The 190,134-nt window shown below is 42.7% G+C and carries 156 protein-coding genes and 2 tRNA genes; 81 read left to right on the forward strand and 77 right to left on the reverse strand.

Annotation, left to right across the window (positions count from 1 at the left end; translation table 11 throughout):
* Positions 1-108: 108 nt before the first annotated feature.
* Positions 109-181 (forward strand) — tRNA-Thr (locus DDT91_RS16935).
* Positions 182-239: 58 nt separating this feature from the next.
* On the opposite strand, the gene DDT91_RS16940 is transcribed toward DDT91_RS16935, so the two are convergent.
* Positions 240-1,325 (reverse strand): AI-2E family transporter, encoded by a 1,086-nt coding sequence (locus tag DDT91_RS16940; RefSeq protein WP_187177383.1) that lies wholly within the window; start codon positions 1,323-1,325, stop codon positions 240-242.
* A gap of 182 nt (positions 1,326-1,507) precedes the next feature.
* On the opposite strand from DDT91_RS16940, the gene DDT91_RS16945 reads away from it, so the two are divergent.
* Both DDT91_RS16945 and DDT91_RS16950 read left to right on the forward strand, forming a co-directional pair.
* On the forward strand, positions 1,508-2,362 hold the full coding sequence (locus tag DDT91_RS16945; protein WP_187177384.1) for an alpha/beta hydrolase family protein: 855 nt from the start codon (positions 1,508-1,510) through the stop codon (positions 2,360-2,362).
* Positions 2,363-2,449: 87 nt separating this feature from the next.
* The gene (locus tag DDT91_RS16950) at positions 2,450-3,577 is read left to right on the forward strand and encodes a 1-acyl-sn-glycerol-3-phosphate acyltransferase (RefSeq protein ID WP_187177385.1); all 1,128 of its coding nucleotides are present in this window, start codon (positions 2,450-2,452) and stop codon (positions 3,575-3,577) included.
* A 29-nt stretch (positions 3,578-3,606) separates the two neighbouring features.
* On the opposite strand, the gene DDT91_RS16955 is transcribed toward DDT91_RS16950, so the two are convergent.
* The gene (locus DDT91_RS16955) at positions 3,607-4,866 is read right to left on the reverse strand and encodes a GAF domain-containing sensor histidine kinase (protein ID WP_255502167.1); all 1,260 of its coding nucleotides are present in this window, start codon (positions 4,864-4,866) and stop codon (positions 3,607-3,609) included.
* A gap of 137 nt (positions 4,867-5,003) precedes the next feature.
* On the opposite strand from DDT91_RS16955, the gene DDT91_RS16960 reads away from it, so the two are divergent.
* The 14 genes from DDT91_RS16960 (at position 5,004) to DDT91_RS17025 (ending at position 21,469) form a co-directional block, all read left to right on the forward strand.
* Complete coding sequence (locus DDT91_RS16960; protein ID WP_187177386.1) at positions 5,004-5,570, forward strand: peptidylprolyl isomerase; 567 nt, start codon at positions 5,004-5,006, stop codon at positions 5,568-5,570.
* Complete coding sequence (locus tag DDT91_RS16965; RefSeq protein WP_187177387.1) at positions 5,567-6,637, forward strand: Gfo/Idh/MocA family protein; 1,071 nt, start codon at positions 5,567-5,569, stop codon at positions 6,635-6,637. Before DDT91_RS16960 ends, DDT91_RS16965 begins: the two co-directional genes overlap by 4 nt.
* A gap of 80 nt (positions 6,638-6,717) precedes the next feature.
* A complete protein-coding gene (locus DDT91_RS16970; RefSeq protein ID WP_187177388.1) occupies positions 6,718-10,674 on the forward strand; it encodes a PAS domain-containing protein in 3,957 nt (1,318 codons plus the stop codon).
* Between the two features lie 101 nt (positions 10,675-10,775).
* Complete coding sequence (locus DDT91_RS16975; protein ID WP_187177389.1) at positions 10,776-12,668, forward strand: ATP-binding protein; 1,893 nt, start codon at positions 10,776-10,778, stop codon at positions 12,666-12,668.
* Positions 12,665-13,102: a response regulator gene (locus tag DDT91_RS16980; protein WP_187177390.1), complete on the forward strand. Its 438-nt coding sequence runs from the start codon at positions 12,665-12,667 to the stop codon at positions 13,100-13,102. Before DDT91_RS16975 ends, DDT91_RS16980 begins: the two co-directional genes overlap by 4 nt.
* Positions 13,103-13,108: 6 nt before the next feature.
* Positions 13,109-14,119: a response regulator gene (locus DDT91_RS16985; protein WP_187177391.1), complete on the forward strand. Its 1,011-nt coding sequence runs from the start codon at positions 13,109-13,111 to the stop codon at positions 14,117-14,119.
* Between the two features lie 166 nt (positions 14,120-14,285).
* Positions 14,286-15,044, forward strand: coding sequence for an SDR family NAD(P)-dependent oxidoreductase (locus tag DDT91_RS16990; RefSeq protein WP_187177392.1), 759 nt, complete (start codon positions 14,286-14,288; stop codon positions 15,042-15,044).
* Between the two features lie 160 nt (positions 15,045-15,204).
* The gene (locus tag DDT91_RS16995; protein WP_187177393.1) at positions 15,205-16,068 is read left to right on the forward strand and encodes a fumarylacetoacetate hydrolase family protein; all 864 of its coding nucleotides are present in this window, start codon (positions 15,205-15,207) and stop codon (positions 16,066-16,068) included.
* Positions 16,065-16,889, forward strand: a complete 825-nt coding sequence (locus tag DDT91_RS17000) for an amidohydrolase (RefSeq protein ID WP_187177394.1) — start codon at positions 16,065-16,067, stop codon at positions 16,887-16,889. The genes DDT91_RS16995 and DDT91_RS17000 overlap by 4 nt, the downstream gene beginning before the upstream one ends.
* 96 nt (positions 16,890-16,985) lie before the next feature.
* Entirely contained in the window at positions 16,986-17,756 is a 771-nt protein-coding gene (locus DDT91_RS17005) for an SDR family oxidoreductase (RefSeq protein ID WP_187177395.1), read from the forward strand.
* The gene (gene fucP, locus DDT91_RS17010) at positions 17,753-19,063 is read left to right on the forward strand and encodes an L-fucose:H+ symporter permease (protein ID WP_187177396.1); all 1,311 of its coding nucleotides are present in this window, start codon (positions 17,753-17,755) and stop codon (positions 19,061-19,063) included. Before DDT91_RS17005 ends, fucP begins: the two co-directional genes overlap by 4 nt.
* A 149-nt stretch (positions 19,064-19,212) precedes the next feature.
* Entirely contained in the window at positions 19,213-19,551 is a 339-nt protein-coding gene (locus DDT91_RS17015) for an L-rhamnose mutarotase (protein ID WP_187177397.1), read from the forward strand.
* A gap of 204 nt (positions 19,552-19,755) precedes the next feature.
* Positions 19,756-20,673 carry an alpha/beta hydrolase gene (locus DDT91_RS17020; RefSeq protein ID WP_187177398.1) on the forward strand — a complete coding sequence of 306 codons (918 nt, stop codon included), beginning with the start codon at positions 19,756-19,758 and terminating at the stop codon, positions 20,671-20,673.
* A gap of 91 nt (positions 20,674-20,764) precedes the next feature.
* Positions 20,765-21,469, forward strand: coding sequence for an HAD family hydrolase (locus DDT91_RS17025; RefSeq protein WP_187177399.1), 705 nt, complete (start codon positions 20,765-20,767; stop codon positions 21,467-21,469).
* Between the two features lie 77 nt (positions 21,470-21,546).
* On the opposite strand, the gene DDT91_RS17030 is transcribed toward DDT91_RS17025, so the two are convergent.
* The 3 genes from DDT91_RS17030 to DDT91_RS17040 form a co-directional block, all read right to left on the reverse strand.
* Complete coding sequence (locus tag DDT91_RS17030) at positions 21,547-22,602, reverse strand: PmoA family protein (RefSeq protein WP_255502168.1); 1,056 nt, start codon at positions 22,600-22,602, stop codon at positions 21,547-21,549.
* Between the two features lie 3 nt (positions 22,603-22,605).
* Positions 22,606-23,967, reverse strand: a complete 1,362-nt coding sequence (locus DDT91_RS17035; RefSeq protein WP_187177400.1) for a Gfo/Idh/MocA family oxidoreductase — start codon at positions 23,965-23,967, stop codon at positions 22,606-22,608.
* A 212-nt stretch (positions 23,968-24,179) separates the two neighbouring features.
* Complete coding sequence (locus DDT91_RS17040) at positions 24,180-25,067, reverse strand: sugar phosphate isomerase/epimerase (protein WP_187177401.1); 888 nt, start codon at positions 25,065-25,067, stop codon at positions 24,180-24,182.
* A 295-nt stretch (positions 25,068-25,362) separates the two neighbouring features.
* On the opposite strand from DDT91_RS17040, the gene DDT91_RS17045 reads away from it, so the two are divergent.
* A complete protein-coding gene (locus tag DDT91_RS17045) occupies positions 25,363-25,749 on the forward strand; it encodes a single-stranded DNA-binding protein (protein ID WP_187177402.1) in 387 nt (128 codons plus the stop codon).
* Positions 25,750-26,051: 302 nt separating this feature from the next.
* Here the strand turns inward: DDT91_RS17045 and DDT91_RS17050 are convergent, their stop codons facing one another.
* Both DDT91_RS17050 and DDT91_RS17055 read right to left on the reverse strand, forming a co-directional pair.
* The gene (locus DDT91_RS17050; RefSeq protein WP_187177403.1) at positions 26,052-28,217 is read right to left on the reverse strand and encodes an acylase; all 2,166 of its coding nucleotides are present in this window, start codon (positions 28,215-28,217) and stop codon (positions 26,052-26,054) included.
* A 66-nt stretch (positions 28,218-28,283) separates the two neighbouring features.
* On the reverse strand, positions 28,284-29,168 hold the full coding sequence (locus DDT91_RS17055) for an aldo/keto reductase (RefSeq protein ID WP_187177404.1): 885 nt from the start codon (positions 29,166-29,168) through the stop codon (positions 28,284-28,286).
* A gap of 255 nt (positions 29,169-29,423) precedes the next feature.
* Here DDT91_RS17055 and pfkA point away from each other — a divergent pair, with 255 nt between their 5' ends.
* On the forward strand, positions 29,424-30,398 hold the full coding sequence (pfkA, locus tag DDT91_RS17060) for a 6-phosphofructokinase (protein WP_187177405.1): 975 nt from the start codon (positions 29,424-29,426) through the stop codon (positions 30,396-30,398).
* Position 30,399: 1 nt separating this feature from the next.
* On the forward strand, positions 30,400-30,735 hold the full coding sequence (locus tag DDT91_RS17065; protein ID WP_187177406.1) for a hypothetical protein: 336 nt from the start codon (positions 30,400-30,402) through the stop codon (positions 30,733-30,735).
* Here the strand turns inward: DDT91_RS17065 and miaA are convergent.
* Positions 30,723-31,631 (reverse strand): tRNA (adenosine(37)-N6)-dimethylallyltransferase MiaA, encoded by a 909-nt coding sequence (gene miaA, locus DDT91_RS17070; protein ID WP_187177407.1) that lies wholly within the window; start codon positions 31,629-31,631, stop codon positions 30,723-30,725. The genes DDT91_RS17065 and miaA overlap by 13 nt on opposite strands.
* Positions 31,632-31,674: 43 nt before the next feature.
* On the opposite strand from miaA, the gene DDT91_RS17075 reads away from it, so the two are divergent.
* From DDT91_RS17075 to DDT91_RS17095, 5 genes are read left to right on the forward strand one after another with little or no spacing between them, the layout of a single operon-like run.
* The gene (locus DDT91_RS17075; RefSeq protein WP_187177408.1) at positions 31,675-32,427 is read left to right on the forward strand and encodes a response regulator; all 753 of its coding nucleotides are present in this window, start codon (positions 31,675-31,677) and stop codon (positions 32,425-32,427) included.
* Positions 32,424-32,801 carry a response regulator gene (locus DDT91_RS17080; RefSeq protein ID WP_187177409.1) on the forward strand — a complete coding sequence of 126 codons (378 nt, stop codon included), beginning with the start codon at positions 32,424-32,426 and terminating at the stop codon, positions 32,799-32,801. The genes DDT91_RS17075 and DDT91_RS17080 overlap by 4 nt, the downstream gene beginning before the upstream one ends.
* A 3-nt stretch (positions 32,802-32,804) precedes the next feature.
* On the forward strand, positions 32,805-33,083 hold the full coding sequence (locus DDT91_RS17085) for a hypothetical protein (protein WP_187177410.1): 279 nt from the start codon (positions 32,805-32,807) through the stop codon (positions 33,081-33,083).
* Positions 33,080-33,844: an MBL fold metallo-hydrolase gene (locus tag DDT91_RS17090; RefSeq protein ID WP_187177411.1), complete on the forward strand. Its 765-nt coding sequence runs from the start codon at positions 33,080-33,082 to the stop codon at positions 33,842-33,844. The genes DDT91_RS17085 and DDT91_RS17090 overlap by 4 nt, the downstream gene beginning before the upstream one ends.
* Entirely contained in the window at positions 33,844-35,430 is a 1,587-nt protein-coding gene (locus tag DDT91_RS17095; RefSeq protein WP_187177412.1) for an NFACT RNA binding domain-containing protein, read from the forward strand. The genes DDT91_RS17090 and DDT91_RS17095 overlap by 1 nt, the downstream gene beginning before the upstream one ends.
* On the opposite strand, the gene DDT91_RS17100 is transcribed toward DDT91_RS17095, so the two are convergent.
* The 6 genes from DDT91_RS17100 to DDT91_RS17125 form a co-directional block, all read right to left on the reverse strand.
* Positions 35,427-35,780: a hypothetical protein gene (locus tag DDT91_RS17100; RefSeq protein WP_187177413.1), complete on the reverse strand. Its 354-nt coding sequence runs from the start codon at positions 35,778-35,780 to the stop codon at positions 35,427-35,429. The genes DDT91_RS17095 and DDT91_RS17100 overlap by 4 nt on opposite strands.
* 4 nt (positions 35,781-35,784) lie before the next feature.
* Positions 35,785-36,564, reverse strand: a complete 780-nt coding sequence (locus tag DDT91_RS17105) for a LytTR family DNA-binding domain-containing protein (protein ID WP_187177414.1) — start codon at positions 36,562-36,564, stop codon at positions 35,785-35,787.
* Positions 36,539-37,561, reverse strand: coding sequence for a sensor histidine kinase (locus DDT91_RS17110; protein WP_187177415.1), 1,023 nt, complete (start codon positions 37,559-37,561; stop codon positions 36,539-36,541). The genes DDT91_RS17105 and DDT91_RS17110 overlap by 26 nt, the downstream gene beginning before the upstream one ends.
* Before the next feature lie 102 nt (positions 37,562-37,663).
* Positions 37,664-39,526 carry a fasciclin domain-containing protein gene (locus DDT91_RS17115; protein WP_187177416.1) on the reverse strand — a complete coding sequence of 621 codons (1,863 nt, stop codon included), beginning with the start codon at positions 39,524-39,526 and terminating at the stop codon, positions 37,664-37,666.
* A 128-nt stretch (positions 39,527-39,654) separates the two neighbouring features.
* Complete coding sequence (gene pyk, locus DDT91_RS17120) at positions 39,655-41,085, reverse strand: pyruvate kinase (RefSeq protein WP_187177417.1); 1,431 nt, start codon at positions 41,083-41,085, stop codon at positions 39,655-39,657.
* A 7-nt stretch (positions 41,086-41,092) separates the two neighbouring features.
* On the reverse strand, positions 41,093-41,521 hold the full coding sequence (locus tag DDT91_RS17125; RefSeq protein ID WP_187177418.1) for an IPExxxVDY family protein: 429 nt from the start codon (positions 41,519-41,521) through the stop codon (positions 41,093-41,095).
* 152 nt (positions 41,522-41,673) lie between these two features.
* Here DDT91_RS17125 and DDT91_RS17130 point away from each other — a divergent pair, with 152 nt between their 5' ends.
* The 5 genes from DDT91_RS17130 to DDT91_RS17150 are packed head-to-tail and all read left to right on the forward strand — an operon-like array spanning position 41,674 to position 46,908.
* A complete protein-coding gene (locus DDT91_RS17130; RefSeq protein ID WP_026950184.1) occupies positions 41,674-41,910 on the forward strand; it encodes an acyl carrier protein in 237 nt (78 codons plus the stop codon).
* A 19-nt stretch (positions 41,911-41,929) separates the two neighbouring features.
* Positions 41,930-43,180: a beta-ketoacyl-ACP synthase II gene (gene fabF / locus DDT91_RS17135; RefSeq protein WP_187177419.1), complete on the forward strand. Its 1,251-nt coding sequence runs from the start codon at positions 41,930-41,932 to the stop codon at positions 43,178-43,180.
* A 5-nt stretch (positions 43,181-43,185) separates the two neighbouring features.
* Entirely contained in the window at positions 43,186-43,926 is a 741-nt protein-coding gene (gene rnc / locus DDT91_RS17140) for a ribonuclease III (protein ID WP_370539335.1), read from the forward strand.
* 29 nt (positions 43,927-43,955) lie between these two features.
* The gene (nadE, locus tag DDT91_RS17145; protein ID WP_187177420.1) at positions 43,956-45,794 is read left to right on the forward strand and encodes an NAD(+) synthase; all 1,839 of its coding nucleotides are present in this window, start codon (positions 43,956-43,958) and stop codon (positions 45,792-45,794) included.
* Between the two features lie 10 nt (positions 45,795-45,804).
* Positions 45,805-46,908: a prolipoprotein diacylglyceryl transferase gene (locus tag DDT91_RS17150; protein ID WP_187177421.1), complete on the forward strand. Its 1,104-nt coding sequence runs from the start codon at positions 45,805-45,807 to the stop codon at positions 46,906-46,908.
* Here the strand turns inward: DDT91_RS17150 and yidD are convergent.
* Positions 46,905-47,129 carry a membrane protein insertion efficiency factor YidD gene (yidD, locus tag DDT91_RS17155; protein ID WP_187177422.1) on the reverse strand — a complete coding sequence of 75 codons (225 nt, stop codon included), beginning with the start codon at positions 47,127-47,129 and terminating at the stop codon, positions 46,905-46,907. The two genes, DDT91_RS17150 and yidD, sit on opposite strands and share 4 nt — an antisense overlap.
* A 113-nt stretch (positions 47,130-47,242) precedes the next feature.
* On the opposite strand from yidD, the gene DDT91_RS17160 reads away from it, so the two are divergent.
* The 4 genes from DDT91_RS17160 to DDT91_RS17175 all read left to right on the forward strand — a co-directional run bounded on the left by DDT91_RS17160 (position 47,243) and on the right by DDT91_RS17175 (position 54,090).
* Positions 47,243-48,637, forward strand: coding sequence for a BamA/TamA family outer membrane protein (locus DDT91_RS17160; RefSeq protein ID WP_255502169.1), 1,395 nt, complete (start codon positions 47,243-47,245; stop codon positions 48,635-48,637).
* Between the two features lie 60 nt (positions 48,638-48,697).
* Entirely contained in the window at positions 48,698-49,510 is an 813-nt protein-coding gene (locus DDT91_RS17165; protein WP_187177424.1) for a hypothetical protein, read from the forward strand.
* An 85-nt stretch (positions 49,511-49,595) separates the two neighbouring features.
* Positions 49,596-51,605, forward strand: coding sequence for a helix-hairpin-helix domain-containing protein (locus DDT91_RS17170; RefSeq protein WP_255502170.1), 2,010 nt, complete (start codon positions 49,596-49,598; stop codon positions 51,603-51,605).
* Between the two features lie 148 nt (positions 51,606-51,753).
* Positions 51,754-54,090: a zinc-dependent metalloprotease gene (locus DDT91_RS17175; protein ID WP_255502171.1), complete on the forward strand. Its 2,337-nt coding sequence runs from the start codon at positions 51,754-51,756 to the stop codon at positions 54,088-54,090.
* 29 nt (positions 54,091-54,119) lie between these two features.
* On the opposite strand, the gene DDT91_RS17180 is transcribed toward DDT91_RS17175, so the two are convergent.
* Positions 54,120-54,770, reverse strand: coding sequence for a hypothetical protein (locus DDT91_RS17180; protein ID WP_187177427.1), 651 nt, complete (start codon positions 54,768-54,770; stop codon positions 54,120-54,122).
* 372 nt (positions 54,771-55,142) lie between these two features.
* Between DDT91_RS17180 and DDT91_RS17185 the strand changes: the two genes are divergently transcribed.
* Genes DDT91_RS17185 through DDT91_RS17195 form a run of 3 tightly spaced genes read left to right on the forward strand, consistent with a single transcriptional unit; the run spans position 55,143 to position 59,240 of the window.
* Entirely contained in the window at positions 55,143-57,176 is a 2,034-nt protein-coding gene (locus DDT91_RS17185; RefSeq protein WP_187177428.1) for a M3 family metallopeptidase, read from the forward strand.
* A gap of 53 nt (positions 57,177-57,229) precedes the next feature.
* Positions 57,230-58,327, forward strand: coding sequence for an AI-2E family transporter (locus DDT91_RS17190; protein WP_187177429.1), 1,098 nt, complete (start codon positions 57,230-57,232; stop codon positions 58,325-58,327).
* A complete protein-coding gene (locus DDT91_RS17195) occupies positions 58,311-59,240 on the forward strand; it encodes a lipopolysaccharide assembly protein LapB (protein WP_187177430.1) in 930 nt (309 codons plus the stop codon). The genes DDT91_RS17190 and DDT91_RS17195 overlap by 17 nt, the downstream gene beginning before the upstream one ends.
* Here DDT91_RS17195 and DDT91_RS17200 read toward each other — a convergent pair.
* From DDT91_RS17200 to DDT91_RS17215, 4 genes are all read right to left on the reverse strand, one after another.
* Entirely contained in the window at positions 59,228-62,158 is a 2,931-nt protein-coding gene (locus DDT91_RS17200; protein WP_187177431.1) for an ATP-binding protein, read from the reverse strand. The genes DDT91_RS17195 and DDT91_RS17200 overlap by 13 nt on opposite strands.
* Positions 62,159-62,286: 128 nt before the next feature.
* Positions 62,287-63,489 (reverse strand): porin, encoded by a 1,203-nt coding sequence (locus tag DDT91_RS17205; protein ID WP_187177432.1) that lies wholly within the window; start codon positions 63,487-63,489, stop codon positions 62,287-62,289.
* A 67-nt stretch (positions 63,490-63,556) separates the two neighbouring features.
* Positions 63,557-65,818: an aconitate hydratase gene (locus DDT91_RS17210; RefSeq protein ID WP_187177433.1), complete on the reverse strand. Its 2,262-nt coding sequence runs from the start codon at positions 65,816-65,818 to the stop codon at positions 63,557-63,559.
* 138 nt (positions 65,819-65,956) lie between these two features.
* Positions 65,957-67,273 (reverse strand): TIGR00366 family protein, encoded by a 1,317-nt coding sequence (locus DDT91_RS17215; RefSeq protein ID WP_370539336.1) that lies wholly within the window; start codon positions 67,271-67,273, stop codon positions 65,957-65,959.
* A gap of 84 nt (positions 67,274-67,357) precedes the next feature.
* Between DDT91_RS17215 and DDT91_RS17220 the strand changes: the two genes are divergently transcribed.
* Positions 67,358-69,118 (forward strand): histidine kinase N-terminal 7TM domain-containing protein, encoded by a 1,761-nt coding sequence (locus DDT91_RS17220; RefSeq protein ID WP_187177435.1) that lies wholly within the window; start codon positions 67,358-67,360, stop codon positions 69,116-69,118.
* Between the two features lie 6 nt (positions 69,119-69,124).
* Here DDT91_RS17220 and DDT91_RS17225 read toward each other — a convergent pair whose 3' ends face one another.
* Entirely contained in the window at positions 69,125-70,156 is a 1,032-nt protein-coding gene (locus DDT91_RS17225) for an acyl-CoA reductase (protein WP_255502172.1), read from the reverse strand.
* A 121-nt stretch (positions 70,157-70,277) separates the two neighbouring features.
* Here DDT91_RS17225 and DDT91_RS17230 point away from each other — a divergent pair, with 121 nt between their 5' ends.
* From DDT91_RS17230 to cas6, 5 genes are all read left to right on the forward strand, one after another.
* The gene (locus DDT91_RS17230; RefSeq protein WP_187177436.1) at positions 70,278-70,625 is read left to right on the forward strand and encodes a 4Fe-4S binding protein; all 348 of its coding nucleotides are present in this window, start codon (positions 70,278-70,280) and stop codon (positions 70,623-70,625) included.
* Between the two features lie 267 nt (positions 70,626-70,892).
* Entirely contained in the window at positions 70,893-71,222 is a 330-nt protein-coding gene (locus tag DDT91_RS17235; RefSeq protein ID WP_187177437.1) for a DUF3276 family protein, read from the forward strand.
* Between the two features lie 86 nt (positions 71,223-71,308).
* On the forward strand, positions 71,309-72,403 hold the full coding sequence (locus DDT91_RS17240) for an AI-2E family transporter (RefSeq protein WP_187177438.1): 1,095 nt from the start codon (positions 71,309-71,311) through the stop codon (positions 72,401-72,403).
* Positions 72,403-73,500 carry a redox-regulated ATPase YchF gene (ychF, locus tag DDT91_RS17245; RefSeq protein WP_187177439.1) on the forward strand — a complete coding sequence of 366 codons (1,098 nt, stop codon included), beginning with the start codon at positions 72,403-72,405 and terminating at the stop codon, positions 73,498-73,500. The genes DDT91_RS17240 and ychF overlap by 1 nt, the downstream gene beginning before the upstream one ends.
* A 99-nt stretch (positions 73,501-73,599) precedes the next feature.
* Positions 73,600-74,487, forward strand: coding sequence for a CRISPR-associated endoribonuclease Cas6 (cas6, locus tag DDT91_RS17250; RefSeq protein ID WP_187177440.1), 888 nt, complete (start codon positions 73,600-73,602; stop codon positions 74,485-74,487).
* 40 nt (positions 74,488-74,527) lie between these two features.
* On the opposite strand, the gene DDT91_RS17255 is transcribed toward cas6, so the two are convergent.
* Positions 74,528-75,796: a DUF5103 domain-containing protein gene (locus DDT91_RS17255; RefSeq protein WP_187177441.1), complete on the reverse strand. Its 1,269-nt coding sequence runs from the start codon at positions 75,794-75,796 to the stop codon at positions 74,528-74,530.
* A 29-nt stretch (positions 75,797-75,825) separates the two neighbouring features.
* Positions 75,826-77,751 (reverse strand): ABC-F family ATP-binding cassette domain-containing protein, encoded by a 1,926-nt coding sequence (locus DDT91_RS17260; protein WP_187177442.1) that lies wholly within the window; start codon positions 77,749-77,751, stop codon positions 75,826-75,828.
* A 91-nt stretch (positions 77,752-77,842) separates the two neighbouring features.
* Between DDT91_RS17260 and DDT91_RS17265 the strand changes: the two genes are divergently transcribed.
* Entirely contained in the window at positions 77,843-79,030 is a 1,188-nt protein-coding gene (locus DDT91_RS17265) for a sorbosone dehydrogenase family protein (RefSeq protein ID WP_187177443.1), read from the forward strand.
* 193 nt (positions 79,031-79,223) lie between these two features.
* Here the strand turns inward: DDT91_RS17265 and DDT91_RS17270 are convergent, their stop codons facing one another.
* The 6 genes from DDT91_RS17270 to DDT91_RS17295 form a co-directional block, all read right to left on the reverse strand.
* Positions 79,224-79,610, reverse strand: a complete 387-nt coding sequence (locus tag DDT91_RS17270; protein WP_187177444.1) for a type II toxin-antitoxin system HigA family antitoxin — start codon at positions 79,608-79,610, stop codon at positions 79,224-79,226.
* A gap of 6 nt (positions 79,611-79,616) precedes the next feature.
* The gene (locus tag DDT91_RS20880; RefSeq protein ID WP_370539337.1) at positions 79,617-79,844 is read right to left on the reverse strand and encodes a type II toxin-antitoxin system HigB family toxin; all 228 of its coding nucleotides are present in this window, start codon (positions 79,842-79,844) and stop codon (positions 79,617-79,619) included.
* 188 nt (positions 79,845-80,032) lie between these two features.
* On the reverse strand, positions 80,033-81,352 hold the full coding sequence (locus DDT91_RS17280; RefSeq protein WP_187177445.1) for an AarF/ABC1/UbiB kinase family protein: 1,320 nt from the start codon (positions 81,350-81,352) through the stop codon (positions 80,033-80,035).
* Positions 81,353-81,355: 3 nt separating this feature from the next.
* A complete protein-coding gene (locus tag DDT91_RS17285; RefSeq protein WP_187177446.1) occupies positions 81,356-82,021 on the reverse strand; it encodes a TetR family transcriptional regulator C-terminal domain-containing protein in 666 nt (221 codons plus the stop codon).
* A 110-nt stretch (positions 82,022-82,131) separates the two neighbouring features.
* Positions 82,132-82,674, reverse strand: a complete 543-nt coding sequence (hslV, locus tag DDT91_RS17290) for an ATP-dependent protease subunit HslV (RefSeq protein ID WP_111391065.1) — start codon at positions 82,672-82,674, stop codon at positions 82,132-82,134.
* A gap of 196 nt (positions 82,675-82,870) precedes the next feature.
* Positions 82,871-84,514, reverse strand: a complete 1,644-nt coding sequence (locus DDT91_RS17295) for a pyruvate dehydrogenase complex dihydrolipoamide acetyltransferase (RefSeq protein WP_187177447.1) — start codon at positions 84,512-84,514, stop codon at positions 82,871-82,873.
* Between the two features lie 110 nt (positions 84,515-84,624).
* Here DDT91_RS17295 and DDT91_RS17300 point away from each other — a divergent pair, with 110 nt between their 5' ends.
* The 6 genes from DDT91_RS17300 to DDT91_RS17325 all read left to right on the forward strand — a co-directional run bounded on the left by DDT91_RS17300 (position 84,625) and on the right by DDT91_RS17325 (position 89,869).
* Entirely contained in the window at positions 84,625-85,584 is a 960-nt protein-coding gene (locus tag DDT91_RS17300) for a YheT family hydrolase (RefSeq protein ID WP_187177448.1), read from the forward strand.
* Between the two features lie 30 nt (positions 85,585-85,614).
* On the forward strand, positions 85,615-86,313 hold the full coding sequence (locus DDT91_RS17305; RefSeq protein WP_187177449.1) for an SOS response-associated peptidase: 699 nt from the start codon (positions 85,615-85,617) through the stop codon (positions 86,311-86,313).
* A gap of 93 nt (positions 86,314-86,406) precedes the next feature.
* A complete protein-coding gene (locus DDT91_RS17310; protein WP_187177450.1) occupies positions 86,407-87,405 on the forward strand; it encodes a 3-oxoacyl-ACP synthase III family protein in 999 nt (332 codons plus the stop codon).
* A gap of 3 nt (positions 87,406-87,408) precedes the next feature.
* Positions 87,409-87,969 (forward strand): hypothetical protein, encoded by a 561-nt coding sequence (locus DDT91_RS17315; protein ID WP_187177451.1) that lies wholly within the window; start codon positions 87,409-87,411, stop codon positions 87,967-87,969.
* 122 nt (positions 87,970-88,091) lie between these two features.
* Complete coding sequence (locus tag DDT91_RS17320) at positions 88,092-89,663, forward strand: toxin-antitoxin system YwqK family antitoxin (RefSeq protein ID WP_187177452.1); 1,572 nt, start codon at positions 88,092-88,094, stop codon at positions 89,661-89,663.
* Positions 89,664-89,707: 44 nt separating this feature from the next.
* Positions 89,708-89,869, forward strand: coding sequence for a Lacal_2735 family protein (locus DDT91_RS17325; protein WP_187177453.1), 162 nt, complete (start codon positions 89,708-89,710; stop codon positions 89,867-89,869).
* Between the two features lie 204 nt (positions 89,870-90,073).
* On the opposite strand, the gene DDT91_RS17330 is transcribed toward DDT91_RS17325, so the two are convergent.
* On the reverse strand, positions 90,074-90,595 hold the full coding sequence (locus tag DDT91_RS17330; RefSeq protein ID WP_187177454.1) for a phosphoheptose isomerase: 522 nt from the start codon (positions 90,593-90,595) through the stop codon (positions 90,074-90,076).
* Between the two features lie 202 nt (positions 90,596-90,797).
* Between DDT91_RS17330 and DDT91_RS17335 the strand changes: the two genes are divergently transcribed.
* From DDT91_RS17335 to DDT91_RS17345, 3 genes are read left to right on the forward strand one after another with little or no spacing between them, the layout of a single operon-like run.
* On the forward strand, positions 90,798-92,045 hold the full coding sequence (locus DDT91_RS17335; RefSeq protein ID WP_187177455.1) for an ROK family transcriptional regulator: 1,248 nt from the start codon (positions 90,798-90,800) through the stop codon (positions 92,043-92,045).
* 18 nt (positions 92,046-92,063) lie between these two features.
* Positions 92,064-95,333 carry a VCBS repeat-containing protein gene (locus DDT91_RS17340; protein ID WP_187177456.1) on the forward strand — a complete coding sequence of 1,090 codons (3,270 nt, stop codon included), beginning with the start codon at positions 92,064-92,066 and terminating at the stop codon, positions 95,331-95,333.
* Positions 95,330-96,649: a vanadium-dependent haloperoxidase gene (locus tag DDT91_RS17345; RefSeq protein WP_187177457.1), complete on the forward strand. Its 1,320-nt coding sequence runs from the start codon at positions 95,330-95,332 to the stop codon at positions 96,647-96,649. The genes DDT91_RS17340 and DDT91_RS17345 overlap by 4 nt, the downstream gene beginning before the upstream one ends.
* Before the next feature lie 40 nt (positions 96,650-96,689).
* On the opposite strand, the gene DDT91_RS17350 is transcribed toward DDT91_RS17345, so the two are convergent.
* Positions 96,690-97,292, reverse strand: coding sequence for a hypothetical protein (locus DDT91_RS17350; protein WP_187177458.1), 603 nt, complete (start codon positions 97,290-97,292; stop codon positions 96,690-96,692).
* Positions 97,293-97,505: 213 nt separating this feature from the next.
* On the opposite strand from DDT91_RS17350, the gene DDT91_RS17355 reads away from it, so the two are divergent.
* The gene (locus tag DDT91_RS17355; protein ID WP_187177459.1) at positions 97,506-98,921 is read left to right on the forward strand and encodes a sulfatase; all 1,416 of its coding nucleotides are present in this window, start codon (positions 97,506-97,508) and stop codon (positions 98,919-98,921) included.
* 8 nt (positions 98,922-98,929) lie between these two features.
* Here the strand turns inward: DDT91_RS17355 and DDT91_RS17360 are convergent, their stop codons facing one another.
* Together DDT91_RS17360 and DDT91_RS17365 are read right to left on the reverse strand one after the other, a co-directional pair.
* Positions 98,930-99,295: a DUF2116 family Zn-ribbon domain-containing protein gene (locus tag DDT91_RS17360; RefSeq protein ID WP_187177460.1), complete on the reverse strand. Its 366-nt coding sequence runs from the start codon at positions 99,293-99,295 to the stop codon at positions 98,930-98,932.
* Between the two features lie 58 nt (positions 99,296-99,353).
* Positions 99,354-99,965 (reverse strand): bifunctional 2-polyprenyl-6-hydroxyphenol methylase/3-demethylubiquinol 3-O-methyltransferase UbiG, encoded by a 612-nt coding sequence (locus DDT91_RS17365; protein WP_187177461.1) that lies wholly within the window; start codon positions 99,963-99,965, stop codon positions 99,354-99,356.
* An 80-nt stretch (positions 99,966-100,045) separates the two neighbouring features.
* Between DDT91_RS17365 and DDT91_RS17370 the strand changes: the two genes are divergently transcribed.
* Positions 100,046-100,969: an NAD-dependent epimerase/dehydratase family protein gene (locus DDT91_RS17370; RefSeq protein WP_187177462.1), complete on the forward strand. Its 924-nt coding sequence runs from the start codon at positions 100,046-100,048 to the stop codon at positions 100,967-100,969.
* Here the strand turns inward: DDT91_RS17370 and DDT91_RS17375 are convergent, their stop codons facing one another.
* Positions 100,970-102,115, reverse strand: a complete 1,146-nt coding sequence (locus DDT91_RS17375) for a hypothetical protein (RefSeq protein WP_187177463.1) — start codon at positions 102,113-102,115, stop codon at positions 100,970-100,972. It lies immediately after the preceding gene.
* A 50-nt stretch (positions 102,116-102,165) separates the two neighbouring features.
* Positions 102,166-102,750 carry a uracil-DNA glycosylase family protein gene (locus tag DDT91_RS17380; RefSeq protein ID WP_187177464.1) on the reverse strand — a complete coding sequence of 195 codons (585 nt, stop codon included), beginning with the start codon at positions 102,748-102,750 and terminating at the stop codon, positions 102,166-102,168.
* Between the two features lie 307 nt (positions 102,751-103,057).
* Here DDT91_RS17380 and DDT91_RS17385 point away from each other — a divergent pair, with 307 nt between their 5' ends.
* Both DDT91_RS17385 and DDT91_RS17390 read left to right on the forward strand, forming a co-directional pair.
* On the forward strand, positions 103,058-103,642 hold the full coding sequence (locus tag DDT91_RS17385) for a DUF4136 domain-containing protein (RefSeq protein ID WP_187177465.1): 585 nt from the start codon (positions 103,058-103,060) through the stop codon (positions 103,640-103,642).
* Between the two features lie 218 nt (positions 103,643-103,860).
* The gene (locus DDT91_RS17390) at positions 103,861-104,703 is read left to right on the forward strand and encodes an OmpA family protein (protein ID WP_187177466.1); all 843 of its coding nucleotides are present in this window, start codon (positions 103,861-103,863) and stop codon (positions 104,701-104,703) included.
* A gap of 69 nt (positions 104,704-104,772) precedes the next feature.
* Here DDT91_RS17390 and DDT91_RS17395 read toward each other — a convergent pair whose 3' ends face one another.
* The 6 genes from DDT91_RS17395 to DDT91_RS17420 all read right to left on the reverse strand — a co-directional run bounded on the left by DDT91_RS17395 (position 104,773) and on the right by DDT91_RS17420 (position 114,365).
* The gene (locus tag DDT91_RS17395; RefSeq protein ID WP_255502173.1) at positions 104,773-106,113 is read right to left on the reverse strand and encodes a TolC family protein; all 1,341 of its coding nucleotides are present in this window, start codon (positions 106,111-106,113) and stop codon (positions 104,773-104,775) included.
* A complete protein-coding gene (locus tag DDT91_RS17400; RefSeq protein ID WP_187177468.1) occupies positions 106,106-106,783 on the reverse strand; it encodes an ABC transporter ATP-binding protein in 678 nt (225 codons plus the stop codon). Before DDT91_RS17400 ends, DDT91_RS17395 begins: the two co-directional genes overlap by 8 nt.
* A 348-nt stretch (positions 106,784-107,131) precedes the next feature.
* Positions 107,132-108,481: a Gfo/Idh/MocA family oxidoreductase gene (locus DDT91_RS17405; protein ID WP_187177469.1), complete on the reverse strand. Its 1,350-nt coding sequence runs from the start codon at positions 108,479-108,481 to the stop codon at positions 107,132-107,134.
* A 12-nt stretch (positions 108,482-108,493) separates the two neighbouring features.
* The gene (locus DDT91_RS17410) at positions 108,494-109,159 is read right to left on the reverse strand and encodes a DUF1080 domain-containing protein (protein ID WP_187177470.1); all 666 of its coding nucleotides are present in this window, start codon (positions 109,157-109,159) and stop codon (positions 108,494-108,496) included.
* Between the two features lie 175 nt (positions 109,160-109,334).
* Complete coding sequence (locus DDT91_RS17415) at positions 109,335-111,746, reverse strand: ABC transporter permease (RefSeq protein WP_187177471.1); 2,412 nt, start codon at positions 111,744-111,746, stop codon at positions 109,335-109,337.
* A 165-nt stretch (positions 111,747-111,911) separates the two neighbouring features.
* Positions 111,912-114,365, reverse strand: coding sequence for an ABC transporter permease (locus DDT91_RS17420; protein ID WP_187177472.1), 2,454 nt, complete (start codon positions 114,363-114,365; stop codon positions 111,912-111,914).
* 293 nt (positions 114,366-114,658) lie between these two features.
* Between DDT91_RS17420 and DDT91_RS17425 the strand changes: the two genes are divergently transcribed.
* On the forward strand, positions 114,659-115,819 hold the full coding sequence (locus tag DDT91_RS17425; RefSeq protein WP_187177473.1) for a VCBS repeat-containing protein: 1,161 nt from the start codon (positions 114,659-114,661) through the stop codon (positions 115,817-115,819).
* 14 nt (positions 115,820-115,833) lie between these two features.
* On the opposite strand, the gene DDT91_RS17430 is transcribed toward DDT91_RS17425, so the two are convergent.
* The 4 genes from DDT91_RS17430 to DDT91_RS17445 all read right to left on the reverse strand — a co-directional run bounded on the left by DDT91_RS17430 (position 115,834) and on the right by DDT91_RS17445 (position 124,192).
* Positions 115,834-118,260 carry an ABC transporter permease gene (locus DDT91_RS17430; RefSeq protein WP_187177474.1) on the reverse strand — a complete coding sequence of 809 codons (2,427 nt, stop codon included), beginning with the start codon at positions 118,258-118,260 and terminating at the stop codon, positions 115,834-115,836.
* Positions 118,261-118,345: 85 nt separating this feature from the next.
* A complete protein-coding gene (locus tag DDT91_RS17435; protein WP_187177475.1) occupies positions 118,346-119,038 on the reverse strand; it encodes a head GIN domain-containing protein in 693 nt (230 codons plus the stop codon).
* Between the two features lie 150 nt (positions 119,039-119,188).
* A complete protein-coding gene (locus DDT91_RS17440; protein WP_255502175.1) occupies positions 119,189-121,621 on the reverse strand; it encodes an ABC transporter permease in 2,433 nt (810 codons plus the stop codon).
* A gap of 201 nt (positions 121,622-121,822) precedes the next feature.
* The gene (locus DDT91_RS17445) at positions 121,823-124,192 is read right to left on the reverse strand and encodes an ABC transporter permease (protein WP_187177476.1); all 2,370 of its coding nucleotides are present in this window, start codon (positions 124,190-124,192) and stop codon (positions 121,823-121,825) included.
* A gap of 172 nt (positions 124,193-124,364) precedes the next feature.
* Here DDT91_RS17445 and DDT91_RS17450 point away from each other — a divergent pair, with 172 nt between their 5' ends.
* Positions 124,365-124,766, forward strand: a complete 402-nt coding sequence (locus DDT91_RS17450) for a four helix bundle protein (RefSeq protein ID WP_187177477.1) — start codon at positions 124,365-124,367, stop codon at positions 124,764-124,766.
* A 34-nt stretch (positions 124,767-124,800) separates the two neighbouring features.
* Here DDT91_RS17450 and DDT91_RS17455 read toward each other — a convergent pair whose 3' ends face one another.
* From DDT91_RS17455 to DDT91_RS17465, 3 genes are all read right to left on the reverse strand, one after another.
* Positions 124,801-125,499: an ABC transporter ATP-binding protein gene (locus tag DDT91_RS17455; protein ID WP_187177478.1), complete on the reverse strand. Its 699-nt coding sequence runs from the start codon at positions 125,497-125,499 to the stop codon at positions 124,801-124,803.
* 133 nt (positions 125,500-125,632) lie between these two features.
* Complete coding sequence (locus DDT91_RS17460; RefSeq protein WP_187177479.1) at positions 125,633-125,986, reverse strand: four helix bundle protein; 354 nt, start codon at positions 125,984-125,986, stop codon at positions 125,633-125,635.
* 168 nt (positions 125,987-126,154) lie between these two features.
* Positions 126,155-127,405 (reverse strand): efflux RND transporter periplasmic adaptor subunit, encoded by a 1,251-nt coding sequence (locus DDT91_RS17465; protein ID WP_187177480.1) that lies wholly within the window; start codon positions 127,403-127,405, stop codon positions 126,155-126,157.
* Positions 127,406-127,723: 318 nt separating this feature from the next.
* Between DDT91_RS17465 and DDT91_RS17470 the strand changes: the two genes are divergently transcribed.
* The 3 genes from DDT91_RS17470 to DDT91_RS17480 all read left to right on the forward strand — a co-directional run bounded on the left by DDT91_RS17470 (position 127,724) and on the right by DDT91_RS17480 (position 131,133).
* Positions 127,724-129,112, forward strand: a complete 1,389-nt coding sequence (locus tag DDT91_RS17470) for a sigma-54 dependent transcriptional regulator (protein ID WP_187177531.1) — start codon at positions 127,724-127,726, stop codon at positions 129,110-129,112.
* Entirely contained in the window at positions 129,102-130,454 is a 1,353-nt protein-coding gene (locus tag DDT91_RS17475; RefSeq protein WP_187177481.1) for a PAS domain-containing sensor histidine kinase, read from the forward strand. Before DDT91_RS17470 ends, DDT91_RS17475 begins: the two co-directional genes overlap by 11 nt.
* 349 nt (positions 130,455-130,803) lie before the next feature.
* On the forward strand, positions 130,804-131,133 hold the full coding sequence (locus DDT91_RS17480; RefSeq protein WP_187177482.1) for a hypothetical protein: 330 nt from the start codon (positions 130,804-130,806) through the stop codon (positions 131,131-131,133).
* A 35-nt stretch (positions 131,134-131,168) separates the two neighbouring features.
* Here the strand turns inward: DDT91_RS17480 and DDT91_RS17485 are convergent, their stop codons facing one another.
* Positions 131,169-131,624 carry a hypothetical protein gene (locus DDT91_RS17485; RefSeq protein WP_222718677.1) on the reverse strand — a complete coding sequence of 152 codons (456 nt, stop codon included), beginning with the start codon at positions 131,622-131,624 and terminating at the stop codon, positions 131,169-131,171.
* A gap of 196 nt (positions 131,625-131,820) precedes the next feature.
* Here DDT91_RS17485 and DDT91_RS17490 point away from each other — a divergent pair, with 196 nt between their 5' ends.
* Positions 131,821-132,537, forward strand: a complete 717-nt coding sequence (locus DDT91_RS17490) for a hypothetical protein (RefSeq protein WP_187177483.1) — start codon at positions 131,821-131,823, stop codon at positions 132,535-132,537.
* 78 nt (positions 132,538-132,615) lie between these two features.
* Here DDT91_RS17490 and DDT91_RS17495 read toward each other — a convergent pair whose 3' ends face one another.
* Positions 132,616-135,279 (reverse strand): PQQ-dependent sugar dehydrogenase, encoded by a 2,664-nt coding sequence (locus DDT91_RS17495; protein ID WP_187177484.1) that lies wholly within the window; start codon positions 135,277-135,279, stop codon positions 132,616-132,618.
* A 72-nt stretch (positions 135,280-135,351) separates the two neighbouring features.
* The gene (locus DDT91_RS17500) at positions 135,352-135,948 is read right to left on the reverse strand and encodes an outer membrane beta-barrel protein (RefSeq protein WP_187177485.1); all 597 of its coding nucleotides are present in this window, start codon (positions 135,946-135,948) and stop codon (positions 135,352-135,354) included.
* Positions 135,949-136,148: 200 nt separating this feature from the next.
* Between DDT91_RS17500 and msrA the strand changes: the two genes are divergently transcribed.
* The 4 genes from msrA (at position 136,149) to DDT91_RS17520 (ending at position 144,020) form a co-directional block, all read left to right on the forward strand.
* Positions 136,149-137,255 carry a peptide-methionine (S)-S-oxide reductase MsrA gene (msrA, locus tag DDT91_RS17505; RefSeq protein ID WP_255502176.1) on the forward strand — a complete coding sequence of 369 codons (1,107 nt, stop codon included), beginning with the start codon at positions 136,149-136,151 and terminating at the stop codon, positions 137,253-137,255.
* Positions 137,256-138,448: 1,193 nt separating this feature from the next.
* A complete protein-coding gene (locus DDT91_RS17510; RefSeq protein WP_187177486.1) occupies positions 138,449-142,498 on the forward strand; it encodes a PAS domain S-box protein in 4,050 nt (1,349 codons plus the stop codon).
* Positions 142,491-143,612 (forward strand): response regulator, encoded by a 1,122-nt coding sequence (locus DDT91_RS17515; RefSeq protein WP_187177487.1) that lies wholly within the window; start codon positions 142,491-142,493, stop codon positions 143,610-143,612. Before DDT91_RS17510 ends, DDT91_RS17515 begins: the two co-directional genes overlap by 8 nt.
* 15 nt (positions 143,613-143,627) lie before the next feature.
* Positions 143,628-144,020, forward strand: coding sequence for a response regulator (locus tag DDT91_RS17520; RefSeq protein WP_187177488.1), 393 nt, complete (start codon positions 143,628-143,630; stop codon positions 144,018-144,020).
* A gap of 11 nt (positions 144,021-144,031) precedes the next feature.
* On the opposite strand, the gene DDT91_RS17525 is transcribed toward DDT91_RS17520, so the two are convergent.
* Positions 144,032-144,637: an alpha-ketoglutarate-dependent dioxygenase AlkB gene (locus DDT91_RS17525; protein WP_187177489.1), complete on the reverse strand. Its 606-nt coding sequence runs from the start codon at positions 144,635-144,637 to the stop codon at positions 144,032-144,034.
* Positions 144,638-144,741: 104 nt separating this feature from the next.
* On the opposite strand from DDT91_RS17525, the gene DDT91_RS17530 reads away from it, so the two are divergent.
* Positions 144,742-145,146, forward strand: coding sequence for a hypothetical protein (locus tag DDT91_RS17530; protein ID WP_187177490.1), 405 nt, complete (start codon positions 144,742-144,744; stop codon positions 145,144-145,146).
* On the opposite strand, the gene DDT91_RS17535 is transcribed toward DDT91_RS17530, so the two are convergent.
* Complete coding sequence (locus DDT91_RS17535; protein WP_187177491.1) at positions 145,147-145,581, reverse strand: Dabb family protein; 435 nt, start codon at positions 145,579-145,581, stop codon at positions 145,147-145,149.
* Positions 145,582-145,720: 139 nt separating this feature from the next.
* Between DDT91_RS17535 and DDT91_RS17540 the strand changes: the two genes are divergently transcribed.
* On the forward strand, positions 145,721-146,890 hold the full coding sequence (locus DDT91_RS17540; protein WP_187177492.1) for a hypothetical protein: 1,170 nt from the start codon (positions 145,721-145,723) through the stop codon (positions 146,888-146,890).
* Between the two features lie 62 nt (positions 146,891-146,952).
* The gene (locus DDT91_RS17545) at positions 146,953-147,948 is read left to right on the forward strand and encodes a 2-hydroxyacid dehydrogenase (RefSeq protein ID WP_187177493.1); all 996 of its coding nucleotides are present in this window, start codon (positions 146,953-146,955) and stop codon (positions 147,946-147,948) included.
* Between the two features lie 207 nt (positions 147,949-148,155).
* On the opposite strand, the gene DDT91_RS17550 is transcribed toward DDT91_RS17545, so the two are convergent.
* From DDT91_RS17550 to trxA, 13 genes are all read right to left on the reverse strand, one after another.
* Entirely contained in the window at positions 148,156-148,350 is a 195-nt protein-coding gene (locus tag DDT91_RS17550) for a cold-shock protein (protein WP_187177494.1), read from the reverse strand.
* Positions 148,343-148,603, reverse strand: a complete 261-nt coding sequence (locus tag DDT91_RS17555; RefSeq protein ID WP_187177495.1) for a cold-shock protein — start codon at positions 148,601-148,603, stop codon at positions 148,343-148,345. Before DDT91_RS17555 ends, DDT91_RS17550 begins: the two co-directional genes overlap by 8 nt.
* 9 nt (positions 148,604-148,612) lie before the next feature.
* Positions 148,613-149,806 carry a DEAD/DEAH box helicase gene (locus DDT91_RS17560; RefSeq protein WP_187177496.1) on the reverse strand — a complete coding sequence of 398 codons (1,194 nt, stop codon included), beginning with the start codon at positions 149,804-149,806 and terminating at the stop codon, positions 148,613-148,615.
* A gap of 9 nt (positions 149,807-149,815) precedes the next feature.
* Positions 149,816-150,802 carry an acyl-CoA desaturase gene (locus DDT91_RS17565; RefSeq protein WP_187177497.1) on the reverse strand — a complete coding sequence of 329 codons (987 nt, stop codon included), beginning with the start codon at positions 150,800-150,802 and terminating at the stop codon, positions 149,816-149,818.
* Between the two features lie 492 nt (positions 150,803-151,294).
* Positions 151,295-152,647, reverse strand: a complete 1,353-nt coding sequence (locus DDT91_RS17570) for a hypothetical protein (protein WP_187177498.1) — start codon at positions 152,645-152,647, stop codon at positions 151,295-151,297.
* On the reverse strand, positions 152,647-153,708 hold the full coding sequence (locus tag DDT91_RS17575; protein WP_187177499.1) for a c-type cytochrome: 1,062 nt from the start codon (positions 153,706-153,708) through the stop codon (positions 152,647-152,649). The genes DDT91_RS17570 and DDT91_RS17575 overlap by 1 nt, the downstream gene beginning before the upstream one ends.
* Positions 153,709-153,854: 146 nt before the next feature.
* Positions 153,855-154,571: an acyl-[acyl-carrier-protein] thioesterase gene (locus DDT91_RS17580; protein ID WP_187177500.1), complete on the reverse strand. Its 717-nt coding sequence runs from the start codon at positions 154,569-154,571 to the stop codon at positions 153,855-153,857.
* Complete coding sequence (locus DDT91_RS17585; RefSeq protein WP_187177501.1) at positions 154,568-155,734, reverse strand: MFS transporter; 1,167 nt, start codon at positions 155,732-155,734, stop codon at positions 154,568-154,570. The genes DDT91_RS17580 and DDT91_RS17585 overlap by 4 nt, the downstream gene beginning before the upstream one ends.
* 258 nt (positions 155,735-155,992) lie before the next feature.
* Positions 155,993-156,487, reverse strand: a complete 495-nt coding sequence (locus DDT91_RS17590; protein WP_187177502.1) for a YeeE/YedE family protein — start codon at positions 156,485-156,487, stop codon at positions 155,993-155,995.
* A gap of 12 nt (positions 156,488-156,499) precedes the next feature.
* Positions 156,500-157,081: a YeeE/YedE family protein gene (locus DDT91_RS17595; protein WP_187177503.1), complete on the reverse strand. Its 582-nt coding sequence runs from the start codon at positions 157,079-157,081 to the stop codon at positions 156,500-156,502.
* Between the two features lie 25 nt (positions 157,082-157,106).
* A complete protein-coding gene (locus DDT91_RS17600; RefSeq protein WP_187177504.1) occupies positions 157,107-158,522 on the reverse strand; it encodes a hypothetical protein in 1,416 nt (471 codons plus the stop codon).
* Between the two features lie 108 nt (positions 158,523-158,630).
* Complete coding sequence (locus DDT91_RS17605) at positions 158,631-160,052, reverse strand: rhodanese-like domain-containing protein (protein ID WP_187177505.1); 1,422 nt, start codon at positions 160,050-160,052, stop codon at positions 158,631-158,633.
* 87 nt (positions 160,053-160,139) lie between these two features.
* Positions 160,140-160,463: a thioredoxin gene (gene trxA, locus DDT91_RS17610; protein ID WP_187177506.1), complete on the reverse strand. Its 324-nt coding sequence runs from the start codon at positions 160,461-160,463 to the stop codon at positions 160,140-160,142.
* 171 nt (positions 160,464-160,634) lie between these two features.
* Here trxA and DDT91_RS17615 point away from each other — a divergent pair, with 171 nt between their 5' ends.
* Positions 160,635-163,619, forward strand: coding sequence for a DUF2723 domain-containing protein (locus DDT91_RS17615; RefSeq protein ID WP_187177507.1), 2,985 nt, complete (start codon positions 160,635-160,637; stop codon positions 163,617-163,619).
* A 90-nt stretch (positions 163,620-163,709) separates the two neighbouring features.
* On the opposite strand, the gene DDT91_RS17620 is transcribed toward DDT91_RS17615, so the two are convergent.
* Positions 163,710-164,486 (reverse strand): class I SAM-dependent methyltransferase, encoded by a 777-nt coding sequence (locus DDT91_RS17620; protein WP_187177508.1) that lies wholly within the window; start codon positions 164,484-164,486, stop codon positions 163,710-163,712.
* Between the two features lie 61 nt (positions 164,487-164,547).
* On the opposite strand from DDT91_RS17620, the gene DDT91_RS17625 reads away from it, so the two are divergent.
* Both DDT91_RS17625 and rlmB read left to right on the forward strand, forming a co-directional pair.
* Positions 164,548-165,786, forward strand: a complete 1,239-nt coding sequence (locus tag DDT91_RS17625; RefSeq protein WP_187177509.1) for a GWxTD domain-containing protein — start codon at positions 164,548-164,550, stop codon at positions 165,784-165,786.
* Entirely contained in the window at positions 165,759-166,535 is a 777-nt protein-coding gene (gene rlmB / locus DDT91_RS17630) for a 23S rRNA (guanosine(2251)-2'-O)-methyltransferase RlmB (RefSeq protein ID WP_187177510.1), read from the forward strand. Before DDT91_RS17625 ends, rlmB begins: the two co-directional genes overlap by 28 nt.
* 14 nt (positions 166,536-166,549) lie before the next feature.
* On the opposite strand, the gene DDT91_RS17635 is transcribed toward rlmB, so the two are convergent.
* Positions 166,550-167,626 (reverse strand): mannose-1-phosphate guanylyltransferase, encoded by a 1,077-nt coding sequence (locus DDT91_RS17635; RefSeq protein ID WP_187177511.1) that lies wholly within the window; start codon positions 167,624-167,626, stop codon positions 166,550-166,552.
* A gap of 6 nt (positions 167,627-167,632) precedes the next feature.
* Entirely contained in the window at positions 167,633-168,601 is a 969-nt protein-coding gene (locus DDT91_RS17640) for an SIS domain-containing protein (protein ID WP_187177512.1), read from the reverse strand.
* 97 nt (positions 168,602-168,698) lie between these two features.
* Here DDT91_RS17640 and recQ point away from each other — a divergent pair, with 97 nt between their 5' ends.
* From recQ to DDT91_RS17660, 4 genes are all read left to right on the forward strand, one after another.
* Positions 168,699-170,876 (forward strand): DNA helicase RecQ, encoded by a 2,178-nt coding sequence (gene recQ / locus DDT91_RS17645; protein WP_187177513.1) that lies wholly within the window; start codon positions 168,699-168,701, stop codon positions 170,874-170,876.
* Between the two features lie 15 nt (positions 170,877-170,891).
* Positions 170,892-172,181, forward strand: coding sequence for a phosphoribosylamine--glycine ligase (purD, locus tag DDT91_RS17650; protein WP_187177514.1), 1,290 nt, complete (start codon positions 170,892-170,894; stop codon positions 172,179-172,181).
* Between the two features lie 138 nt (positions 172,182-172,319).
* A complete protein-coding gene (locus DDT91_RS17655; RefSeq protein WP_222718681.1) occupies positions 172,320-173,702 on the forward strand; it encodes a regulatory iron-sulfur-containing complex subunit RicT in 1,383 nt (460 codons plus the stop codon).
* The gene (locus DDT91_RS17660; RefSeq protein ID WP_187177516.1) at positions 173,695-174,153 is read left to right on the forward strand and encodes a gliding motility lipoprotein GldH; all 459 of its coding nucleotides are present in this window, start codon (positions 173,695-173,697) and stop codon (positions 174,151-174,153) included. The genes DDT91_RS17655 and DDT91_RS17660 overlap by 8 nt, the downstream gene beginning before the upstream one ends.
* Positions 174,154-174,184: 31 nt before the next feature.
* On the opposite strand, the gene DDT91_RS17665 is transcribed toward DDT91_RS17660, so the two are convergent.
* Complete coding sequence (locus DDT91_RS17665) at positions 174,185-175,486, reverse strand: hypothetical protein (protein ID WP_187177517.1); 1,302 nt, start codon at positions 175,484-175,486, stop codon at positions 174,185-174,187.
* Positions 175,487-176,226: 740 nt separating this feature from the next.
* On the opposite strand from DDT91_RS17665, the gene DDT91_RS17670 reads away from it, so the two are divergent.
* Together DDT91_RS17670 and DDT91_RS17675 are read left to right on the forward strand one after the other, a co-directional pair.
* Positions 176,227-176,315, forward strand: a tRNA-Ser gene (locus tag DDT91_RS17670).
* Positions 176,316-176,723: 408 nt separating this feature from the next.
* Positions 176,724-177,965: a site-specific integrase gene (locus DDT91_RS17675; protein WP_255502177.1), complete on the forward strand. Its 1,242-nt coding sequence runs from the start codon at positions 176,724-176,726 to the stop codon at positions 177,963-177,965.
* 1,223 nt (positions 177,966-179,188) lie between these two features.
* Here the strand turns inward: DDT91_RS17675 and DDT91_RS17680 are convergent.
* The 5 genes from DDT91_RS17680 to DDT91_RS17700 all read right to left on the reverse strand — a co-directional run bounded on the left by DDT91_RS17680 (position 179,189) and on the right by DDT91_RS17700 (position 183,842).
* Positions 179,189-179,899 carry a hypothetical protein gene (locus DDT91_RS17680; protein WP_222718678.1) on the reverse strand — a complete coding sequence of 237 codons (711 nt, stop codon included), beginning with the start codon at positions 179,897-179,899 and terminating at the stop codon, positions 179,189-179,191.
* A gap of 120 nt (positions 179,900-180,019) precedes the next feature.
* Entirely contained in the window at positions 180,020-181,420 is a 1,401-nt protein-coding gene (locus DDT91_RS17685; protein ID WP_187177519.1) for a hypothetical protein, read from the reverse strand.
* A 204-nt stretch (positions 181,421-181,624) separates the two neighbouring features.
* The gene (locus tag DDT91_RS17690) at positions 181,625-182,209 is read right to left on the reverse strand and encodes a hypothetical protein (RefSeq protein WP_187177520.1); all 585 of its coding nucleotides are present in this window, start codon (positions 182,207-182,209) and stop codon (positions 181,625-181,627) included.
* Positions 182,209-183,480, reverse strand: a complete 1,272-nt coding sequence (locus DDT91_RS17695; protein ID WP_222718679.1) for an RHS repeat-associated core domain-containing protein — start codon at positions 183,478-183,480, stop codon at positions 182,209-182,211. The genes DDT91_RS17690 and DDT91_RS17695 overlap by 1 nt, the downstream gene beginning before the upstream one ends.
* A gap of 23 nt (positions 183,481-183,503) precedes the next feature.
* The gene (locus DDT91_RS17700; RefSeq protein ID WP_187177521.1) at positions 183,504-183,842 is read right to left on the reverse strand and encodes a hypothetical protein; all 339 of its coding nucleotides are present in this window, start codon (positions 183,840-183,842) and stop codon (positions 183,504-183,506) included.
* Positions 183,843-184,235: 393 nt separating this feature from the next.
* On the opposite strand from DDT91_RS17700, the gene DDT91_RS17705 reads away from it, so the two are divergent.
* On the forward strand, positions 184,236-185,753 hold the full coding sequence (locus tag DDT91_RS17705; protein WP_187177522.1) for a hypothetical protein: 1,518 nt from the start codon (positions 184,236-184,238) through the stop codon (positions 185,751-185,753).
* A 35-nt stretch (positions 185,754-185,788) separates the two neighbouring features.
* Entirely contained in the window at positions 185,789-187,651 is a 1,863-nt protein-coding gene (locus DDT91_RS17710; protein WP_187177523.1) for a leucine-rich repeat protein, read from the forward strand.
* 173 nt (positions 187,652-187,824) lie between these two features.
* Here the strand turns inward: DDT91_RS17710 and DDT91_RS17715 are convergent, their stop codons facing one another.
* Together DDT91_RS17715 and traM are read right to left on the reverse strand one after the other, a co-directional pair.
* Entirely contained in the window at positions 187,825-189,450 is a 1,626-nt protein-coding gene (locus tag DDT91_RS17715; protein ID WP_187177524.1) for a DUF4138 domain-containing protein, read from the reverse strand.
* On the reverse strand, positions 189,447-189,827 hold the full coding sequence (gene traM / locus DDT91_RS17720) for a conjugative transposon protein TraM (protein ID WP_187177525.1): 381 nt from the start codon (positions 189,825-189,827) through the stop codon (positions 189,447-189,449). The genes DDT91_RS17715 and traM overlap by 4 nt, the downstream gene beginning before the upstream one ends.
* Between the last annotated feature and the right edge of the window lie 307 nt (positions 189,828-190,134).

A 190,134-nucleotide genomic window follows, 5' to 3' on the forward strand; every position in this document is an offset into this window, starting at 1 on the left:
GCTCAGTTGAGGGGCGAGTGTCTAGAAGACTTCCCTTTGGAAGTCTTTAGCGAGCAGCCGGATTGCAGGGTGGCACCAACTGAGTAGCGTTAAGCTTTAATTCATTTCGCCTCTTTAGCTCAGTTGGTAGAGCAACGCTTTCGTAAAGCGTGGGTCGCAGGTTCGAGTCCTGTAGGAGGCTCATTAAATTGATGCCGGAGGAATATTTCTTCGATTTATCCCGGTAACCAAAATCTAGCTTAATTTTTCTTTGAATTAAGCTTTCGTTGAATAACCTTCCAGAAATTTTCAGATGCTTCGGTCACCGGTACATCATCTCCGAGCAAGTATCCAAAGGAACTCAGACTTGGATTCCTTTCCAATGTAATCTTCAAAACGCCGACCAGAGGAATAAACAAAACCATACCTGATATTCCCCAGAGCCATCCACCTGCCAAAATCGCCAAAATTACTGCTAAAGCATTCACTCGTACCTTGGATCCCACTACAATTGGGGTAATGATATTATTTTCAAAAAGCTGAATTCCCCACAGTGTAATGAAAGTAATAAAGGGATAAAACAAAGAATCGGTCGTCAAAAAAACATAAAGAATAACAAAAACCGATGAAACAAAAACCCCTACGTAGGGAATCAAATTCATGATGGCAATAAAAGCCGCAAAAAGTATGAAGTACTTGATTCCCATCAAATAAAAGAAAATCCCGGCAAGTACAGCCACAATCCCCGTGACCCTTATCATACCCACCAGATATGACTGAATCACATTGCCTGAATCAGTGACCCAATGAAGAACTGTCTCTTGATTTCTTGAGGAAAACCTAACCAAAAACTCATTGAAGAAGTCCTTGTAGTACAACAATAAAAAAGTGTAAAGTGGAATAATCCCGATTAAGGTGACTGATTTCCCAGTGGAAAAGAGGGTTTGATTTATTCCTTCAGAAATAAAAATTGAAGAAAGATCGGTTTTATAATCAGGATCAAGTATCCCGTCTCCCAACAAAAACCGAAGCTCATCATAATAACGGCTCATTTTTTCTTCGACATTCTGCCCTATTTCCGGGATATCTCTAATCAAGCCGATCATCTGATTTAATAAGGTATAAAAAATAGCACCGGCTATCAATGTCACAATAAGAATAGCCGTGAAGATAGCAAGTCCTCTTGGAAACCGCCTTTTCTCAAACCAATTTGATAATGGATTTAGTGCGAAAGCAAAAAACACTCCCCAAATCAAAGGCACAAAAATAAATGAACCCTCTTTCAACACTATTGCGCCCAAAACCAAAATAATCAGGAAATATGCTATGCTATGCAAACTTTTCATCGAAATAGGAAGAGAATTTTACGGAATATACAAAATAGCCTTTTCTAAAAATGAGATTCGAGCTGAGATTCGTAGATTCGAATCCTCGACCAATTAATCGACCCAATCGAAGACCATGGAGTAGTGCTCCGTCTTAGTGTACTGCCGAAAATTCACCCTTGAACTTACAATTCCAACCATTTATGAAAAAAGCACTGATGCTCTTGCTATTCCTTTGGCCTTTGTTTGTTTTGGCCCAAACTAAGGTAGATACCATAGTGGTGTATAGCCCATCTATGAAGAAGACGCTGAAAGCAGCGGTCACTTTACCATCGGATTACACAAACTCCAATAAAAAGTTTCCAGTAGTCTATCTACTCCACGGAGGTTCTGGAGCCTTCAATGATTGGCATCAAAAGGTCACAGAAAAAGAACTAGTAAACCGAATGGCAGATGATTACAATCTTATCATTGTAACTCCGGGAGTAGGGCCGGCTAGTTATTACTATGACAGCCCTATTATGGACACTGTCAGATATGAAACTTACATCATTTCGGAACTCATCCCATTCATAGATAAAAACTACCGCACCTTGGCCAAAAAAGAATCACGGGCAATTACTGGACTGTCCATGGGTGGACATGGGGCTATTACCCTTTCAGCCAAGCATCCTGACTTATTTGTGGCTGCGGGCAGTATGAGTGGAGTGATGAATATTGATACCCGTCTTTGGAAAGTTCAAGAAGACTTCAGAAACCTTCGGGTTCAGGGACAGAAGGCCATGCTTGGCGATATCAATTACGATGGACCTATTTTCAATCCCTACACAGCTGTAGGCATGGTAGATAGGATGAAAACCAATGGTCTTGCACTTATCATTGACTGTGGTGTGGAGGATTTTCTGATAGAGACCAACCGGCAAATCCATCAGCTATTGGTGGCTAATGGCACACCTCATGAATACATTGAAAGGCCCGGGGCACACACTTGGCAATATTGGACTGAAGCTTTACCTGTGCATCTATTCTTTTTTAATAAGTATTTAAAGCGCGATTAATTAGCCTCGAACTGTCAATCTAATAAATATTTTAACTTCAATAATTCCGTTAATTTTTGCTTTTTGCAAGCAAATCACCTGCTCACTATGTCAAAATTTGATCCAATAAGACCTTTCTACGATGCGGAAGTTAATGCAGCCATCCGGCAGATCATCAACGACCCCATGTTGGAGGCTATGATGAATTTTGCCTTTCCAAATGATTCTTCTTCTCAATGGAAGAATCTGATGCTTTATACTCATTCCCTAAGGGATTTTCAGATCAATTTCATTTATCCTGCGCTGATGAAAGTCCTGGAAAAAAGTTCGGATGGCTTGAGCACGGGAGGATTTGAGATTCTTGAACCAAATACCGCCTACCTTTTCATCTCCAACCACAGAGATATTATACTAGACACGTCTTTACTCAATGCCTGCCTGTATGAAAATGGGCTGGTCATGACTACCTCTGCAATCGGAGACAACCTGATAAAAAAGCCTTTTCTGCATATCCTTTCCAGACTCAACAGAAATTTTGCCATTCGAAGAGGGCTGACAGGAAGAGCGCTTTTGGAAAGTTCAATACTGGTATCAGAATACATTCATAAGTCCTTACTGAGAGAAAACCGTTCTGTATGGACTGCTCAACGGGAAGGCAGAACCAAAGACGGAAATGATGTGACTCACAAAGGGGTGCTCAAGATGCTGACCTTGGGGGAAGAAGGCCCCAATCCATTTGGCTTTTTTGAAAAAATCAAACTGGTGCCTGTATCAATTTCCTATGAATACGACCCTACTGACATTTTGAAAATTCCCGAACTATTGGCCAAGTCTAGGGATGAAAAATATGTCAAAAGTGAAAATGAAGACTTTGTCAACCTCCTTCGGGGAATCATGGGTACGAAAAAGCGGATTCATATCCAGGTCAATGGCATATTGGATAAGGAAGTCAGAGCCATCTCCGAAATGGATATCTCCCAAAGCGAAAAACTCACCGAATTGGCCTCTTTGATTGACCTAAAAATCTGGAAAGGCTATAAACTATGGCCAAGCAATTACATTTCCCATGACCTGCTCCATGGAAAAAATGACTTTACGGAATTTTACACACAGGAAGAAAAATGGTCCTTCGAAAAGCGTCTTCAGGGAAAAGTAGATACCAGTAACGAGGTGTTACTCAAAAACTTCCTATCGATGTACGCTTACCCCGTTGACAACAGTTTGAAAGCAGGGTAAATTGATAGTACAACACTAACTTAAGTCACTTAGGCAAGGGTAAGAATTACTTGGAATTCTGCCCCCATGCCAGGTTGAGATTTAATGTTAAGCTGACCTTTTAAGCTAGTAATCAGCCTCTGGACTAAGGTTAACCCAAAGCCAAATCCTTTTTCACCTATCGTACCATTGGAGGAAGAAGTGCCCCCTTCCTTAATTTCTTGAATTTTCTCGGGTGAAATACCCACTCCAGAATCTTTAACTGAAAAGTTCAGAGTTTTTCGATCCGAATCCACCTCCATATCCAAATAAACCTCCACCTTTCCTCCAGCAGGAGTGAACTTGATAGAATTGGAGATCAAATTCCCCACAATCTGTAAAATTTTATTCTTTGGAAAAGGAATACCTGCTTGAGGAGTATTTGCCTTTACATCTAAGGCAATACCTTTGGTAATAGCCTGAGGATCAAACATATCCTTCAATTTACTCTGAAGGGTTAGAAGAGTAAATTCATTTTCCTTTGGTGGTCTCTTTCCTGGCTCCCTTTTATCAAAATTCTGGGACAATATCTCATCAGCAAGTTCTAAAACAGAATTTCCGCTTTTATGAATGAGACCGATGAAATCCAACACCTCATCCAGTTTATTCTGGTCACCTTGCATTTGGATGATCTCTGCCAAACCTATGATTCCCCGAATAGGTCCCCGGATATCATGTGCTACTTTGTTTTTGATCGAATTGGTCTCTTTTACCTTTTCCTTCAAAGAAATAATGGTTTGATGCATTTTGATCCTGTTAACCACTTCTCCTGCTATAATCTCCAACATTTCTTTTTTATCTGAACTGAGTGTTTTGTATTGATCATGTAAAACACACAAAGCGCCTAAAGCCACTTCCCCATTTACCTTTAAGGGGATCCCGTAATAGTATTTCAGATAAGGCGAATCTGTGACATAAAACCTGTCTTTGAAACGCTCATCTTGTGTTAAATCTTCCACCTCAAATCCTTGAGAGCTTTCTGGCATTATGGTATACTGGCAAACTGATTCCTCCCTGGGCATTTGCTTCAACTCAATACCATAGGAGGAGACACTCCATTGAGTGAATGAGTCTATCAAATTGATCAAAGAAATGGAAGTGCCGGCCACTTTGGCTGCCAGTTTGGTCAGATCCGCAAAAACATGATTGAGATCGGTATAATCCAAATCCAGATCACTTAATGCCAGAAGTCGATCCACCTCATTTTCTGGAATGGGTTGATCCTGATTTGAGGTATAGGTTGAAGGTAAGCCATCCATAGACAGAGCCATTTGTTCAATCAAATGAACGTAGAATTCAGAAAAGGATTCTATCGCAGACGCAAAAGCCTCAAAAATCTAAATAAGTCCCTGAATTATGTAAATTAAGGACCTACTAGTAACTCTTTCTTTTCTTTAAAATCACGCCGATGATCCTTCTTCTGATCCTTCAGCTGATATTTTCTAATCAGACAGAAAATATCCCGGTAGGCAAAATCAAAACTCCCTATGGAGAAATACTCATTCAACTCGATGAACGAACTCCCAATCACCGACAAAGCTTCATTGAGTTGGCCGAAGCGGGATACTGGGATTCCCTGACATTTAATCGGGTTATTCCCAATTTTGTGGCGCAGGGAGGATGCCCGGATACTCCTGAAGGGTTTACTGACCCTGAATACCTTCTGGAACCTGAATTCCATCCCGAATTAACCCATGTTTACGGTGCTGTGGGTGCTGGAAGAGACGATAATCCAGGAAAACTCTCCGCCCGTTGTCAGTTTTATATCGTACAAAATCCAAATGGACTTCATCGGCTGGACGGAAATTACACAGTCTTTGGACAAGTTATTCAAGGTATGGAAATCATTGACCAGATAGTCCAAGTAAGCCGGGACGACAAGGATGAGCCCCTAGTTCCAGTGACGCTCGACGTAGAAATTATTTATCTTAGCCCGTTGCAATTTGCTCAACTCACCAATAAAGAAATCAAATGAACCCAATCCGAATCCTTGTAGTCGGCTGTGGTAACATGGGGGCTTCCCATGCAACAGCCTATCATCATATGCCTGAATTTGAAATCTGTGGTCTGGTGGCCAGAGGAGAAAGTAAAGTCAGGTTAAATAAAAATCTGGGAGCAAACTATCCTTTATTTGATGATTATGAGGAAGCACTTGCCAAGACCAACCCCGAGGCGGTTTGTATTTCCACTTATCCGGATACTCATGAAGAATTCGCACTCCGGGCATTGGAAGCAGGCTGTCATATCTTCATCGAAAAACCTTTGGCAGACACCGTTTTGGGATGTGAAAGAATCATTGCCAAGGCAAAAGAGGCAGGAAAAAAAGTGGTGGTAGGATACATTCTTAGACACCATCCTTCCTGGATGAGATTTATCGAAGAGGCCCACAAAATGGGTAAACCCCTGGTGATGCGCATGAATCTCAATCAGCAAAGCCATGGATTCATGTGGGATGTCCACCGAAACCTGATGAAATCTCTCAGCCCTATCGTAGATTGTGGTGTTCACTACATCGACGTGATGTGCCAGATGACTCGCTCCAAGCCTGTTTGGGTATCGGCAATAGGCGCCAGATTAACCGATGATATTGCCAAAGACAACTACAATTACGGACAACTTCAAATCCGATTTGAAGACGGATCCGTGGGATGGTATGAAGCTGGCTGGGGACCTATGATATCCGAAACTGCATTTTTTGTAAAGGATGTCTTTGGACCAAAAGGTTCCGTTTCTATAGTGGCAAAGGACGCAGGGGCCTCCGGGAAATCAGACAACGTGGACAGCCATACCAAAACAGAATCAATCCGGGTCCACCATGCTGACATTGACGAAAAAAACCATTTTACCAAAAAAGACGAATGGATTGATATGACGGATGAACCTGATCACCAAGAACTTTGCAATCGGGAACAAAAGTATTTTCTAGCAGCAATCCAAAATAATCTGGACCTTACAAATCATCTGGACGATGCTTTGAACAGTCTGAAGATAGCCTTTGCCTGTGATGAATCTGTGAAAACTGGGGAAGTGGTGCGGCTTTAGGTTTACACAATTCTACACTTGGTAGGTATTCCCTTTTTCGTAATTTATATTTTCAAGCACATTTGAGGTTATTGGATTAAATGTCAAACCTGCCACAAGAACATCAGTCTGTATCAGATGCCTCCAAGAACATCTTGGAGGATTCTCTTGCTTTACTTAAAAGACTAGAGTCTTCTGGTAATTTAGGCCATTGGATCGAGGATTTGCAAAGCAAAAAACTGGTCTGGTCTGAAAATATGTATGCCTTGTTAGGTCAAAAAAACGAACAAGCCCCAAGCGCTGAGTTGTTGTTTTCTCTGATTCATCCTGAAGACCTTTCACTTTTAAGAACCGCCTATCAAAAATTAACCTCGAAAGGAAATTCTTTCAAATTAGAATTTAGATCACTTTTAAATGACGGAACGGTCAAATACTTTATTTCAGAGGGATGGGCGGAATTTGGCCAAGGAACTGATCCTATCCGAGTTTATGGTTTACTAAAAGAAATTACCCAAGAAAAAATCGGGAGCTTTAGTGATAAAAAGAAGCTCGAATTTGTCCTTAATACTTCCCCGGAAACTATCTGGTGCCTTGATACCAAGTATAGACTGGTATTTGGCAATAATAAGTTTTTTGATACCATCCAGAAGATAAGCGGTCATCCCATTCAACTGGGAGATTCCATTTTAGAAGACAACTATGGTTTCCAAGAGGATTATGATTTTTGGAAAAGCCATTACGATCTGGCGCTAAGTGGAGAGAAAAGCACATTTATCCGAGAAAGGGTAGTAAAAGAAAAATTAATTTATCACCAAGTCCAGATTGTGCCTATTCGGGAATTCGGTCAGGTAATCGCCATTGCCTGTTATTCCGAAAATGTAACCCAGAGAATAGAGGAGGAAATCAAAAGCAGAGAGCTGGTTGAAAAACTGAATCTTTCCCAAAAGATCGGCAAACTGGGCTATTGGGAATTTGACATGGAGACAGAAGAAATTTTTTGGTCTGATGAAGTGTATCAAATCTGGGGTCTCGACAAGGAATCCGTAAGACCAAATTTTGAAGTTTTCACCAAATCATTCGTTAGAGATGATTTAGATGATTTTTTACCCAAGCATTTTGCTGCCATTAGGGGTGATTCCCCATTGGACGCTGTTCATCGGATCATCTGTCCTGGAGGTAAGGTAAAATATGTCCATGAAAAAGGTCAAGTGGAAACAGATCAAAATTCCGGAAAAAAGAAGCTCCGGGGAACTGTGCAGGATATCACTTACCAAAAAGAAATTGAAAATGCACTCAGGGATAGAAATACCTTCATTGAATCCACGCTGATGAATCTTCCCATGGGTATTGCCGTCAATAAAATTGACAGCGGAGAAGCTACCTTCATTAATCCGGCATTTTCAAAAGTCTATGGCTGGCCTGAAGAGATCCTGAAAGACGTCAGCACGTTTTTTGAGAAAGTCTACCCGGATCCTGAATACAGAGCGCAGATTACAGCACGGATTGTCGAAGATATGCGATCAGGGGATCCAAAAAAGATGGTTTGGGAAGAAATCCCGATCACCACCCAGTCGGGCGATAAGCGAAGAGTTTCTGCCAAAAACATCCCATTACCAGATCAAAACCTGATGATTTCAACTGTTCTGGATGTAACCGACCGATATCGTGCCGAACAATCGCTCCGCAAGAGCAATGAACGATTTCATTTGGCTACCCAAGCCGTTTCGGATGCAATATGGGACTGGGATTTAACTTCCGATAAAATCTTCTGGGGAAAAGGTTACCACAGGCTTTTCGGCTATCCTGCAGAGTTGGAATTTGTCTCAGAAGAATTTTGGAATTCAAAAGTCCATCCTGAAGACCTGGGCCAAATTCTTGAATCCATCTATCTGGCAAGAAAGAATACCAGCCAAGTACGGTGGACCGGTGAATACAGATTCCAAAAATTTGATGGAACCTATTCCTATGTGAAGGAAAATACCGTGATCATCAGGGATTCAAATGGAACTCCGATTCGATTGGTCGGGGCACTCCAAGATGTGACTGAAGAGAAAAAAACTCAACTTCTTCTCTCCAAGAAAACCAAGTTCATCGAAGCTACGGCAAGAGTCATTGAATTGTTCCTCGAAACAGAGGATTGGGAAAGTCAAATCATGACCATGCTACAGGAGATGGGAGAAGCCGCAGGCGTTGATCGATCTTATTTCATACAGATATACCAAGAAAAAGAAGCTTATTACGGCGACATAACTCATGAATGGACCAACGGAACGGTAATGTCCTATATTGACGCCCCTGAGTACCGGGCTATTCCAATGGATGCCCATCCTGAATTTTGGAAAAAAGTAAATCAAAGAAAACCTTTTTCAATTTTCACCAAAGAAGCGACCGGGGCGACCAGACAAATATTGGAGGAACAACAGATCAAGTGTATCCTGAACATTCCCATATTTCTGGGAAATGAAATAGTTGGCTATTTAGGCTTTGATGATTGCCATGAAGAGCATAAGTGGACCGAGGATGAGAAAAACTTTTTGCAATCCATGGCTACCAATCTTTCTTTTGCTATCGGAAGAAAACGGCATTTGGATCAAATAAAAGAAGCATTGGAAAACCACAATGCCCTCTTGGAAAGTATCGGAGATTCCTTTTACGCTCTTGAAAAAAACTATCGCGTCATTTACTGGAACAATACAGTAGAAAAACTCACTGGGGTCAAGCGGGAAGATATTCTCGGAAAAAGCATCTGGGATTTTGTGAAAACCGAAAATGAGGACTTCAGAGAAGGATATAGAAAAGCCCTTGAAGACCAACAACTGGTTAATTTCGAAACTTTTGATGAGTGGGTCAATGCCTGGCTGGACGTGACCATCTATCCCACTTACGAAGGAGTATCAGTGATAATCCGCGACATCAATAAGAGAAAGGAATCAGAACAACAGATACAGGAATTTAATGAACGATTTTCCTTAATCTCCAAAGCCTCCCATGATGCCATTTGGGATTGGAATATTGCCACAGGGGAACATTATTGGGGAGAAGGATTTAACCTCTTATTTGACGAGGAAGTGGCCGGTGTTCAAGATACCAACGACCGGTGGGAAAAAAATATCCATCCCGAAGACAGGGAAAGGGTAATTTCATTATTGACAGAGGTGCTAAAGGACCCCCAAAAGTCATCTTTTGAATCTGAATATCGGTTTATAAAGAAAAATAACGGAACACTGTTTTTGCTGGATAAGGGAACCATTATTCGGGATAAGCATGGAAAGCCTATCCGAATGGTTGGAGCCATTCAGGACATTACCCGACGCAAGGCATATGAAGAATCCCTGAAAATTCTGAACTCAGAGCTGGCGAAATCCAATCGGGAACTTGAAATTTCCAACAAAGAACTGGAGCAATTTGCTTATGTAGCCTCTCATGATCTGCAGGAACCTCTTCGGATGATCACCAGCTTCCTGACCCTGATAGAGAAAAAATACCACGATATTATCGACGAAAAAGGCAAGCAATACATCCATTTCGCGGTGGATGGGGCAAAGCGAATGCGAGAAATAATTCTGGATCTTCTTGAATTCTCCAGAGTAGGAAATATCAATGAATCCAAAAAACAAGTCGATGTGACAGACTTAGTCAAAGAAGTTTTGACGCTCAACAAAAAGTCCATCCAAGAGAAAAAGGCAATGATCCATCTGGCACCTTTGCCAGAGATTTTATGCCATCCCAATTCGGTAATTCAAGTGTTTCATAACTTAATTTCTAATGCACTGAAATACCAAAGCCCAGATAAAACCCCGGAAATTTTCATTGATTATCAGGATAAAGGTGATCGCTGGATGTTTTCGGTCAAGGATAATGGGATTGGAATATCCAGGGAATATCAGGACAAAATTTTCATTATTTTCCAGCGGCTTCATCAGAAAGAGCAATACTCAGGTTCGGGAATTGGTCTATCCATCTGTAAAAAAATCGTGGAATTCCACGGAGGAAAAATCTGGGTAGAATCAGAGGTGGGTAAGGGTAGTACATTCTTTTTTACGCTTAAGAAGCAATGATGGAGATTTTAGAGAAAATCAAATCTTATATTCTCAACTTTTTGTCCAGCTATCCTAGGGTCACTGGGTGGGGAGTTTTCATCGGTGTTTTTTCTCTGACCATGTATTTATCTTGGACAGAGTATCAAATACGGCTTTCAAACGAAAGAGAAGCTGTAAAATCCAAGCTCGATGAATTGGAAAACTCTATTCTTTATTCGATCAGAAACGGTATCTCAGCAGCGAAAACACTTGCTTTTTTTGCTCAAAATTTTGAGGTGACCGAAAACTTTGATTCTCTGGCAAAACAAATTTTAGAAAATAATCCAAACGTGGACGTGATCCAATACCTGGACTCCGGAACCATCGTCGCGGTGTATCCCCTTCAAGGCAACGAAGCAGTGATTGGTTATAATGTGGCTCAAGATCCCACAAGAAGAGATGAAGTATTGGAAGCTTTTAACCGGAGAGACATCTATTTTTCTGGTCCCTTCACCCTTCGCCAAGGTGGTATTGGCATAGTAGGACGATATCCCATCTTTGAAAAATCAGGAGAATTAAAGGGGTTTTCAGCGGTCATTATATTTTTGGAAACTCTAATAAAAAGTTCAGAGCTGGTCAATCCCGAATCCAGTATTTTCTCTGTCAAATTTTCGAAATTGGATACCTCTACCGAAACCTGGAAAAACTTTCTTCCAGAAGTAAAGAATGACTCGGAATATACAGGAAGCCTTCAACGTGTGCTAATTCCCGAAGGCAATTGGGAATTAGCAGTTCAGCTTAAAAAAAGTACAGCCTTCTCTGGACTTATCCCTTCCATCTTGCTTCGGTTCATCACCTCTATGATTTTCGGATTGATTAGCTGGAATTTTTCAAGGATACCCAGTGTACTGAAGAAAAAAGTGGAAGAGCAATCCCGTGATCTAAAAATCGCTAATGAGCGGTTTGAATTAGCCACAAAAGCTACTTCCGATTTCATTTGGGATTGGGATATGATAGAAAATAAAACCTTCCGATCTCCTTCTTTTTACCAGACCTTCGGCTACGGACCAAATGATTCACAAGACTCCAATGAGTTTTGGGAAAGTATCATTCATCCTGGTGATTTGGGTGAAGTAAGGCATAATTTGAACTTGGCGTTGGCCGGTACGGACAATTTTTGGGCAATGGAGTTCAGGGTGAGAAAGAAAAACGGGGAGTATAATTTTATCCTTGACAAAGGATTCATAATCCGTGATCAAAGCGGGAAAGCCATCCGGATGATTGGTGCCACGAAGGATATTACGGCAAGAAAAATGGCCGAACTCGAGATCCTCCAAGCCAATGAAAAACTCTCCTCTGCCAATCAGGAATTGAAAGCATTTGCTGCCTTAGCCTCCCACGATATGCGGGAGCCCCTGAGAATGATCAGTTCATTTATGGATCTCCTTCAAAAAAAATACGGGAATTCCCTGGACGAAAAAGCACAGCAATACATCCATTTTGCTACAGATGGAGCCAAAAGACTGACCCAGATGATCAATGATCTCCTGGAATATTCCAAGGCAGGATTTGATTTGAATCAATTGGAAGAGATTGATGTAGAAGAAATTATAAAAGAGGTGATCAATCTTAAATCAGACATCATCCGCACTACCGAGGCTCAAATCCACTATTCCGATTTACCTGTTATCAAAGGACTCAAAGTACCGATGAGAATTCTATTCCAAAATCTAATCGGGAATTCCCTGAAATACATAGAGCCTGGACAAAAACCCAAAATCTGGATTGATGCGGTGGAATTGGAAGAATTTTGGCAATTCTCTGTGAAGGATAATGGCATAGGAATAGATCCAAACTATCTTGAGGAAATCTTTGGGATTTTGAAAAGACTCCATCCAAAAGAGAAATACCCCGGAACAGGTATGGGGCTGGCTACATGCAGAAAAATTGTTACCCAATTTGGCGGCAAAATCTGGGCAAATTCCGTACCCGGTGAAGGCAGTACTCTGATTTTTACTATCAAAAAGCAATGAACAAAACTAAGATTAAGATCCTCCTTGTGGAGGACAATGAGGGAGATATCGTACTTACCAAGGAAGCCTTAGAGGAATTCAAGTTTCCTACTGAGCTTATTGTAAAAAGAGATGGAAGTGAAGCCCTTATTTACCTGTTAGGTCAGTCCAAGGCAGGGTTGTCAGGACTTCCTGATCTTATTTTGTTGGATATCAATCTCCCCAAAAAAAATGGGCATGAAGTCCTGCAGAGTGTCAAAAACCACCCTGACCTTAAGCACATTCCTATCATCATTTTGACCACCTCCTCCTCGGAGTGGGATATCCTAAATGCCTATCAGGAGCATTGCAACTGCTACATCATCAAGCCCGTGGATATCAATGAGTTTTTCAAAGTAACCTCTGTCTTAGAGGAATTTTGGATCAACACCACCAAGCTTCCTTCAAAAAGTTAAAAACACATGAGAAAAGACCCCATTGAATATAGGTTTCTTGTCATTGAAGATAATTTTGGAGATTACTTTCTGATTGAAGAGTACCTTTCTGAGCATATCCAATCGCCACAATTGACCCATGCCTCTACATTTTTTGAGGCAAAGGAGTTTCTTTCTGACTTAGAAAAACAATTTGATGTCATCCTATTGGACCTTTCCCTACCTGACTCTTCAGGGGAAAAATTGATTGTTGAAATCATTGAATTAGCCAAGGGCTTTCCTGTAATCGCACTCACCGGCTTCACAGACCTTGATTTCAGTATAAAATCCTTGGCTTTGGGTGTTTCGGACTACCTCTTGAAGGACGACCTCACTCCTGCCATGCTGTACAAAACGCTCATCTATTCGATAGAGAGAAAAAAATATATCGACGATCTTCAAAAATCCGAACGAAACTACAGCAACCTTTTCCATCTAAGCCCTCTACCCAAATGTGTTTGCAACAAGGAAACCTTAGAAATCTTGGATGTCAATCAGGCTGCAGTAAATCACTACGGATATTCAAGAGAAGAATTCCTTAATCTCCACTTTGGAGACCTTTTTTTGGAGAAGGGCCTTTTTCTGGATCAAAACGGAAACAGGATGGAATGTGAAAAACCAATGAAAGCAGTTCATAAAAAAAGGAACGGAGAGATAATTCAGGTTGAAATCGTGTCTTCTCTAATCCAGTTTAATGACTCCGAATCCTGTCTTATATTGGTCAATGATGTGACAGAAAAAAACCTGCATCTACAGACAATTGAGAAGCAAAACGCAGCCTTCCGGGAAATTGCCTGGATCCAATCACATATTGTACGGGCTCCACTGGCCCGACTGATGGGATTGGTCAATCTCCTCGAAACCGAAATGAATCCGGCTGAGGAAGAAACCAAAACGATTCTCAAGTATATTCAAACTTCTGCCAACGAACTGGATCAAATCGTCAGAGATATCAGTGAAAAATCTGAAGAAGTCACCCGTTCCGAAGAAAAAAGTTAACTCTTTACCAAGATTAGATTCTTTCTTTCTGTTTTACTCCATGGTCTTTAAGGGAATGTTTTTTCCTAATTAGAAGTATTTTTAATTCAAACGAAAAAAAATTGCATGGAGAAAATTTGATTTCGTATTTTGAAATTCAACTTCTCAAACCCGAAAAAACCAAACTATGAACAAAAAGACTGTCCTGATCACAGGAGGTGCCAGCGGCATTGGACTAGCCATGGTGAAAAAGTTTGCCACAGAAGGATACACTGTTTTTTTCATCGACACTAATCACCAAGAAGGAACAAAGCTTCAATTAGAGGAACATGAAAAAGGCTTTCATGTCAAATTTCTAGAAGGCAGCATCACCGATTATGCTCAGGTTGAAAAACTGATCCATACCATTCCCGGCAAAATTGATGTATTGATCAATAACGCTGGAATTTCCCATATCGGAAAAGTGGAAAATACCTCCGGAGAAGATTTTGATCGCGTATTTGAAGTAAACGTAAAAGGCATGTTTCACTGCATCAAAGCTGCTCTTCCCAAGTTAAAAGAAAATGGAGGAGGCTCCATTCTCAACATGTGCTCCGTAGCCGCCACCATAGGTATTCCCGATCGCTTTGCATACAGCATGACCAAAGGGGCCGCCCTTTCCATGACACTCAGTGTAGCCAGAGATTATGTCCAAGACGGAATACGGTGCAATTGTATCTCTCCGGGTCGTGTACACACTCCATTTGTGGATGGTTTTTTGGCGAAAAACTATCCTGGAAAAGAAAAGGAAATGTACGACAAGCTTGCCGCCACTCAACCCATAGGAAGGATGGGAACCCCAGAAGAAATTGCCGAATTGGCTTACTTCATCAGTTCCGACGCAGGAAGCTTCATCACCGGTGCCAACTTCAATATCGACGGAGGATTTATGGGGTTGAAGATGTGATATGAATTTTAAGATTGTAAGATTGGAAAATTGAAAGATTCAATGCGAGCTACAATCAGAAACTAAATCTCTTATCTCTTATCTCTTATCTCTTATCTCTTATCTCTTATCTCTTTTTCTTTTTATCTCAAAAACATTTTAAACCTAAAGACCTAACCCTATGAAACTTATACGATTCGGTGAATCTGGAAAAGAGAAACCGGGAATCCAAGATGCCTCAGGACGAAATCTGGACTGTTCAGGATTTGGAGAAGATTGGAATGAAGACTTTTTTACCCAAAATGGTCTGGCAAGACTGGAAGAATGGCTTCATGCCAACCAAGCTAATCTTCGTGAAATTCCCTCTACTGCCCGGATTGGATCACCCATCGCAAGACCTTCCAAAATCATCTGCATAGGACTAAATTACCGAAAACACGCAGAAGAAGCAGGAATGGCTGTACCTGAGGTTCCCATCATTTTCATGAAGGCAACTTCCTCTCTTTGTGGACCCTATGACCCAATCTATATTCCTCGAAATTCCAAGCAAACCGACTGGGAAGTAGAACTCGCTGTGGTCATCGGAAAGCGAGCCAAGTATGTCAAAAAAGAAAATGCCTACGAATACATCGCCGGCTATTGCTTACATAATGACGTGAGTGAGCGTGATTTCCAGCTTCGTCACGGAGGCCAATGGGTCAAGGGCAAAAGTGCTGATCACTTCGCTCCCTTGGGTCCAACCCTAGTCACCAAAGATGAAATCCCCGATCCGCACAACCTTCGACTTTGGCTGAAGTTGAATGGAAAAATGCTTCAAGACAGCAGCACCTCTGATCTGATTTTTGACATCCCGACCATCATCGAGCACCTCAGCCAATACATGACCTTGCTTCCGGGAGATGTGATCTCTACAGGGACTCCCGCGGGGGTTGGCATGGGATTGAAGCCCGAACCCAGATTTTTGGAACAGGGAGATATTGTCGAACTCGGCATCGAAGGATTGGGAGTTTCCCGTCAGGTAGCTATGAACGATCCTGAGGCATGAGAATCGACTCCCATCAGCACTTCTGGGAATATGATCCCAAGCGGCAGGATTGGATCACTCCCGATATGAGCCGGATTAGGAGAAATTTTCTGCCCGGTGACCTTTACCCTCTCCTCCAAGATGCTAAAATTGACGGTTGCATTGCGGTGCAGGCAGATGAAAGTCTGAGAGAAACTGATTTTCTTCTGGATTTGGCAGCCCAGCATGAGTGGATTTTGGGAGTTGTGGGTTGGGCAGACTTGGGAAAAGATGATTTGGACCAGATTCTGGATCAATATTCCAGTCAGGAAAAGTTGGTAGGATTCCGAGAAGTCCTGCAGTCCAAAGATCCCCGATACATGCTTCGGGAAGAGTTTGTCCGGGGAATTCACAAACTCAAAGACCGGGGCTATGCCTATGATTTACTCCTTTTTCCGCAGCACCTGGATACCGCTTTGGAACTGGTCAATAAATGTCCTGAGCAGCGCATGGTCATCGACCACTTGGCGAAACCTCTGATTAAGGATGGAGAATGGAAAGTCTGGAAAAAGAAAATGGCCCTTTTGGCTGAACGGGAACTGATTTATTGCAAAGTCTCTGGAATGGTGACCGAGGCAGACTGGAAAAAATGGACACCGGAAGATCTATTTCCCTTCCTGGAAATCGCCCTGGAGCTATTCGGTCCTGATCGGCTTATGTACGGAAGCGACTGGCCGGTTTGCCTAGTCGCTGCCGAATACGAGCAGGTGTACCGAGTGGCTGATGATTTCACCAGCCAACTTTCTTCCTCCGAAAAAGACCAAATCATGGGCGAAACCGCAGCTGAATTCTACAAGATTTGATAAACATTGGGCTATTTATTCATCACCAAAACACTAAGGTTTCGACAACGCTCAACCTGACACCCTGCCTACTAAGACTAAAAACTGACCACTGAAATGAACCTCCACCTACAAGACAAAGTCATTCTGATCTCCGGCGGTGCCAAAGGCATCGGAGGAGCTATTTCCAGAGGTTTGATCGAGGAAGGAGCGATTCCGGTGATCATTGATCCTTCGGAAAAGGAAGGAAAAGATTTGGTCGAACTTGCCGTGGGAAAGGCACTTCATCTGCCTTGGAGGCTTTTTTCAGCCGAAGATTGTGAAAAAGCGGTTCAGGAAGCAGTTAGGGCTTTTGGTCGAATCGATGGAGTCGTCAACAATGCCGGTGCGAATGACGGAGTGGGGTTGGAAAAAGGCAGCCCGGAGGCTTTTGCCCAATCCATTGCCAATAATCTCAACCACTATTATTCACTGGTTCATTTTGCACTTCCAGAATTAAAGAAAAGCCAAGGGGCGATTGTCAATATTTCCTCCAAAACTGCTGTCACCGGCCAAGGAGGCACTTCGGGCTATGTCGCCGCCAAAGGTGCCCAACTCGCCCTCACCCGGGAATGGGCAGTGGAGCTTCTCCCCTATCACATTCGCGTCAACGCCATTCTCCCGGCCGAGGTGTACACCCCCATGTACGAAAGTTGGATCCAAACCTTTCCCAATCCCGAAGAAAAACTGGCAGAAATCAACCATCGAATCCCATTGGGAAAACGAATGACCACGCCCGAAGAAATCGCAGCGATGGCTATTTTTTTACTCTCAAACCGAGCCTCACATATCACCGGACAGCATCTTTATGTAGACGGTGGCTACACCCATCTTGACCGAGCCTTATGACCCAAAAACCTGCACTCGTTCCCAAAAACCTATTAGTCCCTTTTATCCTGATCACTTCCCTGTTTGCACTTTGGGGATTTGCCAATGACATCACCAATCCCATGGTGGCGGCTTTCAAGCGGGTGCTGGAACTGAACAATACGCAGGCTTCTTGGGTCCAATTGGCCTTTTATGGAGGCTATTTCACCATGGCCCTGCCCGCTGCGTTTTTCATCAAAAAGTACTCCTACAAAACCGGAGTCTTACTCGGCTTGGGGCTCTATGCCTTTGGTGCGGTCTTATTTTATCCTGCCGCAGCCTGGGAAAGCTATGGGTTCTTCCTCTCGGCCTTGTATATCCTGACTTTCGGTTTGGCCTTTTTGGAAACCACCGCCAATCCTTATATCCTCTCTATGGGTCCTGAGGCTACGGCAACTCAGCGCCTGAATCTAGCTCAGGCCTTCAATCCCATGGGGGCTTTGGCGGGGCTTTTCGTGGCAAAAACCTTTATTCTGAATTCCCTCCAAAGCAACAATACAGACGAAAACGGCAACCTGATCTACGACACCCTTGATGCCGCTGCAAAAGCTGCAGTCAAGAGCAATGACCTGATGGTCATCCGAAATCCCTATGTGATTTTGGGTTTGGTAGTCTTGGCTATTTTGGTTCTCATCGCTTTGGTCAAAATGCCGGAAAACAAGGATTCCAATGGGAAAATCGATTTTGGAGGCACGATGAAGCGACTTTTGGCCAATCGGAATTTTGTGGAAGGCACCTTGGCACAGATGTTTTATGTAGGAGCTCAGATCATGGTTTGGACCTATATCTACCAATATGCCGAGTCAATCGGGATCTCTAACTATGACGCTGTCAACTATGCTTATGCCTCGCTAGGAGTCTTTCTGGTAGGCAGATGGGTTTGTACCGCTTTGCTGCGGATTATGCCCGCTGCCAATCTATTGGCAGGATTTGCTGTACTGGCGATGGGCTTTACCTTGGGTGCTATTTTTCTGGAAGGAATGATCGGACTGTATAGCCTAGTGGGAATAAGTTTTGCCATGTCACTGATGTTTCCGACGATTTACGGGATTGCCTTGGAAGGATTGGGAGAAGACAGCAAGTTTGCCGCAGCCTATCTGGTCATGGCGATCGTCGGAGGGGCGATTATGCCTACGCTTCAAGGGATGATTTTGGATATCGGAGGTACAGGCTACACGGATGTGAAAATCCTCGGCGTACCAGAGGTCAATTTCTCCTTTGTGCTACCACTGATTTGCTTCTTTCTGGTGTGGTTATTTGCGGCGAGGGTTAAGAAAGTCGATAATTAACCCTAAATCCACTGTCACACTTCATCATTCGGTGGTCCACATTCAATATTCGATATTGATTTAAAAGCCGAACAAAGTCTGAATCATTGAATAAATAAAATTTCGAATATCGAACACTGAATATCGAATATTGAAGTAACTAAACACCCATGCAAACCTTCCTTCTCATCTGCGATCTGAAAGACGAACCGGAGGCCATTCGAGCCTATGTGGATTGTCACAAAGCTGTTGCCCCGGAAATCTTGGAAAGTATTGGAGCGGCAGGAATATTACAGATGAGTATTTATCGCTGGAAAAACCGACTGAGCATGATACTGGTGGCTGATGATGCCTTTAGCTTTGAGAAAAAAGCCGCTCTGGACAATGCAAACCCAAAAGTGCAGGAATGGGAAGCCTTTCTCGGACAATATCAAACCAACCTTCCGGGTACCCCTCCCAATTGGAGATGGGCGATCTGTGAGAAGATTTTTGAGTTTAAGGCGGAGTAGGAATTGATAAAGAGTTATAGAGCTATTTCTCCCTATCGATTAGGTTTGACTACCTGAAACAGTCACGCTGAATATCCTTCATTCAGGCGATAAAATACATTATCGTATAATTGATCGATATTTTGAAATGATTTTCCAAATCATCTATAGCAATTACCCTTAAATTATCTTGCTGTAGATCCTGAATTTGAATTAGAAAAAAGCATGAAAAAACCGATTCTAACCCTTCTAATTGGCCTTTTTACCACTATGGTTTTTGCACAAAATCACGTCATTCCGCTTTGGGAAGGCACTCCTCCCCTACAGAATCCTTCTGATCTAAAAGAAGAGGCGACTCAGCAAGGCATCCTGAGAATTGCCAATGTCCAAAACCCCACAATCGAAGTGTATTTGCCTACCAAGCAGATTGCAACCGGGGAAGCAGTGGTGATTTTCCCCGGAGGTGGCTATGGAATATTAGCATACGACTGGGAGGGAACCGACTTTGCCAAGTGGCTAAATGCACAAGGCATTGCAGGCATCGTGGTCAAATACCGTTTGCCCATTTCCAAATCCCTGACCGACCCGAAGGAAGTTCCCCTAATGGATGCACAGCGAGCCATCCGATTGGTCAGACAAAATGCAGAAGCCTGGAACATCAACCCCTCAAGAGTAGGCGTAATGGGATTCTCAGCAGGCGGACACTTGGCCTCCACGCTCAGCACGCAATACCATCATGAAGTGAACCGTCCCAAAGACGCAATCGATGCGCTCTCCGCACGCCCGGATTTTTCAATTCTGGTTTATCCGGTGATTTCCTTTCGGGATGCGGCAGTTCATTCAGGTTCGAGAAAAAACCTGATCGGAGAAAATGCAGCTCAGGAACTGATGGATCGCTTTTCGGGAGAATTGAATGTGAATGCTGAAACTCCTCCAACCTTTCTGGTTCATGCCCAAGATGACAAAGGAGTTCCGATCGAAAACTCCCTTTTGTATTACCAAGCCCTACACAAACATGGCGTGAAAGCTTCCTTGCATATCTATCCGACTGGAGGGCATGGATTCGCATTTGGATTGGGCAAAGGAGCGGTGGAAGGCTGGAGAGAGGTGCTGTTGGCTTGGATGAAGGAGACTATTCAGTAGGCAGTAACCAGTCTCAGTAAGCAGTTTTGAAGTTTTAGGTCTGAATTCACCAACCTAATCACTTTTAACCATTAACAATAAACTACACTACATGCCTATCAAAGTAATCGCCTTCGACGCAGATGATACCCTTTGGGTGAATGAGCCTTTTTTTCGCGAAGCAGAAGAAAAATTTGCCAGCCTGCTGGAGGACTTTATGCCTCAGCATGCCATCATGAAGGAGCTTTACCGAACGGAGATCGACAATCTCCGACTCTATGGCTATGGTATCAAAGGGTTCATGCTCTCCATGATTGAGACTGCGCTGCGCATTTCAGATCACAAAATGCCCATTACGATCATTGACAAGATCATCCGAATTGGCCAGGAAATGCTGGAAAAACCCGTCGAACTGCTTCCTGGAGTTGAAGAGGTATTAAAAGATTTGAACGGAGACTACCGGATCGTAATGGCCACCAAGGGAGACCTTGTCGATCAGGAGCGAAAACTGAAGAAGTCCGGACTGGAAAAGCACTTCCACCACATCGAGATCATGAGCGAAAAGCGGGTCAGGGACTACGAAAAACTCATCCGCCATCTGGACATTCACCCTTCGGAGTTTCTGATGCTGGGCAACAGCCTGAAATCGGATATTCTACCCGTCCTCGAACTCGGCGGCTATGGTATCCATATTCCCTTCCATATCACCTGGGCGCACGAACAGATCGACCACGAAGTGGAACATGAGCGATTCTTTAAAGTGGAGCATATTGGGGAGGCGGGGGATTTGATCAGGAGGATAGGAAGTAATTCATAGTACTTTCATCTTCCAACCAAAGTCACCAACTATTTTTGATCACATTACCATATTGATTATAGGTCATTGACCATTTGTCATTTTCCAAAACTTCGGGCTTCTTCATTCAGATTCGCTTCACTTGGATTTTCTCCAGAAAACACCAAAATCTTATACCGAAACGTCACCGACTCCCCAGCTTTCAGCCCAAAATTCAACTCATCCTTTCCCCCACTCAAGGCTTTTTGGCCTAAAGGATTTGCTGCAAACAAACCATAGCCTCTCGCATGCCAATAGGTAGGATAGCCCGGATTCGAAGGATGGTCGAGAATGGCGATCGCAACTTTTTCCCCTTTGATTTCCCCGGAGAGATTCACCCAAGTACCCCGAGTTCCCCATACCTCATCCCCTACTTTTCCGGCACTGCTGAGGTACTTCCCGGTTACACCTTCATTATTCAGCGTTGGAACCGAAGTAGCTATCCCATTGGCATCGGTGAAGAGTTCGGGTTTGTCGGAGGGATGCTCGAGTTCTCTTGCTACCCGGATGGCAAACATTCCCTCCTTGTTGTCTTTCAGAGAAACGGCTTGTTTTTGCGCTGCAAGTGTAGAAACACGTTCGATACTTCGCTTTTTACCTTCGGAGATAAATACAAACCGGGTGGTTTCTTTTAGCAAAATTTCACCATTAGGAGCCAACCAATCCGTTTCCACCTCAAGTTCGGCCCGATTGCCTTTTTCGATCATCGACTTCACCCCCCTATGCCGAATGGCACCATAACCACTTTTTTTCTCGGCAGGTATCGCGTCCGAATTGTTCCAAAAGTCGAGCCCATTCACATCGCCATAGTTGAACCAATGACCCACATGGTGAGGATGATCGATACGCTCACCCGGACGCGGATCGAGGGGGAAGCCTCGGGTAAGGTCATGTCCTGCCACAGATTTGATGGGATAAAGCACTGGTTTAGCTAAACCGTTGGGATAGTAATAGGCGGTAAACAGTTCCCCATTTACTAGGACCTCCACTTTTTGCTCGGCATCTTTTCGAATAAGCTGGACTTGATCAGTGGAAGAGGTCTGCGCATTCATCTCTGAAAAAAGGGACAGCAGCACCGCCGCCATCCCCCATTTGATTTTTTGGAAAGAAACCATGACTTAGTATTGAAACACTTTTCCTCCGGCTAATACTTCCTGCTTTTCCTCATCAAAGGTCACAAACTGCCCGGTACGAAGTGCAGCTGTGGTCATGATATTGGCAATGGAGTGGTTGTAACCTGCCATCACATCGGCATTGGGCTTTTTTCGAGATCGAACGCATTCCATCCAATTGCGCATGTGGGCGGAGGTCATGTCGTCGGCACCGGTGTTGGCTCCAGTCTCCACTTTGACGGCTTCTCCCAAAGCCATATCGGGAAGCAGATTTTCTTTCAATCCCATTGACCTTGCCTGATTGGCGGAGAGACCTCCGTTTGGAGAAATTCGATTGGTATCCAGGTTAAGCTCCCCTCCATTGGAATAATAAATCTCCTTGGTACCTCCTGCGGAATTGGTAAATCGGGAGGAGTAAATCACCTGAAATCCTTTGCTCGGATCGTTGAGTGGCCCATAGTCAAAGACAGCCGTCATAGTATCGAAATTTTGCCTTCCATCTTTCCAAAGGTAAATGCCTCCATTGGCGGCGACACTTCTTGGGTGAGGCAAATCTGTAAACCAATGCACGGTATCGATCTGATGTGCCATCCATTGTCCCGGAATCCCGGAAGAATACGGCCAAAACAGTCGGAATTCCAGATATTTCCTTGGATCCCATTCCGTCTTGGGACGGTTCATCTGGTAGCGATCCCAGTCGGTGTCTTCTTTTCGGATTTGATTGACCAGATCCTGCCTTCTCCATCTTCCTGGCTGATTCACGTTCCATGTCATTTCCACCGCTACTATATCTCCGAATTTCCCGGCTTTGATAAAGTCATGGGCCTGGTGATAGTTGAGGCCGCTTCGGCGCTGGGAACCCACCTGCACGATTTTGCCTGTGCGGAGCACCGCTTCCTTGGCGGCTCGGTTGTCTGCCATGGTTTCTGCAAAGGGTTTCTCTACATAAGCATCTCGCCCAGCTTCTACGGCTTCCTTGCAGTGAAGGGCATGCTGGAAGTCCGCCGTGCTGATGATGACTACATCTACATCCTTTCGGTCGTAGAGTTCCTCATTATTTCGACAGGCCGCGATGTCCACCCCTGCTTTTTCCTTAACAAAAGCCTGCGCTTCGTCTCGTCTTCGACTCCAGATGTCTGACACGGCCGTAAACTGAAAGTTCATCTCCTTGGCATGGATCTGCATGGCAGGAACCAAGGCCCCGCGGCATCGGTCGGAGAAACCGACGATTCCCACATTCACACGGTCGTTGGCACCGAGGATACGAGCGTAACTTTTTGGAGAAAAGGCCATTGCCCCGAGACTGAGGCCAGCAGTGGTAAGTGCGGACTTTTTGAGAAAGTCTCTTCTGGATTGATCGTTGTTCATGGTATGATGGGTTTATTGATTTCGGAATTTTGATTTCGGATTTGTCAGGCTGATCGGAGTCGAAGCCTGGCCGAAGAGTTCGATATTCGAAATTGGACGTTCGATATTCGATGTTTATTTATGTTAATGGTTCAGAGTCAATGGTAAAGCGATTATTCCCTACTTGCTGTTTACTAATTACTGTTTACTACTTACTGATCACTGAAGACTACTTACTGACCACTCTGCTTCACCAACTCCTTAAACAAGCCCAACTGCTCCCGCAATGCAACCACCCTATCCGCAGGCTGACTTCGCGCTTCCATCAAGATCCAGCCTTGGTAGTTCATTTTGGCAAAAAGGCGAAACAACTCAGAGTAAGGATAATCTCCGATGTTGAATTCCCGCACGTGAACCGTATCCCCAAACCATTTTTTCACCAAGTCGAAATTGTGTTCCAATCCAGGTGGATTGAGGTCTTCTGGATTGCTGTTCCAGCAGATTTTAACATTGGGTTCGGAGACTTGATCAAAGATCTGCTTCATCACGGGTAGTTCCTGTGTGGTGGTGCCATGCACTTCCACGCGGATCAGCTGTCCAAAATCCTGGGCAAATTTCCCAACCTCATTAAAAGATCGGGCAATTTGTGCAATGGTCTTTTCGGGAGCAACTTCCTTGGGCATGGCATTGGGCTTGACCTTGATGCCGGTAGCCCCGATGTCATGGCAGAGCTGGATGTAGGCTTTGGTCCCTTCGATATTTTCCTTCAGCTTGGCAGGGTCTGGACTGTGGTATTCATAGTTGCTGCCATAACCGAGGCAAGTAACGGGGCTGTCGGCAAATCGCTTTTTTACTTCCAGTCTTTGTGCCTTGCTGAGCCCAACTTCCACGGCGTGAGTATGCTGGGTTCGGAGCTCCACGCCAAGTACCCCAGTCTTCTCACAGTTGGCGATCAGGGTAGGCAGGTCCCAATCCTTGGCCCACTCGTAGGTGACTAGGCCAAACCGGAGGCCCATAGCAGGAGTTTCATCCCAAGCGAGATCAGGTAGCAGGGCTGCACCAAATCCTATTAAAGTGGACTGCTGCAAAAATTTCCTTCGGGAAAGGTCTTTTGGGTTCATTCTTTAAAGTAAGAAAACTTGCCCACCTGACCTTCCTGAACGGGTTAGAAATTGCGGAAACGATTGAGGAAGACTGAAGAAAATAGAAAAACAAAAGTTCCCTTAATTCTATACCCTTAGAATAAAAAGCCGTTTTTTCTAAAATTAGAACCATTATCCGATCACAACCGACTACAATCGGATACAAGCGTTTCTTTACCGAGTCTTTTTTTTACCTCTTCCCAACTTTGGACCATCAGTTCTCCTCTAGCGGAAATTGTTAAACCAAATCTTTCACAATCAAACTTTTAAAACCATGAACGCGCTAAGAAACAAAGTTCAGCTCATCGGTCGCCTAGGCGACAAAATCGAAATGAAAACCCTTGAATCCGGCAAAGTAGTTGGCAGGGTTAACATTGCTACCAACGAGGTCTATCGCAATGCCAAAGGCGAAAAGATCACTGAGACCACCTGGACCAATCTGGTCATCTGGGGAAAAAATGCGGAAATCCTTGATAAGTACACTGACAAGGGTTCGGAAATCGCGGTCGAAGGAAAGCTCTCCAATCGCTCTTATACGGATAAAAACGGAGATAAAAAGTACATCACAGAGGTAGTAGTCAATGAAGTATTGCTCCTTGGAGGTGGCACCAAAGCCGAAAAAGCACAAATGGAAGCAGAGGCCTCAGATCTACCATTCTAAACCATCTCTCTTGGCTTTTTGACAAAGCATCTAAAGTGATCCTAATCCTGAGGACCTAAATCCTCAAAGCATGCCAATACTCTATGATATTTGGATACCTTGGCATAAACACACCAAAACCAAAATCCCCGCCGATTGGTGGGGATTTTGTTCTTTATTAAACCAAAATTTAACCAAGAACCTTAAAATTCTTAATTGGCTTAACAAACGGGTAATTCCCTATAAAGGATTCATAGATACACTAAAAAATATTTAATTAGTCTATACCGACCTTAAATCCAACATTCCAAATTTTCAATTTCCTACTCTTTGCCTGGCCTGTAGCGCTTTTCTTGTCTTCGCTCCACGTCTTCCCTATAATATGCCACATCTTTGAAATCGACATCTGCATAGCGTTGAGCCTGATCAAAGAAATGGGGAGAATTAGGGTCGGCACTTTGTCCTCCGGCCAGGATAGTTTTGGCTTTTACTTTTTCCCCAAACTCTACCACAGCCACAAAACTGTTTCCACGATACCCATACAGCCTTTTGGCGTTCTCCGTTGATCTTGCCCCATAAGCTGCCAAAGCTCCCCAATTCCCGGAAGCCAATCCCACGGGAATGTAAGGTTTGCTGTCATCAAAACCGGCATTGATATCTCCACTCAATCTTTGAAATCGGTTGATCTCTCCCCATGGGGTGTTCCAGGTGCCAAAGTCGGCCTTCATCTGCTCCAAAGTCTGAGCAAAAACTTCCTTGATTTCTCCTGCAGTTGGAATTTTAGCGTTAGGATTAGGTTGGGCGAAACGGTTGAGACTGCGGAAAGAACGTTGGTAATTCTCGCCATAAAAATGCGCAACCGACATCGCCACGGATTCTTTGGAAGTGCGATAATCCCAGGCTTTCAATAGATCGATGGCTAGCTTCTCCTCTGCATTTGTCCCATTTCCAACCGCTTTGATCAGCTCCGGAATCAAAAATTCAAACGCCGGCAGGTAAGGATCATAGGCCAAATTCAAGAAACTGTCCAGATTGAGTTTGCCCTGAAGTCCTTGTAAGACTTTCACTGCATGTAGTCCTCGGAAATTTTCCGCATCGGGAGCCATATACGTAGGATAATTCTCTTTTTTTGGACTAAACTCTCCCGCTGCCGTGAAAGGCGTGGAGTTACAGTTTTGAATCCAGCCTGTGCCTGGATTGAGCATCACGATACTTTCATCCACGGTGTGAAGCCCTTGCCAATCGGTAGCTGGATCAGTTCCATCTACCGGTTTGGAAAAGTCAAACTCCGGATTTCGTTTTGGGATAAAGTTCCCATGGAAGTATCCAATATTCCCTTCGGCATCGGCAAAGACGGTATTATTGGAGCTGTTGGTACGGATATTCATCATCTCTTTAAACTCCGCAAAGTTTTTGAGCTTGGTTCGGGTATAGCTTTGAACCAGTGCATTGACCGGATCCCAATTGATTCGGGTTGCCACCCATTTGCCATTTTCCTTGTGAGTAATCGGTCCGTGATGAGTTCTATAGATAGTAAAGGCTTTCTCTTTCACCTGATCGCCTTCTTTGTATTTCAGGGTGACTTCGCGAGTTTCAATCGGACGTTTTTCATCTCCGAAACGATAGACATAATTTCCATCCTCCTCTGTCACTTCCTCCACAAATTCATCAATAAAATCCACAAAAGTGGACGTATGAATCCAACCCGTTTTCTCATTAAATCCCTGGTAAACAAAAAATTGTCCCCAGGTCACCGCCCCGTAGGCATTTAGTCCTTCCTCGCTTACCACATGGACTTCCGGCCTGAAGTAGAAAGAAGTATGTGGATTGATCAAAAGCATGGCATTGCCAGACTCAGATAAACTTGGGGCTATGGCAATCCCATTGGAGCCTTGAGGTTCCTCTAGGAGTTGCTGCTCGATGGCTTTGGAATCAAGGACAGCCAAGGCAGAATCCTTCTCATAAAATGCCTTCAAAGCTGTAGTGGAAATTCGCTCGATATCGCCTCCAATCGAACCTTCGAAGAAAAACATCGGCATCCAGGGTTCATACCTTGTGATCACCTGAGGTCTGACTTCAGGATGCGTATGTAAATAGTAATTGACTCCATCCGCGAATGCCACACAGAGTTCTTTCAACCAATCTGGGGCTTTTTCATAGGCAGCTTTTGCTTCCTCCTCAGTCATATAGAGATTAGCCCGAAGGTCAGAATACAATTCTTTTTCCCCTTCCATCTCAGCCAATCTTCCGATTGCCCAAACGTAATTGCGTTCTACTCTTCTGAAATCATCTTCACACTGGGCATACAGCAAACCAAAAACCGCATCGGCATCGCTTTTTCCATAGATATGAGGAACGCCAAAATCATCCCTTATAATCTCGATCCGTTCAGCCTGAGCTTGCCAACGGCTGAGTTCATCTTGTGGGACCGGACTTTGGCAGGAGAAAAAAAGGACTAGTGAAAGTACAGGTAGAATTCTCTTAAGCATACGATTGGGTCTTGGGTGTAAAGTCCGAAAGTACCATTTTTTTAAAAGTTCATCCAATAAGAATCCTTAGCGATGATCTTGATATCGATTAGCGGGAAAATCCGCTTTCAATCGGTCGACAAATTCTTCCGGAACCACTTCACTTTGATTGTACCCTTCCAGCAATTTTCTCACCTGTTGGATAGAACTCGCTCCTATGATCAGGCTACCCACTGCTTTTTGAAGCAATCCAAACCGAATTAAAACCGCTTCAGGCATATACCCTGACTTGATAATGACATCCCGGATTACACGAACTTGCTCTTTGGATTTATCCAAAAAACCTGCTTCAGGCTTATCAATCAATATTCCTTTGGCAAATGCACCACGTACCAATACTTTGGTCTCTGTCTTTTCCAGAAAAGGAAAAACTTCCTCTTCTGGTCTACGATCCAAAGGACTGTATTGCATCATAACAGTCTTCGGAGGACTCATTGACATCACTTTTCTGATGACATTTGGACGAATGGAAGAAATGCCAAAGGCTCGGATTTTCCCCTGAATCCCAAGCATATGAAAAGCTTCCAAAGTCTCTTCCCAAGGGTCATCAAGGGTGCCTCCATGGAGTTGATAGAGATCGAGATAGTCGGTTTGAAGGCGCTTTAAAGATTCCTCCACCGCTTTGAGAATGTACTTCTTGGTTGGATTCCAAGACCAAGAGGTTCCTTCCTTATTCCATTGATTGCCTACTTTGGAGGCAATCAAAACCTCCTGACGTTTTCCTCTAAGAGCCTTTCCCAAATTCACCTCATTTTGACCTCGCTGGTAGAGATCTGCTGTATCAAATAAAGTAATTCCCTTATCTAACGCTTCATTAAGGATGGACTTGGCTTCGCCGAAATCCTCCGGAAGAGACATACATCCCAAACCAATTTCAGGTAAATTCAAACCTTCTTTTGTGATCCATTTCATCGATTAATTTCGTTTTGAAAACTTTCCAAGTTAGAAAATCCCGACTCTTTTTTAAGGCTAAAATTCCTCAAGCATTTTTCCATGGATTCCCATTTATTCCTGCTTTAATGTCTATTTTTGGGCGCTAAAACCTATTAGGATGGAATCGACCTTGAGAAAGCTTATTTCTCAGGAGAGGATGATAACCTCAGATAAATTCCTTGCAGAATCCCGATAGTTTTCGGGACATGACTATTGTAAATCAATTGTAAAAAAATGAAAAAAATTGCCGTTTTCACCTCAGGGGGAGATTCGCCGGGAATGAATGCCTGTATCCGATCCGTAGTCCGCACGGGCATCTTTCATGGCTTGGAGGTTTATGGTATATACCACGGATATGAGGGGATGATCGAAGGAGATATCAAAAGAATGTATTCTCATTCAGTTTCCAATATTGTACAGCGAGGGGGGACTATTCTAAAATCCGCCAGATCAACAGAATTCAGAACCCCAGAAGGAAGGAAAAAAGCCTACGACAACCTCAAAGCCTTGGGAATTGAAGGTTTGGTGGCAATTGGCGGTGACGGAACTTTCACCGGTGCCAAGGTTTTCTATGAGGAGTACGGCATTCCAACTGTCGGCTGCCCGGGCACCATTGACAATGATATCTACGGTACGGACTACACGATTGGGTTTGATACTGCCGTGAATACTGCATTGGAAGCAATCGATAAAATCAGAGATACTGCTGCTGCACATGACCGCATATTCTTTGTGGAAGTGATGGGAAGAGATGCAGGTTTTATAGCAGTCGAATCAGGAATCGGTGGGGGTGCTGAATTCGTAATGGTGCCTGAGACAGAGACCAAGATAGATCAAGTAGTGAAATCTTTAAAGAACCTTCGAAAGACCAAGTCCTCCAGCATCATTGTGGTGGCAGAAGGTCATTCGCTTGGCAGTGCCGAGGAGATCATGAAATTGGTCAAAGAACAAATCAAAGATCCAAGTAAAGAGTTTAAAGTGACCACCCTTGGCCATATTCAGCGTGGAGGAAAACCCACCGCAAGAGACCGAGTATTGGCCAGCCGATGTGGAATGGCCGCAGTGGAAGGACTCCTACAAGGAAAAACCAACTGTATGGCAGGCGTGATGAAAATGGAAGTGGTCTATACGCCTTTTGCGGACTGCATCGGCAAACCGAAGCCTTTGATTGCCGACCACATCAAACTTATAGATATACTGAGCATCTGATATGGGATATATACCCTTGTTTTTAACCATGGGAGGCGCTTGCCTCCTGTTTTTCCTGACGGTAAGAAATACCCTGATGAAAAAGCTTACCCTACAGCGGGAACTCTTCACCAAACTTAGCCAAGTTCATCCGGAACTGGGGCTGACAAACGGTGAAATCTCTGATCCGGATAAAATTATGGCAAATTGGAAGGCTGGAAATCATAAAGAAACCATTTCCCAGGAAAGTCTTGATCTAATCCGTGAGCTCAAAATCAACAGGCTTCAATACAACAATCTGATCAAAAAAGCCCCTTACAATTGGGTAGCTACTATCAGTGGATTTCAGTCTATTTGATCTTCAATCCATCGGATGATTTCTTCCTCCTGATTAGGATGAAACCATCGGATCTCCGAATCTCTTCTAAACCAAGTCAGCTGCCTTTTTGCGTACCTTCTTGAGTTACGTTTGAGTAGTCTGATTGCTTCTTTACGGTCGTATTTACCCTCCAGAAACCCGAAAATCTCAGAATAACCGACAGTCTGTAAAGCATTGAGGTGCCTCTTGCCGAAAAGTGCATCTGCTTCATCAAACAATCCCCTACCGATCATTTCGTCCATCCTGAGGTCAATTCTCTGATACAATTCTTCCCGATCGCGATTCAATCCGATTTTAACAGTTTGAAAGGAGCGTTCGATTTTTTTCTTAATCCTGAAGCTACTGAATTTCAAACCCGTGCCCCGAAACACCTCCAAAGCACGCATCAATCTCTGTGGATTGAATCGGTCGGCTTGGGCATAGAATTCCGGATCTGACTTTTCTACTTCTCCCTGAAGCCACTCCAAACCTCGGGACTCGTATTCCTCTATGATTTCCCCCCGAATATCAGGATCTACAGCCGGAATCTCATCCAAGCCTTTGACCACCGCATCGGCAAAAAGTCCGCTCCCACCGGTCATAATGACCACTTTTTTGGTTTTGAAAAGTTCCTCCAAAATTCTGAGAGAATCTTGTTCAAACTTTCTGACATCATAATCCTCTTCAATCGATAGGGAGTCGATCAGATGGTGTTTGATTTGTTTCAGTTCTTCAGGACTTGGCTTCGCCGTGCCAAGACTCAATTCACGATAAAATTGACGGCTGTCGCAGGAGATGATTTCCGTGTTGAATTTTTTGGCTAGCTTTAGGCAAAGATCGGTCTTACCTACAGCTGTCGGCCCAACTACAAGAATCAAAAATTTTGGATCGGTCAAATCTGAAGCAGTTATACTGAAGCCAAAAATCAAAAGGATTGCGATGAAAAGCAAAAATGTCTTGATAGTGGACGACAACGACCTGAACAGAAAGCTATTTGAAAATCTGATCGGGCAATTGTATGATTTCCAATCAGCACATAATGGATTGGAGGCAGTAGAAATGGCCTCTCACACTCCCTTTGATCTGATTTTGATGGACATCCAAATGCCAAAAATGGACGGAATCACGGCCATGAAAAAAATTCGGGAAAGCGAATTTGGTTCCTGTCCGATTCTTGCTGTTACGGCTTTCGCCGATGAAGGCGACAGACAAAATTTCATCGACCAAGGTTTCGATGATTTTATTACCAAACCCATCCGTCCAAGAGATTTCATCCTTACCGTTCAGAGTTTCTTTAAGAAAAATCTTTCGCAGGTAATCGAGGCAGAGAGTCCAGCCCGAGAGCCTTTGGTATTAAACAAGAATACACTGAACCAGCTTCTCAAATACAATTCCAAGGATGCAATCAAAAAGGTCTACCATGACCTAATGTTGGAATTCGAGGAAGTACTGAATGAAATCGAAAAGAATGAGTCCAAGGACCGAAAAGGAACCCTTTTGGAAAAAATTCATACACTCAAAGGAAATTCGGGTACTTTGGGTGCAGAAAATGTCTATAATTCCGCCCAAACCGCTGAATCGCTGGGAAGACAAAACAAAGGGATCGAGTTTGAGGACAGTTTGATAAAACTAAAAAATGATATAATTGAATTCAGAGAATTTTTCAATCAAGAAACTATTTTTGAACTATGAGTAAAGAGAAAAAAATCTTGGTGGGCGAAGATAGTTCCATCATCATCAACTTGACCAAGAATGTGCTTGCTTTCGAAAATTACCAGATGAAAGCTGCCAAAAACGGTAAGCAGGTCCTTGAAATGTTGGGCAATGAAGACTTTGACCTGATTTTGATGGACATCACCATGCCCATTATGGATGGGGTGCAATGTACCAAAGAAATCAGAAACCTGCCTGACCCCAAAAAAAGCAAGCTTCCGATCATAGCGATTACCGGCAATGCCGCTAATTACACTCCGGAGGACTTTCGTAGATTTGGATTTGATGATTTTATCCAAAAACCCCTCGACTACGATGTGGTCTTAGCCACCGTCAAAAAATTCCTCAGCTAAGCGATGACAGTCAAGTACACCAAACACTTTCTGGATAAACTGGAAAACCTTTTTTCGGCATCTAGCTATATACTTCGCTATGAAAAAGGGAATTTTAAATCAGGATACTGTGTACTCAAGGACACTAAAATCGTCATTGTCAACAAATACTTTCCTTTAGAGGGAAAAATCAATGCCCTGATTGACATCCTAGGAGAGCTAAACTTTGATCCGAAAGATTTTAAAGACAAATCCAATCAGGATTTTCTCACCGAACTACGACAAACTACCCTCAAGTTTTGAAAGTAACTTTTCTAGGAACAGGCACTTCACAAGGCGTACCCGTCATAGGTTGCTCATGCATGGTTTGTCAATCCTTGGATTTTAGGGATAAAAGGTTTCGCACTTCTGCTCATATCGAGGTAGAGCAAACCTCCTTGGTAGTAGATACCGGCCCTGATTTTAGAATGCAAATGCTAAGAGCGGGAATCAAAAAACTGGATGCGGTACTCTTTACCCATGAGCACAAAGACCATACCGCAGGACTGGACGATATCCGCCCATACAACTTTTCCCAGCAAAGGGATATGCCTGTTTTTGGAAGAAAAAGAGTGCTTGATCAACTCCAAAGGGAATACTCCTACATTTTCAGCGATAAAAAATACCCCGGAGTACCTCAGGTAAATTGCATTGAAATCGATGAACACCCTTTTCATGTCAACGGTATAGGCATCACTCCTATTCCTGTACTTCATTACAAACTCCCCGTTTTGGGATTCAGAATCGGAGACTTCAGCTACATCACCGATGCTAACTTCATACCCGAGGAATCTTATGCATTGCTGGAAGGAACCGAAATATTGGTCATCAATGCCCTTCAAAAAGAATCTCATATTTCCCATTTCACCTTGGACCAGGCTATCGATCAGGCAATTAAAATCGGTGCAAAAAGAACTTATTTTACACACATTTCCCATCGCCTAGGAAAACACCAAGACGTAGAAAAGGAACTCCCCGAGGGAATTTTCCTCGCGTATGACGGATTGGAGCTAACTTTGGCTTAATGCACCTCAATTATCATTTCCTTAAATATCTCGCACCTGCACTTTCCGAAGAGTTCAAGGACAACTCCATTGTGACCTGTTTTTCTCAGAGCAAAGACGAGTTGATTATTGAGACTAATGGAAAAAAAGGAACACGATTTATCCGGGCACATTTGCTCCCTCCTCAAGTGTATTTGAGCTTTCCGGTTCAATTTCATCGTGCGAAAAAGAACAGCATAAACCTATTCGAAGAAATCCATGGAGATCGGATTCAATCCTGTCATGTTTTCTCTTTTGAGCGGGCGTTAAGATTTGATCTTGCCTCCGGTAAAAAGCTGATTTTCAAACTACATGGCAATAGAAGTAATATTTTACTGGTTTGCCCAGAGGAACCTTACCCAAAAAATCTCTTCAGAAACGAAATCAAAGAAGATAAAACGCTGGATTGGAAAACTCTCGAAAAGCCGCTCGAGCTTACCAGGGAACGGTTTGAGTCTTTGGAAGGCAATGCTTCACAGTTTTTGCCCACCTTGGGAGCAATCCCAAGAAACTGGCTGAAAGAGCGCGGATATCCAGAAGAGGATCTGAGCACCAAATGGAACTTGATGCAGGATTTACTCGATCTGCTGGATGCCCCGCTTTTTTCACTAGTCGAAAAGGAGGGAGAAGTCACGCTGAGCCTTTTGCCTGAAGCTCATGCCTTTGCCAGCTATTCAGACCCTATAGAAGCCTGCAACGAGCTATTTTACAGAGCTTTGGTGATCGGAAATTTTGAGAAAGAAAAAAATCAACTGCTCAAATCCTACCAAGAGCAACTCAAAAAAACGATTTCCTACCTTAAAAAATCCTCCGAAAAACTCGAGGAACTGAGATCTTCCCCTCCTCCATCCCAATTGGCTGATGTAATCATGGCCCATCTGCATGTTTTTTCAATGGGAACCCAAGAGGCCAAACTCCAAAATTTTTATTCAGGAGAAACGGTTTTGGTCAAGTTGAAACCCGACCAAAAGCCTCAGGATCTTGCAGCCTCCCTCTACAGGAAATCAAAAAACCGACAGATCGAACTGGACCAGATCGAAAAGACTATTTCTGCTAAAAAAAGGATTGCTCAAGAACTGGAGGAAAAAATCGCCTCAGTGGAATCCATCCATGACTTCCGAGGACTCAAAGCCTTCCTGAAACTTCACAAGGAGGACCGACCTTCCCAAAAAGAAGAAACCAGTTTGCCATTTAAGGTTTTTGAATTTGAAGGCTTTACCATTTGGGTGGGCAAATCCGCCAAGGACAACGATGAGATGCTTAGGGGATTTATTCACAAAGACGATATCTGGCTTCATGCTCGACAAGTACCAGGTTCTCATGTAGTGATCCGTACCAAGGGGATGCCTGTGGTGCCACAACAGGTTTTGGAGCGGGCAGCAAGTTTGGCCGCATTTTACTCCAAACTCAAAACTGATTCCCTTGCACCAGTCATCTTCACTGAAGCCAAATACGTGAGAAAGGTGAAAGGAAGTGCTCCCGGTTCGGTTATGGTAGACAGAGAAAAAGTGGTGATGGTTCGTCCCACCGGGCCAGACCAAGACACGTATTCCAAAAAGGAAAATTAATACCTCTTGGGAGGTGGTGGACCAAGGCTTATTTTTTTGAAACCTTTAAATAAAATTACAGTACCGGCTATTCCTGTTGCCCCTCCTACATAAAGTAGTGTTTCTCCCAATTCGGGATTGGTGCCCAACAGCTGGCCTCCGATAATAGTTACCGTATAACCCAAGGTGGCTACTAAAATCCCGTTTTGAAGTTGCTTTTGAGAATTGTGGAGATTAAGCTTTACCTGATATAGATCTTTTTCCAAAGAGGTCACTGCCCGCTTGAGCGAGTCATACGAAGGATATTCCTGGGCGGAAAGAGAAATACTAAAAAAAGTTGAAAATACTAATGCTAGTAAACAGACTTTCATTTACTTATTGATTGATCCACGACTTGAATTCACTCACTTTTTCTCTGGCTACGATCAGTGCCTCATCAGATTTCACATTGAGCGAAACCAGTAATCGTCCGTTCACATAGGGCCTCATTTCTACCAGATTTTCCAAATTGATGATTACAGAGCGATTGATCCGGTAAAATTTATTAGGGTCCAACAGGTCCTTTTCCAGTTCATTGAGCGAGTGGTCCACGATATGTCTTTGGGAAGATCCTGCTTCGATCAAAAAAGTAATCCCATCCTCTGCATAGAAATAAGCTACAGAATCGGTTGGGATAAAGCAAAGGCGATTCCCCGAACGGGTGAGAAATCGCTTTTTGAAATTTCTATGATTATATCTGATCAGAAATTCCTCCACATAATCTTTGGAAAGAGGAAGTAATGATTTATTAGACAGGGAGATAGAACGGTATTTTTCAAATGCTTTTACCAGGCGCTCCTCCTGAATGGGCTTTAGGATATAATCAATACAATTATGCTCAAAAGACTGTAGGGCATATTGATCATAGGCTGTGATGAAAATAACCGGGACTTTGATATCCCTTCCTCTGAAAGCAGTAAAGCTCAGTCCATCTGCCAAATGAATATCACAGAGGATAAGGTCAAAATTCTCTTGGTGTTCTAAGGCCGAACTCAATTCCTTGACAGTTTGAATTGGCTCTTCCAAATTCCACTCAGGAAAGTGCTTTAAAATAATGGACTTGATTCTGGCCTGTGCCAAAGGTTCATCTTCAACTAAAAGTAAGTTCTTTGTCATCGATCAAAGGAAGGTCTACCTGAAAATAATCCGAAGCGTTTTCGATTCGAATTTCCTGATTTAGAAACCGATATCTGTCCGAAATGTTTTGAAGCCCAATTCCTGTGGAATAATCGACTACCTCTTTATGCTGTTTTTTATTCCAAATGGTAAGGTGGTTTCTTTCAGAAAAAATCTTTACCTCAAGTGGTTCTCTCTGTGTGAAATAGTTATGCTTTACTACATTTTCCACCAAAAGCTGCAATACAGCCGGAGGAATAAGAAAATGTTTGGATTGGGGATCAATCCTGAGACTAAATTTAAGAGACTGCTCAAATCTTATGGAAAGCAAGTCAATATAGTTTTTCAAAAAATCAAGCTCCTGACTCAGTCTCACCAATTCATTTCCCCGGTTGTTGAGAATATAGCGATAGATCTCGCTGAGCTTTTGGAGGTACTTATCAGCAAGATTGACATCTTCATGAATCAATACAGAAAGTGCGCTGAGGTTATTGAAAAAGAAATGGGGATTAAGGTGAGAATTTAGAGACACCAATTTGGCCTCGGAAGTGAGTGCTTTGAGTTTTTCGGCTTCTACCGCCTTCTGTTTGAGTTTGACACTGAAATAATAAATCGCATTGACAGAATTGAGAAACAGATTGATTCTCGAAGTGAATGCGGCAGTCAGTAAGAAGTTTTGAAATGAAAAACTAAAGGGTCCTCCTAGAAGGCTGCCTGAAATCTCCGAAGACAGGAAAGAAAGCACAAGGACACCAAAAGCGCTCGTCAAAAACTGGACTAACAGCGGGTGTAATTTTTCAAAGGCTGTAAGAATAAATCTTTGAACAAAGAGATTGATGGCCCAGACCGTCAAACACAAAATAAGAATCAACAAGAAAAGCGGGCCTGGAGTAAGATTGACTGCAAATAGCCGATCACCATCCAAAAAATAGATGTTCAGGAAGGAATAGACCCCAAGTCCGGAAGCAAACAAATAATTATACTTGTGATCAAACATCTCGCTCCTCCTCTTCTTTGTTGACTTTCAAGAACCTATTAGAATAACAAGGGACAGAAAATCTGTCCCTTGTATTACTTGTGGTAGTTGGAATTTAAATTATTACAAGGTTGGCAACAGCACCCCGTCGATCACATGCACGACCCCATTTTCGATAGCCACATCAGCAGCTACTACATTGAAAGTATTGCCTGCTTTGTCTTTAACAGTCACATTATTGCCAGTTCGGGTTACTGTCAACATTTCACCAGCCAGCGTTGGAACCTCCTGTGAACCAGATGCCAAATTGAACGAGAATGCAGTAGCCGGAACCACATGGAAACCAAGCACTTTAGTCACAGCCTCAGCCCCCAGCGTGTTGATTAATTCTTGGAGAGAATTCAAATTCAACGCCTGAAGAAGGTTGGTGAATGCCTGGTTGGTCGGAGCAAATACAGTCATGGATTGCTGACTCAAAAGGGCGTTGCCCAAACCTGCCGCGTTAACTGCCTGCAACAGAACTGTTAGGTTGGCAGCCTGTGCCGCTTCCACTACATTTGGAAGGTCAATAGTAGGTAAAAGTACCCTATCGATTACATGGACTACCCCGTTGGAAATAGCCACGTCAGCGGTCACCACATTGGCGGTATTTCCTAAGGCATCTCTTACAGTTACTCCATTAGCCGTGCGTGTCACGGTCAACTGCTGTCCAGCTAGCGTGGTAAAGGTATTGGTCGGCTGAAGTTCAAATGAGAAAGCGGCAGCTGGCACCACATGGAAGCCTAAAACTCGCTGAAGATTGGCAACTCCTCCGATTTTAGCTACTAACTGATTAAGGTTGGCAGCACCGTAAGCCTGCAATGCAGCAGTAAAGGCGGCATTAGTAGGAGCAAAAACAGTCATTTGAGGAGTATTAAGAAGAGCATTTCCAAGACCAGCTGCTGTCACCGCATCCAGCAGAGTGGTCAATCCCGCTGACTGAGCAGCCTGAACCACAGTTGGAAGTCCCAAATTTGGAAGCATCATGCCATTGATCACATGTACCACTCCATTGGCGATTTCAATATCAGCAGCTACCACTTGAGCCGTTCTACCCAACTGATCTTTTACAGTGACAGTTGTACCTGATTTTTCTACAGTAATGCTCTGCCCTGACAAGGTCTGGAAAGTATTGGAAGCGGAAAGAGAAGATGAAAGTGCTCTAGCAGGGACAACATGGAATCCTAGCACCTTTTCCAAATTAGCCGGTCCTCCGATTTTAGTAACCAATTCATTGAGATCACGAGCTCTAAACACCTGCAAGGCTGCAGCAAAGGCCTCGTTTGTAGGAGCGAATACAGTGATGTTTGGTGCGGAAAGAAGCGCATTAGGCAAACCTGGCACCGCTGTCACAGCTGTAAGTAAGGTAGTAAGGCCAGCCTGAGTTGCTGCTTCCACCAAATTAGGCTTAGGCAACTCAATTGAAGGAAGAAGAACCCTATCAATTACATGCACCACGCCATTCTCAATTTGTACGTCAGCCTGGATCACACGGGCCACATTTCCAGCCGCATCGGTCACAGTCACTACGCCCGGAGAAGAATTAACTCTCAACTGCTGACCTGCGAGTGTGGTAAAAATATTCGTCTCATTGAGGTTTCTTGAAAAAGCCACCGCAGGAACCACATGAAACCCAAGTACCGTCTGCAAATTTTGAGCACCTCCGATTTTGGCAACCAAATCGTTGAGGTCGGTTGCTCTGAAAGCAGTAAGGGCATTGGCAAAAGCGTCGTTGGTCGGAGCAAAAACAGTGATGGCACCTTGATCCTGCAAGGTAGCCTCAAGACCTGGAATAGCTCTTACCGCAGAAACCAACGTCGTCAGACCAGCCTCATTGGCTGCCTCAATCAGCGTAGGATAAGGGATTGGACCCTGGTAGTCCTCGCTACAGGAAAGGACCGTAAAAAACAACGACCCCATCAATAAGAATTTGAACAATTTTGTCATAGTTAAATTGGATTAGTATATCGCATTAACTATGGGATTATTGACTGGATTTGAAGTGAACCATCAACTGTCAAAAAAAAAGGATGAATCGTGAGATTCATCCTTTAAACCGTCAAGAAAATAGACGACTAGCTTACCACATGTACCTTTAGCATGTTGGTTTTGCCTTTTTCTTTCAATGGCATACTGGCGGTATTGATGATGACATCTCCTGTAATCACATGGCCATCATTTTTAAGTGTATTTTCTATATCCTCAAAGGTCTTATCGGTGGATACTTGGCTCTCGTAGTAGTAGGCCCTCACTCCCCAAACCAGAGACATTTGAGTGAGTAATTTTTGATTTCTGGTGAAGACAAAAATATTGGCCAAAGGACGGTGAGAAGCCAACCTGAATCCAGTAAATCCGGAAGAAGTGATTCCCACTATAGCTTTTGCTCTGACATTTCTTGAAAGACGGGAAGCCATCAAAATGAGATTATTGCTCAAAAAGGTCACATCATCTTCAGGAATCTTGTAGAGGTTGTGATAGATCTCCGCATTCTGCTCCAAATAGGTAATGATGCTGGTCATGGCTTTGACTGCATTGATCGGATATTTTCCAGATGCCGTTTCTGCAGAAAGCATTACGGCATCAGCGCCGTCCAATACCGCATTTGCCACATCATTGGTCTCTGCGCGGGTAGGTCTTGGATTCTGGATCATGCTTTCCATCATCTGGGTGGCAATGATGACAGGCTTGCACGCCATCTTGCATTTTTCCACCATTTTCTTCTGCCACAGGGGAACGATTTCCATAGGAACTTCTACTCCCAAATCACCTCGAGCTACCATGATGGCGTCTGTAGCTTCAATGATAGAATCGATGTTTTCAAGGGCCTCGGGCTTTTCGATCTTTGCGACAATTTTGCAATGCTTGCCAGAAGCTTTGATTCGATTTCTCAGGTCATGAATATCCTCTGCAGATCTTACGAAAGACAAAGCAATCCAATCCACGTCCTGTTCCAAACCGAAATGGAGATCCTCGATATCTTTTTCTGTCAACGAAGGGGCAGATACCTTGGTATTAGGCAAGTTGATTCCTTTTCTTGATTTCAAAATGCCACCGTGAATGACAGTACAGTTCACATTTTTGCCATCTGTATCATTGACTACTACCTCGAGGTTGCCATCGTCGATCAGAATATGCTCACCAGGCTGAACATCCTGAGGGAGGTTTTTATAAACCGTACTCACTAATGAAGGGGTGCCTACTACAGGATCATTGGTAATGGTGATTTTTTCTCCGGGCTTTATCTCTACCCCGTTATTTTCCACTTCACCGACACGGATTTTTGGACCTTGAAGATCCTGCAGAATACCCAAATGGCAATTCAGTTCTTTATTGACCTGGCGGATGATGGAAATGACTTCTTGGTGAACTTCATGACTTCCATGAGAAAAATTCAAACGAAACACATTTGCACCAGCCAAAGCCAGGCTCTTGATCATTTCGTAGTTATTTGAGGCAGGGCCTATGGTAGCCAGGATTTTGGTTTTCTTAAAGGGTAAATGGCTCATCGGGTTTTTAATAAGATAATAGGTTTTCTTTTGATTTTAATTTTGAAACGTCAATACGCACCACACTTTGAATATGGGCATTATTGGAGAGGTGATTCACAAATGTAGGAATACTGAGTTGTTCTGTAAGATCTTTCACTAAAAGGAAATAATCCATATTTCGCAATTCAGGAATCAAATATGCCAATTGCTGAGAAGAATTTAGCGCTTTATTTTTAAGAAGCTGAATGTATCCGTACGGTAAAGAAAGGAAATATTGGGAAATTTCCAGTCGCGAACTGGATATAAACTCAATTTCCAAATCCTCCACTCTAACCAACTCCAGATCCAGGTCACGGTTAATCAACCAGGCCATTTTATAGTCCTTAACAGGGGAAACAAGCCCCAAAAGCTCAAAATCGAAGGTGGGTTCTACAAATAATTTGGCCTTCTTCATCGGGGAAGAAACATGATCAAAACAAAGTTAGAAATTAAAACGGAGGCTTACGAACAGACCAATTAAACAAAAATTTACTTCTGCCTTTTCTTTGCCAATTAGGCATTAAATATATTTCTTTGCGGAGTGTTATTAACTAAACTGATCACAAAATGTCTGAAATTGCACAAAAAGTAAAGGCCATCATTGTAGACAAACTTGGCGTAGAAGAGTCTGAAGTGACTATGGAAGCAAGCTTCACCAATGATCTTGGTGCCGACTCTCTGGACACTGTGGAATTGATCATGGAATTCGAAAAAGAATTCAACATTTCTATTCCAGATGACCAAGCAGAACAAATCGGTACTGTAGGCCAAGCCATCACTTACCTGGAGGCTAACGTAAAATAAAACCACCTAAATTCATTATATGAATTTAAAAAGAGTTGTTGTAACGGGTATAGGTGCCCTCACACCAATAGGAAACACCAAAGATGAATTCTGGAAGGGATTAGCTGCTGGTGTGAGTGGCGCTGCGCCTATCACTCGTTTCGACGCTTCACTTTTCAAAACCCAATTTGCTTGCGAAGTAAAAAACTTTGATGTCGAGCAATTTATCGACAAAAAAGAAGCAAGGAAAATGGATGCATTCACCCAGTATGCCATGGTCACAGCTGATGAGGCCATTGCAGATTCTGGGTTAGATTTGGAAGCCATAGACAAATCCCGTGCAGGGGTGATCTGGGGTTCGGGGATTGGAGGACTTCGCACCTTCCAAGAAGAAGTCACCGAATTTGCAAAAGGCGACGGAACCCCAAGATTCAATCCATTCTTCATTCCAAAAATGATCGCAGATATCTCTGCCGGATTCATCTCTATTAAGTACGGATTTCGAGGACCCAATTTCGTCACTGTTTCTGCTTGCGCATCTGCAACAAACGCACTAATAGACGCCTTCAACTACATTCGTCTGGGTAAGGCAGATCTGTTTATCAGCGGTGGTTCAGAGGCAGCTGTAACTGAGGCGGGAATTGGAGGATTCAATGCAATGAAAGCATTGTCACAAAGAAATGATTCACCCGAAACTGCATCAAGACCATTTGATAAAGATCGGGATGGGTTTGTTTTGGGAGAAGGAGCCGGAGCTTTGATTCTGGAAGAATTGGAACATGCTAAGGCTAGAGGAGCCAAAATCTATGCTGAATTAGTAGGTGGAGGTATGACTGCAGACGCCAATCATATCACAGCACCTCACCCAGAAGGTCTTGGAGCCAGCAGTGTCATGCAAATTGCTCTCGAAGATGCCGGACTCAAACCGGAAGATATTGATTACATCAATGTACATGGTACTTCAACTCCACTTGGTGATGTAAGCGAAACCAAAGCAATTCAAAAGATTTTTGGGGATCATGCTTACAAGCTGAATATCAGCAGTACCAAGTCTATGACCGGTCATTTGCTCGGAGCCGCAGGGGCAATTGAAGCCATTGCATGTATTCTGGCGATGAACAATAGTCTGGTTCCCCCTACCATCAATCACTTCACGGATGATGAGGCGTTTGACCCGGGGCTTAATTTGACGTTTAACAAAGCGCAAGCGAGAGAAATTAACTATGCGCTGAGCAATACCTTTGGATTTGGTGGACATAACTGTTCTGTCATTTTCAAAAAATACAACTGATCCGAGTGAAACTCCTTCAAAGATTAGGACTCCACACTCTTTTCTTTAGCTCAAAAGACAAAAGGCTTGCTACCTCGATCAAAATGATCACAGGTCGCAAGCCTTTAAATTTATCCCTTTATAGACTTGCCCTTACTCCTGCAGGACTCGGGGAAGAAACCCAAAAGGGATTCCGAATCTCCAATGAGCGACTGGAGTTTTTAGGAGATGCAGTCTTGGGCGCCGTAATCGCAGAGCATCTTTTCAAAAAATACCCGTACAGAGATGAGGGATTCCTTACCGAGACCCGCTCCAAATTAGTCAACCGAGAAACCTTAAACGACATTGGGATAAAAATCGGGCTTAAGAAAACCCTAGAGCTTGTCATCGACAGCCGACAGTTTACAGGAAATAAATCCCTTTATGGCGATATTCTCGAGGCTTTCTTGGGAGCAGTTTATTTGGACAGAGGATATCATTTTTCCAAAAAGCTAATCCTTCAGCGGATTCTTATCCATATGGATCTGGAGGGAATGATCTCTACTGTCTCCAATTACAAAAGCAAAATTATTGAGTGGTCTCAAAAAGAAAGTAAACAGGTAGAATACAAGGTCATTCAAATCCACGGCAACCAAAGGTATAAAGAGTTTGTTGTCGAATTGGTGATCAATGGAGATTCGATTGCCCAAGGCAAAGGGGCTACTAAAAAGAAGGCCGAACAAGAAGCATCCAAAAATGCCTGCGAAATACTCCATATAGCCATCTAGAAAATTTCTTTTGCTACAATATCATCAATATGGCTGCCATCAAAATAGCAGGAGCTACTCTTAACCAAACCCCATTAGATTGGACAGGTAACCTGGATCGAATCATTCAAGCGATCCAACAGGCAAAAGCTGAGGAAGTTGAAATTTTATGCTTTCCCGAGCTGGCCATTACAGGATATGGTGCGGAGGATCTTTTTCTTAGCTACTGGTTTCCTCAAAAGGCTTTAAGTCAGTTGGAAAAGTTGCTACCCCATTGCAATGGAATCACAGTGGCCGTTGGACTACCGGTAAGAATTGAAGGAAAGGTTTACAATACCATGGCTCTAATCGAAAATGAAGAGCTTAAAGGATTTGTAGCCAAGCAATTCATGGCCATTGATGGGGTTCATTATGAATTTCGTTGGTTCACCCCATGGACTGCAAACGAGATCATTTCGTTCCATTTCCTGGACAAGGAATACCCATTCGGAGATTTGACTTTTTACCATAAGGGCATTCACTTTGGATTTGAAATCTGTGAAGATGCCTGGAGAGGTAAAGACAGACCAGGGTATAGACTTTGTGAACGAAAAGTCGATCTTATCTTCAACCCCAGTGCTTCACATTTTGCGATGAAGAAAACACTGGAAAGAAAAGAACTCATCGAACAGAGCTCCCTTCTTTTTGACTGCTACTATTGCTATGTCAATCTTTTGGGAAATGAAGCCGGAAGAATGATTTTTGACGGTGAAATTTTAATTGCCAAAGACGGTCAGCTGCTTTCCAGAAATCAATTATTGTCTTTTCAGGATTTTCAGGTTTTTTCATTTTTCCTGGAAAACAAACCACAATCCATCGCGCCAATTAAGTCCAAGGAATGGGAATTTGTCCAAGCATCTGCCTTGGGCCTATATGATTATTTAAGAAAAAGCAAAAGCAAAGGATTTGTGCTATCGCTCTCAGGCGGAGCAGATTCTTGCACCATTGCAGTCTTAGTAGCTGAAATGGTACGCAGGGGTATAGAAGAATTGGGATTGCAAAAATTCGTGGAAAAATCGGGAATTGAGCTGACGTATTATTCTGAAAATCCCGAAAAAGAATTGGTAGGACAGTTATTGACTACCGCTTATCAAGGTACACGAAACTCTTCTTCCGATACCTTTCATTCGGCACAAACCCTTGCGCAGAGCCTTGGAGCCAAGTTTTACTCTTGGACTATTGACGAAGAAGTAGACTCCTATACCCAAAAGATCGAGAAGGCCATTGGCCGCAAATTATCTTGGGAAAATGATGATCTAACTCTTCAAAATATTCAAGCCAGGTCAAGATCTCCTATCATCTGGATGTTGGCTAATCTAAACAATGCCTTGTTGCTCTGTACCTCCAATCGAAGCGAAGGAGATGTAGGCTATGCTACCATGGATGGGGATACTAGCGGCAGCATCTCCCCTATTGCAGCTGTAGACAAGCATTTCATTCTGAATTGGCTCCTTTGGGCAGAAAAAAACCTGGATAGACCCGGACTTGCTGTGGTCAATTCACTCACTCCAACCGCTGAGTTGAGACCAATTGAGCGAACCCAGACCGATGAAAAAGACCTGATGCCCTATTCGGTTATCGTAGAAATCGAACGGCTTGCAGTCAGAGATCGAAGGTCTCCTATGGATGTTTTTCATCTTCTTCGGGAAGAACTTGAATTGGAAGAGGAAACTTTGAAGGAGTATATTAAAAAATTCTTCCGACTTTGGTCAAGGAATCAATGGAAAAGAGAGCGGTTTGCTCCATCTTTTCATTTGGATGAATTCAATATTGACCCTAAAACTTGGTATCGATTCCCAATTCTATCGGGAGGATTCCAAGATGAACTAGAACAATTAGATCAAATCTAATCCAAATTTTATGCTTTCATTCTTTCTTAGCTACATCGTTTGGGATCCAAGTCCTGCAGTATTTGGGGGATTTGAACGACTGAGGTGGTACAGTCTTCTTTTTGCGTTGGGATTTATCATATCCCAGCAATTCATGGTTTACTTTTTCAGGAAAGAGGGTCAGGACGAAAGACTCGTGGACAAGCTCACCATCTACATGGTTTTGGCAACGATTCTAGGTGCGAGATTAGGCCATGTTCTTTTTTATGAACCGGAAAAGTATCTAAGCAATCCGATTGATATTCTGAAAGTTTGGGAAGGAGGACTAGCCTCGCATGGTGCAGCCATTGCGATTTTATTTGCTCTTTGGCTGTACTCCAAAAGAACCCCTGGACAAAGTTACCTTTGGGTAGTTGACCGAATTGTGATCGTAACAGCCATGACGGGTGCGATGATTCGAGTGGGGAATCTGATGAATTCGGAGATTGGGGGCAAGGACACCGGTACTGATTCAGGAATAGTTTATGCCCGAGATGCAGAAGAAATCCTTCAATCCCTTAAAGTCCCGATTGAATCCATTGAAGCGTATAAACCGGTAGACCGAGATAGTGAACTTCAGGGAAATGGAATCGTTCCTGTCAATTTTGATCTGGTGATTTCAAAAGGAAATTTCTCCAAAGAAGATCTCAGCGGTATCCTTGCCCAGGATATCAAATACGCCTTGACTAGGTTTAGTTCTTCCAAAGAATACCTTGCCGAACCAGTAGAAACTCCCGTGAATTTTGAAATTCAAGAAAAACCTGGAAATTATTTGGTGACTGTCAAGACCTTTGGTAGAGCAAAATACCCTACTCAAATCTATGAAGCAGCCTCTTATTTTGTGATTTTCTTGGTCCTACTTGGCCTGTGGTCCAAGTTCAAATCCAGACTTCCAGAGGGTCTTCTATTGGGATTATTCTTAATCTCAGTCTTTGGTATGCGCTTCGTTTGGGAGTTCTTTAAAGAGGTTCAGGTAGACTTTGAACAGTCTATGCAATTCAACATGGGACAACTGTTGAGTATTCCTTTGGTAGTAATTGGAGTAGTGCTGGTAGCAAGGGCTTTGAAAAACGGAATTAAGCCCGAAAAAAGTTAAGGAACTGGATCATGGCCATGTCCTCCCCATGGATGGCAGCGACCGATTCTCTTAAACCCAAGTAAACCTCCCTTTAAAACCCCGTGCTTGATGATAGCCTCCTTCATGTACTGACTGCAGGTAGGAGTGTATCGGCAACTTGCAGGAAATAAAGGAGAAATGACGTATTGATAGACCAAGACCGGAAATATGGCTATCTTTCTCAGGTAGGTTTTAAACATTTATAGTACCCTTTTAGTCAGGTATGCATGGATTGAACCAAAAATACTCAAATAGAATTCCATTGGATTCAATTTTGCCACACCTCCGCCTAATTCTAGTAGGATTTTTAATCTTGAACACCTTCCTATTACAGGCTCAGGATACCAGCTATCAACCTGTAAATCCTCCCACTCCTGAAAGGGTAAAGGTCAACAATATCTATATTATCGGTAATGAAAAAACCCAAAAGAACATCATTTTGAGGGAATTGGATTTCATTACAGATTACTATTACGACTGGGAAACCTTCATGGGTATCATCAAAGCGGATGAACAAAAGATATATAACCTCAGGCTGTTTAATGAAGTAAGCATTACTCCCTTGGTTACCGGTCCGGAAGAGGTTGAGATTCTGATTTCTGTAAAAGAACGCTGGTATGTCTTACCGGCTGTCATTTTTCAATTGGCTGACCGAAACTTTGCAGAATGGTGGACCAATCAGGGGAGAGACTGGTCACGTGTCAATTATGGTTTGAGAATCAATCATTCCAATGTGGGAGGCAGGAATGAAAAATTTAGGTTCTCCGGCCAATTAGGATTTACCAAAGGCTTGGACATCTTGTATTCGAAGCCTTATATAGACAAAAACCAAAAACACGGATTGTCATTCCAGTTGACTTATGCCGACCAAAAAACCATTCCCATCAAGTCAGAATTCAATCGTCAGGTCTTTTATACCAATGAAAGGGAAGAAGTATTGAGAAAAAACTTCGCCACAGCTATTCGATATACCTACCGAAGAACCTTTTACAATTTTCATCAAATAAGCTTTGGATACAATAGGACCTGGATTAACCCTGAGGTATTGGAAGTAAATCCCAATTACTTTCAACATGAAGGAAATAACCTTCGGTATTTGTTTTTCCAATATTCCTTCCGGCATGATAAAAGAGATAATGTAGCCTATGCGACCGATGGGGAACTTCTCCAAATCACCGGCACCAGATATGGTTTATTTTTTAATGATGAAATAAATGAAGTGGAACTAAATCTAATTGCAAATAAATACTTCCCAATTAGTGACCGATTCCATTTTGCCGCGGGATTGACCGGTGTCTGGTTTTTGAGCCCTCAGCAACCCTATGCACTGGTAAGAGGCATTGGGTACCAGCCCAATTTCATCAGAGGTTATGAACTGAACGTAATCGAAGGCCAACAGCTTTATGTTCAGAAAAACAGCCTTAGAATGAAACTACTAGATGTCACATTGGATATCTCTAGATATTTGGAATCCGATCAGTTTAATCAGTTGCCTTTCAAAATTTACTTAAGCGGGAATTTTGACCACGGAAGTGTCACAGACCGAAACAAGATTCCCGAAAACGCCAGGCTTTCTAACAAATACCTCTTTGGATATGGGCCAGGAATAGACATCATCGGATTTTATGACGTGGTCCTGAGATTTGAATATTCCATGAATAATCAGGGGGAAGGCAACTTCTTCTTCAACTTCCGAGCACCTTTTTAAAAAAACTTTTTCAATCATTTGATTTTTAGTTAAATTGATTCAAGAATTTTTCTGAATCAAATGAAGCTGACTCTTTTTTTATGCTTCTGGGTTTCGGTTCTTTTTTCTGCATTTTCTCAGACCGATCCTCAATCTCAAGCCCATGGCGCCAGGAGCCAAGGAATGGGTAATTTGAAACTTTTTGTAGATGATTCATGGACTGTTTTCAACAATGTGGGTGCATTGGATCGATTGGAACAGTCAGAAATCAGTGTGAGCGTTGACCAGAGGTTTGGCCTGAAAGAATTAAGCACGCTTTCATTCAGCGGTGCTTTGAAAAATGAGTTTGCAACGATTGGTTTGGGAATTTCCAGGTTCGGAGGAGATCTTTTCAACCAACAGATTTTCGGGATCGGAGTCTCCAATACCTTGGGAATTGTGAGCTTGGGAGCAAAAATTGATTGGTTTCAAACACAGATTGAGGGATTTGGATCGGGTCACTCCCTGGTTTTCTCCCTTGGTGGAATAGCAGAATTAAGTCCCGTATTTTTTCTTGGAGCCCATATTTCCAACCTCACCCAATCCAAAGTCAGTAAACATTCAGAGCAACGTCTTCCAACCCTGGTTCAGTTGGGTTTGAGCTATTTTCCTTCTGAGCCGCTTAGAATTCATTCCGAACTGGAAAAAGACGTGGACCTGCCACCAGTTTTCAAATTGGGTCTTGAATACAGATTAGCAGAGTGGATTCTATTGAGAACAGGAATCAATAGTAATCCATCCAGAGTAAGTTTTGGCCTGGGAATAAGAAAAGATCTATTTGGATTGGACTACGCCTACGGACAAAATTCAGCTCTGGGAAGAACTCATCATTTTTCTTTATCACTAAAGTTATAATTAAATGAGGCTGTGTTTTTTTTCAACTTTCTTTATTCTAAGCTTGGGACTTTTTGCTCAAAACCCTCCAAAGCCGAATATCGATATGGAATCTTTTATCGAAAGGCTATTTCCTGTTCAGGAAGAGGATATCGATTATGAAGCAATTTATGAAGTACTTTTTCAGCTTTACCAAAACCCCATAGATGTCAACAAGGCAGATTCGGAAATCTTACAAGCCTCTTATCTTCTATCTCCCTTGCAGATTTCCAATCTGCTGGAATACCGGAAAATTAACGGGGATTTCATCTCACTCTACGAGCTTCAGGCTATACCCGAATTTGACCTGCTGACAATAGAAAATTTACTTCCGTTTGTGACAATTGGAGGAAATGGAAGCCGTACCAAGCCTTTTTTCCAGCGTCTGAAAGAAGAAGAAAATGCCTATTTGCTCTTCCGGCACCGAAGAACCTGGGAAACAAGGCGAGGATTTACTCCTGCAGATACCAGCAGAAATGGCACTTTAAGTACCCGATACCTAGGAGATCCAAATGATTTTTATCTGAGATTTAGAATTCAAAGACCAAGAGATTTCAGTATTGGAATGACATTGGAAAAAGATCCAGGAGAACAATTTTCCTGGGATGGAAAAACGGCCCGATATGGTTTTAATTTTCTTTCCTTTCATATCACCAGGTACTTTGTCGGAAAATGGAGAACGATCGCCTTGGGAGATTTTCAGGCAAGTTTTGGACAGGGACTCGTTTTCGGAGCAGGTTACACCTTGGGAAAAGGAGCGGAAACCGTGCCCACTGTCAGAAGAAGCAGTTTTGGGATACTTCCGTATACTGCAGCATTGGAATTTGGATATTTTAGAGGAGTAGGACTTACCCGCCAAATCAAAAATTGGCAGACGACTTTCATTCTTTCCAACGCTCCCAGAGATGGAAGGATTTCCCTTACCCTGGATTCCCTTGAAAACACTGTAGAAACGATCAGTAGTCTCACCCAAACTGGCCTACACAGGACACCAAGCGAGCTTTCCACAAAAAATCAAATCAGAGAAGTAAACTTAGGCGGTAATCTTCAATTCAATCATCCTTCCGGAAGATGGATGGGAGGTGCCAATGTATTACATACCCAATTCAACAGGCCTTGGATAAGAGATCCACGGATTTATAACCAGTTTGAATTCTCAGGTCAAACCAATCAAGTTGGAAGTCTTTATTTTAATTACTATTGGAAGAATTTTTCGCTATTTGGGGAATCCGCCATTTCCAAGAGCAAGGGAACAGGAACAGTCATTGGTTTAGTAAGCAGCCTCGGCAAAACCATAGATTTTTCTCTTTTATGGAGAAACTATGATCGTGATTTTCATAGTTTTTACTCATCCGGTTTTGCAGAAAATACCAGACCAATCAACGAACGTGGTCTCTATATGGGAATCCAGGTGATGCCAACCAAAGTATGGAGAATCAATGCCTACTACGATTCGTTTCGTTTTCCTTGGATTAAATATCGGGTTTACTCTCCATCCCGAGGGTATGAATGGTTAGGAAGAATAAGCTATCAACCCCGCAGAAACCTTTTGGCTTTTTTACAAATAAGAAATGAAAAAAAGGACCGAAATCTACCCAATACCGGTGAGCCTAGCCTCCCCTATCTCGTTTCCCCAATTTATAAAATCAATTCAACCCTAAGTCTTGAAACCCAATTGACCAGGAACCTCTTTCTCAGGTCCAGAGTCCTTTGGAGTCAGGTGGAAATTGAACAGAATAAAACCTACGGATTGATGGTTTTGCAAGATGTCCAGTTTGGAAAAAACAAATGGAGAATTACCGGAAGAGCGGCTTTGTTTGATGCAGAAACCTATGATAATCGGCTTTATTCCTTTGAAAACAATGTGCTATGGACGTTCTCGGTACCCGCGTATTCCGGAAGAGGTATTCGACACTATCTCCTCGGACAATACCAGTTCAATCAAAAATTGACCGCCTATTTTCGTTTTGCAAGAACTACATACACAGATAGAGAAGTGATCAGTTCGGGTCTTCAGACCATCGAAGGCCCCCGTCAGACAGACACCGCATTTATGCTTCGTTACTTTCTTCAGTGAATTTTCCATTAATGGTGAACTAGTACCTGCGCTTTTTGATAATTTGTAGAAAAAAGAAAACCACCTTATGCAACGCAAAACATTGATGTGGGGACTCACAATCTGCTTGTTATTAATCGGCAGGGTTCAAGCCCAAGACTTTTCCAAAATGAACCGACAGGAAGGCTTTGTCCCTTTCTTCTTGGACGAGGAAAAAGGAAAAATTTATCTTGAAATCCCATTCTTGGACCAAGAACTACTTTATGTCAACTCTTTGACAGCAGGTGTAGGTTCAAATGACATCGGGCTTGATCGAGGGCAGCTTGGAGACACTCGTGTGGTGGAGTTTAGAAAAACTGGCAACAAAATCCTGATGGTCCATAAAAACTATGACTATCGGGCCTATACCGACAATCCCTATGAAGCCAAATCCATCCGGGACGCTTTTGCTGAATCAGCCCTATGGGGGTTTGAAATTGCAAAAACGGAAGGAGGAAAAATATACGTGGATGGGACCAACTTCTTCCTCCAGGACGCACATGGAGTGGGCGAAACCCTTAGCAGATCGCGTCAAGGAACCTATCGAGTGGATGCAAGCCGCTCAGGTCTCTACTACCCTACCACCAAAAACTTTCCGAAGAACACAGAAATTGAGGCTACTATTACTCTGACAGGTACAGGCGCAGGAGCTTATCTCCGCTCGGTCACTCCTACACCTGAGGCAGTCACAGTACGGATGAGGCACTCGTTCATTGAGTTGCCAGACTTATATGCCAAAAGAGAATTTGACCCAAGAGCAGGCTACTTCTTTATCAGCTACCAAGATTACACCACTCCGATCGATGAACCTTTGGTCAAAAGATTTATTTCAAGACATCGATTGGAGAAAATAGATCCAAATGCTCCAGTTTCTGAGGTCAAAGAACCTATCATTTACTACCTCGATAGAGGAACACCAGAGCCGGTAGCGTCTGCCTTGATCGAAGGAGGCAACTGGTGGGCTCAGGCATTTGAAGCGGCAGGATTCAAAAACGCCTTCCGGGTAGAACTTGCCCCTGAAGGAATGGATTTGATGGATGTTCGCTACAATGTCATCCAATGGGTACACCGCTCCACCCGTGGCTGGTCCTATGGATCCAGCGTCAGAGACCCAAGAACTGGAGAAATTCTCAAAGGACACGTGTCTCTTGGCTCACTTCGGGTCCGGCAGGATTATTTGATCGCTCAAGGATTGTTACAGCCCTTTGAGGAGGGTAAACCGGCAGATCCTCGAATGATGGAAATGGCATTAACCCGATTGAAGCAACTTTCTGCTCATGAAATAGGACACACAATCGGTCTAGCTCACAGCTATGCTACCTCTGCAAGCGGCCGTTCTTCTGTAATGGATTACCCACATCCGGTCATTACCCAAGATGAAAAGGGCAACTTAGACTTCAGCAATGCCTATGATCTTAAAATCGGTGAATGGGACAAATGGGCTATTACTTATGGATATGGGACTCCCAAACCAGGCCAATCTGAAGAAGAATTTTTGGAAAAAACATTGAAGGATACGTACTCCGCTGGATTTGAATTCATCACCGATTCAGATTCCCGAAATCCCAGTGGCGTCCATCCCAGATCCCATCTTTGGGATAATGGAGAATCTGCATCTGAAGAGCTGATGAGATTACTTAAGCTTAGGGAAAACCGAATGAAAACCTTTGGACTAAATGCCATCAAAACAGGCGAACCACAGGCAATTTTGGAGGAAGTTTTCGTCCCGCTTTATCTCATGCACCGCTACCAACTGGAGGCAACCAGCAAATTGATCGGTGGGGTGGACTATACTTATAAAATCAAGGGAGATAATCAGTCAGAGCAGAAATGGATACCGGCAAAAGATCAAAATGATGCGCTGAATGCATTATTGACGACCATTTCGCCTGCCAACTTAGAAGTTCCTGCACATATTCTGGCTCTGATTCCACCTCGTCCCTACGGATTTAACAGAAACAGAGAAACCTTCCCAGCCCGTACAGGACCGGTCTTTGATCCGATTGCCCCTGCTGAAAATGTGGTGGATGCTACTTTTACATTTCTGTTTGAGTCAGGAAGGGTCAATAGGATTTATCTCCAAAACTTACAAGACAATTCCCTGCCCAGCTTGGAAAATATCCTATCCAAAGTCAGTGCTCAAGTGTTTTCCAATACAGTTCCCGGCGGATTGCAAAGTGAAATCAAGCTAATGACAGAGGCAAAATATGTGGACTATTTGATCAGCCTTTCCAAAAATGCAAACGCATCCCAAACCGTGAGGGCAATCATCAGAAAACAACTGGGTCAACTAGGCAAATCACCCTTGGGCAACTCCTCCGTGCTTCAGGCACACAGAGAATTCCTGAATCAAAAAATAACCGCCTACCTTCAGCTGCCAGAGGAACTTACACCTCAGCAAACCCTGAATATTCCGGATGGTGCACCTATTGGAATGGAAGAGATGAGTTGTGACTTTGATTTTTAAAATTTAACCGGGTGATAAGCCCGGTTTTTTCATTTACTCTTTGCCTTTTGAGTTCCCCAATAGGCCTGGCTTTTTAATTCAGGAACAAGCGCTAGGTATTTTTCTTTTGATCCATCTAGTTGTTCTTCGACAGCTGCCGAATTACCCAATATTCCACCAACTAAGGCCCCAATGCCAGTAAAAACAAGTGTTTTTAAAATTACTATTCCGGCATCTTTAGGTTCATCTTCGACCATAGTATAGGTAGAAGGGCCGGTGCAAATAAAGAGCAAACAAATCCCTTGACTGCTTTGCTGGTAGGTAACCGGTTCAGGATCTTTTGTAGTCGTCAATCCTACCGCCAAACCTGAAGCCAAACCCAATGCCGCACCTGTCCACATTCCTTTTTTAATGGCAGCTCGGGGAGTTGTTTTCAACTCCTTTATTTCAGAATAATGAAGCTTTAAGGTTTCAATATTCTCCAGATAATGATGTCGGTTTTTATATTCCAAATTGGCAAACTCAAGGGTATCTTCTGAAACCTTCCAAAGCAACCCTTTTCCTAAAACCGCTCCGTTGGTGAGGGATATCCAAATCAAGGATCCGTTTTTATTGTAGCGAACAGGCTCACTCTTTTCCTGACCATAGGAATGAACTGTGAAAAGGATTAACATCAAAAATGGGATAAGATAAACTTTCATCTTTTTATAGTTTGATTTTTAGCAAACGGGCTTAATGCATTTATTAATTCATTTTCAGGGATTTGACTTTTTAAAAACCCTTTCTTCCCCTGAACCGACCAAAATCCACCTCTTTTGATTCAGTGGATTCCGATTTGACTTGACCACCGAATCCAAACTTGTGATTCTTCATATATCTTCTTTTTAGAAAGCTACATACTACAAGTAGTAAGCCTTTGACGATAAATCCTTATCCGTAAATTGATTATGGCAAGAATTGCCAATCTGGGGAATCAAGTGGTTAAAAATTGCAATTCCTACAACTCAAGGGTCAAGCTCATCGGAACAAAGTGGTAAATTCGTGCACTTACAAAATTGAATTCCCAAAAAAGAATGACCAATCCTTTACTTTCCGATTTTACTACGCCGTTTGAAACTGCCCCTTTTCACTTGATCAAAAACGAACATTTTCTACCTGCTGTAAAGGAAGCTATTGCTCTGGCTAAAGGTGAAATTGAAACTATAAAGACTCATCCGCTTCCCTCTTTTGAAAATACGATCGAAGCCTTGGATCGTAGCGGAAAGCGTTTGGGTGTCATTACAGCCATATTCTTCAACCTCAATTCGGCAGAGACGAATGAGGAAATCCAAAAGTTGGCACGAGAGATTTCACCTCTTCTTACAGAACATTCCAATGACATCCTCTTGGATCAGGAGTTGTTCCAAAGGGTTTCTCAGGTTTTTTCCCAAAAAGAAAGTTTGAATCTACGTGCGGAGCAAGTTACCCTGCTGGAAAAAACCTATAAGTCATTTGTTCGAAATGGAGCAAAACTTGACTCCTCTGAGGCAGAAACTCTTCGCAAAATAGATCAGGAATTGGCTCAGCTGAGCCTTAGATTCGGTGAGCACGTCCTTGCTGAGACCAACCGGTTTGTCCACTTTATCTCCGATGAAAAGGAACTGGAAGGTTTACCGGAGGGAATTAAAGAAGCTGCGGCTCAGCTTGCCGAAGAGAAAGGGCAATCCGGAAAGTGGGCGTTTTCCCTGGATTATCCCTCCTATATTCCTGCAATGACTTATGCCAAAAACCGGGAATTGAGAAAAACCCTGTTTATGGCCTTCAATACCAAATCTGCTAAAGGAGATGAATTGGACAATCAGGAGATTATCCGACAAATCCTCACCCTCAGAAATCAGCGTGCAAAACTTTTAGGATTTTCCAGCCATGCAGATTTTGTCCTGGAAGAGCGAATGGCCAAAAATCCCAAAACCGTGCTGGATTTTTTGGAGTCTCTTCTAGAAAAAGCCAAACCCAAAGCCATCCAAGAAGTACAGGAAGTGGCAGATTATGCACAAAAGCTGGACAGATTGGCCTCACTTGAAAAATGGGATTTCGCCTATTATTCAGAACTCCTCAAAAAAGAAAGGTACGCTCTGGATGATGAGCTCCTTCGGCCCTACTTCCAGCTTGAACATGTGATCCAAGGTGTATTTGACACCTCATCTAAACTTTATGGATTGAACTTCCAGCCCAATCCTGAAATCCCTGTTTATCATCCTGAGGTAACCGCTTATGAAGTAAGGGATAGGGATGGAAAATTTGTTTCGGTCTTTTATGCAGACTTTTTCCCAAGACCGGGCAAAAGAAATGGGGCATGGATGACCTCATTCCGAGGACAATACCACGAAAATGGTCAGGATCACCGTCCCCATATTTCTATCGTTTGCAATTTCACTAAACCCACCAAATCCAAGCCTAGCTTATTGACTTTCAACGAAGTCACTACACTTTTTCATGAATTTGGGCATGCATTGCATGGGATGCTTGCCAAAGGGACTTATGAAAGCCTCTCTGGCACCAGCGTATATTGGGATTTTGTAGAGCTACCATCTCAGATTTTCGAAAATTGGTGTTATGAAAAGGATTGCCTCGACCTTTTTGCAAAGCACTATCAAACCGGCGAGCCCATTCCTGCAGAGTTGATTGAAAGAATCAAAAATGCGGCAAATTTCCAGCAAGGGTATATGACGGTGAGGCAGATTAGCTTTGGGCTGTTGGACATGGCCTACCACAGTAATGATCCGAGTAATATCACCGATATCAAAGAATTTGAATCCGAGGTGATGAAGAAGACTGATTTGCTTCCAAAGGTACCCGGAACCATGGTCAGTACCAGTTTCTCCCACATATTTCAGGGTGGTTATTCTTCCGGCTATTATAGCTATAAATGGGCCGAAGTACTGGATGCGGATGCATTCGAATTATTTCAAGAAAAAGGGGTTTTTGATCCTGAGACAGCGTCTTCTTTCGAAAAAAACATCCTGTCCGCAGGGGGAAGTGAACACCCTTCCGTCCTTTACAAAAGATTCAGAGGCAGAGATCCTAAACCGGATGCGCTCCTAAAACGAAGCGGTCTCTTGGCTTAATCATTTGATTATCATTTTGGAAAGGTTATCTTTTAATACACATAGTGATTCGTATGAAAACCAAACAATTTTCTATCCCATCCTACCTGAAGGCGCTTTCAGTCATGGTATTCATCATTGTGCTGGTTTTCTTTTTGATTGTTGGTAAAGGGCTGCTTGTTCCTTTATTTATGGGGGGGTTCTTTGCCATACTTTTTACCCCTTTCAGTGACTTTTTAGAAAAGAAAAGAGTTCCCAGAACGCTCACCTGTGTGATCTCCCTTTTATTGATGACGTTTACCGTGGCTGGATTGATCAGTTTTATAATTGGCAATATGGTCAGTTTTACAAAAGACTTCACTAACGTCTCAGACCGAATCAATACTGTAGCATTGGAAATTGATCACTGGACACATTCCACTTTTGGAATCAATGAAAATTTTGCATCCAAAATGGATTCAGAGGCCATTTTAAAATTTGTAAATGAAAATAGCAGCAGCATTTCTGCTTTTGCCCTCAATGCGATAGGATCCCTGTCCGGATTGGTATTGATTCCGATTTTCATGTTTTTCTTTCTGCTTTACAGGGATCATTTGACCAAAATGATGGTCAAAATCTATCGGGATAAAGATCCTGCCTTGGTAAAAATCCGGATCACCAGTCTACGTAAGATTATCCTAAACTATATCTCAGGAGTAGGAAAAGTGATGATTATCCTTGCCATATTAAACATTACTGCCTACTCGATCATAGGTGTAAAGCATGCCGTTTTTTTTGGAATTCTTGGCGCCATCTTAAACATAATTCCATACATAGGTCCCCTAATTGGAGTCAGCCTTCCGGTCATTTACTCCTTCCTGACCATGGATAGTCTTATTTATCCCATACTTATTTTAGGGGCTTATCAGGTAATCCAGCTGGTGGAAGGAAATTTTCTAACTCCAAAAATTGTGGGCAGCAATGTCAACCTCAACGCTTTTATTACTTTTTTGGGTTTATTGATTGGAGGATCCATCTGGGGAGTGGCAGGTATGATCTTAGTCATCCCTACGCTGGCGATTTTAAGAGAAATTTTTGATCTCTCGGAATCAACCAAACCTTTTGCCTTACTTTTGGGGGAAGAAAAAGAAGAAGAAAAAGAGAATAAACAAACGGATGAAACTATCAATTAGCATTTTTTTATTCCTTGCTTTTGTTTGGTCAGGATGCGACAGCCTGGAAGATAAAAAAGGGAGATTTTTACTCAAGGGCAATGAAAAAATGGAGGAAAATGATCCAAAAACGGCTATTGGCTTCTATCAGGAAGCCATTGCGTTGGATTCTACCTATTCGGATGCCTATTATAACAAAGCTATGGCCCACCTCCGACTCAATCAGCTGGAAGAAGCCATCGGAGATTTAAGTAAGTCAATTCAGTTTCGACCAGATTATTTTGAGGCCATATTTCAGCGGGGAATATGCTATTTGGATAACGGAGAATTTTATAAAGCCCGTGAAGATGCCGAGCGCCTGCTAAAGTTGAATTCGGAAAACTGGAAATCACACTTTTTAAATGGCCTTGCTCAAGAAAAGCTCAAAAACTATCCGGCTGCATTGGAGGCTTTTGAAAGTGCCGCAGTGCTGGAGCCCAGTAATTCCGATTTACTTGTCAATCAAGCCACTATCCTGTTTTACCAAAAACAATTCGAGAAGGCTAAATCTATCCTGGATCAGGCAGAAAAAATTAACCCAGGAGAGCCAAATTTACACAATCTGCGCTCCATGATCTTCTTCGAAGAAGGTGATTATCAGCTTGCCTTGGATGCTGTAGAAAAAGCAATCACGCTGGACAATCGACAAGCTTATTTCTACAATAATAAGGGACTCTATTTATTGTTTTTAGACCAAAAAGAAGAAGGTCTGAACCTGATTAACCAAAGCATTCAGATGGATCCCAAAAATCCTTTTGCCTTGCGAAACAAAGGCATTTATTATGTGATGATGGGAGATAAAGTTTCTGCGTTGTCTTACTTGTCGGATCTGGCAAAAAATTATCCCGACATGGAATTGGTTAAGGAATATCTGGAAAAAGCTCAGGCTTTGTAATTCTTCTCAGTGATCACTTCTTTGATCTTCTTCAAAAGTTCGGCAGCATCAATAGGTTTGGCCACAAAACCTTCAAATCCGCATTCATCGATTTTTTCCATGATTTCCAATTTTGCAGCAGCCGTAAGTGCAATAACCGGCGTTTCGGAAAACTCCTTGATCGCTACTGTAGCTTCAAACCCATCCATGACAGGCATTTGAATATCCATCAGGATACAGTCGTAGTTTCCTTTCTTTACAGCTTCCACTGCTTCCTGACCGTTTTCGACTCGGTCATAGGTAAAACCCCATTTCTTAATAATCTTACCCAAAACCAAGGAGTTGACCTCATTGTCTTCTGCCATCAACAAATGAAGCTTGTCCAATGATACCGGCTTTCTTTTGCTCTCCTGAATATATACCAGATCCTCTTCGGATCTTTCTAACTCTAAGTCAAAAAAGAATCTACTACCCTTACCAACAGCTGATTCAAGAGCAATCTTTCCACCCATCAGATTCAGCAGTTTACGGGTAATGGAAAGTCCCAGACCGGTACCTCCATATTTGGTGCTGAAGGTGGGCCTGACTTGGTCGAAATCATTAAAGATTTTTTCTTGATTTTCTGGAGCTATCCCTATACCGGTGTCCTTCACCTCAAAATAAACTTTAACCTTGTTTCGGATCTGACCAACCAATTCCACTTTGACATCTACATTTCCTTCATTTGTAAACTTCAATGCGTTGGTAATCAAATTATTAAGAACCTGAGAAAGTCGAGTCTTATCTCCTTTCACCGTAATATCCAATCCTTCGGAAAGCTGAAGGGTAAGTTTATTTTTGCTATCGGCGGCATGAAAAGACAAGCCCTTAATGATTTGCTCTAAAAGCTCCTTCAACCGGAACGGATTATTCTCGATGGTCAGTTTTCCTGCCTCAATTTTCTGGAAGTCCAACAAATCATTGATCATGATGATCAAATTGTCTACCGCAAAATTGATGGTATTCAGTGCTGATTTTTGAGAATCCGTAGGATTTTCGTGGAAAAGGGAATAAACCGAGCCTGAGATTGCATTGAGAGGTGTTCTCAGTTCGTGACTGATCATGGAGAGGAAATCCGACTTGATCTGGTTGGCCTTTTCAGCTGCCACTCTTGCTTCATCCAATTTTACCTCAAATTCCTTTTGCTTAGTGATATCTGTCAGATACCCATACCAAACCATATCCCCATTTTCTAAAGACTGAGGCCTTGCAGCACCCAAAACCCAACGATAAGGTTGATCCGATTCCCCGGATTTGACACGAAACTGACACTGCCACGGCTCCATTTTCTTTGCAGAAGCCACTGAGGACATAATGACTGTAGGAAGATCTTGGGGATGAACTTTGGCAATGGCTGCTGAAATATCGTTGAATTGGTAAATCTCCTCTTGGGAAATTCCAAGCACTGAATTTATGCCTTTGGAAAGGAAGGAAAAATTCATCTGACCTTCAGAATTTAAGACCAACTGATATAATCCTCCAGGAACCTGTTCGGTCAAATTCATCAAGAAATCACTGCTCTCTTCGATGGTTTTCTCCAAGGTAATTTGCTCGGTAATATTTCGGAAAGAGAGCAAAACACATTCTTTCTGATCCAGATTTAACCTCTTTGCAGCTACCTCTAAAGTCAAAGAATTTCCATTTTCACTTATCAAAAGAGTGGAAAACCTTGAAATAATCGTTGTTCCTTTGGAGCTATTGATCCAATCTGACCAAACGTTTTCCTCTTCAAAAAAAATATTGAGGTCACTTAGATGCTTAACCTTTGATTCATCTTTGATGCCAAAAAGATTTATCGACTCGCGATTGATTGACAAGATGGTCCCTTGATCATCCACTAACATCATGGACTCTGGGCTTTCGGCCCATATCGATTTCTGAATTTGAATTTCCTTTTGGAGAAGTTCCTTGGCCGAATTATCCCAAAAAACACCCCACAATGAAGAAGGATTGGATTTGGGCTTGTATACAATTGACCCTAGTTTTTTTCCGGAACTTAACTGGATTTCTCCCTGGTAATTTTCTTTAAAATGAACCTCTGAATCTAATCCACCCAAAAAATTCAAGAGTTGGTCTTTGACTTCTTCCCTATGAGGTTCTTTGATTTGAAACTTTTGAAAAAAATGTTCTTCTCCCTGATTCCAGGAAAATTCACGGGTGGTAATGGAGAATTTCCAAGAAGCTGAGTTGGCAAGGGATGGGATTTGATCAGCCAAAGTTGAAAAATATCTTTCATCCTCTTGAGTAGATATTCTATTGGAGATGTCTCTCGCAATTACAAAGAATGAATCCTGAGTAAACTGAATAGAACACTCCAAATACCGATATGTGCCATCTTTTGCCTTAAATCGAAAGGTCTGAAAAGCATGCTCTTGAGATTTGCTTTGGACTTTCCAAAAAGCTTGGAGATCACTTAAGTCCTCTTCATGAATAAAAGAACAGAGATTGGTATTCAGCAATTCGGCCGGTTCATACCCCAAAACAGGTAAAACCATCGAATTTAAGTAAGTCAAATAGTCATACTTACCAATTGCTATTAAATCCAGCTTTGAGGTGAAAAATTGGTAGGCTTCCTTCTTGTTGGGAAGTCCATGGGTTTTGATTTCCTTTCCTTTATAAAACAGAAAATAATTTGATCCGCTATCTTGAGGCAATTCAAGTCGGAAAGAATAATCCTTGTGGTTGTGGGCAAGAACCAATTCTTCTTTGAAGATATAAGCATTGATATCCAGGCCTAGTCCTACGAGACTTCTGTCTTTAAGGGTTTCTCCAATTTGCTCGTCAAAAGACTCATTGGCATAAAAAATAGAATAGGGATACGTATCATCAGCCAAAAAAACCATTTCCGATGACTCGTAAATGATCTTCTTAAACGTACTGTTTATCCCTTTGTCCTGCATCAAATTGCTGATTGTAGTGCTTCCTTACGAAAAGAAATAAAACTTTCCGTAACAGCAGTAAACATACAGCAAATTGTATTTCGTAGCAAGTTTTTAAATTTATAAATACAATTTTTTGTAAAAAAAATTTAGATCCCAAATTCAACTTGAAATACTCCAAACCAAAAATTGGACGTATTGATCAACTGTAATGTATTATTTGACCATCCATAACCCACATTTCCCTGGATCTTGATTCGATGACCATTGAGATATCTTGAAAAACCCAAGGCGAGCTCCTCTCCTTGATTTTCAAATGATTTAATTTCCTCATCCGGAATTACCTGCGCGTATCGGAATGCCATTTCAGATTTTTTTGAGATCATTTTACTAGCTTGAAAATTATGCCCTCTACCTACCCAAACCACCCGAGTGGCTCCTATGGAATTACGGGTAATGGGATCGTTGGAGGATCTTTGAAAGTATTCCGCCATGACACCCCAACCCTGGTACTTAAACATCGCATCGGCAATAAAAACCCGTTGATCCCGCTGTTGATATAAATCAGGACCAAGCTGTCCTCTGGATCGGACAGCTTTTTTATTTGAGTTGAAAGTTATTCCAAAGCCCAACTTAGGAGTGGGCTCAAACTCCAAGTCACCTTCTGAATAGTCTCCTGAATTTTTAAATTTTCCAAATGGAAGGAGTTCCAACCTTCCCGTATAACTTAATCCTTCATCACCAGGAGAGGGATTACGGCCTTCCCCCGTACTGATAGCACCTTTCAACTGATACAAGGCTCTTCCTTTTGTAGGCAAGGTGTAATAGGCAAAAAAGCCAAAATCCCGATCAAGCGTAAAAATACCATTTGCAATAGACCGATCTATAAATTGAAGATTCCCAGAACTGATTACTCTTTCCCTGTTTCCAGGTAGTTTGGCCTGCCCAAATCCCACATAAAGGTTAGGAGTGAAATAATAGTGAATAATAGCATCTCGAATGGGCTGAGCAAATCCTCCCCCATCCAAATCCATGTCAGCTTTAGAAAATCCCAATTGGATATAATATTGAATCCTTGGATTTAAGACATAGCCGTCCAGTCTCAACCGCATTCTTCTGACCCTAAAGTCAGTTTGTTCAATGGAAAGATCCTCGCCGCTTTCCGTCCTCACTCCAAATCTATTCTGCATCCTGAATCTAAGATTCAGTTTAAACAGAGAATCTTTCGAAATACTGATGCCATTTTCGACGTTGAGCAAAGCTCTTTCATCGGACTCATTCTGAGCAAAGGAAGGGAAAGCGAAGAGCCCTGAAAGAAGGGAAACTGCAATTATTAGGACTACTTTTTTCATTGGGTTTGGATGCAAAAAAAGCCGTAGCGAAAAATTCACCACGGCCTTTTAATTTAGTCAAAAGAAATTAAGCGTTAGCTTTGATCAAATTCAATGCACTGCCGGCTTTAAACCATTCGATCTGACCCTCATTATAGGTATGATTAGCATGAATAGTATGGCTGCTTCCATCTTTGTGGTTGAGGACTATTTGCAAAGGCTTACCTGGAGCAAATGATGTCAAACCAATAATGTCGATGGCATCATCTTCCTGAATCAAATCATAGTCAGACGGATTGGCAAAAGTCAATGCCAACATGCCCTGCTTCTTTAAGTTTGTCTCATGGATTCGAGCAAATGATTTTACCAGTATTGCTCTTACGCCCAAGAATCTAGGCTCCATTGCTGCATGCTCTCTGGATGATCCTTCACCATAGTTTTCATCTCCAACTACGATAGAACCAATACCCGCAGCTTTATATTGACGCTGGGTGGCTGGTACTTCACCATATTCTCCTGTCAATTGGTTTTTCACTTTGTTGGTCGCGTCATTGAATGCATTTACCGCACCTATCAACATGTTGTTGGAAATGTTGTCCAAATGTCCTCTGTATTTCAACCATGGACCTGCCATTGAAATATGGTCTGTGGTACACTTACCTTTTGCCTTGATCAAAAGTTTCAACCCCTTGAGATCGGTACCTTCCCAAGCAGGGAAAGAATCCAATAACTGAAGTCTATCAGATGTTGGGCTCACCAAAACTTGCACAGAAGAACCGTCCTCTGCCGGAGCTTGATAACCTGCATCCTCCACGGCAAATCCTTTGGTAGGCAATTCCAAACCTTTAGGCTCATCAAGCTTCACTTGATGTCCCTCAGCATTAGTAAGAGTATCCGTCAAAGGATTGAATGTAAGATCTCCGGCAATGGCCAAAGCGGTCACAATTTCAGGTGAAGCCACGAAAGCGTGGGTATTTGGGTTACCATCCGCACGCTTGGCAAAGTTTCTGTTGAATGAAGTAATGATGGAGTTTTTTTCTTGCTTTTCAGCACCATGACGAGCCCACTGACCGATGCAAGGACCGCAGGCATTAGCCAAAACAACCCCTCCCATCTTGCCGAAGGTATCCAGGAACCCGTCTCTTTCCACGGTGTAGCGAACCTGCTCAGAACCTGGAGTAATGGTATATTCAGATTTTGCATTTAGCCTTTTGTCTACAGCCTGCTGAGCAAGGGAAGCAGCTCTGGAGATATCTTCATACGATGAGTTGGTACAAGAACCAATCAAACCAACATCCAATTTAGCTGGCCATCCATTTTCTCTAACGGCAGCTGCAAACTTAGAAATAGGCCAAGCCAAGTCCGGAGTGAAAGGTCCGTTGACGTGTGGTTCTAATTCAGAAAGGTTAATTTCGATCAGTTGGTCGAAGTACTTTTCTGGATTAGCATACACTTCTTCATCACCTGTCAGGTGCTCTGCGATGGCATCTGCCATATCGGCGATATCAGCACGGCCTGTTCCTTTAAGATACGCGGCTGATTTCTCATCATATCCAAAGATGGAAGTGGTAGCCCCGATTTCGGCTCCCATATTACAGATGGTACCTTTTCCTGTGGCAGAGAGCGAACGAGCACCTTCTCCGAAATATTCCACAATGGCACCGGTTCCACCCTTTACAGTCAGAATACCGGCTACTTTTAAAATCACGTCTTTAGCAGAGGTCCAGCCAGACATCTTGCCTGTCAATTTTACGCCGATGAGCTTAGGAAACTTAAGCTCCCATGGCAATCCTGCCATCACGTCGCAGGCATCCGCACCACCAACACCGATGGCGATCATTCCAAGACCACCCGCATTTGGAGTATGAGAGTCTGTGCCGATCATCATTCCACCCGGGAAGGCATAGTTTTCCAATACTACTTGGTGAATAATACCCGCACCTGGTTTCCAGAAGCCGATACCATACTTATTGGACACAGAGGCCAAGAAATCATACACCTCTTTGTTTTTATCCTTTGCTTTGTTCAAATCCTTTTCAGCCCCTACCTCAGCCTGGATCAAGTGATCACAGTGCACAGTGGAAGGCACAGCAACTTTGTCACGGCCAGCCTGCATAAACTGCAACAAAGCCATCTGAGCTGTTGCATCCTGCATTGCTACTCGATCCGGCTGGAAATCCACATAGGATTTCCCTCTTTCAAAAGCTTGACTAGCAGCTCCTTCTGTCAGGTGGGAATAAAGAATTTTTTCTGTCAAAGTAAGTGGTCTTCCAACAGCCTTTCGGGCAGCAGAAATACGCTCCGGAAACCGGGCATACACTTCTTTGATCATCTCGATATCAAAAGCCATCGTTTTGGATATTTAGGTGGATAAAAGGTTCAATTTTTCGCTTGCGAATATAGGAAAAAGCGACTAAAAAGGTAACTCTCATTCACTTCTTAAGGTTCCTAATCGATTTTTTAGCCCCCTAAAACAGTTAAAAAGAAATCAGTACAAAATCCAAATAGCCAACGTCAAAAAAACAAAACCAGATAAGAACAAAATCAGACAGTAGGGAAACAGTCTTCTCACTGAAACTCCGGTAATGGACAACAAGGGTAAGGCCCAAAATGGCTGAAGTAAATTGGTAATCTGATCCCCGTATGAAAAAATCATGGTCATCTTGCCAAGATCCATTCCCCAAGCTTTGGCGGCCTCCAAAATCACAGGACCTTGAATAGCCCACTGCCCTCCCCCGGACGGTATGAGAAGATTGACAAAGGCAGCAGAATAAAATGTTATCAAAGGAAAAAACTCGGGGTTGGTCAGAGATTGGATGTAGTCTGCTAGCTGTAAAAGAACTCCAGAAGAACTGAGCAAACCTAAAATACCCGCATAAAAAGGAAACTGAACCAGAATATCTACAGAAGCCTTCAATCCTTCTCCCACTGCTAAAATAAACTTGTCCCAGCTCCTGAATGCGATCAATACGAGGGAAAAAAGAAGAAAATTGACCCAGTTGAGTGAAATCATTCCCAATCCTTGATCCCGACCCCAGACTACCCCTAACATGAGAACTGCTAGCATGACCACCCCAACGACTCTAGCCAGATTTTGATCTTTCCCTTGACTGATGGGCTTCATCGGAATAGCCGAAACGGACTCTGAAGAAGTATTTGCCGTTTTTGACAAGCCCCAGACTGTAAAAAGGAATACCAAAAACAATCCACTAGTGGTAATAAGATTGAATGATGAAAATAACGTCTTGGAAACGGAAATCAATCCGATCTTTTCCTGAAGGAAATGCCCCTCCCCTGCCACGGTTAAGGGTGCAGATCCTGACAATCCTCCATGCCAAATTCCCATTCCAAGGTAACCTGCAGCAGCAAGGAGCGCTGAGTTGGAAGAAATCCCTTTTGCAACCAGTGATTCTTGAACCGACCGCGCTAACAATGCTCCAATAATCAACCCAAAACCCCAATTCAACAGGCCCGCTATCATGGTAATTGAGGCCACCAAAATTGAGCCCGAAACTAGGCTATCTGGTATGCCTGCAAGGCTTCTTAACAGTTTATTGACAGGTTCATAGACGGCAAGAGCATACCCAAAAACCAATATCATAATCATCTGTAAGGTGAAGCCCAACAAACTGAAAAATCCATCCTGCCAAAATGATACTAACTTCACAGCCTTTTCAATCTGACTCGCACTTTTCAGTTCAATAGTGAAAAATGTAACCCAAAAAGTGACTAGGGTCAAAAGCAAAACCAAACCGAATGGAGTTAGCAATGATTGAAAGAAGTTTCTTGACTGAGTCTTACCCAAAGCTTTTATAGTTGAGAATTTTCACTTAGTATAGAGTAAAATTATAACTCCGATTCCAGAATTTTCTGGAATAGTTTTAGGTAAATGGATATTGTTTTAAACGGTTACGCTATAACCCTACTGATTTCCAGCACTATAGTATTAGGATTTTCCTTGTACATTGGACTGAAGCTGGAGGAATCGGTCAAGTGGATTGCCTTTACCATGCTTTCACTCTCTATTTGGGGATTTTTCTATGGCATAGAACTTACCCAGACTGAAATACAAAGCATGTTATTTTTCACCAAGCTAGAATACATCGGATTGGTGATGGCACCTACTTGCTGGGTAATTTTTGCACTCAAATACACCGGATTTGAGGATAAAACTAAACCCTGGCTATACCCAGTTCTTTTTATACTTCCAGTCTTCATTTATCTGATTGTTCTCACCAACCCACTGCACCAGCTTCACTACAAATCTAATTGGTTAATCACCAAGGGGCCTTTCCCGCTTTTAGGGATAGAAAAAGGACCACTTTACATTGTCCAGGTTATCTATTCTTACGCCTTTTATTTTCTTGGTACCATAGTGATTTGGAAAAGGTTTGAATTTGCCAATTCCCATTTCAAACTTCAAACTCGTCTTTTGATACTCGGAGGTTTCTTTCCTCTTTTCATCAACATTCTTTACCAAACCTCCTGGTTTAGACCTTATGAGGGATTGGATATGACCCCCTACGCTTTTTTGTTTACCTATATCTTTTTAGCTATAGCAATTCTTAAGTTTAATCTACTGAATCTTAAACCCGTAGCTCGAGACAAAATTCTTGAGGTCATGAATCGGGGCGTCTTGGTTTTTGACCATCGCAAAAAAATTGCAGACTTCAATTTGGCCGCAAAAAAATTCTGCCTTCATCCCGAAAAGATACTCATCGGACAACATGCAGAGATCATTTTCAAAGAAAGACCCGAAATACTCGGGCTTCTGGATCAAATGGAACCATCAACTAGAGAAAGCCGGATCAATGGCCCAAATGGTGAGACCATCATAAAAATAGAATCTGTACCGATAAAAGATGGAGGTCCCTTGATTTCAGGAGTTTTATTACTCTTTGATGATATTACGAAGGAGATTCAAATCAACGAGAAATTAAAAAAACAAGCTACAGAATTACAGCAACTTAATGACCTCAAGGATAAATTTTTCAGTATTATTTCCCACGATTTAAAAGGCCCTGTATTCGGTGTTAAAGAATTAATTCATCTCACTCAAACCGGATTGGTTTCAGAAGAAGAATTTATTGCCATGCTGCCTGAAGTATCCAAAAACATGGAGCATGTAGCAATCCTATTAGAAAATCTATTGGCTTGGACTAGTTCCCAGTTACGGGGAGAATATCTTCAGCTTCAAAAAATTGATCTTCAAAAATTAATCACTAGCCAGAAAAACCTGCTGGATCGAATCGCAAAAGAAAAACTGATTGAAATAGAACTATTTGGTTTTGAAAACACCTGGGTAAAGGCAGATAAAAATATGCTTGAACTGATATTTCGAAACCTGATTTCAAATGCAATCAAATTTTCAAAACCCCAGGGCCTGGTAAAAGTCACTTGCCAAAGTGAAGGTGCCAAACATAAAATTTGCGTTCAGGACTTTGGATTGGGTATTTCCGAAGAGAATCTCCAAAAATTGCGGGGTGGAATTTCCTTTACTACCCGAGGTCAAAGTAATGAAAGCGGAACAGGTCTAGGCATGTTGTTGGTGAAGGAATACCTTGAAAAAAATGGAGGAACATTAAAAGTTGACTCCAAGGAAGGGGAAGGTTCTGTTTTTTGTATTGAACTTCCGATTTGGGTAGACTGAAAACGTTTAGCTTAAATCAAGTAAAAATTTAACAGTATCAATTCTATCCGCATAATCCCATGGACCGGGAAGCTGTGCTTGTCCAAAAGGTACAATGCCGCTTATACCAAGGGATGAATCTCCAACCACACATTGAATTTTTGACTCGACAGACTTCAATTTCACCTCCAAGTCCATTTTAGATTCATACTTCTCATAAAAAAGTACCCCAATCGGAGACACCAATTCCTGACTTTCCTTGAGTATCAAAAATCCATTGTCCAAATGTTTCTCCCCATTTACCAAGTAAATGGATTTATTGTATTCGTAATTATTCAGGTATTTATGATGGGTAGCAACCCAGGAAATCGGAGCCAAAGCATCCAATAGCCGAGTTAAGCTCTCTTCATCTTTTACATAGATTTTTGACACATTTCTGCACCCGAGTCCAAAGTATTGGAAGATGTCATTACCAAGATTCCTTAATTCTTCCTCACTTTCTTCTCCTGAAAGGATAGCTACAGAAGTCCGGTTTGCCCGTATAATATGAGGGTACTTCCCAAAATAATACTCAAAATACCTTGCTGAATTGTCACTTCCTGTAGCAATGTAGGCATCCTTGCCTTTGAGCATTTCTTCTACCCTGATAAAATGAGAAAATTTCGGCTCTAGTAATATCAGTTGATCGATTATCCATTTAGAAAAGACTGAATCCGAAGAGCTAAGCTTCACACAGGCAATATGTCCCGTAATCAAAACACAAAGCAAATCGTGAAAACCAACTCCGGGAATGTTTCCAGCCATTAGGATTCCCACCTCTTTTGGTTCTACACTTTCCTTAATTGAATATTTAGAAAGCCATTTTTCGAGATTTTCCCATTTCAAAAGAAAGGAAATCCCCTCTAAAGCAGACTGTAAGGATCTGGGTATAAACCAGGTATTTTGATTTTCTGATCTCCTGAACAGGCTGGATTTCTCCTCTTCCCCCAAATTGGAAATAAGATCTCCCAGCTTACTGAAAGCGTTAATTCTCTCCTGAAGTGACAGCATAAAACTCATGCACAAAGGTATCCAAAAAGACCTGTAGCATGGAATAAATTTAAATTAATTAGTATGACAACTTTTTTATTGCCTCAATGTTGAGGAGATTGTACTTTTGAAACATCAAAACTGAAGACCTATGGCTATAATGATCACAGACGAATGCATCAATTGTGGTGCATGCGAACCTGAATGCCCAAATACAGCGATTTATGAAGGTGGTGTAGAATGGACTTGGGGCGGTGGTACCAATCTTAAAGAAGTGACTCTAGAGGATGGTACGGTAGTGAGCGCAACTGAAAAGCAAGCTCCTGTTTCCGACGAATTCTATTACATCGTAACTGCAAAGTGCACGGAATGTAACGGATTCCACGAGGAGCCACAATGTGCTGCAGTATGCCCGGTAGACTGCTGCGTAGATGACCCTGATCACCGTGAAACCGAAGAAGAATTGTTGGCAAAAAAAGCATTCTTACATGGTGAATAATAATTTTGAGTGGCAGTAATGCCACTCATTTTTTGCCTCTTTGGCACCTACTTTTTCATAAAAATTTCATCAAGGGTATTTTTTTACTGCTCTTGAAGATTTTTAATTTGTCTAACGAGCATTTATTTATTTCTGATTTTTAACTTTTTATACCTGTTTTTATACATGTCTTCAAAAAAAAGTCGAATTAGCTTTTGAATTCTACCTAGGTTTTGTTTTATCTTAGGTCCAATATTTAAAAAAATCAACCCCAAATCAGAGAGCACTGTGGAAGATCACCGAGGATATGATAGAGATGAGATTTTCTCTAAAAAAGTGAAGGCAGGAAAAAGAACTTACTTTTTTGATATAAAGGCAACACGAGGAAATGATTACTACTTGACCATTACGGAAAGTAAACGCCGGGTAAACGGGGACAACTTCAGTTATGAAAAGCACAAGATTTTCCTGTACAAGGAGGATTTTTTTAAGTTCGTGAACGCACTCAACGAGGCCGTAGATCACATTAAAAATGACCTTATGCCGGATTTCGATTTTGAGAAGTTTGAGAACGAAGATTCTGAAAATGAAATGAATGATGAACTTCGCTGGGAATAAGCAAAGTACCTGGAATTCTATCGGAAGACCACATTAACAACTTATATTTGAGGAGGCATTAGCCTCCTTTTCTTTTATCCCTATCGATGCAAAGGTTTTTCATCTATCTAATCCTATTTCTTGCCGCCTTCCTTATTTTCGGTTGGTATTTTTCTAATATTACCCTATACCTGGTCATATCTCTAATATTGGCAGCCCTTCTTCGACCTTTAACAAATAGAATAAACGATTTTCATTTGGTGGGCCAACATATTCCCAGGTGGTTGGCTATTTTGGTTTCATACACTGCAATCGTTTTTTTACTCTTTCTGCTAAGCCTGGTTTTCTTTCCTCTAATTAACCAGCAGGTCATCATATTAAGTGAACTGGATTTAGAAGGCATTTATTTTCAAATCCAAGAACCTGTAGGAAAGCTTGAACGATTTATGATCAGGTATCAATTACTAGAAAACAAGCCGGGCTTTCTCTTTGAGGAAATCAAACAATCTGTACTGGAAACCATCAAAAAATTTGATTTTGGTGGATTTATCAGCAATCTAATTTCACTTACCAGTAGCCTACTGATTGGCACGCTAGCGGTGGCTTTTATTACTTTTTTCCTTCTTTTAGAAAATGGCTTGCTTCGAAGAAATTTGTTAAATCTTATTCCAAATGCCTATTTCGAACTTTCAGTAGCAACTTTTACAAAGGTGGAAAAATTGCTATCCAATTACCTCTTTGGACTTCTAATCCAAGTTCTGGCCATTTTTTCTCTTGCTGGATTTGGGCTTACCCTTGCTGGTGTAGAGTATGCTCTTACCATCGCTCTATTTGCTGCCATTGCAAATTTGATCCCTTATGCCGGTCCCATTTTAGGGACTGTTTTTGGAATCATCGTAGGTATTTCTACCGGCACCTTTTCCACAGATGCAGAGTACACTTATTTCTTGATCAAAATCATTTCGGTTTTTGCGGCAGTCCAAATTACTGACAACGTACTTCTTCAGCCTATGATTTTTTCCAAATCCGTAAAAGCTCATCCCCTTGAAATATTTGTTATTATCTTTGCCGGGGCAAAAATCGCCGGCATTGTCGGGATGATATTTGCGATCCCTGTATATACCATTTTCAGAGTATCGGTGATGGAATTTTACAAGGGATATAAATCCTACCGAATCTTTAAAATTAAAGCAACGAATTAATGGCATTACAATGTGGCATTGTGGGTCTTCCAAACGTGGGAAAATCCACTTTGTTTAATGCGCTTTCCAGCGCAAAAGCAGAAGCAGCAAACTTTCCATTTTGCACCATCGAACCCAATGTGGGAGTGGTCTCAGTTCCTGACAAGAGACTCCAAATTCTCGAAAGTCTAGTTAATCCACAACGGGTCGTCCCTACTATCATAGAGTTTGTAGACATTGCAGGATTGGTAAAAGGAGCCTCAAAAGGTGAAGGTCTGGGAAATAAATTCCTGGCAAATATCCGTGAGGTAGATGCGATTATCCACGTGATTCGATGCTTTGAAGACAGCAATATTGTCCATGTGGCTGGAGGAGTAGATCCAATTTTTGATAAAGAAGTGATCGATACAGAGCTTCAATTGAAAGATCTGGAATCGGTAGAAAAGAAAATCTCGCGAATCGAGAAAATTGCCAAATCCGGTGATGCTAAGGCTAAACGAGAGTTGGAAATTCTAAATCAGTTTAAAGAAGGATTAACCTCGGGACTCAATGCCCGAGCTATTGAAGTAGATAAAGAAGACCTGGAGGCCGTTCGAGATTTACACCTGTTGACCATCAAGCCTGTACTTTATGTTGCCAATGTGGACGAAGGGAGTATCCTGACCGGAAACAAATTTGTGGATCAGCTTCGGGAGAAAGTAAAGGAAGAAAATGCAGATGTCATCGTTCTTTGTGCTGCCATAGAATCTCAAATTGCAGAATTCGAGGATGCCGATGAAAAAGCTATGTTCCTTTCCGAATATGGATTAGAGGAAAGTGGCTTAAACAAATTGATTTCAGGCGCGTATTCGTTACTAAATCTGATAACCTATTTCACTGCAGGTGTACAGGAAGTGAGAGCCTGGACTATCCGAAAAGGCTGGAAGGCACCTCAAGCAGCTGGAGTAATTCATACCGATTTTGAGAGAGGTTTTATAAAGGCGGAAGTAATAAAATTGAACGACTACCAACAATTTAAGACTGAAGCAGGTTGTAGAGAAAACGGTAAAATTTCAATAGAAGGCAAAGAATATGTCGTTCAGGACGGTGATATCATGCATTTTAGATTTAATGTTTGACATTTCCTGAAAAATATTTGTAGTTTTACGGTGCTTATCCACCCAATAAATTAAAGAGTATTTTAATTCAAAAATTGTCTCATTTTATTTTTAATCACCGTGAGAGTTAGACTAATATTTTCACTAAAAAACAAAGGCTCTTATCTGCCTTTTCACCATCAGTACATCCTTGCACAATTCCTTAAGGGGTTAATTGTAAAAGGTGGCCGTGAAGAATTCTTCAACTACAACTATTTCAATTTCTCTGGCCTGAAAGGTCAGACTAAAGTGAGTAGAAGTGGCTTGCATTATTATTCAAGCCTTGTAACCTTGGTGCTTTCTTCACAGAGTGAAGAATTTATGGATTATCTCCTTGAACAGGTTTTTGCCACCCCGAAAATCGAACTGGGCAATTTGATCCTATCACCCGAATACACTGAATTGGAAGTAGAACCAACTTTGGAAACTTCTAACAAGTTTGTGTGTATCTCACCTCTTGTGCTTATCACCCCAGCATTCAATGAGGAAGCGGGAAAAAGATTCATCAATCCTGACAGTGACGAGTTTTCGGATTTGCTATATGAATCTACCCTGACAAGAATGGAAAAGTCAGGCTGGTACACTCCTGAGCAAATGGAATCTTTCTACAAATTCCAAGTAGTGCCGGACATGGTCTATGTCAACAAGCTGAAAGAACAGCAAAAGAAATTTGCCAGAATCTACGCAGTGTATGACATGGATGTAAAGTATGAAGTAAGAGGATATACCTTACCTTTTACATTATATGCTGCTCCGGAAGTTCAGGATTTCGTATTCAAATGTGGCCTCGGGGCATTTACCCACAAAGGATTTGGTATGCTTGACCTCGCCAACCACCCAGCAGGCAACAGAACAACGACTTACAAATTCAAAAGAGAAGGATTTGTGCCCTACAAACCTACAGAGCGAGTCAGACAAAATGTGGCTCCGACTTCTGAGGAGGACATGGATGCTTCAGAAGAATTTTAATTCATTAGAGAAAATCCCCTGTACATACAGGGGATTTTTTTTATATCCTTCTTCGATTGGGGTGGAGATACACATATCCAACCAATTGATCATACCGGGAACCTAAAGCACGGTAGTACACCAAAACTTCATACTCATTCTCGGTCTGAAAATGACTGCCTTCAAAAGACTGAGTATCAATCTCTCCACCTTCCCCAACAAAACCATACTGATAGTCATACCAGCCCTGCTTCAGTAAGAGAGAGGTAGAGTAAAGATTTGTTTTTGGATCATAGATCATTTTAGCCTCGGGCATTTTTCCCCATCCACTAAGAGAACCAAGCATTCTAACTTCCCTTCCCGGGTCGGCCTTTAAATAAAAAGTAGTGTAAATGTACTCACTTTCAACTTCAGGATTTCCTCCGGGCCTATCATTTGTCACCACCAAATATTGCCCATTTAGATCGAGGTATTGAGAATAAGGACCTCCAGGCCTTGGGGTATCAATCATACTCTCCGCTAAGATTACAGATTCCTCCACAATCACAGAAGCGATATTTACACCTGTAGCTCGAATGAATCGTAAATCCACAAATCGAAATTCATTCCCGGCCCTAAAAGTACTTTCTCCCTGAAAGGGCTCATACCGAAGGGTTTTGGTATTTTGGTTGATAAATGTCGGCTTACCAAGAAATTTAGCGTTATCCCATCGCTGGTTTTGTCTGATTACTAATTTGATTTGAGTAGTGGGGTCCACCACTTCAACTTTGGAATAGTTAACCAAGGCATTAATTTGCTGCAAAGCACTTCTGTCTTCAGTCTGGGTAGGAGGAACTACACTTGCTCCCACATTAAACAGCTCCTCATAAACCATAAATCTCCTGGTTAAAATCACCTCATTTTCATTTCGGTTTTTATAAACCTTAATAACATAATTCCCTGATTTGGTCACCCTAGGAAGCGTAAAATAATAATGGATATAAGGAATCCGGGTATTCACAGAATAATTGTAATCCTGGATGTTGAATTCGTTGAATGCAACCGAAAAATCATTATCCCTTAATCCTGACTTTTTCCAGTCTGCATCACAATGAATCAACTTGGTAGTATAGAGCTCTGGATCAAAAGCCAAATCATCAAATAGTAAAACCAATGGCCTTGGATCAGAAATGGAAACTACCGGAGCATCCAAAGGGCTATCTTGGGATGCCCCCATTGGAAACAATCGAACAGATTGAATATGCTCAGAATACACTTTGTCTTCCAATACCTGAGCTAGAGATAGGCCAGACATCAAAAAGAACAGTACTGCCAATAGGTTGCTTTTCATTTTCTTTTTCTTGAGCCAATACTTGATTTTTATTTTGTCAACTCTTGTAATTCTGAAATCTGATCTACCAGATTTTCCCACTTGGCATTAGCCTCATATAAGTTACTTTGTAGGCTTTGATAGCTCTCCTGAACTTTTTGTGCTTTTTCTTCATCGGAATAAATTTCCGGATCCGCCATTTTTTCCTCAATTTCTGATTTTAGCAAATCCAAGGTCTCAATCTCTTTTTCCACTTTAGCCAATTGCTCCTCTAGTTTTTTGAGATCACGTTTAGCTTGCTGGATCTCAGGTGAGCTCCTAGGGGTAAGCTGAGGCTTTTTCTCCACTTTTTGAACCACTGGGGCTACCGCCTTAGTTTCCGCCTGTTGGCTTCTCCAGAATTCATATTCATCGTAAGTACCCGGATACTCTTTGATCTCCTGATTTTCTATATACCAAATCTTATTCGCCACACCTTTGATAAAATGTCGGTCGTGAGAAACGGTGATAAAAGTACCCTCATACTGTTGCAAAGCCTGAATCAAAATATTCACCGACTGGAAATCCAGGTGGTTGGTAGGTTCGTCCAGCAGAAGGAAATTGGCTTCCGAAATCAAGGTTTTTGCCAAGGCAACGCGGGACTTTTCTCCACCAGATAATACTTTGATCTTTTTGTAAACTTCCTCATTGGAAAACAGAAAGCAGCCCAATACGCCACGAAGCTCCATTTCGGTTTTTCCGCTCCCCGCTTGGGACATTTCCTGAATGATCTCATTGTCCAAAGTCAAAGCCTCCAACTGATGCTGCGCAAAAAAGGACTTGATGACATTATGACCTTCAGTTCTGCTGCCTTGAATTTGCTCGGTCCCGGCAATGATTCGCAGTAAAGTCGATTTCCCTTTCCCGTTAGCTCCAATTAGTGCGATTTTGTCTCCACGTTCGATCCGGGCAGTGGTATTTTTCAGGATCACCAGATCTCCATAAGACTTGGAGACGTGATCCAAAACCACCACATCCCTCCCAGATTTCTGGGAAAACTTAAATTTGAAATTGACAAAGGCTTCATCATTGACGACCTCATGCACACGCTCCATTCGGTCCAAAGCTTTGATTCGGGACTGAACCTGATTGGATTTGGTGGCTTTGGCGCGGAATCGCTCGATAAACCGCTCGGTCTGCTTGATCATCTGCTGTTGATTCTCATAGGCATTCTGCTGAAGTTCCATGCGAAGCTTCTTTTCCTCCTTATAAAAAGAGTAATTGCCCGGATAGGAAGTCAGTGTCTGATTGGCCACTTCGACCGTGGTGCTGATACAATTATCTAAAAATGTCTGATCGTGAGAAACGACAATGACCGCTCCTTCATAGTTTTTCAGGTAATTTTCCACCCACTGAATCGAGGGCAAATCCAGGTGGTTGGTCGGTTCATCCAACATCAGTAAGGAAGGTTTTTCCAACAGCAACTTGGCGAGCATCACCCGCATTCTCCAGCCTCCTGAAAATTGACGAAGTGGCTTTTGGAGATCAGCCGTCTGAAAACCGATTCCTTCCAGCACCTCTTCAGCTTTGGCTTTGATCGTATAGCCTTCATTGGATTCAAATCGCTCCTGTAAATAGGCCAATCGATTGATCACCTCCTCCGAATAATCAGTTTCCATCTGCTTGAGCACCTTATCAATCTCTTCCTGAAGCGCCAAAGTTTCTTTGAAAGCAGCCAATGCCACATTCAAGATGCTTTCATCCGACTGATAGGAAAGTAAATCCTGATTTAAAAATCCGATCGTGCAATCTTTTGCTTTTTGTACGTCTCCAGTGGTAGGTTGGTAGTCTCCGTTGATGATCTTAAGCAAAGTGGACTTGCCTGTACCATTTTGGCCTACCAGACCAATTTTGTCTTTGGGCTTAATATGAAGGTTGGCATTTTCGTACAGGGCTCGTCCGCCGATGAAATAGGAAAGGTTGCTAATCGATAACATGGCGCAAAAATAACCATTGCCCCGCTTATCCACTTGCTCTGGCAAAACAATCTCTGAAGTATTAGCTTATTTTTACAAAAACCCCAAACCCATGAATTACCTCAGACCTCTTGCTTTCTCCCTTGCACTGGGATTTCTCTCTTTAAATGCCAGCTGCCAGGGAAAGCTCTCACCCGTGTCAACTTCCAACGGGAATAACAAAAAGGACATCCGAAGTGCCAAAGCCGATGTCAAACTCGATCAGATCAAACTTCCAGCAGGCTTCAAAATCGATGTTTGGGCAGCAGATGTACCCAATGCCCGCTCGATGGCCATCTCGGACAATGGAATTGTCTTTGTCGGCAACCGGCAGGAGAAAAATGTCTATGCACTGGTTGATGAAAACGCGGATGGCAAGGCGGATTACAAATTCATCCTAGCCGAGGGTCTCCGAATGCCAAATGGAGTGGCTTACAAAAATGGAGATCTCTATGTGGCCGAAGTCAACCGAATCCTTCGCTTCAAAGACATCAAAAACAACCTGACTACTCCGAAATTTGAGGTCGTTTACGATGGCTACCCGACTGACGGGCATCACGGCTGGAAATTCATCGCCTTTGGGCCTGATGGAATGCTTTATGTGCCAGTGGGTGCTCCTTGCAATATCTGCGAAAAAGAAAATCCGATTTACGCGAGCATCACCCGATTGGATGTAAGCAAGCCCGGTGCGAAGCCTGAAGTATATGCGAGTGGTGTAAGAAATACAGTTGGGTTTGCATGGCATCCTCAAAGCAAAGAACTGTGGTTTACAGACAATGGTCGCGACATGATGGGTGATGATGTGCCTGACTGCGAACTCAATCGAGCTACTGCCAAAGGCCAACACTTCGGCTATCCGTATTGGCATGCCGGCACGGTAAAAGATCCGGAATTTGGAAGCAAAGGAAAAGAGGCTTCTGCTTATGTGGCTCCTGCGGCAAAAATGGGAGCACACACGGCCCCGCTTGGCATGCGCTTTTACCAAGGCGGCATGTTCCCAACAACCTATAAAAACAACGCAATCATCGCAAAGCACGGAAGCTGGAACCGCAGCAAAAAGTCCGGCTACGAAGTCGTTTTGGCAAAAATCGATGCCAGTGGAAAAGTTACCGGACAGGAAGTGTTTGCTTCAGGCTGGCTCAATCCGGCAACTCAAGATGTATGGGGACGACCTGTGGACGTTCAGGAATTGCCTGATGGCAGCTTGCTCATCTCTGACGATATGGCCAACTGCATCTATCGAGTGACTTATGCTAAATAAACTAAAGGGGCCTAACGGCCTCTTTTTTTTTAAACCATTAAGAAATTGAGAACATTAAGAGGAGGAAAATTTTGAACTATAAGCTAATCCAATTTTCTCCATTTGAGAAAAGAAATTCTTAATTCTCTTCATTTCCTTAATGGTTAAAATCTATCTGTGACATCAGTGGCAATCCATTTTAAAAACTCACCTTTCACTTAATGAGAAGCTGAACTGGAATTCCAAACTGCCGATTCAAATTCTTAATCTGTTTCAGACTTAATGGCCGCTTTTTGTTCATGATTTCAGACACTCTACTGGATGGACCCAAGGCCGGAATTAAGTCTTTTTGCTGAAGACCATTTTCGTCAAGAAAATATTTCAACCAATCAATTGGATCTGACTTATCAAAGTCCAGTTTAAATCCTTTTTCCTCCTCATATTTTTCAACCAAAACTGACATGACCTCAAGATAATTTTCCTCTTCAGTTCCTGGCTGAACTAGTCCCTCATCAATCAAACTCTTGAGGTAATCTAATGCTTGATAATATTCAGCATCATTTTCCAGAATTTTCAATTTTGGTTTATCTAAAGTTTCCATGTCTATTCAAACGTTAATTGCGTCGATTTTGTCATATTCTGCATGAGTACCTATCCAAATAGTAAACACCACATCCTGTTTGCCAGGTTTTGCTATATGAATACCAGTAATCAGCCTATAATTATTTCCTCCAATGTTGAATACAACTCGATTCTTTGGAAGTATATCAGCAGATCTAAATATCCCTTTCAACTGATTAAGATTTTCCAACTTTAAAATCTTTATCGTCTCCACCCACTTTTCAAGGGAAGCCCTAGAATCTGGATGTTTTTTTAATAAAATCAAAGAGGACTTTTTCGGATATGATTCTCACTAGAGAAAGTTACACTTTTTGGAAACAAATATCAATCTTCTTTGAGAAACTGATTAAATCAAAAAAAATCCCCGATAAAATCGAGGACTTTCCTAATTCTCTAAACTGATCATTTCAACCAATCGGGCTTGGTCGTATCCACTTCGGCCTGTAGCTGATTGAGCAGATTATACAGCCCAAAGTAGGTTCGATTGATATACAAACCATGTCTCGATCCCCTGGCCTGTCGGGATTTTTTAAACATCTTGTCATTCGAGATGCGATCTCCCAAAAGGAAAATCTGCTCAAAATAACTGTCATCCGCAAAGTCGAATCGATCCACATGGAAAGGCTTGCCCAACAGGGAGATCATTTCCTTGAATACTCCTTTGAAGTAAACTTTCTCCTCTTCGGTATCTTTATCCGAAATGAAGTCCAAAGAATAAAACACCTGATTGAGTTCCTCTTCTTTCATCACCAGTTCCTTTTTGATCAGGGCAAAGTAACCTTGATAAAAGTCCTCAGGAATCACCTTGACACAACCAAAGTCGATGATCCCCAAAGTTCCGTCTGGCTCAATAATAAAATTTCCCGGATGCGGATCCGCATGCACTTGCTTCAGGTTATGCACTTGGTGATGGTAAAAGTCCCAAAGTGCCTGACCTACCTGGTTTTTCAGCTTTTGGCTGGGATTGGTTTCCATCCACTCTTTGATGTGCTTACCGGAAATCCAATCCATCGTGATAATTCGCTCCGAACTCCACTCGTCGTAGTACTTAGGAAACCGAAGATTTGGAATATGCGAACAAGCCGCAGAGATTTCACGGGAACGCTCCACTTCCAAATGATAATCCGTCTCCTCGATCAAGCGTTCTTCTACCTCTTCCATGTAATGGTCGAGTTCCTTTTCGTTCATATTCAGAATTCTAAGCGCAAAAGGCCTCACCAATTTGAGGTCAGAGCTTACCGAATCAGCCACACCGGGGTATTGGATTTTGACTGCCAAAGTCTGTCCATTTTTAGTAGCCTGATGAACCTGACCAATAGATGCCGCATTGACTGCGGATCGGGTGAAGGTATCAAACAGCTGCTCTGGGGTTTTCCCGAAGTACTTTTGAAAGGTCTTTACTACAAGAGGATAAGACAAAGGCGGAGCAGAATACTGCGCCATCGTAAACTTATCCTGATAAGCTCTTGGAAGCAGATTTTTGTCCATGGACATCATCTGAGCGACTTTCAAGGCAGATCCTTTGAGTTCGCTCAGCGAATTGTAGATATCGGAGGCATTATTTTGATGCAGTTCCTCTTTGTTCAGAGATGGATTGACAATTTTTTTCGCGTAATGCTTGACGTAGTTCCCTCCTACTTTTGCTCCTGTGGAAATGAATTTGGCAGCCCGCTGCACTTTGGAAACCGGAATGGCTTCCTGTTCTTTTACTTTGCCAGACATGGATTATTTGTTTTGGTAGAGGAACTTGGCGAAATCCAAGAAGGTATCGAGTGCACTTTTACCCATTAAGTCAAAAGCCAAATTGACGGATTTTTCGATGGCAGCGTCTGTCTTTTCAAATCTTGGGCTCCGATCGTCCAGCCAATACCTGAACACAAAAGCTACCTGAAGCCAAAGTGCCTCGTCATATTTTTCGGTGATGAAAGGTCTGCTAGCGATCTCCTGTGTCTCCTTTCCTTCCAAAATAATTTCACCGGCAAATTCCTTGAATTTATCTTTAAACTCTTTGGTATCTACAGGTAGGGACTTGATAGACTGAGTTTTATCTGCATACAAACTCAGAAGATAAGATCGGTTTTTCTTTAATTCTTCAATCCAAGTAAAGAGAAAGCTTAGAAATTTTTCCCTTGCGCTGTATTCCTTGAATACCTCTTGGGCTTCAATCGCTTCTAAGGTAGCATCGTAAATCGAAACCCAGATAGCGGACTTGATTGCTTCAAATGAAGTAAAGTAGGTATAAAACTCCTCTTCCTTCATTTTTAACTCTTTTGCAAACTTGAATACAGAGGCAGGCTGAGTGCCATGTTCTAGGACATGGTTTACAAAACCTTCCAAAATCAGCTTGCGGTAATCTTTTTTGCTTGTCTTTTTGACAGTAGGTGTTTCCATTGGAATCTGATAAATCACCTAAATAACACCCAAGGTCCGCTTCAGGTTTTGCGAAACACAAAAAAAGCCGGAATTCTTTTCCGGCTTTGATTAGGATTTTGATTATAAGCTTAAGCTTTTACTTTTTCGATCACCAGATTATGGTTGGTGTAGATGCAAACATCTGCGGCGATATGGAGGCTTTCTCTAACCATTTCCTCGGCAGTCAAGTTAGGGGCAAATTTTTTCATCGCCCTAGCTGCAGACTGGGCAAACATGCTTCCGGAACCGATCGTGGCAATTTCCATATCGGGTTCTATCACATCTCCTGTGCCTGAGATGATCAGGATATCGTCTTTGTCAGCTACGATCATCATCGCTTCCAATCGACTGAGCATCCGATCCATTCGCCATTCTTTGGCAAGTTCGACTGCCGCACGCTTCATATTATTTCCGAAGGAATTGAGTTTTTCTTCAAACTTTTCCAGCAGGGTAAACGCATCCGCTGTAGACCCTGCAAATCCGGTTACAATCTTTCCTCCTTGTAAAACACGGATTTTTTTGACGGTACTTTTGGCAACGGTATTTCCCAAAGTCGCCTGACCATCTGCTCCAATGACTACTTCTCCATTATGTCGGATCGCGACGACGGTAGTTGATTTGATTTTTTCCATTTTTGGATAGCTATTAGTTTTTTGTTCAAAAAGTTCCTGGTTCAGAGTTCAAGGTTCAACCAAGACAACCTAGAACTCCGAACATTTAATGATTTTTTGGTTTGAACAACTTTAATGACAAACCTTACAATTACCATACAAAAGCAAAAAGTCCTGTCCCGAAGCTATCGGAACAGGACTTTTTGACAGGTATTTTTTAGACCAGAATTCTAACCGGATCTTCTAGCAAGCCTTTCAGCGTCTGAAGGAAAGCAGAACCCACTGCTCCATCCACTACTCTGTGGTCACAGCTGAGGGTAACTTTCATTATATTTCCGATTTTCATCTGACCGTCTTTTACGATCACCGTTTCTTTGATGCCACCTACGGCCAAGATACAGGCATCAGGCGGATTGATAATCGCAGTAAACTCCTCGATGCCAAACATGCCCAAGTTGGAGATGGTAAAGGTGTTTCCTTCCCAATCTTTTGGCTGAAGCTCTTTGTTCTTTGCTTTTGCACCCAAAGTCTTTGCCTGATTGGAAATCTGAGAAAGCGACAGGCTGTCTGCAAATCGGATCACAGGAACCAGCAAGCCTTCTTCCACAGCTACTGCCATTCCGATATGAATGTGGTCGTTGTAACGAATTTTGTCACCCAACCAGCTGGAATTAACTTTTGGATGCTGGCGCAAAGCGGCTGCGGCAGCCTTGATCACCATATCGTTGAAAGAAATCTTCACAGGAGAAAACTCATTCATGCTCTTTCTTGCTTCGATGGCCTTATCCATGTTGATTTCCATTGTAAGATAGAAGTGCGGAGCAGAATACTTGCTCTCTGCCAGTCTTTTGGCAATAGTCTTACGCATCTGAGATACTTTCTCCTCACGGAAGCTTTCCTGTCCAAGAACTGGAGCTGAAGAAGCAGCCACTTGCGCTGGGGCTGCCTGAGGAGCAGGTGCTGGCACAAAGGTCTCTACGTCCTTCTTCACGATTCTTCCTCCTTCACCGGAGCCAGCTACCTGACGGATATCCAGACCTTTCTCAGCTGCGATTTTCTTCGCTAAAGGTGAAGCCTTCACTCGCTCTCCTGCAGTCACAGGAGCGGGTACAGACGTTGGAGCGGCGGGTTGTGGTGAAGGAGCTGAAGGAGTTTCTTTCTTCTCAGCTACTGGGGCAGTTGGTGATTCTACAGGGACAGAAGATTTGCCCCCACCCTGATGAGCTTTCAATAAAGTCTGATAATCAGCCCCTTTCTCTCCAATTACGGCAATTACGCCATCTACAGCCACGCTGTTTCCGGCTTCTACTCCAATATATAGAAGCACACCATCTTCGTAGGATTCAAGCTCCATGGTCGCCTTATCGGTTTCCACTTCTGCAATGATTTCACCGGATTTCACTGCATCTCCTACTTTTTTCAGCCATGCTGCGATGGTGCCTTCCTGCATGGTATCACTCATTTTAGGCATAGTGATGACCGTAGCATGAATATTGGAAGTATCGATCTTTTCAACTGGTGCAGGAGCACTTTTTGGAGCCTCTGCCTGTGGTGCAGCAGGAGCTTCTTCTTTTTTGGCCGGAGTGGCCGAGGTACCATTCAACAGATGCTGAAAATCCTCACCTTTTTCTCCGATTATGGCGATGATACCATTTACCGGTACCGAATCTTTCTCTTTTACTCCAATGTATAATAGAACACCTTCTTCGTAGGATTCCAGCTCCATGGTCGCTTTGTCGGTCTCCACTTCAGCAAGGATATCCCCTGGCTTAACCGTGTCACCTACTTTTTTCAACCAGGACGCAATCACACCCTCTTCCATGGTGTCACTCATTTTTGGCATTCTAATAATTTCGGCCATAGGTATTTTTGAGCTTGTTCGTTTATAAAGTGCCCAAAAATAGTTTTTAAAAACGCTTTATTCAAATTTATATCCTGTAATTTCCGAGCAGTTTTCGGCCAATTCCCATCATGCCTCTGATTTCTCAAAGCTCTTTCAAAAGGCCTAAATGGCTATTTAACGGGCACTTAGAAACGATTTACCCTGCCCTTTTCAGACAAGTTTTTGTTCCAAATTCAGTCCGTGAACGGATCGAAACTTTGGATGGGGATTTTCTAGATCTCGACTGGTACAGGACTGATAGTTCTAGATTGGTGATTGTCAGCCATGGACTTGAGGGCAACAGCAGCAGGCCATACATGCTAGGGATGGTCAATTCATTTCGCCAAGTTGGCTTTGACGTGTTGGCTTGGAATTACAGAGGTTGCGGAGAGGAATTGAATCGACAACCTATTTTTTATCACAGTGGAGCCACCTATGATTTGGAAAAAGTAGTCCGTCATGCCGAAAAAGATTATGAAGAAATCTTCCTTGTGGGCTTCAGCCTCGGAGGAAATCTGACCTTAAAATTCTTGGGAGAAATAAGGTCCTCTTTACCCAAAATCAAGAAAGGTGTGGCCATTTCTGTCCCCTTGGATTTGGGAAAATCCTGCGAAAAAATTTCTTCAGGAGAGAATATCATTTATTCCAAGCGCTTTTTGAAAACCCTGATAGAAAAAGTGGAAAAGAAAGCCACTTATTTTCCGAAAGAATTTGATCTGCAAAAGTTAAAAAAATTGAAAACCCTCCGGGATTTTGACGATGTGTTTACAGGACCTTTGCATGGATTTGCAGATGCGGATGAATATTATCAGGTCAATTCATCCTTGCAGTTTTTGGACAAAATAGAAGTGCCCGCTTTGGTGTTAAATGCACAAAATGATCCCTTTTTGAGCAATACCTGTTTCCCTGAAAAACTCGCCAAAAAGCTGGATTTGGTTCATTTTGAATTTCCAAAACACGGTGGTCACGTAGGCTTTACTTCTGCCTCCAAAGAAAAAAGCTATTACTCTGAAGCTCGGGCAGTTGAATTTATTACCCATGATCTCTAACTTCCGCCCAAATCCCCCAACAAATAGACCATGTGCGGCAGATACTCCCTGAGCAAAAGTAAAATCGAACTAGAAGAGCGGTTCCAGGCTGAAATGCTTGCTGACTTTAAGCCTCGCTACAATATTGCTCCCACACAGCTTGTCCCGGTCATTACTTCGGACAGCCCAAAGGGGTTCTCCTTCTTCTATTGGGGCATCACTCCAGACTTTGGTCAAAACAAACCTGTTTCCCAAAAATTGATTAATGCAAAAGCGGAGACAGTAAATGAAAAAATTTCCTTCAAAAATTCTTTTCAAAGAAGGCGATGTTTAATACCCGCTGACGGATTTTTTGAATGGAAAAAACTGGGAAAAAAAACCAAAATACCCTATCGATTCACCTTAAGAGATGAAGACATTTTTGCTTTTGCCGGAATCTGGGAAGAATATGAAACAGTGACTGGAGAATCACAGCATACTTTTTTGATCCTGACGACGACTCCCAATGAAGTCGTGGAAGAAGTTCATGACAGAATGCCAGTAATCTTAAAAAGAGATCAGGAAAAAAAATGGTTGGACAAGTATACTTCAGAGTCCGAACTCATCAACATGCTGGGACCTTATCCACCAGAATTAATGCTCAGTTATACGGTTTCCCCTTTAGTCAACTCGGTGCAAAATGATTCTCCTGGAATCATCAGAAGGACATCTCCTATGGATCAATTCGGAAACTACACCTTGTTTGGCTGATAGAGTCCTTAAAAGTTTGTTTTTGTAGTACTGGTCTTCAGTCCCGATATTTGACGACTTATTAAAGTTCGAAGTAGATAAACCCAAATCCCAATGTTCAAATCTCGAATTCTCGGAGCAGGTCACTATGTGCCTGAACGTATAGTGACCAATGAGGAACTCTCCCAAATGATGAACACTTCCAATGAATGGATTGTGGAACGTACGGGGATTCAAGAAAGAAGATGGTTTACGCCAGGAGTAGATACAGTCACTAACATGTCGGCTAAAGCCAGCAGGATGGCTATGGAAAGAGCCAAAGTTTCTCCTAAGGAAATAGACTTCATCATCTTTGCCACCATTACCTCCGATTATTTCTTGCCGGGCAATGGTGTTCTCCTCCAAAGAGAATTGGGACTTACTTCCATCGGTGCCCTAGATATACGCAATGCCTGTTCGGGATTTATATATGCCCTTTCTGTCGCTGATCAATTCATTAAAACCGGCATGTACAAGAAAATATTGGTTGTGGGCGCAGAAATTCAGTCTTCTGCATTGGACAAAAGTGATGAAGGCAGATCCAGCGCAGTGATTTTTGCCGATGGGGCCGGAGCGGTTGTTGTTGGTAGAGTAGAATCTGATCAACCCGGAATCCTGAGTACTCACCTACATGCAGAAGGGGCCCATGCCGAAGAATTGTATTGCATTGCCCCAAGCTCAAGCGGTGAAGTTAGAATTTCTAAGGAGTTAATCGATCGAGGCGACTTTTTTCTGAAAATGAACGGCAATGCGGTGTTCAAGCATGCGGTAGTCAGATTTATGGAAGTTATTCAGGAAGCCTTGGATTTCAATGGAATCAATAAAGAGGAAATCGATCTTTTGGTACCTCATCAGGCAAATTTGAGAATCAGCCAATACATCCAACAAAAACTTCAGCTTCCGGATGAAAAAGTATTTAACAATATCATGTATCTGGGAAATACTACAGCAGGAACAATCCCGATTGCCCTCTCCCAAGCATGGGAACAGGGACGCTTGAAAGAAGGTGACTTGGTATGTCTGGCAGCTTTTGGTTCCGGATTTGCATGGGCATCTGCCTTGCTTCGTTGGTAAACCATGAATTCTTCTAGAACTCCTCTTGATCTGGATCTTTGGCTTGATAAATCTTTGATTCAAAGACAAAATCAACTCAAATATCAGTTTATCGAAGTGTTCGAGGAAGTTGGAAATTCTTTTTCCAATGAGGAGTTGAAACAATTTTTCCCTTCATCCAAAGGAAAGAAGATCACAAAGGGGAATGACTTGGAAGGTTTCCCCTACTTGGTCCTGGATTTGGTAAGAGATTTTGATCTTGATTCAGGTCTGAACATTCGATTTCTCAACTGGTTTGGCCATGGAATGTACCTGGCTTTATTTTTCGGAAAAAACATTTCCTTTCCTAGTCCTTTACTTTTGGAAAATGGCTTTCATTTTGGACTGGTTGATAAGCCTTGGGATTTTCCGGAACTGATCCTAAATAAAAAATACACCGAACGAATAGCAGAAATCGAACCTATAAATTCAACCACCTTCAAACTTTGGATAAAAGAAATCCAGGTGGAGAAAGAAAAAAATGAGCTGGAGAACTGTTTGAAGTCAGAAATCAAAAAAATCCTAGAACTAAATCAAAAGTCATAAGGAGTAAAAGACGATTTCGATTAATTTTAAACTGGGAATAGAATTATTGCGTTGTTAATTCATAGTTCCCGAAATACCCGTTTTTACGGGTCCATTGCATACCCACCAGAAATTTCCTCCTTATGAAATATTGGCTGCTCGCAGTTTTTTCTCTCCTTCAATTTACCATTTTCGCCCAGGAAACTAAACTTACTGTACAGTACTCTCCTGATTCCTCTGTTATGGCGACCGGAGTGGTAGATAATTTTATCAGAACCGGTCTTTGGAAATATTATAACCCCAAAACCAACACCCTTCTAATGGAAGGCACTTTTAAAAATGGAAAAAGAGATGGTACCTGGATCCAATTTTATCCTAATGGGAAAAGAAAAGAAATGGCTGATTATCGGGATGGGAAGCTTTTCGGACCAGCCAAATATTATGATGAAGATGGTGCGCTAAAACGTGAAATGATTTTTCAGGACAGTGTTTTGGTGGGAAAATACATCGAATACTTTGGGAAAACAGGAAATCCTTCCTACATCGATCCTAAAACCGTTAGGATCGAAGGCCAATTCGAGAATGGCCTCAAGACAGGTCAATGGATTACCTTTTATGAATTTGGAGAAATGGCCATTCGGGAATTCTATCAAGAAGGGCTAAGGGAAGGTCCTTACATTGAATATGATCCTGAAGGAAATGTGATTACGGAAGCAATGGCAACAAAAGGCCAATTTGAAGGGAATTTCAAAAGGTATTCTTTACCCAATCTCATTCTTGAAACCGGCAATTATAAAAACGGAAAAAAGATTGGGGAATGGAAACGATATTTCCCTGGGACAAAGACTTTGGAGGCTGAGGAATATTTTGATGACTCCGGTAATCGGGTGGGAGAATGGAAATATTACTATCAGACCAATCGTCTAGCTCGGGTCGAAAGGTACGAAAGCGACATTGCCGTGGGTATTTGGGAGGAATATTTCCCAAATAAGGCTATTTCCAAAAGGAAACAATTTGAATTGGGTGTGCCGGTGGGTGAATATGTGGAATACCACAGTTCCGGTCAACTTTCTGTTCAGGGCCAATATGAAGGTGGTGCGAGAAGCGGAGTTTGGAAGAATTTTTACCCTGATGGTCAATTGTATTCCATAGGAGAATACAGAAATGATTTAAAAACAGGACTGTGGAAATACTTCAATAAAATAGGAGTGCTTATAGCGGAGGGGGAATATGTCTTGGGGATGGAAAATGGACAGTGGTTTTATTACTACGATGGGGGTCAGCTTAAATCAGTAGGATCTTATAACTTGGGTTTTGAAAATGGAATTTGGGGTCTTTTCTATGATAATAAACAATTGACCCAAGAGGAATTTTGGGATAATGGCCGCCTGATGAATGTCAGTGATTACTACAGTTTTGATGGTAAAACCACCATGAACAAGGGAACTCTGGAAAATGGAGATGGGACGAGGATCACGTATTACGTCAACGGCCAAAAGGAATCCGAGGGTAACTATAAGTTAGGTAAAGCTGATGGACTTTGGATCTATTACCATGAAACAGGTAAGAAGGCATCCGAAGGAGCTATGAAGGATGGAAAAAAACAAGGCCCATGGAGATTCTATAATTCTGCAGGAAGACTGGAAGATTTAGTCAACTATAAAGACGACGAAATTATACAGGAGCCCCAAAAAACCGTGCAGTTTTTACCTTAAACAATCTAAGGCAAGCTTGGGTTTTGTCCTAAAAAAAAACGGACATGTTTGGATTATTCAAAAAGAAATCAGAAAAAGAAAAGCTTCAGGAGACCTACGCGAAAATGATGGCTGAGGCGCATAAATTATCTCACTCAAACAGGACAGCTGCAGATAAGCTAATGGCTGAGGCTGAGGAAATCGCAAAACAAATCGAAAAGCTCTAAATAATTAAAAATGCATTTGATCTAGTACATGAAACTTTTCACATGTAATTATTTGGATTTTAGCAAATTATAATTAAATTCAATTCCATTTTCGACTTGTCCGCAGACTTTTTTAAACTGCAATAAGTTTATTTTAAGGGTGATTGAGCTACGGACCAAAAAAACAAATTTTTTAAAGCCTGGGAGTGATGACCCAGGCTTTATTTATTTTCTGGCGTAATCGTCCGCAAGTCTCACAATATCTGATTCGTCAGACGGATGTTCAGGGTCTGAATGCATCCAAATCTCGGCTACAACCCCCCAAGAATCAGAACCAATCAACCGGTGTCTTTCTCCTTTTTGAAGGGAAATCAAATCTCCAATCTCCAGCTTCTCGACAGGTCCTTGGGTATCGTTCATACTTCTGGAAATAGCAGCTTTTCCTGCCACCAGATTCCAAAGCTCCGCACGCCTGTGATGGTATTGCCAAGACAACCTGGCACCGGGCGCTACCAACAAAAACTTAGGACTTAACTTCCTTGAGAATTGGACTTCAGAAAGCGTTACCTGTGGGAAAAACATTTTTTGAAACTCCCGGATTTGATTTTCATTGATTACAAAAAAACCTCCCCAAGGACGTTCAAAATCTTTGGAGCTAATTTCAAATCCTGACTCAGTCAGGTATTTCTCAACAAGGTCAAAAACTTGCTCTTTTTCCAGATTTGGATTTACTTTTAAAACAGTCATAGTGAAAATTTAAAGTTGCAAACTTAACAATTCCACCAAAACCCAAAATCTGATTTCAAATTTAAATCTTTTGAGAAAAATGAACAGTTAAGGAAAATTAATTGGGTTTCTTTATAGAAAACCATCAACATTATTTGAATTTTTTCAAGAAGTGTTTTTTGAATTCTAAAATTTACCTTATTTCAGGGATTACTTTAATCTTATGAACTTAATCAATCCTCAGGAAATCATCTCTAAGATGGAAGGTGTGGTAGAAATTAAAAGCTACCTAAATAAAATCAAGATTATCAAAAACCTCTATCTCAAGGGAGCAAATACCGCCAGTGAAATTTGTAATGAAATAGGAATCTCTCTTCCTACCGTGAATTCACTGCTTGGTGATCTGATGAGTTCGGGAGAAGTGATCAAACAGGGACGTGCTGAATCCCAAGGTGGACGAAAACCCGACCTTTATCGCTTGGCTCCAGATGCATTTTATGTATTGTCAGTGGATTTGTCCAAGTTCAACATGAATCTGGCACTCTACAATTGCAATCATGAACTGGCTTTTGAAAAAGAATCCTTCAAAATCACCCTAAACAACGAAAAGGAAACTTTTGATCATCTCTGCGATCAGATAGACCATTACGGAGAAAGAACCGGAATTACATCTGAAAAAATAATCGCAATCGGATTTTCAATGCCTGGATTGGTTGATTCCATTGGAGGGGTCAACTACACCTACCTGCGGTTTGGAAAGAAAACCCTTCTAGAAAACCTTGAAGCCAGGTTTCAGAAAAAAATATTCCTTGAAAATGATGCCCGTGCCATGACTTTGGCCGAGTTTAAATTTGGCTCCGAACATTCCAATAAAAATGTCTTGGGAATATTCATCGGCTGGGGTATTGGGTTAGGAATCATCATCGACGGAAAAATCTATCAAGGTGCCTCCGGGTTTGCAGGGGAATTTTCACATTCTCCGATTTTCGAATCCAGGGAAGTCACCTGTACCTGTGGCAAAAAAGGGTGTTTGGAAGCCGTTGCATCCGGCACAGCCATCGTCCGCATGGCAGAAGAAGCTATAAAACTGGATAAGGACAGCATTCTGGCACGAATGGTACGAGACCATCAGGGTGAACTGGAGCCCGGCTTGGTGGTAGAAGCGGCATTGGCAGGAGATCAGCGCGCCATTACCATACTTTCCGAAGCCGGATTGGATCTTGGCCGGGGTATTTCTATACTAATTCAACTCCTCAATCCTGAATTGATCATCATTGGAGGATCAGTTGCTGAAGCAAATCAATATTTGATCACCCCGATCCAGCAAGCACTCAATATCTACAGCATGGCCAAATCCCGTGAAAAAACTCAATTGGCTTTGTACCAGCTTGGTAAAGACGTCGGCTTAATGGGAGGCGTAGCCGTAGTCAATGAGAAGCTGTTTGAAGATGTCATTAATAGACTGGGTTAGGCCTTTTTCTACTCTCATATGCGATTGTTTTTTCGGACGCTGATTCTTTTTTGGGTTTCCTTTATCTCTTTTGGAAAGGAAGGGATTGGCCAGAAATACCAATCCGTTTTCGAGGGAGTACCAGCCAAAAAATCTGGAATTACCTTTAAAAACCAGCTGAAAGAAGATCAACAAAACAATATTCTTCGCTATGAATATTTCTATAATGGTGGAGGTGTGGCTGTGGGTGATCTGAACAACGATGGGTTGGATGATATTTTTTTTACCGGGAACATGACCGGAAACAAACTATACAAGAACCTAGGGGAACTGAAGTTTGAAGACATGACCAAGTCGGCAGGTATAGCTGGAAAGGATTCCTGGACCACAGGAGTAAGTATGGCTGATGTAAATGGAGACGGGCTTTTGGACATTTATGTCTGCTATTCGGGCAAAAAATTACCTGAATCCAGACGAAACGAACTCTGGATCAATGAAGGAAACTTCAAATTCTCCGAAAAAGCAAAAGAATACGGGATCGATGACCCTTCCAATTCGACTCAAGGATTATTTTTTGACTTTGACAACGACGGGGATCTGGATCTTTTTTTACTCAATCACCACATCGAGGTGATCAATGAACTGGAGTTTGACCGGGAGAGAAATGCCCGACATCCCTATGCCGGTGATAAACTCTACAGAAATGAAGGAGGCAAATTTACCGACATCAGCGAGCAGGCCGGAATCAAGGGTTCAGCGTTGGGATTTGGATTGGCTGTGATTGCGTCTGATATCAACCAAGATGGGTGGATGGATCTTTTGGTTACCAACGACTACATCGAGCCTGATTACCTCTATATCAATAAGGGAGACGGCACCTTTGAGGACCAATTGCCCGATCATCTGCAACATATCTCCCACTTCTCCATGGGAGCGGATATCGCGGATATAAACAATGATGGCCTCCCTGACATTTTTACGCTTGATATGCTACCGGAGGACAACGAACGGCAAAAATTACTTTATGGACCCGAAAACTACGAGCAGTACAACCTGATGATCCGACAGGGTTTTCACCATCAACTGATGCGAAATATGCTCCATCTCAATCGGGGAAACGGATACTTTTCTGAGGTAGGTCAGGCGTTAGGCATATCCAATACCGACTGGAGTTGGTCTGCCCTGTTTTTTGATGCAAATAACGATGGAAACAAGGACCTATTCATCACTAATGGTTACTACCGGGACTATACCAATCGCGACTTTCTGAAATACAAAGGAGACTACTATTTCAAGCAAGCTATCGCAAAAGAAAAAGCAGACACACTCCATCTGGTCACTTCCATGACCTCTACTCCTATTCATAATTATTTTTTTGAAAATCAAGGAAATATCCAATTCAAAAACCTATCCTTAGCCAGTGGATTTTCCGCCAAAAATTTCTCCAGTGGGGCCGGATTTGCCGATTTGGACAACGATGGCGATTTAGATCTTGTAGTCAATCATCTTAATCAAGTTTCAGAAATTTTTGAAAACAAGAGCTCCAAGGGAAATTGGATTCAGCTGGCGTTGAAGTTTAAAGGAAAAAATCTCTCAGCAATTGGAGCCACAGTTGAAGTCTACACAGGGAGTCAACGCTTTTTCCAGGAACTACAACCGGTAAGGGGATTTCAGTCGTCCAGCTCCTACCGTTTACATTTTGGTTTGGGTGATCAGGTTAAAATCGACAGCATACTCATTACCTGGCCAGATCAAAAAATCCAAAAGCTAAATTCCTCTCCGGTAAATCAACTAGTAACAATTGAATACCAGCCCACTGAATCAGATAATCAGATAAAATGGACTCCAATCCCTTTATTCGAAAAACAAGTAACGAATTTAGACTTCAACCCCAGCCTTTCTTCAGTCAATGACTTTAAGCGTCAACCTCTATTGCTTACCATGCCAAGTCATTTGGGGCCCATCATGGGTACAGCCGACCTGAATTCGGATGGAAATCCAGAGGTTTTCATAGGAGGATCCAAAGGGATTCCTGCAAGAATGTATACGTGGAAAAAGGGAGATTGGGAAGTTTACAGAGGATTCAGGTCTTCCGCGGACTTTACGGATGCTGTGGTCGTTTTTGAGGATTTCAATCGGGATGGGGCCTTGGATCTTTTCTTGGGAAGCGGAGGTTATCAGGACTATCTAACTTCCGATGAGGCCTTGCAGGATCGGTTTTATCTTAATGATGGAACCGGAGTGCTGGTCCCCCAGTCCTCATTCCCTAAGTATTCCATCAGTACTGGGACCGCTGCCGTTTTGGATGTCAACCAAGATGGATTTCCTGATTTATTTGTGGGTGGAAAAATCATCCCCGGTCGGTATCCCGAATTCCCGGAATCCAAAATTTTGGTCAATGACGGAAGAGGAAATTTTTCAGATCAAACTTCGACCTATTTGAAAAATCCAAGAATCGGAATGCTTACCGGTTCGGCGGTGCAAGACCTCAACGGTGACGGAAATGACGACCTTATTCTGGCTGGAGAATTCATGGCGCCAAAGGCATTGATTCAAACAGAAAATGGCTTTGAGGAAAGCTTGAATTATTTTGATTCCAACCTTTCAGGGTGGTGGAATACCATGAAACAAGCCGATATGGACGGAGATGGTGATCTGGATTTGCTGTTAGGTAACTTTGGAATCAATTCCCAACTGAAGGCTTCTCAAGAATTCCCTCTGAGTCTTTATGCGGCAGATTTTGATCAAAACGGCAGCCTCGATCCGATTTTTGAATGTCTGATTGGAGACGGCTACTTTCCTTTTGCCAGCCGGGATGAACTGCTCGACCAAATGGTCAGCATGAGAAGTAAGTTCACCGATTACGCAAGCTATTCCAAAGCCAAAATCCCGGATTTGTTTTCAGCCCAAGAGTTACAAAATGCTCAAAAACTGGAAATCAAAACGCTTGAATCCTTTTACTTTGAAAATATCGGAGGGGAATTCAAAGCTCACCGACTTCCATCTGAGGCCCAATACTTCCCTGTGTATGCTATTCACATCTCTGATGTGAATGAAGATGGGAGGATGGATGTGATTTTTGGAGGAAATCAAAGTCAGGCACGAATCCGGATCGGAAAGATCGATGCAGGATTGGGGCTTGTCATGGTAGGATTAGGGGAAGGTCAGTTTAGACCTTTGACACCAGAAGAGTCAGGACTGCGTATTAAAGGAGATATCAAATCGATATTGGAAATCAAGGATGGTGAAAACAAGTCCTTCATTTTTGGAATCAATCAAAAACAACCTGAAATCTATAGGTTAAAATGAAAGAAAAATTAATTCTTAGTTGGCTATATCTATTTTTCATTCTCACCTCTCCAGTTTGGGCTCAGAAATCAGGTCATAATTGGGCAAAAATTTACTCGCAAGAACTTTTCCGTATCACCGAGGTAATGGTCACCGATGTGGCCAGTCCACCGGTAGCCGCCAGAATTTATTCGTATTCCACTCTGGGCGCTTATGTCACAGTTTTAGATTCAAATCCTGATTTAAGATTTAAGGACTTTTTAGCATTCGGCAATTTCCCAAAACCCGATTTTCCTTTTCTGGAGACAGAAATCCAATCCCATGAATTTGCTGCAGTTTATGCCATGTTTTTGGTGGGAGAAAAGATCATGCCTTCGGGATACCTTCTCAAGGAGGCAAAGGAGAATTGGATTAAGAAAGGGCTAAAAGAAAAAATTATTTCAAAGAAAAACCTGGACACACACCTTCAGCTGGCTCAAAAAGCTGCTGATTTCGTTCTGGACTTGGCACGAAAAGACGGATACATTCAGCTAACCGCGCTGACTCGATACACACCCAAGGAAGGTGAAGGGTTTTGGTTCCCTACTCCTCCTGCCTACATGGCAGCTGTAGAACCTGAATGGAGAACGATGAAGACTTTCTATCTGCAAAACCTGGAAGATTTCAAGCCCTCAGCAATGGCCCCATTCGACCTGAACGAGGGAAGTTCTTTCCAAATCCAGCTTCAGGAAGTCTATCAGGTGGGCAAATCCCTCACCGAAGAGCAAAAGCTGATTGCCAACTTTTGGGATTGTAACCCCTTCAAGGTAGAATTTTCAGGGCACATGGCGATTGGGGTAAAGAAAATTTCTCCCGGTGGTCATTGGATCGGAATCACAGGGATCGCTTCAGAAAAAGCGAACCTCAGCTTTGCGGAAACTGCCTACATCCATGCCTTGATTGGCACCACGCTTCACGATGCTTTTGTCTCCTGTTGGAAGGCTAAATACGATACCAACCGAATCCGTCCGGAGACCGTTATCCACCAAAAATTGGATTCTGACTGGAAACCCCTACTTCAAACCCCTCCTTTCCCGGAATACACCTCAGGGCATTCTGTCATCAGCAGCGCTTCGGCCGAAATTCTTACCGGATATTTTGGTGACAGTTTTGACTTCGTAGATAGCTCAGAGGTTTATTTTGGATTGCCGGAGCGTGCTTTTTCTTCTTTCTACCAAGCAGCTGAGGAAGCCTCTATCTCCCGCTTATATGGGGGAATTCACTTTAGAGATGCCATCGAAAATGGAGTGGCACAAGGAAAAAAAATAGGAAAAACCATCTGGGATAGATTAGATTAAAAGATCAGCACCTATCCAGAAATTTTTCCTATTCCCTACTTCATTTGGTCTGACCTGATTGAATAGATTTTTCCGGTTCCAACCGAAAAGCATATTCCAAAATTGCCATTCTGCTTGAATAGGGATCACTGGCAATCTTAATCCATCCGTAATGATTTTTGTTATCGATTGAAAATCGTATTCCTACCAAGCCATCAGGAATAGTACTCCAATTGCCTGACCAAGAAGGTTCTCCTATTTGCTTTTGAAGTTTGGTCTGGAATTTACCCAATCCAATATCCCAAACTCTGCCATTCTGCTGCGCACTGGCCCCAATTTCAAAACCCTCTTCCAGTGGAATCACTTCCGATTCGTTTACCAGGGCAGTGTTTGACCTAACTGGTGAGATAACAAATTGGTAATGATCCCCGAGCTCATTCCCCATGAGCGTAACCCCAAACTGAAAATCCACAGTTCCATCCCGATCCAAGTCGATCACCTTGGGTGTCCCGTAGGTAAAATACTCGGGATGAACTAATTTCTCATGTTTGATTTCGCTAATCTCGGGTAAGGGCGCATCGATTTCATCTTGACATGCCCCTAAAAGTAAACCCAATGAAATTACCCCTAACAAGGTAAATGAATGGGTGGATTTGGTATTCATAATAAGTATTGTTGGTTTAGTGTCCATTTCACATCAAGACGAATACCAAAATAAAAACGCTTCAAAAACCTCTTAAACTTATTTTTTCAAAAAAACGACTGTACATTTTGGAATCCAATAGTCCGATTTCGTTCAATCCATTCTTAATTTTTGAATATCAAGAATGAAAATAATCAGTCAAAGGATTTACCAGAACCACCCATTGATTTCAGCATGAGCATTCTTTTCTTGTTTATTAAGCTCCTCTACCACCTGCTTTTTTCCTTCTCAGAAAAAAGCCTAACAGACCAGAATCCTAATATCATTCTGATTTTTGCAGATGACTTGGCCTATGGAGATTTGGGAGTTTATGGAGCCAAAGGCTGGACAACGCCACATCTGGATCAATTGGCTGCGGACGGGATGAGATTTGAGCAGTTTTATGTGGCTCAAGCAGTGTGCAGCGCCTCCAGGGCAGCTTTGTTGACTGGGGCCTATTCCAATAGAATTGGCATACACGGTGCACTGGATCATATGTCCAAACATGGACTGAATCCCAAAGAAACGACCATCGCAGAAATGCTTAAGACGAAAGGCTATGCTACAGCAATGGTCGGCAAATGGCATTTGGGCCATCAGAAAGATTTTTTGCCCACAAAACAGGGATTTGACCGGTTTTTTGGACTGCCCTACTCCAATGACATGTGGCCCAATCATCCTGAAACCAAAAATTACTACCCTCCTCTTCCGCTGATCGAAGGCGAAAAAACCATTGCGCTTCTCGAAGACCAAAGCGAACTCACCACCTGGTACACCCATAAATCCCTGGAATTCATAGAACAAAACAGGGAAAAGCCCTTTTTCCTATACCTCGCACATAGTATGCCTCATGTTCCTCTTTTTGTCTCTGACAAATTCAGAGGAAAATCCGAGCAAGGATTGTACGGTGACGTCATGATGGAAATTGACTGGTCTGTGGGTCAAATTCGAAAAAAGCTTAAAGAATTGAACCTTGAAGAAAACACTCTCATCATTTTCACCTCTGACAATGGCCCATGGCTCTCTTATGGAGGTCATGCGGGTTTGAAAGGAAGTCTAAAAGAAGGCAAAGGAACTTCCTGGGAAGGAGGAATCAGGGTTCCTGCCATCTTTTTTTGGCCCGGGCAAATCCCCTCCGGGTCTGTTCAAAAACAAGCCGCAATGACCATAGACATCTTGCCTACCCTTGCAAGGATTACGAATTCCAATCTCCCAAAACTTCCAATAGACGGACGTAATATCTGGGAAATGCTACAGGGAAAGTCTATGCCTGAAAAACCTTATTTCATCTATTACAACCAAAATGAACTTCAGGCGGTAATTTTTGGGAAATGGAAGTTGGTTTTTCCACACATGTATCGAACGATCCCTGCTGGCTCCCAACCACGAAATGATGGACTTCCGGTAAAATACAGTCACCTACCCTTGGAGAAGGAAATGCTATTTGACCTTTCCACTGATCCAGGTGAAACCAAGGACCTTCATAGCAATTTTCCTGAAGTGGTTTGCCAGTTACAGGAATTTGCAGAGCAGGCACGGGAAGACATGGGCGATAAACTCACCAATCGAAAAGGCACGGGTGCAAGAGAACCGGGGAAAATCGAGGAATAAAAGTTACATTACTCCTTCCCTCTCACAATCAAAAACCAATCCCCCTCTAGAGGCAAATAGCCAAAATCGTAGCAATAGTGATACAAGTTTCCTTTTTGGTTTTGATAGACATGGGTGAAGTAGCGGAAATTAAATCCTTCCCGGGTTAATTTTTCGCGGGTGGTTTTGACCAATTTTTCTCCTTCCGGCAAAATACCTGCAAGAATATTTCGGTTGCGTTTGAGCGCATGGTTAATGTTGCGGATCAGATTGGTCGTAATTGCATTCTGCTGATTATTAAAGGTATTTCGGCAGGCATCATCGCAAAATTTCTTGTCTGGCCGACCCTGAATTGGTTTTCCGCAATTTTGACAAACTCGCTTTTCGGTTTCCATAGGCAAAAAAGTTTCTTTCAAGTTAGTAAAGTTAGTTTGAAAATCCAGCCTTACCCTTCTAATTCTTAACCGCTACCATTCGAATCACCGAAGATTTACCCACGTGGTATAATCCTTCTTCTAATTCGACCACCGACTCTTCCAAAATTCGGATAGAGAAGCCTTCAAAGTCCTTCAGCAATTCCTCTTTTGAAAACAGCATTGCCGGATCTTTAGGTCCCCCTGATTTATCATTGACCGAGTTGAACTCACTATGCTTTTTGGAAAAAGCCTCCAAGATCAAAACACCACCGGGCTTCAGAAAGGAGGCAAGCTTTTGATGATAAATTTTTCGGACCGATGGAGGGAAATGGGCAAAAATCAAAACAAGCAAGTCAAAGGAATCAGCTTCAGTATTAAATTCTTCCAGGGAAGCCACTTGGTAATCCAAGTGTACCTGATTCTTTTCTGCCCATTGAATGGCTTTGTTTCTGCCAGCCTCCGAAATATCAAATGCAGTGACTTCCCAGCCTGATTTGGCCGCAAATACTGCGTTTCTACCTTCTCCTTCTGCTGGAAAAAGCGCCTTTCCCGGAATTAATTTTATCAATTCGCTTTTGAAAAAAAGGTTAGGCTCCAAACCATAAGCATACTCTTTTTCCTGATACCTACTGTTCCAGAATTCTTTCATTGGTTAACTTTTTTGTATAAGGGGATATCCTTCCCAATAATTCCAGAATTGGTTAACTTTTAGAACAAACTTTTAAAACTATGAAACTCCACACTATCCTTGGCGCAAATGGAAATATTGGAGATGCCATTTCCCACGAACTGAATTTAAAGAGTATTCAAGTCAGACAGGTAAGCCGAAATCCCACTAAAATCCATGAAACAGACCAACTTTTTGCTGCCGACCTCCTACATCCTGCTCAAGTCGCCGAAGCAGTTAAAGGTTCCGATATCGTATATCTATGTGCTGGAATTACCTATTCTGCCAAAATCTGGGAAAGAGACTGGCCGATCATCATGAGAAACACCCTAGATGCCTGCATAGCGGAAAAGTGCAAACTGGTTTTCTTTGACAATATGTATGCTTTGGATCCTGAAGCTATCGGCCATCTCACTGAAAAGACCCCCATGAATCCCAAAAGCAGGAAAGGAAAAGTTAGAAAACAGATTTTGGAGATGCTATTGAAAGAAGTGATTTCAGGAAAACTTACTGCTTTGGTAGCCAGAGCGGCAGATTTTTATGGCCCAAAAGCCAAAAACAGCTTCCTTCATGAGCTAGTGATTGACCGAATCAAAGCCGGAAAAAATCCTCAGTGGCTATACTCAGGAACCAAAAAACACTCTTTCACCTACATTCCCGATGCAGGGAGAGCTACTGTGCTACTGGCACTACATGAAAACTCTTGGAATGAAACCTGGAACCTGCCCACAGATCCAAGCTATCCAAGTGGACAGGAAATCACCCAACTAGTAAATGAATTACTCGGAAAAAACACCACGCTTTCAGTATTGCCAGGATTCCTGATTTGGATTTTGGGATGGTTTATAGGACCCTTAAAAGAAATTCCTGAACTCAAATACCAGACATCTGAGGATTATTGTTTGGATTCTTCCAAGATCGAAAATGCACTCGGACTAAAACCCACACCCATTCGGGAAGGATTAAAAGCTTGCTTAAACCTTTAATCACTCAATAGTCAATTTCAGCTTGTAAAGAATAATTCCTGAATCTTCTGTTTCAGAAAGATTGGGATTTTTCGAAACCACAATAGCTCCGTCTTTAGTGACTACAAATTCTCCATTGCTGGCAGGAGGAAGACGAAGACCATTGGAGAGAACTTTCAAATTTTTGTCTAAAACTGCAATCAATGGAGGATTCAACTTGGCAAGCTGTTCAGGGTTGGGCCTTCCTTCAGCATCCAATATCGTGGAGAAAACATCCTCCGGAATGCCCGATTGGTACTGAAGCAAAAAATAATCTCCTACGGGATGAATATTCCTCACAGTTCCCGGCATTTTTTTACGATAGGTCTCATAGAAATTTTGTGCATTGCTCATCGGAGTCTCGTCGTAAGAAACCCAATTTCCCAAATCAAGGCTGACTGATTCTACAAATTTGAGATCGCCATTTTTAGCTTCAAATTTCAAAATGTCCGGACGCACCCAACTGAGCAAATACAAATTTTCGGAATCCAAATGATATACTGTAACCAGACTTCCATGATAATTTCCATTTAGAAATGGAGAATCTTTTGGGAGCTCGCCGAGATTTCTAAGACCTTCTCCCTCCTTCTGAAATTCAAAAATCGGATCAGAATAAGTTTTTGCATAAAACTCCTCCGTAAATCCTGCCTGCATGATCGAATCCGCCAAAAACCGGGGATAAAGAATTCCCCCATTCCATTCGGAGAGCCCGAGTTGCGGTAAAAAATTGAAGGAATTGTACTGATATGGAATGCTAATTTGGCCTACCAAGGCTCCTTTATCGAACATCTTAAAACCCTGATTGGCGGTGGCAACTGTCACATTGCCCCGAAAATACCCCATACCCAAGGCCATTTCTATGGCATCTGGCCCGTCCACAGGAAGCTTACCTTCATAAGTTTTGTTACCCTCAGCATCTACCTCAACATAGGAATAGAAGGACTCATCAGAAAGAAGATATTTATCTGATTGATAATCATAATCAATAAGATAAAGAGAACCTAAATGGTCGATCATCACCGAATCCTCAACTTGAAGAGAGTACGATTCTTTGGGTTGATCTTTAGTGGTATTGCAGGAAAAACAACCCAAAACAATCCCTGAGAGTAATAAAATCAGCTTTTTCATAAAATGAATTGAAAAGATTATAGTCAAAATACAAGCTTAATATAAATAAACTAAATTATTTTAAAAATCTCTTTCCTCAGCCGAGGCAAAATCTCTCCCTCAAACCAAGGATTATTCCGCATCCATAGTCTGTTTCTGGGCGAAGGATGAACCAGTGGAAAAAAGTCTGGCAAATAGGACTCAAAATTTCTGACTGTTTCGGTGAGCGTTTTCTTTCCTAGATCTGCCAAATAATAGGTCTGAGAAAAGGATCCGATCAACAGTGTAAGCCGAACCTCCGGCATTGTTGATCTCAGACTGCTGTGCCAATGAACTGCGCATTCCGGTCTGGGAGGTAAATCTCCCCCCTTACCTCTCCCTGGGTAACAAAAACCCATGGGCATGATTCCAAAAATTTCAGGATTATAAAAGGTTTCCCGGTCGACTCCCAACCATCTTCTCAGCTCATCCCCACTGGGATCATTCCATGGAATCCCGGTGGCATGGACTTTTGTCCCCGGCGCCTGACCAATGATCAGAATCCTACTCCTAGGATGTACCGAGAAAACAGGCCTGGGACCTAGAGGCAAGTGAGCCTCGCAGATCCTACACGCTTTCACTGTTGAAATCAATGTCTCCAATTCAACTTTCGACATCTACTGTTCTGATGAAATCTTTGAAAGGACGTAAATTAACTGAATTAGGATTTGCTCCAAATCTTTTATCCTGAGATATAAGAAAAATTAAAGGGTCTGATTGGCTTTTTTTCTAAATAGAAATCCATTTCAAAAACACAAAAAAGCTGCTCAATTTGAAGATTATTATTCTTCAATTCCCTAAATTAAGGTTGCATTTCCTTGAAATTTAATGGGTTGAAAAAACAATCTTCTTAAACGACGGGTTGGGAGATTCTAAGCAATCCATAAAAACAAATTAGAACTTCATGTTTTAACCCAAAAGTCTATGAAAGTCTCTACCCTACTTCTAAGCCTACTGCTAATTCTCAGCGTATCCTGTTTCTCCTCCAAGGATTACGTGACTGATTATGACTACAACTACACCGGCTCTTTTAAAAAATATAAAACCTTTGCTTTTGTAGAATCCTCCGAACTGGATAACACGGTAATCACTCCTGTTTTAAATGCTACTATTGGTGCAAGATTGGGTTCACAGGGCTTCAGAGAGCAGGTCGAAAAACCGGATCTATTGGTGAGTTATAAGATCTTCACAGATTCGGTTAAATATCGTGGGTACGTACAGCCGGAATTTGACTATTGGCTCAACCGCACCGGGTATACTTATCGAAATGACGAAGGAGAAATCGAACGGGAACAGGAAAAAGATGAAACCTACAATCAAATCAGATATGCCCAAAATAGCGGAATGCTGGTCATTTATGTCATTGACAGTAAGAAAGGCAACACCATTTGGCAGGGATATACCGCTGCAAACTTTGACTTCGAATCCCCTAATTTTCCTTCAGACATTACACGCGCAGCCTATCGGGTGATGAATGAATTCCGAATAATAAACCGACTCCCAAATTAAAACACCCTAAGCAACTTGTGGAATTACTCCACACATTTTCCAAAAAAGCACATTTCTCTATAGGGGACTGTGCTTTTTTCTTTTTCATCCCAATCTTTAAAAATACGGCTTAATTGATCATTTAAACCGCTTTTTCAAGTACCTCCACTCGAGTTATACCTTACTTTTCAGATTTGGCGATTCATTTGGATGGCAAGAGGAAACAAGACTCTAAAAAAATGAAAAAATCTATCATTCTCGCCACAGCCCTTGGTCTAAGTATGACCATCTCCTGTGTTTCCAAAAAGAAATACACCGAACTGGAAGGAAATCTTTTCCAAACCCAAACTCAACTCGCTGAAGTAAATAAGGAAAAAGCGGATTTGGAAGAGAAAATGACCGCAATTGAAAAGCGGGTAGCCGAATATAACGCCAGAATCAACAGCCTGAAAGATACCAATGCCAGCCTAGAAGAATCCAACAATTCGCTATTGAGCTTAAACGGGCCTACTCCGATATCTAAAAACCACAGAGCCAAACTAGAGCAAACCCTTCAAAACGTGGATCCTTCCCTGCTTGCCGAGGCAAAAACCATGGAAGATTCTGTCAATCTGGCTATTGAGTATAATATCAAGAAAAACATTGCAGCAGAAAGTGAAAGTGAGGACGATATCAAAATCGACATCGAAAATACAGTGGTGATGATTTCGGTATCTGATAAATTACTCTTCAACACGGCAAGCTACCGGATCAACCCTAAAGCAAATCCCCTTCTACAAAAACTTGCCGAAGTCATTAATGCGGAGCCCAGCCTTCAAGTCATGATAGAGGGACATACCGATCCCAGGTCCATCTCCAATGCTGTCATCCAAGACAACTGGGATCTTTCTGTAAAAAGAGCAACCTCTATCGTAAGAGAACTTCAACTGAAATACAAAGTCGCCCCGGAGAAAATGATAGCGGCAGGAAGAGCCAGCTACATGCCGGTCGTGAGTAATGATACGCCGGAAAACATGGCTATGAACAGACGAACCAGAATCGTCCTGATTCCAGATTTAGACATGTTCTTTGCCATGCTGTAAAGTAAACCAACTACCACAACCAACCTTAAAACAAAAAGGAAGACTCTTTGGGTCTTCCTTTTTTCTGGCTTAACTCCCAAGTTCAAGAGTGCCTATTGCATATTTCATCAGGATCTCCTGAAAAAAAAGTGTGTACACTGCCTGAGCCTGATCTGCCTGAGCTCTGACCATCGTTTGATTGGCTGTAGCCAAATCCACAAAACTGGATAAACCCAATCGAAAGCGTTCCCCAACTGCATTGAACGCTTCCTTGGCTGCCAATACTTGAACCTGTGAGTTTTTCTCTTTTCGAATCGCCGCTTGGTAATTTTGATGGGCAAGCCTCACGTCCTGAAAGATTTTTCTGTCCACGGATTCATTTTGAAGCAGTTGGTTTTGATAGGTTACTCTGCTTCTTGTCACATCCAGTCTGTTTTGAAAACTTGTGAAAATGGGAATAATCAAAGAAAGCCCCAGCGTATTTTGAGGATAAATCTTCAACAGTTGCTCTCTCAGGGTTCGTTCATCCAGAGAGGTAAAAAAAGTGTTGTAATTATAGAAAGCATTTACTCTCGGAAAATACATGGCCTTTATGGCCTGCATATCCTTTTTGTAAGATTCCGATAAAAGCTTCTGTTGAGTTAAATCTGAACGGTTGGCCTTGGCGAGTTCATAGAGTTGTCCAAGGTCCAAGTCTGCAAAAGATTCCCTGTCCCTCTCGGCATTTACTTTTTCCAATACAGGTAGTTGACCTGCAGGGAGCTGCAGGTATTCAGAGAGACTCCATCGATCATTTTCCAGTTGAACTTCCGCATCCACTTTGACCGATTCAAGCCGGGCTACTTCCGATTGCTGATTATACAGATCAGAAACTGTTCGTAATCCTGCATTTACAAATCCCTCGATTTGGATGAGTTGTTGTTTTTGATTTTCCAGATTTTCAGTAGCTATCCGCAACAGTTCCTCATCCAGCAAAACTTGTAAATACCTGCGGGAAACGTCAAAAATCACCATTTGTCTTGCTCTTTCCAATCCTTTTTCTCCAGCTTGCAATGCAAGATTTGCGGATTGTGTATCCAAAATTCTTCTCCCCGAATTGAACACTGGCATATTCAAATTGAGATTGGAGGATACAATTTCATTGGTTACGTTGGTCACAACGATTTCCCCCTCAATCTGCTGAAACTGCTGCCCGGTTTGTCTGAGCAAATTGGTGGTAATCCCTGCTGTTGGAAGATGGGACAAAGTGGCCACCTGTTTTTCCTTTTGCAAAATCTCAAGATTGTTTTCCCTGGTCTTAAACTCCAGATTTTGGTCTAAGGCAATATCGACGGCCTGTCTGAAGGTCAACAGCAACGTATCTTGCCCAAAGGACTGTATAGGGTGGTAAATCCAAAGCAGGGTAGCAAGTAGTAGGGTTTGCTTAAGCATATTTCTCATCGCTATCTATTCTTCCGTCTATTAATTGGATTAATCGGGTACCATATTCCGCATTTTCCCGAGCATGCGTGGCCTGAATGATGGTGGTGCCATCAGCATGCAATTCTTTGAATACCTCCATGATTTCTTTGGCCTGCGCCGAATGGAGATTTCCGGTCGGTTCATCAGCCAGCAAGACTCTGGGTTTACCGGCTACAGCTCTTGCGATCCCGACCAATTGCTGCTGTCCACCGCTGAGTTGGGCGGGAAAGAGATCCTTTTTCGCTACCATATTGAATCGGTCCAAAAGCTCAGCAATGATGCTCTTTCGATCAGAGGAAGAGACATTCCGATAGAGAAGCGGAGTTTCGATATTTTCATAGACGGTCAATTCATCGATAAGATGGTAAGCCTGGAAAATGTACCCAAATTCGCTTTTATGGAGATTTGATCGCCCCTTGGCCTTCATTGCCCGGATATCTTTTCCCAGAAATGAATAAGTTCCCTGATAATCCTCATCAAGCAGCCCAAGAATATTAAGTAAGGTGGATTTTCCAGCGCCCGAAGGCCCCATCAGAGTCACAAACTCCCCTTCTTTTATGGTTAGGTTAATTCCTTTGAGGAGAAACACCCGTTGAAAACGGGATTCGATGTATTTGTCTAGTTCAGTTAGCTGAATCATGGCATTAAAGTTAGAAAGTACTTGTCGAGATTCATGCCAATAAAAAAGCCCCCAGAATCACTCCAGGGGCTATTTTTCAGAAAAGAGTAATCAAAATTCTCGAACATTTTTGTTCGCCAGCGGACGAATCAGTAGACAGTAATCAGTGGTCGGTTGGCAGTACTGTCAGGCTGAGCCTAGTCGAAGCCTTTCTCAGTACTTAGTCGAAGCGGTCAGTAAGCAAGTTAGGAAGTCAGGAGGCAAGGGTGCTAGGAAGTCAACCTCCCCTCATGCCCGCCTCTTCTATCTAGCGTATTGTGTCAATTGTCTTGCATCTAGCCTCTTTATTCCAGCTACTTGCTACTCCAATCAAAACTTTCGATACTTTCCTCCCAGGTACTTATTCGCTTTTTTCTCAGCAAATCTGGCTTTTTTACTATTCCAATGAAGCGTTTCATTCGGGAAGCGTCCCGCGATCACACCCAGCAAAATGGTTTCAGTCAATCGGGCTGAGTATTCAAAAGGAGCAGAGCATTCACCTTTTCCCAAGCAGGCATCCACAAACTGATGGTAATGCTTTTTGCTTTCTCCTGCATAATCTTTCACAGGTTGACCAAGATTAAAAGGAGCTACATCAAACTCCTTGTATTTTCCATCCACGATTAATCTGGGAAGCTGCTGGAAGTGAGGCAAAAGCAATCTCCCTTTTTCACCCAAAAACATCGCGCCTTGATCTGGAAGCGCATCTCCGTTGGGAAGCTTCAGATCTTCATGGTCTGCAGGAGCTCCTGGCCCGTCGTACCAAACCCACTTGAGGGTTTCGGTGGTGTAAGGAGTCTGTGGGAATTCGTACGTAACGATATTGTTTTCGGGGAAACCAAATCCTGTAGGCTTTCGGCAATTATTTACAATCGTCCGTGGAACATCGAGCTGAAGTGCATTATAAGGAGTGTCAAAAATATGTACCCCCATATCCCCTAGCGTTCCACAGCCATAATCCAAAAGCTTTCTCCAATTTCCGGGATGATAAACCCCTTCTTTGTATGGTCTTTCCTCTGCAGTTCCAAGCCAGAGATTCCAGTTCAGATTTGCCGGAATGGGATCACTTCCTTTTGGTTCAGGCCCGTCATAGCCCCAATTTTTCGGAGACCAAGCCCGTACCGTATGGACTTTGCCGATGATGCCAGATTGAATCAGTAGAGTGGCTAGTTTATAATCGTAAAAAGAATGGACCTGAATCCCCATTTGTGTGACCAGCTTCTTGTCTTCTGCCATTTTTTTCATGGCACGGGCCTCAGAAACATGGTGGGTCAGTGGTTTTTGACAATATACTGCTTTGTTCATCTCCATAGCCATGAGAGATGCCGGAGCGTGGGTATGATCTGGAGTAGAAACTACCACCGCATCGATCTGGTCTCCCATTTCTTTGAGGAGGATGCGGTAATCGACGTAGGTTTTGGCATTGGGAAAAAGAGCTGTAGCATTACTGAGCGCATTGCTGTCCACATCACAGAGCGCTACCACGTCGACTAGCTCGTGAGAAGAAATGGCACGAAGATCTTCCATGCCCATTCCGCCGAGACCAATATGAGCGGTACGAAGCCTTCCTGCTGCGTTGGCTTTTGCCAAAAGTGAAGGTGCCAAAGCCAATCCGGCGGCACCCAAAATGGACTTTTTCAAAAAGTCCCGGCGATCGATGATCTGAAAATTCTTTGCCATCAAGTTGAGGTGTTATTGTTGAGAGTTAGGTAATTCTTTGATTCGGATATTTCGGAAATGGACCACATCACCATGTCCCAAAAAACCGATATGTCCACTGCTTCGCTGCAAGCCGGGATGGTCTTTTTTGTCTAAAGTCCCGTTTTTGCTGGCCTCTAGGTAATCACCCTCCAAAATAGTGGTACCGTTGAGAATGATCTTGATTTTGGGATGTTCCACGATGACTTCCTGTTGATTCCATTCGCCAGTAGGCTTAAGAAATCCCCGTTTTGCAGGCATGACTCCGTAAACCGAACCGTGATATTGGTAGATTTCCAGCTTGGAATATTTCTCATGCTCATTGTCCAAAATCTGGAGTTCCTTGCCGACATAGGCAGCGTCACCTTGCAACGGGGCATGGATTCCAAGACCGTTATTGGCACCGGGTGTCAGTTGGAACTCGAATCGAAGAATAAAATTCCCGTATTCTTTTTCGGTAAATAGATTTCCTCCACCACCGCCTTTGGGCTCTATGACAATCATGCCGTCTTTGGCCTGATAGGATTCTTTGTTCCCCACCCAACCGTCAAGATTTTTTCCGTTGAAAAGGGGAACAAAACCGCTTTCTTGGGCTAAAGCAAGGCCGGAAATAAGGGTGAAAACAAATGCAAAAATCGAAAAGGATACAGGTTTCTTCATGGATTTGTAGATCTAATGGGCAGATATACAAATCTAGAAGAGTAATTGGTTTTTCCAGTGCCGTTTGTCAATTCGAGGGAGTGCAGGAAGTATGGGAGGTGAGAAGTTTGGATGTTAGGAGGAGTAAAAATTAAGAAAACCCCCATACTCCCTTTCTCCCAAACTTCCCAACCCTCTACTCATCCTTCAGCACCTTGGCAGGATTGGTCTGAGCGGCCTGATAGGAATGAAGGCCCACGATCAGCAAGCAAAGTGATAGTACGCCAATCCCTGCCATGCCAAACAACCAATAAGGCATGTCCATGCGATAGGCAAATCCCTCTAACCAATCTTTGATAAAGTAATAGGCCGGATAGATGGCGAGGGCAAAAGAGACAAGGACCAAAATGACATATTCCTTGGAAATCAGGGCCAAAACCTGAAGTACTGAAGCCCCAAGTACCTTGCGAATACTGATCTCTTTGGTACGCTGCGCAATGGTATAGGATGAAAGTCCAAACAGACCCATGGCCGAAATCAAAATAGCCAAGAAAGTAGCCGCCGTGAGCACGTTTTTGATCCTTAGGTCCTCTTCGTAAAACTCCCCAATCGCCTCATCCAGAAAATGAAACTCTTCGCTTTCATAAGGATACACTTCCTTGTACCTACTCTCCAATGCCAACTTGGCTTGGGCAAGATTTTGGCCTGGTTGTAGCTTTACAGAAATGGTCTGGAAATACTTGGGATTGTAAGTCAACAAAAGAGGACGGATTTCTTCTCGGAGACTACGGGAATGAAAGTTGCCGATGACACCTACGATTTTTCGCTCCTCTCTTCCAAATCGGATCGTTTGGTTGAGCGCCGAGGCCGCATCAGCATAACCGGCTTCCTTGAGAAAATTTTCATTGACCAAGATCTCATCCTCACGATTACCCGCATTTTTTCCTGCCAAAAGTGGAATCCCATTGACTCCGACAAATGCCGAATCCACATTCATTACTTGGGTGAAAATCTGCTTTTCAGTGGTATCTACCGGAATCCATGCATCCGAAGTCCAGAGACTGTTGGACGACACCAAGCTTCCACTGAGACTCGCTCCGCTTACTCCGGACTCCTGATTCATCAACTGCTGCACTCTGATCATTTGATCCGGATCAGACATAAATGGCAGTTGGGCATAGAGGACAGCATCCTTTTCAAACCCCAAAGGCTGACTGGACACGTAGCGTAGCTGTGCCTGAAGGACGAGTACCAAAATGATAAAGGCAATGGAAGAAGAAAACTGCAATACAGTGAGATTTTTTCTCAAAAAGACTCCCAAAGAAAAGCCAGTAGACAGCACCTTTTCCCCTTTGATCGCCCTGATCGGCTGATAGGAAGAAAGTATCAAGGCAGGATAAATCCCCGATAAAACCGTCAGAATCAATGGAAAGAGTGCATAAAACACCAAATTTGATCCATGGAGATACTCCACCGCAAACCCACTCGGCAAATAGCTGCTAAATAGATTTCTGATCACCTCTGCCAAGGCCAGTCCGATCAAACCTGCCGAAAGCACCAACAAATAGGTCTCCACCAAAAACTGATAAACCAGCTCCCATCTTCTTCCTCCCAGGGTCTTGCGGATCCCTACCTCTTTGCTGCGGCCTATAGCCATAGCCGTTTCCAGATTGACAAAATTCAGCGTAGCCAAAACCAAAATAATCAGACCGATATAGACCAGTCCATTCAGAAAAACTTTAGAGACAGAAGTCCCTGAGTAGGTTTCTCCGAAATGCATTTCTGCCAAAGGTTCAGCCAAAAAAGTGGTGGACGCTTGCTCTTCCTCCTCAAAATTTTTGGCCACAACGGAGGCCAGGGAAGCTTCGAGTTCATTTTTACCTGAACCCTTTTCCAGTCTGACAAAAAGCTGAGAACTGGAATTGACATTTCCCCAATGGTGTAGACCATACCATTCTTTTTGCTCCTCGGTCTGAATAGTAGCAAATGAAATAAAGTCTTTGAAAATGAAGTCGGAATTTTCGGTGTAATCCTCCACCACCCCGGTGACTTGTGCACGGATCGTATCGGCATCTATCCAGACCAATTCCTTTCCCAATGCATCCAAAGGCTGAACTCTCGGAAAATATTTTTCCAAGTTGCTTCGGGTGATGACTGCGGAAAGAGGTTTATCCAGAGCTGTCACAGGATTTCCTGCAAGCCATTTTCTGGGAAAAATCTGAAAGAATCCCGGATCTGCAAAAGTGACTTCATTGGACCTGCCCAAGACCCGATTGCCCTCAGGCACCAAAGTTAAGACCTCCCACAACGTATAAATTCTGCCCTTGGTCTCGATAAATGAAATCTCCGAATCGATCACCTCTCCTAGGGGCCCATTGGTACCGGATGAGGGGTAGCTTTCCCCCATATCCCACTGGGTCACCGTATTAATTCGAAAAATCCGATCCCTGTCCGGATGAAATGTATCAAAACTATAGGCATGCCAGATGACATTGAAAATCAAAAAAACGATCGAAATGCCCAAGGATAAGCCTAAGATATGGATCGTAGTCCGGAGCTTATTTCGGAGCAAGTTTCGAAGGGCGATCTTGAAGTGGTTTTTTAGCATGAGAGTCGGGAAGTTTGGGAGTCTGGAGGTTTGGGAGATTTACAGCAGGCAGCCACAGTTAGTAGATCTTTTCGTCTAGTATCAAGCTTCTTGCATCATTAATCTAATATCTCAGGTCTTGTGTCTTGTGTCTAATGTCTTGTGTCTAATGTCTTTTACCCTATCTCACTCACTTCTCAAAAGCTTCGTGGGGTTGATCCAAGTAGCTTTGATTGTCTCTAGACTCACAATGGCCACAGAGAAAAATACCCCGACCAACAAAGCAAGCAGAAATACCCCAGCACTCAAGGGAACCTTGATAGCAAAATCCTCCAGCCAAATCTGCATCAAATAATAGCTTACCGGGATGGAAGCCAGTACGCCAATGAGAGTGATTTTCAAAAATTGTCGGTTAAACAAGAGAGAAATTTCACTGGTAGTTGCTCCCATTACTCTCCGAATTCCAATTTCTTTCAACCTACTGGAGATAGCTAAGGAAGCCATGGCAAACAATCCCATACCTGCAATGATCAGGGCCACAATTGCAGCCATAGTCACCAAAGAGCTCAAGCTGTTAGCCTGCACATATTCCCTTGCGATTTCATCCTCAATAAAGCTATAATCAAAAGGATCAGAGCCATACAAATCTTTCCATATCCCCTCCAAACGTTGAATCATGGCTTGTTTATCCTCAGTTTTAACTTTGATGTATACTTTTGCAATCATCTGATCCTCCATGGTGAGATTTCGGAATCCACGGAAAAAGTTTTCCGGCTTCATGACCAAAATGGCTGGTTCGATTTGTTGGAAAAGGCTCTCATAGTGAAAGTCTTTCACTACCCCAACCGCTCTGTTTTCTCCAAAAGGCCGATCACTTTCCAGACTTTTTCCAAAAGCCTCCTCCCAACCCAATTGCTTTTTCATAGCTTCATTCATGATAAAAGCATTAGAAAGGTCTGAAGGATTGGTGGCAGAAAAATTTCTTCCCTCAACCAGATTGAGTCCAAAAAAGTCCACAAAATCCTCATCTACGATATTGAGGTGAAAATCTATTCCCTCCGCCTGGTCGGGGCTTCTGAATCCTACCGAAAACCAAGAATTGTCTCCGTACATAGCTGTAGCCACCGAAGTTTGGGTGACCTCAGGAAGTTTTCTAAGCTCATTTTTGAATGGCTGGACATAATCAAAGCTTTTCTGAATCTGTTCCTCCAGACCCTGAGCTGCGGGAGGAGGCACAAGGACCTGAATGATATCTGTTTTGGATGCTCCCAGATCAAAGTCTTCCACCGTTTTCATTTGTCTGACCATGACAAGGGTACAGGTCACCAGCAAAGTGGAAATAAAAAACTGCAATGCCAGCATACTCATCCTGAGGTTTTGCTTCCCAAACCGAAGCGAAAGATTGGATTTTAGCACTTGAACAGGCCGAAAAGAGGCCAAAAAAATCGAAGGATAAGCCCCCGCTACCAATGCGATAAACAAACTCATGCCCAGAAAAATCAAGAACTGAGAAAAGTCAAAACTAATCAGCATGTTCGTTTGCATCAGGGAATTGAAAATGGGCAAAAGCAGATAAGCCAAAATCAGCCCAAAACCCATGGAAATGGCCGTGAGTATCACCGATTCAGCCATAAACTGGCCAAAAAGCTGTCCAAAACCTGCGCCCATAGATTTTCGCACCCCGACTTCTTTAGAACGGCTGGCAGAGTTGCCGATTGCCATTGTGGTAAAGTTGATGCACGCAATCAAAATGATAAGAATAGCCACACCGGACAAAATCCAAAGAATCCTGGGATTAATAACAGAGGCAAGGCCGGCTGGTATATCCACATTCAAATGCATGTCAGCCAATGACTGCAGCGCAAATCCATAATTTTCCGCCTCCTTTGGATCCTGAAAATTTCTTCTGACAAAATCCTTGGTCTCCTGCTCAAATTGTACGGGAGTCATCCCATTTTTCAGGCGGGCATAGCCGTCACCGAATGACATGTACCAATGGGCACGCTCACGATCTCCATAGATCAATTCCAGATTTGAGTCATGCATCAAAATTTCATAGCTTAAACTGGAATTGGCCGGTGCATCTTGGATGACTCCGATCACTTCATAGGGCAATAACTCATCGGTCAAACGAATTTGAAGTTCTTGGCCAATAGGGTTTTCAGAACCAAAAAATCGATTCGCTGCCAATTCAGATAGTACAATTCCACCCCGTTGATCTTCGCTTTTTGGATAGGTTCCCTGAATAAGTTCGAATCCAAAAATTTCAAAAAAGTCTTCCCCAACCATGGTAACAGATTGGTTGAACCCATCCCCATCCGTTCGCTTTACCAAATAATTGTTGGGGACAAAATTGGTATAATCCACCCGATCAGAGAGGTTCTGCTCTATAACTGATTCCAAGACAAGGGGTAAAGATGGAAAACGAAATTCTCCCTGATTTCCATTCTGAACCCTCAGTACCCGATAGAGATTTGTTTGATCGGGATGAAAGGTGTCAAAACTTACCTGAAATTGAACATAAAAAAACAGCAGCGTGGTTACGGCAACTCCTACTGTCAAACCGATCAGGTTGATGAGGGTGTAAGACCGGTTTTTGAGGAGATTCCGAAATCCAACTTTGAGGTAATTGATCCACATAATGGCTGAAAGAGAAATTGGTTTAGTAATCAAATAAGGACAAGCCTCTTTCTCTAATCCAGCTTTATGCCAAGTTATAAGCTGTCCAAATTGAAGAATTTAGCCATTTTTGATTTTTTACAGCTCCACCTTGCGAACGTTTTTGTCCGTCTGCGGTCGAATTGAATTTATTTCAAAAGAATAAACCTAAGGCTAACCGATTTTTGATTTGCTGTACCTAAAAATGAAAATCAAGGATTTGCGGTTTTTTGGCAAAATCCTCTAAATTAACATCTGACCCAGCCCTAAAACCCATGATGATTTCACCATTCCTATCGCTTTTTCTTGCTTTTCAGACAGCCTCGGAACCCAAATTTGAAGCTCAGGTAATCGACCCGAATATTTCCATAGGCTATGGGATGGCCATAGGAGATGTCGATGGAGATGGGAAGCAGGATATTCTTTTGGCTGACAAAACCGAGATCGTCTGGTACCGAAATGGAGATTGGAAACGGCACATCATGGTGGCTAATCTTACTGTCTCCGACAATGTCTGCATCGCAGCGAGGGATTTGGATGGAGATGGCAAAGTAGAAGTTGCAGTTGGTGCCCAATGGAACCCCGGAGAAACCTCCGATCCAGAAAAATCCGGAGCTGTTTTTTATCTGCATCGACCGGCCGATCCCACTCAAAAATGGACTCCAAAACCACTGCATCACGAACCCACCACACACCGGATGCGATGGATTAAGACTGACGGAAAAGCTTACTTGATCGTGGTGCCGCTTCATGGCAGAGGAAATAAAAACGGCGAGGGAGAAGGAGTCAAAGTGATGGCATACGAGTTCCCGGAAAACCCTGCCGCAGACTGGAAATACGAAGTGATCGACGAAAGCATGCACCTCACGCATAACCTTGACGTAATCGACTTAGGCACTGAAGAAGGAATTCTATTAGGTGGAAAAGAAGGTGTGCGGATGATTTCCGTAGCGCGCGGCAAATGGAAAAATGAGCCCATGACGATTTCAGGACATGGAGGAATCGGGGAATTACGGCTGGGGAATTTATCCGGAGAGAATCGATTCATAACAACAGTTGAACCCATGCATGGAAACAGTTTAGTGGTTTATGAGGGAGCCAATCCAACTTCCCCTTCTACCCTATCCAATCGAATCCTATTAACTGACAAGCTGAAAGAGGGACACGCCTTGGTCACAGGTGATTTTTTGAATCTGGGTTCAGAGCAGATCGCTATCGGCTGGAGGAATCCCAATAACCAGCAAGAGATCGGAATCAAGCTTTTTATTCCCAAAAACGGTTCATTCTCCCAATTTGAGGAAGTTTGGATCGATCAAAACGGCATGGCCTGCGAGGATATTCAGGCGGCAGATCTCGATGGAGACGGAAGGCTGGACTTGATTGCCTCAGGAAGGTCGACCAAAAACCTGAAAATCTACTGGAATAGAAGCCAATAAGGTCTTCTGATTACCTACTCACTCTTGATACTCTTCACCGGATTGGCCCAAGCAGCTTTGATGGTCTGGGAAGTGACTGTAAGTGCCGCGATCAGGCCTGCCAAAATTCCTGCAACCAGAAATACAGTCCAATTGATGCCAATATGATAGGCAAAGTCATCCAGCCACGAATTCAGTCCAAACCAGGAAATCGGCACTGCCAAGATAAACCCGATTCCCACCAGCTTCATAAAGTCTTTGCCGAGCAATACCAAAATATTTCCTGTCTCTGCCCCCATGACTTTGCGTATTCCGATTTCCCGGGTGCGCTGCTCGGTAGCAAACGTCACCAATCCCAACAATCCCAAAATCGAAATCAAAACTGCAAGACCTGAGAAAAAAGTAAAAATGGTCTTCAACCTGTTTTCAGCCTCATATTGTCGGTTAAATCCTTCATCCACAAACAGGGGTTCAAATGGAAAATCGGGTCGGAGTTGAGCCCATTCGTCTTTCAAATAAGCCATTACCTCCTCCCGTTGAGCCGCATCGATTTTGATACTGAGCAGGTTGTTTCGGTTTTGAGAAATCATAAATACAATCGGCACAATAGGCTGGTGCAAGCTCTCAAAGTGGAAATCCTTCATTACTCCGGTGACAAAGCCTCTCCTTACTCCGTATTGAAACTGCTTCCCGATTGCTTCTTCGGCACTGCTCCAGCCCACTGCACGGATAGCAGTTTCGTTGAGGACAAAAGCCTGGGTGGAATCGCTGGCCTGAAGGAAATCAAAGGTTCGCCCCGCCACCACAGGTATTCCGTAGGTCTCCAAAAAGTTGTGTCCCACATGAATATCCGCAATCCGTACATCGATCTGAGTCAGTTCTCCATTGACTTCAGCGGTTGTTCCCTGAGAGTCTAGTAATCTTCCTGAAGGAACTCTGCTGGACATGGATACCGCACGTATGCCGGGATGGTTTTCCAGACGATCTTTGATGATCAGGTAATTTTCATTGATTTGGGGACTGTTGGGCAAGACCACAATATCTTCCTGTTGAAAGCCCAAATCCTTGTTTTGCATAAAATTGAGCTGATTGATCACCACCAAAACCGCCACGATAAGTACCACCGAAATGGCGAATTGTCCGACCACCAATACAGACCGGAACCGCTCATGGCCTTTACCGGCTTTGAAGGTTCCCTTCAAGACCCTGGCAGGCATAAATCCGGATAAAAACAGCGCGGGGTAGCTTCCTGAAATAAGGCCCACAAACACCATAATCCCTCCAATTCCCAGCAAATACTCGGGATGAGTAATCAGGTTGAAACGGAGTGGTTTTTCGACAAAATCCGAAAACTGAGGCAAAAACAACCAAACCAGCATCACAGCCAAAACCATGGAAAGGAAAGTCATCACCAAAGACTCTCCCATAAACTGGCGGATCAAAATGGAGCGGTCGGCTCCCATTACTTTGCGAAGCCCCACTTCCATAGATCGTAAAGAGGATCGGGCGGTGGAGAGATTCATGAAGTTGATACAGGCAATCAGCAGGATAAAAAATGCCACCGCGAGGTAAATGTACACGTAGTCAATATTACCGTTGGGTTCGATTTCGGAAGCAAGATTGGAATGTAGGTGAATATCCGCGATGGGCCAAAGGAAAAGTTTGGTACCCTGAGAGGCTGGGATTCCTGCCTGATTGGCCTCCATGTGCCGGTCAATCAAACCGGGGAGTTGATTCTCAAAATCCTGATACTTGACTCCCTCTTTCAGCTTGATAAACGTCGAAAAATTATTAGATCCGTAGTTGGACATAAAGCCTTCCAATCCCCCATAAAACTGAACCACCGGAATCATCGAGGCCACAAAATCCACATGAAAGTGCGAGTTTTCAGGCAGATCCTTCATCACCCCTCTTACCTGAAGGGGATAATCTCCTCCCGGGAGAACCGCAACCAGCTCTTTTCCGATGGGAGACTCATTCCCAAAATAACGCTTGGCTGTGGATTCGGTCAGTATAATTCCTTCCGCTTCGTTGAGAGCTTCCTTGCCCTGACCTTCCACAATTTCCCAGGAAAACAGATCAAACGCCTCCGGGTCGGCAAAGAAAAACCGGTCCTCTTCGAAAGCCTCCGTGCCGGATTTGATTAAGGGATTAAAGTTGAATATCCGAGCAGAAACCTCCACGTCCTCGGGAAAATCCGATTGGATCAAAGGACCAAAGGGTGGTGCAGTATGGCCCAAGTGGAGACTGATTTCCCCGTCGGGATTAAACCATGCTCTGCTGACTCTGAAAATCCGGTCCCCATCTGGATAATGTCGATCATAGCTCAGTTCAAACTGCACATACAGTAAAATTACCATACTCACTGCCATTCCAAGGGCCAGTCCTATCAGGTTGATCAAGACATACATCGGATGTTTTTTGGCATTCCGAAAGACGATTTTGAAATAGTTTTTGAACATGGTCAGGAGATTAGGTCAAACTGGAATAGTGCCGATCAAAAACCCAGACCGGCACCGAACATAGATAGGGATGGGTAGTATGCCTTTATTGCTTGATCACCCGAGAGGATCCGCTGCTGGCAATACTTTGATTTTCTGGATTGCCTTTATAGTAAACATTTCCAGAGCCTGAAGAACCTACCGTCAGGCTTTTTTCCGCAGTTACCGAAGTTTGGCCAGAGCCTGATTTTCCGATTTTTACTGTTTGAGCGATCAGATTGATCCCTTCAAAATTTCCTGAACCTGATTGCCCGATATGGAGATCTTCTACCTCACCACCGGCGATCCGTATTTCACCCGAGCCACTCATTCCTACATCGAGTCGGTAGGCATTGATTTTCCGGGTTTCAATTACCCCCGAACCAGATGATCCTAAAGCAAACTGCTCTGAACCAAAATCGGATAAAAGCTTAACATTGCCGGAACCAGAAACACCCACTGACTCCAATTCCCTCACGGTGATATGAACGCTCAAATCCACATTTCGATAGGTACCTTTTTCAAGTTTGATTTTGAGCGTTCTGCCATCTACTTCAGTAATGACTTTGCTTAAGTCAAAGGAATTGGATTCCAATCGGACTTCATCTTTTGAACCTTTGGTGATGGTCACATCCCAACTGCCCCCGGTTTCCACTTTGGTAAATGAACCGGGGGTTCGGGTTTCGGATTTTTGGGCATTGGCGGTGAAAACCACGGCCATAAAGAGGATCAGAGAGAATACTACTGAGGAAAGTTTCATAGTCAGTTTAGTTTAGGATAGAATTAGATTTTCATTTTTTATGCCAAGGAAAAACCTTCTAAAAAGCTTTTTTTCAAAGGTTTATAAGTTAAGATTGTCCGTTGGAGAGAATAATTGACCGCCAACGGACGAAAGTGGATCGGATTGATTTCACTCATTCTTTAGATAGTCCACCGGGTTGGACGCGGCTGTTTTAAAGCTTTGATAGCTCACGGTCAACCAGGCAATCACGATAGAAATCAGTCCTGAAATCCCCACCAAAACCGGATCGATTGTGGTGCGAAAAGCAAAGTTTTGCAGCCAGTATTTTTCCATCAGGAAGTAGCTCAAAGGGCCGGCAATCAAAAAAGCAATAACCACCAATACAATGAAATCCTTACTCAGAATGGTCACCAAATGACTCATTGATGCCCCAAGCGCCTTTCGGATGCTGATTTCTTTGGATCGTTGTTCGGTCGTATAGGCCGCCAGTCCAAAAAGACCCAGGCAGGCGATACTGATGGCCAAAATGGTGAAGACAAGAATGATTTTACCCATTTTCTCCTCAGACTGGAACAACCGTGCAAAATTGGAGTCCACAAAAGTGTATTCAAAGGCCGCTCCATCGGCATGTTTTTTCCAAAGTTGTTCCAGTTGGGCTATTTTTTCTTGGGGATTTCCAGGACTGATTCGGATCGCCATCTCATTGTTTGGCGTGGGGCCCAAAGTCATGATTAAGGGCTTCACGGTAGCTCTAAGGCTTTCGAAATTGAAATCTCGGATAACTCCGATCACGGTGCGTTCCACCGGCTCTGAGTTCACATTCCAAAAACCACTTACTTTTTGACTTCCATCCAATGTAGTCCAGCCCATTTGTCTGAAAGCCGTCTCATTCAATATTACAGTTCCTGTATCGCTGGGAAACTCCCTAGAGAAAAACCTTCCCTGAACCAGCTCATAACCCAAAGCCTGCTGCTGATCATGATCCACAAAGTTGAGATTACAGAGGAAATCCTGTTGGGTGTCGGTGGTTCGAAACACGGAGGACCAGTCAATATTGGGAGGTAGGGTATTGGCGAAACTTGCGGCCACAAAGCCAGATTGGCTCAACAACTCCTGCTTAAAGGCCTCGGCATTATTACCCAAAGCCCTAGTGTGAAGCAGATCGATCACATTTTCTTTTTGGAATCCGAGATTTTTCTCCTGCATAAATTGCAGCTGTTTATACACCACCATACTGCTGATGATAAGGCAAATGGATATCAAAAATTGAAACACGACCAAGCCATTTCGGAAATTGGAACGTTTGACCCCACTTCTGATTTTTCCTTTCAAAACCGTCACCGGTGAAAAAGAAGTCAGGTAGAAAGCCGGATAAGAACCCGCCATTAAACCCACCAACACCAGAAAACCTAAGATGCCTGCCAAAATCACAGGATCTGTAAATATCCCCAAGCCGAGAGTTTTTCCTGAAAGTTGATTAAAGGGATACAAAGACAATAGAATAAAAACCAGAGCCACTACCCCGGAAATCAAGCAATACAAAAATGATTCAGACAGAAACTGAAAAACAAGACGGCTTTTTTCAGCTCCAACTGCTTTTCTTACCCCTACTTCCTTGGCCCGGTTGGAGGCACGAGCTGTTGCCAAATTCATGAAATTGATACAGGCAATCAGAATAATGAAAAGTGCTACCGCTCCAAAAATATAGAGGTATTGGATGCTCCCTCCCGGCTTGATCTCCTCAGAGGTGTCAGATTTTAAGTGAATATCCAAAAGCGGAAAGACAACATAACCGAATCGGTTGCCCTGCTCCTGAAAAGCCTCTAAGGAAATGCCCAAAAATTGCTGAATCTCCGGTCCAAAATACTTGACAATAAACGCATCCAATCCTGATTTTACCTTACCTGGGTCAGCTCCGGGATGAATTCTGTAATAAGTAAACAAGTTGTTCGAAGACCATTGCGGGTCTTTCATATAATTCCAGCTTTCCCCTGACAAAATCATATCGAAATCCATGTGAGAGTTGTGTGGAGGGTCTGTTACCACTCCGGTAACTTCCGTGGCTGTTTTTTCCGAGCCTCTGAAAAGTACTTTTCCAATGGCTTCCTCCTCTCCAAAATATCTTTTCGCAGTAGATTCTGTCAAAATCACCCGATTTGGACCAACTAAGGCGCTTTTCGGATCACCTTGTACTAATTCAAATCCGAAAAAATCGAAAAAATTAGGGTCAGTCACCAACGTAATCGGCTCGGTGAACGACTTCTCTTCATAACGCACCGGCATGGTACGGAACAATCCCAATCGGATGGCATCCGCCACCTCCGGAATTTCATCTTTGATCGCCTGTGCCATTGGGGCAGGAGAATAGGGCATGTTAAACTCATTTCCGTTCATGCTTCCTTGCATTCCCACGCGATAGATGAGTTCGGCATTGGGGTGAAATTTATCGTAGCTAAGCTCATCTACGATGTAAATCAAAATCAGAATGGAAGCTGCCATCCCCAAGCTTAAGCCCAGGATATTGATCCCCGAATACACTTTGCTTTTCAGGAGGTTACGATAGGCGATTTTCAGATAGTTTTTCCACATGGCAGGCGGCATTTAAGTTGGTTTAGTAATTGGAAAAATGGAGTTGGTTTAGTTTTCAATGAAGTAGATGCGGCTTTCATTCAATTAGTTGCAAATAGTGTAACAAAAAATAAAAATGCCCTTTGGAGCTCCAAAGGGCATTATTTCTAGAAAAATATGTTCGCCACTTGTACGTTTTGGTCGTTGACGGACAATTTTTTGAAAAATAAACTTCTATTCCGTCTTGATCGCTTGTACCGGATTGCTTCGTACCGCTTTGATGGATTGGAGGGTGACAGTGATCAAGGCAATCCCAAGGATTAATACGGCCGCCAATGGAATAAACCACCATTCAAAATCAATCCGATAAGCGTATCCTTCCAGCCAATCACTCATAAACCAATAGGCCAAGCCCGACCCGATCAAAATGGACACCATCACTACGAGGATAAACTCGCGATTGATTACCTGAAGAATATTGAATGTTGATGCTCCCAGTACCTTTCGGATGCCGATTTCCTTGGTTTTTTGCTCTGCCACATGTGCAGAAAGTCCTAATAAACCCAGACAGGAAATCAAAATCGTCAAGATGCTGAAATACTGAGCCAAATCCCTCAACCTCACATCATCCTGATACAAACGGGCGTAATTGTCATCCATAAATTGGTAAGTGAATGGAAAAACAGGATTAAGTTCCTCTGCCACTCGTTGAATGGAGGCCAGTGTTTCCTGCATTTCTCCCGCCTTCACACGGATAAACGCATTACCCGCAAAAGTCGGATCCAGAATGATAAAGGCTGGCTCCATGATTTGGTGAAAACTTTGGAAATGGAAATCTTCCACTACCCCAGTCACCTGCCGGGTCGCTCCATTGATGGTGACAGTCCGGACATCGGGATTGGTTTGAGTGATGATCTCAAATGCCCGGCGGTTCAAAATTACCGACTGAGTAGAATCTGCTCCTTTATTCCTTGAAAAATCCTCTCCATCGATCAGCTTCATCCCCATCGTAGGGAGAAAGTCATAATCCACTAAAATCCGTTCAAAAAGTGCATTAAACTCCGGATCTTTTCCTTCCCAATTCACATCGCCGGTATTGGAATTCCTTCCCAGCAAGGTATGGGTGGTTCGGGTGACCGATTCGATGTTGGGATTATTTTCCAATTGGGTTTTGAAAATCTCATATTTTCCAAAAAGCTCTCCTTCCAGAGGCACCATGACCAATTGATCTTTTTCGTACCCGATATTTTGTTTCAGCGCATAGTTGATCTGCTGAAATACCACCACGGTGGAAACGATCAATGCAGTGGCCAAAACAAACTGGAATAGCACCAAGCCTTTTCGGGCCAAGACGACCCTTTTGCTGCCTTGAATGTGATTTTTGAAAACCGACACCACCTTGGTAGCCGAAAGGTAAAACGCCGGATAACTGCCCGAAACCAAACCGGTAAACAAAATCACAGCCCCCAACTGTAACCAAAACCAACCATCACCCAAAGGCAAGCTCATTTCTTTTCCGGTTAGCGTATTGAATACCGGCAAAGTTAACTGAACTAATAGCAAGGCTAAAAAGCCAGAGAAAACCGTAATTAATACCGATTCGCTAAGAAATTGGTAAACTAGCGAGGACTTATCTGCCCCAGAAACTTTACGAACCCCCACTTCTTTTGCCCGTTTTTGGGATTTGGCGGTGGAGAGGTTCATAAAGTTGATGCAGGCAATTAGCAAAATGAAAAAGCCGATCATGGCAAAAAGCTTGACGGTTTTGATTTTTCCTTCCTGCAACTTGCCGTCTTTCCAGGAACCATGGAGATACAATTCACTTTGCGGGTAGGCAAAGAGCTTAACATTGCTGTTTTCATTTCGCTCGAGAATAAAATCCTTGATCGATTCGGAAAACTTTTCCCCATCAGTTCCTGCCCTCAATTTCACAATGGTACTCGGTCCGTTGTTCCCCCAGTATTTCAACCATTGATTGTAAGGCTTGTCAAACATCACCTGGTAAGGCAATATGAACTCAAAAGCTGAGTTTACCTTTGTCCCCAAGCTTTTTAAGACTCCTTGAACCACGTAGAGTTCTTCTCCTTCATTGCTTACAAGCTGAACTGACTCCCCAACGGCATCGGTGGTTCCGAAGAGCTTCACGGCCGCCTCCTCCGTCAGTACAATGTGGGACTTGTCTGAAAGGGCTAGCTCCTTATTTCCATGGAGGAAAGGATATTGCATGATGTGTAGATAATCCGCACCGGCAAAGAACCCATTCAACTTCACCCTCTTTTCCCCATTGACAAAGAGGTGCTCCTCATTCCAGGAGAAGGTGGCCGCTTTTTCAACTTCAGAAAGGCTTTCTTTCATCGTTTCAGCCAAAATTCCAGGAGTTGAGGTTGTAGTAAATATTTGGGCACCGTAGGATTGATGCTCCATGACCCGATAGACCTGATCTGACTCGGCGAGGCCCCTTCCGACTTCAAATTCACTTTTGATCCAAAGACCAATCAAAATAGCTGCCCAGAGTCCAAGAGAAAGTCCCAGGGTATTGATCAAAAAAGTGAGTTTGTGTTTGGCAAAGCCGCGAAGGGCGATTTTTAGATAGTTGGTTAGCATGAGAAGTTGGGAAGTTTGGGGGTATGGGAGTTGGAAAGTTTGGGGGTATGGGAGTTGGAAAGTTTGGAGGTTGGGAAGTATGTTGAATAGAATTTGGGAGAGATGTTTTAAAATACTTCTATTTTCAATAATTTGATTTTCATCCAGTTAGCATCATTTAATCTAGCCAATCATGGAAACTTTCAAATTTGAAAAACTAAGAATCTGGCACACAGCGATGGATTTTGGGGAGTTGATTTTTGATGCCTCAGGCCAATTTCCGATCGACGAGAAATACAATTTGATCTCACAAATTCGTAGAGCAGCTGATTCCATAGCTCTAAATATCGCCGAAGGTTCCACTGGCCAATCGAACAAGGAATTCCGAAAATTCATCGGTTATTCGTTACGATCATTGGCTGAGGTGGTCACCTGTTTGCACAAGGCAAGAAGAAGGAAGTATCTATCTGAAGCTGATTTTTCCAACTTTTATACTCAAGCCTATGCTTTGATGAACAGTATGGGAGCTTTTCGAGCTACTTTGAAAACCAAAAAGCCAACTGATCGCGGAAGTGCAAACTCAGGAGGAAAATGACCTCCTGACTTCCTTACTCCCATTCTTCCCTGCATCATACATGAAATTGCTCCCGGATATTCTCCGTCACCACTTTTCCGTCAAAGAGATTGATCACGCGATGGGCGTAGTTGGCGTCGTGAGGAGAGTGGGTCACCATCACGATAGTGGTGCCTTCATTGTTTAACTCCTCTAGAAGACGCATTACTTCTTCCCCATTTTTAGAATCCAAGTTACCGGTAGGTTCGTCAGCCAGAATTACCGCCGGCTTGGCCACAATCGCCCGTGCAATAGCCACACGCTGCTGCTGACCACCGGAAAGCTGCTGAGGAAAGTGATTGCGCCGGTGCATGATATTCATACGCGTAAGTACTTCCTCCACTCGCTTTTTACGCTCATCCGTACTGATTTTCAGGTACAAGAGTGGTAGTTCCACATTTTCAAATACTGTCAGTTCATCGATCAGGTTAAAGCTTTGAAATACAAATCCAATGTTGCCTTTTCTCAAAGCCGAACGCTGTCTTTCAGAATAGGCAGCTACTTCCTTATCCAGGAAATAATATTCCCCGCTATCAGGATTATCCAGCAAGCCAATGATGTTGAGCAAGGTAGACTTGCCACAACCCGAAGGCCCCATAATGGCGACAAATTCTCCTTTTTTGATTTCGATTTGAATGCCGTCGAGCGCGGTAGTTTCGACTTCTTCGGTGGTGTAAAGCTTTTTGAGGTTTACGGTTTTGATGACGTTTTCCATAGTGATGAGATTGAAGACGGGAGACCGAAGAATCCGGATCCCATCGATTAATTGAAGTTTTAAGTTTGAAGATTGGAGACCGAAGACCGAAGAAAACGGACCCCAACGATTAATTATAGTTTGGGGGTTAAATTCATTTAATGTTATTCTTAAATCCAATGGTCATATTCATCAGATCAAAACTATCCTTATAATTTTTTTCAAATTCTTCAATAGTTATATAGCTCCTTCGCTTTGCTTTATACAGGCAGGTAACTACCTCAGCAATAGATCTGATTGAAAAACCAAGAAACCTATGTTGCTCTGGATTAGTCTGGGAAATAGAGCCTTCGGCAATATTTAAAGCAATTGAATCAGCAGCCCGATTGATTTGGCCTGTCAAGTTGTACAATTCCTCTTTGGGAAATTTCTTAGAAAGCTCATGGATTTCCTCAGCCAAATCCATGGCTTTTTGCCAGATTAAAAGTTTTTCAAATTTAAAGTTCATCTATTTATTGATTTGATTATCAGAACTTAATATTAAAATTATTCACCAAACTCAAGGATAGAAAACAATCAATCTTCCACCTATTCCAGAAATCCTGAACCAATCTCCGGTCTTCCGTCTTCGGTCATCTGTCTTCAGTCTCCGGTCTCCCGTCTTCCGTCTCCCCACTTATTTCAAATTCAACACTTCATTCGTCCCGAAATTCTCGTATCCGCTGATGATCACTTTTTCGCCTTCAACCAGGCCTTCGAGAACTTCATAGAACTCGGGATTCTTTCTGCCCAAGCGGATAGTTCTTTTTTCAGCATTGCCGGAAGCATTCAGCACATAGACCCAGTTGCCTCCGGTATCTTTGAAGAAGCCTCCGGTCGGAAGGAGCAGGCTTTGCTCGCTTTGGCCGAGTTCGAGACGAATGCGGACACTCTGCCCTCTTCGAATTCCTTCCGGTGCTGTACCGGTGAAAATCATATCCACCTCAAATCGACCATTGGTAATGGTTGGGTAGATTTTGGAGATTTCCAACTCATATTCCTGCCCGCTGAGGGTAAATTTTCCTCTTAAACCCTGGCTGACTCGAGGCAAATAGAGTTCGTCGATCGGAACTCTTACTTTGAATTCATCCAGGATATCAATCTGTCCATAGCGCTGTCCGGGATTGATGGCCTGTCCGACCTCCAGTTGCTGAGGAGTAGCCAGCTGCCCTGCGATCGGAGCGGTGATGATCAGATTATCCAGAATATTTCCCACGCCCGTGAGGGAAGCATTCATCCGGTTTTCCGACATTCTCAGCTGATTGAGCTGAATGGACCGGGCCACAGAGTCATTACGATAAGAAGCATAGGTCAATTTGCGGCGCTTGACATTGTATTCGTATTGCTCTTTGACCTCTTCAAATTCCCGATCGGAAACCAACTTCTTGTCATGTAATTCCTTGAATCGCTTGTATTGAGGTTCCAACAGGCTGATTTGGTAATCGATCTCGGCCAATTGTCCTTGCTGATTGAGATCGTTTTGATCCAAGAGCAATCGGGTTTGTCGAAGGTTGTTGATCTGCTCGTAAAGCATGGTCTCCCGCTGCATCACATCAAGCTGAAGGTTGGAGTTGTTGAGCACAAGGATGGTGTCTCCCCGCTTTAGTAATGCACCGGATTCCCTGACTACCTTGTGAATGACACCTCCTTCGATGGCATCGAGGTAAACTGTACGGGCAGGTTCAATCTGTCCGGAGACCAAAATGTAATCGGTAAATTCCCCAGTTTTGACTGTTCCAATACTGATTCGGTCCTTTTCCACATTCATGGTGGAGCGATGATCTGCAAATCCCAACTGGTAAATAATCCCCCCAAGTACCACAGCTCCTCCGAGGATGGCGGCTATCTTTTTGGGAGTCCAGGTTTTCTTTTCAATTTTTCTGTCCATTGTGTGTTGCTGCCTAGTGGCGGTACTCCCTTAATGCCAAAGGCTGTGCCATGCCCAAAAAGCCCTGAAATGCTCAAATAGCGGGGTTTGGGCGGTCAAGGAAAAATCCTTCTCGAACATTTTCGTCCGCCAGCGAACAAAAGTGATCCAAAGACGAAAAATAAATCCTAACTTATCATTAGGCTTATCGATTTCAAAAACGGCCATTTTCGCCCGAAAACGGACCTTTTGGAAAAATTTTCACCAAAAATCCAAATCGGCAGACTTTTGGAATTCCATACAAAGTCCGCAAATGCGGATGAAAAACTTTCTGCTATTATGAATGAGCAACGAACCGGAAAAATCCTCATCGTCGATGACAATGAAGACTTGCTAAAAGCCGCCAAAATTTTTCTCAAAAGACACTTTGCCCAGGTGGACACGGAAACCAACCCGGACCTGCTGCCGATCCTCACGCATAATGAAAACTATGACGTGATCCTCCTAGACATGAACTTCACCAAGGATGTGAGTTCGGGACAGGAAGGCTTTTATTGGTTGGATCGGATTTTGGAGCTCGATCCATCGGCCGTAGTCGTCCTGATCACCGCTTATGGAGATGTGAATCTGGCCGTAAAAGCCATTAAGGAAGGGGCAACGGATTTTGTGCTCAAGCCTTGGGAAAACGAGCGTCTCCTAGCCACCTTAAATTCTGCCCTTCAGCTCCGACAGAAAAAACTCGAGGTCAACCTGCTCAAGGACCAGAAGCAGACGCTTCAGCAGGACATGGACAACAAGTTCAAAGACATCATTGGCCAAAGTCCCTCGATGCAAAAAGTTTTTGAAACCATCGAGCGTGTAGCTTCTACCGATGCCAATGTTTTGATCTTAGGAGAAAACGGAACCGGAAAAGAACTGATTGCCCGGGCGATCCACCGTCATTCCCGACGAAGCCGGGAGGCTTTTGTAGGGGTAGATTTGGGTTCGATCACCTCCACCCTATTTGAATCAGAGCTTTTTGGACACAAAAAAGGTGCTTTCACCGATGCCAAGGAAGACCGCGCAGGCCGATTCGAACAAGCGCACAAGGGAACCCTCTTCCTGGATGAAATCGGAAACCTTCCCTTACCCCTTCAAGCGAAGCTATTGGCAGCACTTCAAAACCGCCAAGTCACCCGAGTAGGTGCCAATAGACCGGTGGATGTAAATATCCGATTGATTTCGGCTACAAACATGCCCGTGTACAACATGGTCTATGACAACAGCTTCCGTCAAGATTTACTTTACCGAATCAATACCATAGAGATCACCTTGCCTCCACTTCGGGAGCGAGTGGAAGATATCCCGCTATTGGCCGATCATTTTATCAGCTACTATTCCAAGAAGTATAACAAAGACATCCGAAAAGCCTCTGAACCTCTGCTGAAACGAATGACAAAATACCATTGGCCAGGTAATATTCGAGAGCTTCAGCATAGCATCGAGCGGGCGGTGATCATGTCCAACCACAACGTGCTGCAGCCTGAGGATCTGTTTTTGCAAAAAATGGGACAACCCGAAAAATCGGAGGAAAACGTGAGTCTGGAGCACTTGAATATCGAGGACGTGGAACGCATCCTTATCCGGAAAGCCCTCCAAAAACACAACGGACATATCACCCGGGCTGCAGATGAACTCGGCTTGACCCGATCCTCTTTGTACCGAAGACTGGAAAAATATGGTCTATAGGAAATTTTCGATCGGTATCAGTATTCGGATTTTGGCGATTACTGGACTTATTTTTCTGGCAGTTTGGCTGTTTTACACCAAAGACCTCTGGCTTGCGCCGGGGATTTTAGTGGTGATGGTGGCGTTTTTGGCAGGAGAGATGATCTACTATGTCAACTCGATCAATCAAAAACTTGCCCGCTTTTTGGACTCCATCCGCTTTGCCGATTTCTCCTCATCCTTTACCACCGATAGCAAGATGGGCCAATCTTTCCGAGAGGTCAATCAGGCCTTCAATGAGGTAATGGAGGTTTTCAAGCAGACCCGGGCCGAAAAGGAGGAACAGATGCTTTTTCTCCAAGTGATCATTCAACATATCAATACCGGAATCATCTCCTTCAACGCGGAAGGAAAAATCGGAGTGATCAACAATGCCGCCAAGCATCTCCTGCAAATCCCACAGTTTCGGGATATCAGCGATCTGGGAAAACTTTCCAAAAAACTCCTACAGGAAATTCTGGAAATGAAGCCCGGGCAGCGGGTCTCCTTCAAGGTCAATCCCACCATGCACCTGATCATCCAATCCACTGCGCTGAAAATGGGCGGAAAAAGCTGGACCCTCCTCTCCTTTCAAAACATCAATGCCGAACTTCAATCCAACGAACTGGAGGCTTGGCAAAATCTGACTAAAGTGCTCCGACACGAAATCATGAATTCCATCACGCCGATTTCCAGTTTGGTGGATTCGCTCCGTACCATCCTGGATGAGGACAGCTACGTGCAGCAAGAAGGTATATTGATCAAAAAAGATGGCTTTTTGGATATTCAGGAAGGACTGGACACCATTGCTAACCGAAGCAAAGGATTGGTAAATTTTGTCAATGCCTATCGGGATTATACCAATATACCGCAGCCCAAAAAGGAGTTGGTTTCTGTGGAAAATTTGATCGAGAATGTTTGCCAATTGATGAAAGAAGACCTCAAATCCAAGGAAATCGAGGTTCATAAAGAACTGAACCCGGAAAACCTGGAAATCCTCTGCGACCCGGATCAAATCACCATGATCCTGATTAATCTGGTCAAAAACGCTTCCGAATCCTTGCACAATCAAGCTGATCGGCAGATCTGGATCCGGGCTTTTGGCCAAGGAGATCTGGGCAGTACCATCCAAATCGAAGACAACGGACCGGGGATCGTTCCTGAAGCTTTGGAACGGATTTTTGTACCCTTCTACACCACCAAAAAGACCGGCTCAGGTATAGGCCTGGCGATTTCCAGACAGATCATGAACCTTCATCGGGGAAGCTTGACTGTCCTTTCTGATCCTGAGAAAAAGACGGTTTTTAGTTTGAATTTTAGGTAGTCGGTACACTCTTTGAAATGATCCTCTCGAAATTTCCATTCTTAAAACCCAAACCCCATAACTTATAACCAACATATAATCATTACTTTACAGAAAAATCATTATTTCGATTCCACTTTTTTGAAATCATTTTTAGCACAATCCAATAGGAACCCAATTGAATAGACCGAAACCCAAAAATCAGCTTTTCTATTAGCCGGACTGATTTATGGAATTTCTCTCGACGGGGTTATAGATCGCAATGAATTCCAAACTTTGAAAAATTGGTGCAACGATTTTGAACCACTTGTGAGCGTATTGAATTTCAGAGACTTCACGGCCAAATCATACCAATCATTGATTATGAAAAGTGAATGCAGAAGAAATAGAGAAAATCCGCACCATTTTGAATCAATTCCTGAAAGACCTCGGAGCCCAATCAGAAGATTTATCCAACCTCTTCTTCCTAAACGGGATCTTTGGAGGGCTTCTTGCCAGTGGAGACTTCAATACCTATGAGAGGTATAAACTGGGAAAGTGGCTGGACAAGAATGACCATTTAAGGGAAAGGCCTCCTTTTGATGAGCTTTTCGATATTATCTACTCGGTACTTGAAGCTAAAAAAGTGGACAAAAAAGAGGCAAAAAAACTAAAAAGCTTCTTCTTAAAAATGGATGGAAGCATGACCTTCCCCCCTTAACTATTAAGCCCAGATTCATTGAAGTGGATTGGCACTTAATTCTTCTGAAAAGTCAGATAATCAGTTCCTCCATTTCCTCCACTGACATCTATTAATTCGATTTTGGAGGCAGAATGGGAGGTGATATCCCAATCATCATTCAAATCTTCAAATTTTGTAGATACCGGAAAGAAAATAGTAAAATCCAAATCATCAGGACTATCATCGCTACTGTCTTTTACTATGGACCAAGTCCCGGTGAACGTATTTACCCCATTGGTGGCTACAAGACTTCCATTGGGATTGAAGGTAAAAAGGAACCCATTGAAACTTGAAGTCTCATCTTTACCCGAATCGATAAACTTGGTGATCTTCCAAGTCCCAAGGCCCAAATCTTGGCTGATTTGGTCAATTTCAGATTCAGATGATTTGGAATCATCTTCACAAGACAGCACACCTAAGCTAAGCACTACTAGGCCAATGGTCTGGATAATTTTCAGGAAAGTTTTCATAGTAGGATTGATTTAAGCCAATATAAATTCCTCATTTTCAACAAATAAACACGATCCAAAACTCACTTAAACGGCTGATTTTCATCATGAAATCCTCCAATACCCATCCAGCACGAAACATTTTTAAATGGAATTGCGAATCTAACCTAAGTCCTACCCCCTTTTCCCAAATCTTTCCCATTCCAGCCATACCGTCATGAGAATTTTAGTTGCATGTATTCTTATTTGCCTGGTATCTCACACATCCTGGGCACAATTTGAGGACAAAGTCCAATTGGGGCTTTATGGAAATATCGGGTTTCCCGTCGGGGAGTTCAGCCAAACAGTCAGCAACTCAATGGGAGGCACCGGCTGGGGAACAGGAATTAATTTTCTGTTCAATCCCAAAAAAGGCAGGGAATTCTCGCCAGTATTGATTGGAATAGAAGGGAATTATCTACATCTCGGAACCGAGAAAACGCCAGAGTCCCAATTTTTACCCCGGCTCAAAACTACCTTTAACTACTTCAATGTGGGACCTATCATCCGTGCCATGCTGAGCAATAAAGAAGAAGGGATCATCCCTTTTGTAGACGGATTTGTAGGACTGAAAGTGCTCAACACCAAAACCAAAATCGACAACAGCTTACTCGACACACTTTTGGATCAGGAGTACCTTGAAAGTCTTCTTTCCACCAACTACGAGGGTTTGGGATATGGGCTTGGTATTGGTTTTTTCTCCAGGAAAATTAAAAATGAACCTTTTGATACGAGTGCTAGCTTTTACCTCAAACTCCAATACCAATATGGTGATCGGATAAACTATGTCAAGCGGGGAAGTGTCGAGGTGGACAGGGAAGGCTTTATCACTTATGAGACTGGCAAAACTCCTACTTCCCTTCTTTCTCTCCAACTTGGAATCCTATTCAGATAATATCCTTGGATCCAGAAATACTTCAGGAAGGTAATCATTAAAAAGCCCGAATCTGTAATGACTCGGGCTTTTGGTTTTTCATCGGTTGAATTTGATCGTACTCACATTGAAGGTGTTCCAAATGGAGACCTCCTTGTCGGGAATAAAGACCAGGAAGATATCCTGAATTTCCTCTACTGGGCTTAAGCTAACTCTTACCGGGAAGAATTGTCCTTCCAAATTGGCAGGACGATCTGCTTTAGAAAGGGTTTTTGTCTCGCCAATAACCGTCCCTGTCGGGCTTCCGATCCTGATTTCCAGTTTACCGGAGGTATTGCCAGGGGAAAGAGCCAGATCAAGATTTTTGATTCCTTTCAGATCCAATTGATCGAAGCGAATCCAGGATTGTGGAGCGGTAAACTTCACCCACTGTGAATTTACCCCATTGGCTTTGGCTACTTGCTCAAATTCATTGGCTGAAACGGCCTTAACCAGACTATTACGCAAGATCATACTCACTTGGGACCTTAGCGGGGCTATACCCTGTGCCCCTTTGTCCTCATAGCCAGCCTGAATCAAGTAATAGCCCTCAGGCAAGGTGACTTTATCTATCAAATATTCTCCAGAAAGTGGGAGGGTCCTTGTATTGCTTGTTGGATTGGCCAGTCCGAGGATGAAATCCACCATGCTTTCTACCTGGACAGGTTCAAGATGAGGATGACCCGGCATGACACGCTCACCCCATACTCCCCCTCCTCCTTGGGTGATCTTGTTGATCAGATAAGATTTGGCATCGGGTTGGTTGAGGTATTTTTTGGAAACGGCAGTATAGGTAGGACCGATGGACTCTTTTTCCACAGCGTGACAGGCCTTACATCCAGCCTGGGTAATGTAGTTTTCCCCCGGAGAAATGGGTTCCTCCTGCTTATGGCCAGTTTGCACCAGGTCATATCCTCCCTCCAAGTAGTCGATGGAAAACCGAATCTTGGAATCGTCTGGGGTTTGATCTTCCCGATCAGTCACTTGGACTGCATAGCGGATAGCTTGCTTGTCGAAGTAAAACGTCCTGTTTCCACTCCAGTCAATCGTGACCACTGGGGCTTCGTTTCCTGCTTTTATCTCCACAGTCGCCTCTGAGTAAGCCCCATGCTGATCCGTGACCGTAAGTTTCACTTGATAAATCCCAGGAGCATCAAAGATTATTTCCGGATGAGGTTCTTGGGATGTTTGACCATTTCCAAAATCCCATTTGTACTTCAGCACGTCGCCTTCGTCAAAATCCTGTGTACCCTCAGAAGAAAACTTCACCTTGAGCGGAATTGCACCTGTGAGTCGATCAGCGCCAGCTTCCACTCTTGGCTTTCGATTGCCCGAAGCAAATTCGATCCGATAAATTCCGGAATCGTCATTTTGGGCACTCCAGAAAGTCCCGTACTCCAAAATATAAAGCGAACCATCCTTGGCAAACTGCATATCCACCGGCTTGTCAAACACCGTAGAAGGCATAAACCGCTCCATGGTGTCATATTGGTAATCTTCAGTCAGCTTCACTGTGAAAATCCAATTTCTCATCCAATCATAGAAAAACACTTTTCCATCGAAATAACCGGGAAATCGAACATCCGATTTTTCGTAATCGCTGCGGTAATACACCGGTCCGGCCATGGCGTTTCGCCCTCCTGTTCCCAACATGGGAAACTCGGCCGATTCATCATACGGATACCAAATCAGTGCAGGAGTGGCAGGAGGTAGAATCTCGATTCCTGTAGAGTTGGGAGAAGTATTCTTTGGCGCTGTAGGATCAAACTCGAAAAGACTCTCTTTCTTTTCGAAGTCGTATTTCCAATAAGGCTTGTTGTTTCCTACAAAATAGGGCCAACCAAAAAATCCCGGTTTGGTCGCCAGATTAAACTCATCATGACCTTTGGGTCCTCTTTTCAGGCTATCGACTGAAGCGTCAGGACCGACTTCTCCCCAAAACAGATTGCCATTTCTTTGATCCACCGCAATGCGGAACGGGTTTCGGTTGCCTTTCACATAGATCTCCGGGCGGGTATTGGGAGTACCCGGAGGAAAAAGATTTCCCTCGGGAATCGTATAGGTTCCATCAGGCTGAGGTGTAATTCTCAGGATCGAACCGCGTAAATCATTTGAGTTTCCGGAGGTTTTTTGAGCATCTACATTTCCCGGACGCCCTGCTCGCTCGTCTATGGGGTTATAATTGTCCGACTCAAAAGGAGTAGTATCATCTCCTAAGCTGATGAAAAGATTCCCCTTAGAATCAAACTCCAGTGAACCCCCTGAGTGACAACATCCCCGAAAGACGGGAACTTCCAGCATGATTTTCTCCGAAGTTTTATCCAAAAGACCGTCCACCAAGGTAAACCTCGAAAGCCTATTGATGGAATCTGGGCCAGTTGGAGCATAGTACAGGTAAATCCACTGATTCTCGTTGAACTTTGGGTCTTTGGCGAGGCCAAGTAGTCCGTCTTCATTTTGAGCATAGACATCCAAAGAGCCGATTTCTTCCACTTCCCCGCTCTCGGCAATGTATTTTCGGATTTTACCCCCACGCTCAATAAAAAGTACATCCAGATTATCCAACACTTCGAGCTCCATAGGCTCGTTGAGCTTTTCGACGAGAGTAACTTTGGTAAAGCGGCTTTCTTCGGGTTTTACTGTGGCAAAGGGATCTACATCTTCCTCTTTACAACACCAAAAAGCAAGTAGTGGCAATACAGCTGCCCACAATCTGATTTTCATACAAAGGCTTTAGGTTAATTTGCGCCCTAAGATATGGAAATCAATGAAGCAAAAAATCCTGTTCTAGGCACCTTATTTACTTGATGGGATTTTGAAGGAGAGACCCAAAATCAGCTGTTGCCTTTTGTAATCTTCCTTCCCCAATACGTTTTCGAACGTGTATTTATTTTCATTCAATTCCCGCTCAAATCTTAGGTCCAGACCAACCGGGCCGAAGTTTACTCCCAGTCCCATCTGAAATCCCAGTCCTAAGGGATTCGGCTTTTCGAAAAGATCAGGCTGAGAAAACTTTTCTTGGAGAGTGTAATGGAACGAAGGACCAATGGAGAATCCAATCACCTGAAATAATCGCATTTTTACCAAAATGGGAAGGTCTATTTTTTGGTATTCCACTTTTCCGAGGTCAGTTTCAAATTGGGATTGGGTAAAAATCAGTTCCGGACGAAGGGCGATATCATAGGACGTCAGTTGGTAAAAAACACCCACATGATATCCCATATTTTCACCAGGTTGGGAAAAAATATCACCAGCCTCCTGAAAATATTTTCCGCTGGTGTTGTAATTCAACCCGCCTTTGAAACCAAAGCCGCTACCCTGCTGGGCCAATGCCCCTTGGGCAACCAAAAACACCAAAACGGCCACTGCTATGGATTGAATCAAATTCTTCATGATAATTTTTTGGTTTGGTTGCAGTCAAACTCAACATTGTAATCAAACCGTCAATCCAAAATTTCTGGGATCTCGTAACTTGGAAGGCAAGATTTAAAAGAAATTAAGAACTGCTGGCAAACACAAGTCTGATCCAACTTGTTTTTACTATGTCAAAAAGTTGACCAATTAATCACCTAAAAAGCAAGAACATACTTTACATGCGAAAACATATAAATCCTTCAATACCTATGCTGAGTTTGTTTTTAGGCCTCTTAATGGCCTGTAATCCAAGTACTACTGAAAAATCTGCGGAAACCGAATCGATCATCCAAGAACCCAAACAAGTTTTTTCCGGAAAGACAGAATTGGCAACCTTCGCAGGTGGATGTTTTTGGTGTGTGGAAGCACCGTTTGAAGGACTGGACGGAGTACTGGATGTAGTCTCCGGTTATTCTGGAGGGAAAGAGAAAAATCCGACCTATTCGGATGTTTCTTCAGGAAAAACAGGACATCGTGAAGCTGTACAGATTACCTATGATCCTGAAGTGATCAGCTATTCTGAGCTAGTCGATATTTTCTGGCAAACCTTTGATCCTACCGATGTAGGAGGATCCTTCTTTGACCGAGGTACACAGTATGAATCGGCGATTTTCTATCACAATGACATCCAAAGAAACGTGGCTGAAGAGAGCAAGTCCAGACTGGACAAGTCGGGCAAATTCAAGAAACCTATCGCTACTCCTGTCATCAAGTATTCCAACTTCTATCCTGCAGAAGACTATCATCAGGACTATTACAAAAAGAATCCCTCCGAGTATATGTCTTATAAAATCGGCAGCGGACGTCAGGAATGCATCAAAACCAACTGGCCGGATATCAACGAAGGCACCTACCCTGCCAAATCCAAGGCTGAACTCAAAAAGACCCTGACTCCTCTTCAATACGAGGTGACCATGGAGGATGCCACGGAATATGCCTTTCAGAATGAATACAACGGAAATAAAAAATCGGGCATTTACGTCTGCATCGTCTCAGGTGCTCCGCTTTTCAGCTCAAAAGACAAATATGAATCAGGATCAGGCTGGCCAAGCTTTACCAAGCCCATCGATGCGAGAGCATTGGAAAAGCCAATTGATAAAACGTTGGGTATGACCCGAGTGGAGGTACGTAGTAAATATGGCAAAAGCCATGTAGGCCATGTGTTCTACGATGGTCCTACTCCTACTGGACTGAGGTATTGCATGAACTCCGCGGCCATGAAGTTTATCCCTAAGGAAGAAATGGAGACCAAAGGGTACGGGGAATACTTGTGGTTGGTGGATTAATTCCAAAACGTGAATTTGACAGTTTTCAAAAGGATTCCAAGGTAGGCTCAACACCTTAATTTTCCTGAATTAATGGAAGTCAAACATCCTGATTCGAGGGAGGTGCCTGGCCATTTTAGAGGAATCTAAACACAATTTGGCTACCTGTCTGTCCATCAGGCAGGTAGTCGAATTGTGACTAACTGGAATCAAGAGAGCTTTTTTAACTTTTATCACGCGAAGAAAAAAATTAAATTTTTGTAAGATAAAATTGAATTATTCTATCATAATATAATAATTCAAAGCAATACACTTAATTATACCAATTACACAATTCATATACATATTATTGCACTTATTTTATTGATGCACGAACAGTATTTTATAAGTCTGTTTCTTACTTTTTGAAGCCTTAAATTTGAGAAATCCACAACAGGAAAATGAACATTTAAAGGAGTCTCTTGTAAAAAATCAAGATCCTCGTTGGTATTCCAATATTTGAGTAGTCTACTATCATGTCTGAAAGAAAAATTAAAGAAGAGGAAGTTGAGGTAATACTTTCATCCCTTGACCAACTTCAGGAATCACTTATTTTTTTGAATTCAAATTTTGAAATCATCCGAAAGAACAGATACGCGGATTTATTCCTGAAGGAGAAGAAATTGAATGAAGGGGCAAACTACTTGGATGAATTCAACCAGGTGAAAACTAAGGAAATTGAAGAATTTTTAAAGGATCCGTCCAAATTGGATCTTGAATTATCATCCCAAGATCTCCAAGCTGGCCTTACTATCATTCATCAAATCAAAAAAGCAAGGAATGGTTTTGTAGTGAAGTTGAAGAAAACATCATTTCCAACAGAACCTCCCAAGATAAAATTAGATTTTATTCATCAACTAGACAGCCTAAAACAAGGAGTTCTTATTTTTTCAAAATCAGATGGAAAATTACTTTATTTCAATCAATCATTTTCTAAACTCATCGGCATAAGTTATGCTGATTTTGCAGATTTAACAGTTAAAAACCAACATGATCTTTTGACTTCCATTTCTGCGGAATTCAAGACTTTATGTAATGGAGACCCACTTGATTTAGAAGAACTTTTTCTACATCTTCCTTCGAAAAGTGTAGCAGTAGTAAATGTTAAAACACTTGAATTTGAATTCAATGAAGTTCGGAGCCTTTTCTTGATTATGGAGGAAATCAGTGATTTTATGCAAGCCTCCAAGGCATTGAGAGAAAGTGCCGAAAAATATACGTCTCTTTTTGAAAAGATGCCTGAGGGAGTGGTATACCAAGATTCCGAAGGGAAAATTATCGATGCCAATCCTGCAGCTCAACAATTACTGGGACTTACTTTAGAACAACTCCAAGGACGCACTTCTGTTGACCCAAGATGGCATGCGATCCATCAGGACGGTTTGCCATTTCCGGGAGACATTCACCCGGCCATGGTAGCTTTGAAAACCGGAAAAGTAGTGGAGAATGTTGTGATGGGAATTTTCAATCCTCTATCCAATGACTACCGCTGGATCCTTATTAATTCCACACCTGAATTTAAGCAAGGAGCATCCTCTCCCCATTTGGTATTTTCTTCTTTCACCGACATCACCCGTCAAATCGAGGCCGAAAGAAAAATAAAAGCTCAGTCAGAACTCATGGAGCTTTTGGTTTTTACCTCCACCTCTTTCATCAACATCCCTGAAGAGAAATTCAACGAAACCATTCAGCTTTCATTACAGAAACTCGGGGAATTTGTGGAAGCAGACCGAATGTATGTGTTTGAATACGACTGGGAAAAACACACCTGCTCCAACACATTTGAGTGGTGCTCAGAGGGTATCGAACCTCAGATTGAAATTCTGCAACAGACACCATTAGAAGGCCTTGAAGATTGGACAGAAAACCACCTGAAGGGAGAAATGATGTATGTCAAAGATGTTTTCAGCTTAGATGAAAATGCCACCTTAAGGCAGATCTTGGAACCTCAAGGAGTCAAAAGTCTCCTGGCAATGCCCATCATGGACTCCAAAGACTGCATAGGGTTTATTGGCCTGGATTCGGTGAAAAAGCACCACACCTACTCCGAAAATGAAATCAACCTTTTAAGAATATTTACTGGAATTCTGGCCAACGTCAACAACCGTTTTAAAAGAGAAAGGGAATTAAAAGAAAGGATTAAAGAACTCAATTCCATCTACCAAATCTCCAATCTTACCATTCAAAAGAATTTGCCTGAGAAAGTTTTATTTCAGGAGATTGTCAACATAATGCCAAGTGGGTTTTATAACCCCAAAGTGACATCGGCACGAATTATTTACCTGGGCCAAAACATTGAATCCCCCCATTTCATACTGACTCAAAACTTTATCAGCGAGAAATTCCTGGTGAACGATCAGGAAATAGGTTGGATCGAGGTTTTCATTCCTGAGAGAGAAAAATTCCTTCCGGAAGAAAAAACTGTTCTCAAAACCATCGCCAATACCCTAAATCAACATCTAGAGGTTAAACAAAACCTTGATGCCATCAGAAAAAGTGAAGAAAGACTCAGGAACCTGGTAAATTCTCAGACCAATTTTGTCATCAGAACAGATCTGAAAGGAAGACATACTTTTTGGAATAAAAAATTCGAAGAGGACTTTGGATACCTCTACCCTACCAAGGGACTGGAATCCTCTGACTCCCTCACTTCGATCTGCGAATATGATAAAGACAAGGCCACCGAAACTGTGGTCAAATGCATTGAATCTCCCGGGAAGGTTTTCCAAGTGGAACTGGACAAACCTACAAAATCCGGAAAGATCATGACTACACTTTGGGATTTCGTTTGTATAACAGACAGTGCTGGGAATCCCTTCGAAATGCAATGCGTCGGAATTGACATCAGTGATCGAAAAAACACAGAAAGAGAACTGAGTAAGTTCAGGTTGATCTCTGATAAAGCAACCTACGGTTCGGTGATCACTGATCACAAAACCCGAATAATTTCCTATTGCAATGAAGCGTTTGCAAAAATGCACGGATACGAAGTCGAAGAACTGATTGGAAAAGAAATCCTTACTCTACATACCGAAGAGCAACTGGAGTCCTATTTTGGAAAAATCTATCCTGAATTTTTAAAGAATGGAGAATACAGTGCAAAGGAGTTTGGAAGAAAACGAAAAGACGGGTCTACTTTTCCGGGATTAGTCAGCACAAAACTCTATTTGGATGAAAATGGAAATCCCCTGTTCAATGCTTCCACAGTCATTGACATGTCCGAACAGAAAATAATTGAGGAAAAAATCAAAGAACAAAACCTAAGACTTAAAGCAATCATTGACGCAATCCCGGACATTCTTTACATCCTTGACTCGGAAGGAAATTATTTGGAGTATTTCAGTTCAAACCTTGAAAACTATATAGGAGACTTTTCCTATTTGATTGGAAAAAACCTAAAAGAAGTCTTTGAGGAGGATCAGGCATTTTTGCACCTCAATAAAATTCAGCTTGCTCTTAAAGAGAAAAAGATTCAGACCTACGAATACGCAGGAATGAGAGGCTTTGAGGGAAGGTTTTTTGAATCCAGGATCGTCCCGATGACAGAAAATAAAATTTTGAGATTTGTCCGGGAAATTACCGATCGAAAAAAGAATGAAAGTGAGATTAGAAAGCTTACTCTAGCCATAGAGCAAAGCCCTGTAGCGATCATTATCACTGACCTAAAAGGAAATCTCGAATACATGAGTCCCTCATTCCTCAAAATGACAGGGTATTCAACGGAAGAACTCAAAGGGAAACCCGTGGGAATCATCAAATCAGGAATGACAGAACGAAAAGTCTATAATGACCTTTGGAAAACCATTTGTTCAGGAAATAACTGGCAAAATGAATGGCAAAATCGACGAAAAAATGGAGAATTGTATTGGGAACATATTTCGATAACCCCAATTTTTGATGAAAAAAACAGGATTAAAAATTTCTTGGGAGTAAAGCAGGATATCACGGAAAGAAAGAGAATAGAAGAAGAAATTCTGGAGCTCAATTTCAATCTGGAAAGAAGAATTGCGGAAAGGACTCAGGAATTGGAAAATTCCAACAAAGAGCTGGAAATGGCTAGAATCGAAGCAGACTCCGCCAATCAAGCAAAAAGTGAATTTCTATCAAGAATGAGCCATGAACTCCGTACCCCCATGAACTCCATTCTGGGATTTGCCCAGCTACTTGAGCTTACCGAGCTAAAGGCCTCTCAGAAAAAAAACCTGGAATACATCATCAAAAGCGGGAATCACCTTCTTCAGCTCATTAATGAAGTTTTGGATATTGCTCGAATTGAATCAGGAAAAGTTTCTATTTCCCTGGAATCGATTGATCTCTTACATCTGATCAACGAAGTCGTGGAGTCGGTAACACCCTTTGCATTAAAAAAATCCATTACTATTACCTCCACTTCACTGACGGATTCCAAGACTTTTGTTTGGGCAGATGTACAAAGACTCAAACAAATTCTCATTAACCTGCTCAACAATGCCATCAAGTACAACAAAGAAGATGGATCTGTCAGTATCTATCTGGAACACTTATCAGATCAAAATGGAAAAGAATGCATTAGAATTAATGTAGAAGACAATGGGATTGGAATTTCTGAAGACGATCTACCCAAATTGTTCAAACCATTTGAACGAGTGGGTGATGCAAATCATTTCGTAGAAGGTACTGGCTTGGGGCTGTCTGTGGTAGAAAAGCTCACTAAACTCATAAAGGGGAAAGTAGGAGTCGAAAGTCAGATCGGTAAAGGAAGTAGGTTTTGGATAGAGCTCCCGGCCGCACCTCAAGATTCTGGGAAATTAGAGTCCCATACCCATGAGCAGTCCTCCATTATCCAGCTGGATGCTCAAACTCAAGGCGCATTACTTTTGATTGAAGACAATATTTCCAACATTGAATTGATCAAAGAATTACTGGCCAGTCTCAAACCTGAAATTCAACTGATCTACACCATGTATGGATCGGAAGCCTTGGAATTGGCTAAGAAACATAAACCTTCTTTAATCCTTTTGGACCTAAACCTACCGGATATTTCTGGAGGAAAGGTGCTGGAGATTTTAAAATCTGATGAGGAGACCAGATTTCTTCCGGTCTCTGTAGTCAGTGCGGATGCTACTGCCAAACAAATTGAAGGCATGACTGAAAAAGGGGCTGAACATTACATCACAAAGCCAATCAATATCAGTCAGATAATCAAACTGTTCGACCTTTACTTCAAGAAAAACTCCAATGACTGAAAAAATTCAACTTAAAGAAGCAATATTGAAGTCTACCATTTTTATAGTAGATGATCAAATTCAGAATATTGTCCTTTTGGAAAATATTCTGAGCCTTTCGGGTTTCAAGAATATTTGGTCTACGGCAAATCCCAAAGACTTCTTTAGTCAGTTGGAAATATCCAAACCGGACATCCTTCTCTTGGATTTGATGATGCCGGAAGTATCAGGATTTCAAATTCTGGAAGAATTGAATAAAAATTCAGAAATCAAGGAATTCTTACCGATCCTAGTTTTGACAGCTGACACTAACCCCAAAAGTAAAGAAAGAGCTTTGAAACTGGGAGCTAGGGATTTTTTGACTAAGCCTTTTGATATCAGTGAGGTCACCTTAAGAATACAAAATCTATTGACAACCAAATACCTGATGGATCAGCTTCAGGGACAGAACGAACGCTTAGAACAGAAAGTAAACATTCGAACAGAAGAATTGCGAAAAGCGAAGGAAGAAGCGGAGAAAAACGAGAAAAAATACCGGTTACTATTTGATGCGAATTTGGATGACATCAACCTGTTTTTCCTGGATGAATCCGGACCTTCCAACTTCATAGAAACCAATCCTGCAAGTGAGACCATCCTCGGGTATACCAAGGAGGAACTCCTCAGACTTAGTGTAAGAGATATTGATATCCGAATCAATGAGCCGGGATACTATGAAGAAAATGTAAAAAAGCTACTGAACCAAGGTTCTCATGAGTTTGAAACCATCATCCGCAAAAAAAACGGTGAACTCCGGAACATGGAGGTCAAAGCAAATATTCTGGAGCTTGACGGCAAAACTGCAGTCATGAATATTTATCGGGACATCACTGACCGCCTCAGTTTTATCAATGCAATTATCAATCAAAACAAAGCATTGAAAGAAATCGCCTGGATACAGTCCCACATCGTCAGAGCTCCTTTGGCCAGAATGATGGGCGTTATCCAGCTTATCGTGGATCCAGAAATAGAAGTGGAAGATCAGGAGTTTCAAAAATTCCTTCAGATAATCTTAGATTCAGCATTTGAATTAGACAAGATTATTAGAGACATTTCGGATAAATCTGCGGAAGCACAAAGATTTCAAAACCTATAATACCTAATTGCCAACATGAATTTTGATTTGATTATCGTAGACGACGACCCTGAGTATATTTTTTTTCATAAGCTTCTAGCAAAAAAATCCGGAATAAGCGAAGACCCCATGACCTTTGCGGGCGGAAGTGAAATAATCGAATACCTCTCCGGAATCAAAGATCAGGACTTTGACAACTTGCTGATTTTCCTGGATATCTACATGGAAAACATAGATGGTTGGGGAGTTTTGGATTACATCCAAACACTCCAATGCCCTGATAAAATCAAGGTAGTATTGATTACATCCTCCGTGAGTATGGATGACAAAAAGAAAGCGATCAAATACCCTTCAGTGATCGAGTATATCGAAAAACCGCTCATGTTGAATTACCTGATCAATCTGAAAAACCAGCTCCTTTTTAAATAAAAACAGCTGATTCAGAGCAGTTTTCTAAACGTAAGATTAATCCTAGGAGAAAGGACTTTTTTTGTTTTGGGAATCTGATGCTCCCAAGAGTGCTGGCTCTCCCCGGACATGATCAACAAACTCCCGTGACTGAGAGGAATTCCGATTTTATTGCCCTTTGTTTCATAGTGCCTGATCTGAAAATCACGGGTGGCCCCAAAAGTAACGGAAGCAATGGTTGGATTCTTTCCTAAAACTGCCTCATTGTCACGATGCCAGCCCATACTATCATTGCCATCCCGGTAGAAATTGCAGAGGACATGGGTAAATTCACTCCCAACAAAGTCTTCAACCTTAGTTTTGATTTCAAGCAATTCAGGTGTCCAAGGGTGTGGAATCATAGAAATTCCGGAATATCCGTAAGGCCGATCAGGATTCCCATAGAGTGAAGTAAGCCGAGGTTGCATCACCTGTTTCCCAAACATCCAGATGGGTTCCTGTTTCCATTGCAAATTATTCTGAAGACTTTGGAAAAGTCGATCTGAATCCCTTCTGGTGAAAAAATCGGGATAGAAGATCACCTCTCCCTCAAAAGGAAGAAGATTGAGATTGTGCGATTCAAACAAAGAATGCTGCATACTGCCTAAACACAGTAGAATTGTAGGAGTTTCAAAAAAAACGAGGATATATCTTTTTCAGGATTCCGATTCCTATATTTAATGAAAATCTATTGTTTGTCTTTATGAAAAAATTTGCTTGGATTTCGGGACTTGTACTTCTTTTGGTAGTGGGAATATTCTTTTGGTGGAAGTTCTACTTTGTTTTTGGCGAAGGTGTAAAAGCAGGAAACCTTAATTATTTTGTCAAAAAAGGAGTCATTTTCAAAACCTGGGAAGGCAGAATGGTTCAGGAAGGATTCCAAAGTCCAACTTCCGGTGCCCTGCAAAGCAATGAGTTCCGGTTTAGTGTAACAGATCCCGAAGTAGCAGCAATCCTGGAGCGCAATTCAGGAAAACACCTTGAATTGCGCTATCAGGAATACAACGGAATGCTTCCTTGGCGAGGAACCAGCGTTTTTGTGGTGACCGAAGTGCTTAATGCAACCCCAACCAGCCAAGAAGGCGGGAATTTACCTTATGACAAATAATTAAGGCTTTGTCCAATAGTCCAGTACTGTGACTTTATCAAGGTGAGGGCCGAGGATATCCACAAATTCCTTATGGGCCGGATGTGGCAAATAGGTGTCTCGATCCGCATCAGAATGAAAGGTAACCATAAAAGCATGAGTTAAGCCCTGATTTAATCCTTCAGGACTGGAATTGGTACCCCATTCAAAATCTTTTATTTCAGAGATTTTAGAAGGCAATTCCTTGAACGCATCCACAATTTTCTGGATATCCTCCGGTTTGGAGCTTTCTTTAAATCCAAATAATACAACGTGTCGGAGTACAGAATCAGGCATGGGAATTTCAATAATTTGTGTTTCTGGAGGCATAGAATCTTCTACAATGGGTTGTTTTTCAGTAGGGCTACAAGCGAATGCCAACCAAAGTGGCAGACTGTAAAGGAATATTTTCTTCATGGTAAGTGGATTATATCAGACCAATATCCCCTTAATCGCTAGTTTTTCAAAATTTTAATGGGTTAACTCTCGAAAATCTTGAAAAAGAAAGTCGGCTAATTATATTTACTAAATTTTCGTAGACAAAACTCAAAATGCAATGAAGTCTAATTTTATCTGCTTTTCTATCCTTATGATATGGGGCTTGAATATAGCTTGTTCCCCAAAAACAGAAACTTCCCAAAGTGGAACCGAAAATTATACTCTGGTTAAAGTCGATTCTTTTGGGATCAAAAATTTGACGCAGATCGTAATCACGGACTATTCTCCAGTCAAACAAGTCTACTTGGGGTACTCTACCATTTCGGACGAACTTCTCATCATTGGTGAAAAGGGTGAACTAATCAATCGCGTATCCAAAAAAGGCGAAGGACCAGGTCTCTACGGTAATTGGAATCCTACAGGAATGAGTTTTACCCCTGAAGGGAATATCTTGTTGGAATTCCCATTTTCCCTTGTTACTCTTTCTCCCGAGTTTGAAATCCTATCCCAACACCGAGTCTCCTCTCCCCTGCCTATACGAACCTTTGGTCCTATGGGAAAAACACCCATTTACCAAATTAATGCTACTAGTTATGCCCTGGTTGGTCCGAGTAGTTTTCTGCCCGCACATTACCTGATCATGAATAAAGAGGGAAAAGATACACTACAACATTTCTCTCAAATCAATCTTGAAAATGGAAATCAAATTTCCGTCATTCCTTATGATCCGGAATCCGTCTATGCCAAAACTGACCAAATGTATTATGAGCTAATGACCAAAACTTTTGTGGTGGATCAGGAGCGGAATGAAATGGCTTTAGTGACCGGTTTGGACCAAAAGATATTGCTTTACGATCTCGCCTCCCTGAGTAAAAAAGCTGAAATCCCTTTTGAGCATGAGTCATTTATTACCTTCCCTCCTCTTCCAATTGGCACTCCGGCAAATGATCCAAATTATAATCAACATCGGGTTTATTCCGGTCGAAATCAGAGATTGATCCATCTTGGAGGTCAAACCTACCTTCTACACTATTTTAAAGGTATCTCAGAAGCCACTTTTCTTACCAAATCTGCTCAAAATGAATCATACTCTCCTCAAGAAGATCCGGAATTCCGGTCCGTAAAACTTTTTCTTGATGGCAAAGCATTACCTTACGAGCTTGCTAGTCCCTCGGGTTCCATGATTCTTGGGCTTCCGGACAATAAAATCCTGGTCCAAGAACCCAATCATCCTGATGTGGAAGAGGAAGAGTTCCGATTTAGTATCTATCAATTGAAGAAAAAATAAACAGCAAAGAAAAAGACCTTTTTAAACACCCAAGGTTTAACAAAAAGTAATTCCAACCACTTATGAAAATCGCCTTTTTCAGCACCAAATCTTACGACAGGGAAAGTTTTCTTCGACAGGGTCAATCCTATGGCTATGAATTTAGCTTTTTTGAGGCCCAATTAAATCACCAGACAGTAGCCCTGGCAGAGGGACATCAAGCCATTTGCACCTTTGTCAACGATCCTGTGGATGAGTTTACTCTAAAAAAATTAAACCATCTGGGCATTAGGCTAATCGCACTTCGCTGCGCAGGATATAATCAAGTCAATCTTCAAGCCGCAGAAAAATACGGCATCCACATCGCCCGTGTCCCTGCATACAGTCCTGAAGCAGTAGCCGAACATGCCTTTGCACTCATATTGACCTTATCCAGAAAAACGCACAAAGCCTACAACCGAGTACGGGAAAACAACTTCTCGATCGAAGGCCTTACCGGTGTCAACATCCATGGCAAAACCGTTGGAGTCATCGGTACGGGAGCAATCGGCAGAGCATTTTGTCGGATTGCAAAAGGATTCGGCTGTAAGATACTTGCGTTTGACCTTCAGGAAAATGAAGAAATGAAAGCGCTTGGAGTGACCTACCTTCCTTTAAAAGAGGTCTTGGCAACCAGTCATATTATTTCCTTGCATTGCCCTCTTACTCCTCAAACAAGGCACTTGATCAATGCTGAAACCCTCAGCTATATGCAAAATGGTGTGGCCTTAATCAATACCAGCCGGGGTGCATTGATTGATACCAAAGCAGTCATCAAAGCACTTAAATCCAAAAAACTGGGATTTTTGGGGATTGACGTCTACGAACAGGAAGAGCACATTTTCTTCAAGAATCTTTCCGATGAAATTCTCGAAGACGAGCAAATCTCCCGATTGATGACCTTTCCAAATGTCCTGATCACAGGACATCAAGCCTTTTTGACAAATGAAGCCCTGGCTCAGATAGCTCTAACCACACTTGAAAACATTAAAGCTTTTGAGCAGGGAAGCGTGTTGGTCAATGAGATCAAAGCTTCTTAAAAAAGTAACTCTTCTAAAAAGTTGCAGGTAGCCGTAATCCGGTCGGCAAAAGGATCAGAAATCAATGACCGAAGGAGGCTTAATTTGACAAAAGATCGGGGTCTTCTCCCATTAAATCCTTCCAAAGTAAAATCAGTGGATTAGAGCAAAACTAAAAAGCCCAGAGGCAAATTACCTCTGGGCTTTTAGGCTTTTTAAGGCGGTTAATTACCTAACTACCTTCACGTTTACGGCGTTTACGCCTTTTTTACCTTGAACTTTGTCAAAAGTTACACGGTCGTTTTCACGGATTTCGTGTACCAAGCCACTGTGATGTACAAATACGTCTTCGCTTTGGTCAGCTGGTGTGATAAATCCGAAGCCCTTGGTAGTGTTAAAGAATTTTACTGTTCCTTCATTCATGATTTCTGAAATTTTGATTTGTTTTTACTCTGTTTTGATTGGATTGATTTGAATTTGTTTTTTTCTCGATTGGCGGAGCTGGAGGAGTGTTAGAGATGTTTCCGAATTCGTCTACGTAAGCGATCATATTGTCCAGACTTCCGTCTTTAGGCAGTGCCTTTCGCTCCAGTTTCTTTTCGAGTTTCTCTTTTTGTTTTCGCTTCTTCAGTTCAGCCTTTTGCTTTTTGATGAATGTGTTTTGATTTTTTGACATGCAATGGGGTTAGTTTACAAAGGTGATGGCATGGCCGATCTTTCCGGCTCTGCCCGTCCTGCCAATACGATGGATGTAGGCATCCATGGTCATCGGACGCTGATAGTTGATCACATGACTCACATCAGCGACGTCGATTCCTCTGGCAGCCACATCGGTTGCCACCAGCACACGAATGGTCCCGGATTTGAATTCCTCAATCATTCGATTTCGGAAGTTTTGGGACTTATCTCCATGAATCTGCCCGGCTTTAATTCCGGATTGATTCAGTTTTTTAGCCAGTCTGTCGGCCAATCTTTTGGTTTCTGTAAAGAGGATTACTTTATCCAATTCCGGATTATTGAATAGCTCTGCCAAAAGTTCAAACTTATCCTGACCTTCAGGTACATGGATGGTTTGCTGCTCGATATTTTCGTTTGTGCCAGATCCATTGTCAACTTTGACTTCGACAGGGTTATGAAGTAATCCATCGATAAGTCTTTTTTGAGCTGGATCTAAGGTTGCGGAAAAGAGCAAGGTTTGATCTCTATGACCGATACGGTTGACCAATTTGTTGACATCATGGACAAAGCCCATGTCCAGCATTCGGTCAAATTCATCCAGTACCAAGGTATTGACCTTTCTCAGGTCCAATACCTTTCGGTCGCTTAGATCCAATAATCTTCCGGGAGTACCGACAATAACTTGGAGTTTTCTGCTCAGTTTGTCAGGATCCGAATTGATGTTTGTACCTCCGATAAAGGTCGCTGAATACAGCTGAAGGCCCGTGGTCAAACTTTTGAATTCCTCTTCGATCTGAAGTGCCAATTCCCTGGTGGGAGTCACTACCAATGCGGTAAAATTTCGTGGATCTTTGAGCGCATGCTCAATGATAGGAATAAGGAAAGCGGCTGTTTTGCCTGAACCTGTCTTGGAAATGGCCATCATGTCCCTTCCATCCAAAAGAGGAAGAATGGATTGTTCCTGAATGGTAGTTAAGGTTTGATATCCTTTGTCCAAAATATTCCTAAGAAGCTTCGGAGTCAGATGAAGGTCTTCGAAAGATTTCTCTGTTCTGAAACCCTGCTGACCGCTTGGCTTGGCTCTTTTTTCAAAAAGCCTTGGATCCAAAGTGGATTCTTTCTTTTTCACTTGCCTTCTGTCCACATTTCCACTTCGAGGAGCAGTAGTTGGAGTGGCAATATTTTTTCTGGTATTGTTCATAGTGGTTAGTTAAGCCCTTACAGGCTTAAGTTCGGCATTACCCAAGAGGTAAAGCATCTGAAAATGAGCCTTCAAGGCATCTAAAAATGTCTTTTGGGAATAATAAGGAATATTGTACTCCGCCGCGGTGGCTTTTACAATCGGTGCAATTTTCCGGTAATGTACGTGACAGATATCGGGAAATAGATGGTGTTCTACTTGGTAATTTAAACCTCCGATCATCCAGGAAAATATCCTGCTTTTCTCGGAATAGTTGGATGTAGTAGCTAGTTGATGGAGCAGTCGCTCGCCCTCTACCATTCCATGTTCGTCGGTCTCCGGAAATGCCATATCGGGCATGACATGGGCTGTCTGGAAAACCAGGGATATGCTCAATCCTGTCACAAAATGAAGGGCCAAAAAGGCAAGTAGAATCTCTCCAACTCCAAAAGGAGAAAAGGCTATTGGAAGTCCCAGAGTGAAGGCATAATAAACCAGCTTCCACGCCAGAATCTTGAAAACGGTATTTCTGTAAGCATTTTCACCTTTCAGCAATCCCATCTTGTAATAGCGATTGAGTCGGATAAAATCCTTGGTTGTCACCCATGAAAGGGTAGACAAACCATAGAAAAACCAGGTATACCAATGCTGATAGGGATGAAGTGCATTTTTCTCTGCATTGGGAGAAAACCGCAGGAAAAACGGCGCATTGATATCGTCATCACCTTCATGAATATTGGTATATGAATGATGAAGTACATTGTGTTGAATCCTCCATACGGTCGCATTAGCGCCAACCATATTCAGCGTATAGCCTAGAAGTTTGTTGATGGTCGAATTTTGAGAATAGGTGCCATGGATCGCATCATGCATGATCCCCATTCCTATGCCTGCCATCCCAAATCCGCTAAGGATAAAACAAGCAAATAGCTGCCAAGTCTGGTCGGCAACTCCAGTGATCACCAAAATGACGGGAGCGAAATAAACAAACATCATGACTATTGTCTTGATGATCATTTCAGTATTACCAAATTTGGATTGCTGGGTCGCTTTGAAATAGTCGTTTACTCGACTTTTAAGTGTGAGGGAGAAATCAGATAGAGCTGATTCCGAGAATCTAATGGTCTTAATAACAGGGAAATTTTAATGAATAATAGGAAATCTGGGTTCTCTTTGAAGATTGTAAACTGCAGGTTTTAATTCAGAAAGGCAGATGCCTATGGATGAATCAAAAAAGTAGAGAAGAAGAAGTAAAACCTGGTATTGGAGAACTCTTGATTTGCTACTTGTGGCAGGTGAATCGCCGATGCTAAACTTGTTGACAAGTATCGGAAACATTTCTCCGACGACTCAAAGGTGAGCAAAGGATTCGGTAAATCCTAATTTTATAGGAAAATAACCTTAAAACTCTGTTCGGAATGGGCTGTTGTAAGTCCTCTTGATGAAGATTATTTCACGTTAAAAATCCAGGAAATCGTCTAAACCTCCCTGAATCTTCTGACTTTTTGATTAATTCAACCGCCAATTCAGAATTGCATTGAAGTGAAGCATTTCCACTTTATTGTAAATCTGATTAGGGGTCAAATTTTCGGATAGCAGTGGTTCTTTACTTACCAAAAGCAGATGAATATCCAGATTCTTGACAGTTTTTGGCTGGTATTTCAATCCCAAATTCACCTGTCTGTAACTGGGGAAATTATACTTGTTGGCAGCGGCATTACTCATCTCCGAAAGCCAATGAAGTCCGGCATGGGCATAAATCTGAACAGGGATGTTTTCCAATCGGTACTCACCATAGCCAACCAAGGCATTGACTGATTCAAAGCCTTCGTTTCTTTCTCTGGGAATAAACGTATACCAAGCATCTTTACCCCATTCCCTTGGGCTTAGCCATCGGCCTTTTCCACCCACATGGGTAAAATTCAAGTGGGTGATCCAATGGTCATTTTTCCATCCCAATCTTCCGGAAATGGCATAATTCAAATCCTCAGGCTCTTTATATCTTAGCGACGGTTCTGGATTCCCCCCCTCCCCGATTCCTTGCTGAAATCCTGACTGGATTCCCCAAGTCCATATCCCGCTAGCACGTTTTCTGCTTTTTTCAAAAGAAAGCCAATACGTAGAAAAGAGATTTTGAGCGTAGGTTTGAGAAAAATGAACTTTTCCCCCTCCCGCTAACTGGTGATCGATTTCCCAAATTCCCAACCAGTCACTTTCTGTATTTCCAAAGTAATTCCCTGGCTTTCCTTGGACAGTCCTACCTTGGGGATAAATACCAACGGTCTTTCCAATACCGAGCCACTCACTGCTTCCTCGGATACTCATCCTGCCGATCCCCCAAAAGGAAAATTTCCACTTAGCATGTGGGGCAAACCAAGCCTGTACACCTTCTACCGCGGTGGGAGAAAGTCTTCCGTCTTGGGCATTTACCCAATCCGTATTCAATCCCATTCTGCCTACTTTCACCCCAAAGGATTCTTTAGAATAGCCAAAGGAAAAAGTCTCCAATCTTCCGAAAAACCGATCGGTGGGATTTAGAATATCAAACAGGCCTGTTTCGTAACGGTTCGCCTGTCCTGTGGCAGGATCGGGATTCCAAAAATCAGAACTGACCACATTGCCAAAGGCCCTGTAAACCAGCTGCATATCCCAATGCTTCGCAAAAGTGAGTTTCCCCCCTACTCCCAAGCTCATGCCCAACGCATAATCCGATTTGAACTCTTCTCCCGGATAGGAAGTATTCATCCAAAACGTCCGAAATTGGGCTGAGGGTTGGGCAATGAGTTTTTTTTCCTCCTCCTGTGCTTTCAATGAAATTGAAAATCCTATGAGAAGGAAAAAGAGAACTGATAATCGATTCATTATTTGCTGCTCGCTTTGGCTGCCTGTATCGGCTTGAAAGGTCCAAACTTATGTTGCTCCTCCGTAAACTCGTCTGAGAATGGTCCAAAAGGATGGTCCATAGGTTTTTTGGAAATATCCGGCCAGTCTTTGGAAAGGTCCTTTGCGGGTCTTTCCAAGCTATTGACGTAAGCAGCTACATCCCAAGCTTCTTCATCCGTCAGCATAGGATTTTCAAATGTGGCACCCAAGGGCATATTGGCCTTGACATAACCAGCAAATCTGGAAAGTCTATAGAGCCCGGCGCCGTGATTGTAGCTGTTATTGCCCCACAGGGGAGGATAGATATAGCCTGTACCATCCGGCTTGGGCATACCTTGACCATCGGCCTGATGGCATGAGGCACATTGATTATCGTAAACCAGTTTTCCTTTGATCGGATCGGCGGCACGGTCAAGAAGGGGCACCTCGTAAATTCCGGAGCCTTTGGGTACTTCTCCCTTTGGCACATCTTTACCTACCCATTGGATATAAGCGACCATGGCTTTCATTTCCTTGGAGTTATTCTCCAAAGGCTTTCCATTTAGGCTTCTCTCAAAGCAGTCATTGATTCGCTTTTCGATGGTCTCTTCAGTACCTGATCTTGCCCTAAACTTGGGATAAGTAGAAGCCACTGCCCCATAATTGTTACCCAAAGGGGCAGTTCCGGCCTGAAGGTGGCAGTTTTGACAGTTCATCCCGTTGGAGATTGCTTTTACTTTCCCCTTAGGACCTAAAAATTCTGAGGTATTGGCTACCAGATCTCTTCCGTATTTGATTTCATCCGCATTGGGTTCAGCCTCTACGCTTGCCCAATCAGGAGCTTTCCAAAGGCTGGATGCATCTGCCAAAGCCTTAACTACGGGAATTTCTGCAACGACCTGAGGCAGAGTTTTCTCCTCTTCAGCCAGGGAGGGTAATTGCACTCCCGAGTAAGATAGAAAAACAACAAAACCCACTACCCCCACAAGGGCCACGGCCAAGCCTAATAAGGCGACCAATAAGGTAATGAGCTTAAGAAAGGGTTGCATCATCTGGTTCATAGTCTTAAGGTAATATACAAAGTTGACTTTTTGCACCCTTTCCAAGCTGTGACTATGGTCACTTTGGGTCAAAAAAAGAAGAACCGATCCAGAAAAAAATGTTGAGCCTTGTCCTAGCAAGTCCTAATCCTGGCGCTGGTACCTGGCTAGCCTATTTTCACCAGGAAGACTGCTTTGGAGCCGACTTTTCCTTCAAGGAACCGTCTTCCATCCTCTTCATAACCACTTAATTCAATCTTGTCTCCGGCAAGGCATTCCGAGAGGTAATTGATAGAAATAGCGGAGGGGAAAATATTCAAATCAGCAAAAAAATCTTCTGACCACCGGATATAGCTTGTGTTGTTGACATGGTTGTAAAGATCCAAATCAGAATGCCGGACTTTTAGTTCTTCCCGATGGCCTAGCAGGCCATGGATTGACAATTTCTCCGGTTGCCAAGAGGGAGCTTTGGAGGGATCAAACAGCACATGAGGCAATACCGATTCCGGTTTTTGAATCCGCTTAGTCTCTGAGTGGAGCAATAGCCAAGACGACATAGCACGAGCCAAAACACGCTTATTTTCGTCCCAAACCATAAACTCTCTGAAGGCAAAAAGCTTTTCTGCTCCCCTTCCCCCTGTAAAAATCTGGATAGTATCCCCCCATTTGGGGAATTCAAACACCCGGATTTCCAGCCTTGAAAGAACCCACATTTGCTTGTTTTCAAGAAGATTTCGTCCAAAATCCCCCGAATCTGCATGCCGCCAGGCTATTTCCTGCAGTAAATCAGCCAAGGAACTTAACTTGATTTTCCCATCCGGATGAACCTGAAATGAGCCAACCTCAAATTGCTTTGTAAACTGAAAATCTTCTGGTAGCCTCATGGGGTTGAAATAGGTTCCTGAGAGTAAAATACTTGCTTCCGAATACTACTGAGCAGGGCGATTCCAAGCCCGTTGACCGCAATCAGAGCAAAAGACACCTTGAGATCAAATAAGTCCGCCACAAAGCCTATCACCGGGGGCCCCAATAAGAAACCAAAGAAGGAAATGGTAGAAACCAAGGCTAAAGCCACACTTGGAGAGTAAAGTTTAGACCGGCCAGCTATGCCGTAGGAAACCGGAACGATCGAAGCAACACCTAAACCAACCAGCAAAAATCCAAATGCCGCCGTGTAAAGGTTGGGAACCATCACGGATAGAACTAATCCAAAAAATATCAAAGCCCCACTAACTTGTAAGACAGAAATCCTTCCAAAGCGATTACTTGCTTTGTCTGTGATAAATCTTCCAGATGCCATAGCTCCCATAAAACACACATAACCTAGAGCAACGAATTCAGGCTGAGCCAAAACGATCTTTTTGAAATAAACTCCACTCCAATCAAACATGCAGCCCTCGGTCATCATCCCCAGGAAAGAAATCAGGCCCACCCTGAGGAGTAAGTCATCGGGTCTTTTGAGAACAAGACCTCCACTTTCACCGGAGTCACGCTTGTCATTGAGTACGAATTTTTGAGAAAAAAGAATGATCAAAACGGAAATCCCAGTAACTACCGCATAATGAGCTGCAGGAGAAAATTTCAAAAAAATCATTCCTGCACCTATGCCTGCCCCGGTAAATCCCGCAAGACTCCAAAGTCCATGAAAAGATGCCAGAATGCTTTTCCCCATTTGATCTTCCAGTCCAAGAGCCTGAGTGTTTAGAGAAATATTCATGATATTGCCCAACATTCCAAAGACTACCAATACGGGCACAATCAGCCAAGTGGTGGGGGCCAATCCAATCAAGGGCAAGGTAAGCGCATAGGCAAAACTCCCGATCAAAATCACGATTCTACTCCCGTATTGATGCACCGACCAACCTGCAATAGGCAATCCCAACATCGATCCGATAGGCAAACAAAGCAAGATGGTTCCCAGCTGCCCCTCTGATAACTGGAATTTGGTCTGAATATCAGGGATGCGGGCTGCCCAACTGGCAAAACAAAGGCCCATGAAAAAAAACATGGCCCCAATGGCAACCCTTCTTTTGGAGAGGTAATTCATGATGGTAGGTAGGTTTGCAGAGGCTGCAAAGTTAAAAATAAAGCCTGGGCTTTGAGAAAAGATTGCCTATTAACGAAAACTATTCTTTAGGAAGGCTAGTTTTACCGAAAACTGAATTCATGGAGTTTGTTATCGTCGGAGGTATTTTGATTTCAATCATTCTTCTTATCCGATTTATCATCAAAAAGGTATTTAACTAAAAAAGCCACCTTAGAAGATTCTAAAGTGGCTCTGGTTTTTTTATACTTCAACTACTTATCAATTGGGAAGCTTGTCTGCAAACTTGCCATAGACCCAGGTTCCAGCCAAAGCTGAAATCAGAGTAACCAATACCACCGTGTAGCCGCTTCCGATCTGGGCAAACAAGGGACCCGGACAAGCTCCTGTGATGGCCCATCCCAGACCGAAGATAAATCCTCCGATCACCTGACCTTTTTTGAAAACCTTGTCAGGGATGACAATATCTTCTCCATGTATGGTTTTGACATTCAGTCTTTTGATTAGCTGCACTGAAATAATTCCGGTAATCACTGCCGAACCAATCACTCCATACATATGAAAGGATTGCAATCGGAACATTTCTTGAATTCGGAACCAAGAAATGATCTCAGCTTTCACGAATACGATACCAAAAACCACCCCGATAATCAGGTACTTCAAGAGTTCTAGACCTTTGTCGTGATCTTCTCTGAGGTTAGGCGCTACGCAATGTGGATCCTGCACCGTTTCTTTCTTTTTCGTTAGTGTTGACATATTTATAATTTTTTAGAATCCTACCAGTTTCATCAAAGGCTCAAGCAATACGTGAGTCATCAGAAAACCACCCACCATAAAGAAAATCGTAGCGACCAAAGATGGCCACTGTAGGGAACTGATGCCCATAATAGCATGACCAGACGTACATCCACCTGCATAACGGGTTCCAAATCCGACCAAAAACCCTCCAAACACAAAGAAAAGAAGGCCTTTTGCAGAAAATACGCTTTCCCAGGAGTATAAATCAGAAGGCATCAAATCCGAGAAGTCAGTGATACCCAATGCTGCCAAATCAGCCTGTGTCGCTTCAGAAATCACAATGGTTTCTGGATTTGCAAGGAAAGTGGTAGCCAGAAAACCACCTATACCAACCCCCAACACAAACAGCAGGTTCCAGATTTCCTTTTTCCAGTTGTAAGTGAAAAATGGAATCCCCGCCGGTACGCAGGCTGCACAGATATGGCGAAGGGATGAAGAAATCCCAAACGTCTTATTACCTACAATCAAAAGGGCGGGTACGGTTAATCCAATCATCGGCCCGGCAACATACCAAGGCCAAGGTTGCGAAATCCATTCAATAAATTGATTCATATTGTTTTTCGGTGTTTAGCTTTTGTTAAAATCTGTAATCTAGTATAATGTTTATATTGGTCATATTCACCCGATTGATGACATACTCCAAAGGAATTTCCTCTTTTCTATCCTCATTTTTGTGAGCAACCAGAAACTGGATATCCAATCCTTTGAAGAATCCGTCGAACCTGTAATCAACCATCCCTGTAAAATGAAGGTAGTTTGGTAAGCCATATTTATTGAGGGCTGGATTTTCCAAATCGGGAGTTTGGACATGACTTGCTCCCAAAGACACCTTTAGCTTATCCTTGATGAAGGTCTTGTCATAATTCAACCCGATCGCATGAACTCCTCCCATTCCTTCAAACCGTTCTCTTTGCATACTCACAAAGAATTTTTCTCGTCCCCATTCTCTTGGAAACAAAAATCTTCCCTGATCAGCTATGTAAAGAAAATTAAGCGTCAATTCATCATGTCCCTTATGGACACCGCCTCTTAGGCCTATTCCATGTGTTCTTTCATCCGGCAAGGTATAAGCCATCGCAGGATCGGGATTTCCCCCATTTCCCAGGGCGGTCTGGTAAAAACCCTGAATCCCGTAGAGAAGATTTCCAGTTTGACTTATTGGTTTTGAGCCGGTGACTTCCCCAAAGGTGGTGGCAAAGATTCCTTCTGCCAGATAGGTCCAAGACTGGGCTTTCACATTATTTTGGCTGTATTCTACTCCCAACACTCCTATCCCTCTCGAATCGACGTGGTGGGTGTAAGTTTCGTCCGAACCAATTGGATTTCTTCCTGTATTGTAGAATCCGAGGGATTCTTCTACAGAAACCCACTCCAAGGATCCCCTGGAAATCAGATGAGTAAACCAAGCTCCTGTAAACTTAAGTTCCCTGTTTGAATAGGTTCCAGAAAATCCGCTAAACAGATTGGGACGCATCCGATTGTCCGAAGCATTCAACAGTGGACTTTCAAAATGATGTCTTCCAAACCATGCTGAGATGTTTTCATTTTGGAAGGAAACGAAAAACTCCTCCAAGCGGTCCATATCATGATAATTTTCCGGATGATGCACATCAAACAGAGTGATTTCATACCGGTTAGCTAGCCCAGTAGCAGGATCCGTAAGGGTCAAGTTGTTTTCAAAATGTCTGAAAACAAAGAAACCACTGAATCCAACCCCCAATCCTTTCCATCTGGGACTGAAATACCCCAAGCCCGCACCTGTTCCCCAAGTGGAATAATCCAAAAGGCCTGGAGCATTTTCAGTGTGCATGTAGTAGGATCTAAGATGAAACTCAAATTTCCCAGTATTCAAGATTTTGCCGAACATCTTTATGTTCGAAGCAGTATCGGTAGAGGTCTCTTCGTGGTGCTGAGCTATGAGGTTTCCATTGATCCCAAACAACAGGCTAATCACTGCAATTCCCCTTAACCATTGTGGTACAAATTTCTTCATGTTACGGTTGTAAATCTTGTGACTTTGATCACATCGAATGTGTTGAAACTAAAAATGGCAGTCCCGAAGGCCTGCCATTTCCTGTTAAGCAACTTTTCTCTTGTCTAATCAGAGCAAGGTAGTGGGGCAGACATAGTCTGTTACCTTGAATTTCTCTGATTCTTTGATCGCCTTGAAGCCGCCGGCCACGTCGATCAAATTGTCGTACCCTCTGGCGCGTAGGATGGAGTTGAAGATCATAGATCTGTATCCACCGGCACAGTGTACATAGTAGGTTTGGTTTTTATCTACTTTCAGCATGCTGTCATTGATGTAGTCAAGCGGAGCATTTTCAGCCTCTACCACATGCTCTGACAGGTACTCTGAATTCTTCCTTACGTCAAGAATATGAATGGAAGGATCGCCTTCTTTGATTTTTGCCAATTCATCCACGGTGATGGAAGTAATGGAATCCACCTCATGTCCAGATTCCTTCCAGGCTTTGAAACCGCCTGCCAGGTACCCAATAGAATAATCGTATCCTACTCGGGCCAGACGGGTGATTACTTCTTCCTCTCTTCCTTCTTCAGCTACTACAAGGATTTCCTGCTTCAAATCCGGAATCATTGCACCGACCCATACCGCAAAGCTACCGTCGATTCCGATATTGATGGAGTTAGGAATGAATCCTTTAGCGAAAACCTGAGCATCTCGGGTGTCCAAAATCAAGGCTCCGGTTTCGTTGGCTGCTGCTTCAAATTCTGCGGGGCTCAATGGTTTTACACCTCTTTCCAACACCTCATCGATGCTGTCATATCCCTGGATATTCATCAGCACGTTTTGAGGGAAATAAGCCGGAGGAGGAGTCAACCCTGTCAACACTTCTTTGATGAAGGCTTCTTTGCTCATCGGCTGCAGTGCATAGTTAGTTTTCTTCTGATTGCCTAAGGTATCGGAAGTCTCCTTGCTCATGTTTTTACCGCAAGCAGAACCTGCTCCGTGAGCCGGGTAAACGATCAAATCATCAGAAAGAGGCATCAGCTTATTTCTCAAAGAATCGTACAGGTGACCTGCTAATTTTTCCTGAGTCAGATCTTTTACCACTTTTTGAGCCAAGTCTGGACGACCTACATCTCCGATAAACAAGGTATCACCGGTAAAGATTGCTTCTTCCTTTCCTTCCTCATTAATCAAAAGGTAGCAGACCGACTCCATGGTGTGGCCTGGAGTGTGGATCACTTTGATTTTGGCCTTACCCAAAGTAAACTCCTGATTGTCTTCTGCGATGACTGCATCAAAACCCATCTTCATACCGGTTGGACCATAAACTATTTTTGCTCCCGTTTTAGCAGCCAAATCTTTGTGGCCAGAAACGAAATCAGCGTGGAAGTGAGTTTCGAACACGTATTTGATTTTTGCGTTTCTTCGCTCAGCTTTCTCAATATAAGGTTGTACCTCTCTGAGAGGGTCAATTACCGCTGCTTCTCCTTCTGATTCGATGTAGTAAGCACCTTGTGCCAAACATCCGGTATAGATTTGTTCGATTTTCATATGATTGCTTTTTAGGTTGTTTTCAATTTAAAACTCTGACAAAATTATCGGAGGCATTTTCCCTCTAAAATGACTTTTGTCACACGCTTAGGAAGCGTTTGCCAGCAGATTTGATTCCAAGGTCTGAATCAATTGGTGGGCAGGCACCACGCCTGATTGCCTCCAAACGACCTTCCCTTTGTGAAAAAGAATCAAAGTCGGCACTCCCCTTACTTGAAATTTACTGGCAGCCAGAGGATTACGATCCACATCCACTTTGACAATCTTCACTTTATCACCCATCTGACGGGCTGTATCTTCGAGGATGGGTTGCATCATTTTGCAAGGTCCGCACCATACAGCAAAGAAATCTACCAATACAGGCGTATCGCCTTCGATCAGTTCCTGAAATGTTTTTGGTTGTGCACTCATGGTTGAAGTGTTTTTGAATACAGCACAAAAATAGACCTCAGATTCATCCTCACACAGTAATAATTGTCACACGGACTTGTCCGATTGGTTCTTCAAATCTTTTAAAAAGTGCTAAAATACCCTGACTTGGAGTAAAATTTCCTATTTTCGTCGCTCTAAATTACCGATTTAATGCTCAATTATAAGCAGATCAACAATCTCACCGGCTGGATCATTTTTGCCGTTTCCACGCTCGTATACATTCTGACTGTCGAACAAACTGCCAGTTTTTGGGATCCGGGAGAGTTTATCGCCGTTTCCTATAAGCTTCAGGTTCCCCACCCTCCGGGTGCTCCATTCATGCTTTTGGTCTACCGCATGTTTGGGTTTCTGGCATTTGGAGATCCTCTTCAGGTAGCTTATTGGATGAATATAGGCTCGGCACTTTTCTCTGGATTCACTATTCTGTTCCTGTTTTGGTCCATCACTCTTTTTGGAAAAAGAATTTTCTCCATAGAAGAAGGTGAAGAAAGCAAAGGTCAAACTATCGCACTGATGGGTGCGGGCTTGGTGGGTTCTTTGATTTACACTTTCTCAGACAGCTTTTGGTTTTCTGCAGTAGAAGCCGAAGTATATGCGATGTCCTCTTTTTTTACAGCCATCGTTATATGGGCATTTTTGAAGTGGGATGTGATCAAAGATCCACAAGAGGAAAACCGTTGGATGGTATTTATTGCTTATCTGGTAGGTCTTTCGATAGGTGTTCACTTGCTCAACTTGGTGACCTTACCCGCTTTAGCACTCATCTATTATTTCAAAAAATACCCTAATCCCAACTTGAAAGGGGCGATTTATGCCATGTTCTTGGGAGGAGTTGCACTTATTATCATCAACAACCTGATTATTCCTGGCTTGCCAAGCATTGCTGGCTCTATGGAGATTTTCATGGTAAATAGCCTTGGGCTTCCTTTTGGTTCGGGAATCGTAGTATTTGCACTTATTTTTATAGGTGCCTTGATCTACGGATTCAGATATTCTATCAAAAAGCAAATGGTGCTCTTGAACACTATTTTGCTATCCCTCACATTTATCCTGATCGGATATGCCAGCTATACCTTGATCATCGTACGGTCCAATCAGGATCCGATCATCAATGAAAATGCCCCTAAGGACATCATCAGCTATGTCTCCTACCTTAAGCGTGAGCAATATGGATATAGACCTCTTCTTCATGGGCAGTATTTCACCGCCCAATTGGTCGATCAGGAAGAAGGAGCCCCAATCTATATGAAAGGAAAGGAGAAGTACGAGATTGTAGATTATGAGCTAAAGAACACCTACGATCCTTCCAAGACTACGATCCTTCCAAGAATTTATTCGACACAAGAAAATCACAAGCGAATCTACAGGTCCAAGTTGGGATTGAAAGAAGGTCAGGATCCTACCTTTGGGGACAATATTTACTTCATGCTCACCCATCAGCTGGGGCATATGTATTGGAGGTATTTTATGTGGAATTTCTCCGGACGGGAAAGTGACTTTACGGATGCTCCCTGGATGGGAATTACCGATGCACTTTCAGACAAATACCCGGATTACATCAAGGAAAACAAAGGACATAACAACTATTTCATGTTGCCTTTGATCCTTGGACTGATTGGTATTTTCTTCCAAGCCAAAAAGGATCCCAAGTATTTCTACGTCAACCTCATGCTGTTCCTCATGATGGGTGTAGTCTTGGTGCTTTACCTCAATTCTCCACCCGTAGAACCGAGAGAAAGGGACTATATCTATGTAGGTAGTTTTTATGCCTTTGCGATCTGGGCAGGTCTTGGTACCCTGGCCATCGCTCATGGAATCGGAAAAGCAACCAAAAATCTAGGAACAGGCGGCCTCATCGCCACCCTACTCACCCTACCGGTGGCTGGACTGATGGCATCCCAAAACTGGGATGATCACAACCGAAAAGGCCGGTACTTCTCCGTGGACTCAGCCAGAAACTTCCTTGCTTCATGTGCTCCCAATGCAATTCTATTCACAGGTGGTGACAATGACACCTTCCCTCTTTGGTATGTGCAGGAGGTGGAAGGATTCCGAACTGACGTACGAGTGATTGTATTGAGCTACTTTGACACCGATTGGTATGTAGAGCAAATGACGAAGCAGGCCGATCAGTCTGACCCACTTCCATTCTCTCTCAGCAAAGAGCGGTATCAAAAAGGAACCAACGATGTGCTCTACGTCATGGAGCGAGAAGGTCTGAATGCCATTTCTGCCAAGGAATACCTAAAACTGATCAACAGTGGGTCTGATCTTCTGAAAATGAAAACCGGAGGAAAAAGTGTGGTCAACATGGTACCTTCCCGAAATCTCATTTTAGAAGTAGACAGTAGCTTCATCAACAACGATGAAATCGTGCCTCCACAGTTCAAAGATTTGTTTGTACCACAGATGAATCTGCAGGTCAAGGGCAACTATGTGACCAAAGGTACCCTGATGCTGATCGACCTGATTGCAAACAACAACTGGGATAGACCAATATATTTCAACAACACCTCACTATCCACCATAAGCTTGAATATCAGCGAGCATGTGGTGATGGAAGGAATGACCTATCGCTTGCTTCCAATCCGAAAACCAGACTACGTACGTGAGGAATTGGTAAATACCGATTTGGCCTTTAAAAACTACATGGAAAACTTCGCTTTCCGTGGTATGAATGATCCAAATGCCTATCTGGATGAAGAATACAGGAGATTTGCTTCCAACCATAGGAGCTCGCTCAACTCCATCGTAATGGCCCTTTTAGACGAAGACAAACTGGATCAAGCCGCACAGCTACTCAATTATGGATTGGAAACTATTCCTCATGAGGCGATGCCTTATGACCTGAGTAGCGGACAGTCGGTTCCTCTATTCTTCGAAGTCGGAGAAGATGAAAAAGCGCTCGACATCATAGATAAAATCTCCAAGAGGTCACTTGACATGATCGAGTTTTATACCAAAGAAAACCGATCTTATGACAGAGACATGATGATCTCCATCGAGATGGTTAAATATTTCATTCCGCTTCTTGAGGAAAGAGGGTACCAGGAAGAAGCCCAAAGCCTCAAATTAAGACTGGAAAGCCTCATCGGAAGCGAGAGTACTTCTCCGGGAATCCTGGAAAGAAGGTAAATCCGACCTAAATGACACAAGGCCTGAGCGACGGAAATTGCTCAGGCCTTTTGCTTCACTGACTCTAGGAAAAAGGAAAAAAACTTCCTTTTACTTTTTCCAAAGAATATAAAATAGATCTAACCCTTTCATCGGGTCATCGACCAAGGGATAATCCTCTTGCGTAATTTCTACCACAGATTTACCCTGCTGCTTATGCAGCTTGTTGCGGTTTATCCGGTTCAGAATCTCATAGGGCATTCTTAAAACTGAGGCAGGAAGCCTGTGCTGCAAATCAAAAATATCAAATCGCATAATTTTTTGAACCGACTTACGGTTGGCTTCATGGTAGGCCCATACTTTTTCGTTTCCTCCGATTCCTTTGGCATCTACCCTGTCAAAAATTCCTTTTGCCAAATCAATTAGCTCCTGGGGTTTGTATTCTCTTTCATGCCAAGGATTACGTGAAAGCGTATGGGTGATATTGGGAGTAGAGATAATTGCCTTTCCTCCGGGCCTCAGCATGCGGTATATTTCCTGGAGAAACAGTCGGTCATTTTTGATATGCTCGATCACCTGAAAACTCACAATGGTATCGAAAGATTCATCAGCAAACCCCTCAAAAGGAGGAATTACAGCCTGTCTGAAATCCACTCCGGGAAACTTGCCCTTCAGCATTGCGATCACTTCCCCGATCTTATCCAGGCCAATGTAGGTTTTGGCCAAAGGAAGTAATTCTTCTACTCCTCTTCCCTCTCCGCAGCCCACTTCCAAAAGATCTCCTGATATCCAAGGCTTTGCAGCAATGTATGCTTTGAGTAGACGCTGATGAATTGGATTATCACTGATCAACTTGTCGGAGGCGATTTCCGTTGTATAGGTAGCCATTCGAAATTTTAGTATTTTGGCAAAAGTAAGGCTAATTTTTAAAACCCGAGAAGAACACCCAATGAATCAAAAGCACTTCCTAATCCCCTTTGCAATAATCCTATCCGTTCTATTTTTTAATCAGGCAGGATATGCCCAAAAAACGCTCAGCAGTACTGATCAATCCCTGAGATATTCCATTTATTCCCGTTTGGGATTGAAAATCATTCCAATCAAGCTATCCCCTACTTCTTACAAACTGCAGTTTGTAATCGAAAAAATAGAAGACAAGCCATCTTTTGAAAATTTTAGTTTTAGCTATTCCATCCTTTCTTCCTATGAAGAAGAAATCACCTCAGACAAGGTCAATTTGCTGACTTCGCAGGATCTGAAAGCTGACACAGACAGACATTGGTTTTTTGAAAAAACAGTGGAAATAAATGAGGATCAGGCTACCGCTGTGGCACTTTTGACCGTGTTGGACACCCGACAACAAGATGAATATGTCTATCATATTGATCTAAAAAGCTCTTTTGTATACGATCAACCCGACTTTGGATATTATTATTCCAATGAGATTCCTTTTGACCAAAACTATTTAAACAAGGATGAATCTCTTCTTTTCAAGACGGTCAATAAGCCCTCTATTCACTCCTTCTTTTATCCTTCCAAATTGGAGGTCCCATATCCGCCCATGGAAACCCGACCTGCAGAAGTCCCAAAAGAAGTCAGTGTAGAAAACCGTGGGGACTTCCTGTCCAATGTGCCCAAAAAGCTGACAGACGAAGGCTACTATTTTTTTCAAACAGACACCCTTTCCCAATCCGGTGTATTGCTGAAAACCACCCATGAATCCTTTCCCAAAGTGAAGGATTGGGAAGAAATGATTCAGATGGTGACTTACATTTCCACCCGTAAAGAACACGAAACGCTCCTATTGGCAGAGGACAAGAAAAAGGCATTGGATGAATATTGGATCACGCTGACCCGAAATCCTGAAATTGCCAAGGAGCTTATCCGGAATTATTTCCGAATGGTGGAATTTGCCAATATTCTTTTCACTGATTTTAAAGAAGGCTGGAAAACAGATAGAGGAATGGTCTATATCGTGATGGGACCTCCTCAAGAAGTTAATTTTTACCAGGACCGCGAGGTGTGGGGATACTCGGGCATGGACGATAACTCCAAAATTCGGTTTACCTTTGCGCGGGTTAAAACCATACTTACCCCACATTTCTACACCCTGAACCGGTCTAGGGCCTACCAGCCAGTCTGGTTCAAAAACATTTCCCAATGGAGAAGCGGAAGGATGGCTTTCTAATCGATAAAGGAGCCAACGACAAAGATTTTATTTTTGGAACAAGAGCTGTCATGGAGTCTATCCATGCAGGCAAAGAGATTGATAAAGTGTTGGTTCAAAAAGAACTCAACAACGATCTGATTAAAGAACTGCTGCAACTATGTAAAGCTGAAAATATTCCGGTGGTACGTGTTCCAGATGCAAAGCTGAACCGAATTACCCGAAAAAATCACCAAGGGGTTATTGCACAGATGTCATCCATCGCCTATGCGTCCTTGGATAACGTGATAGACCAATGCTATGCTATCGGTAAATCTCCCCTGATATTGGTATTGGATCACATCACGGACGTTAGAAATTTTGGCGCAATCGCCCGCACTGCCGAATGTGCCGGGGTGGATGCCATCGTGATTCCTGAAAAAGGAAGTGCCCAGATCAACTCCGATGCAGTAAAGACATCGGCAGGAGCACTGAATTTTATTCCTGTGGCACGAGTGAAAAATCTGTTTTATACCTGCCGGGACCTTCAGAAAATGGGACTATCCCTGATCGCTGTTACCGAAAAAACAGATAAAACCATGTATGAAGCCGATTTTTCAGCTCCTGTAGCCATAATTTTGGGTTCGGAGGAAGACGGTATCTCTCAGGAAATCATGGGTATAGCTGACGCAAAAGTAAAAATACCAATGGCTGGGAATATCGAAAGCTTAAATGTATCCGTCTCTGCCGGAGTTGCCATTTATGAGGCAATTAGGCAACGAAAAGCCTAAAAAAAGGAGAGGATTTAAACAAAATCCTCTCCTTTTTTCTTTGCATTGGCTACAAAGTCCCTGAATTTTTTCTCGGCATCCAGCTTACAGATCAGTAGGACATTTTCAGACTCATTGATCAGGTAATGATCCAGGCCTTGTACCACGACTAGTTTGTCACTGTCCATTTTGATATAGCAGTTCTCGGTTTCATATACCATCGCATTTGCTTCAATGACGTTGTTGTGATCGTCTTTTTCTCTCAACTCATGCAAGCTATGCCAAGAACCCAAATCTGACCACCCAAAATCTCCAAGGATTACATATACTTCATCGGACTTTTCCATAATCCCATAATCGATGGAAATATTTTTCACAAGAGAATAGGCTCGATTGATAAAAGTTTGTTCATCCGGCTTTCCGTAGTGAATTTTTCCTTCTTCAAAAACATCGGCCACATCAGGCATGTATTTGTGAAAAGCTTCTATCAGGCTTGCCACCTTCCAGACAAACATTCCGGAATTCCAGACGAAATCGCCGCTTTCGATAAAAGTCTTGGCCAATTTCGCGTTGGGTTTCTCAGTAAAGGTTTTCACTTTGAGTGAAGGGTGATGGTCATCGCTTTCCAAGTATTGGATATACCCATACCCTGTTTCGGGACGATTAGGTCTGATTCCTATCGTGATCAATCGACCCGGTTCTTGAGCAGCTGTTAACGCAGTTTTTATGGTTCGGATAAAACGGCTTTCCTGCAGAATCAAATGGTCCGCTGGAGTTACCACCAAGGTAGCATTGGGGTCAAGCGCATTGATTTTAAAGGCGGCATAAGCAATACAGGTCGCCGTATTTTTGCGAAGAGGTTCGGTCAAAATTTGATGATCCTCCAGTTCAGGCAGCTGCTCTTTGACCAGGTCAAAGTAATTTTGATTAGTCACTACCACAAACTGTTCGGGATCAGCTATTTCCCTAAACCTGTCATAGGTCATTTGGAGAAGGCTTCTTCCTGTCCCGAGAATATCCAAAAACTGCTTGGGCTTATTATTTCGGCTATACGGCCAGAATCTTGATCCGATTCCTCCGGCCATGATTACAATATAGGGTTTGTCTTGCATGCTGGATTAGACGATACCTTCTTTCATTAAATCATGAATATGAACAAATCCTGCGATTTTTTCTCCATCCATGGCGACCAACTGGGTTATATTGTGATTTCGCATCAAATTCAGTGCACGAATGGCAAATTCATCGACCGAAATGGTCTTTGGACTTACTGTCATGATGTCTTTTGCTTTTAGTTGCTGAATGTCCAAGGTTTTTTGGAGCATTCTTCTTAAGTCCCCATCGGTTATTATTCCCTTCAGATTGCCGGCTTGGTCCTCCACTGCCGTGGCGCCCAGTCTTTTCCCGGAGATTTCGACAATTACCTGTGCCAAATTGGCCTCCTCAAGAACTACCGGAAGCTGATTCTTGGAAAGTACATCCCCTACTTTGAGGTACAGTTGCTTTCCCAAAGACCCACCGGGATGGTACTTGGCAAAATCATCTGAAGTAAAGCCTCTGGCCTCCAAAAGACAAACAGCCAGCGCGTCCCCCAAAGCCATGTGTGCTGTGGTACTGGTAGTTGGAGCCAAATTATGAGGACAAGCCTCTTCCCCTATGGTCGCATTCAATACAAAATCGGCCTGCTCAGCAAGGTAAGATTGTGTATTGGAAACCAGGGCAACAAGGACTGATCCTAATTTTTTGAGGAGAGGCACCAAGACCTTTATTTCAGGGGTATTGCCTGATTTTGAGATACAGATGACTATATCCTGTTCTTGGATCATTCCCAAATCACCATGAATGGCATCTGCTCCGTGCATAAAAACTGCAGGGGTACCGGTAGAATTCAAGGTGGCCACGATCTTGGTAGCGATCAAGGCACTCTTGCCTACTCCCGTGATGACCACCCTACCTTTGCAGTGGAGGATTTTGTCCACACAGGCTTCAAAATCACCATCTAAAAAATCGATCAAATTTCGAATGGCTTCGGCTTCATTTTGCAGGACCCGAACCGCGGTATTTCTAATATTTTTAGCTAATTTCAATTTTACCTGCGTTAATCACTAATTTTGTACAAAGGTATAAAAGTAATCGTTCAATCCTGTTCACAGGTAGTATTCACCCACTAAGCCCTTTCTTCGCGTGGAAGAAAAAGTTAAATCAGACCTTAAAAAAATCTTCGGATTCAGCCAGTTCCGGGGCAATCAGGAACTGATTGTGGACAACCTGCTTAAGCAGCGAAATACCTTTGTCATCATGCCCACAGGGGCAGGAAAATCACTTTGCTACCAGCTGCCCGCCGTGGTCAATGAAGGTACCGCAATCGTAATTTCTCCCTTGATTGCATTGATGAAAAACCAAGTGGACCAACTCAATGCCATTGGTGTCAATGCCCACTTCCTCAATTCTACCCTGACCAAATCAGAGGCCACGAAAGTAAAAAATGAGGTTTTGAAAAAGAAAACCAAATTGCTCTACGTAGCTCCTGAATCGCTCACCAAAGAAGAGAACATCGCATTTCTGAAAGAAGCTCACCTGAGTTTTGTGGCCATTGACGAAGCGCACTGTATTTCAGAGTGGGGCCATGACTTCCGCCCGGAATACCGAAAGATCAAATCCATTGTGGGGCAAATCGCTCCAAACCTTCCGATTATTGCCCTGACAGCCACTGCTACTCCCAAGGTGCAGCAGGATATTCAGCGAAATCTTCAGATGGAAGAGGCTGATCTGTTCAAATCCTCCTTCAATCGGACCAATCTCTTTTATGAGGTAAGGCCCAAGGTGAAAAATGAATCCAAAAAAGCCCTGATCAAGTTTATCAAACAGCACAAAGGGAAATCAGGAATCATCTATTGCCTGAGTAGAAAAAAGGTAGAAGAGATCGCTGAACTGCTCAAGGTAAATCAGATCAATGCTGCGCCTTATCATGCCGGATTGGATTCATCGGTAAGAATCAAGACTCAAGATGATTTCCTCAATGAAGAGTTGGATGTGATTGTGGCTACCATTGCCTTCGGTATGGGAATTGACAAACCGGACGTGAGGTATGTCATCCATTATGACGTGCCAAAGTCTCTGGAAGGATACTATCAGGAGACCGGCCGAGCAGGAAGAGACGGTTTGGAAGGGCACTGCCTGATGTTTTATCGATACGAGGACATTATCAAGTTGGACAAATTCAACAAGGACAAAGCTGTAACCGAAAGGGAAAATGCTAAAATCCTTCTTCAGGAAATGTCTGCTTATGCTGAAACGGGGGTATGCCGACGAAAATTTATCCTCAATTATTTCGGAGAGACTCTGGTAGAAGATTGTGGATTCTGCGACAACTGCAAGCGAGAACGAGAGACGTTTGAGGGAATGGATTATCTCTTGACTGCTTTGGAAGCTGTGAAGCAAACCAACGAGCGTTTTGGCCTAGAACACCTGGTCAAGGTGATCCGAGGGGAAATGGACGATTATGTAATCAGCTACAAGCATGACACTTTGCCTGTATTCGGCAAAGGAAAAGAGGAAAGTGATAAGCTGTGGACCTCAATCATTAGGCAGGGAATGATTGCAGCTCTATTGGAAAAGGACATTGAAAATTATGGTCTTTTGAAACTGACTCAGAAAGGACAGGAATTTATGGATGCGCCCTATTCTGTGGATTTGTATCGGGATCATGATTTTGAAAAACTCGCCGAAACCGAAACACAGGAGGTTCAAGTAAACTCAGGTCCTGCCTATGATGAGAAGTTATTCGAACTGCTTAAAGCTGAGCGCAAGCGAGTAGCTAAATCCAAAAATCTTCCTCCTTACGTCATTTTCCAAGATCCTTCTCTGGAGGAAATGGCCACCGTCTATCCTACCACCAAAGAAGAGCTTGCTCAAATCAATGGAGTGGGAATGGGCAAAGTCGCCAAGTTTGGCGCACCCTTTCTCAAGCTGATCGCAGCTTATGTGGAAGAAAACGAAATCGAGACTGCCTCTGAGGTGGTAGTCAAAACTTCCGGAACCCGATCCAAAGTAAAGATTTCGATTATCCAGCAGATTGACCGCAAAATCGACCTGGATGAGATTGCTGAAAATCTCAATATCTCAATGGATGAACTGCTTCAGGAAATCGAACAGATCATCTATAGCGGAACTAAACTAAACATCGATTACTACATTCATCACATCATGGATGAAGAGCGGGAAGAAATTCTCCATGACTACTTCATGAATGCAGAAACCGATCATATAAAATCGGCATTGGAGGAACTCGAAGGAGAAGACTTTGCGGAAGACGAACTGCGGGTGTACCGAATCAAGTTCATCTCTGAACATGCCAATTAAAAACGAAACGAGTCAATGAACATACTCTTATTGGGAAGTGGAGGCAGAGAGCATGCCTTCGCCTGGAAGATTTTACAAAGTCCGGAATGTTCCCGTCTTTTTGTAGCTCCCGGCAATGCCGGTACAGCCGAAATTGCTCAGAATGTAGCACTTTCTGTGACCGATTTTCAAGGAATTCATCAATTTATTCTTTCCGAATCCATTGATTTGGTGGTAGTAGGACCGGAGGAACCTCTGGTAAAAGGCTTGGTTGATTTTCTTCAATCCAAACCTGAAACGGCAACTCTTCCTATCGTAGGTCCTTCCAAACTTGGAGCTACCTTAGAAGGAAGTAAGGATTTTTCCAAGCGATTTATGCAGCGGAATGGAGTACCGACGGCTGCCTACGAAACCTTCACAGCCGACCAAATCGAAGCGGGTTTGGCTTATTTAGAAAAACAATCCCTCCCTATTGTACTCAAAGCTGACGGACTTGCTGCAGGTAAAGGGGTATTGATCTGCGAGACCTTGGAAGAGGCCAAATCCTCTCTTAAAGAAATGCTTCTCGAAGCAAAATTTGGAGATGCATCCTCCAAGGTGGTAGTGGAGGAATTTTTGACTGGAATAGAACTGTCTGTTTTCGTTGCAACCGACGGAAAAAGTTATAAAATCTTGCCCGAGGCAAAAGACTACAAGCGGATCGGAGAAGGTGACACAGGACTCAATACCGGGGGAATGGGGGCAGTAAGTCCTGTAATTTTTGCAGACGCTGCTTTTATGCAAAAGGTGGAAGAGCGAATAGTAAAACCTACCATTGCGGGCTTGGAAAAAGAGGAAATAGACTATAAGGGGTTTGTTTTTATTGGCCTTATGAATAAAAATGGAAATCCCTATGTCATTGAGTACAATGTCCGAATGGGTGATCCCGAAACAGAAGCTGTCCTTCCCCGAATTGAAAGTGATTTTGTGGGCTTGCTAAAAGGAATTGCAACTGGAACCCTATCGGATTACGAGCTAGAAATTTCACCCAATTACTCCACCACGGTAGTGATGGTAAGCGGAGGCTATCCGGGATCTTACGACAAGGGTTTTCCTATTTCTCTGCCTGATAAAACTCCCGGTAGTGTGATTTTTCATGCAGGCACCGCGCATAACGCTGAAAGAAAATTAGTCAACCAAGGCGGAAGGGTATTGGCAATCACAGGTTTCGGATCAGAACTTAAAGAGGCATTGGATCATGCCTTTGCCACTGTTCAAAAAATATCCTGGGAAAAGGCCTATTATAGAAGAGATATCGGACAGGATATCTTAAAATTGATGAAGTAAACCCAAAACTAAACGAGGCGAAAGCCCTGTTCATATATATATAAAAGTATGGCTGGATGTAGTACCTGCTCTACCACCAGTGGTGGTACCGGGGGATGTCAAAACAATGGCACCTGCGGCACGAGCGATTGCAATAAAATGAATTCTTTTGACTGGCTGGCCCATATGGGAATCCCCCAAGTGGACAATTTTGATATTGTGGAAGTCAAGTTTAAAGGAGGAAGAAAAGAATATTTTCGAAATGTGGATTACCTATCTCTCACTACAGGTGACCCTGTGGTGGTAGATGTACCCAGCGGGCATCACATTGGCTATGTCTCACTGCAAGGGGAATTGGTCAGACTGCAGATGCAAAAGCGCAAGGTCCGAAACGATGACAACATCACAAGGATCTACCGAATTGCCAATCAGAAAGACATGGAAAAATGGGAGGAGGCTCGAAATAGGGAAATACCTACCCTATACCGTTGTAAGCAGATCGTAGATGAGTTGGGACTTCAGATGAAAATGTCGGATGTGGAGTTTCAGGCTGATAATTCCAAGGCAACCTTTTACTATTCTGCGGAGGATCGGGTAGATTTTCGTGAGCTGATCAAAATTCTTGCAGGAGAGTTTAAAATCCGTGTGGAGATGCGCCAAATCAGTCTTCGGCAAGAAGCAGGAAGATTGGGTGGAATCGGGGTTTGTGGACGTGAGCTTTGTTGCTCCACTTGGCTGGTGGATTTCAAAAACGTAACCACTTCTGCAGCCCGCTACCAAAATCTTTCTCTCAATCCAAGTAAACTCAGTGGTCAATGCGGTCGATTGAAGTGTTGCCTTAATTATGAATTGGATACCTATATGGATGCCATTAAGGACATCCCTCAGGTAGAAAAACCTCTTCAGACCGAACAGGGTCCCGCAAAATTGCAAAAGACGGATATTTTCCGAAAGTTGATGTGGTTTAGTTACAACAATGACAACGATTGGCATAGCATCACCTGCGATCGGGTAAGGGAAATTCAGGAGTTGAATGAGCAGGGAATAAAGGTATTCAACCTACAAGTGGACAAATCCACCGACGTGGAAGATTTGGCCGCTCAATCCACCCGAGAATTGGAACTGTTGGACAAGAAATTCTCCAAAAAGAAAAAGAAGAAAAAGAAAAAGAACCGGGAGGGTCAAGTAACCGACATGGCGGCAAAGACAGCAATTCCTCAGGAAAAAACTGCTCAAAGGCCGCAGGAACAAAAAGGCAGTCCTTCAAAATCACCAAGGACAGAAGAGTCTTTTTCATCTGCCGAACCAAGAACAGGAGGAGAAAACCGCCGAAAAAAGAAGAATCGAAACCGTCCCAATCCTTCGCCGCAGCAAGGAAACTCGAATTTACCTAAGTCGGAGAGACCCGAACCTAGACCTGAAAGGGCAGAACCGAAAGCCGAACGTTCAGAGGCCAGACCTGAGGGTCAAAAAGCACAAGACCAAAAAAGGAAATTTCCTCCCAGAAGAAATCAGGGGCCAAACCATGGAGGCAATGAATAAGTACGGGCAACTAATTGGTTTCATCGCTTTATTTAGCCTAATCTCCTGTTCGGAGGGTAGGCTTTATGAAGAATTTCATCCGTTCAATTCTTCAATATGGGCAGAGACAGACTCGGTGGTTTTTGATCTGAGCAAAGTAGAATCCCTGGAAGGAAAAAGTTTGATTGGTATTAGATTCAATGAAAATTACCCTTTCTCGAATTGCTACGTCCGAATCATTCTAAAGGATTCAAGCCAGTCTATTCTGAGTAATAAGCTCTTGAACGTCCCTATTTTTGATTCAAAAGCAGGACAACCCTTAGGTGAAGGTTTCGGAAACACTTACACCAAATACGACACCTTGCCCCTCTCCTTTTCTAAAGAAACCAAGGAGGTACTTTTGGTTCAATACATGAGAAAACCAGAATTGGAAGGCATCGAAGCTGTGGGTCTAAAAATCCTTAAACCCTAACAAGGAATCAACCGGCAAAAAAATGAGTGCTTCAATCAAAAGCACTCATTTTTTTTGCATGCTGGCGGATTGCTTGATCCATTTCTTTTGTCAGTGGCTTGAGGTAATCAAATAACTTTTGATTTTCAGCGTCCAATTGTCTTTTGTCTATCAATTCCAACAATCCCATCATCGTCGAAAGAGGGCCTCTGAGAATGTGGGAAGGATAAAGAGCAAATTCTCGAAGGATTTCATTTTCCTTTGCCAGCAGGTTCACTTGATTTTTATAAAAAGTCACATCTTTGACATGCATCCATATTCCTTCAAAGGTTCCATTTTCGGTAAAAGTGGGTTTCACGAGGATATTCCAAAAAGAGAAATCTTTTGATGGCGACAACAATTTGATCTCCAATTCACTTTGTACGCCCAATTTGGCTTCCTCAATTGCTGCCACCAACCGAGTAAAGCGATTGGACTGATTTGGAAAGGTTAGAGATTGACCTTCGGAATAGGCCCGACCTTTCCAGGCTCTACCCAAAAGAATTCCCCGCTCATTTTGCTGAATAAGTTTCCCTTGCTTGTCCAAAACCAATACCGCATCCGGTATGGATTCCAAAATCTCCTGATTGAACACCTTTTTGGGTGAATTGACGATTGAATTTTGATCTTTGGGCACCATAAACAACTGAAAACCTTCTTCACAAGAAGTTAAAAGCGAAGCATAGGATGAAAACATACCGCCATTCACCTTAGTAAGAAAACACTGAGGTTTTGATTCGGGTGAACACTGATTTATCAGAAAATCCGACTTTGTCAATCCCTCAAAGACTTTGGTGGACGTGATGGGCCGATGAAGCCAATCTGCTTTTCTTGGAGAAAACCAGGATTGAATACGTTCATCCCAATCTTGAATCTCAAAAGACGAATTCAAGGTGATTTTTCCAAAACCCAATACATCCACCAAACTATTCCAAGGCATTTCCTGCTCTAAAAATTGAATTCCAACACCGATTCCTATGATGGCTGAAATATCCATTTCCGGAGTGGTTATCACCGAAAATTCCCACCAAACCTGGGAAAAGCTAGAATCCGAAAGAATAGGATGTTCAAGCAAGAGGTGCCTCGTGATTTTCGGAGCACCAAGCATTAGCTCTAAAGAGTAGCAAAATTCCTCTGCAGAATCGACCGAAAGGTATTTCCAAAACTCCTTTTGCTCAGGTTGTCGACCTATACGTTCGAAGTTTCTATTGTACTTCAAAATGCGGCCCTCCACATCTGTGATGACCATATAGAAATGGCCCGATTCCATCAGGAAGTCCGGCACAAGGTTTTCAATATCTGCGGTGCTAATCACGGTAAATGTGGGTGAAAGTGTTTCTTTCAGAAAATTGAGGAAAAAATTTTATTTAAAAAAACGACGCTTTCAAAGAATATAATGCTTGAAATTTGAACATTGCCATATATTATTCTAAAGAGAACGGAAAAAAGTAGAACCCCCAACAAAAAATGCTTTTCATCCCAAACCTGGTCCAAAAAGCATTGATCTTACTTTGTTTAGGAATTAATAAAAAACTTCAGAATGTAAATCAACGGCGGTTAAACCAGGACCATTCGTTTGGAAGAAAAGTCCCTATAATCGATTTCCTTCACGATTAAAATCAGAGAATGTGCAAAATTTTGTTTGCAGGTAACTGCACAATACTTCCAATCTGGTCTTGAGGAATAATCAATGACAGAAGAACCAAAAAAACGCTGAAGTTCCTCCCTCGAATCAGAGTAAATGAACAGTTTGCCGTCCATTTTCCCACTTTCCTCTATTAAAAAATCACATTTCAAAGTTTGAATAATCATAATCTGGAAGAAGTTTGACCAAAAATAAACCTTGAATCCATCAATAAAAATACCCACTACTGGGTATTTTTATTTTTTCATTCCCCCTCCTGAAATATTCAAATTGATTTTCAGACAATTAATATGATTTTTTCTTTAAGAGCCTTGTTTGAAGCTTGTGCCTTGTATAAATAGTATCATTTGGTTTATATTTGCATCACTTTGAACGGGGAAGCTTGACTTCGGCCAAGTTCAAACGGGAATAGAGAGTTGGGTGAGTGGCTGAAACCAACAGTTTGCTAAACTGTCGTACGGGTTAAACTGTACCGGGGGTTCGAATCCCCCACTCTCTGCGTTTTTAGTTTTCAAACTATTTTAAAGCTCAACAAAAGACACTTGTTGAGCTTTTTTCTTTTTACAAAATTGAGAACAAAATAATTTATAAAACACTGTTTTTCAATTGATTAAAAAGAGAAACCAACTTTTAAGGAGATAAAATCCATTCTATCTAATACTTACGTCGAATACTCAATTGATTTAGTTTGAATTCAATTAAAATCAAACGAAATCAAATAAAAAAAGCGTAAATCTCGGCGTACATGTATCTAAGAATTTAATTACGCTTTTTTTTTAGCCATCTCTAAAAAAGGGTCTCCCCCTCAGGAGTTCTCCCTGAATTTAATTCTACAACAGATGTGTAATTGAAAATTCTTAACAACCACTTTAAAAAAATTAGTCCAATGATCGAAAAATCCTTCCGAATGACCTTTTTCCTAAAAGCAAGGAAAAAATCTACCGAAGAGCTCCGGCATATTTTCCTCCGGCTCACAGTCAATGGGGAAACCAGGGAAATTTCCACCAAACTGGATTGGTCCAAAAAACGGTGGGCCTCAAAAACAGGTATGGCAACAGGTACCAAGGAAGATGCTCTTAGGCTAAATGCTTTCTTGGATTCCATTAAAATCAAAGTTATGCAAGCTAGACTTCAACTGATGGAGAAAGGTAAAGATGTAACTGTTGATGCCTTACGAAATCTGCTTCTTGGAGAGAGCGAAGAAAACCAACATCTTCTTCAGATCTTCAAGCGTCATAACGCACACATGGAATCCTTGGTGGGTTCTGAATTTGCTCCAGGAACTTTGGAGCGCTACAAGACCTCTTTTGACCATACAAAGGCATACATCAAGTGGAAATATGGGAAGGACGATATTGAAATCGGAAAGCTGGACTTCGAATTCATTTCAGATTATGAGTACTGGTTCAAGTCGGTAAGAAAATGTTCCCACAATACCACCGTGAAGTATCTTGCCAATATGAAAAAAATCGTTCTGGACTGTGTCAAGAGGGGCTGGATTCCAAGAGACCCTTTTATGAATTACAAGTTGGTGAAGAAGGAAGTTTACCGTGAGGCTTTGACAGAGGAGGAGCTGGAAAGAATTTCCAAAAAAGTATTTCCAACCGAAAGGCTCAATCAGATTCGGGATATATTCATCTTCAGTTGTTACACTGGTTTAGCCTACATAGATGTTAAAAATTTAGGAAAGCAACAGCTGATCACTGGGTTTGATGGGGAAAGATGGCTGGTAACACATCGGCAAAAAACCAATACTCCTACCCGTCTTCCTTTATTGCCCCAGGCTTTGAGAATTATTGAAAAATATGAAAATCATCCGGTAACAGAGGTAACCGGAAAAGTACTTCCGACTCCCAGCAATCAAAAAACAAACGCATATCTAAAGGAGATTGCTGATCTCTGCGGAATCAACAAGGAGTTGACATTCCACATTGCCCGGCACACCTTTGCCACTACCGTTACCTTAGCCAACGGGGTCCCTTTGGAAACAGTATCCAAAATGCTTGGGCACAAATCCCTTACCCAAACACAGCATTACGCTAAAATTCTCGACAATAAAGTCAGTGAGGAGATGAAAGCACTGAAAGAAATTCTTAATACCAAATCAACTGAAGGGAAGCGACCTGGAATCCGAAAGCCTCGGTTTTAAGGAAACTCAAAATGTATTTCTAGGCAGGAATCTTCTTGGTCAAAAGACTGTCATTTTTCAAAATATTTTCTCCCCAATAATCAGGGAGGAAGCTGTGAATTTCCCATCTCAAAATGGATAGATCAAATTATTGCACAGATTAGGAAAAGACATGTTCAACGGTCAGGTATCCAATTCCATGGATTTTATTTAATGACTGACCAAGGCATAAGTAAAGCGCTAACCTATGATTGGTATAGATCCAAACATTCAAAAAATTTAGCTGTCTTTTGAATTTAAAAAAAGAGGGAAAAAAATTTTCCCATTTTTTATATTCATTAAACCAAAATCTAACCAAATAAGAAATTTGGTTATCAAAGGTATCAAGGGGTAAAGAAAGATTTTTCACCCAATTTGGGGGTATTTAAACAGGCGGTGATTTCTTTTGATTTAGAAATTTTACCAAATTTTTTTGGTTTGATTTGGGTGAAAGAACTAAAAAAGCGGCTGTAAACAGACTTTTTTGAAGCAAGTAATCATTCAAAAAATCAGAAGTGATTAGGAATAAAAAGCACTTAACCTAGCATTAAAGAAACAATAGGCTGAAATGAAAAAATCAGCCTACTGTTTTTTGTCTATAGACCCAACTACTTGTAAACCAAATCAAGGATTATCATCTAGAAAATCTCAACGGGAACACTGTTATCCTCTCCTATTCTATCGATCATAAGATGGTAAGGATCTATACCGACCCTAATTGGGACTCCTTTTACCCGAAGAGTAATCGTAGTACTTCCGGGTGAAATTTTGTGCTTTTGAAGGTATAGACGATTCAATCTTGCTCGGCCCCCGTCTAAATGTAGTCAAATCCAGGTTAGGACTGGGTGAAGTTTACCCGCCCTGCATGCCGGCCCAAGGTTAAAATCTTCCAAAGGGAAGATTTCTTAACACCTTGTCCTACCCTAATATCCTTTCCAATTTACAATTGGTCTACTTTCATATCATCTTGTATCATAAGCAAATTACAAATTTGTTTGGATAGAAAGGTAGGATCGAGCGTCAGAAAAGCTTTAGTAAAGCTTTTTAGCGAGAGGCCGGTTTGCAGAGCGGACAATCTACACCTAGTCCCAATCAACTTTCTTCTACACCCAGTAGGGGGTAAGATTGGTTTTTTTTGCACCAATTGAATAAACAGTTGCTTGAAGAGGCATTGGTTACCAAAATATTTAACTCACTCCCAATCACTAATTCCTTTCCAGAGCCTCCACTCTTCGAAGAAGGTCCTCCAGGCTATTTTTTTCTTTGGTGAGATCTTCAATCCTTTTATCCTGTTGGATCAGATACAAAGTGAGTTCTTCAATTTTCTGTAAAAGTTGAGTATTAAACTCGCCAAGGTTAACTCCCGAGGCCTGCATTTCAGCAGCAGGTTGTATTCCGGGCAGATGCTTTCGCTGGGTAATAAAATGTTCCAGTTCCTTGAGAGGTATCAGGGAATAATCTGGTTCAAATACAAAATCCGCTCCGCTCATATCCACTTTTACTTCCCTTGCCCGTACAGTGCCTATCACATCCAGCTTGTATCCGGGGTTGGAAGTACCGATACCTACATTTCCAGCACTATTGGCTAGGATAAATTGTTGCCAGGAACCCCAAGAAGAAGACTGGGGATATCCATTGCGGTAGTAAACAAACTGATCTATGAATCCGAGTTGGTGGTGTGTACCACCGGAGTTATCCGACCAAGGTGCAAATGTCATGGTACCACCATAATATTCCGAACCTGAAAGTCCCATCACGGAACGCTCCTTAAACTCAAACCTCACTTCCTTTCCATAATTGGAAGGAGGAAGATACGTTGACCGTGAATCTATAACGGAAAGAGAGGTCGCGACCTGTGCAAAACCAAGGTGAGAACCAAGACCAAAGAATAGAAATAGGAAGATTACATTTTTCATAATTAAATAATTTATTAAAACTACAGTTGTTCCGAAAAGGAAAATTGAACCTTGGATTTAAGAAAGGATAAGTACTCTGATATCCAGCATTTAGGTTTTCGTGTTAGCAAGTGGGTATGCTCAAAACTGAATAGAGGCCGGAGCCTTGCTTTTCAATTCATCACCATTTTGAAGACCATTCAGTTGATTTTTAAAAACTTTTGTCTTCTCTGTTGATTCCTTCATTCTCCTAAAGGAAAATAATTCAAAACCTATCTTCAGCTGCAGGGCCGAACCCGACAGACTTCTGTTGGTCTGATAGACGGGGTCCCAAGAGAGGATCACCACCGAACGGATACTTTCACCCATGGGAATGGGCTTGACCAAGGCAACTTCTCCTGACCACTGAGTGCCGCTAAAGTTGTTTTGCTCGTATCCGGTGGGATACCTGATGTCCATCCGCATCTTGGCAAAAGAGGTTTGGATAGCCCAAGTGGATTTGGTGAAGCGAAGCCCCAATCGCAAGCCGTCTCCCTCTCGGATAGGCCCCTTACGCTCATCAAAGAAGCGCTTGGCAACCCAGGTACCATAGGCTTCCACCTGCTGGGTAAATCCATAGCTTAGCCCTGCCTCTGCAAAGATTCCCTCCCCAAAGGAAGTCAGGGGATCGTACCATAGAAGAATGCCTGTCCGCTCCAGCAGTTTGGCATCCTTGAGTTCATTGGGTTCGATGAGATGAAGTTTCCTTTTGGGATCTTTCAGCAGCTCTACCTGTACATTTCCCAGTGTATCCAGCAGGAGTTTGGCGGATTTGCCATTCAGCTTTTCCAGGTATTCATCCGGAATGTGCTTGGCCTTACCGATGGCAGTCTCCTTCGCCTGTGCCATCAGTGCCTCGGGATCGGCACCCTGCTGCATCAGCTGATCAAGTGCATCCTTCCCATAAAAATCAGGGATCTTGGCCTCAGCCGGATTCCAGCCTTCGGAGAGCGTACCGCTGAGCGTCTGCTCGATCTTGGGCATCAGCCATTCATTGATCAGGGCCTTCAGGTTTTCCTCACTCTGATCCAGTATTCCATCCAAGCCCTCCAGATCGGACACTTGGGCCAGCTTGGCTTTGGAACTTTGCACACCTTCCAGGGTACGATCCACAGCTGACTTCAATTCCTCTCCGGGGATCTCCTGCTCTTCCAGCATGCTTTGAAGTATCTCTGACTCTCGAATCAGCACCTCCTGTCCCTTTGCTTTCAACACACTTACCACCGAGTCCTGAGTGGTACTGTCCTGCGCAGCTTCCTTCAGTTTCTTCACCTCGGATCGCAGGGAATCGTAGGACTTTTTCAAAGCCTGAACCTGACGCAACTCCTCGAGATAAGGTATCTCCGGATTGGAAGCCAAAGCCACCAAACCATTCGTAGGAATCCCTTTTGGCATGCCTCCTCCGAAAATAGGCACCTTGGGTCCAGCAGGCAGGGTCTTGGAAAAAGCTAAAACCCAAATGTTGGCTAACACACAGAAAAGGAAAAAGGATTTGAAAGGCATTGGGTGGTGAAAAATCTTACCTTAAATAGTTTAGAAATTTATGTTCTATGCTTAAATGACAATCTTTACATCAGGATAATCGTAGTAATCAAAATTACTTCCGACTGCTGTACTGGATTTGTATTTATATAAAGGTATAGGTGCAATCTCATACCTAGTTTTAATCAACTTTCTTTTACTCTTAGAGGGAGAGGCCTTTCTTTTTTATTCTACTGTAGTATCAGCCGGATCCCTAAACAAAACTCTAAAGTCTTTGGACTTTTTGATGGTTTGAGACTTTAACACCCTTGCATCTTCTGGCTTTGGACTTCTATATATAACTTCGCAATTATCGGCAATATGTTTCATGAGTGTTGAAGCTGTTTCCGATTTATATTTATCCATTTCAACATACTTAAATACTGGAGCTCCTACTACAAAAAGCTTCTTTGAATATGGAGATATGATAATAGGATTCACACTTTCATAGTCAGAAAGAATCAAAGTATCTTTACTATTACCATATTTAAACAAAACATACAAGTGAGGAAAACTCTCCTCACTCTCTCTAAAATATTTATTTAAAATTACCAAGACTGAATCTGATGAAGAGTTATCGGCCCGAAAGGTAAAGTAAACCCTTGGCAAAACTAAAGGTCTAGACTTGTTCAAAGAATCAGATTTATAGTGGTTTATAAAAACAGTTTCAAGCTCTATTTCAAAACCAGAATTACCTAGATCCGAAATATTCGGGGTTGAACACGCAAATGCAGTCAGACAAATAAAAAGAGAAAAATACTTGACATTCATCACTTTTTTCTTGAGTTGTAATATTGATAGTTCTCCTTAATATATCTCTGAAACGTTGGGGTAGTCTTTTTCCAACTGGGACTGGAATCCCTCATCTGAAATTCATAGGCCTTGTAGTGCGGCCCTCCTCCTATTGTAGCATACCTCTTTAAACCATGTCCCTGAAATTCATGCTCACCTAAAGCGTTTTGAACATTCGATACTGTAGAAAGATAATTATTTTGAGAATCAAAATAATTAACTGTAATTTTTATAGTTCCATTTGCCGCATCGCCGCGAAAAGGTTTTGTCAAGCCCTTAATCCCCGTATTAGCTATACCTGAAGCCGTTTCAGGATCATTAAATCCTACTGGTGGGCCATAGCCATAATCACCTCTATAAATCGAAACTTTTCCATTGTATAAAAGTCTTATATCAACTCCTTTCGTATTACTTAGAATATGAGTAAAGATATTTGACGCAGCCCTATCTGAAAGTTTTGCTTGATTAATTCCTACACTTTTACTATTTAATTCTTTCACCAAACTATTATTGTATTGCCTTTCATCATACATAACTCCCAAATACCTTTGCTGAATATTTGCAAAATCCACTTGGTCAATTACCCTAATATTATCTGTTTCTTGATTATCCCTGTATAAAAACTGACCTTCTCTGTTATAATAATCATCTAGCATTCCATCCGGATCAGTCCTTAAAATAGGGTTGTTTTGAACATAATTATAAGGCGAGACCCATTCCCTCTCACTTGCCATGGGGTCAACAACACCCCACCTACCTATCACCGGATCGTACATCCTCGCTCCATAGTCGTAGTACTGAAGCCCAGCGTCCTCGATCAGTTCCTTGCCGTTGTACAGGTATTTATTCTTCTTCACCCCGGCGTACTCGTATCCTATGCCCGTCAGTTCCAAGCCCCAAGGATTCCCGATATCGCTGCGCTCATCGGGACAGGCTCCATGCGTCTCTTGCACTAGGATCGATCCTTGGCTGAGGATCTTGAAGTTGTCGAACCAGACATCTTGCGATGTTTCATTGACCACGAATGTTTCAATATAGCCATTTTTCTTGATCGCCAGCTTCTCTTCCAGCTCCTCGTGTTGGTTGGCGGCGTTTCGGGTCAGGACCTTCTTGCCGACTTCGTATCTATTGCTGTCCTCATCGTATAGTGCATAGATCAGGTAGGCCTCCGGGGTTTCCTTCTTCTGCAGGTCCTTGGCCACGATGTCCACCAGATTCAGCACCGCGATCGGGTTGGGTCCTCCGGCCATTTGGCTGTTCAGTGCCAGTTCGTTCAGCTGATCCAGCAGGGCCCTTCCCTGCAACCCGGCCCCTCGCTAAAACAGTCCCCCGGACTGTTTTTTAACGCTCGGTCCTCACCCACAGTCGCGAAGCTGGCTTCGTTGACTCGTGTCTTCTTCCTGTCCAGAAACTTCCCGTGTACCGACAGGGTCACGCTGTCCCCCTCGAAGATCTCCTGCGTGGTACCCGGCCCCACCATCTCTCCCTGACTGGCATTGAGCCAGGCCACTTCCTGTCCGCCCTGGGTTACGTTGTGCTTGGGTTCCCGCTTCCTGGTCGGCTTGATCTGGGTAAAGGTGCTCTCTTCTTCGGCTGCATTGGCCTGCTCCATGGTGGCGATGCGGAAGTTGGCCGAGGAGTTACGCCGCACTTGCCTCACATTGCCGAGGTGGTCTTTATATTGTTTACGAATTGGCTCTTAACCTTCCAGAATAAACAGTGATAGTTCAAAATTTTACTGAGTAAAAGTTTAATATTTGATCATTCGCTAACCTCAATAAATTCCTTTTTTTCTTCACTTAGTGAAATTTTTAAATCTCTTTAAAACTTATCTCTTGCGGAAAATCAATCTTACGTTTAATCCATTCACTTTCAAAAAATAAATCTCCCAAAAAAATAATTAAACTGAATATCAAACCGTTGCAAAAGGAGGTTTGAAATAATTCAACTGAAAATTTATTTTTGAAACATTGAATCATTTTTAGCTTTAAAACGGATTTTAACAATGAAAATTAATTTTTTATTTGTTGCCCTATCGGCAATTTTGTTATCCTGCGAAGGACTTTCCGAAGATGATCAAAATCCCAATCAATCGGATGATAAAACTGAAACAAACCGTCCCCCTGAGAATTTTACAGTTTACGTAGACAGTGTAACTTACAACAAAGCTTTTTTAAGGTGGGAAGAGTCCAAAGACCCTGAGGGTTTTAGGCCCAATTATACAATTCTTTTGGGTGAAAATATACTTGAGGATAAGTACATTGAAACCAGCCTGATCATTGATAACCTTAAGGGTTTGACAAATTATAAAGGTAAAGTTATCGCCAAGGATCCTCAGGGAAATTCCCATTCGGAGGAATTTGAGTTTACCACGAAAAAAGATTATCAGACTTTTCTGAAGTATCTGAATTTCAGCATGGATCAAGAGTGTATTTCCGGATTTATCCAAACTCTATTGAAGGCACCGGATGGAAATTACCTTGCCGTAGGAAAGTCGTCTGAAAATGGCTCCAATTATTTCAACTTTGTTGCCAAAATAGACCCATTGGGGAATCCGATTTGGATGAAATCATTTCCTTATGAGAATGGAGATTATTGGGAAATCCAGGCTGTCCTAACCAAGACTGGTCTGTTGATTATGAGTAATCACCATGTAATTAAGCTGGACGGGAACGGAGATGAGATTTGGGTAAAAGCTATTGAACTATTCAATCGTGGAATAGGAGGTGTTGAAATTCAAGATATCGCAGAAGATCAAAATGAGGAAATTTTCCTGATTGGAGATCTTAATTCAGACAACATAGATGTGCTTCATCGGGGCGTATTGATGAAATTAAGTCCAGATGGAAAAATATTATGGGAAAAATACTTTGATCAATTCCCACGAAGTTCCTTCAAAAGAATAGTGATTACCCGAGAAAATGATTTAGTAATTCTTGGAGCAAAAGTAATCAAGGGTTGTAACCAACAAGAATCTAATTCGGGTGATTGTGACCAAATGGATTTTTGGCTTTTGAGACTTTCAAAGACCGGTGAAATCTTTTGGGAAAAAACATACGGTAATTCAAATTTCGATATAGCACAAACGCTTATTCAGCTTGAAAATGGGAACATTGTTTTTGGAGGAAACAGTGTCGGTAATTCCCAATCTTATAATGCACGAATATTTGAAGTACTCCCAACTGGGGAAAAACTTTTGGATCACATTGACCCTTACCATTATTTCTATTCTGTCAAAGAAACACCTGAGCATGGTTTAATTGCTATTGGGATTGAAAATGCCTATTCATACCAAAGGAAAATGGGAATTGTCAAGTTTGGCGGTGACAGGTCAATACAATGGAGAAAATCCTATGGAGAATCTTCGACGAGTGTATATGCAAAAGACATTTTGGTAGACGGAGATAATGGTTTTAGAATTGCCGGTAGCAGAGAAAACATGAATCCATTTGACTGCGACGAAAAACTGCTCTTTATCAAAACTGATCCTTTCGGATTTTTTGAAGTTCCCAGTCAGAATTAATCATTCCCTTTCGGGATAATTCACTTTCCAACCTTATGAAAAGGACACATCTATTACCTATCCTCCTGGTTTTAATCGCAATCCTCAGTTCTTGTCAGGAAATAGAAGAAGAACCAAATGATCTCAAACTGCCACCTCCCAGCCATGGAGGTAAAGATGTCTTGGATGTAAAAGACTTTATGGTACGGCTTAACGCTGATTCTTTAAGGCCGAATGAGCAGGGTAATTGGGTCATTTTAAGCGGGCTGAAAGAAGATAAAGTTTACTTTTCTGATGAAAAAGATCCAAAAACCATATTCCATGGCATGCCCGGAGAAGAGTATTTGTTGCTTTGGGAACTTTGGAGAAACAATAAGAGAATAGTGGATACGGTTAAGGTTTCATTTAGCCCTTTGGAAACTGAAATCACCGAATCCAGATCTGATTATCACCAAACACGAATTGAACTCTATGGGAAAGAATTCGATCGGGGAAAGTGGACTATTCTGGGTGAGTACAAAAATCTGGCAGGAATGAGTACAGGAACCTATATGCCTGACAATGAATACCCCAATATCAAAGTTTACGGATTAGAAAATACCACCATCAAAATCATTTGGACTACCTGGTACGGAAGTAAATCTGCCTCTGACACAGTGGAATTTACCAGTGGAGAATATCACCAAAAAGAAGCATTGGAATCATTAGGTATTTTGGATGAACACTACTATTACAAGGAAAATGAAAATGGAGATGTGATAGAGATCGCCATGTTGGGAGATGGAAGAGCTTGGAGATTCGAGGATTTAGAGCAGTTTCCCGAATTACAGGCTTTAAAGCATCTAAAAAGGCTCATTCTTCCCGGCAATCCCTTAACCAAATTTCCTCAAGTAATCACCAAAAGTTATCACAAACTCACCTACCTGAATTTGTCACACAACAATATTCAAAACCTTCCTGATGACATTGGAAATCTAAAAGAACTGGATACGCTTATCATCAATACCGTCCCGAATCTTGGAAAATTACCAGAAAGTTTTGGAAACCTGAAAAAGCTAAAGTTTTTGGATTTGGTCGATGCAGGAATAACACATTTACCTGAAACCTTCGGTGAATTAACCAGCTTGAATTATGTTGACTTGGATGTTAACTCCATCGAAAAACTTCCTGAAAACATTGGAAACCTTAAGAATCTAAAAACCTTTAGGGGACCTAACCTGTCTAAAAGTATTCCCAATTCTTTTTCCAATTTGTCAGCCTTGGAATTTTGCTTTTTCAAGGTCAATGGTCCCAATGCAATTTTACCTGAAGATTTCGGCAAACTCACCAATCTGCACACTCTTTGGCTATCAGGGGACTATCAGAAGCTCCCGGAGAGCTTTTCAAACCTTAGTAATCTAAAAGACTTTTCTTTGGGAAATACCTCTGGATTAAGGGAGATCCCTCAAAATTTTGGAAATCTTAAGCAACTAGAAAGACTCTTTTTGACCCTAAACCTAACCACAATTCCCGAAAGTTTTGGAAATCTCAGTAGCTTAAAGTTCCTCACCTTATCCGGAGAAATTCATTTTTTACCCCAAAGCTTCGGCGGTCTTAAAAACCTGGAGGCGTTCAGTGCAAATGAATGTAAGCTAAAAGAACTTCCTGAAAGTATAGGACAACTCAGCAAACTGAAGGAAATCATGATGGTGTATAACCACCTCACAGAAATTCCTGCCTCCATTGGGAATCTAACTCAACTACAGACCTTAGTTCTGGGAAGAAACAGAATTACCAAATTTCCTGACTCCTTATCCAAACTTGCCAATACCTTAAAAATTCTGGCGATTAACGGAAATAATTTTCCCCCAAGCGAAGGAGAAAAAGTGAAAGCTATGCTTCCACATACCCAGATCATCATGTATTTGGAAGGAGATTAATCCAAATCACAAAGGTCAACACAAAATCATCCTTCATTCAGGCAAATGCCAGCAACATAATAGTCAGCGTTTTTATCGTTTATTTCTTTTCAAAAGACTTCACAAAAAAACCCAGTCCAGGCGGACCGGGTCTATCACCAAAAACAAATAGGTCAAATAGGTCTCTAATATAATCAAATTCTGGGCCCTTTTCGGGCTTTGCTTACCGATTGACTGAGGGTCGGTTCAGGAATCCCCGCCTTCTCCCCCTGCTTCAGGTCTTTTTTTTTACCGGAAAGGTCATCGGACTTTTGCTCTGGAGACTGTTTTTGATCTTTAGCAAGAATCTCTGTTGTCTTTACCGAATTCATGCTGGCATCATAAACATTGATGGATTTGAATTTGGGATTGGCTTCCACAAACATCACTTCTTCCAGCCCCTTTCGCTCCATGACGACAGGGTAAGTGTTTCCTTTTTGAAGCGCCTTGATCATCCATTCAGTTTTGGTATCGTCCTTCAGTTCTTTGATCGGAAGCTTTCTCAAGGCTTCCTCCAGGTTGAACCCGTACTTTTCATGGTATTGGTTGACCTGAAAGTTGTTCTTATCCTCTTTAGCGGAAAGGTCCAACTGAAGCCATGCCTTATAGGGCTCCTTGTCTGAGTCAGTAAGGGATTTAAATACAGCCCTACCCTCCAACAGGTTAAAGGCCTCTTTGGCCGTTACCCCTTGGTTCTGGTAGAACGTATGCCTTTTGGGCTCCAATTCGGGGTTTTCATTCCGAAGACTTGCATCAAACTTGTTGAAGAAATACCGGTCAGAGATGGCCGATTTCTTAAAATGCAGGTCCACATCCATTTTCTTTCCCTCGATATCCAGGGTCGTACCAATTGAAAAGGACTCCTTACCGGATTTGATTTCCTCTTTGAGTTTGGTGTTTAGCTTAGCTTCAAAGCCAGTATACTTGAGTTTTTCTGTCAGAAACTCATAATTCTCCTGATCCATGTGCAATAGTTGGTTTAGTGTGAAACATAGGTAAAGGAATAGCTTGCAAAAGTTTTTGCCTTTCAGGCTGAGTTGGAGTTCGCGGTCTCCGTTTTTCTCCTTGAGGTAAAAAATCAGACGCTTTTGATTTGAAATGGTGAAAACGGGAAAAGCCATCAGCAGTGATCGGTTTTCACCTGATTTTAAAATGGGTTTGTCCTGACTGAAATCCATCCAGGGTGACAGCATCAGTTCCCGCGAGGAACCCTGCTTTTTGGATTTGGCATCCACTACCCTAGCTTCGGGACCTACCACCTCTAAAGGGATAGCTGAATCGTTTCTTGATCCCAAGTCAAAAAAGAGCAGACCATCTTGATAATAGATACCTTTCAGCCAAAACTGAACCTCATACCGGTATTGCTTTTTGATCAAGCTGGAAGAGGCAGTCCCAAGGTGTTCTGCCAATTTTCTAAAGTCCTCCCTGTCAAATCCATAACCGGATATGGCCTTTTTTCCCAGGGTATGTTTTCTAAAATCCGGAGTAGTCATGACGGGATTTTCGGAGTAAAAAACCTCAAACGCATGGATGTCTCCGTCTTCAGTCAGCACATGAAGGTTAGTTTCGGGAAGTTCTCTGGTACCTGCTTTAAGCTTCAGCATGTTCAATGCTTTCGGATCCTGTTCACTGAGCAGGAAACGGTTTCCCCGATCGACGGATTGAATGGGGCTGTCAAAAATCAGAACGGTGGTTTTATCCCAAGACACCTGTATGGATTGAGAAAAGCAGGAATAAACCAGAAGAAGCGAGAAAATCAGAGAAGCGATTAGACTTTTCATAAGGTTTGGGCTTTGGAGATAGAAGAATCAATGAGAAGTAGGGGATGGCCGGATTTGATTTCGATTTTTCGGATACGGGATTTATTTCGGAGCAGGCTCCTGGTAGCCTGGATTCCCGAGTTGGCCAGTTGGCTTTGCCAGTCCATTCCAGTCGAATTGATATGAATGGATTGGGCAGAATGCCCAGAAGCTTTGATCCATTGGGTGGCGCCTTTCATATCACTGAGTTCAATTCCCGGAATTCCATCCAGGCCAAATCCCTTCAGAGATACCGGTATCAAGATGCCCTCCCTAAGAATTCCTGAAATATGCACCTGAAGTCGGCTTCCTTCCAAATTGGTATTGGCATATAGAAGAGATCCGAGGGGAAGAAGCATGCCCCCCACTCTCTGCAAGCTAAAAAGCCCGAAATCGGTATGATTTCGGGCTTTTTTATTTTTGTGCTATTAGGCTAAACTTCCTTTGGGTTCCTATTCAGGGATTCATGTATCAGTCCCAAAAGTTGGAGGATGGCGGTCAACCGCGTCTCTTCCCTACCAGAACTCCATCACCACATGATCACCTCATCTTTGGTCTGCCGCTCATTCAAACGGAACAGGTTCAAGGTCAGGGTAAACTCATGGATGCCTCCCGGCAACAGGTAGCTTTCCACCACCGGAAATTCATACACGTAGCCCATGCGAA

Source organism: Algoriphagus sp. AK58 (assembly GCF_014324365.1).
Taxonomy (GTDB): Bacteria; Bacteroidota; Bacteroidia; order Cytophagales; family Cyclobacteriaceae; genus Algoriphagus.

Excerpts from the sequence above, each read along its gene's own strand:
- DDT91_RS17560 (WP_187177496.1), bottom strand. The coding sequence starts at position 149,806 with ATGAACAATACCAGAAAAAATATTGCCACTCCAACTACTGCTCCTCGA.
- DDT91_RS17605 (WP_187177505.1), bottom strand. The coding sequence starts at position 160,052 with ATGAAAATCGAACAAATCTATACCGGATGTTTGGCACAAGGTGCTTAC.
- DDT91_RS17265 (WP_187177443.1), top strand. The coding sequence starts at position 77,843 with ATGAATTACCTCAGACCTCTTGCTTTCTCCCTTGCACTGGGATTTCTC.
- DDT91_RS16945 (WP_187177384.1), top strand. The coding sequence starts at position 1,508 with ATGAAAAAAGCACTGATGCTCTTGCTATTCCTTTGGCCTTTGTTTGTT.
- DDT91_RS17150 (WP_187177421.1), top strand. The coding sequence starts at position 45,805 with ATGCTTTCATTCTTTCTTAGCTACATCGTTTGGGATCCAAGTCCTGCA.
- DDT91_RS17465 (WP_187177480.1), bottom strand. The coding sequence starts at position 127,405 with ATGGACAGAAAAATTGAAAAGAAAACCTGGACTCCCAAAAAGATAGCC.
- DDT91_RS17095 (WP_187177412.1), top strand. The coding sequence starts at position 33,844 with ATGCACCTCAATTATCATTTCCTTAAATATCTCGCACCTGCACTTTCC.
- pyk (WP_187177417.1), bottom strand. The coding sequence starts at position 41,085 with ATGAGCCATTTACCCTTTAAGAAAACCAAAATCCTGGCTACCATAGGC.
- rlmB (WP_187177510.1), top strand. The coding sequence starts at position 165,759 with ATGGAGAAGCGGAAGGATGGCTTTCTAATCGATAAAGGAGCCAACGAC.
- DDT91_RS17565 (WP_187177497.1), bottom strand. The coding sequence starts at position 150,802 with ATGATCATCAAGACAATAGTCATGATGTTTGTTTATTTCGCTCCCGTC.
- DDT91_RS17575 (WP_187177499.1), bottom strand. The coding sequence starts at position 153,708 with ATGAACCAGATGATGCAACCCTTTCTTAAGCTCATTACCTTATTGGTC.
- DDT91_RS16975 (WP_187177389.1), top strand. The coding sequence starts at position 10,776 with ATGTATTTATCTTGGACAGAGTATCAAATACGGCTTTCAAACGAAAGA.
- DDT91_RS17520 (WP_187177488.1), top strand. The coding sequence starts at position 143,628 with ATGAATTTTGATTTGATTATCGTAGACGACGACCCTGAGTATATTTTT.
- DDT91_RS17525 (WP_187177489.1), bottom strand. The coding sequence starts at position 144,637 with ATGCAGCATTCTTTGTTTGAATCGCACAATCTCAATCTTCTTCCTTTT.
- DDT91_RS17445 (WP_187177476.1), bottom strand. The coding sequence starts at position 124,192 with ATGCTAACCAACTATCTAAAAATCGCCCTTCGCGGCTTTGCCAAACAC.
- DDT91_RS17615 (WP_187177507.1), top strand. The coding sequence starts at position 160,635 with ATGCTCAATTATAAGCAGATCAACAATCTCACCGGCTGGATCATTTTT.
- DDT91_RS17325 (WP_187177453.1), top strand. The coding sequence starts at position 89,708 with ATGTTTGGATTATTCAAAAAGAAATCAGAAAAAGAAAAGCTTCAGGAG.
- yidD (WP_187177422.1), bottom strand. The coding sequence starts at position 47,129 with ATGTTTAAAACCTACCTGAGAAAGATAGCCATATTTCCGGTCTTGGTC.
- DDT91_RS17030 (WP_255502168.1), bottom strand. The coding sequence starts at position 22,602 with ATGGTTTCTTTCCAAAAAATCAAATGGGGGATGGCGGCGGTGCTGCTG.
- DDT91_RS17545 (WP_187177493.1), top strand. The coding sequence starts at position 146,953 with ATGAAAATCGCCTTTTTCAGCACCAAATCTTACGACAGGGAAAGTTTT.
- DDT91_RS17065 (WP_187177406.1), top strand. The coding sequence starts at position 30,400 with ATGGGATATATACCCTTGTTTTTAACCATGGGAGGCGCTTGCCTCCTG.
- DDT91_RS17355 (WP_187177459.1), top strand. The coding sequence starts at position 97,506 with ATGAGCATTCTTTTCTTGTTTATTAAGCTCCTCTACCACCTGCTTTTT.
- DDT91_RS17165 (WP_187177424.1), top strand. The coding sequence starts at position 48,698 with ATGAAGCTGACTCTTTTTTTATGCTTCTGGGTTTCGGTTCTTTTTTCT.
- DDT91_RS17365 (WP_187177461.1), bottom strand. The coding sequence starts at position 99,965 with ATGAAAGAATTCTGGAACAGTAGGTATCAGGAAAAAGAGTATGCTTAT.
- DDT91_RS16940 (WP_187177383.1), bottom strand. The coding sequence starts at position 1,325 with ATGAAAAGTTTGCATAGCATAGCATATTTCCTGATTATTTTGGTTTTG.
- DDT91_RS17185 (WP_187177428.1), top strand. The coding sequence starts at position 55,143 with ATGACCAATCCTTTACTTTCCGATTTTACTACGCCGTTTGAAACTGCC.
- DDT91_RS17430 (WP_187177474.1), bottom strand. The coding sequence starts at position 118,260 with ATGTTCAAAAACTATTTCAAAATCGTCTTTCGGAATGCCAAAAAACAT.
- DDT91_RS17020 (WP_187177398.1), top strand. The coding sequence starts at position 19,756 with ATGAAAAAACCGATTCTAACCCTTCTAATTGGCCTTTTTACCACTATG.
- DDT91_RS16990 (WP_187177392.1), top strand. The coding sequence starts at position 14,286 with ATGAACAAAAAGACTGTCCTGATCACAGGAGGTGCCAGCGGCATTGGA.
- DDT91_RS17700 (WP_187177521.1), bottom strand. The coding sequence starts at position 183,842 with ATGGAGCAGGCCAATGCAGCCGAAGAAGAGAGCACCTTTACCCAGATC.
- DDT91_RS17625 (WP_187177509.1), top strand. The coding sequence starts at position 164,548 with ATGAATCAAAAGCACTTCCTAATCCCCTTTGCAATAATCCTATCCGTT.
- DDT91_RS17205 (WP_187177432.1), bottom strand. The coding sequence starts at position 63,489 with ATGAAAAAAGTAGTCCTAATAATTGCAGTTTCCCTTCTTTCAGGGCTC.
- DDT91_RS17550 (WP_187177494.1), bottom strand. The coding sequence starts at position 148,350 with ATGAATGAAGGAACAGTAAAATTCTTTAACACTACCAAGGGCTTCGGA.
- DDT91_RS17115 (WP_187177416.1), bottom strand. The coding sequence starts at position 39,526 with ATGACAAAATTGTTCAAATTCTTATTGATGGGGTCGTTGTTTTTTACG.
- DDT91_RS17345 (WP_187177457.1), top strand. The coding sequence starts at position 95,330 with ATGAAAGAAAAATTAATTCTTAGTTGGCTATATCTATTTTTCATTCTC.
- DDT91_RS17175 (WP_255502171.1), top strand. The coding sequence starts at position 51,754 with ATGAACCGACAGGAAGGCTTTGTCCCTTTCTTCTTGGACGAGGAAAAA.
- DDT91_RS17395 (WP_255502173.1), bottom strand. The coding sequence starts at position 106,113 with ATGCTTAAGCAAACCCTACTACTTGCTACCCTGCTTTGGATTTACCAC.
- DDT91_RS17415 (WP_187177471.1), bottom strand. The coding sequence starts at position 111,746 with ATGCTAAAAAACCACTTCAAGATCGCCCTTCGAAACTTGCTCCGAAAT.
- DDT91_RS17000 (WP_187177394.1), top strand. The coding sequence starts at position 16,065 with ATGAGAATCGACTCCCATCAGCACTTCTGGGAATATGATCCCAAGCGG.
- DDT91_RS17530 (WP_187177490.1), top strand. The coding sequence starts at position 144,742 with ATGAAAAAATTTGCTTGGATTTCGGGACTTGTACTTCTTTTGGTAGTG.
- DDT91_RS17510 (WP_187177486.1), top strand. The coding sequence starts at position 138,449 with ATGCAAGCCTCCAAGGCATTGAGAGAAAGTGCCGAAAAATATACGTCT.
- purD (WP_187177514.1), top strand. The coding sequence starts at position 170,892 with ATGAACATACTCTTATTGGGAAGTGGAGGCAGAGAGCATGCCTTCGCC.
- DDT91_RS17015 (WP_187177397.1), top strand. The coding sequence starts at position 19,213 with ATGCAAACCTTCCTTCTCATCTGCGATCTGAAAGACGAACCGGAGGCC.
- DDT91_RS17470 (WP_187177531.1), top strand. The coding sequence starts at position 127,724 with ATGAATGAGCAACGAACCGGAAAAATCCTCATCGTCGATGACAATGAA.
- traM (WP_187177525.1), bottom strand. The coding sequence starts at position 189,827 with ATGCTTCTTCCCCTCGGATCTCTTCTATATGCCAATACCAATTTGGAA.
- DDT91_RS17570 (WP_187177498.1), bottom strand. The coding sequence starts at position 152,647 with ATGAATCGATTATCAGTTCTCTTTTTCCTTCTCATAGGATTTTCAATT.
- DDT91_RS16970 (WP_187177388.1), top strand. The coding sequence starts at position 6,718 with ATGTCAAACCTGCCACAAGAACATCAGTCTGTATCAGATGCCTCCAAG.
- DDT91_RS17130 (WP_026950184.1), top strand. The coding sequence starts at position 41,674 with ATGTCTGAAATTGCACAAAAAGTAAAGGCCATCATTGTAGACAAACTT.
- DDT91_RS17105 (WP_187177414.1), bottom strand. The coding sequence starts at position 36,564 with ATGACAAAGAACTTACTTTTAGTTGAAGATGAACCTTTGGCACAGGCC.
- DDT91_RS17170 (WP_255502170.1), top strand. The coding sequence starts at position 49,596 with ATGGAATCTTTTATCGAAAGGCTATTTCCTGTTCAGGAAGAGGATATC.
- DDT91_RS17435 (WP_187177475.1), bottom strand. The coding sequence starts at position 119,038 with ATGAAACTTTCCTCAGTAGTATTCTCTCTGATCCTCTTTATGGCCGTG.
- fabF (WP_187177419.1), top strand. The coding sequence starts at position 41,930 with ATGAATTTAAAAAGAGTTGTTGTAACGGGTATAGGTGCCCTCACACCA.
- DDT91_RS17195 (WP_187177430.1), top strand. The coding sequence starts at position 58,311 with ATGAAACTATCAATTAGCATTTTTTTATTCCTTGCTTTTGTTTGGTCA.
- DDT91_RS17710 (WP_187177523.1), top strand. The coding sequence starts at position 185,789 with ATGAAAAGGACACATCTATTACCTATCCTCCTGGTTTTAATCGCAATC.
- DDT91_RS17035 (WP_187177400.1), bottom strand. The coding sequence starts at position 23,967 with ATGAACAACGATCAATCCAGAAGAGACTTTCTCAAAAAGTCCGCACTT.
- DDT91_RS17320 (WP_187177452.1), top strand. The coding sequence starts at position 88,092 with ATGAAATATTGGCTGCTCGCAGTTTTTTCTCTCCTTCAATTTACCATT.
- DDT91_RS17535 (WP_187177491.1), bottom strand. The coding sequence starts at position 145,581 with ATGAAGAAAATATTCCTTTACAGTCTGCCACTTTGGTTGGCATTCGCT.
- DDT91_RS17685 (WP_187177519.1), bottom strand. The coding sequence starts at position 181,420 with ATGCCTTTCAAATCCTTTTTCCTTTTCTGTGTGTTAGCCAACATTTGG.
- DDT91_RS17540 (WP_187177492.1), top strand. The coding sequence starts at position 145,721 with ATGAAGTCTAATTTTATCTGCTTTTCTATCCTTATGATATGGGGCTTG.
- DDT91_RS17370 (WP_187177462.1), top strand. The coding sequence starts at position 100,046 with ATGAAACTCCACACTATCCTTGGCGCAAATGGAAATATTGGAGATGCC.
- DDT91_RS17255 (WP_187177441.1), bottom strand. The coding sequence starts at position 75,796 with ATGAAAAGCAACCTATTGGCAGTACTGTTCTTTTTGATGTCTGGCCTA.
- DDT91_RS17220 (WP_187177435.1), top strand. The coding sequence starts at position 67,358 with ATGGATATTGTTTTAAACGGTTACGCTATAACCCTACTGATTTCCAGC.
- fucP (WP_187177396.1), top strand. The coding sequence starts at position 17,753 with ATGACCCAAAAACCTGCACTCGTTCCCAAAAACCTATTAGTCCCTTTT.
- DDT91_RS17045 (WP_187177402.1), top strand. The coding sequence starts at position 25,363 with ATGAACGCGCTAAGAAACAAAGTTCAGCTCATCGGTCGCCTAGGCGAC.
- DDT91_RS17555 (WP_187177495.1), bottom strand. The coding sequence starts at position 148,603 with ATGTCAAAAAATCAAAACACATTCATCAAAAAGCAAAAGGCTGAACTG.
- DDT91_RS16995 (WP_187177393.1), top strand. The coding sequence starts at position 15,205 with ATGAAACTTATACGATTCGGTGAATCTGGAAAAGAGAAACCGGGAATC.
- DDT91_RS17225 (WP_255502172.1), bottom strand. The coding sequence starts at position 70,156 with ATGAGTTTTATGCTGTCACTTCAGGAGAGAATTAACGCTTTCAGTAAG.
- DDT91_RS17085 (WP_187177410.1), top strand. The coding sequence starts at position 32,805 with ATGACAGTCAAGTACACCAAACACTTTCTGGATAAACTGGAAAACCTT.
- DDT91_RS17210 (WP_187177433.1), bottom strand. The coding sequence starts at position 65,818 with ATGGCTTTTGATATCGAGATGATCAAAGAAGTGTATGCCCGGTTTCCG.
- DDT91_RS17635 (WP_187177511.1), bottom strand. The coding sequence starts at position 167,626 with ATGCAAGACAAACCCTATATTGTAATCATGGCCGGAGGAATCGGATCA.
- DDT91_RS17050 (WP_187177403.1), bottom strand. The coding sequence starts at position 28,217 with ATGCTTAAGAGAATTCTACCTGTACTTTCACTAGTCCTTTTTTTCTCC.
- nadE (WP_187177420.1), top strand. The coding sequence starts at position 43,956 with ATGGCTGCCATCAAAATAGCAGGAGCTACTCTTAACCAAACCCCATTA.
- DDT91_RS17425 (WP_187177473.1), top strand. The coding sequence starts at position 114,659 with ATGATGATTTCACCATTCCTATCGCTTTTTCTTGCTTTTCAGACAGCC.
- DDT91_RS17695 (WP_222718679.1), bottom strand. The coding sequence starts at position 183,480 with ATGGCCGGAGGACCCAACCCGATCGCGGTGCTGAATCTGGTGGACATC.
- DDT91_RS17285 (WP_187177446.1), bottom strand. The coding sequence starts at position 82,021 with ATGGAAACACCTACTGTCAAAAAGACAAGCAAAAAAGATTACCGCAAG.
- DDT91_RS17315 (WP_187177451.1), top strand. The coding sequence starts at position 87,409 with ATGAATTCTTCTAGAACTCCTCTTGATCTGGATCTTTGGCTTGATAAA.
- DDT91_RS17390 (WP_187177466.1), top strand. The coding sequence starts at position 103,861 with ATGAAAAAATCTATCATTCTCGCCACAGCCCTTGGTCTAAGTATGACC.
- DDT91_RS17360 (WP_187177460.1), bottom strand. The coding sequence starts at position 99,295 with ATGGAAACCGAAAAGCGAGTTTGTCAAAATTGCGGAAAACCAATTCAG.
- DDT91_RS17260 (WP_187177442.1), bottom strand. The coding sequence starts at position 77,751 with ATGTTATCGATTAGCAACCTTTCCTATTTCATCGGCGGACGAGCCCTG.
- DDT91_RS17450 (WP_187177477.1), top strand. The coding sequence starts at position 124,365 with ATGGAAACTTTCAAATTTGAAAAACTAAGAATCTGGCACACAGCGATG.
- DDT91_RS17515 (WP_187177487.1), top strand. The coding sequence starts at position 142,491 with ATGACTGAAAAAATTCAACTTAAAGAAGCAATATTGAAGTCTACCATT.
- DDT91_RS17110 (WP_187177415.1), bottom strand. The coding sequence starts at position 37,561 with ATGTTTGATCACAAGTATAATTATTTGTTTGCTTCCGGACTTGGGGTC.
- DDT91_RS17490 (WP_187177483.1), top strand. The coding sequence starts at position 131,821 with ATGAGAATTTTAGTTGCATGTATTCTTATTTGCCTGGTATCTCACACA.
- DDT91_RS17055 (WP_187177404.1), bottom strand. The coding sequence starts at position 29,168 with ATGAAATGGATCACAAAAGAAGGTTTGAATTTACCTGAAATTGGTTTG.
- DDT91_RS17675 (WP_255502177.1), top strand. The coding sequence starts at position 176,724 with ATGACCTTTTTCCTAAAAGCAAGGAAAAAATCTACCGAAGAGCTCCGG.
- DDT91_RS17375 (WP_187177463.1), bottom strand. The coding sequence starts at position 102,115 with ATGAAAAAGCTGATTTTATTACTCTCAGGGATTGTTTTGGGTTGTTTT.
- DDT91_RS17475 (WP_187177481.1), top strand. The coding sequence starts at position 129,102 with ATGGTCTATAGGAAATTTTCGATCGGTATCAGTATTCGGATTTTGGCG.
- DDT91_RS17590 (WP_187177502.1), bottom strand. The coding sequence starts at position 156,487 with ATGTCAACACTAACGAAAAAGAAAGAAACGGTGCAGGATCCACATTGC.
- DDT91_RS16985 (WP_187177391.1), top strand. The coding sequence starts at position 13,109 with ATGAGAAAAGACCCCATTGAATATAGGTTTCTTGTCATTGAAGATAAT.
- DDT91_RS17300 (WP_187177448.1), top strand. The coding sequence starts at position 84,625 with ATGCCTCTGATTTCTCAAAGCTCTTTCAAAAGGCCTAAATGGCTATTT.
- DDT91_RS17340 (WP_187177456.1), top strand. The coding sequence starts at position 92,064 with ATGCGATTGTTTTTTCGGACGCTGATTCTTTTTTGGGTTTCCTTTATC.
- DDT91_RS16955 (WP_255502167.1), bottom strand. The coding sequence starts at position 4,866 with ATGGCTCTGTCTATGGATGGCTTACCTTCAACCTATACCTCAAATCAG.
- DDT91_RS17715 (WP_187177524.1), bottom strand. The coding sequence starts at position 189,450 with ATGAAAAGTCTAATCGCTTCTCTGATTTTCTCGCTTCTTCTGGTTTAT.
- DDT91_RS17190 (WP_187177429.1), top strand. The coding sequence starts at position 57,230 with ATGAAAACCAAACAATTTTCTATCCCATCCTACCTGAAGGCGCTTTCA.
- DDT91_RS17405 (WP_187177469.1), bottom strand. The coding sequence starts at position 108,481 with ATGGCAAAGAATTTTCAGATCATCGATCGCCGGGACTTTTTGAAAAAG.
- DDT91_RS17005 (WP_187177395.1), top strand. The coding sequence starts at position 16,986 with ATGAACCTCCACCTACAAGACAAAGTCATTCTGATCTCCGGCGGTGCC.
- DDT91_RS17350 (WP_187177458.1), bottom strand. The coding sequence starts at position 97,292 with ATGAATACCAAATCCACCCATTCATTTACCTTGTTAGGGGTAATTTCA.
- DDT91_RS17180 (WP_187177427.1), bottom strand. The coding sequence starts at position 54,770 with ATGAAAGTTTATCTTATCCCATTTTTGATGTTAATCCTTTTCACAGTT.
- DDT91_RS16950 (WP_187177385.1), top strand. The coding sequence starts at position 2,450 with ATGTCAAAATTTGATCCAATAAGACCTTTCTACGATGCGGAAGTTAAT.
- DDT91_RS17280 (WP_187177445.1), bottom strand. The coding sequence starts at position 81,352 with ATGTCTGGCAAAGTAAAAGAACAGGAAGCCATTCCGGTTTCCAAAGTG.
- DDT91_RS17460 (WP_187177479.1), bottom strand. The coding sequence starts at position 125,986 with ATGAACTTTAAATTTGAAAAACTTTTAATCTGGCAAAAAGCCATGGAT.
- DDT91_RS17310 (WP_187177450.1), top strand. The coding sequence starts at position 86,407 with ATGTTCAAATCTCGAATTCTCGGAGCAGGTCACTATGTGCCTGAACGT.
- pfkA (WP_187177405.1), top strand. The coding sequence starts at position 29,424 with ATGAAAAAAATTGCCGTTTTCACCTCAGGGGGAGATTCGCCGGGAATG.
- DDT91_RS17385 (WP_187177465.1), top strand. The coding sequence starts at position 103,058 with ATGAAAGTCTCTACCCTACTTCTAAGCCTACTGCTAATTCTCAGCGTA.
- DDT91_RS17400 (WP_187177468.1), bottom strand. The coding sequence starts at position 106,783 with ATGATTCAGCTAACTGAACTAGACAAATACATCGAATCCCGTTTTCAA.
- DDT91_RS17200 (WP_187177431.1), bottom strand. The coding sequence starts at position 62,158 with ATGCAGGACAAAGGGATAAACAGTACGTTTAAGAAGATCATTTACGAG.
- DDT91_RS17100 (WP_187177413.1), bottom strand. The coding sequence starts at position 35,780 with ATGAAAGTCTGTTTACTAGCATTAGTATTTTCAACTTTTTTTAGTATT.
- DDT91_RS17040 (WP_187177401.1), bottom strand. The coding sequence starts at position 25,067 with ATGAACCCAAAAGACCTTTCCCGAAGGAAATTTTTGCAGCAGTCCACT.
- DDT91_RS17080 (WP_187177409.1), top strand. The coding sequence starts at position 32,424 with ATGAGTAAAGAGAAAAAAATCTTGGTGGGCGAAGATAGTTCCATCATC.
- DDT91_RS17690 (WP_187177520.1), bottom strand. The coding sequence starts at position 182,209 with ATGAATGTCAAGTATTTTTCTCTTTTTATTTGTCTGACTGCATTTGCG.
- DDT91_RS17440 (WP_255502175.1), bottom strand. The coding sequence starts at position 121,621 with ATGCCGCCTGCCATGTGGAAAAACTATCTGAAAATCGCCTATCGTAAC.
- DDT91_RS17705 (WP_187177522.1), top strand. The coding sequence starts at position 184,236 with ATGAAAATTAATTTTTTATTTGTTGCCCTATCGGCAATTTTGTTATCC.
- DDT91_RS17580 (WP_187177500.1), bottom strand. The coding sequence starts at position 154,571 with ATGAGGCTACCAGAAGATTTTCAGTTTACAAAGCAATTTGAGGTTGGC.
- DDT91_RS17620 (WP_187177508.1), bottom strand. The coding sequence starts at position 164,486 with ATGGCTACCTATACAACGGAAATCGCCTCCGACAAGTTGATCAGTGAT.
- ychF (WP_187177439.1), top strand. The coding sequence starts at position 72,403 with ATGGCATTACAATGTGGCATTGTGGGTCTTCCAAACGTGGGAAAATCC.
- DDT91_RS17380 (WP_187177464.1), bottom strand. The coding sequence starts at position 102,750 with ATGTCGAAAGTTGAATTGGAGACATTGATTTCAACAGTGAAAGCGTGT.
- DDT91_RS17410 (WP_187177470.1), bottom strand. The coding sequence starts at position 109,159 with ATGAAGAAACCTGTATCCTTTTCGATTTTTGCATTTGTTTTCACCCTT.
- DDT91_RS17025 (WP_187177399.1), top strand. The coding sequence starts at position 20,765 with ATGCCTATCAAAGTAATCGCCTTCGACGCAGATGATACCCTTTGGGTG.
- DDT91_RS17455 (WP_187177478.1), bottom strand. The coding sequence starts at position 125,499 with ATGGAAAACGTCATCAAAACCGTAAACCTCAAAAAGCTTTACACCACC.
- DDT91_RS17600 (WP_187177504.1), bottom strand. The coding sequence starts at position 158,522 with ATGAAGAAATTTGTACCACAATGGTTAAGGGGAATTGCAGTGATTAGC.
- DDT91_RS17595 (WP_187177503.1), bottom strand. The coding sequence starts at position 157,081 with ATGAATCAATTTATTGAATGGATTTCGCAACCTTGGCCTTGGTATGTT.
- DDT91_RS17485 (WP_222718677.1), bottom strand. The coding sequence starts at position 131,624 with ATGAAAACTTTCCTGAAAATTATCCAGACCATTGGCCTAGTAGTGCTT.
- DDT91_RS17295 (WP_187177447.1), bottom strand. The coding sequence starts at position 84,514 with ATGGCCGAAATTATTAGAATGCCAAAAATGAGTGACACCATGGAAGAG.
- DDT91_RS17125 (WP_187177418.1), bottom strand. The coding sequence starts at position 41,521 with ATGAAGAAGGCCAAATTATTTGTAGAACCCACCTTCGATTTTGAGCTT.
- DDT91_RS17495 (WP_187177484.1), bottom strand. The coding sequence starts at position 135,279 with ATGAAAATCAGATTGTGGGCAGCTGTATTGCCACTACTTGCTTTTTGG.
- DDT91_RS16960 (WP_187177386.1), top strand. The coding sequence starts at position 5,004 with ATGATCCTTCTTCTGATCCTTCAGCTGATATTTTCTAATCAGACAGAA.
- DDT91_RS17680 (WP_222718678.1), bottom strand. The coding sequence starts at position 179,899 with ATGAAAAATGTAATCTTCCTATTTCTATTCTTTGGTCTTGGTTCTCAC.
- DDT91_RS16965 (WP_187177387.1), top strand. The coding sequence starts at position 5,567 with ATGAACCCAATCCGAATCCTTGTAGTCGGCTGTGGTAACATGGGGGCT.
- DDT91_RS17240 (WP_187177438.1), top strand. The coding sequence starts at position 71,309 with ATGCAAAGGTTTTTCATCTATCTAATCCTATTTCTTGCCGCCTTCCTT.
- DDT91_RS17305 (WP_187177449.1), top strand. The coding sequence starts at position 85,615 with ATGTGCGGCAGATACTCCCTGAGCAAAAGTAAAATCGAACTAGAAGAG.
- DDT91_RS17420 (WP_187177472.1), bottom strand. The coding sequence starts at position 114,365 with ATGTGGATCAATTACCTCAAAGTTGGATTTCGGAATCTCCTCAAAAAC.
- msrA (WP_255502176.1), top strand. The coding sequence starts at position 136,149 with ATGCGAAAACATATAAATCCTTCAATACCTATGCTGAGTTTGTTTTTA.
- DDT91_RS17585 (WP_187177501.1), bottom strand. The coding sequence starts at position 155,734 with ATGAATTACCTCTCCAAAAGAAGGGTTGCCATTGGGGCCATGTTTTTT.
- DDT91_RS17270 (WP_187177444.1), bottom strand. The coding sequence starts at position 79,610 with ATGGAAACTTTAGATAAACCAAAATTGAAAATTCTGGAAAATGATGCT.
- DDT91_RS17230 (WP_187177436.1), top strand. The coding sequence starts at position 70,278 with ATGGCTATAATGATCACAGACGAATGCATCAATTGTGGTGCATGCGAA.
- DDT91_RS17075 (WP_187177408.1), top strand. The coding sequence starts at position 31,675 with ATGAAAAGCAAAAATGTCTTGATAGTGGACGACAACGACCTGAACAGA.
- trxA (WP_187177506.1), bottom strand. The coding sequence starts at position 160,463 with ATGAGTGCACAACCAAAAACATTTCAGGAACTGATCGAAGGCGATACG.
- hslV (WP_111391065.1), bottom strand. The coding sequence starts at position 82,674 with ATGGAAAAAATCAAATCAACTACCGTCGTCGCGATCCGACATAATGGA.
- DDT91_RS17500 (WP_187177485.1), bottom strand. The coding sequence starts at position 135,948 with ATGAAGAATTTGATTCAATCCATAGCAGTGGCCGTTTTGGTGTTTTTG.
- DDT91_RS17655 (WP_222718681.1), top strand. The coding sequence starts at position 172,320 with ATGAATTCTTTTGACTGGCTGGCCCATATGGGAATCCCCCAAGTGGAC.
- DDT91_RS17330 (WP_187177454.1), bottom strand. The coding sequence starts at position 90,595 with ATGACTGTTTTAAAAGTAAATCCAAATCTGGAAAAAGAGCAAGTTTTT.
- DDT91_RS17335 (WP_187177455.1), top strand. The coding sequence starts at position 90,798 with ATGAACTTAATCAATCCTCAGGAAATCATCTCTAAGATGGAAGGTGTG.
- DDT91_RS17660 (WP_187177516.1), top strand. The coding sequence starts at position 173,695 with ATGAATAAGTACGGGCAACTAATTGGTTTCATCGCTTTATTTAGCCTA.
- DDT91_RS16980 (WP_187177390.1), top strand. The coding sequence starts at position 12,665 with ATGAACAAAACTAAGATTAAGATCCTCCTTGTGGAGGACAATGAGGGA.